Origin of the sequence: Acinetobacter cumulans (assembly GCF_003024525.3) — a bacterium.
Classification (GTDB): domain Bacteria; phylum Pseudomonadota; class Gammaproteobacteria; order Pseudomonadales; family Moraxellaceae; genus Acinetobacter; species Acinetobacter cumulans.
This window is the reverse complement of record NZ_CP035934.2, coordinates 2,708,397-2,939,082: the sequence shown is the minus strand read 5'-3', so window position 1 is coordinate 2,939,082 and position 230,686 is coordinate 2,708,397. Positions and strand designations below refer to the sequence as shown.

The 230,686-nt window shown below is 41.6% G+C and carries 201 protein-coding genes, 2 tRNA genes, 3 rRNA genes and 2 pseudogenes (2 of these 208 only partly in view); 139 read left to right on the top strand and 69 right to left on the bottom strand.

Annotated elements, in window-relative coordinates; all coding sequences use genetic code 11:
• A protein-coding gene (locus C9E88_RS13795; protein ID WP_106985160.1) for an alpha/beta fold hydrolase crosses the window boundary here: on the top strand, positions 1-382 show its end. Its footprint begins 950 nt before the window's first position; the window shows 382 of its 1,332 coding nt (coding positions 951-1,332); the start codon falls outside the window, past its left edge; it ends in the stop codon at positions 380-382.
• A 37-nt stretch (positions 383-419) separates the two neighbouring features.
• On the opposite strand, the gene C9E88_RS13790 is transcribed toward C9E88_RS13795, so the two are convergent.
• Together C9E88_RS13790 and nagZ are read right to left on the bottom strand one after the other, a co-directional pair.
• The gene (locus C9E88_RS13790) at positions 420-1,292 is read right to left on the bottom strand and encodes a class I SAM-dependent methyltransferase (RefSeq protein ID WP_106985161.1); all 873 of its coding nucleotides are present in this window, start codon (positions 1,290-1,292) and stop codon (positions 420-422) included.
• 138 nt (positions 1,293-1,430) lie between these two features.
• Complete coding sequence (nagZ, locus tag C9E88_RS13785) at positions 1,431-2,456, bottom strand: beta-N-acetylhexosaminidase (protein WP_106985162.1); 1,026 nt, start codon at positions 2,454-2,456, stop codon at positions 1,431-1,433.
• 200 nt (positions 2,457-2,656) lie between these two features.
• Here nagZ and C9E88_RS13780 point away from each other — a divergent pair, with 200 nt between their 5' ends.
• From C9E88_RS13780 to C9E88_RS13735, 10 genes are all read left to right on the top strand, one after another.
• The gene (locus C9E88_RS13780; RefSeq protein WP_106985163.1) at positions 2,657-4,855 is read left to right on the top strand and encodes a carboxy terminal-processing peptidase; all 2,199 of its coding nucleotides are present in this window, start codon (positions 2,657-2,659) and stop codon (positions 4,853-4,855) included.
• A gap of 317 nt (positions 4,856-5,172) precedes the next feature.
• Positions 5,173-7,236, top strand: a complete 2,064-nt coding sequence (locus C9E88_RS13775) for a bifunctional diguanylate cyclase/phosphodiesterase (protein ID WP_106985164.1) — start codon at positions 5,173-5,175, stop codon at positions 7,234-7,236.
• 321 nt (positions 7,237-7,557) lie between these two features.
• Positions 7,558-9,372: an allophanate hydrolase gene (gene atzF / locus C9E88_RS13770; RefSeq protein WP_106985165.1), complete on the top strand. Its 1,815-nt coding sequence runs from the start codon at positions 7,558-7,560 to the stop codon at positions 9,370-9,372.
• 20 nt (positions 9,373-9,392) lie between these two features.
• Complete coding sequence (gene uca, locus C9E88_RS13765) at positions 9,393-12,992, top strand: urea carboxylase (RefSeq protein WP_106985166.1); 3,600 nt, start codon at positions 9,393-9,395, stop codon at positions 12,990-12,992.
• A 2-nt stretch (positions 12,993-12,994) separates the two neighbouring features.
• Positions 12,995-13,678, top strand: coding sequence for a GntR family transcriptional regulator (locus tag C9E88_RS13760; protein ID WP_106985167.1), 684 nt, complete (start codon positions 12,995-12,997; stop codon positions 13,676-13,678).
• 218 nt (positions 13,679-13,896) lie between these two features.
• Positions 13,897-15,489, top strand: a complete 1,593-nt coding sequence (locus tag C9E88_RS13755) for a peptide chain release factor 3 (RefSeq protein WP_106985168.1) — start codon at positions 13,897-13,899, stop codon at positions 15,487-15,489.
• Positions 15,490-15,597: 108 nt separating this feature from the next.
• Positions 15,598-16,434, top strand: a complete 837-nt coding sequence (locus C9E88_RS13750; RefSeq protein ID WP_106985169.1) for a hypothetical protein — start codon at positions 15,598-15,600, stop codon at positions 16,432-16,434.
• Between the two features lie 133 nt (positions 16,435-16,567).
• Positions 16,568-17,521, top strand: coding sequence for an RsiV family protein (locus C9E88_RS13745; RefSeq protein WP_106985170.1), 954 nt, complete (start codon positions 16,568-16,570; stop codon positions 17,519-17,521).
• Between the two features lie 3 nt (positions 17,522-17,524).
• Positions 17,525-18,337: a TatD family hydrolase gene (locus tag C9E88_RS13740; RefSeq protein WP_106985171.1), complete on the top strand. Its 813-nt coding sequence runs from the start codon at positions 17,525-17,527 to the stop codon at positions 18,335-18,337.
• A gap of 114 nt (positions 18,338-18,451) precedes the next feature.
• On the top strand, positions 18,452-19,258 hold the full coding sequence (locus C9E88_RS13735) for an enoyl-ACP reductase FabI (protein ID WP_106985172.1): 807 nt from the start codon (positions 18,452-18,454) through the stop codon (positions 19,256-19,258).
• Positions 19,259-19,409: 151 nt separating this feature from the next.
• Here C9E88_RS13735 and secB read toward each other — a convergent pair whose 3' ends face one another.
• The 4 genes from secB to rsgA all read right to left on the bottom strand — a co-directional run bounded on the left by secB (position 19,410) and on the right by rsgA (position 21,739).
• Positions 19,410-19,865 carry a protein-export chaperone SecB gene (gene secB, locus C9E88_RS13730; RefSeq protein WP_106985173.1) on the bottom strand — a complete coding sequence of 152 codons (456 nt, stop codon included), beginning with the start codon at positions 19,863-19,865 and terminating at the stop codon, positions 19,410-19,412.
• A gap of 40 nt (positions 19,866-19,905) precedes the next feature.
• Positions 19,906-20,160, bottom strand: coding sequence for a glutaredoxin 3 (grxC, locus tag C9E88_RS13725; RefSeq protein WP_106985174.1), 255 nt, complete (start codon positions 20,158-20,160; stop codon positions 19,906-19,908).
• 18 nt (positions 20,161-20,178) lie between these two features.
• Positions 20,179-20,586: a rhodanese-like domain-containing protein gene (locus C9E88_RS13720; protein WP_106985175.1), complete on the bottom strand. Its 408-nt coding sequence runs from the start codon at positions 20,584-20,586 to the stop codon at positions 20,179-20,181.
• Positions 20,587-20,680: 94 nt separating this feature from the next.
• Positions 20,681-21,739 (bottom strand): small ribosomal subunit biogenesis GTPase RsgA, encoded by a 1,059-nt coding sequence (gene rsgA, locus C9E88_RS13715; protein ID WP_106985176.1) that lies wholly within the window; start codon positions 21,737-21,739, stop codon positions 20,681-20,683.
• Between the two features lie 122 nt (positions 21,740-21,861).
• Here rsgA and orn point away from each other — a divergent pair, with 122 nt between their 5' ends.
• Entirely contained in the window at positions 21,862-22,419 is a 558-nt protein-coding gene (orn, locus tag C9E88_RS13710) for an oligoribonuclease (RefSeq protein WP_106985177.1), read from the top strand.
• 62 nt (positions 22,420-22,481) lie between these two features.
• Here orn and C9E88_RS13705 read toward each other — a convergent pair whose 3' ends face one another.
• Positions 22,482-22,733: a hypothetical protein gene (locus C9E88_RS13705; protein ID WP_106985178.1), complete on the bottom strand. Its 252-nt coding sequence runs from the start codon at positions 22,731-22,733 to the stop codon at positions 22,482-22,484.
• A gap of 178 nt (positions 22,734-22,911) precedes the next feature.
• Here C9E88_RS13705 and C9E88_RS13700 point away from each other — a divergent pair, with 178 nt between their 5' ends.
• Both C9E88_RS13700 and C9E88_RS13695 read left to right on the top strand, forming a co-directional pair.
• A complete protein-coding gene (locus C9E88_RS13700; protein WP_106985179.1) occupies positions 22,912-23,691 on the top strand; it encodes a tRNA threonylcarbamoyladenosine dehydratase in 780 nt (259 codons plus the stop codon).
• A gap of 219 nt (positions 23,692-23,910) precedes the next feature.
• Positions 23,911-26,706: a type VI secretion system Vgr family protein gene (locus tag C9E88_RS13695; RefSeq protein ID WP_167514214.1), complete on the top strand. Its 2,796-nt coding sequence runs from the start codon at positions 23,911-23,913 to the stop codon at positions 26,704-26,706.
• Between the two features lie 174 nt (positions 26,707-26,880).
• Here the strand turns inward: C9E88_RS13695 and C9E88_RS13690 are convergent.
• Positions 26,881-28,013 (bottom strand): IS3-like element ISAba14 family transposase gene (locus C9E88_RS13690; protein ID WP_223155595.1). Its coding sequence is split into 2 segments (ribosomal slippage): positions 26,881-27,761 and positions 27,761-28,013, totalling 1,134 coding nucleotides; the frame shifts between segments, so codons are not numbered across the junction.
• A gap of 223 nt (positions 28,014-28,236) precedes the next feature.
• Here C9E88_RS13690 and C9E88_RS13685 point away from each other — a divergent pair.
• From C9E88_RS13685 to C9E88_RS13670, 4 genes and pseudogenes are all read left to right on the top strand, one after another.
• On the top strand, positions 28,237-29,877 hold the full coding sequence (locus tag C9E88_RS13685) for a hypothetical protein (RefSeq protein WP_137287912.1): 1,641 nt from the start codon (positions 28,237-28,239) through the stop codon (positions 29,875-29,877).
• Positions 29,878-29,885: 8 nt separating this feature from the next.
• On the top strand, positions 29,886-30,563 hold the full coding sequence (locus tag C9E88_RS13680) for a hypothetical protein (RefSeq protein WP_106986073.1): 678 nt from the start codon (positions 29,886-29,888) through the stop codon (positions 30,561-30,563).
• A gap of 25 nt (positions 30,564-30,588) precedes the next feature.
• Positions 30,589-33,471, top strand: a pseudogene (locus C9E88_RS13675) (RHS repeat-associated core domain-containing protein); the annotation flags it as partial.
• Between the two features lie 551 nt (positions 33,472-34,022).
• Positions 34,023-34,769: a tetratricopeptide repeat protein gene (locus C9E88_RS13670; RefSeq protein WP_106986074.1), complete on the top strand. Its 747-nt coding sequence runs from the start codon at positions 34,023-34,025 to the stop codon at positions 34,767-34,769.
• A 408-nt stretch (positions 34,770-35,177) separates the two neighbouring features.
• Here the strand turns inward: C9E88_RS13670 and C9E88_RS13665 are convergent, their stop codons facing one another.
• From C9E88_RS13665 to C9E88_RS13635, 7 genes are all read right to left on the bottom strand, one after another.
• Positions 35,178-36,593, bottom strand: coding sequence for an efflux transporter outer membrane subunit (locus tag C9E88_RS13665; protein WP_106986075.1), 1,416 nt, complete (start codon positions 36,591-36,593; stop codon positions 35,178-35,180).
• Positions 36,594-36,603: 10 nt separating this feature from the next.
• Positions 36,604-38,583: a MacB family efflux pump subunit gene (locus C9E88_RS13660; protein ID WP_106986076.1), complete on the bottom strand. Its 1,980-nt coding sequence runs from the start codon at positions 38,581-38,583 to the stop codon at positions 36,604-36,606.
• Positions 38,584-38,585: 2 nt separating this feature from the next.
• Positions 38,586-39,914 (bottom strand): MacA family efflux pump subunit, encoded by a 1,329-nt coding sequence (locus tag C9E88_RS13655; RefSeq protein ID WP_106986077.1) that lies wholly within the window; start codon positions 39,912-39,914, stop codon positions 38,586-38,588.
• A gap of 173 nt (positions 39,915-40,087) precedes the next feature.
• Positions 40,088-41,071 carry a DNA polymerase III subunit delta gene (holA, locus tag C9E88_RS13650; RefSeq protein ID WP_106986078.1) on the bottom strand — a complete coding sequence of 328 codons (984 nt, stop codon included), beginning with the start codon at positions 41,069-41,071 and terminating at the stop codon, positions 40,088-40,090.
• 12 nt (positions 41,072-41,083) lie between these two features.
• Complete coding sequence (locus tag C9E88_RS13645) at positions 41,084-41,641, bottom strand: LPS-assembly lipoprotein LptE (RefSeq protein WP_106986079.1); 558 nt, start codon at positions 41,639-41,641, stop codon at positions 41,084-41,086.
• Positions 41,642-41,848: 207 nt separating this feature from the next.
• Complete coding sequence (gene leuS, locus C9E88_RS13640) at positions 41,849-44,470, bottom strand: leucine--tRNA ligase (RefSeq protein WP_106986081.1); 2,622 nt, start codon at positions 44,468-44,470, stop codon at positions 41,849-41,851.
• Between the two features lie 178 nt (positions 44,471-44,648).
• The gene (locus tag C9E88_RS13635; RefSeq protein ID WP_106986082.1) at positions 44,649-45,005 is read right to left on the bottom strand and encodes a DUF4124 domain-containing protein; all 357 of its coding nucleotides are present in this window, start codon (positions 45,003-45,005) and stop codon (positions 44,649-44,651) included.
• Positions 45,006-45,705: 700 nt separating this feature from the next.
• On the opposite strand from C9E88_RS13635, the gene C9E88_RS13630 reads away from it, so the two are divergent.
• The 3 genes from C9E88_RS13630 (at position 45,706) to ilvC (ending at position 49,049) form a co-directional block, all read left to right on the top strand.
• A complete protein-coding gene (locus C9E88_RS13630; RefSeq protein WP_106986083.1) occupies positions 45,706-47,433 on the top strand; it encodes an acetolactate synthase 3 large subunit in 1,728 nt (575 codons plus the stop codon).
• Positions 47,430-47,921 carry an acetolactate synthase small subunit gene (gene ilvN, locus C9E88_RS13625; RefSeq protein WP_106986084.1) on the top strand — a complete coding sequence of 164 codons (492 nt, stop codon included), beginning with the start codon at positions 47,430-47,432 and terminating at the stop codon, positions 47,919-47,921. The genes C9E88_RS13630 and ilvN overlap by 4 nt, the downstream gene beginning before the upstream one ends.
• Positions 47,922-48,032: 111 nt before the next feature.
• A complete protein-coding gene (ilvC, locus tag C9E88_RS13620) occupies positions 48,033-49,049 on the top strand; it encodes a ketol-acid reductoisomerase (protein WP_106986085.1) in 1,017 nt (338 codons plus the stop codon).
• 750 nt (positions 49,050-49,799) lie between these two features.
• Here the strand turns inward: ilvC and C9E88_RS13615 are convergent.
• Positions 49,800-51,011 (bottom strand): hypothetical protein, encoded by a 1,212-nt coding sequence (locus tag C9E88_RS13615; protein ID WP_106986086.1) that lies wholly within the window; start codon positions 51,009-51,011, stop codon positions 49,800-49,802.
• Positions 51,011-51,298 carry a hypothetical protein gene (locus C9E88_RS13610; RefSeq protein ID WP_106986087.1) on the bottom strand — a complete coding sequence of 96 codons (288 nt, stop codon included), beginning with the start codon at positions 51,296-51,298 and terminating at the stop codon, positions 51,011-51,013. The genes C9E88_RS13615 and C9E88_RS13610 overlap by 1 nt, the downstream gene beginning before the upstream one ends.
• Positions 51,299-51,478: 180 nt before the next feature.
• Here C9E88_RS13610 and C9E88_RS13605 point away from each other — a divergent pair, with 180 nt between their 5' ends.
• The 16 genes from C9E88_RS13605 (at position 51,479) to C9E88_RS13530 (ending at position 66,877) form a co-directional block, all read left to right on the top strand.
• A complete protein-coding gene (locus C9E88_RS13605; protein ID WP_106986088.1) occupies positions 51,479-52,294 on the top strand; it encodes an XAC2610-related protein in 816 nt (271 codons plus the stop codon).
• 289 nt (positions 52,295-52,583) lie between these two features.
• The gene (locus tag C9E88_RS13600) at positions 52,584-53,318 is read left to right on the top strand and encodes a hypothetical protein (RefSeq protein WP_106986089.1); all 735 of its coding nucleotides are present in this window, start codon (positions 52,584-52,586) and stop codon (positions 53,316-53,318) included.
• An 85-nt stretch (positions 53,319-53,403) separates the two neighbouring features.
• The gene (locus C9E88_RS13595; protein WP_121594930.1) at positions 53,404-54,387 is read left to right on the top strand and encodes a sensor histidine kinase; all 984 of its coding nucleotides are present in this window, start codon (positions 53,404-53,406) and stop codon (positions 54,385-54,387) included.
• A 100-nt stretch (positions 54,388-54,487) separates the two neighbouring features.
• Positions 54,488-55,771 (top strand): glycosyltransferase family 4 protein, encoded by a 1,284-nt coding sequence (locus C9E88_RS13590; protein ID WP_106986091.1) that lies wholly within the window; start codon positions 54,488-54,490, stop codon positions 55,769-55,771.
• Positions 55,772-55,825: 54 nt separating this feature from the next.
• Positions 55,826-56,377: a phosphatase PAP2 family protein gene (locus tag C9E88_RS13585; RefSeq protein ID WP_106986092.1), complete on the top strand. Its 552-nt coding sequence runs from the start codon at positions 55,826-55,828 to the stop codon at positions 56,375-56,377.
• Positions 56,378-56,512: 135 nt separating this feature from the next.
• The gene (iscX, locus tag C9E88_RS13580; protein WP_106986114.1) at positions 56,513-56,713 is read left to right on the top strand and encodes a Fe-S cluster assembly protein IscX; all 201 of its coding nucleotides are present in this window, start codon (positions 56,513-56,515) and stop codon (positions 56,711-56,713) included.
• A gap of 110 nt (positions 56,714-56,823) precedes the next feature.
• Positions 56,824-57,255, top strand: a complete 432-nt coding sequence (gene ndk, locus C9E88_RS13575; RefSeq protein WP_106986093.1) for a nucleoside-diphosphate kinase — start codon at positions 56,824-56,826, stop codon at positions 57,253-57,255.
• A 123-nt stretch (positions 57,256-57,378) separates the two neighbouring features.
• Positions 57,379-58,614, top strand: a complete 1,236-nt coding sequence (rlmN, locus tag C9E88_RS13570) for a dual-specificity RNA methyltransferase RlmN (protein WP_106986094.1) — start codon at positions 57,379-57,381, stop codon at positions 58,612-58,614.
• A 15-nt stretch (positions 58,615-58,629) separates the two neighbouring features.
• Positions 58,630-59,454 carry a type IV pilus biogenesis/stability protein PilW gene (gene pilW / locus C9E88_RS13565; RefSeq protein WP_106986095.1) on the top strand — a complete coding sequence of 275 codons (825 nt, stop codon included), beginning with the start codon at positions 58,630-58,632 and terminating at the stop codon, positions 59,452-59,454.
• A complete protein-coding gene (locus tag C9E88_RS13560; RefSeq protein WP_106986096.1) occupies positions 59,445-60,233 on the top strand; it encodes a helix-turn-helix domain-containing protein in 789 nt (262 codons plus the stop codon). The genes pilW and C9E88_RS13560 overlap by 10 nt, the downstream gene beginning before the upstream one ends.
• Positions 60,234-60,257: 24 nt before the next feature.
• On the top strand, positions 60,258-61,376 hold the full coding sequence (ispG, locus tag C9E88_RS13555) for a flavodoxin-dependent (E)-4-hydroxy-3-methylbut-2-enyl-diphosphate synthase (RefSeq protein ID WP_106986097.1): 1,119 nt from the start codon (positions 60,258-60,260) through the stop codon (positions 61,374-61,376).
• 3 nt (positions 61,377-61,379) lie between these two features.
• Positions 61,380-62,675 (top strand): histidine--tRNA ligase, encoded by a 1,296-nt coding sequence (gene hisS / locus C9E88_RS13550; protein WP_106986098.1) that lies wholly within the window; start codon positions 61,380-61,382, stop codon positions 62,673-62,675.
• A gap of 29 nt (positions 62,676-62,704) precedes the next feature.
• A complete protein-coding gene (locus tag C9E88_RS13545; protein WP_106986099.1) occupies positions 62,705-63,403 on the top strand; it encodes a YfgM family protein in 699 nt (232 codons plus the stop codon).
• On the top strand, positions 63,400-64,548 hold the full coding sequence (bamB, locus tag C9E88_RS13540) for an outer membrane protein assembly factor BamB (RefSeq protein WP_106986100.1): 1,149 nt from the start codon (positions 63,400-63,402) through the stop codon (positions 64,546-64,548). The genes C9E88_RS13545 and bamB overlap by 4 nt, the downstream gene beginning before the upstream one ends.
• 174 nt (positions 64,549-64,722) lie before the next feature.
• Positions 64,723-66,132, top strand: a complete 1,410-nt coding sequence (der, locus tag C9E88_RS13535) for a ribosome biogenesis GTPase Der (protein WP_106986101.1) — start codon at positions 64,723-64,725, stop codon at positions 66,130-66,132.
• A gap of 106 nt (positions 66,133-66,238) precedes the next feature.
• The gene (locus C9E88_RS13530) at positions 66,239-66,877 is read left to right on the top strand and encodes a 4'-phosphopantetheinyl transferase family protein (protein ID WP_106986102.1); all 639 of its coding nucleotides are present in this window, start codon (positions 66,239-66,241) and stop codon (positions 66,875-66,877) included.
• A gap of 55 nt (positions 66,878-66,932) precedes the next feature.
• On the opposite strand, the gene C9E88_RS13525 is transcribed toward C9E88_RS13530, so the two are convergent.
• Positions 66,933-67,703 carry an SDR family oxidoreductase gene (locus C9E88_RS13525; RefSeq protein ID WP_106986103.1) on the bottom strand — a complete coding sequence of 257 codons (771 nt, stop codon included), beginning with the start codon at positions 67,701-67,703 and terminating at the stop codon, positions 66,933-66,935.
• A gap of 94 nt (positions 67,704-67,797) precedes the next feature.
• Between C9E88_RS13525 and mazG the strand changes: the two genes are divergently transcribed.
• From mazG to yjgA, 9 genes are all read left to right on the top strand, one after another.
• Positions 67,798-68,592 carry a nucleoside triphosphate pyrophosphohydrolase gene (mazG, locus tag C9E88_RS13520; RefSeq protein WP_106986104.1) on the top strand — a complete coding sequence of 265 codons (795 nt, stop codon included), beginning with the start codon at positions 67,798-67,800 and terminating at the stop codon, positions 68,590-68,592.
• A complete protein-coding gene (locus C9E88_RS13515) occupies positions 68,570-68,968 on the top strand; it encodes a ComEA family DNA-binding protein (protein WP_106986105.1) in 399 nt (132 codons plus the stop codon). The genes mazG and C9E88_RS13515 overlap by 23 nt, the downstream gene beginning before the upstream one ends.
• 134 nt (positions 68,969-69,102) lie before the next feature.
• Complete coding sequence (gene pcnB / locus C9E88_RS13510) at positions 69,103-70,563, top strand: polynucleotide adenylyltransferase PcnB (protein ID WP_106986106.1); 1,461 nt, start codon at positions 69,103-69,105, stop codon at positions 70,561-70,563.
• Positions 70,560-71,048, top strand: coding sequence for a 2-amino-4-hydroxy-6-hydroxymethyldihydropteridine diphosphokinase (gene folK, locus C9E88_RS13505; RefSeq protein ID WP_106986107.1), 489 nt, complete (start codon positions 70,560-70,562; stop codon positions 71,046-71,048). The genes pcnB and folK overlap by 4 nt, the downstream gene beginning before the upstream one ends.
• 42 nt (positions 71,049-71,090) lie before the next feature.
• Positions 71,091-71,900, top strand: a complete 810-nt coding sequence (panB, locus tag C9E88_RS13500) for a 3-methyl-2-oxobutanoate hydroxymethyltransferase (RefSeq protein WP_106986108.1) — start codon at positions 71,091-71,093, stop codon at positions 71,898-71,900.
• 3 nt (positions 71,901-71,903) lie between these two features.
• Complete coding sequence (panC, locus tag C9E88_RS13495; protein WP_106986109.1) at positions 71,904-72,752, top strand: pantoate--beta-alanine ligase; 849 nt, start codon at positions 71,904-71,906, stop codon at positions 72,750-72,752.
• A 25-nt stretch (positions 72,753-72,777) separates the two neighbouring features.
• Positions 72,778-73,629, top strand: coding sequence for an RNase adapter RapZ (rapZ, locus tag C9E88_RS13490; RefSeq protein WP_106986110.1), 852 nt, complete (start codon positions 72,778-72,780; stop codon positions 73,627-73,629).
• Positions 73,626-73,895, top strand: a complete 270-nt coding sequence (locus C9E88_RS13485) for an HPr family phosphocarrier protein (RefSeq protein WP_026438354.1) — start codon at positions 73,626-73,628, stop codon at positions 73,893-73,895. Before rapZ ends, C9E88_RS13485 begins: the two co-directional genes overlap by 4 nt.
• A 2-nt stretch (positions 73,896-73,897) precedes the next feature.
• The gene (gene yjgA, locus C9E88_RS13480) at positions 73,898-74,431 is read left to right on the top strand and encodes a ribosome biogenesis factor YjgA (protein ID WP_106986111.1); all 534 of its coding nucleotides are present in this window, start codon (positions 73,898-73,900) and stop codon (positions 74,429-74,431) included.
• A gap of 126 nt (positions 74,432-74,557) precedes the next feature.
• On the opposite strand, the gene C9E88_RS13475 is transcribed toward yjgA, so the two are convergent.
• Complete coding sequence (locus C9E88_RS13475) at positions 74,558-76,198, bottom strand: acyl-CoA synthetase (RefSeq protein WP_106986112.1); 1,641 nt, start codon at positions 76,196-76,198, stop codon at positions 74,558-74,560.
• Between the two features lie 423 nt (positions 76,199-76,621).
• Between C9E88_RS13475 and C9E88_RS13470 the strand changes: the two genes are divergently transcribed.
• Together C9E88_RS13470 and C9E88_RS13465 are read left to right on the top strand one after the other, a co-directional pair.
• Entirely contained in the window at positions 76,622-77,908 is a 1,287-nt protein-coding gene (locus C9E88_RS13470) for a D-arabinono-1,4-lactone oxidase (RefSeq protein WP_106986113.1), read from the top strand.
• A gap of 1 nt (position 77,909) precedes the next feature.
• The gene (locus tag C9E88_RS13465) at positions 77,910-79,064 is read left to right on the top strand and encodes an alanine racemase (protein ID WP_106986115.1); all 1,155 of its coding nucleotides are present in this window, start codon (positions 77,910-77,912) and stop codon (positions 79,062-79,064) included.
• Between the two features lie 62 nt (positions 79,065-79,126).
• Here the strand turns inward: C9E88_RS13465 and C9E88_RS13460 are convergent.
• Positions 79,127-79,861 (bottom strand): annotated as a pseudogene (locus C9E88_RS13460) (FMN-binding glutamate synthase family protein); the annotation flags it as partial.
• Positions 79,862-80,025: 164 nt separating this feature from the next.
• Between C9E88_RS13460 and C9E88_RS13455 the strand changes: the two are divergent.
• A complete protein-coding gene (locus C9E88_RS13455; RefSeq protein WP_162368846.1) occupies positions 80,026-80,973 on the top strand; it encodes an IS30 family transposase in 948 nt (315 codons plus the stop codon).
• Here C9E88_RS13455 and C9E88_RS13450 read toward each other — a convergent pair.
• Positions 80,970-81,803 carry a glutamate synthase-related protein gene (locus tag C9E88_RS13450; RefSeq protein WP_202981939.1) on the bottom strand — a complete coding sequence of 278 codons (834 nt, stop codon included), beginning with the start codon at positions 81,801-81,803 and terminating at the stop codon, positions 80,970-80,972. The genes C9E88_RS13455 and C9E88_RS13450 overlap by 4 nt on opposite strands.
• A gap of 337 nt (positions 81,804-82,140) precedes the next feature.
• Here C9E88_RS13450 and thrS point away from each other — a divergent pair, with 337 nt between their 5' ends.
• From thrS to C9E88_RS13425, 5 genes are all read left to right on the top strand, one after another.
• Positions 82,141-84,063 (top strand): threonine--tRNA ligase, encoded by a 1,923-nt coding sequence (gene thrS, locus C9E88_RS13445; RefSeq protein ID WP_106986238.1) that lies wholly within the window; start codon positions 82,141-82,143, stop codon positions 84,061-84,063.
• A gap of 5 nt (positions 84,064-84,068) precedes the next feature.
• Positions 84,069-84,617 (top strand): translation initiation factor IF-3, encoded by a 549-nt coding sequence (infC, locus tag C9E88_RS13440; protein ID WP_106986237.1) that lies wholly within the window; start codon positions 84,069-84,071, stop codon positions 84,615-84,617.
• A 339-nt stretch (positions 84,618-84,956) separates the two neighbouring features.
• Complete coding sequence (locus tag C9E88_RS13435; protein ID WP_106986236.1) at positions 84,957-85,574, top strand: glutathione S-transferase N-terminal domain-containing protein; 618 nt, start codon at positions 84,957-84,959, stop codon at positions 85,572-85,574.
• 95 nt (positions 85,575-85,669) lie between these two features.
• Entirely contained in the window at positions 85,670-85,954 is a 285-nt protein-coding gene (locus C9E88_RS13430) for a hypothetical protein (RefSeq protein ID WP_106986235.1), read from the top strand.
• Between the two features lie 27 nt (positions 85,955-85,981).
• The gene (locus tag C9E88_RS13425) at positions 85,982-86,407 is read left to right on the top strand and encodes a YqaA family protein (RefSeq protein WP_106986234.1); all 426 of its coding nucleotides are present in this window, start codon (positions 85,982-85,984) and stop codon (positions 86,405-86,407) included.
• A gap of 66 nt (positions 86,408-86,473) precedes the next feature.
• On the opposite strand, the gene C9E88_RS13420 is transcribed toward C9E88_RS13425, so the two are convergent.
• Both C9E88_RS13420 and C9E88_RS13415 read right to left on the bottom strand, forming a co-directional pair.
• Positions 86,474-87,211, bottom strand: coding sequence for an energy transducer TonB (locus tag C9E88_RS13420; RefSeq protein ID WP_106986233.1), 738 nt, complete (start codon positions 87,209-87,211; stop codon positions 86,474-86,476).
• 100 nt (positions 87,212-87,311) lie between these two features.
• Positions 87,312-88,565 carry an MFS transporter gene (locus C9E88_RS13415; protein WP_106986232.1) on the bottom strand — a complete coding sequence of 418 codons (1,254 nt, stop codon included), beginning with the start codon at positions 88,563-88,565 and terminating at the stop codon, positions 87,312-87,314.
• A 231-nt stretch (positions 88,566-88,796) separates the two neighbouring features.
• On the opposite strand from C9E88_RS13415, the gene rpmI reads away from it, so the two are divergent.
• The 4 genes from rpmI to C9E88_RS13395 all read left to right on the top strand — a co-directional run bounded on the left by rpmI (position 88,797) and on the right by C9E88_RS13395 (position 96,801).
• Positions 88,797-88,991: a 50S ribosomal protein L35 gene (rpmI, locus tag C9E88_RS13410; protein WP_004804484.1), complete on the top strand. Its 195-nt coding sequence runs from the start codon at positions 88,797-88,799 to the stop codon at positions 88,989-88,991.
• A gap of 11 nt (positions 88,992-89,002) precedes the next feature.
• Positions 89,003-89,362 (top strand): 50S ribosomal protein L20, encoded by a 360-nt coding sequence (gene rplT, locus C9E88_RS13405; RefSeq protein ID WP_004723060.1) that lies wholly within the window; start codon positions 89,003-89,005, stop codon positions 89,360-89,362.
• Positions 89,363-89,514: 152 nt separating this feature from the next.
• Entirely contained in the window at positions 89,515-95,052 is a 5,538-nt protein-coding gene (locus C9E88_RS13400; protein ID WP_106986231.1) for a YDG domain-containing protein, read from the top strand.
• Between the two features lie 72 nt (positions 95,053-95,124).
• The gene (locus tag C9E88_RS13395) at positions 95,125-96,801 is read left to right on the top strand and encodes a ShlB/FhaC/HecB family hemolysin secretion/activation protein (RefSeq protein WP_227865808.1); all 1,677 of its coding nucleotides are present in this window, start codon (positions 95,125-95,127) and stop codon (positions 96,799-96,801) included.
• 87 nt (positions 96,802-96,888) lie between these two features.
• On the opposite strand, the gene C9E88_RS13390 is transcribed toward C9E88_RS13395, so the two are convergent.
• A complete protein-coding gene (locus tag C9E88_RS13390) occupies positions 96,889-98,037 on the bottom strand; it encodes a hypothetical protein (RefSeq protein WP_106986229.1) in 1,149 nt (382 codons plus the stop codon).
• 615 nt (positions 98,038-98,652) lie between these two features.
• Here C9E88_RS13390 and C9E88_RS13385 point away from each other — a divergent pair.
• Together C9E88_RS13385 and C9E88_RS13380 are read left to right on the top strand one after the other, a co-directional pair.
• The gene (locus tag C9E88_RS13385) at positions 98,653-99,204 is read left to right on the top strand and encodes a P-loop NTPase family protein (protein WP_171406299.1); all 552 of its coding nucleotides are present in this window, start codon (positions 98,653-98,655) and stop codon (positions 99,202-99,204) included.
• A 122-nt stretch (positions 99,205-99,326) separates the two neighbouring features.
• Complete coding sequence (locus C9E88_RS13380; RefSeq protein ID WP_106986240.1) at positions 99,327-99,539, top strand: KOW motif-containing protein; 213 nt, start codon at positions 99,327-99,329, stop codon at positions 99,537-99,539.
• Positions 99,540-99,615: 76 nt separating this feature from the next.
• Here the strand turns inward: C9E88_RS13380 and C9E88_RS13375 are convergent, their stop codons facing one another.
• On the bottom strand, positions 99,616-100,638 hold the full coding sequence (locus C9E88_RS13375; RefSeq protein WP_106986226.1) for a hypothetical protein: 1,023 nt from the start codon (positions 100,636-100,638) through the stop codon (positions 99,616-99,618).
• Between the two features lie 157 nt (positions 100,639-100,795).
• Here C9E88_RS13375 and pheS point away from each other — a divergent pair, with 157 nt between their 5' ends.
• The 3 genes from pheS to C9E88_RS13360 all read left to right on the top strand — a co-directional run bounded on the left by pheS (position 100,796) and on the right by C9E88_RS13360 (position 104,599).
• The gene (gene pheS, locus C9E88_RS13370) at positions 100,796-101,776 is read left to right on the top strand and encodes a phenylalanine--tRNA ligase subunit alpha (protein WP_106986225.1); all 981 of its coding nucleotides are present in this window, start codon (positions 100,796-100,798) and stop codon (positions 101,774-101,776) included.
• A 148-nt stretch (positions 101,777-101,924) separates the two neighbouring features.
• Positions 101,925-104,306, top strand: coding sequence for a phenylalanine--tRNA ligase subunit beta (pheT, locus tag C9E88_RS13365; RefSeq protein ID WP_106986224.1), 2,382 nt, complete (start codon positions 101,925-101,927; stop codon positions 104,304-104,306).
• On the top strand, positions 104,303-104,599 hold the full coding sequence (locus tag C9E88_RS13360) for an integration host factor subunit alpha (RefSeq protein ID WP_004649746.1): 297 nt from the start codon (positions 104,303-104,305) through the stop codon (positions 104,597-104,599). Before pheT ends, C9E88_RS13360 begins: the two co-directional genes overlap by 4 nt.
• 194 nt (positions 104,600-104,793) lie before the next feature.
• On the opposite strand, the gene C9E88_RS13355 is transcribed toward C9E88_RS13360, so the two are convergent.
• The 3 genes from C9E88_RS13355 to trxA all read right to left on the bottom strand — a co-directional run bounded on the left by C9E88_RS13355 (position 104,794) and on the right by trxA (position 107,371).
• Positions 104,794-105,039 (bottom strand): hypothetical protein, encoded by a 246-nt coding sequence (locus C9E88_RS13355; RefSeq protein WP_106986223.1) that lies wholly within the window; start codon positions 105,037-105,039, stop codon positions 104,794-104,796.
• A 408-nt stretch (positions 105,040-105,447) separates the two neighbouring features.
• Entirely contained in the window at positions 105,448-106,716 is a 1,269-nt protein-coding gene (gene rho, locus C9E88_RS13350; RefSeq protein WP_106986222.1) for a transcription termination factor Rho, read from the bottom strand.
• A 328-nt stretch (positions 106,717-107,044) separates the two neighbouring features.
• Positions 107,045-107,371 (bottom strand): thioredoxin, encoded by a 327-nt coding sequence (gene trxA, locus C9E88_RS13345; RefSeq protein WP_106986221.1) that lies wholly within the window; start codon positions 107,369-107,371, stop codon positions 107,045-107,047.
• Positions 107,372-107,638: 267 nt separating this feature from the next.
• Here trxA and ppx point away from each other — a divergent pair, with 267 nt between their 5' ends.
• Genes ppx through C9E88_RS13320 form a run of 5 tightly spaced genes read left to right on the top strand, consistent with a single transcriptional unit; the run spans position 107,639 to position 112,765 of the window.
• Positions 107,639-109,159 carry an exopolyphosphatase gene (ppx, locus tag C9E88_RS13340; RefSeq protein ID WP_106986220.1) on the top strand — a complete coding sequence of 507 codons (1,521 nt, stop codon included), beginning with the start codon at positions 107,639-107,641 and terminating at the stop codon, positions 109,157-109,159.
• A 34-nt stretch (positions 109,160-109,193) separates the two neighbouring features.
• A complete protein-coding gene (locus C9E88_RS13335) occupies positions 109,194-110,018 on the top strand; it encodes an acetyl-CoA carboxylase carboxyltransferase subunit alpha (protein WP_106986219.1) in 825 nt (274 codons plus the stop codon).
• Complete coding sequence (gene tilS, locus C9E88_RS13330) at positions 109,955-111,346, top strand: tRNA lysidine(34) synthetase TilS (RefSeq protein WP_106986218.1); 1,392 nt, start codon at positions 109,955-109,957, stop codon at positions 111,344-111,346. Before C9E88_RS13335 ends, tilS begins: the two co-directional genes overlap by 64 nt.
• Complete coding sequence (gene proC / locus C9E88_RS13325; RefSeq protein WP_106986217.1) at positions 111,343-112,173, top strand: pyrroline-5-carboxylate reductase; 831 nt, start codon at positions 111,343-111,345, stop codon at positions 112,171-112,173. The genes tilS and proC overlap by 4 nt, the downstream gene beginning before the upstream one ends.
• Positions 112,174-112,195: 22 nt before the next feature.
• Positions 112,196-112,765 (top strand): YggT family protein, encoded by a 570-nt coding sequence (locus C9E88_RS13320; protein ID WP_106986216.1) that lies wholly within the window; start codon positions 112,196-112,198, stop codon positions 112,763-112,765.
• Positions 112,766-112,925: 160 nt separating this feature from the next.
• Here C9E88_RS13320 and polA read toward each other — a convergent pair whose 3' ends face one another.
• Positions 112,926-115,691 carry a DNA polymerase I gene (gene polA, locus C9E88_RS13315; RefSeq protein WP_106986215.1) on the bottom strand — a complete coding sequence of 922 codons (2,766 nt, stop codon included), beginning with the start codon at positions 115,689-115,691 and terminating at the stop codon, positions 112,926-112,928.
• Between the two features lie 161 nt (positions 115,692-115,852).
• Here polA and C9E88_RS13310 point away from each other — a divergent pair, with 161 nt between their 5' ends.
• Positions 115,853-118,603 carry a DUF2339 domain-containing protein gene (locus C9E88_RS13310; RefSeq protein WP_106986214.1) on the top strand — a complete coding sequence of 917 codons (2,751 nt, stop codon included), beginning with the start codon at positions 115,853-115,855 and terminating at the stop codon, positions 118,601-118,603.
• An 83-nt stretch (positions 118,604-118,686) separates the two neighbouring features.
• Here the strand turns inward: C9E88_RS13310 and C9E88_RS13305 are convergent, their stop codons facing one another.
• Both C9E88_RS13305 and C9E88_RS13300 read right to left on the bottom strand, forming a co-directional pair.
• Positions 118,687-119,610, bottom strand: coding sequence for a mechanosensitive ion channel family protein (locus C9E88_RS13305; protein ID WP_106986213.1), 924 nt, complete (start codon positions 119,608-119,610; stop codon positions 118,687-118,689).
• 9 nt (positions 119,611-119,619) lie between these two features.
• On the bottom strand, positions 119,620-120,441 hold the full coding sequence (locus C9E88_RS13300; RefSeq protein ID WP_106986212.1) for a hypothetical protein: 822 nt from the start codon (positions 120,439-120,441) through the stop codon (positions 119,620-119,622).
• A gap of 100 nt (positions 120,442-120,541) precedes the next feature.
• On the opposite strand from C9E88_RS13300, the gene gspE reads away from it, so the two are divergent.
• Positions 120,542-122,029 (top strand): type II secretion system ATPase GspE, encoded by a 1,488-nt coding sequence (gene gspE / locus C9E88_RS13295; protein ID WP_106986211.1) that lies wholly within the window; start codon positions 120,542-120,544, stop codon positions 122,027-122,029.
• A gap of 61 nt (positions 122,030-122,090) precedes the next feature.
• Here the strand turns inward: gspE and C9E88_RS13290 are convergent, their stop codons facing one another.
• The 7 genes from C9E88_RS13290 to C9E88_RS13260 all read right to left on the bottom strand — a co-directional run bounded on the left by C9E88_RS13290 (position 122,091) and on the right by C9E88_RS13260 (position 128,103).
• Positions 122,091-123,335, bottom strand: a complete 1,245-nt coding sequence (locus tag C9E88_RS13290; RefSeq protein ID WP_106986210.1) for a hypothetical protein — start codon at positions 123,333-123,335, stop codon at positions 122,091-122,093.
• A 170-nt stretch (positions 123,336-123,505) separates the two neighbouring features.
• A complete protein-coding gene (locus C9E88_RS13285) occupies positions 123,506-123,931 on the bottom strand; it encodes an organic hydroperoxide resistance protein (RefSeq protein WP_106986209.1) in 426 nt (141 codons plus the stop codon).
• A gap of 201 nt (positions 123,932-124,132) precedes the next feature.
• Positions 124,133-124,525 (bottom strand): DUF4951 domain-containing protein, encoded by a 393-nt coding sequence (locus C9E88_RS13280; protein ID WP_106986208.1) that lies wholly within the window; start codon positions 124,523-124,525, stop codon positions 124,133-124,135.
• A gap of 111 nt (positions 124,526-124,636) precedes the next feature.
• Positions 124,637-125,482, bottom strand: a complete 846-nt coding sequence (locus C9E88_RS13275; protein ID WP_106986207.1) for a carbon-nitrogen hydrolase family protein — start codon at positions 125,480-125,482, stop codon at positions 124,637-124,639.
• A gap of 31 nt (positions 125,483-125,513) precedes the next feature.
• Positions 125,514-126,035 carry an anti-anti-sigma factor GigB gene (gigB, locus tag C9E88_RS13270; protein WP_106986206.1) on the bottom strand — a complete coding sequence of 174 codons (522 nt, stop codon included), beginning with the start codon at positions 126,033-126,035 and terminating at the stop codon, positions 125,514-125,516.
• A gap of 112 nt (positions 126,036-126,147) precedes the next feature.
• Positions 126,148-127,116, bottom strand: a complete 969-nt coding sequence (gene gigA, locus C9E88_RS13265) for an RsbU family protein phosphatase GigA (RefSeq protein ID WP_106986205.1) — start codon at positions 127,114-127,116, stop codon at positions 126,148-126,150.
• Positions 127,117-127,215: 99 nt separating this feature from the next.
• On the bottom strand, positions 127,216-128,103 hold the full coding sequence (locus C9E88_RS13260; protein ID WP_106986204.1) for an MlaA family lipoprotein: 888 nt from the start codon (positions 128,101-128,103) through the stop codon (positions 127,216-127,218).
• A 554-nt stretch (positions 128,104-128,657) separates the two neighbouring features.
• Between C9E88_RS13260 and C9E88_RS13255 the strand changes: the two genes are divergently transcribed.
• The 12 genes from C9E88_RS13255 to hisC all read left to right on the top strand — a co-directional run bounded on the left by C9E88_RS13255 (position 128,658) and on the right by hisC (position 141,602).
• A 16S ribosomal RNA gene (locus C9E88_RS13255) occupies positions 128,658-130,195 on the top strand.
• A 61-nt stretch (positions 130,196-130,256) separates the two neighbouring features.
• Positions 130,257-130,333, top strand: a tRNA-Ile gene (locus C9E88_RS13250).
• Positions 130,334-130,408: 75 nt separating this feature from the next.
• Positions 130,409-130,484 (top strand) — tRNA-Ala (locus C9E88_RS13245).
• A gap of 449 nt (positions 130,485-130,933) precedes the next feature.
• Positions 130,934-133,826: ribosomal RNA gene (locus tag C9E88_RS13240) — 23S ribosomal RNA — on the top strand.
• Between the two features lie 196 nt (positions 133,827-134,022).
• A 5S ribosomal RNA gene (gene rrf / locus C9E88_RS13235) occupies positions 134,023-134,137 on the top strand.
• Together the 16S, 23S and 5S rRNA genes with 2 tRNA genes alongside form the textbook arrangement of a ribosomal RNA operon.
• Positions 134,138-134,560: 423 nt before the next feature.
• A complete protein-coding gene (locus tag C9E88_RS13230) occupies positions 134,561-136,015 on the top strand; it encodes an RNA polymerase factor sigma-54 (protein WP_106986021.1) in 1,455 nt (484 codons plus the stop codon).
• 166 nt (positions 136,016-136,181) lie between these two features.
• On the top strand, positions 136,182-136,514 hold the full coding sequence (gene hpf / locus C9E88_RS13225; protein ID WP_106986020.1) for a ribosome hibernation-promoting factor, HPF/YfiA family: 333 nt from the start codon (positions 136,182-136,184) through the stop codon (positions 136,512-136,514).
• A gap of 135 nt (positions 136,515-136,649) precedes the next feature.
• The gene (gene ibaG / locus C9E88_RS13220; protein WP_106986019.1) at positions 136,650-136,901 is read left to right on the top strand and encodes a BolA family iron metabolism protein IbaG; all 252 of its coding nucleotides are present in this window, start codon (positions 136,650-136,652) and stop codon (positions 136,899-136,901) included.
• 7 nt (positions 136,902-136,908) lie between these two features.
• A complete protein-coding gene (gene murA / locus C9E88_RS13215; RefSeq protein ID WP_106986018.1) occupies positions 136,909-138,165 on the top strand; it encodes a UDP-N-acetylglucosamine 1-carboxyvinyltransferase in 1,257 nt (418 codons plus the stop codon).
• The gene (gene hisG / locus C9E88_RS13210) at positions 138,165-138,866 is read left to right on the top strand and encodes an ATP phosphoribosyltransferase (RefSeq protein WP_106986017.1); all 702 of its coding nucleotides are present in this window, start codon (positions 138,165-138,167) and stop codon (positions 138,864-138,866) included. The genes murA and hisG overlap by 1 nt, the downstream gene beginning before the upstream one ends.
• Before the next feature lie 193 nt (positions 138,867-139,059).
• The gene (gene hisD / locus C9E88_RS13205) at positions 139,060-140,361 is read left to right on the top strand and encodes a histidinol dehydrogenase (RefSeq protein WP_106986016.1); all 1,302 of its coding nucleotides are present in this window, start codon (positions 139,060-139,062) and stop codon (positions 140,359-140,361) included.
• 143 nt (positions 140,362-140,504) lie between these two features.
• Positions 140,505-141,602, top strand: a complete 1,098-nt coding sequence (gene hisC, locus C9E88_RS13200) for a histidinol-phosphate transaminase (RefSeq protein ID WP_106986015.1) — start codon at positions 140,505-140,507, stop codon at positions 141,600-141,602.
• Positions 141,603-141,682: 80 nt separating this feature from the next.
• Here the strand turns inward: hisC and C9E88_RS13195 are convergent, their stop codons facing one another.
• On the bottom strand, positions 141,683-143,023 hold the full coding sequence (locus C9E88_RS13195) for an anthranilate synthase component I family protein (RefSeq protein ID WP_106986014.1): 1,341 nt from the start codon (positions 143,021-143,023) through the stop codon (positions 141,683-141,685).
• Positions 143,024-143,274: 251 nt separating this feature from the next.
• On the opposite strand from C9E88_RS13195, the gene filA reads away from it, so the two are divergent.
• The 6 genes from filA to filF all read left to right on the top strand — a co-directional run bounded on the left by filA (position 143,275) and on the right by filF (position 151,611).
• Positions 143,275-144,255, top strand: coding sequence for a putative pilus system protein FilA (filA, locus tag C9E88_RS13190; RefSeq protein WP_106986013.1), 981 nt, complete (start codon positions 143,275-143,277; stop codon positions 144,253-144,255).
• 201 nt (positions 144,256-144,456) lie between these two features.
• Positions 144,457-145,290 (top strand): putative pilus system C39 family peptidase FilB, encoded by an 834-nt coding sequence (filB, locus tag C9E88_RS13185; protein WP_106986012.1) that lies wholly within the window; start codon positions 144,457-144,459, stop codon positions 145,288-145,290.
• A gap of 55 nt (positions 145,291-145,345) precedes the next feature.
• Complete coding sequence (gene filC, locus C9E88_RS13180) at positions 145,346-146,512, top strand: putative pilus system protein FilC (RefSeq protein WP_106986011.1); 1,167 nt, start codon at positions 145,346-145,348, stop codon at positions 146,510-146,512.
• A 12-nt stretch (positions 146,513-146,524) separates the two neighbouring features.
• On the top strand, positions 146,525-148,189 hold the full coding sequence (gene filD, locus C9E88_RS13175) for a putative pilus system OmpP1/FadL family transporter FilD (RefSeq protein ID WP_106986010.1): 1,665 nt from the start codon (positions 146,525-146,527) through the stop codon (positions 148,187-148,189).
• Between the two features lie 14 nt (positions 148,190-148,203).
• Positions 148,204-149,574 carry a putative pilus assembly protein FilE gene (gene filE / locus C9E88_RS13170; RefSeq protein WP_106986009.1) on the top strand — a complete coding sequence of 457 codons (1,371 nt, stop codon included), beginning with the start codon at positions 148,204-148,206 and terminating at the stop codon, positions 149,572-149,574.
• A gap of 21 nt (positions 149,575-149,595) precedes the next feature.
• Entirely contained in the window at positions 149,596-151,611 is a 2,016-nt protein-coding gene (gene filF / locus C9E88_RS13165) for a putative pilus system protein FilF (protein ID WP_106986008.1), read from the top strand.
• A gap of 105 nt (positions 151,612-151,716) precedes the next feature.
• Here filF and C9E88_RS13160 read toward each other — a convergent pair whose 3' ends face one another.
• A complete protein-coding gene (locus tag C9E88_RS13160; RefSeq protein ID WP_106986007.1) occupies positions 151,717-152,265 on the bottom strand; it encodes an NUDIX hydrolase in 549 nt (182 codons plus the stop codon).
• Positions 152,266-152,390: 125 nt separating this feature from the next.
• Here C9E88_RS13160 and C9E88_RS13155 point away from each other — a divergent pair, with 125 nt between their 5' ends.
• From C9E88_RS13155 to fghA, 7 genes are all read left to right on the top strand, one after another.
• Positions 152,391-152,990, top strand: coding sequence for a CoA pyrophosphatase (locus tag C9E88_RS13155; RefSeq protein WP_106986006.1), 600 nt, complete (start codon positions 152,391-152,393; stop codon positions 152,988-152,990).
• Positions 152,991-153,002: 12 nt separating this feature from the next.
• Positions 153,003-153,536 (top strand): gamma carbonic anhydrase family protein, encoded by a 534-nt coding sequence (locus C9E88_RS13150; protein WP_106986005.1) that lies wholly within the window; start codon positions 153,003-153,005, stop codon positions 153,534-153,536.
• Positions 153,537-153,680: 144 nt separating this feature from the next.
• Positions 153,681-154,346 (top strand): tRNA (adenosine(37)-N6)-threonylcarbamoyltransferase complex dimerization subunit type 1 TsaB, encoded by a 666-nt coding sequence (gene tsaB / locus C9E88_RS13145; protein WP_106986004.1) that lies wholly within the window; start codon positions 153,681-153,683, stop codon positions 154,344-154,346.
• A 12-nt stretch (positions 154,347-154,358) separates the two neighbouring features.
• Entirely contained in the window at positions 154,359-155,183 is an 825-nt protein-coding gene (locus C9E88_RS13140; RefSeq protein WP_106986003.1) for an undecaprenyl-diphosphate phosphatase, read from the top strand.
• Positions 155,177-156,004 carry a class I SAM-dependent methyltransferase gene (locus C9E88_RS13135; protein WP_106986002.1) on the top strand — a complete coding sequence of 276 codons (828 nt, stop codon included), beginning with the start codon at positions 155,177-155,179 and terminating at the stop codon, positions 156,002-156,004. Before C9E88_RS13140 ends, C9E88_RS13135 begins: the two co-directional genes overlap by 7 nt.
• A gap of 116 nt (positions 156,005-156,120) precedes the next feature.
• Positions 156,121-157,524, top strand: a complete 1,404-nt coding sequence (locus tag C9E88_RS13130; protein WP_106986001.1) for a C13 family peptidase — start codon at positions 156,121-156,123, stop codon at positions 157,522-157,524.
• Positions 157,525-157,554: 30 nt separating this feature from the next.
• Positions 157,555-158,391 (top strand): S-formylglutathione hydrolase, encoded by an 837-nt coding sequence (gene fghA, locus C9E88_RS13125; RefSeq protein ID WP_106986000.1) that lies wholly within the window; start codon positions 157,555-157,557, stop codon positions 158,389-158,391.
• 93 nt (positions 158,392-158,484) lie between these two features.
• Here the strand turns inward: fghA and C9E88_RS13120 are convergent, their stop codons facing one another.
• Positions 158,485-158,805 carry a DUF2218 domain-containing protein gene (locus tag C9E88_RS13120; RefSeq protein WP_106985999.1) on the bottom strand — a complete coding sequence of 107 codons (321 nt, stop codon included), beginning with the start codon at positions 158,803-158,805 and terminating at the stop codon, positions 158,485-158,487.
• A gap of 189 nt (positions 158,806-158,994) precedes the next feature.
• Here C9E88_RS13120 and rpe point away from each other — a divergent pair, with 189 nt between their 5' ends.
• From rpe to C9E88_RS13075, 9 genes are all read left to right on the top strand, one after another.
• Positions 158,995-159,681: a ribulose-phosphate 3-epimerase gene (rpe, locus tag C9E88_RS13115; RefSeq protein WP_106985998.1), complete on the top strand. Its 687-nt coding sequence runs from the start codon at positions 158,995-158,997 to the stop codon at positions 159,679-159,681.
• A gap of 422 nt (positions 159,682-160,103) precedes the next feature.
• Positions 160,104-160,667 carry a hypothetical protein gene (locus tag C9E88_RS13110; protein WP_137287914.1) on the top strand — a complete coding sequence of 188 codons (564 nt, stop codon included), beginning with the start codon at positions 160,104-160,106 and terminating at the stop codon, positions 160,665-160,667.
• Between the two features lie 45 nt (positions 160,668-160,712).
• Positions 160,713-162,680: a multicopper oxidase domain-containing protein gene (locus C9E88_RS13105; protein WP_106985996.1), complete on the top strand. Its 1,968-nt coding sequence runs from the start codon at positions 160,713-160,715 to the stop codon at positions 162,678-162,680.
• Complete coding sequence (locus tag C9E88_RS13100; protein ID WP_106985995.1) at positions 162,667-163,011, top strand: hypothetical protein; 345 nt, start codon at positions 162,667-162,669, stop codon at positions 163,009-163,011. The genes C9E88_RS13105 and C9E88_RS13100 overlap by 14 nt, the downstream gene beginning before the upstream one ends.
• Positions 162,998-163,987, top strand: a complete 990-nt coding sequence (locus C9E88_RS13095) for a copper resistance protein B (RefSeq protein WP_106985994.1) — start codon at positions 162,998-163,000, stop codon at positions 163,985-163,987. The genes C9E88_RS13100 and C9E88_RS13095 overlap by 14 nt, the downstream gene beginning before the upstream one ends.
• A 294-nt stretch (positions 163,988-164,281) precedes the next feature.
• Entirely contained in the window at positions 164,282-164,542 is a 261-nt protein-coding gene (locus tag C9E88_RS13090) for a DMT family transporter (protein ID WP_425267158.1), read from the top strand.
• 87 nt (positions 164,543-164,629) lie between these two features.
• Positions 164,630-164,947, top strand: a complete 318-nt coding sequence (gene sugE / locus C9E88_RS13085; RefSeq protein WP_106986024.1) for a quaternary ammonium compound efflux SMR transporter SugE — start codon at positions 164,630-164,632, stop codon at positions 164,945-164,947.
• Positions 164,948-165,131: 184 nt separating this feature from the next.
• Positions 165,132-165,764: a nuclease-related domain-containing protein gene (locus C9E88_RS13080; protein ID WP_425267145.1), complete on the top strand. Its 633-nt coding sequence runs from the start codon at positions 165,132-165,134 to the stop codon at positions 165,762-165,764.
• Between the two features lie 98 nt (positions 165,765-165,862).
• Positions 165,863-166,228 (top strand): SseB family protein, encoded by a 366-nt coding sequence (locus tag C9E88_RS13075; protein ID WP_106985991.1) that lies wholly within the window; start codon positions 165,863-165,865, stop codon positions 166,226-166,228.
• A 50-nt stretch (positions 166,229-166,278) separates the two neighbouring features.
• Here the strand turns inward: C9E88_RS13075 and C9E88_RS13070 are convergent, their stop codons facing one another.
• The 7 genes from C9E88_RS13070 to C9E88_RS13040 all read right to left on the bottom strand — a co-directional run bounded on the left by C9E88_RS13070 (position 166,279) and on the right by C9E88_RS13040 (position 173,344).
• Positions 166,279-167,211 (bottom strand): tRNA dihydrouridine synthase, encoded by a 933-nt coding sequence (locus C9E88_RS13070; protein ID WP_178962583.1) that lies wholly within the window; start codon positions 167,209-167,211, stop codon positions 166,279-166,281.
• Positions 167,212-167,412: 201 nt separating this feature from the next.
• Positions 167,413-169,911 (bottom strand): hypothetical protein, encoded by a 2,499-nt coding sequence (locus C9E88_RS13065; protein WP_106985989.1) that lies wholly within the window; start codon positions 169,909-169,911, stop codon positions 167,413-167,415.
• A 17-nt stretch (positions 169,912-169,928) separates the two neighbouring features.
• Positions 169,929-170,561, bottom strand: coding sequence for a PilW family protein (locus tag C9E88_RS13060; protein ID WP_120364823.1), 633 nt, complete (start codon positions 170,559-170,561; stop codon positions 169,929-169,931).
• Between the two features lie 3 nt (positions 170,562-170,564).
• Entirely contained in the window at positions 170,565-170,975 is a 411-nt protein-coding gene (locus C9E88_RS13055) for a PulJ/GspJ family protein (protein ID WP_162368845.1), read from the bottom strand.
• On the bottom strand, positions 170,947-171,468 hold the full coding sequence (locus C9E88_RS13050; protein ID WP_106985986.1) for a pilus assembly FimT family protein: 522 nt from the start codon (positions 171,466-171,468) through the stop codon (positions 170,947-170,949). Before C9E88_RS13050 ends, C9E88_RS13055 begins: the two co-directional genes overlap by 29 nt.
• 1 nt (position 171,469) lies before the next feature.
• On the bottom strand, positions 171,470-171,886 hold the full coding sequence (locus C9E88_RS13045; RefSeq protein WP_106985985.1) for a type IV pilin protein: 417 nt from the start codon (positions 171,884-171,886) through the stop codon (positions 171,470-171,472).
• Positions 171,887-172,534: 648 nt separating this feature from the next.
• A complete protein-coding gene (locus tag C9E88_RS13040) occupies positions 172,535-173,344 on the bottom strand; it encodes a cytochrome C assembly family protein (protein WP_106985984.1) in 810 nt (269 codons plus the stop codon).
• Between the two features lie 138 nt (positions 173,345-173,482).
• Here C9E88_RS13040 and ffh point away from each other — a divergent pair, with 138 nt between their 5' ends.
• Positions 173,483-174,886, top strand: coding sequence for a signal recognition particle protein (gene ffh / locus C9E88_RS13035; protein ID WP_106985983.1), 1,404 nt, complete (start codon positions 173,483-173,485; stop codon positions 174,884-174,886).
• Between the two features lie 199 nt (positions 174,887-175,085).
• A complete protein-coding gene (locus C9E88_RS13030) occupies positions 175,086-175,667 on the top strand; it encodes an RBBP9/YdeN family alpha/beta hydrolase (RefSeq protein WP_218646836.1) in 582 nt (193 codons plus the stop codon).
• Between the two features lie 102 nt (positions 175,668-175,769).
• On the opposite strand, the gene C9E88_RS13025 is transcribed toward C9E88_RS13030, so the two are convergent.
• Together C9E88_RS13025 and C9E88_RS13020 are read right to left on the bottom strand one after the other, a co-directional pair.
• Entirely contained in the window at positions 175,770-176,504 is a 735-nt protein-coding gene (locus C9E88_RS13025; protein ID WP_106986022.1) for a type III pantothenate kinase, read from the bottom strand.
• Between the two features lie 12 nt (positions 176,505-176,516).
• A complete protein-coding gene (locus C9E88_RS13020) occupies positions 176,517-177,272 on the bottom strand; it encodes a biotin--[acetyl-CoA-carboxylase] ligase (protein WP_106985982.1) in 756 nt (251 codons plus the stop codon).
• Between the two features lie 29 nt (positions 177,273-177,301).
• Between C9E88_RS13020 and C9E88_RS13015 the strand changes: the two genes are divergently transcribed.
• The 5 genes from C9E88_RS13015 (at position 177,302) to ligA (ending at position 185,507) form a co-directional block, all read left to right on the top strand.
• The gene (locus tag C9E88_RS13015) at positions 177,302-178,108 is read left to right on the top strand and encodes a sulfite exporter TauE/SafE family protein (RefSeq protein ID WP_106985981.1); all 807 of its coding nucleotides are present in this window, start codon (positions 177,302-177,304) and stop codon (positions 178,106-178,108) included.
• A gap of 183 nt (positions 178,109-178,291) precedes the next feature.
• A complete protein-coding gene (locus C9E88_RS13010) occupies positions 178,292-178,987 on the top strand; it encodes a GntR family transcriptional regulator (RefSeq protein ID WP_106985980.1) in 696 nt (231 codons plus the stop codon).
• 10 nt (positions 178,988-178,997) lie between these two features.
• Positions 178,998-182,450, top strand: coding sequence for a chromosome segregation protein SMC (smc, locus tag C9E88_RS13005; protein ID WP_106985979.1), 3,453 nt, complete (start codon positions 178,998-179,000; stop codon positions 182,448-182,450).
• 1 nt (position 182,451) lies between these two features.
• Positions 182,452-183,378 carry a cell division protein ZipA C-terminal FtsZ-binding domain-containing protein gene (locus C9E88_RS13000; RefSeq protein WP_106985978.1) on the top strand — a complete coding sequence of 309 codons (927 nt, stop codon included), beginning with the start codon at positions 182,452-182,454 and terminating at the stop codon, positions 183,376-183,378.
• Between the two features lie 92 nt (positions 183,379-183,470).
• Positions 183,471-185,507: an NAD-dependent DNA ligase LigA gene (gene ligA, locus C9E88_RS12995; protein ID WP_106985977.1), complete on the top strand. Its 2,037-nt coding sequence runs from the start codon at positions 183,471-183,473 to the stop codon at positions 185,505-185,507.
• Between the two features lie 47 nt (positions 185,508-185,554).
• Here ligA and C9E88_RS12990 read toward each other — a convergent pair whose 3' ends face one another.
• From C9E88_RS12990 to C9E88_RS12980, 3 genes are all read right to left on the bottom strand, one after another.
• Positions 185,555-186,616 carry an SDR family oxidoreductase gene (locus tag C9E88_RS12990; RefSeq protein WP_425267143.1) on the bottom strand — a complete coding sequence of 354 codons (1,062 nt, stop codon included), beginning with the start codon at positions 186,614-186,616 and terminating at the stop codon, positions 185,555-185,557.
• Between the two features lie 358 nt (positions 186,617-186,974).
• The gene (locus C9E88_RS12985; RefSeq protein WP_137287915.1) at positions 186,975-188,309 is read right to left on the bottom strand and encodes an ISNCY family transposase; all 1,335 of its coding nucleotides are present in this window, start codon (positions 188,307-188,309) and stop codon (positions 186,975-186,977) included.
• 137 nt (positions 188,310-188,446) lie between these two features.
• The gene (locus C9E88_RS12980; RefSeq protein WP_106986512.1) at positions 188,447-188,818 is read right to left on the bottom strand and encodes a rod shape-determining protein; all 372 of its coding nucleotides are present in this window, start codon (positions 188,816-188,818) and stop codon (positions 188,447-188,449) included.
• 442 nt (positions 188,819-189,260) lie between these two features.
• Here C9E88_RS12980 and rlmF point away from each other — a divergent pair, with 442 nt between their 5' ends.
• Both rlmF and ftn read left to right on the top strand, forming a co-directional pair.
• Entirely contained in the window at positions 189,261-190,235 is a 975-nt protein-coding gene (gene rlmF / locus C9E88_RS12975) for a 23S rRNA (adenine(1618)-N(6))-methyltransferase RlmF (RefSeq protein WP_106986510.1), read from the top strand.
• Positions 190,236-190,607: 372 nt separating this feature from the next.
• Positions 190,608-191,072: a heteropolymeric bacterioferritin subunit Ftn gene (gene ftn, locus C9E88_RS12970; RefSeq protein ID WP_106986509.1), complete on the top strand. Its 465-nt coding sequence runs from the start codon at positions 190,608-190,610 to the stop codon at positions 191,070-191,072.
• Positions 191,073-191,194: 122 nt separating this feature from the next.
• Here ftn and C9E88_RS12965 read toward each other — a convergent pair whose 3' ends face one another.
• Positions 191,195-191,758 (bottom strand): peroxiredoxin, encoded by a 564-nt coding sequence (locus C9E88_RS12965; protein ID WP_106986508.1) that lies wholly within the window; start codon positions 191,756-191,758, stop codon positions 191,195-191,197.
• A 131-nt stretch (positions 191,759-191,889) separates the two neighbouring features.
• Between C9E88_RS12965 and C9E88_RS12960 the strand changes: the two genes are divergently transcribed.
• From C9E88_RS12960 to C9E88_RS12930, 7 genes are all read left to right on the top strand, one after another.
• The gene (locus tag C9E88_RS12960) at positions 191,890-192,222 is read left to right on the top strand and encodes a DUF6176 family protein (protein WP_171501794.1); all 333 of its coding nucleotides are present in this window, start codon (positions 191,890-191,892) and stop codon (positions 192,220-192,222) included.
• 41 nt (positions 192,223-192,263) lie between these two features.
• Entirely contained in the window at positions 192,264-192,995 is a 732-nt protein-coding gene (locus tag C9E88_RS12955) for a lipase family protein (protein WP_106986506.1), read from the top strand.
• Positions 192,996-193,079: 84 nt separating this feature from the next.
• Positions 193,080-194,384 (top strand): adenosylmethionine--8-amino-7-oxononanoate transaminase, encoded by a 1,305-nt coding sequence (gene bioA / locus C9E88_RS12950; RefSeq protein WP_106986505.1) that lies wholly within the window; start codon positions 193,080-193,082, stop codon positions 194,382-194,384.
• On the top strand, positions 194,381-195,544 hold the full coding sequence (locus C9E88_RS12945; protein WP_106986504.1) for an 8-amino-7-oxononanoate synthase: 1,164 nt from the start codon (positions 194,381-194,383) through the stop codon (positions 195,542-195,544). Before bioA ends, C9E88_RS12945 begins: the two co-directional genes overlap by 4 nt.
• Positions 195,545-195,548: 4 nt before the next feature.
• Entirely contained in the window at positions 195,549-196,337 is a 789-nt protein-coding gene (gene bioC / locus C9E88_RS12940; RefSeq protein ID WP_106986503.1) for a malonyl-ACP O-methyltransferase BioC, read from the top strand.
• Positions 196,334-196,984: a dethiobiotin synthase gene (gene bioD, locus C9E88_RS12935; protein WP_106986502.1), complete on the top strand. Its 651-nt coding sequence runs from the start codon at positions 196,334-196,336 to the stop codon at positions 196,982-196,984. Before bioC ends, bioD begins: the two co-directional genes overlap by 4 nt.
• 38 nt (positions 196,985-197,022) lie before the next feature.
• The gene (locus C9E88_RS12930; protein WP_106986501.1) at positions 197,023-197,496 is read left to right on the top strand and encodes a nucleoside deaminase; all 474 of its coding nucleotides are present in this window, start codon (positions 197,023-197,025) and stop codon (positions 197,494-197,496) included.
• Between the two features lie 52 nt (positions 197,497-197,548).
• Here C9E88_RS12930 and rluB read toward each other — a convergent pair whose 3' ends face one another.
• From rluB to C9E88_RS12915, 3 genes are read right to left on the bottom strand one after another with little or no spacing between them, the layout of a single operon-like run.
• Positions 197,549-198,619, bottom strand: coding sequence for a 23S rRNA pseudouridine(2605) synthase RluB (rluB, locus tag C9E88_RS12925; protein ID WP_106986500.1), 1,071 nt, complete (start codon positions 198,617-198,619; stop codon positions 197,549-197,551).
• A gap of 41 nt (positions 198,620-198,660) precedes the next feature.
• Positions 198,661-199,251 (bottom strand): SMC-Scp complex subunit ScpB, encoded by a 591-nt coding sequence (gene scpB, locus C9E88_RS12920; protein WP_106986499.1) that lies wholly within the window; start codon positions 199,249-199,251, stop codon positions 198,661-198,663.
• Positions 199,248-200,042, bottom strand: a complete 795-nt coding sequence (locus C9E88_RS12915; RefSeq protein ID WP_106986498.1) for a segregation and condensation protein A — start codon at positions 200,040-200,042, stop codon at positions 199,248-199,250. The genes scpB and C9E88_RS12915 overlap by 4 nt, the downstream gene beginning before the upstream one ends.
• A 260-nt stretch (positions 200,043-200,302) precedes the next feature.
• Here C9E88_RS12915 and C9E88_RS12910 point away from each other — a divergent pair, with 260 nt between their 5' ends.
• A complete protein-coding gene (locus C9E88_RS12910; RefSeq protein ID WP_227865799.1) occupies positions 200,303-201,040 on the top strand; it encodes a GNAT family N-acetyltransferase in 738 nt (245 codons plus the stop codon).
• A 29-nt stretch (positions 201,041-201,069) separates the two neighbouring features.
• On the opposite strand, the gene C9E88_RS12905 is transcribed toward C9E88_RS12910, so the two are convergent.
• Together C9E88_RS12905 and C9E88_RS12900 are read right to left on the bottom strand one after the other, a co-directional pair.
• A complete protein-coding gene (locus tag C9E88_RS12905) occupies positions 201,070-201,687 on the bottom strand; it encodes an L-threonylcarbamoyladenylate synthase (RefSeq protein WP_106986497.1) in 618 nt (205 codons plus the stop codon).
• A 104-nt stretch (positions 201,688-201,791) separates the two neighbouring features.
• On the bottom strand, positions 201,792-202,454 hold the full coding sequence (locus C9E88_RS12900) for an elongation factor P hydroxylase (protein ID WP_106986496.1): 663 nt from the start codon (positions 202,452-202,454) through the stop codon (positions 201,792-201,794).
• A 97-nt stretch (positions 202,455-202,551) separates the two neighbouring features.
• Between C9E88_RS12900 and C9E88_RS12895 the strand changes: the two genes are divergently transcribed.
• From C9E88_RS12895 to lysM, 6 genes are all read left to right on the top strand, one after another.
• Positions 202,552-203,109 (top strand): YceD family protein, encoded by a 558-nt coding sequence (locus tag C9E88_RS12895; RefSeq protein ID WP_106986495.1) that lies wholly within the window; start codon positions 202,552-202,554, stop codon positions 203,107-203,109.
• Positions 203,110-203,186: 77 nt separating this feature from the next.
• Positions 203,187-203,369, top strand: coding sequence for a 50S ribosomal protein L32 (gene rpmF, locus C9E88_RS12890; protein WP_106986494.1), 183 nt, complete (start codon positions 203,187-203,189; stop codon positions 203,367-203,369).
• A 204-nt stretch (positions 203,370-203,573) separates the two neighbouring features.
• On the top strand, positions 203,574-204,560 hold the full coding sequence (gene fabD, locus C9E88_RS12885) for an ACP S-malonyltransferase (RefSeq protein ID WP_106986493.1): 987 nt from the start codon (positions 203,574-203,576) through the stop codon (positions 204,558-204,560).
• The gene (gene fabG / locus C9E88_RS12880) at positions 204,557-205,291 is read left to right on the top strand and encodes a 3-oxoacyl-ACP reductase FabG (RefSeq protein WP_106986492.1); all 735 of its coding nucleotides are present in this window, start codon (positions 204,557-204,559) and stop codon (positions 205,289-205,291) included. Before fabD ends, fabG begins: the two co-directional genes overlap by 4 nt.
• A gap of 86 nt (positions 205,292-205,377) precedes the next feature.
• Positions 205,378-205,614 carry an acyl carrier protein gene (gene acpP, locus C9E88_RS12875; protein ID WP_106986491.1) on the top strand — a complete coding sequence of 79 codons (237 nt, stop codon included), beginning with the start codon at positions 205,378-205,380 and terminating at the stop codon, positions 205,612-205,614.
• 193 nt (positions 205,615-205,807) lie between these two features.
• Positions 205,808-206,281, top strand: coding sequence for a peptidoglycan-binding protein LysM (gene lysM / locus C9E88_RS12870; protein WP_106986490.1), 474 nt, complete (start codon positions 205,808-205,810; stop codon positions 206,279-206,281).
• A 275-nt stretch (positions 206,282-206,556) separates the two neighbouring features.
• Here lysM and hemJ read toward each other — a convergent pair whose 3' ends face one another.
• Positions 206,557-207,009: a protoporphyrinogen oxidase HemJ gene (gene hemJ, locus C9E88_RS12865; protein WP_106986489.1), complete on the bottom strand. Its 453-nt coding sequence runs from the start codon at positions 207,007-207,009 to the stop codon at positions 206,557-206,559.
• A gap of 67 nt (positions 207,010-207,076) precedes the next feature.
• Complete coding sequence (locus C9E88_RS12860) at positions 207,077-208,306, bottom strand: beta-ketoacyl synthase N-terminal-like domain-containing protein (protein WP_106986488.1); 1,230 nt, start codon at positions 208,304-208,306, stop codon at positions 207,077-207,079.
• Between the two features lie 276 nt (positions 208,307-208,582).
• On the opposite strand from C9E88_RS12860, the gene C9E88_RS12855 reads away from it, so the two are divergent.
• The 7 genes from C9E88_RS12855 to rimI all read left to right on the top strand — a co-directional run bounded on the left by C9E88_RS12855 (position 208,583) and on the right by rimI (position 216,460).
• Positions 208,583-209,998: an EcsC family protein gene (locus tag C9E88_RS12855; RefSeq protein ID WP_106986487.1), complete on the top strand. Its 1,416-nt coding sequence runs from the start codon at positions 208,583-208,585 to the stop codon at positions 209,996-209,998.
• A 188-nt stretch (positions 209,999-210,186) separates the two neighbouring features.
• On the top strand, positions 210,187-210,561 hold the full coding sequence (gene rpsL / locus C9E88_RS12850) for a 30S ribosomal protein S12 (RefSeq protein WP_002050319.1): 375 nt from the start codon (positions 210,187-210,189) through the stop codon (positions 210,559-210,561).
• A 179-nt stretch (positions 210,562-210,740) separates the two neighbouring features.
• Positions 210,741-211,211: a 30S ribosomal protein S7 gene (rpsG, locus tag C9E88_RS12845; protein WP_064096978.1), complete on the top strand. Its 471-nt coding sequence runs from the start codon at positions 210,741-210,743 to the stop codon at positions 211,209-211,211.
• Between the two features lie 128 nt (positions 211,212-211,339).
• On the top strand, positions 211,340-213,475 hold the full coding sequence (gene fusA / locus C9E88_RS12840) for an elongation factor G (RefSeq protein ID WP_106986486.1): 2,136 nt from the start codon (positions 211,340-211,342) through the stop codon (positions 213,473-213,475).
• Between the two features lie 92 nt (positions 213,476-213,567).
• Positions 213,568-214,758: an elongation factor Tu gene (gene tuf, locus C9E88_RS12835; RefSeq protein ID WP_137287916.1), complete on the top strand. Its 1,191-nt coding sequence runs from the start codon at positions 213,568-213,570 to the stop codon at positions 214,756-214,758.
• 242 nt (positions 214,759-215,000) lie between these two features.
• Positions 215,001-215,882 (top strand): metal-dependent hydrolase, encoded by an 882-nt coding sequence (locus C9E88_RS12830; RefSeq protein WP_106985104.1) that lies wholly within the window; start codon positions 215,001-215,003, stop codon positions 215,880-215,882.
• 119 nt (positions 215,883-216,001) lie between these two features.
• Complete coding sequence (gene rimI, locus C9E88_RS12825) at positions 216,002-216,460, top strand: ribosomal protein S18-alanine N-acetyltransferase (protein WP_106985103.1); 459 nt, start codon at positions 216,002-216,004, stop codon at positions 216,458-216,460.
• Positions 216,461-216,495: 35 nt separating this feature from the next.
• Here the strand turns inward: rimI and C9E88_RS12820 are convergent, their stop codons facing one another.
• The 3 genes from C9E88_RS12820 to trxB all read right to left on the bottom strand — a co-directional run bounded on the left by C9E88_RS12820 (position 216,496) and on the right by trxB (position 219,219).
• A complete protein-coding gene (locus C9E88_RS12820; protein ID WP_106985102.1) occupies positions 216,496-217,311 on the bottom strand; it encodes an arginyltransferase in 816 nt (271 codons plus the stop codon).
• 31 nt (positions 217,312-217,342) lie between these two features.
• Positions 217,343-218,077, bottom strand: coding sequence for a leucyl/phenylalanyl-tRNA--protein transferase (aat, locus tag C9E88_RS12815; RefSeq protein WP_106985101.1), 735 nt, complete (start codon positions 218,075-218,077; stop codon positions 217,343-217,345).
• Positions 218,078-218,268: 191 nt separating this feature from the next.
• Positions 218,269-219,219 (bottom strand): thioredoxin-disulfide reductase, encoded by a 951-nt coding sequence (trxB, locus tag C9E88_RS12810; RefSeq protein ID WP_106985100.1) that lies wholly within the window; start codon positions 219,217-219,219, stop codon positions 218,269-218,271.
• 253 nt (positions 219,220-219,472) lie between these two features.
• On the opposite strand from trxB, the gene C9E88_RS12805 reads away from it, so the two are divergent.
• Positions 219,473-222,709, top strand: coding sequence for a DNA translocase FtsK (locus C9E88_RS12805; RefSeq protein ID WP_106985099.1), 3,237 nt, complete (start codon positions 219,473-219,475; stop codon positions 222,707-222,709).
• Between the two features lie 76 nt (positions 222,710-222,785).
• Here the strand turns inward: C9E88_RS12805 and C9E88_RS12800 are convergent, their stop codons facing one another.
• Positions 222,786-223,862: a helix-turn-helix transcriptional regulator gene (locus tag C9E88_RS12800; RefSeq protein WP_106985098.1), complete on the bottom strand. Its 1,077-nt coding sequence runs from the start codon at positions 223,860-223,862 to the stop codon at positions 222,786-222,788.
• A gap of 255 nt (positions 223,863-224,117) precedes the next feature.
• On the opposite strand from C9E88_RS12800, the gene C9E88_RS12795 reads away from it, so the two are divergent.
• The 4 genes from C9E88_RS12795 (at position 224,118) to C9E88_RS12780 (ending at position 228,351) form a co-directional block, all read left to right on the top strand.
• The gene (locus C9E88_RS12795; RefSeq protein ID WP_106985096.1) at positions 224,118-224,417 is read left to right on the top strand and encodes an ESPR-type extended signal peptide-containing protein; all 300 of its coding nucleotides are present in this window, start codon (positions 224,118-224,120) and stop codon (positions 224,415-224,417) included.
• Between the two features lie 93 nt (positions 224,418-224,510).
• The gene (locus C9E88_RS12790) at positions 224,511-226,001 is read left to right on the top strand and encodes a hypothetical protein (protein WP_137287917.1); all 1,491 of its coding nucleotides are present in this window, start codon (positions 224,511-224,513) and stop codon (positions 225,999-226,001) included.
• The gene (locus C9E88_RS12785; RefSeq protein WP_137287918.1) at positions 225,982-227,136 is read left to right on the top strand and encodes a YadA family autotransporter adhesin; all 1,155 of its coding nucleotides are present in this window, start codon (positions 225,982-225,984) and stop codon (positions 227,134-227,136) included. The genes C9E88_RS12790 and C9E88_RS12785 overlap by 20 nt, the downstream gene beginning before the upstream one ends.
• Positions 227,137-227,448: 312 nt before the next feature.
• A complete protein-coding gene (locus C9E88_RS12780; RefSeq protein WP_106985093.1) occupies positions 227,449-228,351 on the top strand; it encodes an AEC family transporter in 903 nt (300 codons plus the stop codon).
• Positions 228,352-228,411: 60 nt separating this feature from the next.
• Here C9E88_RS12780 and C9E88_RS12775 read toward each other — a convergent pair whose 3' ends face one another.
• From C9E88_RS12775 to minC, 4 genes are all read right to left on the bottom strand, one after another.
• Entirely contained in the window at positions 228,412-228,699 is a 288-nt protein-coding gene (locus tag C9E88_RS12775) for a PA4642 family protein (protein ID WP_106985092.1), read from the bottom strand.
• Positions 228,700-229,050: 351 nt separating this feature from the next.
• Positions 229,051-229,323 carry a cell division topological specificity factor MinE gene (gene minE / locus C9E88_RS12770; RefSeq protein ID WP_106985091.1) on the bottom strand — a complete coding sequence of 91 codons (273 nt, stop codon included), beginning with the start codon at positions 229,321-229,323 and terminating at the stop codon, positions 229,051-229,053.
• 1 nt (position 229,324) lies between these two features.
• Positions 229,325-230,137, bottom strand: coding sequence for a septum site-determining protein MinD (gene minD, locus C9E88_RS12765; protein WP_106985090.1), 813 nt, complete (start codon positions 230,135-230,137; stop codon positions 229,325-229,327).
• A 68-nt stretch (positions 230,138-230,205) separates the two neighbouring features.
• On the bottom strand, positions 230,206-230,686 hold the 3' portion of the coding sequence (gene minC / locus C9E88_RS12760; protein ID WP_106985089.1) for a septum site-determining protein MinC. 245 nt of this gene lie beyond the right edge of the window; only the last 481 of its 726 coding nucleotides appear in the window; the start codon falls outside the window, past its right edge — the gene reads right to left on this strand; it ends in the stop codon at positions 230,206-230,208.

Genomic DNA, 230,686 nt, shown 5'->3' with positions numbered 1-230,686 from the left:
CCCAATGACACGTGAGCAAATGACGCAGATTGATCGTCGTGGTGAAGCGCGTGTGACCGTACATCAAGCGGATACAGTCTTAACGCATCGCCATTCGGATTTATGTTTAGAAACTACAATTGTTGATCTGAATTACTTTGGTGTATTACTCACTTTGCAAACTGAGCAGGCAGTTGTGCAAGCAGCACAATATCCTCGTGATTTGGCACTGCATTTAGAAGATGAAGAAGGCCCGTTTCAAATTGAATGTTTGATTTTTGAAACTGAGCAGCATGAAATTCGCGCCTTATTTAAGCATGGTAGTTTTGATATTGCTGAGCGTTTACTGCGTTTTATTCAGCGTCAAAAAGTTCAAGTGGCGTTATTGGATGAGGTCTGCTAATTCACTTAGTATGCTTATTCCAAGTAAAAAAACAGCGCTATGAGCGCTGTTTTTTTATGACTGCATGAATGACCCATACCAAGTCCCCGCCGTGTTCGTCAGGGGAGAGAAAGGGAATTACATTGCTGTCATTGGGTTTTTTGAGGCTATTGATGGGTTGGAGTACCTCAACTTGCTGGAAGCCAGCATTTTGAAAAAACTCATGAATTTGCAACGGATTGATAAAATGAAAAGTAAAAGAACTGCGAGACATTACTTTTAATAGTTTACTGCTGGTCCAAATAAAATTGGCCAGTTTATTTTTGACGGGTTCAGGGTAAATATCGGTCAAATAATGTAATTGTTCAAAGTCTTGCCCATATTCGCTAATGCCTTGTAATAAGCGATTGAGTAAGGTTTTATCGAAGTAGTTAATCAGGCCTTCGCTGATAATCACCAATGGGCGCTTTGGGTCGAAAACTTGAAAAATGCGCTCAAAGTCTTGGCTAAAAATATCTGCGGTGAGTACTTCAGGTGCATTTTGATCTAACTTTTGTAGTGCTTGGGTTTTAATTTTGGCCATGTCTGGCAAATCGAGCTCGCGATAATCAATCGTTGGAAATTTTTGACGAAAGTTCCAACTGCGAGGCGATAGGCCACAGGCAATCTCAAGTACTTGTAGTTGTGGGTGTTTTTGAATTAACTGTGTCAGTTCACAGTCAATGAGGGTGTGGCGTTGTTTGAGTGTGGTGCGCATACTGCCACCCACATGCTTTTCGGCCCAGCTTTCGAGTGGATGTACCAACTTTGCTAAAAACTTACCTTTAGAGGTCGCAAAAACTGGATTTGAAATCCCCATGCTGTACCAAATATAGCCTGTATAATGCGCTGTAAACGAAATATGACGATGCACAGAAAGTTGTTGAGTCATAAGAAATAAGCCCTAGATTTTCTTTTAATTTTTTTGCTTTATATTGCAATGTATTGTTGTTTTTATCATAAAGAAAAAGGAACAATTTGTCGTGTTCCTTTTACTTAAAAGTGCTGATTGATTTTGTCAAAATAGCGTTTAAACGCTTAGACCTTGCTTGAATGCAGTAATACGGTCACGAATGCTTGCCCATTCCGCACCTAACTCCAGTTGTTCACCAATCTGAATGTGTGGAATGTTGCCACGCATACGTTCTAGGCGCTGTTGATTTGGCAGCGGTAAATGCTCAATACCAGCCAATGCAGTGCAAGCCGATTCACGGTTATTACAAACCAGTCCCATATCACAACCTGCATTTAAAGCGGCTTGAATACGTGCATCGGCACCGCCAGCTACACAGGCTGCTTGCATACTTAAATCATCAGAGAACAGTACGCCATCAAATTGTAATTCTTGGCGTAATACCTTTTGAATCCAATAAGGCGAGAACCCTGCAGGATTTGGGTCAACATTTTCATAAATTACATGCGCAGGCATTAAGGCATCTAACTGTGGTTGCAATTGGATAAAGCTTTGCATGTCTTTTTGATAAATTTCTTCATAACTACGACTATCCACCGCAGCTGCCACATGTGAGTCTGCTTGAACAGAACCATGGCCTGGAAAATGCTTACCTGTAGATGCCATGCCCGCACGTTTCATGCCTTTGAGGAAGGCACTAGCCAAAGGCACAATGTCTTGCATATTTTTGGCAAAGGCACGGTCTCCGATCACATCACTAATGTCATTTAGATCGAGCACAGGTGCAAAACTGAAGTCGATGCCTACGGCCAAAACTTCCGTGGCCATGAGCCAACCACATTGTTCGGCCAAGTCGAGGGCTTTTTCAGGTTCGGTTAAGTTAAGTTCGCCAAACTGGCCCATAGCAGGAAGCAGGGTAAAACCATTTTTTAGGCGTTGTACGCGACCACCTTCTTGATCGACTGCTATTAAAATGTCAGGACGAATTTGGCGCATGTGGTCGGTTAAGGCACGAACTTGTTGTGGTGAGACAATATTTCGACCAAATAAAATCATGCCTCCGACTTGCGGTGCCTTTAATAGTTCAATATCTTCTTGAGTAAGTTCTGTGCCAGCAATGTCGAGCATTAATGCGCCAATCATATTCGGGGGTCCGTGTTGGTATTTTTAGGGAAAAACAATACCTGAATTCTGCAATGTTTTGCTACACTTTGTCAGCACAGATTATGATAAAACTACACGACATAAACAGATTAAGTCATTTAAGATTTTGAAAATATTTAATTCTAGTCCAAAAATGACAAGGCAATTTGGTTCGTAAACCAAGGAAGTACGACAGAGATATGAAACTTCAAACTTTAGCTTGCGCCGTTGCCTTGGCAACAGGTGGTTTATTTTTTACACATGTTGTGAATGAAGCAATTGCGGCAGAAAGTGCGCCAGCAACAACTCAATCGATTCAACCGACACAAGAGCAAGCCTTGGTTTCGCGCCAGCTTGCAACTTTGGTGGATCGTCAGCATTACCTAAATCAGCGTTTAGATGCCAATACATCTAATCGTATTCTAGATTTTTATTTAGACAGTCTAGACCCTGAACATTCGTTGTTCTTGGCATCCGAAGTTGAAGATTATAAAAAACGCTTTGGCCCAAGTTTTGGTGCGAATTTAAAAGCTGGTAATTTGTCTGGCCCTTATGAGATTCATGCACAGTATCGCGAGCGCTTAAAGCAATTCTATAGCTATATTTTGGCTGAACTTAAAAAACCACAAAATTTAAATCAACCCAATGTCGTGATTGAAACCGATCGTGAAAAAGCACCGTTCTTTAAAACGGAAGCAGAACAGCGTGCGCATTGGAACAAAATGCTGGTGTCGCAACTGATCAACCTTACGATCAGTAAAGAAGAAGAACAAGCCAAGCAAAAAGCTTTAAAGGACAATCCTGAATTAGCCAATGGGCAAGATTTAAAAGGCCCAGAAGATTTAACCCCAGTTCAGACCTTAACTAAGCGTTATAACCGTCAATTAGAGCGTGTTAGTCGTTTAAAAAGCGATGATGTGTTAGATAAAACACTCAATGCAATGATGCTGACTTATGATCCACACAGTAACTATTTCCCGCCTGTAGATGCGATGGAGCTAAACCGTCAAACGACGTTGCAACTTGAGGGGATTGGGGTATCGATTCGTCCAGAGCGTGGCAATGAAGATTACACCAAGATTGAAACAATTGTAGAAGGTGGTCCAGCGAGTAAATCAGGCCAAGTTAAATCAGGTGATCGCATCATTGGTGTGGCACAAGATGGCGACAAAATGGTGGACGTTGTGGGTTGGCCGAGCAATGAAATTGTGGGCTTAATTCGCGGTAAGCGTGGCACTAAAGTGACGGTACGTTTATTGGGTGCAGGTGCTTCTATGAGTCAAGCACGTAACGTGACGATTGTCCGTGATGTGATTCAAGAAGAAGATGCAGGCGTACGCTCACGTACAGTGGATATTCAGCGTGATGGCAAAAACTATAAGTTTGGTGTGATTGAAATCCCATCATTCTATTTGAACTATCGTGCACGTCGTGCGGGTGCAGATTATCGTTCTGTGTCTGAAGACACCAATAAAGCGCTAAAAGCATTAAATGCTCAAAATGTGGCAGGGATTATTATCGATTTACGTAATAACCCAGGTGGTTCTTTGGATGAAGTATCGCGCATGTTGGGGCAAGTGATTAAATCAGGTCCAGTGGTACAAATTCGCGATGGCAATGGCAATGTCAGTGTATTTGAAGATGATGATGGTGGTGCTCAAACCTATGCAGGCCCATTGGCTGTACTGATTAACCTTGCTTCTGCATCGGCAAGTGAAATTTATTCAGCGGCGATTCAAGACTATGAGCGCGGTATTGTGATTGGTAGTACAACTACAGGTAAGGGCACAGCTCAAGTGCAGTTGGACTCTTTGGCTTATGGTCAAGCAACGCTCACGCAACGTAAGTTTTACCGTATTACCGGTGGAAGTACCCAAAACAAAGGCGTGATTCCAGATGTAAAATTGGTCGATATTTACAATGAAGAATTTGGTGAGCGTAAGGCAAAAAATGCATTGCAATGGGACACGATTCCAACAGCACCCTTCAAACGTGAAGGCTCAATCAAAAACTATGTGCCTGACCTAGTTAAATCATCGCAACAACGTGTCAGCCTTGATCCTCAGTTTAAGTATTTAGAGCAACGCACCAGCCTTGCTAAAAAAACTGATGAGCAAAAGCAATTGGTGCTTGATTTACAGCAACGCAAAAAAGAGTTGCTTGATCTTGAGCAAAAGACTTTAGATGCAGAAAATGCACGTCGTACAGCAACAGGATTGAAACCATATAGCAATTGGGAAAGCTATCAGGCTTCATTGGATGCTTTGGTCGAGTCGCGTGCCAAGATGAAAGCAAATCAACGCCCTGCATTGCCTGAGGAAGAAACCTTCGTCAAAGAAGCAGCCAATGTACTGTTGGATTATGCAAGTTTACAGGCGAAACATAAGCCAGCTTCTTAAATCATTTTATAAGATGAAAATGAAACCAGTGCATTTATGAATGCACTGGTTTTTTAATGGAAAAGTGACGTAAGTCGGTATAAATTAGCAACTTCTGTCAGTTGAGTGACCTAATTCAAATCAAAATTCAGGATTTCGACAAGGGGTAATAAAACGCAGAATAAATACTTGACCTTATACACAGAGTAATGGATTCTTAAGGCAATTGGTTGTTTTATAGGTAGTCTTTTAATAAAAGCCTATTCATCCACCTTTTTTTGTGTGTAGCATTTTGGGTACAAAGAGCAATAATCAGAGCTGATGCGGAAAAGCTAAATATGACTCATATACATTATGATTACAGTCTAGTGCTTGGATCAGTATTGGTGACCTTGGTGGTCTGTTATTTAGCAGTTTCTTTAGAACAGTTGGTATTTCGCAGTTCTAAGCCTAAATACGAAAGAATGATCTTGGTGGCAAGCGGTATCATTTTAGGGGCGGCAATCTGGTGCATGCACTTTATAGGTATGCAAGCTAGCACGATGCCTGCACCTTATCATTTTGATTTTGGTTTAACGTTTACTTCATACATTATTGCTTTTATTGCATCTACTTTTGTGGTTTGGTTAACCACACGCCAAACTTTACCATTTGCTCGCTTAATTTTAGGCGCAGTGCTAATGGGGTTGGGTATTTCAGGTATGCACTATACGGGCATGATGGGCCTGATCGTACAACAACATGATATTTACTATGATCCACTGGTGGTAACGTGTTCCATAGTGGTTGCGATTTGTGGCTCTGGATTAACTTTTTGGCTAGCCTTTAAAAAAAAATTAAATCAATACCGTAATTCACTAATTAAATTGGTTGTATCTGCAATATTAACCATGACGATTGTGAGCATGCATTTTATTGGCATGGCTGCGACAAAGTTTATAAAAATAGATGCAACACAAAGCTTGCTTCAGGCCCAATCTAGCCATGATATGTTGCTATTTACCGTGCTCTTTATTACAGCTTTAATTTTTATTGCAGCTTTTAGTGTCGCGCTACTTGAACAACGGTTAGAAGACCGTAATAAGCAACTCTCGAAGGCCAACAAAGAACTGGCCAATCAAGCAGTACAAGACAATTTAACCAAATTACCCAATCGTTTGTATTTAGCTGAATATGTACATTTATTGTTTACGGAGCATCGAAGCAGTCAAGAAAAAATTGCATTTTTATATATCGATTTAGACCGCTTTAAAGCTGTAAATGATGTATTTGGCCATCATGTTGGCGATCAATTGTTGATTCAATTGGCCAATCGTATGCACCGTTTATTGGATCAAGATTCCAAATTATTAAGAATTGGTGGCGATGAGTTTTTGATGGTGTTAGAACACACCGAAACAGAGCATGCTTCACAAGTTGCACAACGTATTTTAGAAATTATACAAGAGAGTTTTTTAATTGCAGGCAAAGAAATTAATTTGTCCGGCAGTATTGGTATTGCGATGTATCCTGAGCATGGCAGTAATTTACAAGACTTATTAATCAATGCCGATGCAGCGATGCTGACCTCGAAATATCAAGGTCGTAATACCTATTCTATCTTTAGCTATACCATCGATCAACACGAAACCAAAAGCCAAACCAAGTTGATTAATGATCTGTATAAAGCGGTTGAAGAACAACAGTTTATTTTGTTTTATCAGCCGAAGTTTAATGCCAGCGATTTAAGCATGTGTGGCGTAGAAGCCCTTATCCGTTGGAAACATCCAACATTGGGTTTGCTGACACCTAATATGTTTATTGGAGGGGCAGAGAAAACAGGCCTCATTATTCCAATGGGATATTGGGCACTTGAGCAAGCCTGTAAGCAGATTCAACTCTGGGAAGACAGCGAAAATGAGCAGTTTCTTCCGATTGCAGTCAACCTCTCTGCGATTCAATTCGAGCATAAACATTTATTTTCAACCCTTGAAACGCTATTTGATCGCTATCGTATTAATCCTAATCATTTAATGATTGAGATCACTGAATCTACAGCCATGCACCATATCGATATTAGTATTCGTACTTTTGAGCATTTACGCAGTATGGGGATCAAGCTGGCTATTGATGACTTTGGTACAGGCCATTCGAGCTTTTTATATTTAAAAAATTTACCTGTGGATGAGTTAAAAATTGATAAAGGCTTTATTCATGATTTAACGGCATCTTCCAAAGAAGAAATGATTTTAGAAAGCATTGTGCATCTGGCGATTAAACTGGGTCTGACCGTGACAGCAGAAGGGGTGGAAACACCTTTGCAAGCGGAAATCTTAACGCGTTTGGGCTGCCAACAAATGCAAGGGTATTTATTGGGATTGCCTGTAGATGTAGTACGCCTAGAGTCGCGTGAATATGTTTAATGTACAAGGAATGAGGGATTGGCTTCAGTGCTGATTTCTCCATTATGCTGTAGCCAAAATGCAGGATTGAATTGTGCTTTGAATTAAAGATAAGCTTTATGATGCAGGAGCCAGCTGATCTGTATTTTCGGTTCAAACTGACATGGTGCAAATAAAGTGAACGAATGTTCTATTTTAGAACAGATGTGTATGATGATAGGTCTGAAATAAATAAAAATAATTATATTTAATAAGTAAGATATTGAAAAATAATAAAAATATTATTTTGGCATGATGTGTGCAATACAGTATTCAAACTTGGATACAAGAATGAGCACATCAATGAACCCAATAAAAACTTTAGGCTGGACTTTAGCGGAATGGAAAGCGGGCTACGCAAACAACACACTTCAACTTGAAGACTTATATGCCTTGGTCGAGCAATTTGATCGCGTAGACCCAGCATGGATTTCAATTGCATCGATAGAACAAATAACTGCGCAGATTGAAGTTTTAAAACAAATTGAAAATGCGACTGCCTTACCTTTGTTTGGTGTGCCTATTGCAGTGAAAGACAATATTGATGTGGCAGGCTTTGCGTCAACGGCTGCGTTTAAATTATTTACTGAAATTAAAACTGAAGATGCCTATGTGGTACAACGCTTAAAACAAGCGGGTGCGATTATTGTAGGCAAAACCAATTTAGATCAATTTGCCACAGGATTGGTTGGTACACGTTCGCCATTTGGTGCAGTGCCGAATACATTCAATCCTGACTATGTAAGCGGTGGTTCAAGCTCTGGTTCAGGCAGTGTGGTGGCACGTGGTTTAGTCCCGATTGCGCTCGGTACAGATACCGCAGGCTCAGGGCGTATACCCGCAGCATTTAATAATATTGTTGGTTTAAAACCGACCAAAGGGCGCTTTTCAAATACAGGCTTATTGCCTGCCTGTAAAAGCTTAGATTGCATTTCAATTTTTGCCTTAACCGTCGCTGATGCGACTGCTGTGGCAGATGTTATGGAAAGTTTTGATGTAAGCGACAGCTATTCACGTGTGAATCCAGCAACAGCGCCTGCAAAGTTCAGCACACAATTAAAATTAGCTATTCCAAAACAGTTAGAGTTTTTTGGCGATGCTCAATCGGCGGATGCATTTCAGCAAGCACTGACTGAATTAAAAAACTTAGGCGCAGAACTGACTGAAATTGATTTCAGTGCTTTTGCAAAATTGGCTGCACAACTGTATCAAGGGTCATGGATCGCAGAGCGAACTGCTGCAGTTGCAGACTTATTAGAAACATCGGTACAAGACTTTGACCCAACAGTTTTAGAAATTATTCAAAAAGGCCAGCAGTACACTGCGGTTGATGCTTATAACGCCGAATATTTAAAGCAAGAATTGGCTCGAGACATTCAGCAAACCTTAGCGCAATTTGATGCCTTAGTGGTGCCAAGCTCGCCAACCATTCACACACTGGCTGAAATGGCAGAAGCGCCGATTGAATATAACAGTCACTTTGGCACCTATACCAACTTTACCAATTTAGCAGACCTCAGTGCCATCGCTGTACCTGCAGGCTTTCGTGCCGACGGGCTGCCTTTTGGAATCACATTCATTGCACCAGCTTGGCACGATACGGCTTTAGCAGATTTTGCAGAAAAATGGCAAAAGCAACTGAAATTACCCCTCGGTGCAATGGGTAAAACATTGCCTGAAACAGCTTCAGTCATTTCTGCACCATCCGCACAGCATTTTCGAGTTGCGGTTGTGGGTGCACATCTCACAGGCATGCCACTCAATTTCCAACTGACAACACGCCAAGCCGTGCATGTCGAAACCACAACCACTTCTGCTGATTATGCCCTCTATGCATTGCCGGGCACTGTACCGCCGAAACCAGGTTTAGCACGTCAGGAATCGGGTCAAAAAATTATTGTCGAGCTTTGGGATATTCCAAAAGCACGCTTTGGTGAATTTGTTGCTGAAATTCCAACACCACTTGGTATGGGCAATGTCGAGCTTGCCGATGGACGTTGGGTGAAAGGCTTTATTTGTGAACCTTATGGCCTAAACGGTGCAAAAAATATCAGTGAATTTGGCGGCTGGCGCGCCTATATCCAATCACTGCACGCAACAACAGCAAAATCAAATTAAAAAAATTCGGGGAAATAATCATGTTTAAAACAGTGTTAATTGCAAACCGTGGTGAAATTGCTGTTCGTGCGATTCGTACATTAAAGAAACTCGGTGTTCAGTCAGTTGCCGTGTATTCAGAGACAGACCGTTATGCACAGCATGTCTTAGATGCAGATGTAGCGGTTTCACTTGAAGGTGTTAAACCTGCAGAAACTTATTTAAGTATTGAAAAATTGATTCAAGCAGCAAAACAAACCGGCGTTGAAGCAATATTTCCCGGTTATGGCTTTTTGTCTGAGAGTGCCGACTTTGCCCGTGCATGTGAAGAAAATAACATTGCCTTTATGGGGCCAACGGCTGAACAAATTTTAGAATTTGGTTTGAAGCATCGTGCACGTGAATTGGCTGCGGCAGCCAATGTACCCATGACACCGGGTACAGGTTTATTGGCAAATTTGGATGAAGCACTCGCATCTGCTGCAGAGATTGGTTATCCAATCATGTTGAAAAGCACCGCTGGCGGTGGTGGGATTGGTTTAACCCGCTGTGATGATGAACAATCATTAAAAGATGCGTATGAAAGTGTAAAGCGTCTAGGAGAGCAGTTCTTTAAAGATGCGGGCGTGTTTCTCGAACGTTTTGTCGATAAAGCACGTCACGTAGAAGTACAAATTTTTGGTGATGGTTTAGGTCAAGTCGTTGCTTTTGGTGAGCGTGACTGTTCCTTGCAGCGCCGTAACCAAAAAGTCGTTGAGGAAACACCTGCACCGCATTTACCAGAAGCGACACGTCAAAAATTGCACCGTGCTGCTGTAGAGCTCGGTCAATTGGTGAAATACCGCAGCGCAGGCACAGTTGAGTTTATCTATGATGCTGCCCGTGATGAAGTGTATTTCCTTGAAGTGAATACCCGTTTGCAGGTTGAACATCCAGTCACTGAAATGGTGACAGGATTAGATCTGATTGAATGCATGCTCAAAGTGGCAGCAGGTGATGCTTTGGACTGGGAAAAACTCAGCAATATTCAGCCCAATGGCGCTGCCATTGAAGTGCGAATTTATGCGGAAGACCCAGTGAAAAACTTCCAGCCAAGTCCGGGTGTACTCACGGATGTATATTTCCCTGAAGACATTCGTGTGGATACGTGGGTATCTACAGGCACAGAAATTTCACAATATTTTGACCCGATGATTGCCAAAATCATTGTGCATGCAGCAGACAGAGACAGTGCGATTGCCAAGCTAAAAACAGCCTTGGCTGAAACCCGCCTGAATGGCATCAGTACCAACTTAGACTATGCGCATACCGTAGTATCAGATGCACGCTTTGAAAATATGCAAATCTGGACACGTCTGCTGGATGATTTTAAATACGTGCCAAATGTAATTGAAGTGCTACAACCGGGTACACAAAGTACGATTCAAGACTATCCGGGGCGTGTGGGCTATTGGGATATTGGTGTACCGCCATCAGGCCCGATGGATGATTATGCATTTCAATTGGCCAATCAAGTTGTGGGTAATCCAAAATCGGCAGCAGGCTTTGAATTTACCTTACAAGGGCCAAGTCTAAAATTTCATGCCGATAGCATCGTAGCCTTAGCAGGTGCGCCATGCAGCGCGACTCTAGATGGAGTAAATGTCGATTTTTGGCAGCCGATCAGCATCAAAGCCGGGCAAACTTTGGCACTCGGACAAGTTGAATCAGGTTGCCGTACTTATCTTGCAATCCGCAACGGACTAAATGTACCTGAATATCTAGGCAGTCGTTCAACCTTTGCATTGGGTAATTTTGGCGGTCATGCAGGGCGAGTGCTGCGCGCAGGCGACATGATTAAAATGGTTAATCCAAGCCTGCCTTTAGATGGATTGGAAGTTGCAACAGCAGCACCGCAAGCTTTGGCAGCAGAGCGTATTCCAAGCTATGGCAGAGAATGGAAAATTGGCGTGCTCTATGGTCCACATGGTGCACCAGATTTCTTTAAACCTGAATATATTGAAGAATTTTTTGCTTCAACATGGAATGTACACTTTAACTCAAACCGTTTAGGTATTCGCCTAACTGGCCCGACACCAAGCTGGGCACGTGAAAATGGCGGTGAAGCAGGTTTGCATCCATCCAATGTGCATGACTGTGAATATGCTATTGGGGCGATTAACTTCACTGGTGATTTTCCAGTGATTTTGGCCAAAGATGGCCCAAGCCTCGGTGGCTTTGTTTGCCCAGTGACGATTGCCAAAGCAGAACTTTGGAAGATTGGTCAACTGAAGGCGGATGACAGCATCAGTTTCTACCCGATGAGTGTGGAACAAGCCAATGCCTTGGAAGTTCAGCAAATTGCCGATATCCAAAGCTTTGCTCAAGCACCTGAAAAGTCAGAGGTGGCAACTTTTGAATGCAAGCCTGAAGGGATATTGGCGGTTCGTGAAGCAGATATGCATGCGCCGAAAGCAGTCTACCGTCAGGCAGGTGACAGTTACATCTTGCTTGAATATGGCGAAAACGTTCTCGACCTTGCATTACGCTTACGTGTTTATCGACTGATGCAGCTCATTCGTGAAGCGACCATTGATGGCATTTTAGAGCTTTCACCGGGTGTGCGTTCACTGCAAATTAAATATGATGGATTGCGTTTCAGCCAAGCAAACTTGATCCAGTTCTTATTGGGTCTGGAAAATGAGATGGGCGATTTGAGCCAAATCAAAATTCCATCACGTATTATTCACTTGCCGATGGCATTTGAGGATTCGGCAACTTTAGGTGCTGTAGAACGTTATCAAGAAAGCGTCTGTGCCAAAGCGCCGTGGTTGCCAAATAACGTCGATTTCATTCAGCGCATTAATGGCTTAGACAGCCGTGAGCAAGTCAAAGACATCATTTTTGATGCCAATTACCTGATTTTAGGTTTAGGCGATGTGTATTTAACCGCACCTTGTGCCGTTCCAATTGATCCGCGCCATCGTTTGCTCAGTTCGAAATATAATCCTGCACGTACCTTTACTGCCGAAGGCACTGTAGGTATTGGCGGTATGTACATGTGTATCTATGGCATGGACTCACCGGGCGGTTATCAATTGATAGGCCGTACCTTGCCCATTTGGAATAAGTTTAAAAAGAACAAGCAGTTTGGTGATCAGCAATGGTTCTTACGTTTCTTTGACCAAATTAAATATTACGAAGTAACCGAAGCTGAACTCGATCAATTCCGTGCCGACTTTGCCAATGGTGTGGCGGAAATTAAAATTGAAGAAACTGAATTTGATTTCGCAGCTTATCAAACTTTTTTGGAAACAGAGAAGGACAGTATTGCCGAATTTAAAGCACAGCAGCAGCAGGCATTTACAACTGAAGTTGAACGCTGGAAAGATGAGTTCGATGCGCCTGCGGAAATGGAAATCCTGCAAGACGATACCGACTATAGCCAGTATGCAGCTTTAAATGCATCGATGACAGGCAACATTTGGAAAATTTTTGTCGAAGCTGGACAGTCTGTGAAGAAAGGCGATACTGTAGCCATTATTGAAGCGATGAAAATGGAGCTTCCAGTCTATGCCGATGATGACGGTATAGTGAAAGCGATTATCTGCCGTGCGGGACAAACGGTACATAGCGGTGAACCGCTGGTTTATATGGAATAAACATGACTTCAGCCATTGTTGGGAAAAGCTCAGACAACTTGTCTGAGCTGGTTTTCCAAAAAATAAAAAACGATATTTTTGATTTTCAGCTCAAACCGGGTGCACGTTTTACCGAATCTGAAATTGCAGAATTGTATGAAGTCAGCCGTACACCCGTACGGCAGGCTTTATACCGTTTACAGCAAGATGGTTATGTACGGGTGCATTTTCGCAGCGGTTGGGAAGTGAAGCCACTCAATTTTAAAGCCTACGAAGAACTGTACGATTTACGGATTTTGCTGGAATGCTATGCCATTGAGCAGCTCTGTAAAATGGAACCAGAACAACTCAAACAGGCTTTACAGACATTGGTGAATTTGTGGTGTATTCAGCCTGAACGGTTTTTGCATGATTTAAAAACTTTATCTATGCAAGATGAAGCATTTCACTGTCAATTGGTTGAAGCAATTGGTAATAGTGAAATGGCAAAGGTGCATCGGGATGTGAGTGAAAAAATCCGTATTATTCGCCGTTTAGATTTTTCTAAAGATTATCGTATTGATGCAACCTATGCAGAACATCAAAAGATATTGGAACAGATCCTTAGCAAAAATAAAGATTTAGCCTTGGAGAGTATTCAAGCACATATTATTCAAAGTCGTGATGCTGTGAAAAAAATTACCTTGGAAATGTTGGCTCTATTATAAGCTGGTCAGTCTTTTTTTATTGAACAATAACGAATTCCAAGTTGATTGAAGGCATGACGAAGAAGCGGATGAAATGCGGACTGCTAAAGTGTAATCATGTATTTTGGTGTGTATGTGAGGGTGGAGGAATACCGAAAGAAATCTGCTACAATATCGCCAATTTTTGATTTGATCAGATTTGGTCTTTTGCGCTGCGCGTCTGCAGTAGGTGTCTTTCCATGAGTTTTAAAGATGAATTAGCGACACAGGTCGCTCAGCGTCGTACGTTCGCGATTATTTCCCACCCCGATGCGGGTAAAACCACCATGACAGAAAAACTGCTGTTATGGGGACAAGCAATTCAGGTTGCGGGGATGGTAAAAAGCCGTAAGTCTGACCGTGCGGCAACATCTGACTGGATGGAAATGGAAAAAGAACGTGGGATCTCAATTACCACGTCAGTCATGCAGTTCCCATTCAAAGACAAGATGATTAACCTTCTCGACACCCCAGGGCATGAAGATTTCTCTGAAGATACTTATCGCACATTAACAGCGGTTGACTCTGCACTTATGGTGATTGATGGTGCAAAAGGTGTCGAAGACCGTACGATTAAATTGATGGAAGTGTGTCGTATGCGTGACACACCAATCATTTCATTCGTCAACAAAATGGACCGCGAAATTCGTGAGCCATTAGAATTGCTAGATGAAATTGAAAACGTCCTCAAAATTAAATGTGTACCTTTAACTTGGCCTTTAGGTACAGGTCGTGACTTCGCTGGTGTATTCAACCTCATCGAAGAAAAGTTCTATGTATATAAAGCAGGCTTTGGTTCAACCATTACAGACATTGAAATCCGTGATGGCTATGACTACCCAGACTTACGTGAAAAAGTAGGTGAGTTGGCTTGGGCAGCGTTTGAAGAATCATTAGAACTCGTACAAATGGCCAATGAACCATTGGATCGTGCAGAGTTTTTAGCGGGTCGTCAAACGCCTGTATTGTTTGGTACTGCGCTTGGCAACTTTGGTGTAGACCATGTACTTGATGCATTTAGTAACTATGCACCAGAACCAAAAGCGCACCCAACACAAGACCGTAAAGTGGACGCGACTGAAGAAGGTTTCACAGGCTTTGTATTTAAAATTCAAGCCAACATGGATCCAAAACACCGTGACCGTATTGCCTTTATGCGTATCTGTTCGGGTAAATATGAAAAAGGCCTGAAAATGAAGCATGTACGTCTAGATAAAGATGTGCGTATTTCAGATGCATTAACCTTCTTAGCAGGCGACCGTCAGCATTTAGAAGAGGCGTGGCCGGGTGATATTATTGGTTTGCATAACCACGGTACCATTCAAATTGGCGATACCTTTACATCAGGTGAAAAGCTTCAATTCACAGGTATTCCACACTTTGCACCAGAAATGTTCCGCCGCGTACGCTTAAAAGATCCATTAAAATCTAAGCAGTTACAAAAAGGCTTAAAAGAACTTTCGGAAGAGGGTGCAACACAGGTGTTCATGCCTCAAAACAGTAACGACTTGATTGTTGGTGCTGTCGGTGTACTTCAGTTTGAAGTGGTTGCATACCGCTTGAAAGAAGAATACAAAGTGGATTGTGTATACGAGCCTGTCAGCATCAACACTGTACGTTGGGTATCGTGTGATGATGAGAAAAAATTCAATGAATTTAAGAAAAAAGCACATGACCAATTGTCTGTCGATGGTGGTGGTCATTTAACCTATCTTGCACCGAGCCGTGTGAACTTACAGCTAATGCAAGAGCGTTATCCTGATATTGTGTTCCGCAATACCCGTGAACACTAAAAATATGCTTTAGTTTTACCAGTATCTGATTTATTGAAAACAGCTTCTTAGGAAGCTGTTTTAATTTGTGATAAATTTAACTTAACTTTTATAGGTTATTTGCTTGTTATGAAGCTACTTCAGCACACCGCCTTTTTGTCATTCATCGCACTCAGTATTGGATTGAGTGGCTGTGATGATCGCGCAAAACAGCCAGCATCCGATGCTAAGGTTGCTTCAGAACCAGTACAGGCTACACCCAAAAAAGAATTAGCAGAAGTATTGCCGTACCTAAATATTCAAGAACAAACAGCACAAATCGCTTTGCCTTTTTGTGAAACTAAAAATTGTATTGAGTTAGAAATTCAAACCTTAAAAAACAAAGATAGCTGGTTAAATACGTGGATTGAACAAAAGCAGGCGCAAGTGATTCAAGACCAAATTGGCTTAAAGCAACAAATGAGTTTGCAACAAGCTGTAAATGCTTATGTTAAAAAATCGGATGCATGGCAAGCTGAATTTAAGGCCAATCATGCTTATGAGTTGGCGGTATATACGCGAATTCCGTATCAGCGGAATCAATTTGTGTTGATGCAAGTGGGGGTCGATAGTGCCCAAGAAAATATTAAAGTAAAAGAGCGGTATTACTTTTTTGTCGCGGACCGCCGTACGCAAAAAAATTTAACCGCGCTTGATATTATAGAGCCAAAACAACAGGCTAAAATGGACGCTTTTGTACAAAAAGCCTATGCCCAATGGCTCAAAGAACAAAATACATTGGTGCGTAAGGATGCACCTAAAAAATTATATTGGGGACAGGCAGACTGGTTCTTTGACCAAGAAGGTATTGGTCTGCATTATCGTTCTAACGAAATTGTCAAAGACGGGCAACAGTTGGATATTTATTTAACCAAAGAACAAACTCAACAAGTATTAAAAGCGGATATTTACCCTTCCATGTTTTAAATAAAATGCTGAAATCTGATATAAATACGTATTGGTTTAGTGATGGAAATAGGTGCATTTTGTGTATAGAAAATGACAAAGCATGCAATCACTGACATGATGTAAGCGCACCTTTAGGCTATAGGTTAATAAAATGTTAAAACATAAAAATATAGGATTATTCAGCATTTTAGTGTTGTCCATGGGCTTAGTTGCATGTCAACCACAGCAAGCTGAGCCTAAGGCAGAGCCTGAAAAAGCGACCAAGCCTGCGCCAGACCTCAGTGCCAAATTAATTGGTGATTCAGAAAAATTAAAAATTCAATTGCCTGAGTGTGATGGCAAAAGTTGCCCTGAAATTTCGTTGGATCGCTTAAACAGTAATCAAAGCTTTATTGATGAATTTATTGATCAGCAAATTTTACAGCAATTGGGAGCAATGCTTTCAGTAGAGCCTGAACAGAAAAAGGCAAACCTAGCAGCCAGTGAAGCTCAGGTAGCATCCGAGGTAAAATCACTGGCCGATGTACAAACACCACAAGTGAAACTGCAGCAGCAACTTGCACCCTATCTACAGGCTTTTGTGGCGTTGGATAAAGAGCTGAAAAATTTAAGCTCAGCCCAAAAAATCAGTCTGATGATTAAGCCTAAAATCTTAAATTCAGGTGAGCCGATTGCGACTGTTGTTTTGAATAGCAGTAGCTATTTGGGTGGAGCGCATGGCGCGTCGGCACAGCAGTATTATAACTTTGATCTCAAAAGCAAAAAATTAGTAACTTTAGATGCACTACTTTTAGCAAAGCAAAAGCCGCGTTTAGAACAATTAGCACATGAGGCATTTAAAACATGGGTCATCGATGCCAAGTTGGCAGACAATGTGCAAGATTATGAGCAGGCGTGGAAATTTAAGCTGAGCGATAATTATTATTTGTCTAAAGAGGGGCTAATTTTACAATACGGTGAATATGACATTGGACCTTACGTCGTGGGGCTACCTCGTTTAACGATTCCATACGCTCAGTTGGAAACAGTGCTTAAAGCACAATATTTACCAGCTAAAGTAGAAACCGTTGCATCTGAAGCACAACCAAAACCTGCATCGAAATAATTCATGTATTTATTTGATACGCACACGCATTTTGATGTGCCTGATTTTGATATTGATCGGGCTGAACTCGCACAGGCTGCAAAGACGGTAGGCGTAGAGGCTTTGGTGCATATTGGTTTTTTACAATCACGCTTTGCAGAATTAATTCAGAGTCATCATTTTGTACAACAGCTGCCAAATGCACCACGTAGCTATTTAGCGCCAGGCCTGCATCCATTTTATATTGAACAGCACCGTGAACAGCATTTGTTTGATCTAGAGCAGATTTTACAAACAGAAACGTGTGTGGCCATTGGTGAAATTGGTTTAGATACTTTTATGCCACAGCATAAACAGCCTAATATTTTTGCACAGCAACAGTATTTTTTTGCCAGTCAAATCACGCTGGCACAACATTATCAAAAGCCAATTTTATTGCATATTCGTAAGTCTCATGCTGAAGTCTTAAAAATGCTGAAAAGCCAAAATTTTCGGCATGGTGGCATTGCACATGCTTTTAGTGGTGGGGTGGAAGAAGCCAAAGCTTTTGTTCATTTAGGCTTTAAAATTGGCGTGACAGGGCAAATTACGAACCCAAATGCCAAGAAACTACATAAGGTCGTGCAGGCTTTAGGGCCTGAACATTTGGTATTAGAAACAGATTGCCCAGACATGACACCGCTGTGTTGTCAGTTGGGTGATGGTAGCCGAACGCGAAATACGCCTGTCAATTTGCCCTATGTTTTACAGGCTTTGGCACAAAGTCTTGGGCAAGATGAACAGAAACTTGCAGACCAGTTATGGCGCAATAGTTTGGAAGCTTTAGCATTGTCTTAAATGTTGCTTTAGGTTGAGCTGAAGCGATAAAGTTTAAAAAAAGGTGCATTATGCAATGTCTAAAATGCTTTAGACTTGGCATTATGCTTTAAAATTTTTTCGAGTGAGATTCACATGGCACAAGGACTATTGGCAGGTAAGCGCTTTTTAATCGCAGGGATTGCCAGCAAATTATCAATCGCATTTGGTATTGCACAAGCATTACATCGTGAAGGTGCTGAACTTGCTTTTACTTACCCAAATGAAAAATTAAAAAAACGTGTTGATGATTTTGCAGAACAATTTGGTTCAACTTTAGTGTTCCCATGTGATGTTGCTGTAGATGCAGAAATTGATACAGCTTTTGCAGAACTTGCAAAACATTGGGACGGTTTGGATGGCGTTGTGCATTCAATTGGTTTTGCACCTGCGCATACGCTAGATGGCGACTTTACTGAAATTACGGACCGCGATGGCTTTAAAATTGCGCATGACATCAGTGCCTATAGCTTTGTAGCAATGGCGCGTGCAGCGAAGCCTTTATTGCAAGTGCGTCAAGGTTGTTTATTAACACTGACTTACCAAGGTTCTGAGCGTGTGATGCCAAACTACAATGTCATGGGCATGGCAAAAGCATCTTTAGAAGCTGGTGTACGTTACTTAGCATCAAGTTTGGGTGCAGAAGGTATTCGTGTGAATGCAATCTCTGCAGGTCCAATTCGTACCTTAGCCGCTTCGGGGATTAAATCATTCCGTAAAATGCTCGACTTGAATGAAAAAGTTGCACCATTACGCCGTAATGTAACCATTGAAGATGTGGGTAATGCAGCATTATTCCTATGTTCACCTTGGGCAAATGGTATTACAGGCGAAATTTTATATGTAGACGCAGGCTTCAATACTGTCGGTATGAGCGCTGAGTTAATGCTGGATGCTGAATAATTCGCTTTCAGTTCCTTCTCCTTTTGGAAGAGGGCTAGGGAGAGGGTTATTTCACCCTCATCCCAACCTTATCCCAAAGGGAGAAGGAGCCCTTAAAAAGGCAATAAAAAAGACCGCAAATGCGGTCTTTTTTATATCTGAGGCTTTACGATTAAGCTTGGCCTTCAGCAGCAGCGGCTTGAGCACGTTGCATATTCGCTTCGAATTCAGCATCGAAGTTGATTGGTGTAAGAAGCAACTGAGGGAAGCTGCCTTTAGTAACCATATCATTTACTGCTTCACGCAAGAATGGGAACAAAATGTTCGGGCAGTATGCACCAAGAATGTACGGAAGACGTTCTTCTTCTACTGCATCAATCAAGAAAATACCTGATTGTGTTACATCAACGATAAATGCTGTATCGCCCGCATTGTTTGCTTGAACAACAACTTTTAAAGAAACTTCAAAATGAGTTGGGTCAACTTTTTCTGCAGAAGAAGAAAGGTTGATGTTTAACTCAGGTTGCCATTCTTTAGTAAAAACTTGTGCCCCAGGTACTTCAAAAGAAATATCTTTAGTGTAAATGCGCTCTAATGCTAATTGTGGAGCTTGTTGTTCTTCACTCATTCTTTAATCCTTAATATGAAGAGATGATGTTTATTGGCGATTAAGCCAATAAATCATCGAGTTTGCCTTCACGCTCTAAAGCATAAAGTTGATCAAAACCGCCAATAAATTGTTCACCAATAAAGATTTGTGGCACAGTGCGGTGGTTAGTGCGTTGCATTAACTCAACACGAACTTCAGGCGCTTCATTGGATAGATTAACTTCTTTATAAGCTACGCCTTTGCGCTCAAGGAGCTGTTTTGCACGAATGCAGTATGGACAAACAGTAGTAGAATAAATCGTTACTTCAGCCATGTTAAATCTCCTCAATCTTTATTTTGCTTTAACCAAAGGTAAGCCTTGAGCTTTCCAGTTGCTGATGCCACCATCTAAGCGATAAGCATCTGCGTGTCCAACTTGTTGTAAAGCTGAACCTGCGACTTGACCCAAATTACAGACGAATACTAATGGACGATCAGAAGTTTTAAGTTCATCAAGATGTTTTGTAATTTGGCTGTATGGAATGTTACGGCTACCGCTGATATGACCTTCACGGAAATCTTTAGCATCACGTAAATCAATCAACATTGCATTTTTAGCTTTAACTAAAATACCCAATGATTGCGGTGAAATTTTACGACCATTACGTTGGCCTTCAAGGATAAAGAACAGCACTACCAATACAGCGAGCGTTCCAAATAAGAAGGGGTGATTCCCCATAAATTCGAACCAACGTTCCACAAGTCACCTAAATTACAATTCAAAAATTGCCAAGAGTATAGCTCATAAATATGGTGATCAAAATCACCGCTTCAAGTGCTGCAACAGAATAAAACTAATTTTTTTGCTGAGCTTCCGTAATTTCATCAATTAAACGTAAGAAGCTGTCTAGGCGACGTTGCAAAATTTGACCTTCTTCGGCAGCAATACGCAACGCACATTTTTTCTCATGTTTATGGGTACAGTTACGGAATTGGCAATGCCCGAGTAAATTATGAATCTCAGGGAAACCATTTTGCACATTTTCTGTATCTAAATGCCAGAGGCCAAATTCACGAATTCCGGGGGAGTCAATTAAGGCAGCATTTTCACCAAAGGAAATTAAGCGTGTCGAGGTCGTGGTATGTTGCCCTAGTGCTGAGTTTTCAGAAATGATGTTGGTCTTTTGCAGCGCATCTGGAACAATGGTATTAATGAGCGAGCTTTTGCCTACGCCAGATTGCCCCACAAATACAACGGTTTCGCCAGCTAAACGACCAGCCAATTCAGATAAATCACCATCAGACTGCGTCAGTAAAACTTCATAACCTAAGTTTTTATACTCTTGCACAATCGTTAGAATAGGGTCGTTTTCTTTGACCAAATCCATTTTATTGAGCACCAATAATGCGGGGATATTGGCATCTTCACAGGCCACTAAATAGCGATCGATCAAGCTAGGAGCAACCTCTGGAAAGGCCGCAAATACAATCACAATCAGACTGACATTGGCGGCTACAGGCTTCACTTTGTGATAGCGGTCTGGACGTGTAAGCAATGATTGGCGTGGATGAATTGCGGTAATAATCCCGAGGCCCGTATTGGGGTCGGCTTGCCATTTCACGCGGTCACCGGTTACCAATGCTTCTAAATTGGTCCGAGTATGGCAGCGCCAGATACTGCCCAATTCAATCGCTTTCCAAAATGGCTCAGGTTCACCGGCAGCAACAGTTGGCTTTTCGGCATGAACAGCAGGTTCAGTGAGCGCTTGAACTTCAAGTTGCCGCCCATAATGTTGTACCACCAGTCCCTCAAGATCATTCGATGTATCGATGTCTTCTTGACGAGATTTATGCTGTTTTTGAATGCGGCGCTGCTGTTGTTCGGTCAGGCGGCGCTTGCGAATTAAGGCCATTCGTGTCCTAAAAAACCATGGAAACTAGACCGCAAAAATAGCATGAAGCGGGGGCTAATTACAGCGCAGGCCCAATAAATTTGCTACTATAGATTTTTTATGCCTAATAAGATTGCACATTTATGAGCAGCACACCGGATACTCGCCTCATTTGGATTGACCTAGAAATGACAGGTCTCGATACAGATAACGATCAAATTATTGAAATTGCAACGATTGTGACGGATGATAATTTGAATATTCTGGCAGAGGGGCCTGTGCTTGCGGTACATCAATCAAATATCATTTTAAATGCGATGGATGAGTGGAATACACGTCAGCATGGTCAATCAGGTCTGATTGAACGTGTACGCCGTAGTAAATTGTCTGCGCAAGATGTAGAACAGCAGACTTTAGAATTTTTGAAAAAGTGGGTGAACCCAAAAACTTCACCAATGTGCGGTAACTCAATTTGCCAAGACCGTCGCTTCATGCACCGTTTAATGCCTGAACTTGAGCAGTTCTTTCATTACCGTAACCTAGATGTTTCAAGTGTTAAAGAGCTTGCAAAACGCTGGCGCCCAGAAATTATGGGTGGCTTGAAAAAGAATGCCTCACATTTGGCAATGGATGACATCCGCGATTCGATTGCAGAACTCAAATACTACCGTGAATATTTCTTTATTATGAATAAAGACTAAGTTGTGGTGGAGCAAAAAGGGGCGCAAGCCTCTTTTTTTATGGTGCCGACTTGTGCAAGACCTTATTTACCAGATTGGGCATGATGAATTTTTTTTAAATAAAAGGCTTCAAAGATGACCCATAAACACAGCATCACAATAAATTGCTGCTCACTTTCATAGTGCGCAAATACGACCAAGCTAAATAGAGTTAAAAACAACACTCGAATAATGATACTTAAATTTAGATTTTTCTTTTGATACATCAAAATGAGTGTCGCATAAGCCAAAATAAGCAAAGCATTGAGACACAATAAAAAAGTAAAAAACGTCATCAGCTTGCACCGTTGAATTTCACATTGTTTAAATTATTTTAGTTTAAATTTTAATCAAAATAATTGTGCGGAATTTATCAAACAAGCGCAAGCGAGCTGTGCTGTGAAAATATTAGCGCAGTCAACACAGACTAAATTTGTTAGACTAGCGCTCTTGTTTTTGCTGTTTTGAACCTTTATGACCGACTTACCTCAAGATGATGAATATGACCGCCGTTTTGCTGGCGTCGCTAAAATTTATGGCGAAGAAAACTTTAATCATTATGAAAAAAGCCATGTGATGGTCATTGGTATTGGTGGTGTAGGTTCATGGGCAGTTGAGGCACTGGCACGTACAGGTATTGGCGAATTAACGCTGGTTGATATGGATGTAGTGGCTGCATCCAATATTAACCGTCAGTTGCCTGCTATGAGCACGACTTTAGGTCATGAAAAAATTGAAGTGATGGCTGAGCGCTGTCGTGCAATCAACCCTCGAATTAAAATTAATTTAATCGATGACTATTTAACGCCAGAAAATGTCACAGAGCTTTTGGCGGGCAATCCAGATCTGATATTAGATTGTATTGATGATGTGAAAGCCAAATTTGCCCTGATGTTGCACTGTCGTTTTAACAAAGTACCTCTGATTGTTTCGGGTGGAGCAGGGGGTAAACTCGATCCGCTTAAAATTCGTGTGGCAGATTTATCCAAGACAGAACAAGACCCTATGTTGGCAAAACTACGTACACAACTGCGGAGTAAAGGCATTTGTAAAAAGCCTAAAGATAAGTTTGGAATTACCTGTGTGTATTCAATAGATAACCCATTTTCAAGTGCAGATGTCTGCCCAAGTGCAGGCTTACGCTGTGGTGGTTATGGTTCTGCTGTGGTGGTTACCTCAAGCTTTGCCATGGTGGCTGTGGCTGAAGTGCTAAAAAAATTAGATCACCTTGCAAGCAAAGCTAAGTCAGCCTAAATCAGGTATTGAGTTATGAGAGCCATGTCAACGTGTATCTTGGAAACGACTTAAATCAAGATCAGACATGGCCAAAAAAATTACAAATAATAATCAAATAAACTCATCAATTTACGAAGTATTGATAAAAAGAAATAATTAAGGGCTTGGAAAAAAGCTTAAAATTTGCTTAAAATACGCTCGAATTAAAAAATCAAATTTTTATAATAGATAATAATTATGCAAAGTCATATCTTTGCTGCATTAGAAAAATTAGGCTTAAGCCCACAAAAGCGTGCTATTCATGTTCAGTTTTCTAATCCAGCCTTAAACACACAAGTTTTCCTACAGCGCATTGATGGCGAACATTTAATGAATCAAGGTTTGAGTGCAGAACTCATTTGCCTTTCGACAGATGCACTCATCCCTTTAAAAAACTTTTTGGGTGCTCAAGTCGCAGTCGATCAAGTCTCTGATCGCGGACAATTGATCCGTACAACGGGCATTATTACGGAAGCAGTCCAAGGGCAAAGTGACGGCTCATTAACGCTGTATAAACTCCGCGTGCAAGATGCAACATCTTTATGGCATAAGCGTCGTAATAGTCGTGTGTTTATGAATAAATCTGTACCTGATGTGGTACAGCTTCTCTTTAAAGAATGGCAACAAAAAAGCCCACTGTTTGCCACCGCTTTAAGTTTAGATACTTCAGGCTTACAACGCGAATATGATGTTCGTCCATTTATGATGCAGTCGAATGAGACGGATTATGACTTCTTAACGCGTTTACTGCGCAGTGAAGGTATCAATTGGCTGATTGATGAAACGCAAAATAGGGTGATGCATGCTTCAGAGAGCATTCAGCCACAAAAGTTACGTTTAATTGATGATAATAGCCAATACAGCGCACTTGCGCGTCGTTCTATACGCTTTCATCGCAGTAGTGCTACAGAGCAACAAGACAGTATTACGAGCTTTATTGCACAGCGTAGCTTGCAACCTACCGCAGTACATGTACAACGCTGGCAAGCAGATAGCCTGAGTCAAGAAGAAGGCGCAGGTTCTGTACAAAGTAGCCACCAACATAGCGATAATCAAGACAATGCCAGCTTGGGTTTAGAACAGGCATGGCATGCCAGCCCAGCGTGGATGCAAGACCTGAACGGTGAAGATGGGGCGACGGCTTCGGGCGGTTCGCAAATTGAGCGTCTCAATCAACAATTGAACCAATATCATGCGCTTCAAGCAAAACAATTTAGTGCACAGAGTACGGTGCGTGATACCCATGTCGGTTATTGGTTTGAGCTACAAGAACATCCAGAAATAGACCAACACAGCGGTGCAGATGCAGAGTTTTTGATTGTCGGAAAATCTTTTTATAATCAAAACAACTTACCGAAAGATTTGAATACACAAGTCAATCAGCTGATTCAAGAGAGTCAATGGTCAATTAAAAATTTGGCAGATGAAGATGAACGACAAGCCAATACGCTGAGTTTACAACGACGTAATATTGCATTTGTCCCTGAGTATCACATCGAACAGCATCGCCCAAATGCTTATGCACAGCGTGCAAAAGTGGTTGGGCCAGCAGGTGAGGAAATTCATGTCGATGAGTGGGGGCGGATTAAAGTTCGCTTCCTTTTCACTCGTAGCGATGACCACAGCCATGATGGTGGCGCAGGTAGTAATGATACCGATACGGACTCTGCTTGGGTGGATGTTTTAACCCCATGGGCGGGTGAAGGTTATGGCGCACGGTTCTTACCACGCATAGATGAAATTGTGGTGATCGATTTCTTTGACGGCAATATTGACCGGCCTTTTGTGGTGGGACGTATTCATGAAGGAGCACGTAACCCAACCAAATTTGATAATAAAGGACAATTGCCAGACACCAAAAAAATTGCAGGTATCCGTTCCAAAGAGGTCGCAGGGCAAGGTTTTGGACAGCTTCGTTTTGATGACACTACAGGTCAAATATCAACACAACTGCAAAGCAGTCATGGCGCAGCGCAGCTGAATTTAGGTAAGCTCAGTCATCCGAAAGATAAAGAAAGCAGTGCAGACCGTGGCGAGGGCTTTGAACTGCGGACTGATCAGTGGGGCGCAGTTCGGGCAGGGCAAGGTTTATTACTCAGTACACATTCACAAGGGCAAGCATCAGGCATGCACTTGGATGCCCAAGAAGCAAAACAGCAATTGGAAGGGAGTTTAAACAGTAGTAAAGCGCTCAGTGAGGTGGCTAAGAATCAGCAAACTGATCCATTAGAAGTATTGGATAATATTAAGGGTTTTATTGATAGCTTAAGTAAAACCGATCCGAAACAGGCTGATGCCTTTAAAACAGCTGTAATGGTCTTGGCTTCACCCAATTCTATCGCTTTGAGTACAAATGAAGATATTCATATTTCTGCAGATGGGCAGATCAGCCAAAGTGCGAGTGACAGCATTAACTTAAGTACTCAAAAGAGTTTAATTGCACATGCAAGTAAGAAGATTAGCTTATTTGCAGCGCAAGAAGGCCTACGTGCTTTTGCTGGTAAAGGAAAGGTTGAGATTCAGGCTCAGGGCGATGGTGCAGATTTGATTGCACGTAAAGGCATTCAAATTATTTCAACCGAAGATACGATTTATATTACCAGCCCGAAAGAGATTAATTTAACTGCAGGCGGTTCACAGATCAAAATTAATGGATCTGGTGTTTTTTCGACTACTGGTGGGAAATTTGAAGCAAAGGCAGGGCAGCATCAGTTTGTAACAGGATCTAAAAAAGATTATAAAATTCCTTTTTTACCTCAAATATCTCAAGGCAAAGCATATTCTAAAAAGTTTATTATTAAAGATTCAGATAATAATTTAAGAAAGAATATTAATTATTTTATTTTCTATGAAAATGGAGATGTGGAAAGTGGTAAAACAAATTCCAATGGTGAAACACATTTAATTGAAACTGATCAAAGCCAGAAATTTTATATTCATTTTGATGGAAAATTTGAAAATGATTTATCATTTCAAGAAGAAATAGGTAAATAAAAATGACTAAGCCTTATAAAGCTAAATTTAGAGTAGTACTTAAAGATAGATACGCGCAATCAGTTGGTTTTTGGGGGGCAAAATATAGAATTGTTTATTCGGAAGGTGGAGATAGAGGTGGTCCCACTTGTTTGAACAACTAAAAGCGTATTTATAAGTGATATTCCGCTCTAGTTAAGCCACCTTGTTTTGTTGGGGTAGCTGATCATAGTAAAACTCATTTGGTGTCATTTTGTCTAGACTCGAATGAGGTCGTTTCAAATTATAAAACTCAAAATATGCACTTAATTGCTTTTTCGCATCTGTGACACTGCTATAAGCTTTGAGATACACCTCTTCATATTTAACGCTCCGCCATAATCGTTCAACCATCACATTATCTACCCATCGACCTTTACCATCCATACTGATTTGAATGCCATTTGATTTCAATACATCAATAAATGCATCACTGGTAAACTGGCTGCCTTGGTCTGTATTAAATATTTCAGGTCGACCATATTTTTCAATCGCTTCATTTAAAGCCGAAATACAAAAATCCACCTCCATACTAATCGATACTCTATGCGCAAGTACCTTGCGGCTATGCCAATCAATCACAGCACATAAATAAACAAAGCCTTTTGCCATAGGGATATACGTTATATCCGTAGACCACACTTGATTACTGCGCTGAATAGCCAATCCTTTGAGCAGATATGGATATTTACGGTGAGCTTGATTAGCCTGGCTTAAATTTGGTTTGCAATATAACGCCTGAATACCCATTTTCTTCATTAAAGTACGTGTATGACGTCGTCCTATATGATGTCCTTGACGATTCAACAAATCACGCATCATACGACTGCCTGCAAAAGGATATTGCATATGTAATTCATCAATACATCGCATCAGCTTCAGATCTGATGCACTCACAGGTTTTGGGCGATAGTAATAACAACCACGGGAGACTTTCAGCAGCTTAGCTTGCTTAGATACTGAAATCTGAAGTGAGTCGTCGATTAACTTTTGTGGTTGAAGCGGCCCAGTTTCTTCAACACACCTTCTAAAAAATCAATTTCTAATGCCTGCTCACCGATTTTTGCATGTAGTTTTTTTAGATCGATGGGTGGTTCTGTTGGAGCTTTTGATTGATCGAAAGCTTGCGAGGAAGCTGAGATCAATTGATTTTTCCAGTCAATAATTTGGTTTTGATGAACATCAAACTCAGCACTCAATTCAGCAAGTGTTTTTTCTGCTTTAATCGCAGCAAGTGCTACCTTAGCTTTAAAATCATTTGAATGATTTCTTCTTGGTCTACGTGCCATAAAATACTCCATATATTGATGTTTATAACATCATTTGAGGAGCAGAATATCACTTATAGGAGTTGTTCAAATTTACGGATCCATCTCTGATAAACCAATTGTAGAAAATATTTTTGCATCAAAAGATGGTTATACGGTTTTAATATCCTCAAAAACGCCTGTAAAAATTAGAATAGAGTTATTTAATCCAAGTAAAGGATATTATGAGATTCCAACGTATGAAGTGAGTTTATCAGAAGTTGAAACCTCTTTAAAAGAAAACGTGAAAACAGTTCAGATTGAAAAGGGGTATTTTAAACTTAAAATTTTTGATCCATTTGGGAAGTTGTTAGATAAAAATCATTTTGAATACAAGATTTTAGCAAAAGAAAATGATAAGAATGGTAAATCTTTGATTATAAAAGATTGGTCGAGTTTCAATACAAATGGATTTACGGATCTTATATCTACTGATAAGGGATTAATTTCATTAGGGTCTTCAGTTGATAATTTTCGGAGTAGATTTTATACTCGGCCATACTTGGATATTTATCTGAGACATAAAAAAACTAAATTAGAAATTATCAGAGAGGAACGTGCAATAGCAGTTGGTTCTGATAAATTGTATCGAGAATGGAAAATAGATAGAAATGCTTTACAAACTTTCACTAAGCCTAGGGAAAATCAGAGTACAGCATTAATTAATGAGTTGAAATTTTCTAGAGATATTAAAGTATTATTATCATTATCTAAAGGTAAAACTTATATTGCTAAAAGGGATGATGGTGGTGTGTTATTTAATAATGCATTAAAGCAAAATAGTTTTATAAATTGGCAAGATGGGCAGGAAGTAATTTTTAAAGTGCCTGCGAGATTTAAAGGGGGGATAATTATAAGTGATAAAAATGGAAAAGAAATTGAAATGATAAATATTGGGGCATTAGATGGAAAGATTTATAAGTCTAATGAAAAGCCAAAGACAATTTCGATTTTAAAACAACCATTGGTTGATGGAAGAAAATCTAATAAGCAAGATTATAATGGTAACGAATATGCTCAATATTGTATTGATATAAATTATAATGGGCCAGATAAGAAGTTTTCATTAGAGGATATGAAAGATCCTAGAAAATGTAATGATAAAGAGTTTAAGAGTATTTGGAAAAGCATAAAAGAAACATTTTCATTTGATAATAGTGCTACTTGGTGGAATGTAAGCGTAGGTGTCGCTACAGCTTCACTAGATGTGGCAAAACGAGTAAGTATTATTGATAAATTTTTTAAACCTTTCTTTAATGTTATGGGAGTTGCTGCTTCACAAGCTGTATTTATTATAAAAAATTTGGGTAATCATAATGGTCTATTCTTTATTGGTTTAATCAGAGGGCGTGCATATTTTCATTATGCAAAGTTTGCAGCAAACTCCAAAGATGTGCTAACTCAAGTATTGCCAAGAGAGGTTGCTTTTGATTTTAGCCCGAAGGGAACGGTCAAAGGATCGCTAGCAGGTTTGATTGTAGGTGGAGCTATTGAAATTCAAAAATGGGCAAAATTACCTACTAGCCAAAAAGATATTACAGATCTTTTAGCAAATCTTACGGGAATGGCTGTAAAAACAATAGTTGGAACTTGGTTAGGCGTTCTAATTGTAAGTCTTGTAGTTGGTGGAGGTCCAATTGGTGTCGTTATTGGTGTCGGAGTATTAGTTGGTATTGCAATCGGATGGGCCCTCGACTACTTTGATGAAAAATTTGGTTTTACTGAGGGATTAAGGGATTTTTACAATCATTTACAGACTTGTACTCAAAACACGATGGTGGAAATAACTGAAAAGGGAAATAAGTTATTAGGGCTTAATTATACATTGCCATCCTGGTTATTTTGAGAATTATTATGTCTATAAAATTAACAAAGTTTGATTCTGATTTCTTTATAAAAAATCAATTTATTTTAAATGTTGCTATAGGTGTTTTTGGTTTTTTATTTGCCTTAACAATTAATGGTGGATTTGAGAAGGATTTATTAAAATTTATTTATTTATTTTACTTTATTTTGGTTTTATTTTTTTATTTCAAACTTAAGCGTGGAAAAAACTATATATCATATTCTAGGCATAGGATATTAGGGCATATTTTTGTATCTTTTGTGTTTTTTATTATTGGTTTTACATTGTTAATTGAGGTGAATCCGATTTTTTTATATTTTGGAATTTTATTTTATTTTATTTTATCTGTTTTTTTATTTTCTAAAAATTTAAAAAACAATGAAAATTATGATAAATTTCTTTTAGATAAAATAAATAATCCTGAAGAAATGACTTTGCATGAGTTTTATGAGTATTTTGATGGTCTAGTTAATAAAAAAAATAAATTTGCACCAATAATGGTATTTTTAGGTATGCAAGTGGGGTTGATTATTTTTCTGAATGGTTTTTTAAAAAATGATGAGTATTTTGGCCCTATTTTTATTGTTGCTGTTTTTTTGTTGATAGCTTTTTATATTTTAAATAAAACATTCTTTTATTTGATGATACCTTATAATTTTTTACTTAAGATAGACAAAGAAGTTTAGTTTTTTAATGCGGTATTTGGCGGGCTTTAATTTTTTTCAGCAATTTAATGAAGAAACAGATGAAAAAGTTGCCTTAAGTTATCTGTTGTTTGAACAGCAAGCTTATCTTCAAGGCATTGATTTTCAATTGAAGCGTGGCAAGCACTAGCTCAAGTTTGCCTTTAATGATCAAGTAAAACTCATTGCTGCTTTTGTGGATGGACAGGTAGAGCCAGTGTCACGTTATGAATATGATGCGCAAGGCAATTTAATAAAGGCCGTAGATCAAAATGGTCACGTGCGCAGCTATGAATATAATGATGCGCATCAGCTGACCCGTTATACCGACCGTACAGGGCGCGGGCATAATATTCGATATGAATCAAAAGAAGCAAATGCCAAAGCCATAGCGGAATGGGCTGATGATGGCAGCTTTAAGACCCGTTTGGAGTGGCATCCGCGATTGCGCCAAGTCGCGGTCTTTGATGCTGATGATGTGCCGACCTATTACTATTTTGACTTAGATGGTTTTACCTATCGCACACGCTTAGCCGATGGCCGTGAAAAATGGCTATCGCGTGACAGCCAAAAACGCATTACCCGCCAAATTGATTTTGCAGGCCTAGAAACCGAACAAGTTTATAATGAGCAAGATCAGCTAATTAAACTTGTACAGCCGAATGGAGGCATCATCCGTTTTGCCTATGATGAAGCAGGGAATTTGACGGAAACTAAAGATCCTGAAGGTCATATTTGGAAAAAAGAATACGATGCAGACGGTAATGTAACGAAGGAAATTAATCCTTTAGGTCATAGCACGCAATATAAATACAACAACGATAATCAAATTGTCGAAATTATTGATGCCAAAGGCGGCGCTAAAAAAATTCAATACAATGATTTGGGGCAAATGACCGCATATAGCGATTGTTCAGGTAAAGAAAGCGCATGGGAATACGATGAAGAAGGCGCACTGACTGCCCAGCAGTCTGCTGATGCGCAGCAAGTCAAATATATCTACAGCTCAGATGGCAAAGACAAAGGCCAGCTTAAAGCAATTGTCTACCCTGATGGTTTAAAAGAACAATTTGAGCATGATGAAGAAGGGCGCTTGCTCAAGCATACGGATACCAAAGGTTTAAGCACGCAGTACCGTTATAATGCTGTGGGTTTGCTCGAACAGCGTATAGATGCGAACCGTCATCAAATTGGCTACCAATGGGATCAGCAAGGTCGTATTCAAAAGCTGATCAATCAAAACTATGCAGAATATTTATTTGAATATAACCGTTATGGTCAATTGGCGCGTGAACAGGCTTTCGATGGCGAAGAAAAATATTATAGCTACAATGAAAACGGTCAGCTGTTCCAAATCCGTCAGCCGAATGTTTTTACTCAATTTGCATATTTTGCTGATGGCGCAATCGCTTCAAAAACTTATACCCATGTACAAACTCGTGTAAGTCAAATAGAAGAATTTGAATACAACATGAATCATCAATTGAGTAAGGCGACGAATAAAGACAGTCAAATCGATTTTTATCGCAACGCGCTTGGCCAATTGGTCCGTGAGCATCAGCATTATAAAGTGCCGCATTTCACTCCGCTGACGGCTGTGCTGCGTTATGAATATGATGTGCTGGGAAATTTAGCTCAAACGATTCGCCCTGACGGACAGGTTCAAAGCAATTTGAGTTATGGTTCAGGGCATATTTATGGCATTGCGTTAAATAAAAAAGACATGGTGGCATTTCAGCGCGATGACTTGCACCGTGAAACAGCGCGGATGCTCGCCAATGGATTGGTTCAAAGCAAAAATTATAATGATGTAGGTTTACTCAGTTCGCAGCTGATTCAGCCAGAGCAAGAGACTCTAGGGCGAGTACAGCATCAGGCGGAACGGCAGTATCATTATGATCAAAATTATCTACTCACGCAGGTGGACGACAGCCGTTTAGGCAATCTGAATTATCAATATGATGCGGTTGGCCGTTTGATACAGAGTCAAAGTGTGCATAAAACGGAAAGCTTTGCTTTTGACCCTGCGGGGAATTTAATTGACCCGATTGCCACGCAGGCGTCTCAAGTGAAAAGTAATTTGATCGCTCAATATAAGGGTAAAAACTATAAATACGATGCACAAGGTAATGTGATTGAAAGCAGCCATGCAGGCAAAACATTAAAACTGACGTGGGATAACCTGAACCGTTTGATCCAAAGTGACCATACTGGTCAGGTGACTGAATATGGTTATGATGTATTTGGACGGCGTTTATATAAGAAAAATCAAAATGCGCAAACCCTGACCTTATTCGGCTGGGACGGTGACCTGATGATTTGGGAGTCACAACAATCTAAAGACTTTGAAGAAAACTACACCAAGCATTATATCTATGAACCACAGAGCTTTGTACCGCTGCTACAAACGGGGTATACAGGTTTTATCAAGCTTTTAGAAACTCCAGATTATGCTCAATTTCAGCATGAAGAATATTCAGTTTATAAAGATCCGATATGGAAAACTGAAACACGAAAAAATAAAGCTGAATTGGAGCGGGTGCTTTTTTATCACTGTGACCAAGTCGGAACACCACAAACATTAACTAATGAATTAGGTGAGTGTGTTTGGGAAATTAAGCAAGATACATGGGGCACAGCTTTAGAGATTAAGACTAGTGACAATTTATTAGAGCAAACAAGTATTCGTTTTCAAGGGCAATATTACGATAATGAAACTGGATTACATTATAACCGTTACCGTTATTATGAGTCGCATAGTGCAAGGTATGTGAGTAAGGATCCGATTGGACTATTTGGTGGATTAAATAGTTCAGCTTATGTAAAAGACCCGAATCAATGGGTGGATCCGTTGGGTTTACAAGGTGAAAAATTTAGTGTGGATGGTAGAACTGTGACTGGGACAAAATATTATAGGCGTAATTCTGGTATGAGACCGTTGAACGCTGAAGCTATCTTATTTGTTCAAAAGGATAGAGAGCTAATGGTTAAACAAAAATATGAAAAATTCTGGAAGGGTGTAGAAGAACGAGCTAATAGAGAATGTGTAAAAGCTGATGAATCCGTTTCTACACATATCCCTTATACGACTATGACAAATATAAATTTAGGAGCAGCCGCTTTATTTGGAGGTTCTGGAGGATTTGGAGTGGGTCATACTAAGGATGAACGTGGGGAAAAATCATATTGTATAGCTAGCACTGTGTGTGGTACAGGCGGGGCAGAAGCTAGTGCATATGGTAGTATTGGCCAAAGTTATACAAATACGGGAACTTCAAAAGGGTTTTCTACAGGGGGTGCAGTATGTGGTAGTGCAAAAGGTGCTGCTATTATTGGTGCTTCAGTTCAAGGCTGCCAAAATACAGATGGTTCGCAAACAGGCTCTACGAATTTGGTTATTGGTGGGGCTGCTGGAGGCTCAGCAGGTGTTTGTTATACTGCTAACTATTGTAGGTAGATAATATGAAATTTATTATAATTTTATTAGTGACAGTGTCATTATTTGCGTGTGCTAATTTCAAAAAACAAGATAATAGTTTATCTATTATAGAAAATGAGTGCAATGAAGAAAAAATTCTAAGTAAGAAATGTGAAATTTTAAATTTAAAAGATTTATCAATTGATGAAAAAGAAAACCTTATTGGATGGTTGTATTTGAATGGTGGGGATGGTGTTAAACAGGATTATAATAAAGCATACTTTTGGTTTGAAAAATCAGCATTATCACAAAATGATGAAGCTTTAAATTCACTAGGCAATATTTATTATTTAGGTTTAGGGAGGGGGAAAAATTATATTAAGGCAGAGGAGTATTATAGTCAAGCGTATGCGTTAGGAAATAAAGATGCTATATTTAATTTGGCTGAATTATATAGAAATAATGGGTTTGGTAAGCTACCTGATTATAATAAAGCCGAGGAGATATATAGATCAAAAATAATAGATAATCCCTATAAGTCTTATGAAGGATTGTCGAAAATATATATAGAAAAAGGGGCTTTTAAAGAGGCATTTATATATTCAAAAAAAGCAGCTGATCTAAATAATCCTGAGGCAGAATATAATTTAGGGGTTTTTTATGAAAAAGGGATTTATGTTGAAAAAGATATAGAAAAAGCATTGTATTGGTATGAAAGAGCAGCTAAAAAAGGTCATTTAGATGCAAAAAATAATTTAGAGGTAATTGAATTTACAAAATCAAAGGAATAGAATCAATGAGTACGATAAAATAAAAAAAATAATTCTGATTCTAAATATCAATATGTGGTTGATAAAGTTGGAAGTTTAAAAAGGAATAAAATTATTGACTATGCCCGATCTTTTTTTCTCTTTTATTATATTATTTCATTGTTAGGTAACTTATTTATTCATTTATTTAATAGAAATTATTTTTTTAAATTAGATGATCGTAGTGCTCATAAGGTTGAAGGTGTCAGTTTGAATTCAAATAAATTTGGATTCACTCACTATTTAATTTGTATTTTATGTGCCTATATAGGGTTGTTGTGCTTTACTTCTTTTATTGAGTTTATCGCGCAAACGCGAGGTCACGGGTTTGATAATTACTTGAAGTTTTGGAATTTCTTTTAAAAAAAAGCCCTTTCGGGCTTTTTAAAATCATGGCAATTGCCTAATCGGACTGCCACCCAACGCCTGCATCAAAGTCACATAAGCATTGTATTGACTCTGCTTGGTTTGCACCAAAGACAAACGTGCATCACGAGCCGTCTTCTGCGCATCAATCAAGTTTTTCAGAGCAATGGCGCCATTACGGTAACGTACTTCAGTCAAACGCTCAGTCTTTTCTGCAAGCTGCACATTACGCTCTTGAAGCTGTACCTGTTTGTCCAGTTCATTGCGCGCCGACAGCGCATTTTCTACATCTGCAAAGGCTGCATATAAAGTCTGACGGTACTGAATAATCGACTTTTCATATTCCAGTTCATTGACTTTTAAATCACGTTTCATGTCATTCCATTGTAAAAATGGCAAAGACAAACCTGCACCTAAAATGGCTGCAGGATTGGATAAAACCTCAGTCAATGATGTACTGCTGCCGCCAGTTGTTAAACTGCCAGTTAAGCTGATTGAAGGGTAATAACTGGCTTTATTCGCATCCTTCGTTGCCAAAGCCTTACGTAAACGTAATTCTGACGCTTTTAGATCTGGACGGCGCGACAGCAGATCCGCAGGCAGGCCCGCTGCAATATTTGGTAGGGCTGTACGCGGTAAACGTGCAGGTTCTGCAATATTTAACTGCTGTACAGGACGCTGCAGTAAAACGGCCAATGCAGTACGCGTCTCGACCTTCTGCTGCTCAATTTGACTTAAGGTTGCTTTTTGGCTTTGTACGGCCTGTTCGGCAGATGTTAAGTCCAAACCTGATACAGCGCCTGCTTTGTATTGAACTTTAACCAAATCATAAGTCTTTTGCGTGCTGGCTAAATTTTGCTGCGCAACGGCAAAGCGTTCATTTAAATAGCCTAGTTGCCAATATAGATTGGCTGTCGTGGCAATTAAACTTTGTGCAGTTGCTTGTAAGTCTTGTTCAGAGGCTAAAGCTTCCCAGCGCGAAGCTTCAGTTTGGTTTGCCAACTTGCCGAACAAATCCAGCTCATAACTGAGCCCAGGGTAGTTCAATGAAATACCATTTGAAGAGTCACCATCGCCATCTAAGCTAAAACGGTGTCCAACGGAAGCTCCAGCGGTGCCAATGCGGATGCCTTGCTGGCTTTGGTTTTGTTTCGCCTGAATGCGCGCTTGGTGCAGGTTAATGCCTGCAACTGCCAAATCGGTATTGGCATTTAAGACTTGATCCACCAGCTGATTCAGCTGGGCATCATTAAATAATGTCCACCACTGATCTGCAGAAGCATCTGCATGTATTTGCTGACTCATGGCTTTGCTATTTTGAAAGCTGGCAGGCATATTTACCGCGGGCTGTTCGTATGGCGATTTCACCATCGCTGCGCAACCTGTGAGGCTCCCACCAAGAATCAGGGCGCCTGCAAGTTTGGTTAAATTCATTTGCATTATGTTTTCCTTATTCTCTAGACAGAGCATCTACGGGGTTGAGTCGGGCTGCATTACGTGCAGGAATGAAACCAAAGACAATCCCGATCATGCTAGAGCAGACAAATGCTGCGATGATAGATGTCGTTGAATACGCCATTTGGAAGGTGCCACCAGCAAAATGGCTGATCAGTTGCCCAATACCCAAGGAGAGCAGTACACCTAAAATGCCACCTAAAATACAGACTAAAACTGCTTCAATCAGGAACTGTTGCAATATATCGCTTTGACGCGCGCCAACCGCCATGCGCACACCAATTTCTTGGGTACGCTCAGTCACAGACACCAGCATAATGTTCATTACGCCAATCCCGCCAACCACAAGGGAAATGACCGCAATAGCAGAAACCAAAAGGGTCATGGTTTGTGTGGTTTGCTGAATGGTTTCACGAATACTGTCTGAGTTTTGGGTAAACACATCTTGCGCGCCATGACGTTGCACCAGCAGATTCAAAATCGCATTTTCCGCGGCAGCGCTTGGATATTCGTCTTTCACCCGAACAATAATGCTACGCACATTGGACTGGCCTAGCATACGGCTCATCACTGTCGAATAGGGCAAATACACATTTAAACTGTCGTTGCCACCCATCATGCCTGTTTGCGCTTCAACTACACCAATAATTCGGCTGGGTACACTGCCCAGTAAAATGACTTGGCCAACGGGATTGCTACCATCACTGAAAAAAGTCTTTTTGGTATTGTCATCAATGACCACGTCCTGAGTTTGTTCAGTCACGCTTTCTTTATCAAATGGCTGCCCAGAGGCGAACTCCATACCTTTAACATAGAAGTAGTCTTCACTTACCCCATTGACGGTAGCAGAAGCCTCCGTGTCTTTAAAACGCGCTGTAACACTGCTGCTGACTGTCGGACTGACGCCTTCAACATAAGGCTGTTCAGACAACGCCGTAGCATCTGCTGGAATCAAGGTTTTAACTTGTGAGGAGCGGGAGTTATCACCAAAACCACGACCTTGATACACCGTAATTGTGTTGGTGCCCAAACTGCTGATATTTTCCAGAATTTGCTTTTGTGAACCATTACCCAGAGCCACAACTGAAACCACAGAGGCGATACCAATGATAATGCCCAGCATGGTTAAGAAGGTACGCATACGGTGCGCATTCATGGCCAACAACGCCATACGGAAGGCTTCGGCTAAACGATCAATCCCCGAACGCCATGCTGAAGTTCTTTTTTTGATGGCCGGTTGCAATTGTTGTTGCACCAATGTTTCGCCTTCAATTTCAGGCACATTGGGCTGATCGGAAATAATATTACCGTCACTGATTTCAATAATACGAGTGGCATTCTTTGCCACATTATGATCATGGGTCACCAAAATAATTGTGTGGCCCTTGGCATTCAGTTCCCGCAAAATGCGCATGACTTCAATGCCACTGTTTTTGTCCAATGCACCTGTGGGTTCATCGGCCAAAATCACGTCGCCACCGTTCATCAGCGCACGAGCGATGGATACACGTTGTTGCTGACCACCAGACAGTTGGCTTGGACGGTTTTGGGTTTTTTCACCTAGGCCAAGTTCAGTCAGCAAATCCTTTGCACGGGTTTGTCGTTCAGACGAATCTACACCTGCATAAATGGCTGGAACTTCGACGTTGCCTGCAGCGTTTAAATCACCCAATAGATGATAGCGCTGGAAAATAAAACCAAAATATTCACGGCGTAGCTGTGCCAGTTCATCGGCTTCAAGTTCGCGAGTTTCGCGCCCTTTAACTTTATAACTACCCGCTGTAGGCTGATCGAGGCAGCCTAAAATATTCATCAGCGTTGATTTACCAGAGCCGGACTGGCCCACAATCGCCACCAATTCTCCAGGGTAAATCGAAAGATTCACCCCTTTTAAGATCTGAACAGTAGTTTCACCCGCAGGGAACTCACGTGTCAGATCTTTGACCTCTAGTAGAGGCTGTTGATTTTGACTCATGATTACATTCTCATTGGGCCAGCGCCACCACGGCTGTTGCTACGTTTAGCCGAATCATTGCTGGTATCAGTTCCATCCGCAATAATGACTTTTTCGCCTTGTTTTAGACCTTTTAGGACTTGTGCAGTGACACGGTTATTTAAACCAATTAATACAGGTTGAGGCTGCGCGCTGCCATCTGCTTGTACAACACGAACCATTGCCATAGATGCTTTGCCTTGTTTTACTAAGGCTTTTTCTTCTGCACTTAGTTCTAAGCGTTTAGGTCGTTGAGTCGCATCTGGGTTGTTACTTGCTTCTGAGGCACTGCTGTCGGCATCACTACGTGCTTTACGCGGACGGTTAGATGTTTGAATGGCAGCCGCAGGCACAGTCAGTACATTGCGCGCTTCATCTAAAATAATATAAACCTGTGCGGTCATATCAATACGTAGCTTGCCGTCTGCATTGGGTACATCAAACAAAGCATTGTAGTAAACCGCTGTACTTGATGATGAGGTAGAGCTGTTACTGGTTTCATTATTAATTGAAGAGGGCGCAGGTTCGACTTGGCGTAAAGTGGCGTAATGTTTGGTTTCGCTGTCGCCAAGTGTTGTGAAGTAAACGCGCTGGCCTTTTTCAACTTTCATCACATCTGCTTCAGAAATTTCAGCTTTGATGGTCATGTCATCCAGTTTTGCCAACTTCACAATCGTTGGCGCGCTTTGGTTGGCGTTCACCGTTTGGCCTTCTTCAGTCACGATTGCGACAATTGTGCCATCCATCGGTGCAACAATTTGTGTGTAGCCTAAATCTTCTTTGGCCGTTGCTAAGGTTAAGCGAGATTGTTCAATTTGTGCATTAATTGCCACAATATCTGCCTGAGCAGTTTTGTAGCTGGCCAGTGCCGATTCAAGTTCTGCACGTGATGTTGCATCTTGCGCATACATGGCTTGCTGACGCTGATATTCAGCTTCAACTTTAGCTAAATTTGCCTGTTTTACAGCAAGCTGTGCTTGTTGGTTTTTAATGTTGGCTTCCGCAGTTTTTAATTCATTGTGTTGGCGTACAGAATCAATTTGTGCAATCAACTGGCCTTGTTTGACTTGATCACCCAGTTGCACATACATTTTTTTTACCTGCCCCGACACCTGAGCACCGACGCTGACCATTTTGGTCGCTTCTAATACGCCTGTGGCCAATACCGAGTTCTCTAAATCACCACGAGTAACTTCAGCAGTAATAAACTGTGGCTGTTGTTGTTTAGGTTTAAAAAAGTACCATGCCGTAAGGGCTATGGCGAGAGTGCAAATGATTGCTATAAGCAGTTTCGCTGGTTTTATTTTCGGCATGATTAGTTGGAGAATTTGAATGAGAATAGATCAAGTATAGATTTTAATTACGGATAAATCGTGAATTTTTTATACAAACAGAAATGATTCTTATTATAAAAAGACAGAGTGTTTAAGAAGTCAGCAGACTCAATCTCAATGATCATTGAGTCTACACATGAGGTTGATATAAATTAAAACAGGCTTCGACCACATAGGCTGGCAATCGCCTGTTGTACAAGGTGCTCTGGGTTTTCATGGCCAAGACCTTTAATTGATGCATCAATACGTAACAAAAGTGCAGGCCATGCTAAAAAAACATTAGGATTGAGGCGACGTAAGGCTTGTTGATACAAGCTGACTTTAGTTTTCCAAATCCCCAGCTGTAAGGCGTTTTGTGGCTGCTCAAACAGCGCCATCAATAAGCGCATATCTTTACTGATGCTCCACAATATGAGACTCATCGGTTCGCCAGAGGCGATTAAATACTGAAAAATTTTAATCGACTGCGCCAAGTTGCCTTGTAGCATGGCATCGTTTAGATCGTAGGTGGTATAGCGAGATTGATCTTGTAGGCACGAATATAAATGATCAATTTGAATGATGTCGACATCAGCAAAGGTGTCGCTCACGCGCATTAAACTATTTTTGGCGGCTAATAGATTATGCTCATGGTGTTGCTCTAACCATTGCCATGCATCATTGGCTAATTTTATCCCTAGCTTTTGAGCTTCAACCGCCAAAATTTGCTGGCGATCTTTGGCATAGTTCGCGGTCAACGCGACGTTAACGCCATTGGCATCAATCGTTTGGAAGAAAGCGGTTTTTAAACTACTGGCATCTTGCTTGGGCATGACCACCAATAAGAGATTATGCTCATTATGCTGTAAATAGCTTTTGAGTTCTTTTAGCCCATTGGCATCAGGTTTAATGTTGCCATGCACTTCAATGGCCAACTGACTCGAAAACAGCGATAAGCTATTGAGTGCATTAAAGACGGTTTTCCAATCACTTACACTTGTAATATCAAAGCGTTGACGCTCGATTTCTTGCTTTTGCCAGCTGGCCCGAAAGGCATCGATTAAGTTTTGCTCAAGTAGAGGTTCTTGGCCATGTAAGACCCAAGCACCTCGAGCTTCATCAATACGTTTTAGGGCTTGTAGATAATCGAGCTTCATACGGTTTAAAGCTTATTCCGCAGCAGTTGCAGGTAGCGTAACACTCACAGGAGCATTCGTACGCTGTACAGCGGGTGGTAAACGATTCGATGAAATTTGGCGCGCAATTTGTTGTGCGACATCATCAATAATTACTTTGTTTAAATAAGTTTGTTCTTGATCATCCGTGTTTACAGTTGCTACGTCATATTGGTAGGTACGAGTTGCCATTACCGTCCGTGGTTCAGTTACGGGGTTACCTTGTGCATCTTCAATGCGGAAGGTGACATTCAGACGCAATAGGGTTTCAATCAGTTTGCCATTCAACTCAAGACGGCGCGGGGTGTATTCCAGCACACGTAACACATAGTTGTTGCTGTCATTGCTTACTTTAACGCCAGCAGCACCTAAATAAATCTGAAGTTTCTCTTCGAGGTCATCTGCATTTTTAGGAAGTGCCAAGCTCATGTTGGCATAAGTTACAGGTGCAACATTTGGGTTCGTGCCTTTCAAATGAAAGCCGCAGCCTGTAAGGCTTGCACCTAGACCCAAGGTTAATACAATTGCAGCAACACGTTGAACCAAATGCATGCGGTGTCCTCTGTCGTTATTAAACGCGATTTATATAAATTAAATTCTGTAGGGATTGTAAAGTCAAAGCCCGTTGGCTGGCAACGGGCTTTGTTTGGGAATTGTTTATTCCTTTTAGTTCCCCTCTTTCGTAAAGAGGGGTTAGGGGAGATTATTTTTGACGAAATCCCACCAAACCTCCCTTTGTAAAGGGAGGCTTAAAGGCTGTTAAACCACCAAGTTTACCAACTTATTCGGCACAACAATTTCTTTCTTAGTTGGGCTCGTTAAGTATTGTTGAACTTCTGGAAGTGCTTTTGCCATCGCCAAAATATCATCTTTAGACGCATCAACTGCAACTTCTAACTTAGCGCGAAGTTTGCCGTTAATTTGAACTACAATTGTTTGTGTGTTGCGTGTTAAAGCAGATTCGTCAACGCTAGGGAATGCAGTAGCGGTCAATTCAATGCCAAACTCAGCCAATAATGTTTGGCTTAAGTGTGGTGCAAACGGTGCAAGCAACGTTAATAACGCGATGATAGATTCACGGGCAACCGCAACATCGTTATCATCTTTTGCTTCAAACTTGTTGTTTGCATTCAGCAATTCCATCATCGCTGCAATAGCAGTGTTAAATGCATGACGGCGCTCGATGTCATCCCCCACTTTTTGGATGGTTTCATGCGTTTTTCGACGTAGGTCTTGTGCATCTTTTGATAAGTTTGCCTTATCAATTGCAGTTGTTGCATTGCCTTTTTCAAGGAAACCTGTGGTTAAACGCCAAACACGTTTCAAGAAACGGTTCGCACCTTCAACACCTGCATCTGACCATTCAAGTGATTGATCTGGTGGTGCAGCAAACATCATGAATACACGTGCAGTATCTGCGCCGTATTGGTCAATAATGGCTTGCGGGTCGATACCGTTATTTTTCGATTTCGACATTTTCTCTTGACCGCCAACGATCACGTCTTGACCATCTTCTTTGTATTTCGCAGAAGTGATACGACCTTTTTCGTCTTTTTCAAGTTCGATATCGGCAGGGTTAAACCATGTTTTCTTGCCTGACTCAGCTTCACGGTAGTAAGTGTCTGCAAGCACCATGCCTTGTGTTAATAAGTTAGTGAATGGTTCATTACCTTGTACCACGCCTTCATCACGCATCAATTTGTGGAAGAAGCGTGCATAAAGTAAATGTAGAATCGCGTGCTCAACACCACCAATATATTGGTTTACAGGAAGCCAAGTTTGTCCCGCTTCAGGTTTTACCATGCCATCAGTGAAGTCTGGAGATGCATAACGTGCGTAGTACCAAGAAGATTCTACGAATGTATCCAAGGTATCTGTTTCACGACGTGCGTCGCCACCACAGCATGGGCAAGTCGTTTCATAGAATTCAGGCATTTTGTTCAATGGGTTGCCTGAACCATCTGGAACCACGTCAGTTGGAAGTACAACAGGCAGTTGCTCTTCTGGTACTGGCACTTGACCACAGGTATTACAGTTAATCATTGGAATTGGACAACCCCAATAACGCTGACGAGAAACACCCCAGTCGCGTAAACGGAATTGAACTTTAGAGTTTGCAAGTTCAGCAGGTTCTAATTTTGCAAGGAATGCATCAAATGCACCTTGGAAATCTAAACCGTCAAATTCGCCTGAATTGACTAGTTTACCTTCTTTAGAGCCGTACCATTCTTGCCAAGTTGTTGCATCAAAGTCAGCATCATCAGCGCCTTTGGCATCAATCACTTGTTTGATGGTTAAGCCATATTTGTTAGCAAATTCGAAGTCGCGCTCATCGTGTGATGGAACCGCCATCACCGCACCTGAACCATAAGACATCAATACGTAGTTTGCGATCCAAACAGGAACTTCTTCACCAGTTACTGGGTGTTTTACAGAAAGACCTGTTGCCATGCCTTTCTTTTCAGCTTGAGCAAGGTCTGCTTCTGCAACAGAACCCATGCGACATTCTTCAATAAATGCAGCCAATTCTGGGTTTGTTTCAGCAGCTTTTAACGCCATTGGGTGTTCTGCAGCAACCGCAACATAGGTTACACCCATTAGTGTATCTGCACGTGTGGTATAAACAGTGAGGCTGTCTGCATAAACTGCTGGATTTGCAGAAGGGAAGGTAATTTCCATACCTTGCGAACGGCCAATCCAGTTACGTTGCATCGTAAGAACTTGCTGTGGCCAGCCGTCTTTTAATGTGTCTAGATCATCCAATAATTCTTGCGCATAGTCAGTAATGCGGAAGTAGTACATTGGAATATCACGTTTTTCAACCAATGCACCCGAACGCCAACCACGACCATTTTCAACTTGCTCGTTCGCTAAAACAGTTTGGTCTACTGGGTCCCAGTTTACTGTAGAAAGCTTACGGTAAATTAGGCCTTTCTTATAAAGCTGTACGAATAACCATTGTTCCCAACGGTAGTATTCAGGTGTGCAGGTTGCAAACTCGCGGTCCCAATCTACAGACAAGCCCAGTTTTTTCAGCTGGTTGCGCATATAGTCAATGTTTTCGAAAGTCCACTTTGCAGGGGCAACTTGGTGGGCAATCGCTGCGTTTTCTGCTGGCAGGCCGAAAGCATCCCAACCCATAGGCTGAAGTACAGTTTCACCTTTGAGACGGTGGAAACGGCTGATTACGTCACCAATCGTATAGTTACGCACATGACCCATGTGAAGCTTGCCACTTGGATAAGGGAACATCGAGAGGATATAACGACGTGGGCCTTCTACTTGGTCGGCAACTTTAAATGCTTTATTGGTTTCCCAAGCTTGTTGAACTTGAGGTTCAATCGCGCTCGCTTGATATTCAGGGTCGATGTGAGTAGTCATATACGTATATAGGAACAATGGTTAAAAAGTTTGTGACACAGCATAGCGCAAAACATACCTAAAAGTGAATTTGGCGATGCTTTAAAATAGGAAAAAGCCACCGATTCCTATAAACCAAAGTGAGTTGTCACTGTTTAGCTTAAAGGCTGTGGCTTTTTAATGGAGCAAGCCAAGTGGTTTAACGTGCATTTCCTGTGGCTGTAGCAGGTGGGGTTGATTGGCCTAAGTGTGGAATGGGTGTAGGTTGGTTCTGCTGATTGTTATTCGATGTATTTGTGGCAGGGGCAGTTTGAGGTGTAACAACTTGCTCATTTTCAGATGCATTGTTTGCTTTAGCTGCAGGTGTTGTTTTCCAGCCATACGTTTCTACTTTGCTTTTCTTCTTAGCGCTACTTGGTGGTGGTGTCGCTGTATAATGTGTTGAACCTTTGGCATCTACCCATTTATAAAAATTTTGAGCAAATGTGCTTGGTGCGATACTCGCTAGTGCAATTGAAAGGCCAAATAAGCCAATCGTTGTATAGGTATTTTTCATGTCGATTAGATGTCCTTTTTTATTCAATAACAAATCATGATAATGAAAATTATAAGGAAATTTTGCGCCATTTTTTATGAACACGCTATGTCTTTTTGTATGACAACAGATGAGTGGTGTTTATTAAATACAATGCTTTTAAAATAGGCTGTTATTGCTTGGAAATTCATCAAGATTTAAATAGTCATATAGATTGAATTGAGCAGAACTTAGGGCGAGGCAAATAAAAAATCATTTTTATATTTAAATTATTTATTCAATATATAAAAGTTTTTTATTTGTTTTAAGGATTTATGACGAAAAATCAGTGTAGGACGAGATTGTGCGCTATTTCGCAAAGATTAAAAAATATACGGTCTCTAAATAAACAAGAAAAAGCTAATTTTTAAACTTGACATTAAGGGTTTAAACCACAAAAATGCTGTCTTTAGTTTTATATGTCTTAGATCGATCACCCTTCGAATAAGTACATTTTAGCAATGGACTTCTTCTCTAGCCGAGAAGATGAACAAAGCCAACAAAATATGTTTATCCCAACATGTTTTAGGCCCCATATTGCTCAAACAGCAAGCAGGTCAGATTTTTTTCTTATTGCTATGAAAACTATGAAATTTGTGTGCTATAACAGTGCAGACAATCAATGAATGAGCGTCGCAAATGCCTCCCATTTGCCGACGAAAAAAGATTAGGGTGAATCACGTTGGAACTTTTATCTGGTGGTGAAATGCTTGTTCGCGCATTAGCGGACGAAGGCGTTGAACATGTTTTTGGATATCCAGGCGGCGCAGTACTGCATATTTACGATGCGCTATTTCAACAAGAAAGAATTAACCATTACCTCGTACGTCACGAACAAGCTGCTGGCCACATGGCAGATGCTTACTCACGTGTAACAGGTAAGACTGGTGTTGTTCTCGTAACATCAGGTCCGGGCGCGACCAATACAGTCACTCCAATTGCTACAGCCTACATGGACTCAATCCCAATGGTGATTTTGTCAGGCCAAGTTGCGAGTCACTTAATTGGTGAAGATGCATTCCAAGAAACTGATATGGTCGGTATTTCTCGTCCAATTGTAAAACATAGTTTCCAAGTGCGTCATGCTAGCGAAATCCCTGCAATTATCAAAAAAGCATTTTATATCGCTTCATCTGGTCGTCCAGGTCCAGTAGTAGTCGATATTCCAAAAGATGCGACCAATCCTGCAGAAAAGTTCGCTTACGAATATCCTGAAAAAGTAAAGATGCGCTCTTACCAGCCACCTCACCGTGGTCATTCAGGTCAAATCCGTAAAGCAATTGAAGAGCTTCTTAACGCTAAACGCCCAATTATTTATACGGGTGGTGGTGTTGTACAGGGCAATGCTTCAGCTTTATTGACAGAGCTTGCGCATTTATTGGGTTATCCAGTTACGAATACCTTAATGGGCTTAGGCGCATTCCCAGGTACTGATCCACAATTTGTGGGCATGCTGGGTATGCATGGTACATACGAAGCCAATATGACGATGGCGAATGCTGACGTGATTTTAGCGATTGGCGCGCGTTTTGATGACCGCGTAACAAACAATCCAGCTAAATTCTGTCCAAACGCCAAAGTCATTCATATTGATATCGACCCAGCGACGATTTCAAAAACAATTATGGCGCACATTCCAATTGTAGGTGCAGTTGAACCTGTACTTCAGGAAATGTTAGCGCAGTTGAAACAGCTGAATGTTTCTAAGCCAAACCCTGAAGCAATTGCGGACTGGTGGAAGCAAATCAATGCATGGCGCGAAGCGCATGGCTTAAAAATCGTTGCGCCGACTGACGGCACAATGAAGCCTCAACAAGTTGTTGCTGCATTGGACAAAATTACCAATAGCCAAGCGATCATTACTTCTGACGTAGGTCAGCACCAAATGTTCGGCGCGCTGTACTACAAATATACGCGTCCACGCCAATGGATTAACTCTGGTGGCTTAGGCACCATGGGTGTGGGCTTGCCGTATGCAATGGCTGCTAAGCTTGCATTCCCAGATCAACAAGTTGTTTGTATTACAGGTGAAGCATCCATTCAGATGTGTATCCAAGAACTTTCTACATGTAAGCAATATGGCTTAAATGTAAAAATTCTATGCTTGAACAACCGTGCGCTAGGTATGGTTAAACAATGGCAGGATATGAACTACGAAGGCCGTCATTCGAGCTCTTATGTAGAGTCATTGCCTGATTTCCCTAAATTGATGGAAGCATACGGTCACGTAGGCATTCAAATTGATCATGCGGATGAGCTTGAGTCTAAGCTTGCTGAAGCAATGGCAATTAATGATAAATGTGTATTCATCAACGTGATGGTTGATCGTACAGAGCACGTTTATCCAATGTTAGTTGCTGGCCAGTCAATGAAAGACATGTGGTTAGGCAAAGGGGAGCGCACATCATGAGACATATCATCTCTGTACTTGTAGAAAATGAAGCAGGCGCGCTTTCACGTTTGGTGGGTTTATTTTCTCAACGTAACTATAACATTGAGACTTTAAACGTAGCGCCAACTGAAGATTCGACACTTTCACGCCTGACTTTGACGACTTATGGTGATGACCACAAGATTGAGCAAATTACCAAGCAGTTGAACAAACTTGTTGAAGTTGTAAAGGTAGTGGATCTTTCTGAAGGTGCGCACATTGAGCGTGAATTGATGCTGATTAAAGTAAAAGCGCTAGGTTCAGCACGTGCTGAAATCAAACGCACAGCAGATATTTTCCGTGCCCAAGTAGTTGATGTAACACCAACGACGTATACGATTCAAATCGCGGGTACAACTGAAAAGATTGACGGTTTTATTGATGCTTTGGCTGAAAATACCATTCTTGAAGTTGTACGCTCAGGTGTTTCGGGCATCGCGCGCGGCGAAAAAGTTTTAACAATCTAATTTTTTAAACATACATGCCTGCCTGAAAGGGCAGGCGCTCAGCACGGCGAAGATCAAAAAACATCAATGTGTTGAGTTAAGGAAACAAAAAGCATTTTAGCGGAGACAGCAATGCAAATTTTTTACGATAAAGACTGCGACTTATCTATCATCCAATCTAAGAAAGTAGCGATCATTGGTTATGGTTCACAAGGCCATGCTCACGCGCTTAACCTTAAAGATTCTGGCGTTGACGTAACTGTAGGTTTACGTGCTGGTTCTACTTCTTGGAAAAAGGCTGAAAATTCTGGTCTTAAAGTTGCTGAAGTTCCTGCTGCTGTAGCACAAGCTGACGTAGTAATGATTTTGACTCCAGATGAGTTCCAATCTCAGCTTTACCGTGACGTAATTGAACCAAACATCAAGCAAGGTGCTACTTTAGCATTTGCTCATGGTTTCTCTGTTCTTTATAACCAAGTTGTTCCACGTGCTGACCTTGACGTAATCATGGTTGCGCCTAAAGCGCCTGGTCACACAGTACGTTCTGAATACCAACGCGGTTCAGGTGTTCCAGATCTTATCGCGATTCACCAAGATGCTTCTGGCAACGCTCGTAACCTTGCTCTTTCTTACGCTTCAGGCGTAGGTGGTGGCCGTACAGGTATCATCGAAACTTCATTCCGTGAAGAAACTGAAACTGACCTTTTCGGTGAGCAAGCAGTTCTTTGTGGCGGTGCAGTAGAATTAGTTAAAATGGGCTTCGAAACTCTAGTTGAAGCTGGTTATGCTCCAGAAATGGCTTACTTCGAATGTCTACACGAACTTAAATTGATCGTTGACTTAATGTTCGAAGGCGGTATCGCGGACATGAACTACTCAGTATCTAACAACGCTGAATACGGCGAATATGTAACTGGTACTGAAGTGATTAACGAACAGTCTCGTGAAGCTATGCGCAATGCACTTAAACGCATTCAATCTGGCGAATACGCGAAAATGTTCATCAACGAAGGTGCTTTAAACTACCCTTCAATGACTGCTCGCCGTCGTCAAAACGCTGCTCACGGTATTGAAGTAACTGGTAACAAGTTACGTGCGATGATGCCTTGGATTCAAGCGAACAAAATCGTAGACAAAGAAAAGAACTAAGTTCTAATTTCTGAGTCAAAAAAGCCCCTGTTTTAACAGGGGCTTTTTAAATGGTTGAAGGCGAAGGTTGCGTGCCTCCAAAGCAAGTAAAGCAGTGCTTTCCTTGCTTTACGTACCTTGGATTCAAGCGAACAAAATTGTAGACAAAGAAAAGAACTAAGTTCTAATTTCTAAGTCAAAAAGCCTCTGTTTTTAACAGGGGCTTTTTTTATGCCTTATTGAATATAGTATCAAAGTTACGTGCCTCAAATGATGTAAGCGATGCTTACATCATTTTCGTGCCTTGGATTCAAGCAAACAAAATCGTTGATAAAGAGAAAAACTAATTTCTCGAATCAATTGATTTGAATATAAAAACCCGCTCATTTTGAGTGGGTTTTTTAATGTCTAAAGTTACGTGCCTTAAAAATAGAAAAGCATACTTTTCTATTTTTGCGTGCCTTGGATTCAAGCGAACAAAATCGTAGACAAAGAAAAGAACTAAGTTCTAATTTCTAAGTCAGTCAAAAAGCCTCTGTTTTTAACAGGGGCTTTTTAAATGCTTGAAGGCGAAGGTTACGTGCCTCTAAAGCAAGTAAAGCAGTGCTTTCCTTGCTTTACGTACCGTGGATTCAGGCGGACAAAATTGTTGATAAAGAGAAAAACTAATTTCTTGAATCAATTGATTTGAATATAAAAACCCGCTCATTTTGAGTGGGTCTTTTAATGTGATTTGATAAAAATAGCTGCACAAAATGATGAATTTCTTTCTTACATCAGGTTTTCTTTTCTACGCGGTTGAATTTGAAACAGCGCCACTTGCTGATCTGCTGCCAGATAATGTCTATGCTGGCATAGCGCATAAAATAAATAGATGAAGCTAATGGCTATGACTGCAGTGCTGAGCAAGCCGAGCAAAATATTCAGAATAATGTCATCAATTACTTTGAACAGTGTTGAGTATAAGACCGTAATGGCCAATACACTCAGTACAGTCGCATAGAGGCTTAATTTGACGGCAAGTTTATTGTGTAAAGCTCTCTTTTCGGCATGGCTCAGCGGGTTTTTATTCTCCCAAATTAATTGAGGATGTTCGGGGTGGTTAGCTTTAATCGTCTGATACTGCACATGATTGAAAGAAGGCAAAGTTTGTGAGAGCGCAAGTTCAAAATCACCAAGATTGATAATCTGAGAATGCAGGGTGATATTTTCAAAGGCTTCACCGTGAAAGCTGTAATGCCAATGTTGATCCTGTTCTGAATAGTATAAGTAAATTTTTCTCAGATCATCAGGATGTAAACAAATTGGGCTAAGCAGTGGGCCATGATGGAAGAACCACCATCGAGCGCGATTTTGAAAAAATTTGCCTTTCTTAAAATATACAGCTGATTCTGTTGAATTGAGTAAATACAACTGAATTAATGTTTCTGATTCAGCAGATAAATACAGTGTGATAGGCTGATTGATTAAGGAAAGAATGTAACTTTCACGATTCTTAAAATCGTTTGGATTATAAATATCAGCTTGGTAGAAATGCTTAAAAACACGTGTGATAGTTTGAAATTTTGGATGGAGATATTTAATTTCAAACTCAATCAGATTGTCTTTGGGGTGATGCGAGATTATTTTTTTGATTGTGCCTGTTGTAGAAAAATAAGCAGATTGATCGATTTCGCGTTTAATTTTCCGTTTGATCTTACGATCCATCCATGCTTCATAAATTGGATGCAGCAGAGCGAGTGCAAAAAATACGTAATAGTAAGGTTGAATTAAAACTCCAAATAAGATTTGATCTTTGCCATATCCAACTAGAAAAACAAGAACTAAAATCAATATTGGATGCATATTTTTATGAAGTAAAAATCTATTGATTTTTGATAATTTATAATCGCGTTTAGCTTGATTTAATAGCTGATATTTAAGCAGCTCTTGGTCTTCTTTGTTGGTGCAAACAGTATGCCGAATTGTATGTACAGGTGTCATTATGGTTGTGACTCCTGTATCGGCCCTAGTTGTTGAAAGGTTTTTGCTTCAATCCAATAATCTTGAAACTTACCTTGATAAATGCTGACGGGATAAGATTGTCCAATTTTTAAACTATGATTAAATTCAGCCCATTTTTCATGGATGTAAATTTCATTCAATCCCGTTTTTTCTTGAAGTTCCGGAGGGAGTTGCCACGTCTGATGGTGGCTGTCTGTTTCTGTGAGCTTAAGCAGGTGTGGCTGAAAGCTTAAAATTTCACGTTCAGGGGCGGACTTAAAATTCATTCAAGTTATATTTTTTATTTGATTGGCTTTTAGATTAATTTATGTGCTGTGAGAAAACAATGGTTTGCACTTTAACCAGTATTTAGCTTATCGAATGGTTAAGCAAAGGCTATACATTTTAGTGTTTTAAAGTGTGATAAATTCCACATTATTCATTCCTTGTTTGGGTGTGGCTTCACAATGAACAATAAAATTTTGCTTTGTATCATTGCCTTATTTCTCCCTAGTCTTTCTTTTGCTGAACCTGCATCATCAGGAATAAGCAGTGAACAGCTTAAGCCTTTAAATAATGTCCGAGTGTCGATGCTTCGAATGCTACGTTCAACAGACAATCAGTATTTTTTAGATTTGTATGCGGGTATTTGGAATCCACACGGCACTTTATATGATGAGTCAGCTTCTACTGCCTACGCACTCAAAGGCACGCAAAAAGCAGATCAAATTAATTTACTCGCTGTGAGCGCGGAAGGTATGGCTACGCCCAATAATGAAACCTTAAGTGGCGAATTAAATGCAAACACGGGCATTATGCAAGCCAATTGGAATACATCGCTAGGTGCGACATCACTCAGTTTTGAACCTGCTTTTAAAGCAGCGGATAAGCCTGTGGTGGTTTTTAAATTTTATGGTGTGGATCATTCGCAATATCCGGCTGGTAAAGCCTTAACGCAAGTTGATGTGATTGATAAAAAAACGAATAAGCTATTACAAAGCCTGACGGGTTTTACAGCCTTTGCCAATAGCATTGGCTACATGGATGTGAATTTTGATGGTTATTATGATGTGGTGCTTTCAGATGTGTCCAATGGCAAAAAAATAGAAGATAAACGGTTTATCTATTGGATGTTTAACCCTAAAACACACCAATTTCAGCGTTCCGCACAGCTGGATGCATTGATTGGTTTTCCTCGGTTGCGTGGAGACCAGCAACAAATAGATTTTGGTGAGGGGCAGTTATATCAGGTAAAAGGTGGCTTGATGTATTTGGTGCAATAATTCAAGTGAAAATTGCTTAAGTTGTATAAAGGGAGGTGTTTATACTTTGCACATATAAAAATTAAAATTAGATGATAATGAATATTATTGCAATTTTATTGTATTGTTTGTGTAAATTTGAGTATGATTGAACGACTTTATAATTTTAAAAAATAAGGTGACGCTTTTGGCGTTTTGCCATAATACAGTTTGTATTTTTTGCCTAAATTTTGCTCATGTGATTGGTGTGGGAGGGCGAAGCTTACACAAAATATTACTGTGCCTTTGTGTTTTACTGTGGTCAATTTTTATGACGACAGAAGTACACGCATATCAGCAGGCCACCAAGTGTTATGCACAACTTAAGCAGATTCAAAGTACAAAAGGAATTGGTCCAAATGCTAAAGGTCGGCCACAAATATCACAGTGGCAAACAATTTCAAGTACGCCAGATTATTGGAATGACCGTTGGCCAAAATTTAGCGGTACAGTTTGGTATAAGCTGACTTGGCAATTTCATTGTGACGAAAAACAAAATCAGCCCATGATGCTGTCAGTCAGTTTTATTAATATGGCTGGGCAGGTCTACATTAATGACCACTTCCTATGGCAAAACAAATCACTTGAAGAACCTTTATCTCGTAACTTGAACATCCCTAGACGCTGGATGTTGCCCGTCGGTATTTTAAAGCCAGGTGAAAATACAGTTTATATACGTGTGGAAGGTGTTTCTGAGCTCAATCCAGGAATTGGCTTTGTTCATTTGGGGGACTATGAGTCCGTCATGGCAAAGCACGAACATTATTGGCTTGAAATGCGAGACTTGTTGACCTACACACTCTGTCTGGAGGTTGCACTTGGATTAATTGCTGCTTTTGTTTGGTTGTTTAGGCGCAAGGAAAGTGCATTTGGATACTATGCTTTAGGTGCTATATATTGGGATGAAGCTCATTACAGAGCCATTATTTGCACTGAAAACATTGGACTTTGCGCGCATTCAAAGTTTAATTTTTTTAGTATTTGTTTGCTTTACCTGTTTATATAGTTGGCGTTTTGCCAACTTCAGGGCGCCTTGTTTAGAGCGTACATTGCTTTGGTTGGTTGTAGTTTTTTTATCGCTCACTTTATTTATGCCTGTTCAATATCTCGATTTTTTATTGAAAGTGAGTTTTGTTGTGGCAGTTGGCATCTATTTGCTTAACTGTATTGTTTATCCTGTTGTTGCATATCGTTCTAAACAGCCTGAAGCTTATTGTTTAGCATTGGTGATGTTTTGTGTGTACTTGCCCTTGTCGTTGCATGATGGTTTGAGTATTTACCTACATGAGGGAAATTTATTAATTGTTTATGCATCACCTTTTACTGCAGTGATTTTAGCGTGTATTTTTGCCCTACGTTTAACCCGTAGTATGAATGGTGTAGAGCGATTTAATACACGTCTCGCCCTAAAGGTGAAGCAGGTACGCACAGAGCTAGAGGATAGTTTGAACCACAGTCACCAGCTGGAGCTGAAAAATGCTAAATTGCAGGAACGAATTCAATTAGCACATGATCTACATGATGGGTTGGGAAGTTCATTGGTGCGTTCTATGGCCTCGATTGAACATACCCGTGAAAATTTGAATAACCATCAGTTTTTATCTGTACTTAAGCATTTACGTGATGACCTTAGACTTGTGATTGATAGTGGATCAAGCCTAAATACTTCTGTTCCTGAAACACCAACGTTGTGGGTTGCGCCGACACGTCACCGTTTTAATCAGTTGTTTGATGAACTGGGTGTAATTGTCTGTTGGGAATTTCCAGATCATTGGCAAGGTGCAATTACTCCAGCAGATTGTATTGCACTACAACGGGTTTTGGAGGAGTGTCTGACGAATGTGCTGAAACATAGTTATGCAGATCGGGTGGATGTAAACATGCGCTTTCATAATCAAGAGCTGATTGCTTTTGTGCAGGATAATGGCGTTGGCTTTGATACCACAGCAGTGAAAGAATCGGGCTTGAGTGTAGGCTTAAAAAGCATGTGTGCACGATTGATCAAAATCAATGCGATGCTTGAAGTTGAATCTAGGCCTGGTTGTACACGCATTACAGTGCGTAAAAAACTCTGAGGATAAAGGTTGAGGTATTGTCAAAAAAGTGTCATTAAATCCACATTAAAATGCAAAGAAAGGGCAGTAGGCTAAAACAAAAAAGATAAATAGGTGGCCTATGTCAGATCAAACAGCGACAAGCCTGCTCAAGCAACAGCAATTTCCAGAAAACCTACGCTTTTATTTTAAAAATAAGAATTCAAATCATCTCAAAGCGGATAGACGTGAGCTGAATGATTTGGTAAGACCTCGTTTGAAAATTGCCATTGTAACTGAAACGTGGCCACCCGAAATTAATGGTGTGGCACTGTCGTTGCTTCAATTGTGTAAAGGTTTACAAGCGTTAGGCCATAAAATTTTATTAATACGCCCACAACAAAAAAGTGAATGTTTGAGCTTTAAGCCTTATCAGGAGTGTTTGGTGTTGGCGCAGTCCATCCCGCGTTATCCGGGATTAAAGTTTGGCTGGCCACAATATTTAAAAGTTTCCAGTAGTATTGAAAGTTTTGAACCTGACGTTGTACATATTGTGACAGAAGGTCCACTGGGTTTGGCGGCATTGCAAGCGGCTAAAAATAAGAAAATTCCAATCTCAAGTGGCTTTCATTCTGCATTTCAAGATTTTAGTCGGTTCTTTGATTTGGCCTTTTTGCTTAAGCCAATACAACGTTATCTCTGTTGGTTTCATAACAGTACGCAATTGACCTGTGTACCCAGTCAGGGAACGGCAAAGTCGCTACAATCCTTAGGCGTGACTTGTCCCAAGGTTGTGGTGGGAAGAGGCGTAGATGTCGATGTTTTTCACCCTAAATATGCTTCGACTGGTTTGCGTCAGCAGTGGCAAGTCAATGAGCAGACTACAGTATTGCTTTATGTCGGGCGCTTATCGCCAGAAAAAGAATTGCATGTACTGATTGAGGCTTTTATTACCCAGCAAACCAAACAAACAGCAACGCAGTGTTTGGTTATTGTGGGAGATGGTCCTGAGCGCGAAAAGCTACAACGTTTAGCACAGGGGCATCGTATTATTTTTATGGGAAGCTTGAGTGGTATTGCATTGTCAGAAGTATATGCCAGTGCTGATGTTTTTGTCTTTCCAAGTCAAGTTGAAACCTTTGGTAATGTAGTGTTAGAGGCGATGGCCAGCGGATTGCCCATCGTGGCTTATGACAATGCATGTGCGCAGCAATATGTGCGAATTGGGCATACGGGCTGGTTAGCGGGGTTGGGGCAACTTACCCAATTTAGCGAATTGATTAAGAAGCTACCTGCACGAGAAGTATTAAAAACCATGGGTATACAAGCACAAGCAGATGTGCAACATGTTGGATGGAAGCATCCTGTACAACAATTTGAGCAGGCTTTATATAGTGTTGCTAGGCGAAGTATTGCACCAAGCTAATCCTGCTTTATGAAGCGATAACAGGAAGGTTATTGACCACCTGAGGAGAGAGCCATGAAATTCAAAAATGCAAAAATAAGAATGCTTGATCTCGATTTAAAAGGCTGTATTTATCTCAATACGTTTTCTCACTCAGAGCGAATCGCGTACTTTTTTAAAATGATTAGTCGCTTGGGCGATGGAGTTTTTTGGTATCTCATGTTGATGGCTGTGTGGATGCTACAAGGACTGATGTATGCATTTCAATTGCTGTACATTGCACTGAGTGGTTTGCTGGGAACTGGTATATATAAGTTGCTCAAACAAAAAACCGTACGGCCAAGGCCTTATCAAGTGCATCAAGTGATTCGATTGGGCGAGCGCCCTTTAGACCACTTTAGCTTTCCCTCAGGGCATACCCTACATGCGGTGATGGTGACGACTGTATTGGGGTGGGTGCAGCCGATTTTACTCATCTTGATGTTGCCTTTTACCGTATTGGTGGCTTTGTCGCGTATGGTTTTAGGGCTACACTATCCTAGCGATGTGGTCATTGGGGCATTGATTGGTGCTGTGGTGGCAATAGCCATTATTTTATGTGCACCCGTTTTACATATTATGCTTTAAGCCAATGTTGTGGTGTGGGGGCATTAAAATCTGCCATGACAATAAAAAATGAGGCTTTATTGATTGAAAATTTAGGCAGCAATTTAGAAATTTGCTAAAGTACAGCATCGTTTATTGGATGTTAGGATGGCGCACATGGGCTTACGCTGGACAGATACGATTGATATCGCAATTGAGCTTTATGAAGCTCATCCAGATGTGGATCCACAATGGATTCGCTTTACTGATTTACATGCATGGGTGTGCGCTTTGCCAGACTTTGCAGATAACCCAGAAAAATCGACTGAAGGTTTACTGGAAGCGATTCAAATGGCTTGGATAGACGAAGCAAGTTAACACTGCGTCGAAAAAAGCAATTTTTTTACATCTCAAAAGCAGAAAACAGCGCATTATTCGGTATAATGCGCCAAATTTTCCTGTCAACATTATGACTTAAGGAGCCTACCATGGCTATCGAACGTACTTTATCTATCGTTAAACCAGACGCAGTTGCTAAAAACAACATCGGTGACATCTTTGCTCGTTTCGAGAAAGCTGGTCTTCAAATCGTTGCAACTAAAATGAAACACTTGACTCAAGCTGAAGCTGAAGGCTTCTACGCTGAGCACAAAGAACGTGGTTTCTTTGCTGACCTAGTTGCATTCATGACTTCTGGTCCAGTTGTTGTTTCTGTTCTTGAAGGCGAAAACGCAGTTCTTGCTCACCGCGAAATCCTTGGCGCGACTAACCCTAAAGAAGCTGCTCCAGGTACAATCCGCGCTGACTTCGCTGTAAGCATCGACGAAAACGCTGCTCACGGTTCTGACTCTGTAGCATCTGCTGATCGTGAAGTTAACTACTTCTTCGCTCAAACTGAGATTGCTCCACGTACTCGTTAATTCGAAGTATTCAAACCAGATAAGTGTTATTATACTTATCTGGTTTTTTTATTCCCTGAATAATCCTTTGCTCACTTATTGAGCTTCTCCTTTCATCTTTAGACATGGTTTAGGTAATTACACATGAGTACTGAAGTAGTCGCTACATCAGCTGTTTCTGATGCACAGCAACAATCTCCATCCGCTCCAACGCAGCAAAAGTCTGTGGAAAAAGTGAATCTACTTGGCATGTCACGTCCACAAATGGAAAAATTCTTCGAAGATATGGGGGAGAGGAAGTTCCGTGCTGGGCAGGTGATGAAGTGGATGCACCAATTTTTTGTGACTGATTTTGCTGAAATGACCAATATTTCAGGCAAATTGCGTGAAAAACTAGAAAAAATTGCTGAAATTAAAGCGCCAGAAGTGGTGCATAAAAACTATTCTAAAGATGGTACCCGTAAGTGGGTATTCCGCGTGGGTGAGGGTGCAGGTTCTTTAGTTGAAACTGTTCTCATTCCTGCTGAACACCGTAGTGGTTTACGCCGTACATTGTGTATTTCTTCACAAGTCGGCTGTGCACTAGATTGCTCATTCTGTTCTACAGGTAAACAAGGCTTCCAGCGTGATTTAAATCAGGCTGAAATCATTGGTCAGCTATGGATGGCAAACTATTCTTATATGGAAGATGTGCCTGTTCTTGAGCGTGAGCGTTCGGTAACGAACGTCGTAATGATGGGGATGGGCGAACCACTCCTTAACTACGATGCAGTGCTGAATTCTATGCGTACCATGTTGGATGACTTTGCTTATGGCATGTCAAAGCGTCGCGTGACTTTATCAACTTCGGGTGTTGTGCCTAAAATCGATCAGATGGTGAAAGATATTGATGTCGCATTGGCGATTTCATTGCATGCACCAAACGATGAGCTTCGTAACGAACTGGTGCCAATCAATAAAAAATATCCACTAGAACAATTGATTGCAGCATGTCAGCGTTATATTGCTAAAGATGGCAACGAAAGTTCACGTAAACACGTGACGATTGAATATGTCATGTTAGATGGTGTAAATGACCATCCAGAGCATGCGCAACAAATGATTAAATTACTCAAAAATCTGCCGAGTAAAATTAATTTAATTCCATTTAACCCTTTCCCGCATGCGCCGTATGGTCGCTCAAGTCGTAACCGCATTATTTCTTTCCAAAAAACTTTGTCTGATGCTGGATTTGTGTGTACGATTCGTCAGACACGTGGCGATGATATTGATGCTGCGTGTGGACAACTTGTGGGGCAAGTTGCAGACCGTACTCGTCGTGCGGAGCAATGGAAAAAGAAAGTTGCGGCAAAGAATGAGATTCTGCGCTCGCAAGGATAACAAAGAGGCAGCCAATTGAGAAAGTCGACTTATAAAATTGCTTTAATTTCATCACTATGTATTGCGTTGAGTGCAATGGTAGGGTGTCAAACTACGGGTATTCATAGTGCAAGTGGTGGGGTAGTCAAAAAGGACCCAGAAAAAGCAGCAAAAGTAAGAACTCAAATGGCTGCTGAATATATTAAAAATGGCGATCTCGACTCGGCAAAACGTGAGCTTGACCAAGCCTTAGAAGCAAATAGCCGTGATGCACAAGCAAATATGATGATGGGTGTGCTTTTACAGCAAGAAGGAAGTAAAGCCAATATTCAAAAAGCGGATGGTTATTTTAAACGCGCCATATCATCTGAGCCTAAAAATGCGCAAGTACGTAACAACTATGGTACGTATTTATATCAACTTGAACGCTATAATGATGCGCTTGAACAGTTGAATATCGCCGGTTCTACATTGGGGTATGATCAGCGTGCAAGAGCGCTGGAAAATGCAGGGCGTATTTACCTTAAATTAGGTAATGTTGCGAGTGCTGAAAAAACATTCAAGCAAGCCTTGCAAGCTAATCGTGATTCTTATGTTTCGATGTTAGAGTTGGCAGAAATTTTTTATTTGAACCAGCAGACTGCTGATGCGACACAAATGTATGAACAATTTGTGCGTACAGTAGGTCAGAACAACCAAAGTGCACGTGCGCTTTGGATTGGTATTCGTACCGCGCATGCGAATAAAGACAACATTGGTCAGCAGGTTTTAGTGAACCAGCTACGTGCTTTATTCCCGGAAAGTCCAGAATACCAACGTTATTTGCAATTACAGTACAGTACTGAGGCCGTATGGAAATAAATCCTAATTCACCGCAATCGAATAACTCGAGCGTAGCCCCAAATGCGTTAGGAAATGTTCAGCGTCCAGGTGAGTACCTACGCCAGATTCGTGTCACGCAAAAACGTGATTTAGATGAAGTTGCGCAGGAGTTAAACATTCCTGTAAAGACATTGATGGCATTGGAGCAGGATGACTATAAGTCATTACCTGAAGCAACCTTTATTAAAGGTTATTACCGTACCTACGCAAAATTTTTAAAAGTTGATGCGACCAATATCATTCAGCGTTTTGATGAAATTTATGCCAATGATACGGGCCTCTTGCCAAATCATGCTTTAAATAACTCTCCAATTAAAATTATGGGCAAATTGCCAGGTTCTAACCGCGATCGTAATCGTAAGTGGTTGAAACGTGGTGCGTTGGCTATTGTAGTATTGGTGGTGTTGGCGGCAATCGTGATGGCTGTACAAAATATGTCATCTACATCTTCTGATAATGAAGGTGCACCAGTTAAAACTTCTGACGTAGAAGTCATTAATATGGATGGTTCATCGGCTGTATCTGGCGAGCAATTAGAATTGAATTTTAGTCGTCCAACCTCAGTGAATATTGTTGATGCGACGGGTAAAGTGCTGGCGACGGGTCGCCAAGCTACGACATTAACTTTACATGGTGAATCACCATTCCAAATTCGTTTAGATGATGCAGAAGCCGTGACACTAAGCCTCAATAATGAAAATATTTCATTGTCGCCGTATACCGTAAATGGTCGAGCAGACTTCCGTTTATCTCGTTAAGGCATAACAGAGCAGATTCGAACAATGATTGAAAATCCGATTAAGCGCCGTCCAACTCGTAAAATTCGTGTCGGTTCGGTGTATGTAGGTGGTGACGCACCAATCAGTATTCAAAGCATGACCAATACTGAAACCTGTGATGTAGATGCAACAGTTGCACAAATTCAGCGCTGTGTAGATGCGGGTGCAGATATCATGCGTGTTTCTGTGCCGAGCATGGAAGCGGCAGCAGCTTTTGGTGAAATTCGTAAACAAGTGAATGTGCCATTGGTTGCCGATATTCACTTTGACTATAAAATTGCCTTGGCAGTTGCCGACTTTGGCGCAGATTGCCTCCGTATTAATCCGGGTAATATTGGCTCGGAAGCAAAAATTCGTGAAGTGGTGGCCGCAGCACGTCATCACGATATTTCTATGCGTATTGGGGTGAATGCAGGTTCACTCGAAAAAGATATTCAAAAAAAATATGGTGAGCCTACAGGCCAAGCTTTGCTTGAATCTGCAATGCGCCATATTGATATTTTAGACCGCTTAAATTTTCATGAATTTAAAGTGTCGGTCAAAGCATCGAATGTATTTTTAACTATGGATGCTTATCGTTTGTTATCACAACAAATTGATAATCCACTTCATTTGGGTGTGACTGAGGCGGGAATCTACCGCACAGGTTCAGTCAAGTCAGCGATTGCATTGGGCGGTTTACTTATGGAAGGCATCGGTGACACGATGCGTATTTCATTGGCAGCCGAGCCTGAAGAAGAAGTAAAAATTGGTTTTGATATTTTAAAATCACTGGGCTTACGTTCAAATGGCATTAATTTTATTGCGTGCCCGAGTTGTTCGCGTCAGGAGTTTAATGTCATTTCTGTGATGCAAGCTTTAGAAGAACGCCTTGAAGATGTACGTACGCCAATGGATGTCTCGGTGATTGGCTGTAAAGTTAATGGCCCTGGTGAAGCTAAAGAAGCTGATATTGGCGTGGTGGGTGCAAGTCCGCGTTCACTGGTGTATCGTAATGGCGAAAAGAGTCATTTAATCGACACCAATCAATTGGTTGACGAAATTGAAGCGATGGTTCGTCAACGTGTTTTAGCGCTTGAAGAAGCGAAATCTAAAGAAATCATTCGCACCAGTTCTGAGTAGGTCATGAGTTCAATTGTAGCAATTAAAGGTTTTAACGATATTCTCCCAACGCAAACTCCTGCGTGGAGACGTTTAGAACAGCATTTAGCATCATTAATGGATGCATACGGTTATCAACAAATTCGTTTGCCTATCGTTGAGCAAACCAATTTGTTTAAGCGTTCAATTGGCGATGCAACAGATATTGTTGAAAAAGAAATGTACACTTTTTTAGACAAAGGTCAGCCACCTGAGTCTTTAACCTTGCGCCCTGAAGGGACCGCAGGCTGTGTGCGTGCAATGCTAGAACATAACCTACTGCGTGGTGCAACGCCAAAAGTGTGGTATGTCGGCCCGATGTTTCGTTATGAAAAACCACAAAAAGGTCGCTATCGTCAATTCCACCAATTTGGTGTAGAAACTTTTGGTGTTTCAACGCCAGATCAAGATGCTGAATTGATTCTTATGACAGCGCGTCTTTGGAAGCGTATGGGTGTTGCAGATAAAGTTCAACTTGAACTCAACACTTTGGGTGAGTCTGATGAACGTGCAAACTACCGTGCAGCCTTAGTTGAATTTCTTCAAGCACACAAAGCAGATTTAGATGAAGATTCACAGCGTCGTTTGACTACCAATCCGCTTCGTATTTTAGATTCTAAAGATGCAAAAACACAAAGCATTCTTGAAAATGCACCAAAACTTCATGACTTTATGGGTGAAGAAACTTTGGCTCATTTTGCACAGTTACAGCAGTATTTAACAGATGCTGGTATAAGCTTTGTGATTAACCAAAAATTGGTGCGTGGTTTAGACTACTACAACAAAACTGTATTTGAATGGACTACAACGCATTTGGGTTCACAGGGTACAGTGTGTGCAGGCGGTCGTTATGATGGTCTAGTTGGGCAGTTGAAAGGCAAGCCAGATCAATCTGTACCAGCAGTCGGTTTTGCAATGGGTATGGAGCGCTTATTGCTTCTTCTTGAACAAGTTGAAGACAATACACCAGTCCGTGATTGTGAAGTATTTTTGGTTTCTGAACCTGCATATCAATCTAAAGCATTGGTGCTTGCAGAGCAAATTCGTGACCAATTAGATGCTGCGACATCGGCGATTCGCTTCAAAGTAGGCTCACAGGGTTCAATGAAATCACAAATGAAAAAAGCCGATCAATCGGGTGCAATTTTCGCTGTGATTCTGGGTGAACGAGAGTGGGATGCTCAGCAATTATTGGTGAAAGAGCTTGCAACAGCGACACAAACAGAAGTTGCTGTTTCAGCCATTGTGCCATTTATTATCGAACAAATTTCTTCAAAATAAGCCATAACAGATAAGGAAAAGGGAATCACATGAGCGCATTAAGTGATGATGAACAGCTTGATAACTTGAAATCATTCTCTAAGAAGTATGGTTCTGCCATTATTAGCGGGATTTTAATTGCGTTGATTGCCTTTTTCGGTTGGGAATATTGGCAGAAGAAAAATCTGGCTGAGTCCCAAGTGGAAACAGCCAGAGTGCAACAATTGATTGGTGATGCGCAGTCTGCACAGGGTGATGCATTTACTCAACTGTCGACATCTGCAGATAAAATTGTAAAAGATGCACCTGACTCAGCTCAGGCAATTCAAGCACAATTGCTGATGGCGAAATTGGCTTATGATAAGTCAGACTATGCAAGTGCTGAAAAAGCATTGAAAAAAGTTGAAAACTCAAAAGTAGATGATCAAGGCTTAGTACAAGTCGTGAAATTACGTTTGGCTTATGCACAATTGGCACAGAAGAAATATGATGAGGCCTTAAAAACCTTAGTAGCTGTGACTGATCCTGCCTTTAAAGCAACAGCTGATGAAGCGCGTGGTGATGTGTATGTTGCAAAAAATGATATTGAAAATGCTAAAAAAGTATATCAAAGTGCATGGGATGCGTTGGTAGAACGTAAAGAAGAACGCCAAATTTTACAAATTAAACTCGAAAGTGTAGGCGTTTTAGTTGATGATCCAGAAATTGAACGCCCGATATTAGATACACATGTGGAAGAAGCTGAATGAATAGAAAATACAAATTTGCGTGTGCATTGACAGTTTTAACACTTGCACTAACCGGATGTGCAAGTAAAGGTCCAAAGGTAGAAGAGCCAAAGCCAAATCCTTTACCAAAATTAGTCAATCCACAAACACTGAGCTCTGTATTTTCTACCAGTGTTGCATCGACCAGCGAAGCAGACCCATTACGTTTACGTTTGGATTCAAACAACGGTGTAGTGTATGTCATTAATCCAAAGGGCGAAGTTGAGGCTTATCAAGGTAAACAACGTCTTTGGCAGAAAAATGTCAGCAAACAAGGTTTGAGTTCTGGTGTAGAAGCAGCCGAAGGTCTTGTTGTTGTGGGTAACCAGAAAGGTCAATTGTTTGCTTTGGATCAAGCGACAGGCGAACAAAAGTGGACAGCACAATTGTCTGGTGCAATTCTTGCGCCGTCGTTGATTCATGCGGGTCGTGTAATTACCGTAGCCAACGATGGTACGGTTTATGCGCATGAGCTTGATACAGGTAAACAAGCGTGGACATACAGCTTACCAAACGTACAGTTTAGTTTGCGTGGCCAAGCAGCACCTGTCGCGCTGGATGCTCGAAATGTATTGATTGCCTCAGCAAATGCTTATATTTATGCTATTGATGCTTTAAGTGGCGCACCGCGTTTACAACGTCGTATGGCAGTAACGGAAGGCCGTTCGGATATTCAGCGTTTAGTTGATATTGATGGTGAGCCGACAGTTGCAGGTCAATTTTTGGTAACAACCAGCTATCAAGGTCAAGTGACTGTGATGGATATGGTGAGCCAACAAGTGATTTGGAGTGAAGATGCGAGCAGTACGCAGCGCCCAGAAGTTTCAGGTAACGGTGTGTTTGTGGCGCAAAATGATGGCAAAATCACGGCTTATGAAATTACCACAGGTCATAAACTTTGGGAAAACGATCAGCTGTTGAATCGTAAACTCAGTAACCCTGTAATGTTAGGTCAAAACCTTGTGGTGGGTGATTTGGATGGTGTATTACACTTGATTGATCCGAGCACAGGAAATATTATTGGCCGTGCAAAAACCAGCGGTGATGTCCGTACTTTACGCGTAATCGACAATCAATTATTTGTTGCGACGCGTAAGGGTGCAATGAGCATTTGGCAGAACCGTTAATTTTTCGTTGGCTTATGCTAAAATAAGCCAACCGTATTTTTGAACGCGGGGTGATTGTTATTCAATACCCCGTGTTTTTATTTATTTTTGGGCCTAAATCCAATTCTTATTCTTCCCAAACTTTCTGATGTTCAGACCAGACCTAGCTGGCTGATCTTGAATAAAGGTTAATCTATGAAACCCGTAATTGCGCTCATTGGTCGTCCGAACGTCGGAAAATCAACGTTGTTTAACCAGATTACTAAGAGCCGTGATGCACTTGTTGCCGATTTTGCAGGTCTTACACGTGACCGTAAATATGGCGATGCAACGTATCAAAATAAATCATTCATTGTTGTTGATACTGGTGGTATTGGCGAAAATGAAGGTGGTATTGACTCATACATGGCTGAGCAGTCAAAAACTGCAATCAACGAAGCAGATATGATCATTTTTGTGGTCGATGCTCGTGCGGGACTGTTGGCATCTGATGAACAGATTGCTCGTGAGCTACGTACATTAGGTAAAAAAGTTTATCTTGTTGCTAACAAAGTTGATGGTGTACATGCTGAAGCCGCACTTGTTGAATTTTACAAGCTAGGTATGGGTGAGCCTTTGCAGGTTGCAGCCAGCCATGGCCGTGGCGTACAACAAATGCTTGAGGAAGTCCTTACAGACGTACCTGAAGATGAAGATGCTGAAGCACACGACAAAGATACAGGCTTACGCCTTGCGATCATTGGTCGTCCAAACGTGGGTAAATCTACGCTAGTAAACCGTTTATTGGGTGAAGATCGTGTTGTTGCATTTGACCAACCAGGTACAACGCGTGACTCGATTTATATTCCTTTTGAACGTGATGGCCGTAAATACACATTAATCGATACTGCTGGTGTACGTCGTAAAGGTAAAGTGGATGAAATGATTGAGAAGTTCTCAATTGTTAAAACTTTACAAGCGATGAAAGATGCCAACGTGATTGTGGTAGTGGTCGATGCGCGTGAAGGGATTGTTGAGCAAGACTTACACTTGATTGGCTATGCCATTGAAGCGGGTCGTGCGATGGTGATTGCGATTAATAAATGGGACAATATGTCTGAATATGATCGTAAGCAATGTAAACTTGATGTTGAGCGTCGTTTTGACTTTATTCCATGGGCAAAAATTCATTTGATTTCTGCTTTGCATGGTACAGGTGTTGGCGATCTTTATCCTTCAATTCACCGTGCGTATGATTCATCACGTTTGAAGGTTTCACCAGCAAAAATCACCCAAATTTTGAATGATGCGACAGATGCGCACCATCCACCGAAAGTGCAAGGTCGTGCAATCAAAATGCGTTATGCGCATATTGGCGGTCAAAACCCACCAACGATTGTGATCCATGGTAACAAAGTGGATAAAACACCTGCGGATTACCGTCGTTACTTAGAAAACGTGTTCCGTAAAGTGTACAAGCTTGAAGGTACGCCAGTGAAGATCGAATTTAAAACCTCTGAAAACCCATTTGAAGGTCGTAAATCTCAAGTGGATGAACGTACTTTGGCACGTAAACGCCGTTATGTTCAGAAGTTTAAGAAAGCTGAAAAGAAATTTAAACGTTAATTCGTTGATCTCAAAAAGCCTGCAATTGCAGGCTTTTTGCGCTTTGGGCTAGACTAGAGATTGGTGAGTTAAATTGGTTTACACACATGAAATTGAGGTCAGCTTGATGGCGCAGATTCGGATTGATCTACAGCAGATTGTACAATTAGCAGATTTACAGCTGAACCGTCAGCAACAAGTACAACATCGCAAAGTAATGACAGCCGAAATGCGCAATCGTTATTTATCAGCAGTGCTTGAGCAACCTATTCAAAATACAGATTTTGCACGGACTGAATATGGCAAACCTTATTTGCTTGAACATCCGAAATTTTATTTTAATCATAGTCACAGTCAAAAACATTATGCCTTAGCCACGAGCCATCGTGTGGCAGATTTGGGGGTTGATGTGGAAGACCTTGATCGTGTTGTGCGCTTTGCTGCTTTGGCTCAACACGCATTTCATCCCGAAGAAATACAACATTGGCGCGATTTAGCAGAGGATACGGAATATTGGTTTAAGGTTTGGACCATTAAAGAGGCTGTATTAAAGGCATCAGGGCTCGGCATTCGCCTGAATTTACATGAGCTGAACACACAAGCTCATGCTACACAAAACAGTGGAATATGTAGTCATCCTGAACTTGGGGTGTTTGCTTATCAATGTTATGTGATTGGAAAAGCTATGCTTAGTGTGGCTTGGCGTACAGAACGTTCTTGTCAGGGTTTTCGCCTGCCCGTGATTGCAGTTCATTCGCACCTTTAGTTTGTTTAAATGAAGTCTGAATCACGTGCAAGATGCTGTGCAGTGGATTGCTTAACTATTTTTTGCTAATCCAAAGATTGCTCATTCGATTAACAAACTGTGGGCTTACATTGGAGAGTGTCATGAGGACTTTGGCCTTTAGGCCAACTGTATGATGCGTGACGGTAAAAGGCGTATCTTTTAATTGGACTGTGTGTAGTATTTGCCGTGCAACATCTGTAGCACTTAAGTGTACCCCCATATTGTGAATACTCCCTGCATTCATGTTTTTCACCATATTGGTTTGTACAAATAAAGGCATAATATCGAACACGCGAATCCCGTATTTTTGCCATTCAATATCTAGACCCTCGGTCAGGCCTCGGACTGCAAATTTAGATGCGGCATAGCTGACTAAATCGGGTTGACCATAAATGGCAGAAGCAGAAGATAGATTAATCACACGTGCAAAAGATGCTTGGCGTAAATAGGGCAATGCTAAATAGCAACCCGTCAAAACGCCCTTAATATTAATGTCGACGGTTTTAAGGTGAGCACTGAGTTCAGTCTCTTCAAAGGGGCCAGAGTAGAGAATTCCTGCATTATTGACCAAGATATTGAGCTCACCTGCCCAAGTGCTAAATTCTGCGAGCGCATTTTCCCAGTGTTGAGCATTGCTGACATCGAGTAAGCCTGCTTTGGCATGGGGGCCAAGTTGCTGAGCCAGTTGTTGAGCTTGTACGACGTTAATGTCGTAAATACCGACTTTATAGCCCTGTTGATAAAATAATTGTGCGGTTGCTGCACCAATGCCTTGTGCTGCCCCACTAATAAATATACTTTGCACTTTTATGATTCTCCTTATTTTCCCTATGCGATTTTGAGCATAACAAAATAAAATGAGGAAATCTTGAGCAACATGAAAAACACTGAGGTGAAATGTGGAACGTTTATTGAATATTATGCAAGAGCTACGGATGAAGTGCCCTTGGGATCAACAACAAACGCCACAAAGCCTCACTCAATATGCCATTGAAGAAGCATACGAAGTTGAAGCGGCAATTCGTGAAGGTCATATTGATGAGATCAAAAATGAACTTGGTGATTTGCTCTTACAGGTGGTGTTTCAATCGCAAATGTATAGTGAAATGGGGGCTTTCACCTTTGATGATGTCGTGAATGCGATTTCAGAAAAATTAATTCGTCGTCATCCGCATGTGTTTCAAGCCGAGCAATTTAGCCAGCTCAATGCGGACGATGTTGCCAAGCTTTGGCAAAAAATTAAAGCAGAGGAACGTGCTGGAAAAAGTGCATCCCGCTTAGATGCAATTAAACCTGGCCCTGCATTGAATCAAGCAGAAGAGATCCAAAAAAAAGTTGCCAAAATAGGGTTCGATTTTCCAGATGTGCAAGAGGCGTATGGCAAGGTCGAAGAAGAATTGGCAGAATTTCAAGAGGCTTTGGCTTCGCAAAATTCCGATGAAATTATAGATGAATTTGGCGATTGCTTATTTTCACTGGTGAATGTTGGTCGTAAACTAGGCATCTCTAGTGAGATTGCATTGTTGGGCACGATTCAAAAATTTCGCTCACGCTTTGCATATATAGAATCACAGGTTGCATTACACAATAACAATATAGAAGACCTGTCACTGGCTGAAATGGATCAGCTGTGGGAACAGGCAAAACAACACTTAAAACAGCAGGCACAGCATGAAACAGGGCGGATTGAATAAAGCACAGCTTCTTCTTTGGTTAATGATTTTGATGACACTGAGCATGTCTTGGGCTAAAGCTGAAACTGCAGACTATACGCAGTGGAAAGCGACGCAACAGGCACATGATCAGCGCTTGAAAACCCCAGATGCTACGGCACAGCATTATTTGGCTAAACCTACGTTACATGCGAATACTTCAGGCGCCAAAGTGAGTTTAAACACTGCGAATAGTGAGCAGTTACAACAATTACACGGTATTGGTCAGAAAAAAGCTGAGGCAATCATTGCGTATCGGAGCCAAAACGGGAAGTTCAAAAGCATTGAAGAAATCCAACAAGTCAAAGGTATAGGGCCTGCTTTGTATGCCAAAAATAGAGCGCGCTTAAGTTTGTAAATATTACAATTGTAGAAAATTCCAATCTAGGCAATACGGTTGGATTGATAGAATCAAATTGCCCTTTGATTGTGTTAGAGATATGATTACGGCATCTTAAAATTTTTACGTCCAGACGTAGGAGACAGCGTCTTTTGCAAACTTTGCGCGCGTCCAAATGCGGTTTATCTACCGCACAATTACCTTCTTCCATATTAGATGTGATTGATGCCTTAACTAAGGCAGGCTATGAAGCTTATATCGTCGGCGGTGGTGTACGTGATTTAATGCTGGGTCTGAATCCTAAGGATTTTGATGCGGTGACGAATGCCACACCATCACAAGTTAAAGAAGTCTTCGGACGACGTTGTCGGATTATCGGACGTCGCTTTGAGTTGGCACATGTCTATTCAGGTCGTGAACTCATTGAAGTTGCTACTTTTCGTGCACCTCCGAAAAAAGCAGTAACTTCTGCTGCAGGCATGATTTTACGTGACAATAACTGGGGAACCATTGAGCAAGATTTTGCACGACGTGATTTTTCAATTAATGCCATGTATTACCAGCCACGCAAAGGTATCGTGCTCGATTTTTGTAATGCCTATGAAGACATCAAAGCGAAAAAGTTAAGTTTATTGGGCGATCCGATGCTTCGTTTTGAAGAAGATCCTGTGCGTATGTTACGCACATTGCGTTTTGCAGCGAAATTAAACTTCTCTATCGATCAAAGCATTTTGGATGTCTTTACACCTGAAACTGCGCAATTACTCCGTGATGTGTCTCCACATCGTTTATACGATGAGTCCCAGAAACTCTTCACGATGGGACACTTAAACCGTGTCATGCCAATGCTGATAGAATTCGAGATCTGGCATCAGTTATTTGCGGATATCCAGCCAAATATCACGCCATTTATCGAGCGCGCAGCCAAAAACACAGACCAGCGTATCTCAATTGGTAAGACCATCAATCCTGCATTTTTCTATGCAGTGTTGCTGTGGAAGCCTTTCCTTGAGCGTTGTGAGTTTTATGCGAAAAAAGGCGTAGTTGCTGCTGAAGCTCGTGCTCAGGCTGGTTTAGATGTGCTTAAACGTCAAGCGACGCGTACTGTTATTCCACGTTTTGCAGAAACTTTTATTCGTGAAGTTTGGGAGATGCAGACGCGTTTGCTTAATCCAAAACCGCAGCAAATTGAAGCATTGTCTGGACATGCACGTTTCCGTGCGGGTTTTGACTTTTTATTGCTACGTGAAAAATCGGGTGATCAAACGACTCAAGGCATGGGTGTGTGGTGGGACACTTACCAAACACTTAGCACAGATGAAAAAGAACGTGCGATTGCGGACTACAATCGCCAACGTGCGAAAGGGCGCCGTAAAGGTGCTACTCAAGAAGACATTAAGCCATTACATCAAGTTCAACAAGCTGAGATTGAACCTTTGGTGAATGAGCCAGAACCTCGTAGTCGTCGTGCGCGTAAAGCCAAGCAACAAGCTGACTTTAAAGCACAGGCGGTGAATGGGGGGAATGATCAAATTACGGCAGATCACCCAATTCTAAAACGTAAGCGTGTAAAACGAGATTTGAGCACGGTGATTTTTGGACCAACGCAATGAGCGTGATTACCTATATTGGCTTAGGCAGTAATTTGGGGGATTCTCTGCAAATTTTGACCGAAGCTGTGCATAAATTGTCGACACTAGGTGCGGTTAACGTCTCTAAACTGTACCAAAGTCCGCCCATGGGTCCGCAGGATCAACCGAATTATTTAAATGCTGTAGTGCAATTGCAAACCGATTTAGAACCATTGGCATTACTTGATGAATTACAGCGCTTTGAACAAGAGTCTGGTCGCGTACGTCTACGCCGTTGGGGCGAGCGTACACTTGACCTAGATTTGTTGATTTATGGCCAACAAAATATTCAACATCCGCGTTTAATTGTGCCTCATGTAGGCGTGATGGAACGTGATTTTGTGCTGATTCCATTACTCGATTTAGATGAAAATCTACAGTTAAATGGACAACAATTAAATACTTTACCCATTCTGGATCAAGTCAGTCTGACTGTCTTAGATGCAGGAAATTGGGCAAAAATTTAAATTTTTATTGGCTGAAAATATGGCCATAAGAGGAAATTCTAGATGATCAGTCTAAGCCACTTAAAAAAATTTAAAGCGGAAGGCCGAAAGTTTTCTTGCTTAACTTGTTATGATGCAAGTATGGCAAAAGCAATGGAAGTTGCTGAAATTGATACAATCTTAGTAGGTGATTCACTCGGAATGACCATTCAAGGTCATGATTCGACTTTGCCTGTAACTGTTGAAGATATGGCATACCACACTGCAACAGTGCGCCGTGGTAATCAACATGCCTTTATTTTAACTGATCTGCCATTTATGAGTTATGCAACCTTAAATGATGCCTTACAAAACTCAAAAACCATTATGCAAGCCGGTGCGCACATGGTGAAACTTGAGGGTGGGGCATGGTTAGCAGAAACTGTGGCAACGCTGACACGTAACGGGATTCCTGTATGTGTGCATTTAGGTTTAACACCTCAATCTGTACACGTATTTGGTGGCTATAAAGTCCAAGCCCGTACACGTGAAACAGCAGATCAGCTTATTGCAGACTGTAAAGCTGTGGTTGATGCAGGCGCTGCGATTTTGTTGTTGGAATGCGTTCCAGCACAAGTCGGTAAAGAAATTAGTGAATTGTTCCCGCAAACACCTGTGATTGGTATTGGTGCTGGGGCAGATACGGATGGCCAAGTGTTGGTACAGCAAGATATGCTCGGGCTTACATTTAGCCATGTTGCGAAATTTGTACGTAACTTTATGAAAGAACAGTCAGGTGAGACGGCTATTTTAGATGCATTTAAGGCTTACCATGCCGCAGTGCTCGATGGATCTTTCCCTGCAAAAGAACAAACTTTCCAAATTGAGTTATAAAAGATGAAAACTGAAACCACGATTCAAGGCTTGACTGCATCGCTGAGTCCTGCAAAAGCAGCACGTAAAATTATTGGCTTTGTTCCAACTATGGGTAATTTGCACGAAGGGCATTTAAACCTTGTACGTGAAGCGCGTAAACTCTGTGATGTGGTGGTGGTGAGTATCTTTGTCAACCCAATTCAGTTTGGGCCAAATGAAGATTTTGATAATTATCCACGTACTTTAGAACGCGATCAGCAACTTTTAGCTGATGTGGGTTGTGACATCGTTTTTGCGCCAACTGTAGAGCAAATGTATGGCAATCAACCGCGTCTAACCAATATTTCAGTGAATAACATTACAGATGATTTATGTGGTGCACAGCGCCCAGGTCATTTTGATGGTGTTGCAGTAGTTGTGACCAAACTCTTTAACATGGTGCAACCCAATTTTGCATTTTTTGGTCAAAAAGACTATCAACAACTGGCTGTGATTCGTCAGTTTGTGCGTGATTTAAATATTCCTTTAGAAGTGATTGGTGTGCCGATTACACGCGCTGCAGATGGTTTGGCACTCAGCTCACGTAATGGTTACTTAAGCCCTGAGCACCGTGAAATTGCTCCAGTTATTTACCAAAGCTTACAAACGGCAGCACAACAACTCACGTCAGGCACTGCGTTGTCAGATGCTTTAAATACAATTCGAGCAACATTAACGGATGCTGGTTTTGTGGTGGATTATGTGGAAGCACGTAGCCCAGAACTTCAAAAAGTCGATAGCTTTAATCAAGACGTCGTCTTGTTTGTAGCAGCCAAAATTGGCAAAACACGCTTAATTGATAATTTACAGGTTAAGTTTACTGCATCTTAATTTGCATGAAAGGACAGCACGCGCGATGAAACGAATTTTAATCGTTACAGGCCAGTCAGGATCAGGAAAGTCATCTGCTTTGCAGGTGCTGGAAGATTTGGGGTATTACTGTATTGATAATTTGCCTCTCGCGCTGTTGCCTGAAATTGTTGAAAAATTAGATCAGGAAAATAATCTCGAGCAACTGGCCTTAGGGGTGGATGTTCGAAGTACACGCCAAGATATGCAAGAGTTTGACCATGTTTTTTCATTATTGCAAAAGCATGGTGCCGTGGATGTGATTTATTTGACTACGCGTGATCAGGAACTGATAGCACGCTTTAGTGCATCGCGTCGTCCTCATCCATTATCCAGCCGTTTTAATAGTTTGAATGAATGTATTCAACAAGAAAAAGATTTGTTGTTGCCGATTCAATTTCGTGCGACAGTACATATCGACACCACAGATAAAAGCGTACATGATTTAAAGCATGTGCTTTTATCTAAATTAGGGCAAGCTGACCAATTAATTGTTATTTTACAGTCTTTTGGTTTTAAACATGGCATCCCTTTAGATGCGGACTATGTGTTTGATGTTCGGCATTTACCTAACCCGCATTGGGATTTAGAGTTAAGAAAATTTTCTGGTTTAGATGTACCTGTACAAAAATTCTTAGAAAGCAGTGCACAAACCAATGAAATGTTTACTGATATTTATCAATTTTTAGAAAAGTGGTTGCCTGCTTTTGCAGAAGGACACCGCCATTATATGACGGTTTCTATCGGTTGTACGGGTGGACAACATCGTTCGGTTTATATTGTGGATAGACTCAAGAGAGCCCTTGAGGCAAAATGGTCTGTTCAGGTCTTACATAGAGAAATGAAGCACTGGTCATGATAGACACAACTGTTGACGTAATAAACAAACTAGGTTTACATGCGCGTGCGTCTGGAAAACTCATTGAAGTCACCACTAAATTTCGCTCATCGATTCAGATTGGCAAAGGTGATAAATTAGTAGACGCAAAAAACATTATGTCTTTGCTCATGCTCGGTGCTGGTAAAGGCACAACTTTGCGCTTAGTGATTGATGGTGCAGATGAAGAAAAAGCTTTGTCTGATATTCAAGCATTATTCGCAGCAAAATTTTATGAGGCAGATTAATCGTGGCACGTCGACCAACTCGTTTTACTGAAGATGATTTTGAATCTCTAGAAGGACGTGCAAGCAAAACCGAACAAAAGAAGGCTGTACAGCGTATGGCCGCTTTGGGTGAACAGCTTGCAGAGCTGAGTCCTAAACAAATCAAAAATCTTCCAGTGGATGAGCGCTTGATTGAAGCGCTTCTTGATATTCAAGCAATTTCATCGCATGAAGCGCGTCGCCGTCAATGCTCGCGTATTGGCAAGTTAATGCGTAATGAAGATGAAAGTGTCATTTTATCGTATTTAACACCGAAGCAAGGTTTGAAAAAAACTGCGCAGTTGAATCGTTGGGTTGATCGCATTATTAAAGATGGTGATCCAGTCATTAATGACTTTTCTAAAACTTATAATGCGACAGAGCGCCATACTCTACGTCAGCATGCTTTACGTGTTCATCGTGATATCGCAAAGAATGCAACGGAAGAAGAAATTGCAGCGTCTAGACTCAAATTATTCAACTATGTACAGCAAGTTGCATTAATTTCAGACAATTAATGTTGTAATTAAAAACGGCTCATAAGAGCTGTTTTTTTTGAATCTATGAGTAGTATGTCTATTGATTCTATCTGTGCATAAAGAAAAACGACCCATAGCGGTCGTTTTTCTGTTTTAACTGAATGCTTAGCTGAACTCACCTGTGGCACGTTCTTTTGCCCAGTCACGAAGGACAAATTTTTGTAACTTACCTGTCGAGGTTTTTGGAATTTCTGTAATCACCACATCTTTAGGGACTTTAAAGCGTGCAAGGTGTTGCTTACAGAATTCAATAATTTCCTCAGGAGTGGCTTCTTTGCCGACCTTGAGCTCAATGAAGGCACAAGGGACTTCTTGCCAACGTGGATCTGGTTTCGCAACGACAGCCGCAGTGAGTACTGCTGGGTGCTGGTACAGGACTTCTTCAACTTCAAGCGATGAAATATTCTCGCCACCTGAAATAATCACATCTTTAGAGCGATCGGTAATTTTTGCATAGCCATCGGGCTGGCAGACTGCTAAATCACCAGTATGGAACCAGCCACCAGCAAAAGCTTCAGCCGTAGCTTCGGGGTTTTTCAAATAGCCTTTCATCACAATGTTGCCACGGAACATGATTTCACCCATGGTCTGGCCATCATTTTTTACAGGGAGCATCGTTTCTGGATCAAGCACTTTCATGCCATCCTGAAGTGGATATGGTACGCCTTGACGCGAGTGTAGCTGTGCTTGTTCTTGAATTGAAAGCTCTGACCAGCCTGCTTGTGAAGCACACAGTGCAGAAGGACCATAGGTTTCTGTAAGGCCATAAACATGTGTCACATTAATGCCAATACCACGCATGCCTTCAATAATGGCTGCTGGAGGTGCTGCACCAGCCACCATCACTTCTACACGATGATCGAATGAAGTCTTTTTCTCTTCTGGGGTATTGATCAACATTGAAAGTACGATTGGCGCACCGCAGAAATAATCCACTTTATGTTCAGCGATTAATTTGAAAATCAGCTCAGGATCAACTTTACGTAAACAGATATTGGTTCCACCATTGGCTGCCATGGTCCAGCCAAAGCACCAGCCATTACAATGGAACAGCGGGAGGGTCCAAAGGTAAGTCGCACGTGGCTTCATACCACAGGCAATGATATTGCTGGCTGCATTAATATAAGCACCACGGTGATGATAAACCACGCCTTTTGGATTGCCTGTGGTGCCTGAGGTATAACTCAGACTAATCGCATCCCATTCATCGCCAGGGAGGTCCCATTCGAAATTGCTATCACCTTGTGCAATCCAGTCTTCATATTCAATTTGACCAATGCGTTGGCTGGTGCCTTCATATTCAACATCAGCGACATCAATAATGTAGATCTCTTTATTGATCAGGGCTAAGGCCTCTTGTGCTACGCTGGTAAATTCAGGATCAACCAAAAGAACTTTGCTTTCAGCATGTTCAAGCATGAAAGCAATGGTTTTTGCATCTAAGCGGGTATTAAGGGTATTTAAAACCGCACCTGCCATAGGCACTGCAAAGTGTGCTTCGATCATTGCTGGAATATTTGGAAGTAAAACCGACACAGTATCATTTTTTTGAATGCCCAATTGCTGTAATTGGTGGGCAAACTGACGACAGCGCTGATACGTTTGACGCCAGCTGATATGACGATCACCATGAATAATCGCCTCTTGGTCTGGATAAATATATGCAGCCCGTTCTAAATAGCGCAAAGGTGATAATGCAACGAAGTTTGCCGGTGTACGAGGCAATTCATCATAAGGACTGACCATGTCAAAACTCCAAATTTATTTATTCTAATTTCCTGCTTACACAATATTCAGAATTGTGGATTGTTGCATTTATTCTTTAGTCGAGTATTTACTCTATTGTATGCTTAAAGTCGAGTGCATTGATCTTTTTTTGGGTATAGATAGATGAGGTGATTTAGACAGCTTTTGGGGTCCTGAAGTATGAGAAAGAGCATACCTGTGTGTGAAATTTTTAATGAAGTATATTCAACAAGGTAGCGTTCAATAACGGCATAGCTGTGCCTTTTTAGTTTTTATAGCTAAGCAAGAACTTAAAGTAGATTGACTTTTGTTTATAAATTGAGCCATATACATATAGGAAGGGTCAATATTGCATTGCACACTTTAAAAAAATAAGAAGAGCAATTCAGCATTGTGCTTAGCGCACAGACTGAGGATATAACAATGATAAAAATGCAATCCGAGTTTTGGTCGAACTGGTCAGGTTCGCAACAAGCCTATCCAAAATTACTGCGTCCGAACAGCTTAGAGGTATTACAAAATGTGATACGTACACACCCCAAAATTCGAGTGATCGGTGCAGGGCATTCATTTAGTGGCTTGGCCCAAACCAATGACGTACTTTTGAGCCTAGATTACTTTAAAGGTGTGGTCTCACATGATGATCAGCATTGCCAAAGTGTGGTGCAGGCAGGTACGCATTTATATGATTTAGGTGAAAAACTGGCTACCTATAATCAGGCGCTCATGAATCAGGGGGATATAGATCAACAGACATTGGCGGGTGCAATTGCGACAGGAACGCATGGCACGGGGATCGATTTGCAATGCCTATCTGCCTATGTAGAAGGCTTTGAGTTGATTACGGCAGATGGCGATTTAATTTGGTGTGATGCATTGCACCATCGTGAGATATATCAAGCAGGTCGCGTTGCTTTTGGAAGCTTGGGGCTCATGACTAAAATTAAATTACAAAATCGTCCCATGTATAAGCTCAAAGAGCAGATCCGCAGTTGCCCATTTACAGAAGTGCTCCAACATATTGAGCAATGGAAATCACAACATCGGCATATCGAGTTTTGGGCATTTATTCATTCGCCGAATGTCATTTTAAAAACTTTAGACGAAACCAATGAACCCGTACAACCAAAAACAGAACAAATTTTAGATGAAGATGTATTTTTACGAATCTGTTCTGAACTCACCAAGTCATGTCCTGTTTTAAATCCAGCATTGCAGAAATTGGTGAGTCTATTGGTACGACCGAGTACCGCAATTGATTGGTCCAGTCGGATCTTTCCCGCTGTACGTGAAACACGCTTTAACGAAATGGAATATCAGTTGCCAGTTAAAGAAGGACTCGCTTGCTTAGAAGAGCTAATGTACTGTTTAAAAAAGCACAAAGTCCCGATGTTTTTTCCAATTGAATTTCGTTATGTCAAAGCCGATGACATTTGGCTGAGCCCATTTTATCAGCAGGACTCGATTTCAATTTCGATACATCAGTACTATCGGCAAGATTATGTCAGTATTTTTAAATTGGCAGAGCCAATCTTTCAAAAATATGGTGGACGACCACATTGGGGGAAATTGCACACGCTAGGAGGAGATGCGTTAAGTACCTTGTATCCGAAATGGGATGATTTTATGCATTTGCGACAACAGTTAGATCCTGAGAAAAAGTGGATCAATTCGCATCTGGAACATTTATTTTGGGGACGTAGTGATTGATATGTCTGTTGCGTACTTTGAAGCACTGAATCGTGAGTTGATACAAGCAGGAACGGGGCAAGCACAGTTGCTGTTAGATCTCGATCGTTTAGATGCTAACCTTGCTACATTACAAGCTCAATTGAATGCTCAATGTCAGATGCGCATTGTTGTTAAGTCTTTGGCAAGTCCTGAGTTGTTGCAATACATTAGCCAGCGATTGCCGAGCCAACGCTTTATGCTGTTCCATTTTCCACATTTAAAACAGATTCAAACTCTATTTCCGCAGGGTGATATTTTATTGGGCAAGCCTATGCCGATCCAAGCTTTACAAAGATCGGATCAACAGCTTTTTGAGTCGCAAAATATACAATGGCTCATCGACTCAGTTGAGCGCTTAAACCAATATTTGCAGTTTGCGCAGTCAAGACAGATTCAACTTAGGGTAAGTTTGGAAATTGATATAGGCTTGCACCGAGGTGGCTTTGCAGACGAAACCAACTTTGCACAGGCATTGGCATTGATTCAGGCGAACGCGCCGTATTTGAAGCTCAGCGGCTTAATGGGCTACGATGCGCATGTGAGCAAGTTGCCTCAGCCTTGGTTTAAGCCAGAAGATATTTTTCAACGTACACAGCAACGGTATCAGTTTTTTATACAATGCCTACGCCAGTATTTTTCTGAAGCTGAATTAAAGGACGTGTGCTTGAATGGTGCAGGCAGTGCCAGCTTTGGCTTACATCAGCAAGCTACGGTTTGTAATGATTTGGCGGTGGGATCTGCTTTAGTCAAACCGCTGGATTTTGAGTTAAGTTCATTAAAGGCATTTCGTCCCGCGCTGTGGATTGCAGCACCAGTTTTAAAAGTGATTCCTCACGTGCAATTACCTGAACTATCATTCTTGTCACGCGTATTTCGCAAACAACAGGCGGTATTTATTTACGGCGGATATTGGCGGGGGAAATGTGAGTACCCATTGGGTGCAAAACCACATAGTTTATATGGTCGAAGTAGCAATCAGGAAATGTTGCAACTACCTTCAGGCTGCCAAATACAGGTCGATGATTATGTGTTTATTCGCCCCAGTCAAAGTGAGGCGATCATTGCGCAGTTTGCGGCACTGTGTGTAATTCGAAATAGGCAACTACATGCCACGTGGTGCACATTTAGAGACTAAGTGTGCACCATCTGTTTTGGCATTTTAAGTATTGCTTTTACAGCATGTTCATCGCGATGTTTTTAATTCTGAAACCCGCCATAATGAATGCCAGTCAGTTCAGACATCTCTTTTTTCCATGTGGTGAGGTCATCTTTACAAAATTGATTTAGATGATGATGGCCACATGCCCGCGCCATGACTTGCATGAGTTCAATAGATGCATGAAAGAAATTTGCCAATTGCTGTGCAGATTTTTCAATTTCAAGTCGTGCACGTAAATGATCTTGTTGGGTGGCAATACCGACTGAGCAATCATTGGATTGACATGCGCGCATACCCAAACAGCCAATTGCTTGCATCGCTGAGTTAGACACTGCAATTGCATCTGCACCTAAAGCCAAAGCTTTAATAAAGTCGGCAGGCACACGTAAACCACCTGTAATCACTAAGCTGATATCTCGGCGACCCAAGCGATCTAGGTGTCGACGTGCACGTGCCAGTGCTGGAATGGTCGGAACGGAGATATTGTCACGGAACAGCGTGGGTGCTGCACCTGTACCCCCACCACGGCCATCTAAAATAATGTAATCAACACCAACCGCGATGGCTGCATCGATGTCTTTTTCAATATGCTGAGCAGACAGCTTAAAGCCAATTGGAATGCCACGAGTTTCTTCGCGGATATAATTTGCAAAGTCTTTATATTGAGACAGCCCCGTCCAGTCAGGGAAGGTCGCTGGAGAAATTGCGGCTTCGCCTTCAGGTAGATTACGCACTTCGGCAATTTTACCTACTACTTTATGACCAGGTAAATGTCCACCTGTGCCCGTTTTGGCGGCTTGCCCGCCTTTAAAATGAAAAGCTTGGCATTTTTTAACTTCTTAGATTCTCAAATGAAGTGCAACAGAGATTAATGTATTGGAAGAAAGCAAGATGAGTTAGCATTATGCTTCCGACCGACCAAAGTCAAAGTTGCATCATGAACTATACTCATCTTACTCAAGAAGAAAGATATCAGATTTATACCTTGTTACGTGAAGGTTTTTCCAAACGTTATATCGCTTTGCGTTTAAATCGCTCTCCCTCAACAATTTCTAGGGAAATTCTGCGTAATAAAGCGAGAAATGGCTATTTCGCTCAACATGCCCATAAATTGGCTCGACGACGGCATTGTTCAAACCCTAAAACAATTCCTAATGAGCTTTGGATGCGTGTCATCTCTTATCTTGATATTCAATGGAGTCCCGAGCAAATCGCTTCTCATGTTTCAGTTAGTCTGCATTCCATCTACCGCTTCATACAACAGGATAAAAGCAAGGGTGGGACACTCTTTCACAACCTGCGTTTCAGAAATCAAAGAAAGAGAAAATATGGCTCTCCTGAAACCCGTGGTCAGCTGATCAATCGTAAAAGCATTCATTATCGACCTATAGAGATAGAGCTTCGGACTCGCTTTGGTGATCTGGAAATAGATACGATTGTAGGCAAGAACCATCAGCAATCATTGGTCTCGATTGTAGACAGGAAGACGGGTTATCTTTGGCTGAAAAAGTGTAGTTCACGCAAGGCAGAGGAAGTTTGCCAAGCCACAATCAGCTTATTGAATCCAGTTAAAGATCAGCTAAAAACAATGACAGCAGATAATGGCAAGGAGTTCAGCTTGCATGAGCATACTGCTAGAGAATTAGGGATAGAGTGGTATTTCGCTGATCCTTACAGTGCTTGGCAACGTGGTACAAATGAAAATACCAATGGTTTAATCAGGCAATATATTAGAAAAGGCAGTGATTTAAATGACTATACGGATGAATATATTTCAGAAATCACTCAACGCTTGAATCATTGGCCAAGAAAAAGACTCGGCTTTAAAAGTCCGAGTCAGGTATTATGGCAACAACATGGTGTTGCACTTCAAATGCTAATCTAAGCTTTTTCAATGTCATAGCCAAAACGACCTGAGGCCAGTTCATAAAAATAGCGCGAGTTGGCAGCTTGCTCATCGGCGAGCATACCGCCTTCGCCCGAGCAAATCCCTGTACCTGCCAGCTCAGCGCCCATTGCAAGTGCTGTTTTTGCTTCTTGTGATAAGGCGCCAAAACTCATATCGGACACAAAGAGTGGAATATCTAAAACCAAGGGCTTTTTGGCATTTGGACCAATCACCACTTTTGTTGCAACGGGTGCATCATCAAGTAGAGGCACTTTCCACAGCTGTGCAGTCACCAGTTGAATATCTTCCCATTTGGGCAGCTTATCAAAAGGGACTCCCATCGCAGCCGTCGGGCCATGATGCCCAAAGTTTTTTAGGCCATTACGCGCAAGCTCTAAAATAAATTTATTGTGTGGCTCTTCTGGTGCAGGTGCAGAATCTGCATATAAACCTTGGTATTGATCGCGTTTATATTGTTGCGGATTGCGTTTTTCCCAAGCTGTAATTTCCTCTAAATCAACAAAAACCTGATCGTTCTCTACCCATGCTTTAAATTTTTGTAGGTTTTTATTGAGGTAACGAGGGTTGATTCCAGTTTTATAAATATAGTGCGAGCCATGTAGGCCACAGACAATTTTATCACCTTGAATATGTGCATCCGCCATCAATGCACCACGGTGCTGGCAACGACCGTACATGACGACCACATTTTCTGGGTCATCTTCGGGTAAGCGAAGAACGATTAAATCGACATTCGCCGCTAAAGCATAAGCGGGCTTTAATGGGGAAAGTTCTGTCCAAGAAATTAAAGAATGTGCTTGCATCATACCTGCCTAATTTTATTCAGTGAGTAATTTTGCTAATCAGATAAATTATTTTTGAAAACTCTAAGTGATGTCCAAGACCATCAAAATTGGATTTTCAAGCTAAGCTTAATATGGAATGATTTGATTATAGAGTGGCTAATTGTAAGAACACATGTTTTAGGAAATATAGACATCTGTGGATAAATCAGCATTAACGGTTTATTAAACGGGCCAAGACGTGTAAAATTTAGATCGAATTTTATTTATCCACCGTTTTTATCTTTTGAGGGTTTCCCTCGATCATAATCTCGCGGTGATATGCTCTATTGTACGGGGCATCACTCCTTAAGGATTTTTTATGCCAATTATCACTTTGCCAAATGGCGATCAAAAAGAATTTGATCACGCCGTATCTGTGATGGAAGTTGCTCAAAGCATCGGTCCTGGTCTTGCAAAAAATACAGTTGCTGGTCGTGTAAACGGTCAATTGGTTGACGCATCTGACTTAATTACAGCAGACGCAAGCTTGCAAATTATCACGCCTAAAGACGATGATGGTGTTCATATCATTCGTCACTCTTGCGCTCACCTTGTAGGTCATGCAGTTAAGCAATTGTTCCCACAAGCAAAAATGGTAATTGGTCCAGTCATCGAAGATGGCTTCTATTACGACATCTTCAGTGAAAAACCATTCACACCAGAAGATATGGCTGCCATCGAAGAGCGCATGAAAAAGCTCATCGATCAAGATTATGACGTTATTAAAAAAATGACACCGCGTGATGAAGTGATTAAAGAATTCACTGCACGTGGCGAAGATTATAAATTACGTCTGATTGAAGACATGCCTGACGAAACAGAAATGGGCTTGTACTACCATCAAGACTATTTGGATATGTGCCGTGGTCCGCACGTACCGAATACTAAATTCTTAAAAGCATTCAAACTGACTAAAATGTCAGGCGCTTACTGGCGTGGTGATGCGAAAAACGAACAGCTACAACGTATTTACGGTACAGCGTGGGCAGACAAAAAACAGCTTGCTGCATATATCAAACGTATTGAAGAAGCTGAAAAACGCGATCACCGTAAAATTGGTAAAGCACTTGATTTGTTCCACATGCAAGAAGAAGCACCAGGCATGGTGTTCTGGCATCCGAACGGTTGGACTATTTACCAAGTACTTGAGCAGTACATGCGTAAAGTTCAACAAGCCAATGGCTACGAAGAAATTCGTACACCACAAGTGGTGGATTTCACGCTTTGGGAAAAATCAGGCCATGCTGCAAACTATGCAGACAACATGTTTACGACGCATTCAGAGAATCGTAACTATGCTGTAAAACCGATGAACTGCCCATGTCACGTGCAAGTATTTAACCAAGGTTTAAAATCTTACCGTGATCTTCCTGTTCGTTTGGCTGAGTTTGGTTCATGTCACCGTAACGAACCATCGGGCTCATTGCACGGCATTATGCGTGTACGTGGCTTTACCCAAGATGATGCGCATATTTTCTGTACTAAAGAACAAATTGGTACTGAGGTTGCAGACTTTATTAAACTGACTTTAGATGTTTATAAAGATTTTGGCTTCGAAGAAGTGCAAATGAAATTGTCTACACGTCCAGAAAAACGTGTGGGTGATGACAAACTTTGGGACATGGCAGAAAAATCTTTGGCAGATGCTTTAGATGCTGCTGGCTTAGAGTGGGAACTTCAACCAGGTGAAGGTGCATTCTACGGTCCGAAAATTGAATTCTCATTAAAAGACTGCTTAGGCCGTGTATGGCAGTGCGGTACAATTCAATGTGACTTCAACTTGCCAGAACGTTTAGACGCTTCTTATGTAACCGAAGACAACGATCGTGATCAGCCTGTAATGTTGCACCGTGCAATTCTTGGCAGTTTCGAACGTTTTATTGGTATACTTATTGAACACTATGCTGGTTTCATGCCACCTTGGTTGTCACCAATCCAAGCATGTGTAATGAACATTACAGATTCACAAGCAGAAGCATGTGGGTCAGTCGTCGAGAAACTTAAAGAAAACGGTATTCGTGCCATTTCTGACTTGAGAAATGAGAAAATCGGCTTTAAGATTCGTGAACGTACATTAGAGCGTATTCCTTACTTACTGGTACTTGGGGACCGTGAAGTAGAAGAAGGTACAGTAAACGTACGTACCCGCTCTGGAACAAATTTGGGCACTATGTCAATCGATGCTTTCGTTGACTTAGTGAAAGCAGCCGTAGCCGAACGTGGCCGGTACATTGTGGAGTAAAAGCGATTAAACAGCCTGACCGTAATCAACAGGGTAGTAAATCAAACCGTCCTGCGTTGAATGATGAAATTCGTGCAAAAGAAGTCCGTCTTGTAGACGAAAATGGCGAGCAAAAAGGGATTGTATCTCTAAATGAAGCTTTGCGCGCAGCAGAAGCTGCTGATCTTGACCTTGTTGAGATCGTTGCAAATGCTGAGCCACCAGTCTGCAAAATCATGGACTTTAACAAGCATTTGTTTGATCTTAAGCAAAAGCAGAAAGAAGCGAAGAAAAAACAACATCAAGTACAGGTGAAAGAAATCAAGTTACGCCCAGGTACTGATGTTGGTGATTACAACGTAAAACTACGTGCAATCATCAAGTTCCTTGAGGAAGGCAACAAAGTAAAAATTACGTTGCGTTTCCGTGGTCGTGAAATGGCACACCAACAACTTGGTTTGGCTCAATTACAAAAAATTGAAGCAGACGTGGTTGATGTGGGTGTTGTTGAGCAGACCCCGAAAATGGAAGGTCGTCAAATGGGTATGTTACTTGGTCCTAAAAAACGTAAGTAATCTACATTTTGAAAAAAAGCCCTGCAATTGCAGGGCTTTTTTTATTGAAATAATAGGATTGAAGTGCTGATCTAAATAAAAGACATGAAAGCTACACTTTAAGCATGCTTAATGGTATCTACATAATCAGGGTTAAGGGCAGTATAAAAAATTGAAATAGATGTATTTGGCGAATAATCGGATTTTGAGAAAAACATTGCTTAATTTGTTATCTTTTTCGCTATATTTTTATGCTGAGTTTCAGTTTAAGTTAAGGTTTAAAAGCGTAATGCATGCTATAAACAGCACATAAATCAAGACAGTTGATATTAAAAATCAGAACATTGACAGGATAAGTATATGATTGATCTGTATTATTGGGGGACGCCCAATGGCCATAAAATCACCATTGCATTAGAAGAAATGGGCTTGGAATATCAAATTTTCCCAATTAATATTTTAGAGGATGATCAATTTCAGCCTGATTTTTTAAAAATCTCGCCAAACAACAAAATACCAGCGATTGTGGATCAAAACGGGCCACGTGGTGAAGCCATCTCCGTATTTGAGTCGGGTGCTATTTTACAGTACCTTGGCCGTAAAACTGGACTGTATTATCCTGAAGATGAATTTGAGCGTGTTGAAGTTGAGCAGTGGCTGATGTGGCAAATGGGTGGCTTTGGTCCAATGTTGGGTCAAAATCACCATTTTAGTCGTTTTGCGCCGGAGCGTATTCCGTATGCAACTGAGCGTTATGTGAATGAAACTAAGCGCTTATACAAAGTTTTAAATCATCAATTAATTGGGCAAAAATATGTAGCTGGCGGCTACTCGATTGCAGATATGGCGATACTGCCTTGGATTTTGCGTCATGAGTGGCAGGGGATTCAGTTAGAAGATTATCCACAAGTGAAAGAGTATGTCGAGCGCTTAACGGCGCGCCCTGCGGTGCAGAAAGCATTGGCTATAAAAGTCTGATGGCAATAACAAGGCATTGTTTTAAGCAGTTATGCTAAGATGATTGAAAATCATAAAACCACCACTTCTGCGGTGGTTTTTTATTGGATGAATACATGAAAGAATTTTTCTTAAATCTGACACGCATTGTGGAAGCCAATTCGCGGGTTTATTTTGCCATTATTGCAGCTATTGTGCTGTCTTTAGTCTTGTTTATTGCCGAGGCTGTGCATATTCAAACGGTCGCTAATGCATTGCAAACACATGATCAAGTCAGATTAAAAGAAGTGATTCAACCGCTAACTACACGTTATGGTTGGTCGCGCGCTTTCATTATTGGCGTTATGGTTTTGTGGTCGATTTGGGAATACCGTAAGACCAAACAGCGATTAGGTTTGTAATACAACCAGACAGAGGAATAGCACAGCATGAGTTTGTTTTTGTTATTCCTTTGCGCCTTTGGGGCAGCCACACTGTTGCCTTTGCAGTCTGAGGCGGTTTTGTTAGGCTTGTTGATACAGCACAGTTATGCAGTTGGGTGGCTCATTGCCATAGCAAGCGTGGGTAATATTTTAGGTTCCTGTGTTAATTGGTATTTGGGCCTAAAGATAGAACAATTTAAAAATAAAAAATGGTTTCCTGTATCTGCCCAGAAAATGCAACAGGCTCAGGACTTCTATCAAAAATATGGCTATTGGTCATTGTTGCTCAGTTGGACACCAATCATTGGCGATCCAATTACCTTAATTGCTGGTCTATTAAAAGAAAATTTTTGGCGGTTTTTAGTGCTGGTAAGCGTGGCAAAAATTGGGCGTTATCTTTGCGTTTATTTGATTTTTATTAATGTATTTTAACGTTGTGCATGATTGAAGTCGGCATAAAAAAAGGCCCATCAAATGAGATGAGCCTTAGTGTGGACATTATTTGCAAGCATTGAGCTTAAATTCAATTTGGTCCTTAAAGTGGGATTGCTTATACATCCATAAGGTACGCGCATTGCGTTTTACGCTAATTTTACTGTCTGATACGGCTTGTACAATATTTTGATCCAGTGCATAAATACCAGAACCTTGTTTAATTTTTACTTTTTTAACGTTGCCGTGCTTGTCTGTGGCAAAGCTAAATTTAACTTGGCGGTTATGGCCATTGAGCTGACTTGAGTTAAGACTCAGCTTTGGTTGCACTACATATTGAAAAGCAGTTTTTTTTGCTTCGCTTTGAGCAAGCCAAACTTTTGAATCGAACTGGTAGTCACACACAGTTTCTTTGTTGCTGAGCTTGAGGTTAAAGGCTTGATAACCTATTTGTGATACGGCACGACCATTTTTGATATGGGGTTTGACCTGAGCATCTTCAACGGCTTGAATTAAAAGCTGGTCGAGGGCTTTAAGGCCAGTACTTTCTTCAACCGTAGCATTGGTTACATCACCTTTGGTATTGGCCACCACACGAATGATTGCTGCACGATTTTCATTTTTTAAATCTTCAATGCTGTAATTCGGCTCTGGAAACTTAGACCACTGTAAACGTGTGGTTAAGTGCGATGTCGGTGAGACGTCAATCGTCTGTGCAGGAAGCTGATGGACTTGTTTCGTAGCTGCACTGTAAGCCGTCAGTGGGAGGCACATTAAAGTAGATAAGCACAGAATTTTTTTCATAAGTTAAAGGCTTTAATCACGCAATGTGATGATTGGTCAATATTGAAGCGCAGTATTTCCTGAATTAGAAATACTGGCAAGTCTAAATCCACTGTTTTCGCTATTTTTCTGTACCCTTGGTGATGTCTAGTCCAAATAAATCTTTGGTTTTTGACCAACTGATCACAACAACAGCGAGGGTCATACAGCCGCCAAACACAGTTGCCATAATTGTCCCCATGTATTTTGCGGCTAAACCTGATTCAAAAGCGCCTAACTCATTGCTTGAAGAGACAAACATACCGTTTACAGCGGCGACACGACCACGCATATTTTCTGGCGGATAGATTTGTAAAATGGTTTGGCGAATGACAACTGAAATACTATCGCAAGCGCCTGTCATAGCGAGTGCAAATAAAGACAGCCACAATACGTTTGAATAGGCAAATAACAAGGTGAAGAAGCCAAAGCCCGCAACTGCTAATAACATATTGCGCCATGCATTTTGTGTGGGTGGAAACTTGGTGAGTGCAATCATCGTTATTAATGCACCGATTGAAGGTGCTGCGCGCAGATAGCCAAGGCCTTCTGGACCAACTTTTAAAATATCTTCTGCAAAGATGGGCAAAAGTGCAATCACACCACCAAACAGCACTGAGACTAGATCCAGTGAAATGGCCCATAGCACAATTTTGGTTTTCCAGATAAAGCGAAATCCATCGCCTAAGCTATTCCAAAGTTTGTCAGTTTCAATTTTTGGAAACTGACGCTTTTGCAGTAAGTTAATCAGCACAAAACACAGTACTAATAGGCCTGCAACGCTAAGTAAGCTGTTTTCACGTCCCCAGAAGGCCAACATAAAACCGCCTAACATTGGCCCTAAAATAACGCCACTTTGCCAACCAATCGTGGTCCATGTTGCACCATTGGCGTACAGTTCACGTGGAATTAAAAATGGTTTTAATGACGTAGCAGAGGGATTATAAAAACCACGAATGGTGCCTAGGCCAAAAATGACGGCATAAATACCCCATGACAGCGTTTGTACGCCAATCGTTGCTTGTCCATATAAGTGAAACAACCACCATAAAATGAGCGGCATGGGGATGGCAAAAAATAAGCAAATCTTCATAATTAATTGCTTATTAAAGCGGTCAGCAAAATAACCGCCCCACAAGGAAAGGCTGATAAATGGAATCGCTTCTGCTAAACCAATTAGGCCCAAGGTGAGTGGGTCTTTGGTAATTTGATAGAGGGAATAAGCCACAATAATTTCTTGAATTAAAATGGCTAAGGTCAAGCTAAATTGGTTGAGGGTGATAATTGAGAAATCACGATAGCGTAAGGCTGCGAATGCATCATGTGCAGGTGTCATAACAGGCAACTGGAGAGAAGATGCGAAAATTATAAGTCGCAGTTTATGCTTGGTTGATATTTCATCATGTAAAGCTTATAGAAAATAAAACTAAGCTCCTCAGAGGTAGATTTTAATTTTCGATGGTGCTTTTGTTTTGAACAAAGATGCTTTAGAATACTCGCTCCCTTACCTGCAGGGCGTAATCGCAATGGTGCGAACGTGCCGAACAGGTGTTCAAAAGAGGTTGTTATGCCTAAGATGAAAACTCGCCGTGGTGCAGCTAAACGCTTTAAAGCGACTGCAAACGGTTTCAAACGCAAACAAGCGTTCAAGCGCCACATTTTGACCAAAAAATCTGCTAAGCGTATTCGTCAATTACGCGGCTGTGTAATGGTTCACGTAAGTGACGTTGCTTCAGTTCGTGCTATGTGCCCATACATCTAAGGAGATTTTAAATGGCTCGTGTAAAACGTGGTGTACAGGCTCATCGCCGTCATAAAAAAATTCTAGCTCGTGCTAAAGGTTACTACGGCGCGCGTTCACGTGTTTATCGTGTTGCGTTTCAAGCAGTAATCAAAGCGGGTCAATACGCTTACCGTGACCGCCGTCAAAAGAAACGTCAATTCCGTGCTCTATGGATTGCGCGTATCAATGCTGGTGCTCGTCAAAACGGTTTGTCGTACAGCCGTATGATCGATGGCTTGAAAAAAGCTCAAGTGATCATCGACCGTCGCGTACTTGCTGACATCGCTATGCATGATTCAGTTGCATTTGCAGCTTTAGCTGAAAAAGCTAAAGGCGCATTGGCTGCTTAATCATCTTAGATGATAAAAAAAGACCGCTTTTAGCGGTCTTTTTTTTGGGCCTAATTTTAGGATGAATGGAAAAATATCCCAAATTTAAGTGATATGACTGTTTTTTGTTTAATGTTCTAATAGCTTCATTTAGCTTTGCTATTGGGTGAAAAATGAACAAAATATATAGAATCATTTGGAATAAGAATAAATCTTGCTGGCAGGCAGTATCTGAACTTGCAAAAAATGCAGCAGGCGCATCGTGTGCTGCCGTTAAAAAAAATAAGGCATCGTCTAAAATCTATTCAAATTATCTCAGCTTGCTGGTATTGCCGGCACTTTCATTATTGTCTTTCAGTGTATCCGCAGCGATCAGTGATATTGCATTGCCAACAGGCCAGCAGGTGATTGCAGGCAGCGCAGAATTTAAACAGTCTGGCAACACGCTGAATGTACTGCAGCAAAGTCAGAATTTATCAGCAAGCTGGAATACATTCAATATCGGCAGTCAGGCAGAGGTTAACTTTGTTCAGCCAAATAATTCCTCTATTGCAGTGAACAGGGTGTTGGACAGTAATGGCAGCCAAATCATGGGCAGGCTGAATGCCAATGGCCAAGTCTTTTTGATTAATCCAAATGGCGTGCTATTTTCCAAAACAGCGCAGGTCAATGCCGGAGGGATTGTAGCTTCTACTTTAGATTTGCAAGATCAGGATTTGTTTCAGGGAAAATTCAGTTTTTCCGGCAATGGCAAAGCAGCGTCTGTTGAAAACCATGGGAAAATCACTGCTGCGCATGGAGGCACGGTTGCGCTGATTGCTTCAGCCGTTAAAAATACCGGTGAAATTACTGCACCAAATGGCCGTGTGGAACTGACCGCAGCGGAAAAAGTGCGCATTACGCTGCAAAATGGAAAACTAGCCAGCTATGACATTGATCAGGGCGCGTTGCAGGCGCTGGTCGACAATGGCGGCGCCATTATTGCAGATAATGGAACTGTGCATTTAACGGCTGCTGCAGAAAAGCAGCTGGGCCGAGCGGTTGTCAACCATAGCGGCTATATCCAAGCTAACCGTCTTGAGACAAATGCGAAGGGCGAAATTGTGCTATTAGGCGATATGTCGAATGGGCAAAGCAATATTTCTGGAACATTGGCTGCTGAAGGCAAAAATGGTCAGAATGGCGGGTTTATCGAAACTTCGGCTGCGGCGGTTCATGTTTCTGATGCGGCTAAAGTCAGCACAGAGGCGGAACATGGCGCAAAACAGGGACAGTGGCTGATTGATCCTGTGGATTTTAAAGTCGGGCAGAATGGCCATATAACCGGCGCTGCATTAAGCGCTGCGTTAAAGACGACGGATGTGATTGTGCAAACGGGCCTGACGCAGGCTTCAGCATCCGGCGCGGTAAATACGGATACGTCCGGAAAAGGCGATATTATCATTGAAGACGCTGTTGCATGGGACAGCGGAAAAGCGCTGACACTGGATGCTTATAATGATATTTACATCAATCATGTCATTGATGCCGGCAAAGGTGCAGGCGGTCAGCTGCATTTGAAATACGGTCAGCAAAGTGCTGACGGCAGCATTAGTGAGATCTTTGATGCTGATGAACAGATGATGAAGCCTATCTATGCAGATTATTATATTCAAGCGCCGGTGCATTTGCAGCAGGGCTTGAATTTCAGCATTCAGCGCGGTTCTGATGTACAGAATTTTAAGGCTTTTCATGTTTTGACGGATATCCATGCTGTGCAGAACATGCAGGATGATCTCAGCGGCAATTATGCTTTAGGCAGCAATATTGATGCGGCTGCGCTTGCCAATTTTTCGCCTGTCGGTACGCTGATTGAAGGTACTGGCCCAAACAGTGGCAACCGCTCATTCACTGGCCGTTTTGACGGTTTAGGTCATATCATTGAAAATTTGACTGTTCATGCTGTGCAGCGCGGCCAGGGTCAAGGCAGTAACTGGGGGATGTTTGGCAAGACGCTAGATGCGGATATCCGCAATATCGGTTTGATGAATGTTAATGTCTCAGGAGATGACAATATTGGCGGTTTGGCCGGCAGCATATCGAGTACTCATATCAGCAACAGTTTCGTTACTGGCAAAGTTGCAGCGCAGAACTATGCCGGCGGCTTGGTTGGCTCATCCTATTTCAGCAGCATTGAACGCGCTTATGCAGATGTCAATGTGCAGGCGGATAATATGTCAGGGGCGCTTGCTGGTGAAGTGTACAGTACCGTTATCAAAGAAGCTTATGCGTTGAATGCTGATGGTTCACAGCAGGTTTGGGACAGCTCAGGTGCAATTGCTGCATTTATGGCTGGACAGGAAAAAAATAGCGCGGCCTATTCAGTTTTGGGCTGGTCTGTTGCAGACAGGGCTGGAATGAATGGCGCTTGGCGGATTTATGAAGGGCAGACTGCACCTTTGCTCAAAGCATTTTTAACACCTCTGACAGTAAAAGCGGATGACTACAGTGGCACATATAATGGCCAGATGCAAAACAGCAGCAGCTATACGGTGTTGGATGATTGGGCAGATGCTTCAAAAATTCTCGGATCTACTGTTTATACCGGAGGCATTAAAAATGCGGGATTAGGCCATTCTCAGCTGGCTGGGCTGTATTCAGTACAAAACGGCTACGATTTGATCTTTTCTCAAGGCGATATCACGTTAAGCAAAGCGCAGATCTATCAGATCAGCAATGCGGTTGCAGATAAAATCTACGATGGGCTGCTGACTGCACAAGTGAATGCAAATGCTGTTGCGGCAGGGCTGTTTGGGGCAGATCAGGTCACAGTTTCAATTGGAAGTGCGCAGTTCTCCGACAAAAATGCAGGCAGAAGTAAAACGGTGAGCTTGTACAATGTCACATTGAATGGCGCTGATGCGCAGAATTATGAGCTTGCATCTAATCTGACGTCGTCAGCGTTTATTTTTCAAAAAGTCATCGATAGTATCAGCGGGATAGAAGTCTTGAGCAAAACCTATGACGGCACAGTGAATGCATCACTGAATGCTGCAGATGCAATGCTCTTCGGAAAGGTTGAAAATGACAGCATTTCTCTAACCGGCAGTGCAAGCTTTATCGACAAAAATGCCGGTTCGGCAAAGTCCGCGCAAGTCAGCAATTTGCAGCTGAGCGGTGCGGATGCAGGCAACTATGCGCTGTCAAGCACGCTGCTGCAAAACGGCTTAACCGCAGCAGCAGACATCCATCAGGCTGAAATCCGCATAGACAGCGGTTTAAAAGCATTGAATAAAACTTATGACGGCACGGTCAATGCGCTGCTGGATGCATCCAATGCTGTTCTTTCTGGCAAAGTTCAAGGCGATGAACTGAGTGCATCCGGTACTGCAAGCTTTGCAGATAAAAATGCAGGAGAGGGTAAAACCGTCTATATCGGCAGCCTGAATTTAACTGGTGCAGATGCGTCGAATTATAAGCTGGAAGGACATTCGTCAGTGCTGTCGGCGGATATTGAAAAAGCGGATTTGACGGTAAGCCAGCTGCTGGCAAAAGACAAAGTGTATGACGGTACAGATGCTGCAGAGGCTGAACTTTGGCGTGCGCAGCTGAATGGCAAAATTGCTTCCGATTTTGTTGCCTTGAGCGGAGGAAAAGCCATATTTTCAGATAAGAATGCGGGACAGAATAAAACAGTTTATATTTCAGATCTGGTGCTGACTGGGGCCGATGCTCAAAATTATCAGCTGCAAAATACACCGTACACAGCTTCTGCGAATATCACGCAGAAAGTTATTTCGGATAACAGCGGCTTTGGGACGATTATCAAAACCTATGATGGAAAACTGTCTGCGCCGCTCTACAGTCAATATGCAATGTCAGCAGACATGATCCAAGGCGATAATGTGATTCTTTATGCCGAGGGAGCAAGTTTTGGCAGCAAAGATGCAGGCGCCAAAATTGCCAAGTTGGAAGGCTTGCAGATCCATGGTGCCGATGCAGCCAATTATCAGCTGTCGGCAAATGCGCCCTGGCTGAATGGCGTGATTGAGAAGGCTGTTATTCAAGGCATTTCAGGACTTCAGGCGCAGGATAAAGTATATGACGGCACAGTGAATGCAGTGATCGGTCAGAACAGCGCCGTTTTAAATGGAGTGATTCTAGGAGATTCAGTTTCTTTGAATATTGGCAGCAGCGCCTTTGCTGCTAAAGATGCAGGTACAGACAGGCAAGTCATTCTTTCTGATCTTGCGCTTATTGGGGCGGATGCGAAAAATTATCAGCTCTATGATCAAAATCTTTTTTTAACAGCGAATATACAGCAGGCGGAAATCAGTAGAATCAACGGCCTGAAGGCAGCGGATAAAGTCTATGACGGGACTATCAAAGCAGAGTTTGATACCCGCGGCGTCAGTTTCGATGGACAAGTCAGCGGCGATGATTTAGGTATTTGGGTCAATGGCGTTTTTGCAGATAAAAATGCAGGTACAGGCAAAAATGTTTCACTCAACAGCTTGCTGCTCATAGGTAAAGACGCGCTGAACTACAAACTGAAAGATACGGCGCTGGCAGGCTTTGAAGGCACGGCGAATATCTCCAAAGCTTTGATTACAGAGGTTCAAGGTTTATCTGCACAAAGCAAAACCTATGACGGAATAGCTTATGCCGATATTAATACAGGGATGAGTGTGCTGAAAGGCAAAGTGGGCTTGGATGACCTGCATATTAATGCGCAGGGGCAATTTGAAGATAAAAATGCTGGTGAAAATAAAAATGTATGGCTGAGCCTGCAGCTGGCTGGCAAAGACGCTTCAAATTATGAGCTGATCAATCCGTCATTAAATTTACAGGCTGACATATACAGCAGAATCATTTCGAGCATTTCAGGCGTGATTGTGGCGGATAAAATTACAACTTCAGATGATGGCACTTTCTATGCCTCTATCAATACGCAAAATGCAGTATTGGGCGGGAAGATTGGCGGGGATCAATTGGTGCTGAATGCCAAAGGCCGGTTTGAAGACAATAAGCCAGGAAATCAAAAAACAGTACATCTTTATGATGCTGTACTGACTGGGCCGGATGCTTCCAACTACAGCTTAGGAGACCTGAAATTTACAGCGCAGGGCAATATTAAACTCCCTGCTGCAGGAGGAGGCAGTTTTGCAGGGGGAAGCAGTTCTGCCGCAGGTATCGGCGCAATTGGCAATAGTATCAGCCTTACTGGCAGCAGCTATGCTGGTATTATTCAGGGGCTTGATATTGAAACCGCGCTTTTAGAGGTGCAATCGCGAAGAGCAGAATTACTTGAAAACCAGCTTGCGGCTCAGATTAATGCTGTGCAGGCAAAAAATGATCAAATTGCTAAGCTCAATGATGTATTGGCAGCAAGCAACGGCTTATTGGCGTTATTTAAGAAGGATGAAACTCATCTGATGCTAGGGCCAAATATTGTAAATAGTCCAGAGTATAAGAAGTGGCTGGAAGCCGCGGCTAAGGCTGGTGTTTCAGTCACTGCCCTCATTGCGGATAATAAAATCAGTAAAAGCGTATTATCCGCTTCTATAAACAATACAAAATCCCAAATAGATTCGTTATCCAATAGTCAGCAGATGGATATGCTGCGCTTGCAGAGTCTGTCAAATAAGCGCAATGAAGCTTTTGAGCAAATGACAAATTTTGTTAAGAAACTGCAGGACAGCCGAAGCTCGATTATTGGCAATATGCGCTAATAAAGCAGAATAAGCTGAATAAAAATAGATGCGGCATCGTTGAAAAAACGCCGTATATGGGGGAATGTAAAAGTGAATAAAGATCTGATGAGCAGAAGTTTAAAAAAATCTGCACTATTCTTGATGCTGCAGGCAGCAGTAACCATGTGTTTTGCAGAAACGATTCCAAATGCTGGACAGCTGCTGCAGCAGCAGATGCAGCCGCAGATGAAGGAGCCTGAATCAAAGCCTTTACCTGTTCCGGTCCAGCCAAATGGCACAATTCAAGGCAGTCAGACTATATTTGTAAAGCAATTTAATATAAGCGGGAATACGCAGTTTACTGAATCCATACTGAAAAAAGAAATTGCGGATCTTGAAGGCAAAACGCAAAACTTAGCAGGTCTTCAGCAGGCGGCTGACCGAATAAGTGACTATTATGCATCTCATGGCTACAGCTTCAGTTATGCATTTTTGCCTGTGCAAAATCTTAACAATGGCGAGGTGCAGATTCAGATTATAGAAACGGCCGTGAATGGCGTAAAGGTCAGCAATCAGACCAATACGCTGCCTTGGCTAATTAGGCAAATTGAAACGCCTTTACAGTCGCGGCAGATTTTGCGCGACAGCAGTTTAGATATGCTTTCAGTCAGATTTAATCAGCTGCATGGTGTAAAAAGTGAAGCGGCCTTAACACCGGGCAACGCTCTAGGTGAAACAGAATTAAGTCTCCTGCTGACGCCGGCGCAAAAAATTCAGGCTTATGCAGGCGCAGATAATGCTGGAAGTAAATATACAGGGGAAGCTCGAGCTTCAGCAGGTGTGCGTATCAACAGCATTGCAGGATTGGGTGACCAGCTGTCGCTGGATGTGCTCAGAAGCGGCAAAGGTGTGAATTACGGCAAAGCAGGATACAGCGCATTTATTAATGGCTATGGCACACAGTTGGGCGCCAGCTATTCATATTTGAAATATGAATTGCGTGAGGAGCTTAAAAATTTAGGCTATGAGGGTTCAGCGGAAGAGGCTTCGCTTTGGCTCCAGCAAAGCATGCGCAGTCAAACCGCCTTTGGGCTGGCACTGAGCCGTAAGCAGATTGAAGATGATATCCGCTCAGCGCAGTATGAAAATCACCGCCGTGTCGATGCGCTGCAGCTGAATTTAAATCACAGCAGTACCGACAGCCTTTTCGGAGCCGGCATCAATACGCTCTATACAGCGCTGAATTTTGGCAAACTTGATCTTCAATCTGCAGATACAAAAGCAATTGATGCATTAACGCGGAAAACTGACGGCAATTTTTTATCAGCTCAAATGAACGCATCACGCCTGCAAAAATTAGGCAGCAGCAGTCAGCTCTATCTTTCGGCTGCAGGTTTCTATAGCCCGGATAATTTAGACAGTTCAGAAGCATTTTATGTCGGCGGTCCAAGTTTTATGCGAGGCTATAAAAACAGCGCAATTTCAGGATCAGAAGGACTGACTGCATCGATTGAACTGCGTCAGGATTTGTGGTCAAGCGCCAGCAATAAGCTTAACGGCAAACTTTTTTTTGATGCAGCTAAACTGAAGCTGAATGCTTCTGTATGGGACAGCCTCACTGAAAAAAATACTATTTCGCTGCGTTCTGCTGGGGCAGGCATCGCATGGAGCAATGATCTGCTGGGCACTTTACAGGCAGATGCCGGATTTGCGCTGGGGGATAAACCGGTGCAGATCTCACAGCGTGATGATCACCAAATCTGGCTCAGCTGGCAGAAAGTATTTTAATGCCGTACAAAGTGAATACTAGAATGCAAAAAAGACCGCTTTTAGCGGTCTTTTTTGCTTAAAATTCTTATGCCGGGCGGGCGGATATTACCCGGGCTTTGTTTTGGTTTTGAGCTGAACCAGGGCAAGCTCGCTATGCTGGAAATGATAGTTATGCCAATGATAATAAATGGGAAATTCATAAATTTCATGGGTTTTAAGGTTCGGGTTGTAAAAGGGTGTTTTGGGTAAAATATAAAAAGTTTGCTGATTGTCTAATAAGCGCCATTTTTGGCCGCCTGCATCCATTGAGAGCAATTGCGCACCGGTCATTTTATGAGTGCCAAAATGCAAAGCATAATAACTATGCAATACCGGCATCAGAAAAAAGCTCAGGCTCAGCGTTAAAAATGTACTGGACAGCATGCTTCCTGTAAACGCTATTTTGGGAATATCTTTTTGTATCCATAATACGCTTGGAATGAAAATCAGCAGAAAAATAATGGCCAAACACAGCAAAACCGGATAATTGGAAATATAAAAGAACTGGGCTTGCGCGTTTAAATATAAGCCCAAAATACCAATAGGAACGTTGCCGATAAGCAGGTAGGCGATCCGCGGGCTGATCTTGGTTTGAAGAATTAAATTTTGCAGATCTTCTTGCGAAAGCGTCAGCGCCGCAATATCATCCTGAAAATTATAATATTGTTTGAGTATTTGAATCAGCTGCCCTTTTTCATGTTCACTTAAGCATGCAAGGTGCAATTGAGATTGAACATTTTTAAGGGGGAAGAATAAAAGCTGTGGATTCGCTTTGTTGGCAGTCTGAAAAATGGGACGCTGCATCCATGAGATCCATTTTGGGCGGGTTATACCAAGAATGGCAAATTGACAGTATTCTACCTCCTGCCGCTGAATGAATGTGCTGAGAGGCATTTTCCACAAGCGGTAATAAATTTTATCAGGCGTAATGACTAGTTTAATCTGCGTTTTTAAGTAATCAATGACAATTACAGATACGATGTAGATCAGTATCAGCTGAGTATGATCAGCTTGTAGCTCGTAAATCGGGAAATTTTTCAGGGTGTATTGCAGGTATTCAATCACTATGCTGAGGTTAAGCGGTTGAGCCTGATCTCTAAACCATTTGAAAAAAGGTATAACAATGATCATCACAATGCCCAGTAAAATAAGCATTAAACTTGTTGGCCATGAAATCAGCGGTTTTTTAGCGTAAATGGCAAATTCTGTTTTCATAAAGCCTCATAATAATTATGTTGAAATTTTATATTTAAGTATTTGGTTATTATATTTAAATTTTGAATATTTGAGCGATGCTCAGCGCTGCATTTTATTTGAAAATGAATAGGCTGGGCTGGGCTGGGCTGGGCTGGGCTGGGCTGGGCTGGGCTGGGCTGGCGCCGCGTCCCGGACGGAAGTTTGCGCGTTATGCCGTGATTTCAATGTTTGGTTTTGGTCATGCTGCCGTGCAGCTGCTTAATGTATTTAAATGCTCAGATGAAAACCCGCGCATATACTTGCCGCTTTGCGCTCAGTGCGGGAAGGCAGTCTTATGGCGCGCGCTCATCATAACCGCGGGCAGGCCCAAATCATTCAGCTGGGCGCGGCTTGATGTTCTGTTTTTTATACGGCGTGCAGATCAGGAGGGAAGCAGGCATAAATGAATGCTAAGGGCAAAATGATGGGATCAATACCGTCTGCGCACAGTGGGGTTTGAGGCTGCAATTGAACCGGATTCTATTGATGCCGATGAAAGTGCATCTGACGGCAGCGCAGAATAAAATTTAACCATCGAATTGAATGCTGTTATCTTGATAATGATTCACCGGACTCAAGCGGATCATCATGACACTGAAAAGAATAAACGTAGTCGGTACTTCAGCCACGGGAAAATCAACCTTTTCCAGAGCTTTGGCGGAAAAATTAGCGCTGCATTATATTGAATTGGATAACCTGTTTTGGCTGGATGACTGGCAGGAGTGTCCTGACGAAATCTTTTTTGCGCGTATCGAAGCTGAAATTGCCAAAGCAAAAAATGGTTATGTCATCGATGGAAATTATACCCGGGCGATTCCGGTGAAATGGTCGGAAATAGATACAGTAATTTGGCTGGATCTGCCGTTTCCGGTCAATTTATACCGCTCTGTAACGCGCGCAATTTCTCGGGCCAAGTCCAAACAAGATCTTTGGCCGGATTCAAATAATCAGGAAAGCTTATGGCGGATGTTTGGCCGTGATTCTATCGTTTGGTGGATGATTAAGACCCATAAAAAGAATCGGGAAAAATATCAGCAGATGATGAAAGCGCCGGAATATCAGTATATTCAATGGATTCGATTAGAATCACCAACTGCAGTTGATGCGTTTTTAGAACAATTGGACGCTTATGTTTTTGATGTTTGAGTTTAGATATTTAAGTTTAGATGTTTAATCAATAAAAAGTGCAGCCCAGTTACAGAACTAATCTTTATAACGCGCTTTGCGCCATGCCTAATGTAGAGAGCAAAAAACACAAGGATAAGAATATGCTGGCTGAAATCAGAGGAATGGGGCAGGGTACGATCACGCTTGAATTGCAGATGATTCCGCGTAAAGGCGAATCTGTCAAAATTATGTATGGGCCGGATGCGCAGCTGGAAGGTGAGGTTGTATCAGTCAATCATTATATTAATCAGCATGCTGGAGAGCATAAAGTGCAGATTGAAATCAGGCCGTTTAATTATTTGATTACCGCTTAACCGGCTGAAAAAGCATCCTGACGGATGCTTTTAGCAAGCTGGCGGGGATACCGGGCTGAGTATGGCTGGGCTCAGTTTAAAGACCAAAATAATAACCACATAAACAGATGATGACTGTGACCACAATTAGCGCAAAAACCCCAGTTTTATTATTGCCGTTGTCATCTGCTGACGGCTTAGAGTAAGCATTCTTTTTCTGACTATTTGGAAGCTGTATATCATCTAAAGGTGATGGAATTTCTTTCACGGTCAAACGTGCAGTTTTATAGTGGTTGGCAACTTTGACAATAAACTTACTGCGAAGATCATCTAACTTTTGCGAAAAATGACGCATATTCAGCTGTTCTTCTGCTGGTAGTGCTTCACCTTCAGCGTTGTATGGATGCTGAATTTTGTCTTGAATAAAAGTATCCAGTGCATCTAAGCGAAGTAAGGTCTGATGTGCATAATCCGCTTGGTAATCTGTCGGCAATAAAGACAGCGCGCTTACATTATTCTGCAGTTGCTCGTGATTCAGCCCATAATAAGGGCTATCTAGCTCAGTTGGTTCAACAAAACCTTTGGCAAATTTGCTATCAAATAATTCATTGTCAGTATAAAGCTGAATATCATCCCAATTGGGTTGTTGTAAGTCGCTATCTATTCGTTTGGCTAAAGCGTTATTTAAGTCAAAGCGCCAAAATGTCTCAAGACGTAATGTAGATCGTTGAGATGTAGGTGCTTCATAATCATTGTCTGCGGTGTACCATTCTGCTAACTCTTTACCAAAGATCCAAGCCTGCTTTTTATGGGCATCATGGCTCACAATAAAGTGTGCAATAGGTAGAAGCTCAACATTGGCATTAGGATTTTGTTCGTCATTCAATAGTGCAGAGCGGTGCAGACTAATACGCTGAACACCTTGTTTTTTTAAGCCTTCTAACCAAATTTGAAAATGCTGTGCCAACAAATGTTGTGACATTAAGTCACGAAACACAAAATGGTGCTGATCGAAAATAGCATGCTGTACCCAGCGTTGAAAACTTAGATTTTGTGCTAAAAACTCATTTCCATAAGTAACCAGTGTTAGTTGCTGTTTCCAAATTTGATCGAGCGCCATAATGAAAGATCTCATTGATAATGCGCCTATCTTATACTTTTTTTAATTCTTGATGCTATTGCAATTTTTACTTATGAATGCGCTTCATCATCGCGTTCAAAAACTGTTAGAATATGGGGTTTTTATATTTTTCTAAATTGTTGCTTTGAGAGTTACTATGTCACTGGAAGCCCTGACCACTGAAGCGCTCGCTGCGATTGCAGCAGCAGATGACCTTGCTACACTTGATCAAGTTCGAGTGCAGTTTACGGGTAAAAAAAGCCAGCTCGCGGAACAATCTAAAGCACTGGGTAAAATGGACCCTGAAGAGCGTAAGGTTCACGGTGCAGCTATTCACGCTGTGCGTGAAGCGATTAACGCGGCTTTAACTGAACGCCAAACTCAATTACAAAAAGCGGCGCTAGAACAAAAACTGGCAAGCGAAACAATTGATATTACTTTACCTGGTCGCGGCCAAGCGATTGGTAGTATTCACCCGGTAACACAGGTGCAAGAGCGTATTTGTCAGTTCTTTACCAAAGCTGGTTTTACTGTTGCAACAGGCCCAGAAGTGGAAGATGACTATCACAACTTTGAAGCCCTCAATATTCCTGGTCATCACCCAGCACGTGCAATGCATGACACATTCTATTTTGATGTGAATCACTTGCTTCGTACGCATACCTCTGGTGTGCAAATTCGTACTATGGAAACACAACAGCCACCGATTCGCATTGTATGTCCGGGCCGTGTATACCGCTGTGACTCTGACCAAACGCATTCACCAATGTTCCACCAAATTGAAGGTTTATACGTTGCTGAAAACACCAGCTTTGCAGAATTAAAAGGCTTGTTGGTTAATCTTTTAAATGAATTCTTTGAAAAAGATTTAAAAGTACGTTTCCGTCCATCTTATTTCCCATTCACTGAGCCTAGTGCTGAAGTGGACATTATGGATGAGCGTGGCAAATGGTTAGAAGTATTGGGTTGCGGTATGGTGCATCCAAACGTATTACGTTCAGCAGGTATTGATCCAGACAAATACAAAGGCTTTGCATTTGGTCTAGGTGTAGAACGTTTTGCAATGTTGCGTTATGGCATCAATGACTTACGTATGTTCTACCAAAATGACGTACGTTTCTTACGCCAATTTGCTTAAACGAATTTTTTGTAAATCCTCTCCTAACCTCTCCTTTAAAAAAGGAGAGGAACTTCTCGAAACAAATTGTGGCTAGAGGAGTCTTCCCCTTGGTTAATGGGGGGAGTTAGAGGGGGATTAAAATTTAGAATTAATAGGTTTTATTGAAATGAAAATTAGCGAAAATTGGTTGCGTACATGGGTTAATCCAGCCATTGATAGCAATACTTTATCTGACCAGCTGACGATGCTTGGTTTAGAAGTCGACGATATGGATCCAGCAGCAAAGCCTTTTACAGGTGTTGTAGTGGGTGAAGTTTTGACAGTTGTACAACATCCAGATGCAGACCGTTTACGTGTAACCACAGTAAACATTGGTACAGCTGAGCCTTTACAAATTGTATGTGGCGCGCCCAACGTACGTGAAGGCATGAAAGCACCCGTTGCAACCATTGGTGCTGTACTTCCAGGTGATTTTAAAATCAAAAAAGGCAAACTTCGTGGTGTTGAATCACAAGGGATGCTGTGCGGTGCATCAGAAATTGATTTAGAAGACAAAATCGATGGTCTGTTAGAGCTTCCTGCAGATGCGCCTGTGGGCATGGATATTCGTGAATATCTAGACCTAGATGATCACGTGATTGATATTAGCATTACACCAAACCGTGGTGACTGTTTCAGTATCCGTGGTATTGCACGTGAAATTGGTGTGATTAACCAATTGGCTGTGACTGCACCTGAAATTAAAGAAGTGGCTGCAACCATTGCGGATGAGAAAAAAGTTGTAGTTACAACTGAAGGTTGTCCTCGTTATTTAGGTCGTGTCATTAAAAACGTTAATACCAAAGCACCAACACCTGAATGGATGGAGCGTGCGCTTGCTCGTTCAGGTATTCGTCAGCATAGCATTTTGGTCGACATTACCAACTATGTATTGATGGAGTTGGGCCAACCACTACATGCATTTGATGGCGGTAAAGTTCAAGGTGCTGTACACGTTCGTCAAGCAACTGTTGCTGAAAAGTTAACGCTTTTAAATGAGCAAGAAGTTGAGCTGAACGAAAAAGTGATGGTCATTGCAGATGATGAAAAAGCATTGGCAATCGCAGGCATCATGGGTGGTTTGTCTTCATCAGTAACAGATGAAACCAAAGAAATTTTCTTAGAATCAGCATTCTTTGCACCACTTGCGATTGCAGGTCGTGCGCGTAGCTTTGGTTTGCATACAGATGCATCTCAGCGCTATGAACGTGGTGTAGATTTTGAATTACCAATGATTGCCATGCACCGCGCATCTCAGCTCATTGCTGAACTTGCTGGTGGTGACTTTGGTCCAATCACTGTAGCAGAGCAAGCCAATGTATTGCCTACACGTGAAGCGATTGAATTAAAACAAGCGCAGGTTGATCAACTTCTTGGTTATAGCGTAGATGGCGAATTTATTGCAGATGCGTTAACGCGTTTAGGCTGTGATGTCACTGTACATGCTGCAGGTGAATGGACTGTTGTGCCACCATCACATCGTTATGATATGGCCATTTATCAAGACCTCATTGAAGAAGTCGCGCGTATTCATGGCTATGACAATATTCAAATCAGTCTGCCTGTTATTGATGTGAAATTGGCAAAATACCAAGACCAATTTGAGCTTGCTCAATTACGCCAAACGGTTGTGGCTTTAGGTTACCAAGAAGCAATCAGCTTTAGCTTTGCAGATTTGAAGCTTGAAAAACAGTTGAATCCAGCAGTGAATCCATTGGCATTGGCAAACCCAATTTCAAGTGATTTGGCAGTGATGCGCTCTACCTTGCTTTCAAGTCTGATTCCATGTGTGCAATACAATGTGAATCGTCAGCAAAGCCGTGTACGTTTCTATGAGCTTGGTTTGCGCTTTGACTATCAAGATGCAGCATCTATTCATGATCTAAAACAAATCCCAACATTTGCGATGATTGCGATAGGCCCACGTAATGTTGAATCTTGGCATGGTAAAGCAGCGCCAATGGATTTCTTTGACTTTAAAGGCGATGTTGAAGAAGTTTTAGCAGCAGGTCGTTTAGAGGTGGAATATGTACGTTCTGAGCGTGCATGGTTACATCCTGGTCAATCTGCAGAAATTTTGGTTAATGGAAAGTCGATTGGTTACTTAGGTCGCTTACACCCATCTTTAGAAGATGAATTGGATTTAAGTACGACTTGGGTTGCAGAACTCGATCAACAGGCTGTTTTGCAAACTTATGTATCTAATTTTACAGAATTATCACGTTTTCCGTCGGTAAGACGTGATATTGCGCTTTTAATTAGTGATAAGATTAATGTTAGCGAAATTCAGCAACTTATCGAAAAAACGGGTGGTGAGCTTTTAGACTCTACATGGTTGTTCGATGTGTACACTGGTCAAGGTGTTGAAGAAGGCAAGCGCTCATTGGCATTTGCATTACTTTGGCAGCACCCATCACGTACTCTTGAAGATGCTGAGATCAAATCCGGTATGGATAATATTCTCCAAGTGTTAGAAAACACTTACCAGGCGACATTGAGGGCTTCATGACAGCACTAACAAAAGCAGAAATGGCTGATCATTTAAGTGAGCTCACGAGTTTAAACCGTCGTGAAGCGAAACAAATGGTCGAGTTATTCTTCGATGAGATTAGCCAAGCGCTAATCTCAGGCGAGCAAGTCAAACTTTCAGGTTTCGGTAACTTTGAGCTACGTGATAAGCGTCAGCGCCCAGGCCGTAACCCGAAAACGGGTGAAGAAATTCCGATTTCTGCACGCCGTGTAGTAACCTTCCGTGCGGGACAAAAATTCCGTCAACGCGTTGGAAATGAGCAGATCGATTGATCTGCTTTTTTTATTGTCCATTCATAGCAAGATAGAGGATCTTAATCGATCTATATGGGAAGAGATGCTAGGGCAGTCGTTCTGGTGAAAGCTAATTGTGTACTGATCTTTCTGTTTATTGTGTTTTGAGATTTGTTGTTGTAATAAAAAAGAGAGCCAAATGGCTCTCTTTTTGTGCTTTATAATCGTTTAGATTATTTAGCTTCAGAAGCAGCAGCTTCAGAAGTAGCTGCAACAGCTTCAGAAGCAGCAGCAGTAGCTTCAGAAGCAGCAGCAGAAGCTTCAACAGCAGCAGCGTCAGCAGCAGCAGAAGCTTCAGAAGCAGCAACTACAGCTTCAGAAGCAGCAGCAGCAGGAGCTTCTTCAGTTTTTTTAGCACAACCAACGAAAGCTAAAGTAGTAGCAACTGCAGCAGCAACAGCGATTTTTTTGAATAACATGGCATCACTCTCTAAATATGAGATTAAAAAAAACCTTAGTTAGCACTGTTATTTGCTTTTATTATGCCTAATTTTTATTAGGTATGAACAATGCAGAGCAGTGTAACTGGTATGCGAATATGCTATCACTGAGTATTTTGAAATGCTACTGCTTCACAGGCAAAAAACTTAAAAAATTGGTTAAAAAGTGGCTTTTTTTAACAGAAAATAACAATCAAAGAAAAGAAATATATTGGATAAATGCTAAATAACCCCCTAAAAACAATAGGGTTTTTAATAAAATTATTTTTATAATCATTCACTTGAAAAAAACTTTACAAATGGCTGAGTGGATTGTGTATTTATGTAAACAAAGTCAACCAAATAAAAAGGCCATCGTTATAGATGGCCTTTTAAAATTTACATCGATTAGTTTGTCGCTTTACGCTTCATTTGGTCGAAGAAATCATCATTCGTTTTGGTTTCTTTCATACGATCAAGTAGGAATTCCATTGCAGCAAGTTCGTCTTGCGTATGCAGTAGCTTACGTAGAATCCATACTTTACGTAGGTTGTCTTCAGACATTAAACGCTCTTCACGGCGCGTACCAGATTTCTTGATGTTCATGGCAGGGAACACACGTTTTTCTGCAATACGACGATCAAGGGTAATTTCTTGGTTACCTGTACCTTTGAATTCTTCGTAGATCACTTCATCCATCTTACTGCCTGTTTCAATCAATGCAGTTGAGATAATGGTGAGTGAACCACCTTCTTCAATATTACGGGCAGCACCAAAGAAGCGTTTTGGACGTTCAAGCGCATGCGCGTCTACACCACCTGTGAGCACCTTACCAGAAGAAGGAATCACGGTGTTGTAAGCACGTGCTAAACGTGTAATCGAGTCAAGTAAGATCACAACGTCTTTCTTATGCTCAACCAAACGTTTGGCTTTCTCAATGACCATTTCAGCGACTTGTACGTGACGCGCAGGTGATTCATCAAATGTTGATGCAACCACTTCACCACGAACTGTACGTTCCATTTCTGTTACTTCTTCAGGACGTTCGTCAATCAGAAGGACAATCAAGAAGCATTCAGGATTGTTACGAACAATTGATTGCGCGATGTTTTGTAATAACATCGTTTTACCCGCTTTAGGCGGTGCAACAATAATTGAACGTTGGCCTTTACCAATTGGGGCAACCAAGTCAACTACACGTGCAGTTAAATCTTCAGTTGTACCGTTACCCAATTCCATAACCAATTGCTCAGTTGGGAATAATGGCGTTAAGTTTTCAAATAAAATCTTGTTACGAGAGTTTTCAGGCGTGTCGTAGTTAATTTGGTTTACTTTAAGAAGGGCAAAATAGCGTTCGCCTTCTTTCGGTGGTCGGATTGTGCCGGTAATGGTATCGCCAGTACGCAGGTTAAAACGACGAATTTGTGAAGGGCTGACATAAATGTCATCAGGACCCGCTAAATATGAGCCAGCCGCTGAGCGTAAAAAGCCGAAGCCATCTGACAGAATTTCCAAAACGCCATCACCAAAGATCTCTTCGCCATTCATTGCATGGCGCTTTAAGATGGCAAAAATAATGTCTTGCTTACGGTTACGCGCCATTCCTTCAAGGCCCATAAACTCGGCAATCTTGATGAGTTCGCCAATCGGTTTTTTCTTGAGTTCGGTTAAATTCATAGGTGGTCAGATAGAATCTAAAATTCTGAGATACAGGTTAGAAAGGGAGCAACATTAGGCCGCAGGGATACAATAAAACGAAAGCAATTGAATATGTACAATCACAATTCAGAGGTCTGATTCATTGTTAGAAGAGAAATGTGAATAACAAATTCTTAGCCGAGCGGCATCTTATGTGTTGAGTCTCATAAGAAACTGAGAGGATTTAAGATCCTTTATTTCTTGAGCATGCAATATAAGAGAGATTCGATTTTTTGTCAATTTATCAGCAAAAAAAATACGCCACACAAGGTCGCGTATTTTTTAATTTTTTTAACTTAATTGAAGATTAGATGTTTTCTTCAATGAATGCAGTTAATTTAGATTTTGGTGCAGCGCCAACTTGAGTCGCAACAACTTCACCATTTTTAAACATAAGCAAAGCAGGAATGTTACGGATGTTGTAGTTCACTGCAGTTGCTTCGCAAGATGTCACGTCAACTTTAACGATTTTAACTTTGCCTTCGAATTCAGTAGAAAGAACTTCTAATACTGGTGCAATTGCTTTACATGGCGCACACCAGCCAGCCCAGAAATCTACAAGTACAGGTACGTCAGATTGTAATACGTCTGCTTCAAAGTTTGCATCAGTTGTGTTTACGATATTCGCTGACATGGATTTTGCTCCAGAATAATTTTTTAAAGGTGACTCTATAATTATTAGTATTACATAGCCGCCTTTAACAATGTAGGGGGATTGCTTAATTTTCGTAGATAAATTGAATTTTGTCTAATTGATGCTGACGATAGTTGCAATCGTGTCATGCAATTGTCACATTAAGCTCTAAAATATGGCACTTTTACTTCATGCACATAAATGGCTTTTAAATTGCATGGTTGTGAATTACTCTAAGCACAATTCTGTATAGGTTTATTTGAAATCATGTCTGATTTTTTGATTGATGAAGAACTTCTCGCTGCGATCGATATGGGGTCGAATAGCTTCCATCTTGCGATTGCACGTGTTGATCATGGCGAAGTAAAAAAAGTCGCATCAATGTCAGAAAAAGTACAGCTGGCAGCAGGTTTGGATGAAAATAAAAATTTAACTGAAGCCGCTCAGCAACGTGGTCTGGCATGTTTGGCCCGTTTTGTAGGTCGTTTGGGGTCTGTACAGCCAAAACGTTTACGTATTGTGGCTACCAATGCACTCCGCCAAGCAAAAAATGGACAAGAATTTATTCAAAAAGCGGCTGAAATTTTACCTAAGCCGATAGAAATTATTGCAGGTCGTGAAGAAGCACGTCTGATTTATTTGGGTGTTTCACACACCATGGCTAATAGTGGTCGCCGTTTGGTGATTGATATTGGTGGTGGCTCTACAGAGCTTATTATTGGTGAAGAGTTTGAGCCAATTCATACAGAATCGGTACAAATGGGGTGTGTAGCATTTACCAAAGCCTATTTTAGTGATGGCGAAATTAGCCAAAAAGCCTTTGATAAAGCAGTTACCGCAGCACGCAAAGAAATTTCAGGCCTTGCGACTACTTATAAAGCTGCTGGCTGGGATACTGTAGTCGGTTCAAGCGGTACGATTAAAGCTTGCCGTCAAATTACAGTAAATATGGGCTGGAGTAATGAGCAAGAAGAGCTGACGCGTGAAGGCTTAGAAAAACTAAAAGATAAATTACTCAAATATTCTCATGTAACGGATATGGAGTTTGATGGTTTAAAAGAAGACCGTCGAGCAGTTTTGCCAGCAGGTATTGCCATTTTATTTGCAGTATTTGATGTGTTAAAACTCGAAAAATTAGTCTATTCGGATGGCGCATTACGCGAAGGGGTGATGTACGACCTCTTAGGGCGTTTCCAGCATGAAGACATTCGTGATCGTTCGGTTCATGCTTTAATGGGCCGTTATAATGCCGATGTAAAACAGGCAGAACGCGTTGTTGCAACGGCACAACAGTTGTTCGAAGGTGTGGCAGAAAAGCTTGAATTAACTAATGATGACAGTGATTTACTGCGTCGTGCGGGCTATTTGCACGAAATCGGTTTAGCGATTAGCCACAGTGGTTACCATCGTCATGGTGCATATTTATTGCAACATTCAGACATTCCAGGTTTCTCACAAATTGATCAAAATCATTTGTCACATTTGGTGGCACATCATCGTCGTAAGCTACGTAGCGATGCACGTGTAGATGTGATGAAAGTGGGCGGCACAAAACTCCTAAACTTGTGTTTGTTACTTCGACTCGCCGTTTTACTTAATCACAGTCGTAGCGATGAGATGCTTCCTGCCATTGAATTAGTCGCCCTCAATGCGCAACAATGGCAACTTAGCGTTTCTGGTGATGCCAAACAATGGCCACTGCTTGTAGCAGATTTGCATGATGAACAAGTGCAATTCAAGCATTGGGATATTGAATTGAATATTCAGTCGGAACAATTTATCGATTAACAGATCAGGTTAATTTAGGGATAATGGTCGACCTATGAAAAATAAAGCTGCTCAATCTAAAGCTTGGACAACGGTTAAAATTGCACGTCATCCAGAGCGTCCGCAATTTTTGGACTATGTAAGTGAAATTTTCACTGAGTTTGATGCGCTACATGGTGACCGTTTATTTGGTGATGATGGCGCTATGCTCGGTGGCTTGGCTCGTTTAGATGGCCAACCTGTAATGGTGGTAGGTCAACATCGCGGTCGTAGCACACGTGAAAAATTGCAACATAACTTTGGCATGAGTAACCCTGAAGGTTACCGTAAAGCACAGCGTTTGATGTCAATGGCAGAGCGTTTTGGTTTACCTGTATTTACCTTTATTGACACGATGGGTGCTTACCCAGGTGTGGGTGCAGAAGAACGTGGTCAAGCTGAGGCAATTGCAACGAGTCTTGCGCAAATGTCGAGCCTGAAAGTTCCGGTGATTGCAACAGTATTGGGTGAGGGTGGTTCAGGTGGCGCACTCGGTATTGGTGTTGCTGACCGTGTGGCGATGCTTTCACACAGTATTTATTCAGTAATTTCACCTGAAGGTTGTGCCTCAATTTTATGGAAAACTGCAGACAAGGCGGAACAAGCAAGTGAAGCACTTGCACTGACTGCAGACAAGCTCCAAAAAATGGGTATTGTGGAATATGTGGTTGACGAAGGTGAAGGTGCACATGTGCATCCTGAACAAGTCATGCAAAATTTAAAAGTAGTCTTGAAAGAGGCTTTGGCTGAACTTCAGCCAATGGATGCAACTGAACGATGCGAAGCACGTTACCAACGTTTAATGAAATTTGGCAGCAGCAATTTAGGACTGGCTTCTTAAGTCAAAGCCAAGCTTTTTCAGCACAGACTCGGTTTTTAATTGGATGCAGTGGTGGCATGGATTCCATGCTATTGCTGCATTTAATGTCTGAGCTGTGCCCAAATCACACACGTGCCATTTATATAGACCACCAGCTTCAGTCGCAAAGCGCAAGCTGGGGGGAATTTGTAGCTGAGCAATGCCAACAACGCAACATTCCATGCATTGTGCAAGCTGTTGAGGTTGCAACGGGTAATTTAGAAAACCAAGCCCGCCAAGCTCGATATGATGCCTATCTGCAACATTTAGCGCCCAATGAAGTATTGGTGCTGGCACATCACCAACAAGATCAAGCTGAAACGCTGATGCTCAGACTATTGTCAGGTGCAGGCATTCATGGTTTAGCAGCCATGCAGGCCGTTGATGTGCGCGAAGAAATGACCATTTGGCGTCCACTCTTGGATGTATCTCGTGAGCAAATTTGCCAATGGGCCCATCAATTAAATGTAAAAAACATTGAAGATCCTACCAATTTAGACACGCATTATGATCGTGCATGGTGCCGTGAAATATTGTGGCCCTTGCTTGAGTCGCGTTATCCTAAAATGCAACAAGCTTTAAGTCGTACGAGTTATTTAATGCAAGATGCGGAAGAAATTTTGGCATCGGTGTTGGAAACTGATTTAAAAGCCTGTGGTTCCGCCCAAGCATTGTGCTTAGAAACACTTTTGGCTTTATCTCAAGCTAGACAGCGTCAGCTTTTATCTGCGTGGATGAAAGGTCAGGCACAGTACCGCCCAGCATTTGAAATGGTGCAACGATTAGTTAATGAAGTCATACTGGCCAAAGCGGATGCACAGGCAGCGTTGCATTGGAATGGTTTTTATTATGTGCGTTTTGCTGGTTGGATGTATCGTTTAGCTAAGGCCGAGTATCTTGCATCTGCACAAGAGCAGACTGTGCCAAGCACCCTAAGCTTAGATTTGCATCAAGTGTTTACTGTGCTCTCGGGAAAGTTTCAAGTACAGGAAAATAGGCATGTGCAGGCCATGGGGTTGTCGCCAGCGCTATTGAATAAGCCTTTGATGCTCACACCGCGGCAAGGCGGCGAAAAAATCCATTTGCAGGGCCGTGTTGGGTCGTGGCCATTAAAAAAAGCCATTCAACAGGCACAAATATTTCCTTGGCAACGTCATACTATACAAATATTAAGCATAGATAATGTTATGCTAGGCGTCTTTACGCCCAAAGGTTTTTGGTTGGCTGTTTCATCTTATTGTGTAATAGGTGGGTGGCGGCCGAACGTAATTTCTACAGTTGAAAATATCACAAGCGGATTGGAATCATGAGCGCAGTATTAAACAGTAATATCACTTTTATTGGTGGTGGCAATATGGCACAGGCCCTAATTGGAGGCTTGATTGCACGTGGCTTACCGCCGACACGTATTACTGTTTCAGATCCTGTAGATAAAGTCCGTGAACATTTGGCAAGCAAAGAATTGCATGTAACCACGGACAATATTGCAGCCATTCGCGATGCTGACATTGTATTATTTGCAGTAAAACCACAAGTCTTGGCCAGTGTTTTACAACCTTTAAAAGGCTTGTTGGACGGTAAACTGGTGATTTCAATTGTGGCAGGTGCTGACTTGGCAACCATTGGTGCATTATTAGATACGACGCGTATTGTACGTGTCATGCCAAATACACCAGCATTGGTTCAAACAGGTGCACATGGTTTATATGCAGAAGCCAACGTATCGGCAGAAGATCGTGAATTGGCAAGCCAAGTGCTAGCTTCTACAGGTTTAACCATTTGGGTGAGCACTGAAGCGCAGATTGATGCCGTTACTGCGGTGTCGGGTTCTGGTCCAGCATATTTCTTCTATATGATGGAAAGCATGATTCGTGCAGGTAAAAATTTAGGGCTAGATGAAAAAGTAGCGACAGCCTTAACTTTACAAACAGCATTGGGTGCGGCGCAAATGGCCATTACCAGTGCAAATAGCCCAGCAGAATTGCGTAAAAATGTGACGTCGCCAAATGGCACGACGCAAGCGGCGATTGAAGTATTTGATCACGCGCATATCTCACAAAATATTCAAGCAGCCTTGGCTGCCGCGCAAAAGCGTAGCCAACAGCTGGCGCAAGAACTCAGCGACAGCATTAAGTAATTTAATTTAGGAACGTTCAAGTATGGGTGCAAGTTCTGCGCTAATTTTTGGCATTATCATTAACGTCGCAATTTTGCTCGTATTCTTCCGGTTTTTAATGCAGTTGGCGGCGGTAAGCCCTTACAACCCTGTTGTATTGTCGACTGCAAAAGCGACCAAGATTGTTGATGTGTTCAGTCGAATTTTTCCAACAGTGGCAAAAGGTCGTGTGAACACGGCGGCTTTGGTTTTGCTGATCATTTTGTATATTTTAAAAATGTTTGGTTTGATGCATTTGTCTGGGGCTTCACTGAATAGTCCTGTGCATTTGCTGATTATGACCTTTGTTACCATGATTCAGGACTTGATCCGTTTCTGTCGTTATTTGATTTTTGCGACGATTATTTTGAGTTGGGTGGTGATGTTTACGCAGTCACGTTCACCTTATATCGAAGTGATTCAAGAGTTGGCAGAGCCTTTACTTGCGCCATTTCGTAAAATTATGCCGAATATGGGCATGATTGACTTGTCTCCAATTTTAGCGATTTTAGCGCTTTTGGTTGTAGAAACCATTATGAAAGAAGTTGCGATTGCGCTATTAACAGGTCTTTAAGCTTGTTGGTATCTGTGCAATAAAAAAGGACTCCGAGGAGTCCTTTTTTTAGGTCTTTATGTTTTGTGAGGGCTTTAGCTTACGAGCATTTTTCCTTGCGAACTCAGAATGTATTCTGAGATTCTCCTCTCCTGAGAGGAGAGGGAAAATGAAGTGTGTATTAATGCGCTTCGTCCCAGTTATTGCCTTTGCCAACTTCAACCACTAAAGGTACAGAGAGTTGTAATACAGATTGCATAACTTCTGCCAGTTTTAGTGCAAGCTCATCCGCAATCGCTTCATCAACTTCAAATACCAATTCATCGTGCACTTGTAGAAGCATTTTGGCCTGATCTTTAGGGAGCATTTTTTCTACTTCAATCATCGCCATTTTAATAATGTCAGCTGCTGAGCCTTGAAGAGGGGCATTAATCGCTGCACGTTCAGCACCTTGTTTTACCATTTTATTGCTGGCATTGATGTCTGGCGTATACAAGCGACGGCCTAAAATAGTTTCGACAAAGCCTTGCTCGCGGGCAACTTGGCGTGTGCGTTCCATATAGTCTAATACGCCAGGATAACGCTGGAAGTATTTACCAATATAGTTGCGCGATTCTTCACGACTAAAGCCAAGCTGGCGAGTTAGGCCAAATTCAGACATGCCGTAGAGCAGACCAAAGTTCACCGCTTTGGCTTGGCGACGTTGATTGCTGGTCACTTCGTCTAAAGGAATACCCAAAACTTCAGCCGCTGTACGACGGTGAACGTCTTGGCCATGATTAAAAGCATCCACCAAGGCATGGTCTTGTGAGAAGTGCGCCATTAAGCGTAATTCAATTTGCGAGTAATCGGCTGCCAGTAAGATACGACCTTTCGGCGCAATAAACGCTTTACGGATTTGGCGACCAATGTTTTCACGCACTGGAATATTTTGCAGGTTAGGATCGGTTGAAGATAAGCGACCTGTAGCAGTCAGCGCCTGATGGTAGCTGGTATGCACACGATGTGTATCATCATTCACTTGTTTGAGTAAGCCGTCTGTATAAGTACTTTTTAACTTAGACAGGCCACGGTATTCCAAAATTAGGTCAGTAATTGGATGTTCGATTTTTTCCAATACACTTTCGCTGGTGCTGTACTGACCTGTAGAGGTCTTTTTACCGCCTTTAAGCCCTAATTTATCAAACAGGATTTCACCGACTTGTTTTGGTGAGCTGACATTGAAAGATTGGCCCGCCAGTTCTGTGATCTGATTTTCTAGATTCTGCATGGTGTTTGCAAATTCAACACCCAGTTGATCCAAAAACGCCATGTTGAGCTCAATGCCGTTTTCTTCCATCATGGTCAGTACACGTGCCACGGGCATTTCGACATTGTGCAGAATATTCACCAGTTCTGGATGCTGTTGTAGTTTGGCATCTAAAACTTCGTATAAACGATAAGTCACATGCGCATCTTCAGCAGCATAATGCGCAGCCGTTTCGATCTCAATTTGATTGAAGGTTTTTTGTTTTGCGCCTTTACCTGCGACTTGTTCATAAGTCGTTGTTAAGTGGCTTAAATACAAACGTGCAACATCATCCATACCGTGGCGTGTAGCCACTGAGTTGAGTACATAAGACGCCAACATGGTGTCGAAGTACCAGCCCTGTAGCACAATGCCGTGATTTTCTAAAATATGTGCATCGTATTTGAGGTGATGACCAATTTTTTGGACTGATGCATCTTCTAAAATAGGTTTGATTTGCGCAAGGACAGTATTGCGGTCTAATTGTGCTGGTGCACCTTCATAGTCATGTGCGAGTGGCACGTAATAGGCATCTTGTGCATCAAAAGCAACAGAGAAGCCGACAATTTGCGCCACACGGTAATCTAAACTTGTGGTTTCGGTGTCAAAAGCAAAACGCTTTTCTGTGCTCACACGTTTAAATAAATTGTCCCAATCGGCTTGGCTCAGCACGGTATGGTATTGGGCTTCGCCTAAAACATCATCTGTACTGGTGAGGGTGGCTTGATCTTCTGCCACGACTTTTGCTGCAGTGTGCGTATCTTGAATAATCGCCTTAGAGTTTTGTTTATAGGTAACGCTATTTGGATTATTGGGATGGTCTAAAGATTGTAACTGGTTACGGAATTCGAGTTCCGTATATAAAGTACGCAGCGCTTCAACATTTGGATCTTGTAGTTTTAGATCGTCATAACTAAAACTTAAATCTAGATCAATCACAATGCTTGCCAATTGGTGATCAAGTGCAATGCCTTCAACACTGTCTTTGATGTTTTGACCGACTTTGCCTTTAATTTTATCGACATTTTCTAAAATGCCACCAATTGAACCATATTCGGTTAAGAGCTTGGCTGCAGTTTTTGCCCCCACACCTGGTACACCCATAATGCCGTCAGAGGCATCGCCCATGAGGGTCAGGTAATCAATAATTTGATTTGGCCATACCCCAAACTTTTCAAATACGCCATCGACATCTAAAGGACGTTCTTTGAAGCTGTCTTCTAAAGTCACTTTGTCTGTGACCAACTGTGCCATATCTTTATCGCCAGTGGAGATTAGGACTTGATGGCCTAAAGCTTCAGCACGTTTTGCCAAGGTGCCAATAATGTCATCTGCTTCGGCACCCGGTAGCATGTGTAAGGGAATACCTAGTGCTTTGATGAGCGCATGTAAGTAAGGGATTTGTTGAGACAGCTCCTCAGGCATGCTTGGGCGGTCGCCTTTATAAATTGGTGACAATTCATGACGGAATGTTGGCTCAGGTGTATCGAAAATCACCGCCATGTGAGTTGGCCCAATACGACGCATGAGTTTTTGAATAGCAGAAATCGCACCACGGACTGCATTTGTATGCAGACCTGTTGACGTGGTTAACGGTGGCACTGCGTGAAAGGCACGAAATAAAAAGTAAGAGCCATCGACCAAGACAAATGGTGGCATTGAGTAATTCCTTATCCAAAAAACGCTTTTATTGTACGTGATTTTTTCAACCTGCGCTGATGCTTGATGTTTTATGTGGGTTACCGAATATCTGATAAACATCCAAAATATTGCTGTCGAGGTGCGCTATGATCATCTTAAATAAATAGAGCGAAGACCGTATGCTGAAAGGGCAGAGTGATATTCGAATGATGTGGTTGATGGTGCTCATCATCGTTGCTGTTGGGCTGTGGTTTGCTGATTTAAAGGTTGTGAGTGCACTGTGTATTTTAGCTTTTGGCGTTAGTGTCATGCACTATGTCGATGATTTACAGCAACCGACCGATCAACTTAGACAACAGACTGGATTAGCACGGCAGAGTACCTCCAAAGCACCGTTATATATTGCTTCGATTGTGGCCTTGGTGGGGGGGATTGCTGAATTTCATATTTTGACAGGGCTGGGTCTAAGCGCATGGATTTTCTTTTTTCTGCGTTGGTTAAAGCGTATAGAACGGCAACTGTTACAGACGCAGTATCAAATACAACAGCAAGCGCAAGTTTTGGTACGGTCCACAGCGACTGCTGAATTTCAGCCGCGTTCTACCCTGGAGCATAGCGCTGCACCATTGGCTGAGCGTGCCCAATCTGCTTCGACAGGAAATAATTTAGGTTTAAGCGATCAGCTACAACAGTGGTTGTTTAAGGGAAATCCCGTTCTGAAAGTTGCTATTGCGGTTTTGGTGATCGGCATTGTGCTGTTACTTCGCTTTGCGACAGAGCATTGGCAATTGAGTCTTGCCGTCAAACTGTTGCTGGTGGCAGGCGTGAGTATCGCAGTCACGGCGTTAGGCTATAGATTGCAACGTACAAATCGTAGCTTTACGCTTGCATTAGAAGGTTTAGGGCTTGCCAGTTTATCACTGACGTTGTTTTTTGCTTACTATAACCAGATCATTCCTACTTTGGCGCTGGCCAGTTGTTGCTTTGCAGGCATTCTCATGGCAACGGTATGGCTGAGTTTAAAACAACAAAGCATCGAACTTGCTTTGATGGCGATGGTCATTGCTTATATTGCACCCTTTACTTTACCAGTACGCAGTGCGAGCGCAGTCGAGTTTGTGAGCTATTACTTGGTGATTAATATTGCAGTTGCAGTGTTAAGCACACTTCGACCATGGAAGTTTCTTAATCAAATTGCTTTTTTAATGACGCTGGTAGTAGGTGGCGCTTATGCTTTTTACCGTGGTGTGGATGCCGAACGCTATAGTTTAAGCCTGCTGATTTTTGCCCATGCTTCAATTTTTATTTGGTTAGGATTTCGCTATAGCCAATTGCTGGCTAAAGAGAATTTGGGCCAATTTCAGCTTAAACCGATTTTAGATTTGGCCTTAATTTTTGGTACTCCCATTGCCAGCTATGGCTTTTTATATTTGATGTATTTTGATGAAAATGGCTGGCAGGCGACCTTCAGTTTGGTCTTTGCAGTCATTTACGCACTGCTTTATCTGCTCGCAAAACGCTATCAGGTGATTGAGCAAATCACGCAGAGCTATTTTAGCCTCATGCTGATTTTTTTGGCCTTCGTCCCACCTATTTTACTGACCGAGCATTGGAGTGTTGCAGGTTGGGCGATTGAAGGGGCACTCATCTTTATATATGCGCTGTATCGTCAGTCGCGTATTAGCCACTATGTGGGTATGGGCCTATTGGTGATGGCGGGTTGCTCAGGCGTGTATTACTTCTCTGTGCAAAATGTTTTTCCAAGTCCTGTGTACTGGATTTTGGCATTGAGTTATCTCACTACGGTTTGTATTGCCAATGCTGTGCCTAAGTTTCAACAGCAATTGAGTAGTGGCACCATCAGCTTTTTCTGTTTACAGATGCTGTTTGCGACCATTGCATTGTTTGTCCTATTGCTGGATGTCATCGACAGCAAAAACCAAGTGACATGGATACTGCTCATACTCAGTTTGGGCTATGTGCTGGTGAATGAGTTGTTGTTGAGACGTGGCGCAACGTGGTCGTGGCTCTTGCCGAAATGGGTGGGGCTGATTCCCTTGTATGCAGTCGCATTTTATATGGTGATTGATGTGAGTCATCAGGGGGTATTGTTATGGCCTTCTGTTTCCGACCGTGTATTGGTGGCGATTACAGGCTTATTTTTAACGGTATTGTGGCTCCGTCCCCTACTAGGGCTTAAGGCGGAAAAAGAGTGGGTGAGTTTAGGTGTGTTGTTGAGCTTGGCGCTGAGTAGTTTAACGCTTGTACCGAGTATGCCGTTTATTAGTGTGGTGATTTTACCGCTGTGTTTTGCCTTATGGTGTGCGTGGCGCCAGTCCGATTGGCCAATGTTCTGGCAAGCGCGTAGTAGTTTGGTGTTAATGTTGCTTTGGGTGATCTTGTCACAACTGTTTAGCCAGCAAGCTTTTCAGTTTTATCTACTGCCAATACTGAATCCATTCGATTTAGTGAGTATTGCGATGTTGGCAGGTTTCATTTGGATGTTGAACCAACAAATGAAAGCAGGGTTAGAAAAAAGCCTAGGTGCCATTGTGATGGTACTCGGGCTACTTTGGCTGAGTAGTTATGTGGTGCTACGTGCATTACATCATTACTTGGATACACCATATAACCAATGGCAAATGTGGCAAGATGGGACCATACAGCTGAGTTTTACCCTGCTCTGGGTGAGTTTGGCCTTTATTTGTATGTTGCTTGCGAGTCGACGTCAATTGCGCTCTTTGTGGCTCTTTGGTGGCAGTATTTTAGTATTGGTCACTTTAAAGTTGGTGCTGTTTGATTTGTCTCATATTGGCACCTTAACGCGAGTGATTTCCTTCTTGGGTGCGGGTTTTGTCATGTTAATCATTGCCTATATTGCACCTATGCCCGAAATATCAAATGAACCGCAATCAAGTGAGCATTCATAAATATCAATATGTAGTGTGAATGACATTCAAATTAAAAAGGGAGCAGATTGATCGGCTCCCTTTTTTTCATAGATAAACATGACTTATTTTAAGTCTGGCTCACGTTTTAATTCTTCTGCATTGGCATAGCTATCAATTTCTTCATTATGCAAAGCTTGTGCGGAAGGGCGGTCAACAAAGCCCATTTTGGGTACAGGAATTTCGATTTGATTGTCGACAAAACCATTTCGAATGCGTTCCTGCATTTCATCACGTACTTTTAAAAAGTTTTCTTGCTGGCACCATACGGCAAACAATAACTCAATAGACGACTCACGAAATGCTGTAACAGTGACTGCGGGTTTCGGATCGGCCAATACCAAAGGATATTTATTGGCAACATCCAGCAAAACTTCACGAACTTTAATAATATCTTCATGGAAGTTAATGGCTAGGGTAATTGGGATGCGCCGTATCGGAAATTTCGACAGGTTATGCACGGGTGCGCGGATAAGCTGTTCATTGGGCAGACGCACATAGACATTGTCTTGAGTCAGCAATTTTACAGAGAGTAAATCAATCGAAATGACTTCACCTTCAATGGTATGGCCACGAATTAACGTAATTTGAATGGTATCGCCAATTTCAAATGAACCTTCGCCAATTAAAAAGATACCACTGATGAGATTGGATGCAGAAGTTTGCGATGCAAAACCCAAGGCTACCGTTAAAATACCGGCCGCCCCTAAAAATACGCTCAGTTTGAAGCCGGCTTCTTTGAGACTGGCCATCACAAAGATCATAAAAATAAAATAGAAAATACCGCGTCGCCAAACTAAGCGTTGGTGTTCATTAAATCGTGTTCCAATCGTGCGAATAAACGTATTGGAAACAAAGCGTGCTATTAAAAAACCTAATAGCGCTAGGATAATGGCAACCACAATTTCTGTGAGTCGATCGGTATTAATATTTTTAACAATACTGGTCAGACTGCTGGTCACTTCTGCTGGAATATTGGTATTGGGCATCCATCACTCCTAGAACAGTGAATCGAACATATTAAATAATGCACCTGCAGGTTCGCGTGGTGGGTGCACATACATCACTTCACCTGCATGTGGTGGCGTACGGTTTTCAATGCGCACACGTGGTGGTCGATCAGGCCCTTCATGAATAACTTTGATTTGCGATGTCCATAATCGACCTGTGCTTTCGCTATAAAATAAAGGTAAGGCAGGTACAGGTACATTCATTCGATCAAAGCGCAGTTGTTCGTGGCTGGTATTGTGAAATTCAATAGGGGTGACTGCACGAAAAGCACGAATCTTTAATTGATGGAGTTCGGTACGACCATCTACAGCTGTGGCATAGCAGATTTCACCTGTGCGCTTATTGGGGCCAAACCACGTATCTTTGGGTAAAATCACGGGGATATCAAACAAAGGGTCTTTTTGCCCCTCAACAAAGCCCGCAACCCATAATGGTGTACTGATATAAAGCGTACCGCGCTGACCCGCTGGAATATAGATCGGATCGACAGGACGGATAACCACAGAGCGATTGGCCAAGCGCGGCATGATTTGAATTTTTTCATGCGTATTTTTAAACATATAACGTTCAATATGCACAGGTGCAGGAAATGCAAACTCAGGGTCATCAATACGATGCCACTGCTGCTCATAGTCAAACTGTACGCTAGGGCGGTGATATTCCATTCGCCACTCTTGTAAACCACGGGTCAAGCGAAATAATAACGAGCCAAACTGCCATGATTTCGGTCGGTTCAGCTCAAAGTGATGCTCACCCCACCATTTTACTTTGGATGTTTCTGTTTCCAGTACGTCACTGACGAAAGACAATGGTATTTTCCTTATATCATTAAAAGCTGTAAAACATACTTCACGCTGTCATGTGCTTAGAGTACACTCAAATTACTTTTATTCATCATTATAAACTGTGATGCAAGTACTTAAACAATTACAAATACCATATAGTTTTGCCAAGCGTCATGGCGTCTTGCTTCGTTATGAGGGTGACCAAGCATTTATTATTCGTCGTGACAACACACCGCTCTTGGCTTTACAAGAAGCACGTCGTTTTCTGGGGCATTCAGCCAGCTATCAACTATGCACTGAGCAAGAGTTTAATCAACTCCTCAGCTCAAGCTTTGCAGGTGATACAGGGGAATCACAACAAGTCGCTGCAGGTTTGGAGGATCATCCCGATTTGCTCAGTCTTGCGGACTCTGTACCTGAAGCAGAAGATCTGATGGATCAGGAAGATGATGCGCCAATTGTACGTTTGATTAATGCATTGTTGTCCGAGGCGATTCGCGTTGGTGCATCGGATATTCATATTGAATCTTTTGAGAAGAAACTCTCTGTACGTTTACGTGTGGATGGTCAACTGCGTGAAATTGTACAACCGCGCCGTGAACTCGCACCTTTGTTGGTATCACGTATTAAAGTCATGGCAAAGCTGGATATTGCCGAAAAACGTATTCCGCAAGATGGTCGTATTTCACTACGTTTAGCAGGTCGTGAAGTGGATGTACGTGTATCAACCTTGCCGTCGTCTTATGGTGAGCGCGTAGTGATGCGTTTGTTAGATAAGCAAGCGGGTCGTTTGAACATGACGCATTTGGGTCTCATGAACAATGACTATGAACGGCTAAAAGTTCTAGTTCACCGTCCGCATGGCATTATTTTGGTGACTGGACCGACGGGTTCAGGTAAAACCACAACCTTATATGCTGCGCTGTCCGACTTAAACGATGGCTCTAAAAATATTCTGACGGCTGAAGATCCGATTGAATATCAATTAGAAGGCATTGGTCAGACACAGGTGAATACCAAAGTTGACATGACCTTTGCTCGCGCTTTAAAAGCCATGCTCCGTCAAGATCCTGATGTGGTGATGGTGGGTGAGATCCGTGATTTGGAAACGGCAGAAATTGCGGTACAAGCATCGCTCACAGGTCACTTGGTGTTATCGACACTGCATACCAATACGGCCATTGGCGCCGTAACTCGTTTAAAAGATATGGGCATTGAGCCATTTTTATTGTCCAGCTCGCTCATTGGTGTGATTGCACAACGTTTGGTACGCACTTTATGTTCGCACTGTGCAACGTGGCATGATGCTGACGATTTTGAAACTAAATTATTTGCAAATATTCAGCATGATACTGTGCTAAAACTGCCTAAACCTAAGGGCTGTGATCATTGTTCACATACAGGTTTTAATGGCCGTACTGCAATTTATGAAATTGTGCCTGTAGATGAGCAAATGCGCCGTTTAATTCATGGTAATGCTGCTGAATATGAGTTGGAAAATTATGCGCGCCGTGATGCAAGCTCCATCCGTGATGATGGCCTGCGTAAGGTGCTGGCGGGTAAAACCACGATGGAAGAAGTGCTGCGCGTGACGAATGAAGCAGCGGAATAATAGTTGTTCATAATATTTAAAAGAAAAGATGCACATCAATGTGCATCTTTTCTTTTAAGCTCTAGTTTTTCTTTAGATAGGGAGCTAATGCAGTGCCTGCTTCTCTGACTAAATCCATCAAAACCAGATATTCCTGATAACTGTCATTGAGATATTCAAGTTCAGAATCCCGCTTTTCACTCGTTAAAATTTCCTGATGAAACTGATAGCGCTTGTCGAGATAATTTTTGTCCAGCCCTAAAGCAATAATCATAAGCTCCTGTGACCAGTGCATTTGCACGAGCACATGATCCAGTGCATCCCCATAAGCCCATGCTTGCAGACTTTGCAAATTTCCATCTGAAAAGTGTTTATTAAGGAATTTCACAAATTTATCAAATTCCTGAAAAAACTTTTTGATGCCATAAGCACTTTCCCATTTACAGCGAATAAAATCAAAATTTAGATCATATGTACCACGTGATTCTCTTGTTATATCTCTAATATCTGGTATATCAATTCTAAATTTAAGTTGCTTTCCAAACTTTTCTTTTAACTCAGGTGTTAAAAAGTGATTGGTCAAATCAAGTGTAAAATCTATATCAACCGACTGATTTAATCCCCAAAGAATAAATTGAAGTTGATAAAAAATATTCCGCGTTTCACAAATAAAATTAAAAAATCTTATTTTACTATCTACAGCTGTTTTCGCATCAGATCTGTTATATTCAGGTTTAATAAAATCATACTTATTATAAAAAGTATGCAATTCTACATTTTTTAACACTGAATGATGTGAACACCACAACTGGAATAATTCTTCTGCCTTTTTTATATTTCGCGGTGCTTCAATATTATCCAAATCAAAACTTTGCTGTTCCGAACTTAAAGGTTCTAAATAAGACTTTAAAACTTGAGCCACTGCATCAGCTGGAACTTGTAAAACACTGAAGCCCCAAACCGCAAAGCGCGGTTCATAAAACCCCACACCCGTTTCCTTAACAGCTTCATAAAATACCCGATACAGTGCATCGCCCTGAGCAATATGGTCAAAATGATCCAGCTCCAGAACCGCACGTGGTTCAGCTAAAATTTCTTGCTGTAAGTTTATGCACCATTGCTTTGTTTCTTCTGTGAAATAATCACTATAGGCATCATCCGTTACTTTGTTAAGCATAAATTCAGCCCAGTCTTTTATCTTTCTCCCCTTGGCAGGTGTATTTCGATGCTTTTGGTAAAGTTCATAAGCTGTGCGTTCAGATTCATTCAAATTTGGAATTTTAGCTGTAACTTCAGGCTCCCATAAATAGACTGCGCCTAATGACATATTTTCCCCTCAAATTAATGACAATTTTTAATGTTAAAAATACTTTTTCTATAAAATTCAATGTTGTGATTTTTGCTTAATATAATAGAATTTTTTATTTTTAAGGTTATATTTTTTATAAAATTATTAAAAAAATCCCAAAGCGATTGCTTTGGGATGTACACCGTCAATCAAACAATCACATTCAGCGTCACATCAATATTGCCGCGTGTCGCACTTGAATAAGGGCAGACAATATGCGCAGCATCAACCAATTTTTGCGCCTCAGCTTGCTCTAAACCTTCCAAATGCACATTTAAAGTCACTTCAATCCCAAAACCTGTTGGAATAGGGCCAATACCAACATCACCTTCCACATACACATCAGGCGTAATTTTTAAATGATCACGATTCGCCACAAATTTCATTGCACCTAAAAAACATGCAGAATAACCCGCAGCAAAAAGCTGTTCAGGGTTTGTCCCGCCGCCTGCACCGCCCATTTCCTTAGGCACTTTCAGTTGAATATCTAAAATACCGTCAGACGAAGTTGCTCGACCATCACGACCACCTGTAGCTTTTGCATGTGCTGTATAGACTGCTTTTTCTAAGCTCATTGTTATTCTCTAAATATTTCTAAGGGAATATTCATCCTGTCTGAAAATCGCACAGGAATAAGCAGTGATTTTGTAAATATTGAGGTAGGCTTTAGTGGAAAATAGATAGAAAAAGCAAAAGAGATGAATCAAATGAAGCTACAAATAGGGAAGCGTTGTTCATTGATAGTCTTAACTACCAATGAACATTTTTGGCATTGCTTACCAAAGGCCTGCAATCTTTTTCATTAATTGCGCACGGAAAGGGGCAGTAGGATTGCCTGCATTACGCTGAGTTTCATTTTCATAAAACTTTTGCCAAGTCTGAACCATTTCTAAAGTGACATCTTGTGTTTTTAGCTTTTCAACGTCTTCTTTACTGATGTTATTTAAGCGCTTTTCCGCACCATCTGGTCCAGTTCCCCAACCAATAATACCCTGACCAAATGCAGGCAAAGACATATTGTTAGGTGTAGGTGGAATCGCTAAACGGTCAATATTTGGGTTAACCAAAGATTTAATGGTTGGTCGTACTTTTTCTGAAATTTGAATCTCAGCAAAAGAGGCAACAGAAACGGAAAGCAGTACAGCAGAAAGGAGAACGGATTTAAACATTGGAATAAAACCAATTTTAATAAATAAGAATCATTATTATAAATAAGCTGGCAGGGATTTACAGTACAACATGATGTTAAATCGTGCTATTTGCTAAATTAAATAAGCAGATTAGTCGCTATACGAATTAGTCGGATATTGTAGTAAAACACGATGTTGCAATAGGGGCATAGATGCCCGAACTTGATTTTGCTCTTCTAAATTCGATGGAACGGTGATGATGGATGCACCTTCAGTTTGGATCATATCAAGCAATTGGCCACGACTGTCTGACGCGCCTGCATGGCCCCAAGTTTGGCGTTTTTCACCATGCCAACCTTGTTGTGCAGCACCCAAAACTAGGCATTGCGTATCCATTGCGCGTGCTTGTAATAACAATTGCCAATGCATCTCACCTGTAGTGTAGGTAAAGGCTGCGGGCGCTGTTAAAATATTTGCGCCTTGCGCACGCAGTGTGAGTGCAAGTTCTGGAAAGCGCAAGTCATAGCAGACCATCAGGCCAATATGACCAAACGGCGTTTTTGCAACCACTGGATCTGTGCCTGGTTCAAAGAACTTAGATTCTTGATAACCACCGACAGCGTCACCCACTTGTACATCAAATAAATGAATTTTGTCATAACGTGCTTCTGTACGCTCTGGGCTAATGCACAGGCTAACTGTCCGTACTCGACCATCTTTAATAATTGAGCCATCTGGACGAAATGGGCAAGGTAAAGTACCTGCGACAATCCAAATGCTATAGCGATGTGCAAGCTGTTCTAAGCGTTGTTGAAAAACTTCAAACTGCGCAGCGGTTTCACGCTGTTTACCTGCAGCAAAGCAGATAAAATTTTCAGGAAACACAATGAGACTTGCTCCCTGAGCTTTACTTTGCTGAATCAAAGATTCAATGACAGAGAAGTTTGCTTCTATATCATTTTGTGAATTCATTTGAGCAACAGAAAGAAAAGTCATGGAGTTCTCAATGTGAAAAAAAGGGGGGAGATTACGCGTTGTGTTGTACAGCAGTTTGGTCGATAGAATCTTGCTCTTTTTGCAATTGTTTCACTAAGGGCTCAAACATATTTTGATTGCTTTCATTGAGTTTCATCAATGTTTTATGCGCATCTAATACGGTGCAAAGCATATTGTTATGCGTTACATTTTCTTCCATTAATGTACGTGTACATACATTTGGATCGCCACAATAATTCAAAATCACAAATACCTGCCCAAGCCCCATACTGTTGGCGAGCGTGGTAATATCTGAATTTGTTGAAAGCATGACTGCTTGAATGTGATGGATTTGTTTGAGCTTTAAGCCCAGCTTAGCCAAAATGCCTAAAACTGTACTGTCAATAAATGTAGTTTGGGTTAAATCTACGATCGCACCAACGACATTCTCTTGTTGTTCAATTTTATTTAGCAGCTTGTCTAAACTAATGCAAGATTGGGCACGCACTTCGCCTATAAGCTTAAAAATATGCGTTCCATTCAAGCTTGCATATTCAACATGACCTGTTGACATATAAATGCCATTTGCAGAGAAGGATAGTAAATTATCCCATAGGGGCACTGCTTACTCAAGTATCCGAAAGGATGATTCTATAGTGAAAAACGATAAATATTTGATTTATAAATTAATTGATTCGACGCAAGCTTAGAATTGCAATATCATCGGCAACGTGCTCGGGTGCTTGAAATGATTGATTTTGCAAGTGATGTACCAATTGACGCAATTGTTCATTCAATCCACCATCGAAAGGTTCAAGTGCGCCATCTGAACAAATAATAAACCGAGCATTCGGTTTTAGTTGGCATTCAAACTCTTCCACTTCTAAGTCTTCTGTTAAACCTAATGGAAAACTACTGGTGGTTAAAATACGAGGTTCTTGGTCTTTTTCAAATAAAATTGCAGGGGGGTAGTGGCCTGCACTCGACCAGCGTAAATGATGTGTTTCAATATTTAAAATACCCGCAATCATCGTGATGTGCTTTTCGATATTTTCTTGCACCAGCATGCCGTTAAGCTTTTTAATCAGTTCACGAGGATTTTTAGAACGACCGTGGAAAGCAGCCATCCATGAGGTTAATAGACTACTGGTCACCCCATGGCCGGAAACATCTGCCAAATAAAACATGATTTCTTTATCGCTAATTTTCCAGTAATCATACCAATCGCCAGATAAATAAGCAGAAGGTTGAAATAAAGTCTCGATTTTATAATTGAATAATTCAATAGGATTGGGCAGTAATTTTTTTTGTAATTCAGCCGCTGAAGGTAGATCGCGACTGTCTTGATTACGCTTGTATTTGGCATCAATTTTAATAAGCGCTTTTTGTGGGTTTGAAGGGAGTTTGCTCCAAATCCAACCTGCCAGCGCACCTTGTTCCCAAGCGGCAGCCAAAGCCAAGCCTTCATCTTCTAATGCCAGCGCAATCGTCGGCAAAGTCCACTGATGTGTTAGATAATCCTGTACATCAGCAATTGCAATAATAGTCGGATCATACAAATGGAGATCTTCAATGCGAATCATTTGAACACTGGGAAGTGTGTCTAGTACCTGATCTAGATGTGGAATATCACGGGTCGGTTGAATGAAATACATAAAGAAATAAGATGATCCTGAAGTATCATGAGCAATATACTATAACAAGCATTCGCAGGGCGGAGGAGAAAATCATCATCCCCCGCAATTAAATTAAAACTATTCTGTGGCGTGATCGTCAGAAGAATCAGTGTCTACTGGATCTGAAGATTCATCCTCTGGATCGTCGCCTTCATCACTAATAAACATATTTTCATCTGCAAGGCCCTTTTTCTCAGCAACAATAAAGTTTAGGCGTTGTAGATAAATATCACGAATTTGAGCATATTTATCACCTTGTAGGACTTTTTCAAGATCGAGCAATTCCGCACGACTATCAACAGCACGTAAGGCTTGTTCAGCCCAAAAGACACCTTTATGGTCTTCTAATATATAGCGTTGTGGGCGCGCAAAACTATCAGCAGCAAAGCCTACCGTTTCACGAATTGTACTTGGGCCTAATATGGGAAGAACCAAATAAGGTCCAGTAGGCACACCATAATAACCAAGAGTTGTGCCAAAGCCTTCGGTTTCTGCTGTTAAATGTAAGCGACGTGCAGGGTCTGCAAAGCCTAAAGTGGTTAGTGTATTAATGGTAAAACGGCCTAAGCTTTTAGCAGCATGCATCGGGCGACCTTGAACCAGTTGATTCACCGCATTCCAAGGCTCATTTAAGTTTTTACGAAATTGACGATATGAGCCACGAACAGGCTCGGGTACTTTTTCTGAATACTGCACTGCAATAGGACGTGCAACATTACGATCTAATACATCGTTAAACTGATAAACCTTACGGTTCCATGCTTCAAAAGGATCTTTTTCTTCATCTGCTTGTGATGCTGAAGCATTTACAGTGAGTTTTTTTACGACTTCACTAGATTTTGTTGCAAACTTCGAATTAGACGAAGTCGTAGATGAGATAGATTCATCTGATGGCTCAGCTGCAAATGCAGGTGAAATCGCAAGGGTGAATAGCAAACTTGCAGATAAAAAAGAAAAATGATGCATATAGAATGATCCCAAAATTTATTATTGGCTTAATAAAGCTGACTCAATCATAAATAAAATCGCTTTAATAGTCTTGAATATCGAACCATTAAAGCAAATTTGCCTAAAAAATGAATCAAAAAAATGAAAAATGGCTAAAAAGCATACGTATGACTGTTATTTTTCAAAAAAAATAAAAAATAGGGTTGCAACGGATGTGAAATGCTGTAGAATGCACATCCATCGGCGGTGATGAAGATTAAAACTTCTGATAAAACAAGGACTTGATTGAAAAGATTAAGTTTGGTTTTAGAAAAAAAGTTTAAAATAATTTGAATTACTTGTTGACACTAAATAAATTTAGTGTAATATAGCCGACCTAGCTTGCTGGTGACGAACCAACAAGAAGATCATTAAGAGATTATGAAGAACAACTTGTGTGGATTTTTACTGGTTGATCAATCGAATATATTTTCATTGATAATTGGTAGAAATTTCTCGAAGTTTATTTGAGCAAATATTTGTCAGTAATTGATGAGCCAAGATTGGTACCCTTTAAAGGTACTATTGATTTTAAACTGAAGAGTTTGATCATGGCTCAGATTGAACGCTGGCGGCAGGCTTAACACATGCAAGTCGAGCGGGAATAGGTAGCTTGCTACCGATTTCTAGCGGCGGACGGGTGAGTAATGCTTAGGAATCTGCCTATTAGTGGGGGACAACATTTCGAAAGGGATGCTAATACCGCATACGCCCTACGGGGGAAAGCAGGGGATCTTCGGACCTTGCGCTAATAGATGAGCCTAAGTCAGATTAGCTAGTTGGTGGGGTAAAGGCCTACCAAGGCGACGATCTGTAGCGGGTCTGAGAGGATGATCCGCCACACTGGGACTGAGACACGGCCCAGACTCCTACGGGAGGCAGCAGTGGGGAATATTGGACAATGGGGGGAACCCTGATCCAGCCATGCCGCGTGTGTGAAGAAGGCCTTTTGGTTGTAAAGCACTTTAAGCGAGGAGGAGGCTACTCTAGTTAATACCTAGGGATAGTGGACGTTACTCGCAGAATAAGCACCGGCTAACTCTGTGCCAGCAGCCGCGGTAATACAGAGGGTGCGAGCGTTAATCGGATTTACTGGGCGTAAAGCGTACGTAGGCGGCTTTTTAAGTCGGATGTGAAATCCCTGAGCTTAACTTAGGAATTGCATTCGATACTGGGAAGCTAGAGTATGGGAGAGGATGGTAGAATTCCAGGTGTAGCGGTGAAATGCGTAGAGATCTGGAGGAATACCGATGGCGAAGGCAGCCATCTGGCCTAATACTGACGCTGAGGTACGAAAGCATGGGGAGCAAACAGGATTAGATACCCTGGTAGTCCATGCCGTAAACGATGTCTACTAGCCGTTGGGGCCTTTGAGGCTTTAGTGGCGCAGCTAACGCGATAAGTAGACCGCCTGGGGAGTACGGTCGCAAGACTAAAACTCAAATGAATTGACGGGGGCCCGCACAAGCGGTGGAGCATGTGGTTTAATTCGATGCAACGCGAAGAACCTTACCTGGTCTTGACATAGTAAGAACTTTCCAGAGATGGATTGGTGCCTTCGGGAACTTACATACAGGTGCTGCATGGCTGTCGTCAGCTCGTGTCGTGAGATGTTGGGTTAAGTCCCGCAACGAGCGCAACCCTTTTCCTTATTTGCCAGCGGTTCGGCCGGGAACTTTAAGGATACTGCCAGTGACAAACTGGAGGAAGGCGGGGACGACGTCAAGTCATCATGGCCCTTACGACCAGGGCTACACACGTGCTACAATGGTCGGTACAAAGGGTTGCTACCTCGCGAGAGGATGCTAATCTCAAAAAGCCGATCGTAGTCCGGATTGGAGTCTGCAACTCGACTCCATGAAGTCGGAATCGCTAGTAATCGCGGATCAGAATGCCGCGGTGAATACGTTCCCGGGCCTTGTACACACCGCCCGTCACACCATGGGAGTTTGTTGCACCAGAAGTAGGTAGTCTAACCGTAAGGAGGACGCTTACCACGGTGTGGCCGACGACTGGGGTGAAGTCGTAACAAGGTAGCCGTAGGGGAACCTGCGGCTGGATCACCTCCTTAACGAAAGATTGGCGACTGGTAAGAATCCACAACAAGTTGTTCTTCATGACGATGTATCTGAGGGTCTGTAGCTCAGTTGGTTAGAGCACACGCTTGATAAGCGTGGGGTCACAAGTTCAAGTCTTGTCAGACCCACCAAATCTGACTAACGAAATATTTGAATAAAATATGAGAGCAAACAGAAAACAGAGACATTGACTTAATTGATAAGCTGGGGACTTAGCTTAGTTGGTAGAGCGCCTGCTTTGCACGCAGGAGGTCAGGAGTTCGACTCTCCTAGTCTCCACCATACATCGCAAAGCGATGTATAAAAGACAAGTTAATAAATGAACAGTCAGCTGACTGTTAGTTTAGTCTTTAAGCGATCAAGTGCTTAGGTTATAGAGCTTAGCAACAAACTAGCGTAGAATGCGCTTCATTGTTATTAAGCTCTGTGATTTATCACAGCAACATGACCTGACGAAGGCATGTTAAATCATTAACAGAATATATTTGAGTTGAAATAATTTGTTCATACTCATAACTGACATTAACACTAACAGTGATTTATTACTGTGATGTGAAGATAGAAGCTATGAGTTACTAGCGAAATTAACTGAATCAAGCGTTTTGGTATATGAATCTAATTGAAGCTGTACAGTGCTTAAATGCACAAGACGCCAACTGTATGAGTAAGTCGTAAGACAAACTCTGTTGCTTATCCTACTTGTAAGGATAAACGACTGTTTGGGGTTGTATAGTCAAGTAATTAAGTGCATGTGGTGGATGCCTTGGCAGTCAGAGGCGATGAAAGACGTAATAGCCTGCGATAAGCTTCGGGGAGGCGGCAAATATCCTATGATCCGGAGATTTCTGAATGGGGAAACCCACCTATCGTAAGGTAGGTATCGCAACATGAATACATAGTGTTGCGAGGCAAACGAGGGGAAGTGAAACATCTCAGTACCCTTAGGAAAAGAAATCAATTGAGATTCCCTCAGTAGCGGCGAGCGAACGGGGAACAGCCCATTAAGTCATATAAGTTCTAGTGGAATGCTCTGGGAAGTGCAACCATAGTGGGTGATAGTCCTGTACACGAAAGGGCTTATATGATGATGTCGAGTAGGGCGAGGCACGTGAAACCTTGTCTGAATATGGGGGGACCATCCTCCAAGGCTAAATACTCCTGACTGACCGATAGTGAACCAGTACCGTGAGGGAAAGGCGAAAAGAACCCCTGTGAGGGGAGTGAAATAGATCCTGAAACCGCATGCATACAAGCAGTGGGAGCCGACTTGTTCGGTGACTGCGTACCTTTTGTATAATGGGTCAGCGACTTACATTCAGTAGCAAGGTTAACCGTATAGGGGAGCCGTAGGGAAACCGAGTCTTAATAGGGCGTTTAGTTGCTGGGTGTAGACCCGAAACCAGGTGATCTATCCATGAGCAGGTTGAAGGTTGGGTAACACTAACTGGAGGACCGAACCCACTGTCGTTGAAAAGCCAGGGGATGACTTGTGGATAGGGGTGAAAGGCTAATCAAACTTGGTGATAGCTGGTTCTCCCCGAAAGCTATTTAGGTAGCGCCTCGGACGAATACCATTGGGGGTAGAGCACTGTTTCGGCTAGGGGGTCATCCCGACTTACCAAACCGATGCAAACTCCGAATACCAATGAGTACTATCCGGGAGACAGACTGCGGGTGCTAACGTCCGTAGTCAAGAGGAAAACAATCCAGACCGCCAGCTAAGGCCCCTAAATTATAGTTAAGTGGGAAACGATGTGGGAAGGCATAGACAGCTAGGAGGTTGGCTTAGAAGCAGCCACCCTTTAAAGAAAGCGTAATAGCTCACTAGTCGAGTCGGCCTGCGCGGAAGATGTAACGGGGCTAAAACTATATGCCGAAGCTGCGGATTTGCAATTTATTGCAAGTGGTAGGGGAGCGTTCTGTAAGCCGATGAAGGTGGATTGAGAAGTCTGCTGGAGGTATCAGAAGTGCGAATGCTGACGTGAGTAACGACAAAACGGGTGAAAAACCCGTTCGCTGAAAGACCAAGGGTTCCAGTCCAACGTTAATCGGGGCTGGGTGAGTCGACCCCTAAGGCGAGGCCGAGAGGCGTAGTCGATGGGAAATTGGTTAATATTCCAATACTTCTGTGTAATGCGATGAGAGGACGGAGTAAGTTAAGTCAGCCTGGCGTTGGTTGTCCAGGTGAAAGGATGTAGGCATGTATCTTAGGCAAATCCGGGGTACTCTATGCTGAGATCTGATAGCAAGCTGTACTTGTACAGTGAAGTGGCTGATACTATGCTTCCAGGAAAAGTCTCTAAGCTTCAGTTACACAGGAATCGTACCCGAAACCGACACAGGTGGTCAGGTCGAGTAGACCAAAGCGCTTGAGAGAACTCTGCTGAAGGAACTAGGCAAAATGGTACCGTAACTTCGGGAGAAGGTACGCTGCTGACGGTGATGGAACTTGCTTCCTGAGCTATCGGCAGCCACAGAAACCAGGCCCCTGCAACTGTTTATTAAAAACATAGCACTCTGCAAACACGAAAGTGGACGTATAGGGTGTGATGCCTGCCCGGTGCTGGAAGGTTAATTGATGGGGTTAGCGTAAGCGAAGCTCTTGATCGAAGCCCCAGTAAACGGCGGCCGTAACTATAACGGTCCTAAGGTAGCGAAATTCCTTGTCGGGTAAGTTCCGACCTGCACGAATGGCATAATGATGGGGGCGCTGTCTCCAGCAGAGGCTCAGTGAAATCGAAATCGCCGTGAAGATGCGGTGTACCCGCGGCTAGACGGAAAGACCCCGTGAACCTTTACTGCAGCTTGACATTGAACTTTGATCTTACTTGTGTAGGATAGGTGGGAGGCTTTGAAGCAGCGACGCTAGTTGCTGTGGAGCCAATCTTGAAATACCACCCTGGTAATATTGAGGTTCTAACTCTGCTCCATTATCTGGAGCGAGGACCATGTCTGGTGGGTAGTTTGACTGGGGCGGTCTCCTCCTAAAGAGTAACGGAGGAGTACGAAGGTGCGCTCAGCGTGGTCGGAAATCACGCGTAGAGTATAAAGGCAAAAGCGCGCTTAACTGCGAGACCCACAAGTCGAGCAGGTACGAAAGTAGGTCTTAGTGATCCGGTGGTTCTGTATGGAAGGGCCATCGCTCAACGGATAAAAGGTACTCTGGGGATAACAGGCTGATACCGCCCAAGAGTTCATATCGACGGCGGTGTTTGGCACCTCGATGTCGGCTCATCTCATCCTGGGGCTGAAGCAGGTCCCAAGGGTATGGCTGTTCGCCATTTAAAGAGGTACGCGAGCTGGGTTTAGAACGTCGTGAGACAGTTCGGTCCCTATCTACCGTGGGCGCTGGAAATTTGAGAGGATCTGCTCCTAGTACGAGAGGACCAGAGTGGACGAACCTCTGGTGTACCGGTTGTGACGCCAGTCGCATCGCCGGGTAGCTATGTTCGGAAGGGATAACCGCTGAAAGCATCTAAGCGGGAAGCCTACCTCAAGATAAGATTTCCCTAGGAATTTATTCCTCTAAAGAGCCGTTGAAGACTACGACGTTGATAGGTTGGATGTGGAAGTGCGGTGACGCATGAAGCTGACCAATACTAATTGCTCGTGAGGCTTGACTATACAACACCCAAACAGTTGTTGTACGAACTGCGCAAGCAGTGAGCAGAGATTGATTCATTAAAGACCAAACGGTCTTGAAATACTTGATTCAGCTAACGCTAGAACATACAATTCGACTCAGATATGATCTGTTAATAACTCATTTGACGAAAGTTCGGCATCCAAGTAAGACCAAACGAGTAAGCATCCAAGTTGTGCTGGCGACAATAGCAAGAGTGAACCACCTGATCCCTTCCCGAACTCAGAAGTGAAACCTCTTAGCGCTGATGGTAGTGTGGGGTTACCCATGTGAGAGTAAGTCATCGCCAGCTCATTATTCGAAACACCCCCTGACTAGTGCAGGGGGTGTTTTTTTATGTGTGAAAATCAAAAAATTTATGGAAACAAGAAATAAAATCATAACGATTAAAAGTAAACCAGGTTCTATATAAGGTTATTCCAGTGCTTATGAAATAATAATGATTTTTTTGATTACGGTTATAGTAATAATTGGTGTCTCAAGTGGTAGGTGTTGAGCTGGTAGAATTTGGCATTATGCAGACATTATTGAGTTTTAATATTTATGTTTTATTTAAATTAATATTTAATATCATGTATTTAATTATAATTTTTCTGAATTATATAAAAGTACATCCTGTGTTATTTTTGTATGTTTTTTAATAAAAGTATGCTATAAAAAATAAAACGGCATAAAAATTGCTTATAACACGCGGTATTTATATAGGAAAAAAAAGATGAAGTTATCGGTTGGATTAAAAGTTGCAAACTCCCTGTCGCTTACGCCTCAGTTGCAGCAAGCCATTCGTTTACTTCAACTTTCAAGTCTAGAACTAGAACAAGAGATCCAAGTTCAACTCGATAGTAATCCTTTACTTGAAAAAGTAGAAGAGCAATCAACGGTTGAAAGTTTAAGCACTTTGCAGGAATTGGAACAAGATCGGAAAGATTTAACCAATGAACTCAATGCTGATCACTTACCTGATGATTTACCCGTAGATACAGATTGGGATGATGTCTATACCCATCAATCTACGAGTTTAGGCACGCCTGAGTTTGAGGAGCGTGAAGACAATCGACAAGGGCATCAGGGCTTACAAGCACACATGCTTGAACAAGTGAATTTATTACATTTCTCGGTCGTTGATCGCTTAATTGCACATTGCATTATTGATGCTTTAGATGACAAAGGTTTTTTAGATTGTGATATTGCTGAGATTACGACGTCTGTGCAACATCTACTCGATAGTATGGATTACGACGAAGAAATTGAAGATGATGAAGTTGTTGTGGTGTTAAAACATATTCAGCGCTTAGATCCGATTGGGATTGGTTCACGTAATCTTGCGGAATGTCTTACGATACAGTTAGAAAGTTTGTCAGAAACAACGCTTTATCGTAGAGAAGCTTTGCTGTTAATGAAGCATTATGAGCTGTTGATTAGTAACGAATTACCAAAACTCATTAAACAAACTGGTTTAAATCAAGAGGAATTAAAAGATGCTGTATGTTTATTAAAAACACTTAAAGCCCATCCAGGTATAGAGTTTGAAAATAAAGATTCAGACTATCAGATTCCAGATGTAGTGGTTATGAAGAAGAATGATCACTGGTTTGTGCAGTTGAACCCCGATGTTATGCCAAAGTTAAGGGTTAATTCTTTTTATGCAAATATGATTAAACGTGCTGATCAAAGCGATGATAATCAATATTTACGTAATCAAATGTTGGAAGCTAAAAACTTTATTAAGAGTGTAGATGAGCGGCATAAAACTTTGTTGAAAGTCGCTACATGTATTGTGCAGCATCAGCGGGCTTTCTTTGAAATTGGTGCAGAAGGAATGAAACCGTTGGTGCTACGTGATATTGCAGAAGAGGTTGAGTTACATGAATCGACCGTTTCACGTGTGACTACCAATAAATATATGTTAACGCCACGTGGGTTATTTGAATTGAAATACTTTTTTTCAAGCCATGTGGGAACAACGTCTGGTGGTGAGGCATCATCTACAGCAATTCGGGCTAAAATTAAAAAAATGGTTGCTGAAGAAAATATACGTAAGCCTTTGTCTGATAATGCGATTGCAATTTTATTAAAGGAAGAAGGTATTGATGTTGCACGTCGTACTGTGGCGAAATATCGCGAGTCGTTACATATTCCCTCATCTTCTGAAAGAAAAGTCTTGATCTGATTTTTAAAATCTGACTATTCTAGAGGTTCATTATGACGAAATAATGAACTTTTTTTTATTTTAGGAGCAGTGAATGTGATTTGATTAATGGATGTAGATTGATGGTATTGATCAAATGGCTTTGCTGTGACTTTCTTATCCTTTAAAGAAGGCGAGGGATAGAATTATGCAAATTACAATTCGCGGTCATCATCTCAGTATTACACCAGCCATTGAACAAGCCATTCGTTCGAAATTTGCTGAAATGACCAAACATTTAGATCAGGTCAACAGTATGCAAGTGAAGTTAACCAAAGATCATCAAGTTGATAAGCGCTCGAAAAAAGGAAGTTCAAATCATATTGCTGAAGCTATAATTCGTATACCTGGGGCTGAGTTATTTGCTCAAGCAAGTGGGGATGATATGTATTCTTCCATTAAAAAATTGACAGAAAAATTGAAAAGACAGTTACATAAGCATCGAAAAATGCAGTTAGATTACCTACCTTTGGCTATTTAGCCTATATAAACAACAAAAAGAGGTTCGAAAGAGCCTCTTTTTTTATATATATATTGTATGAGACTAATGAATTATTTTTTTTATTTATAGTAAAATGGCAAGTTTTACACCGTTAGTCCTATAAGAGGTCTTGTGATGAATAGTGAACAGCTCACTGATATTTTGAAAGCTGCGTTTCCTGAAGCTGAAGTTGCAGTAAGTGGGCAGGGCGGTAAATTTGATCTACGTGTTGTCGATGATCAATTCGAAGGTAAGCGCCCCGTTGCTCGTCAGCAATCTGTTTATGCACCATTGAACTCTTATATTGCCAGTGGTGAAGTTCATGCAGTAACAATTCGCGCAATGACCAAAGAAGAATGGCGTAAAGCAAGCTTATTCGGAGCTTAATAGATTAATGGATAAATTTTTAATTCAGGGCGGCGTTACGCTCGAAGGTGAAGTGCGAATTTCTGGTGCAAAAAATGCAGCACTTCCACTTTTGGCAGCGATGATTTTAGCTGAAACGCCAATTACGCTTAAAAATGTACCAAATTTAAAAGACGTAAACACTTTAGTGAAATTGATTGCAGGTCTAGGTATTACTATGACTTATGAAGGGGATACTGTTGTTGCAGATACCTCTACATTAAACAATCAATTTGCACCATATGAACTCGTAAAAACCATGCGTGCATCTATTTTGGTGCTTGGTCCATTATTGGCGCGCTACGGTAGTGCACAAGTATCTTTGCCTGGTGGTTGTGCAATTGGCTCCCGTCCAGTTGATCAACACTTAAAAGCCTTAGAAGCTTTAGGTGCTGAAATTGTGGTTGATGCAGGTTATGTTCATGCCAAAGTGGATGGTCGCTTAAAAGGTGGCGAAGTTATCTTTGATATGGTGACTGTGGGTGGCACTGAAAATATTTTAATGGCAGCGGTATTGGCAGATGGCGTAACAACGATTCGTAATGCAGCGCGTGAACCTGAAATTACCGACCTTGCGCAAATGTTGATTGCTATGGGTGCAAAAATTGAAGGTTTAGATACTGATACCTTAGTGGTTACTGGTGTTGAAAGCTTGCATGGTTGTGAGTACTCTGTGGTTGCAGACCGTATTGAAACTGGGTCATATTTAGCAGCTGCAGCCATTACGGGCGGTCGTGTTAAAACTACACATACCGATCCGAATCTAATGGAAGCGGTATTAGACAAGTTTGAAGAAATGGGTGCAGAAGTTACACGTGGTGACGACTGGATCGAACTTGATATGATGGGTAAGCGTCCAAAAGCTGTAAGCTTCCGTACCTTGCCTCATCCAGAATTTCCAACAGATATGCAAGCACAAATCATGGCGGTCAATGCGATCGGTCGTGGTTTTGCAACAATTTCTGAAACGATTTTTGAAAACCGTTTTATGCATGTACCTGAATTGGCACGTATGGGCGCAAATATTCAGGTCGAAGGTAATGATGCTGTCGTTACAGGTGTAGAAAAACTTTCTGCTGCACCAGTCATGGCAACAGATTTACGTGCTTCTTTCTCTTTAGTTTTAGCTGCATTAGCGGCTGATGGAGAAACCTTAATTGACCGTATTTATCATATTGATCGCGGTTATGAAGATGTAGAAGCAAAATTACAAGGTTTAGGCGCCCAAATTAAGCGAGTAAGTTAATGAGCGATATGAGAAACGATGATCCGAACTTTGACGTAATGGGCAATTTTGATCATGGTTTAACTTTAGCGTTAAGTAAGGGGCGTATCTTAAAAGAAACGTTACCTTTGCTTGAAACGGCAGGGATTAATCTTTTAGAAGATCCTGACAAGTCTCGTAAATTAATTTTCCCTACCACCCATAAGCATGTACGTATTTTAATTTTACGTGCTTCGGATGTACCTACTTATGTAGAAAATGGTGCAGCCGATATTGGTGTGGCGGGTAAAGATGTGCTCATGGAGCATGGTGCACAAAATGTCTATGAACCACTCGATTTGAAAATTGCGGTTTGTAAACTCATGACTGCAGGCAAAGTTGGCATGGAGCGTCCGCAAGGTCGTTTAAAAATTGCCACTAAGTACGTGAATTTAACACGTCAATACTATGCAAGCTTAGGTGAGCAAGTAGATGTCATCAAATTGTATGGTTCAATGGAACTTGCACCATTGGTTGGATTGGGTCATTACATTGTAGACGTTGTGGATACAGGGAATACCTTGCGTGCAAATGGTCTGGAGCCACTTGAAGAAATTTGTAAAGTGTCTTCACGTTTAATCGTGAACAAGGCAAGTTTCAAACGTAAGCAACAATTGCTTAATCCAATTCTTGCACAGCTTGAAAAAGCAGTGGAAGCACGTGAAAAAGCAAAAAATGCTTAAGTGATCTGTAGTACTAAAAAGCAAAAACCGCCTATCAGGCGGTTTTGCTTTTTAGTGGAGATGAAAGTAAAGCTGGATGCTTTGCCAATTTTGATAAAAGTTATTTTCAATTAAACCATGGGTAGCAAATTCAGTTTATTGCCGACAAAGCTCACTAAAACAGGTAAACTAAAGTTTTCCAATACATTACCTAGTGGGTAAATTGATGCGACGTTTATCGACTCTAGATCAGAACTTCAAGCAAGCATTTGCTGACTTGTTAGCTTTTGAAACTGTGAATGATCCAGAACTTTTAAAAACCGTTGACCAAATTATTGCTGATGTTCGTCAGCATGGCGACGCTCATGTACTTAAGCTCACACAGCAGTTCGATCGACATCCAGCGCATGAATTTTCAGACTTAGAGCTCAGCCAAGCACAGCTCAAAGCGGCATTTGATAGCTTAAGCACAGAGGTGCGCGACGCTTTAGAAATGGCAGCGAATCGTGTGCGTGAGTTCCATCAAGCACAAAAACAAGACGGTTGGACCTATGTAGATGCCTTGGGTAATACCTTGGGTCAAAAAGTGACACCGCTTGACCGTGTGGGTATTTATGTCCCTGGTGGTTTGGCTTCATATCCATCTTCAGTGTTAATGAATGCAGTACCCGCACACGTTGCAGGCGTGCCTGAAATTATTATGGTAGTACCAGCACCGAATGGTGAATTAAATCCATTGGTATTGGCGGCGGCTTATCTAGCAGGTGTATCTCGTGTATTTACTATTGGTGGAGCACAAGCGGTTGCTGCTTTAGCGTATGGCACAGAAACCATTCCAATGGTCGACAAAATTACAGGACCGGGCAACCGCTTCGTAGCTGCAGCTAAACGTGCAGTGTTTGGTCAAGTTGGTATTGATATGATTGCAGGCCCTTCTGAAATTTTAGTCTATGCAGAAGGTGAAAATAATGCTGAATGGTTGGCGATGGACTTATTGTCTCAAGCTGAACATGACACTGTGGCACAAGCCGTATTTATTACACCAGATGAACAGCTACTCAATGATGTTGCGCACTGGATTGAAAAGCATTTAGAAGCTTTGCCAAAAGCAGAAATTGCACGTACTTCAATTGAAAATCGTGGCGCATTGGTTTTGGTTAAAGACCGTGCTGAAGGTGCTGAACTGATTAACCAAGTTGCACCTGAACACTTAATGTTGTGTTTGGATGAAGCTGAATTAATGTCAGAAAGTATTCGCCATGCGGGTGCAATTTTTATGGGCCGTTATACACCAGAAGCGATTGGTGATTACTGTGCAGGTCCGAACCACGTTTTACCAACATCGGGTACCGCTCGTTTTTCATCACCATTGGGTGTTTATGATTTCCAAAAACGTTCAAGCTTAATCATGTGTTCTGAAACTGGCGTAAAAACCTTGGCAAAAACTGCAGACGTTTTAGCGCAACAAGAAAATTTGGATGCACATGCACGTTCTGCACGTTACCGTTATCAGTAAGCCATTCAAGTCACAAAATGATTAAGAAATAATTTCCCTCTCCCTAAATGTGCTTTAAAGCAAAATTTAAGGGAGTTGAGGAGAGAGGGTAATAGACTTCTCTACCTCGTCCCTAAAAGAGAGGGGAATCAAGAGAAAAGAAAATGTCGAATATTACAACTGAACAAATGCGTTTTTGGAGCCCTGAAGTACGTGAATTAGAACCGTATGTCCCAGGGGAACAACCAAAAATTCAAAATTTATTAAAGCTCAATACCAACGAAAACCCATATCCGCCATCACCAAAAGTGGTTGAAGCAGTTCAAGCTGTATTGGTGAATTCAGCAGATGCACTTCGTTTATATCCAGATCCCGATGCTTTGGCGTTGAAACAAGCGATTGCTAAACAGCAAAATGTTGCTGTTGAAAATGTCTTTGTTGGTAATGGTTCAGATGAAGTTTTGGCACATATTTTTAAAGCTTTTTTTGTGCAAGAACTCCCAATTCTTTATCCAGACATTACCTATAGTTTTTATCCTGTGTATAGCCAATTTTTCGGAATTGCTAGCAACACCAAAATTTTGCCGTTAAATGATCAATTTGAAATTGAGATTGATGATTATAAACAGCCGAATGGCGGGATTATCATTACCAATCCTAATGCACCAACCAGTATTGCATTGGGTTTATCCGCAATTGAAGAAGTATTGCAAGCAAATCCAAATTCGGTAGTGGTCATCGATGAGGCCTACGTGGACTTCGGCGCAGAATCTGCTGTCAGTTTGGTGGCAAAATACGACAACTTAGTGGTGTGCCAAACCACCTCTAAATCGCGTTCATTAGCAGGGCTACGTGTAGGTTTTGCGATTGCACAGCCACATTTGATTGCCGCACTTGAAGCAGTCAAAAACAGCTTTAACTCGTATCCGATTGACCGTTTTGCAATTGCTGCTGCCGTAGCTTCATTTGAAGATCAGGCTTATTTTGAAGCGCAATGTGCCAAAGTCATCGCGAGCCGTGAGAAACTAGTTGCAGATTTAACTGCTCTTGGTTTTGAGGTTTTACCTTCAAGTGCTAACTTTATTTTTGCGACATTAGCACAGAAGGATGCAGGTGAACTCGCTACTGCATTGCGTGAGCAGGGCATTATTGTGCGTTACTTTAATAAACCTCGTATCAATCAATATCTACGGATTACGATAGGTACAGATGTTGAAAACCAACGTCTAGTTGATACTTTGAAAAATCAAATTTTGGCCTAAGTGATTTTGGTTATTTAACCCTTCTGTCGTTGGTAAAGAGGGGTAGAAAAAAGCGATTCTAAATGAATCGCTTTTTTTATTTATTCAGGTTGAAACCATGTGTTGAGCAACTTGAGTATGGCATCAACTTTGTCAAAACATTCCTGATACTCTGCTTCACAGTTTGAAGCTATGGTTATGCCACCACCGGCCCATACTGAAACATCGTGTTGATGCTTTTGGATTGAACGAATTAAGATATTCCAAGAACCTGTACCATCATCATTAAAATAGCCCATCGAACCACAATAGGCACCACGCGGTGCACCTTCCAGCTCTTCAATAATTTGCATAGCGCGAATTTTGGGTGCGCCAGTGATTGAGCCACCAGGGAGGGCAGACATTAATACGCCAAATGGATTTACATCAGTTTTTAAGCGGGCTTCAATTTCACTCACCATGTGATGCACTTGATTAAAGCTTTCAATATTAAACAGCTTTGGCGTTTTTACTGTTCCTATTTCTGCATACACGCTCAGGTCATTACGTAGTAAATCTACAATCATGACGTTTTCAGCCATGTCCTTTTTAGATGCTTTGAGTGTGTTTTTAGATTCGGCATCCAGTATTGGATCTGCATAACGAGGCATAGTGCCTTTAATCGGTTTAGTTATTAATTTACGCTCCGATTCAAAATCAATAAATAATTCTGGCGAGCAACTTAAAAGCTCAAATTCACCGACTCTTAAATAGCCTGCATAAGGTGCATCAGTTAAATTCCATAACTGCGAGGCTGTATCTAAAAGTAAACCTGTCGCCTTTGCTGTAAATTCTTGAGTGAGATTAATCTGATAACAATCGCCCGCTTTAATATAATTTTGTACTTGATGAAAAGCCTGCTGGTATTGTTCAAAACTCCAGCGAGCTTGTAGTGGCTGTTGCAACTTAAAACTAGGAAGATAATTTTCTTTATTTAATAGCTCTAATAAAACTTGGTAACGTTGCTTTGCATTAGGATGATGGCTAATGAAAGTCCATCCTTCAGCGCTATATTTTAAATAGCTACTAAAGCGACCAATAAATAAGGCTGGTTGTGTTTTATAAGCAGTTTTAACTTGTTTTGAAGCCGCAAAATCATAACCAATAAAGCCTAATAGGCCACCCTGAAAACCAGAGCTTGGCTTTGTATGATGGGCTTGAAAACAGAATTCAGGCAAAGATGGAATTGACTGTGCGCTGTACGTATCTAAATTTGTTTCCTTGTAATGAAATGTTTCATTATTTTGATGAATGAAGTATTCCTCTGCGAATAGACCAATGGTCGGTTGTGCGTGATCATTCAGATAAACGACATGGGATAATTCAGCCAAAGCAGATAGTATCTGTGTAGCAGACGAGCTGTGTTTAAGAATGAGTCGTTGATAAACAATCGGATTTTGCATAAACCTAAATGTGCATGAGGCTAAACGTGGCCATAGTGTATCTCAATGTGTTTATGAAGTATGAGTAAATACCGTTTATCGGCGAACTCTAAATTGCGACCAACGACAGTTGAACAAAAATTAACACAGAGCTACTGTAGTCATGCGAGCAAGCTACTCAAGGAATGATGTTGAAGCTGCCATAAAACGAATAAGCAGCAAAAAACATTGAGTGGTTGACAATCATAAAAAATACTCTTGGGAGAGTAACAATGAAAAAATTCACTAAACTTGTTTTAGTATCTTCAATGGCAATCAGCGCAAATGCTATGGCAATGCAAGCAATGGATGATGCTGCGCTTAGCACAACTACAGGTCAAGATGGTATCAATATTGGTATTGGTATTTCAAAAATTGAAATTGGTAAAATTTACGTTCATGACAATGACGGTTTAAGCCCAACGACAACTGATGATAAGGGTGTTACATCTGACATTCCTAAAGGTGCAGCAGGCTTTGGTGGTACAAATACTGCGGGTGCGATCGGTATTGAGGGTATTACAATCACTGGTAACTTAAACTCATTGTTAGCAAGCCATAACTTGATGGATCTAAAAATTGATTCTGACGGTAGTTCAGCTGGTGCTTTCTTAAACATCGCTGCTCAAGTTTCTGGTCTTGATATTAAAATTGGTGAGATCAGTGTTGGTGCTTCTGGTGCTGCTACAACAGGTCGTCGTGGTGTAGTTGATAAATCTTCTAATGCAATCCTTTCTGGTTTAAATATTAAAACTGGTAAAATGGATGCCAATATTCAATTAGGTTCTACACCACAAGGTGCAATGATTAAATTGAATACAGTGATGCAAGGTGGTTTAGAGATTTCTGATCTTGGTATCTTAGACAAAGCTGGTGGCGGTCAAGTTACTCTAGGTAAATTAACTGTTAATGACGCTAATAATGCTAACCTTACAATTAATTCAAGTATCAGTGTGAAATCAAATGGCTTACAAATTGTAAGTTCACAAAATGCAGATGGTACTGATATTTATGTTCAAGGTATTGCTCTAGGTTCTGCGCCTACAAATTGGAAAGATGCAACTAGTGGTCAAACACTTGCTCGTGGTTCGGCATTGACTGGTTCAATCGGTGATGTAGAAGTACAAGGTCTTAAAACTTACTACGGTGCTCCTGTTGCTCTAGGCGGAACTGGTTATGTACAAGGCTCTGTAATTACGATTACAGGTCGTTAATCTGTCCTGATGTTAAAAAAGCGCGTGATATTCACGCGCTTTTTTTTACAAATAAAAGATGAAATACATCAAAAATATAAAAAAATAGCTGTTTTTTTTTGCAAAAAAAGGTATCTTGCAATTAGACATGGAAGTAGAGCGTTAGCTCTAAAATAATGATAAAAGGCACATCAACTGCCGATAACTAAAAAGTTAGAAGATATGTTAGAGATAGCACTAGGCTCGGCATTGATGTATTACTTTGCCAAAGAGTCATTTGATATAAAACAAAAGCCAGCCGGAGCAGTGTATTACACTGAAACTCTGGATTCACGAAATGATTCATTTACCCGTATGCACCGTGAAACGGTAAAAATTAAACCTGCAGTTGAAGACCAATTTCGTGGCATTGTTCGTCAAGCCTACGACTATAGCTGTGGTTCGGCTGCTTTAACGACACTGTTAAATGGCTATGTTGGTGCCAAATTAACTGAACAACAAACCATGAATGGTTTATTGAAATTTGGTGAAACAGAAAAGATTGTAGAACGTCGTAGTTTCTCATTGCTTGATATGAAGCGCTTTGTAGGAGCATTAGGCTTAGAAAGTGGTGGTTATCGCGGAGAGTTCACCGATTTGGTGAAACAAGGCGAACCTGCAATTGTGCCTATTTCTTATGCGGGATTTAAGCACTTTGTCGTGTTTAAGGGCTATAAAAACGGCCGTGTTTATGTGGCTGATCCAGCATTGGGCAACATTAGTTTTGACGAAACTCGATTTAAAGAAATTTGGGAAAACAACACACTTTTTTTAATTAATGTTGCACCTGATAAACGTCAAAGTATGTTGGCATTAAATGAAGCTGATATGCGACATGTTGATGATGCAACTGTCAATCGCTATGCATTTGTAGATTTACAATACCCTCAGTTTTATATGGATAAAATTGCAGATAAAGCATCGACAATTCGACTTGATAAAAATATGAATGAATCGTCGGAAAATTATGGGCAGTCGAACTATAACTTCTTGAGACTTTACTACAAGAATAAGTAAGGCCAGAACTTAAGTTATAAACAGATTAAAAAAATAAAAAGCGGTGGTATGGAAAATGAACAGTAAATGGATGAACAAAACCTTATTGGCAGTCAGCGTGCAAATGTTGATGGGGGTTGCTTATGCAAATGAACCCGCTTTGGGTGGGTATGATGCTGTTGAGGAGCAGGCAGTAGTAGCTGAGGATACAACACTGGGAGGGTATGATAGTGTTGATGAAACATCTACAGCATCAGCTGAGCCGGTTGAGCAAACTGAAGCACCACAAGAGCAAACACCAGCAAAAAACTCAGATGCTTCTGCAGCGCTTCAAAAGCAAGAAGGTGATGCAACGCAAGAGGCAAACCTTCAAGAAGTATTTACGTCCAATGAGCGCCAATACTCCTTAATCAAAAAAGGCGAAATTTCTTCATATTACGATATTGATTATACGTATTATCGTGATACACAGCTTGATATGGAAATGGCAGAAGGTCAACTGTATCAATTGCGCGTGCAAGAAAATGCAACGCACTCAATGACCAACACCTTTACTTTTCAATATGGTATTCGTGATAACTTAACTTTCACAGCTTCATTACCATTAGTGACCAAAACGGATCTTTTGAAAGACACGTCAACAGCTGGTTTAGGTGATATTGCCTTAGGTGCTCGTTGGGAACCATTTCCTTTAAAAGCTGGTCGTTTACCACTGATTCTATTTGGTAATTTATCGACCAAAACGGGTGATAGCCCGTACGAAGTAAATGCCACTAATGACCTAGCGACGGGTAAGGGCTATTACTCTGCTGGGGTGGGTGCAAGTACACGTAAATATATTGATCCAGTAGTGTTATTTGCGTCAGTTTCTGCGAACTATGGTTTTAAAGAAACTGGCTTAAATCAGCGTCGTGGTACACGAGTCATCACTGATTTTGAACCTGGTATTAGTGGTGGCTTTGCGTTTGGTTTTGCGTACTCATTTAACTACGATGTGTCTTTGACTATGTCGTATCAACAAAGCTTTAATACTGGATCAGAATTCACTTATAGCAGTGGAGAATCATATTCTCCAGCGGATCAAACCAGTTCAACACTGGCATTTTCTTTAGGCGTGCGTGTTTCCCCAGATACGATTGTGAATGGTACAGTTGGTTTGGGTTTAACAGAAGATGCGCCAGATGTTTCATTGGGTCTTTCATTCCCGCTTGATATTTTAGGTTTCGGCAAGAAGCTCCGCTAAGAGGGTGTCCGTATGAACTATGTTCGACTGCGTCCACTCGTTAGCGCGATAATTTTAACGGGATGTTCCAGTGCTGCATTTGCACAGCTTGGAACAAACTTATCGGTAGATGTGCGTTCACTGGCTTTGGGTAATGCTGTCACGGCAGATCCACCAGGAATTAGTGCAGTACATTTTAACCCAGCAGCACTGACTAAAATTGAAGGCCTACAGACTGACCTTCAGGGAATTGTTGCTAATTTTGATATTCAACGTGAGTTTTCAGTTCCAGCGGGTTACAACGTTTTTGGTTATTCAGATGACCCAATGGTTTGTAATGATGGACCAGAAGTAGCTGCCGATCTATGTACAGATTTTAAAGGCACAGTTAACGGGAATGTGGAATATGCAAGTTTGTATGTTCCAGGCCTTAAGAAAATGGTGGATTTGGGACCTGGAACACCTGTCGCTGCTCCAACTGCGGGTATTGCATATAACCCACCAGGTTCTAAAGCGACATTTGCTACAGCAATTTATGCACCTTTAATTGCAGGTTTTGGTGCTGAAAATGGCAACCCTGGTAATTATATGGGGCAGCAGGTTGCTCTAGAGCGTATTACCTATTTATCTCCAACGATGGCTTATCAAGTCAATGATGAATTATCGATTGGTGGTGGTATTGGAATGTCTTACCAAGCAATCGCATTGAAAACGGATTTGCGTTTTCCAAATGAATTGATTGGTATGCTTCGTATGATTGACGAAGTTGTTTGTACGCCTTTTAAAAATAATTCAGACATTATTACGGATATTTTGTTGCTCGGGATGTGTAATGCTCAAGAGGGCATGAATCCGTTTAATAAATTTGGTCAGATGCAGTTGGCTGTTGAGCAGTCATTGAGCCCAAGCTATAACTTGGGTGTACTTTGGGAACCAAGAGAAGACTTTAGTTTTGGTCTCGTGTATCAAAGTGCGGCCAAGATGCGTTTGAAAGGTAAGTATTACATTGAAAATGGTAATGCATCGCAAGAGTTAATTAAAGGTTTAATGTCTTCACCGACAGGGCAAATTTTAGCGGCGATTTTAGGCTTCCCATCGGCTGTCCCAGCTGTTGAATCTGGCTTGGTGTCTATAGATTTTGAATATCCTGCGCACATGCAAGCGGGTATTAAATACAAAATCATGCCTGATCTACAAGTCAATTTTGACGTTGGGTGGACTGATTATAGTGCTTGGGATAAGTTTGCTTTTGAGTTTGATCGTCAAATTTCAGCACTTAAAATTGCAAAATTATTGTCTTCAGATATTGGTGATACGTCCTTAGCTTTACCTCTAGTCTTTAAATCGCCTTGGAATTTTGGCATTGGACTTGAATACTCAGCAACAGATCGTTTAAAGCTTCGTGCAGGTTATGAACCACGGACCAGTTCGATTCCTGATGGGAAGCGTAATACGATGGTTCCAATTAACGGGGCACAATTATTCGGTTTAGGTGTGGGCTACCGTTTTGATGCTGATACAGACTTGGACTTGTCTATTGGTTTCTTACGCAGTCGCGATAGTATTCCTGCAAACACTAGTAGCTTGGCTAACCAAACTGGGGTAAATAATATTTTATTAAACCCTTATGCTGGTTTAAACGTGAAGACAGATACCAAAATTACTATTTTAGGATTGAACTATAGAACACGATGGTAGGACTAGTATTCAGGATGAATAAAAAGCACTTGTTGAACATGATGCTGATGTTAGGGTTAGCATCAGTATCGAATGTCTATGCAGAAGGTATATTTCATACCATTATTGGACCTGATGGGCGTCCAATTGTGGTACAGCGCCCAGATCTTCCAATAAAGAAGAAGGTAAAGGTGCAGGAGAGCACAGCTTCAGTAGATACAGCGAGTGTAAAAACTGAATCACCTTCTTATTTAGATCCTGAACGTGAAGCTCATGTTCAGGATGTTGTTCGTGGCTTAGCTGGAAAGCGACCTTCGCAGATTGTGCAAGGTGTAGCGCAAGAACAACATCAACAACAGATGAAGAGTACGCAAAAAAATGCTCAGCAGGTGGTCGTGCGTGAAGAAAAGCAGATTGATCAAGCAAATCCGGCCATTTCAACACCAAAACCACAGCACGATGTTACTGAAAAACAGGTTGAAAAAACGTTAAATAAACAGCAAAGCACAGTTGTTTATACACCGGTTAATCAAGACCTCACAGTGGCGAAGCCGAATCAGAATACTGCTGTACAAGTAGCAAAGCAAACGACTGAAGTATTGCCAAAAGTTGCTAGTGAGAAACAAAGCAAAGCGATTGTAGAGCAACCTAAAAAGGTGACAAAAACCCCGCCAATGCCTGCAATTGTACAGGATCAAAAGCGCACAGAGTTATCGACCATTGATGGTGATACGTATGTGAATAATGAGTATTTAGAAGAAAAAGAATTTAATCTTGAGGGTAAAAAACGTTTTTATGCGATGCCAGAAGGCGTAATTGATCCTAAAACTGGTGCAACACGAATGCAGATGGTTGAGCGTGAAAAAGGTGTAGGACAGTCTGTTATTGATAATTTATTTAAGAAAAATCGTCCTGCAGAAGATAAGCCAATTGTACTTTCGACCAGTTACTATCGGGTATCAAAAGCAGATACGGTTGAAGGTCTTGGGCAACAATGCTTTGACCAGAAACAATTATTAAAAGCCAAAGTGTTAAAAGCTCAGCAAGATACCAATTTATGGCCACGTGCGCCACTCAATGCACAATTTGATTTTGAACTTGTTAAGTTAGACACGACGATTAAAAATATTGAAATACATTCGTATGCATCGAAGCAAAATAAGCCTGTATTTTATTGGCCTTTTGCCGTATTTTTAGACGCTAAAGGCTGTGTAATGGAAGGCGCAGGAGGTTATAAAAATAACGATGCTAATGCAAGTCATTTATACCGAGAAAAAATTGAAGGCGTAATTCAAGTTCCTTCAGGTACGACATATTTATTACTGACACCGCTCGCAACAGCCATTGATGTCGATGAGCGTGTATTAAGTAATCAAGGACAACTTAAATTAATTGCAATCCGTTAAGGATAGAAAAAGAGAATCAGGATGAAAAAAATATATGCTTTACCATTTGCAGTCACTGCTTTGGTTGCTGCATTAAGCGGTTGTGGTGGTGAAAGTGCAAAAGTTATTCCAGAAACTTACGATAGCAGTACAGTAAATGGTGCCTGTAAGAGTGCCAGTGAAAAATGTGTAGAATTTATATTAGATTATCCTGTGGATGGCATTAATTTTACCTGTTCAAGTGATAGCAAAAATAAATTTGTGACCTTGTTTGATGCCAGTGAAGGTGTGTCTTCTGGGGCATGCCGTGTCGGTGATACGGTGAATTTTTATCTACAAGGTGAAAAAGACAAGCGTATAGAGCTGGGGAGTATACAACTTGATAATTTGTCTAAAGTGGCAAGCTCGAGCACACCTCCACGCTTAACCTTAATTGATTTAGCCTATGGTATGACCAAGCAACAAGCGCAGGCTATTAGCCCAACTGATGCAACGGTAAAAGTGGCGATGCGTTTAGCCATGATAATACAAGCCTTGGGTATGAAAAATAATCAAGTAGCATCTGCAACTGAAATTCAGCCTGTATATATCAGCGACAGTAATCGTCAAGCAATTGAAAGTTTAGATAAAACAGTCACAACAGCCACTTTGGTTGGCTTTAGTGATACTGAGTTTGCAACTTGGTTGAATCAATGGCTAGGTCAAACACCAATTAGTGCAACTGAAGCATTTTCAGTGGTTGAAAATTTAATGAATATTTCAACCGCAGCTGTATATCAACCTGAATTTGCTTTATTTTCAACAGAGCAAAGTTTGATTAGTGCGGTAAGTGGCTCAAATGGTTTGGTTGGCTGTGATAAGGATGTTTGCGCACCATCTGATATGGCGAAGAGTAATATTTTTGGTCACTTTTTATTAATGACTGACCGTCAAGGCGTGACTTTCGGTAGCGGGTTACAATGGCGTGGTACGGTTGATCAGTCATTAACAACGATTGGTGGGACGAATGCGTTGCTCATGACCAAGGTCAAGCCTAAGCAGATGACAGCCACACCACAAGAGACATGGATTGACCCTTTAACTAAGGAAATTGACCATGCACGCAAACTGGGCTTTAAGTTTGATGTAGATGAAGCAGGTGCTCAACCGTTGGTGATTACGCAAGGTACGTTGCTGGCGAATAAAATGGTGGTGGGTTCAGGCGGGACTTTATACCAAACGCTTACCAATAAAAAAGAATCAGAAATTACGAGTGCAGATGCTGCTAATTATGGTTTATGGAATCAAACTGTGAATGGTAGCTTATATAAAGGCACATTGGATTTATATAAGTTGTATCCATTGTCTTATTTAGACAAAAATGTTTTTAGTACTCAAGCCAACACACCAAAATCAACCTATGTATTCCCTTTATATGCGGACTTAACGTTTAAATTTAATAATACAACGGTTAAATCAGTCAAACTTGGCATTGTGATTGACCGTAATGGGGATATTCGTACCAACATTAAACCGAATGTACCTGCGAATATATTTGATACAGCTATTGGTACAGTAGATTTATCTACAGATGATAAGGTTGGTTGTAGTGGTCAAGATGTATTAGATAAATACACCATGCTTGATGATCAGAATACGCAGCAATATCGTATTGGTACAGTCACTCGTACGTTTACGAGAGGTTCAAAGGTTACACCTGAAACCATCTCACTGCGTATGATTTTGGCAGATAAAGCCTTGGGCACATTAAATGGCGCTTTGATTGGGATGAATACCACAATTCAAACGTCTACAGATAGCTCAACAAATATTGTGGTGGGTGGTGCATTATTGCAAATGGCGAATTTACTTTCTGCTTCTGCAGGTGTGAAACCAAGTGGTGTGGTAATGACTGACTCTGCAAATCAGAAGGTACGATGGGCCAACAGTTTTGCAAGTTTTAACGGCACCTACAGTAATAGTGTACCTGCAGACACAGAATCTAAAGAGATTGCCAAACTTGCCGGTGGTGAAATTACTTTCGATCTTGCACCGTGTTATACGGTAAAGGCTAAATAAAAAGGTCTAGACTTGAATAAAATAAAAGCCCATCTTCGGATGGGCTTTTGCATTTGGGTAACACACGTATTCATTTTTAATGAAGCTATGCAATCACACAGGGCATTAACCTGTATGGTCGAGTCGTGTACCTAAAGTTTCTAAATGGGTCTCAAATTGTCCCGTTTTACGGTCCGCAAAATAATGTCTAAGCGTGCGTTCTACACTTGGAAATGCAAGATCATTCCATGGAATTTCATCTTCACTAAATAAGCGAGATTCGATGGTTTCTTCACCTGCACCAAACTCACCATTTACAAGCTCTGCCTTAAATAAGACATAGATTTGTCCAATACGTGGAATATTGTACATGCAGTAAAGTTGCTGAATGTTGACTTCGGCCTCTGCTTCTTCACGTGTTTCACGTGCAGCGCCTTGTTCCATGGTTTCAAACAGTTCCATATAGCCTGCAGGCAGTGTCCAAAGTCCATAACGTGGCTCAATGGCACGTCGACACAATAAGACTTTATCTTCCCAAAGTGCAAGTGCACCGCAAATCACTTTAGGATTGACATAATGGATGGTATTGCATTGTGTACATACATGACGCACTTGGTGATCGCCAAGAGGAATTTTTTCTGCTGTTTTATGTCCACAGTTACTACAAAAATTCATATTCATCGTCAATGATAAAGTGAGTGATCAGCATAACTGAAAAATAAATGTTTAGCATCATTTCTAAACACAAGCACTAAAATTCGGCTATGATGAAAATATTGAAAAAATAAGGATAAAGACGAATGGATGATCGTTTATTGACGCATGTACTGCAGCAAAGTTTACGCTTTTCTCGCCGTACCCAACCTGCACAAGCGGCGGTGTTAATTGCGATTACCAATGAGTCTAGCCCCAAAGTTTTATTAACCCGCCGATCGGCCTATTTAAATAATCATGCTGGGGAAGTATCTTTCCCTGGAGGTAAGCGCGATCCAAACGATACGAGTAATATTGTGGTGGCCTTACGTGAGGCTCAAGAAGAAACCGCGCTGAATCCATTTGATGTGCAATTGTTGGGGGAGTTGCCTATGCAAAAAGCCCGTAATGGCATGTTGGTGAAGCCGGTCGTGGGCCTTATTCCGCCTCAAGTGGAGTTGATTGCACAACCCACAGAAATTGATCGTATTTTTTTTGCCTCCTTACAAAAGTTAATGGACGCACCGCCCATTCCTTATGAAGTGCGTTATGCCCATCAGTCCTTATATTTTCCAAGTATGCGAGTGGAAAATGAAATTGTTTGGGGGCTAACAGCGCGCATGTTGGTATCACTCTTTCAATATGGTCTTAATTATCAAAAAGAATGGCCATTTCTTGTCAATTCTCCTGTATTTAAAATGAAATAAAACGAGTGCACTATGTTCTATAAATTTGAAGGGCATTGCCCACAAGCGAGTATTCGTCCTTGGAATGGTTGGGCCGCAGATAATGCCACCGTCATTGGACAGGTTGAATTGGGTCAGCAAGTGAGTATTTGGTTTGGTGCAGTGATTCGTGCCGACAATGCTAAAATTAAGCTGGGCGATTTTACCAATGTGCAAGAAAATGCGGTGCTACATACCGATGCTGGTATTGAAATGCATATAGGGGAATATGTCACCATTGGACATCAAGCCATGTTGCATGGGTGTACGGTCGGTGATAACAGCTTAATTGGTATTAATGCTGTGGTGCTCAATCACGCTGTGATTGGTAAAAATTGTATTATTGGTGCTAATGCTTTAATACCTGAAGGCAAGGTGATTCCAGATAATTCTGTGGTGATGGGTTCACCTGGCAAAGTAGTAAAAACTTTAGATGATGTGACAGCTGCAAAATTAAAAATGAGTGCTTTACATTATGCATCGCACTTTTCGAAATTTAAAAATTTAGAAGTGGTGCATTTGGATTAAGGCAACCATAGGCTGCACTCAGTTTGGGTGAATGCATTATCTTTCTACGGTCAAATATCATACTCACAGAGATTTCCTCGCGCACTACGCATGAGTGGAGTATGATATTGGTCATTTTTCAGATTGACTTAAATAAGGTTGTGCATGAAAGTGCTGGCACTGGAAACTGCGAACGAGCAGTGTTCCGTATGTATTGCAGAAGATAATCAAGAACTCTACTTCCAATTAGATGCGCGTGCAAAAGCACAGACGCAAACGATTTTGCCTCTTATTGAGCAAGGTTTTAAAGAATTAGGTATTCAAGCAACTGATTTAACTGCAATTGCGTTTAGTCGTGGTCCGGGCTCTTTTAGCGGTGTTCGTATTAATGCTGCTGTAACGCAGGCCTTGGCATGGGCCAATGATTTGCCTGTCGTGCCAGTATCGACCTTACAAGCGATGGCACAAGCAGCCTATCGTATTGCGGGTTTAACCGCGGTGACAGCAGTGCTCGATGCACGTATGCAAGAAGTCTATATTGCAAGCTTTGAATTAGATGCAGATGGCATTATGCAGGCCATTGATGAAGAACAATTATTAAGCTATAGCGAAGCTGAGCAAGCTGTAAAATTTACAGTTATTGGCTCGGGTTCAGCTTTAGTTAAGCCAGAACAAGTACAGTACGTCGCAGTTACTGCAACGGCGCAAGATATTGCGACGATTGCAAATGCACAAGCACTGAAAAAAAATTGGGTAAGTGCGGAATATGCACTACCTGTATATTTACGCGATAATGCCTGGAAAAAAATTCCAGAACAAGGCAAACCATAATTAGGAATAGGTATGGATCTTTTACTGCTGCTCAAAGCGGCAATCATGGGTATTGTTGAAGGTATTACAGAATTTTTGCCTATTTCCAGTACTGGCCACTTAATTCTTGCATCTGAATTAATGGATTTTTGGACCAAAGAGAAAAGCGATGTTTTTGTCATTGCGATTCAAATGGGGGCAATTGCTGCAGTCATCTATGAATATTGGTCGCGTCTTTGGGGTGCTGCAACTGGTATGTTCACAGGTGAACCCAAAGGGCGCCATTTAGGTTTTAGTCTTATTTTAGCCTCGATTCCTATTGTGTTAGTGGGCTTAACTTTTGGACAAACCGTTAAAGATCTACTGTTTAATGATATTGCTGTGGCAATTGGCTTGATCATTGGTGGTTTTATTATTATTTGGATTGAAAAACATCCACCTAAAGTAAATGCACAAGAAGTTGAAAACATTAGTTTTAAAGAAGCCATTTATATTGGTTTAATTCAAGTGTTGTCCTTAATCCCAGGTACATCGCGTTCAGGTGCAACCATTATTGGTGCAATGTTCTTAGGTGTTTCACGTAAAGCAGCCACTGAGTTTTCTTTCTTCTTAGGTATTCCAGTGATTATTGGTGCGGGTCTTTTAGATTTGTATCAAAGCTATCATGTGTTTACTACTACAGAAGATTGGGCAGTTTTAGCTACAGGTCTATTGGTTTCATTTATTTCGGCCTTGGTTTTGATTCGCGTATTGGTGGCTTATGTTGCAAAACGTGATTTCATGGTCTTTGCATGGTACCGAATTGCCTCTGGTTTATTAATTTTATTGTTCGTAATGACAGGCTGGAAATTATGGTAAGCGTTATTCGCTTATACACAGAAGCCGAGTTTGAAGTGAAAGCACAGCAGTTCTCTGCTGTGCTTTCTTCACGTGGTGTAGATGTAAATATTGAGCTTACAGAAAAGCTCAATGCGCGATTCTTTAGACAGCATCCAGATTTAGCTTTATGTGTAGATGCTGATGGTCTTTGGTTATGCGCCAATGGCATGAAAATGCAACCTGATTGGAAAGCAGAAGCTGGACGTTTGAAACGCGCTTCACTCAAGTCTGAAATGATTGCGCGAGCATGTAATCTGTCTGAAAAACAGCGTTTGATTGATGCGACAGCAGGTTTAGGGCATGACAGTTTATTAATGGCGCACTTGGGTGCACACATCACTTTGGTTGAGCGCCATCCTATTTTATTTACCTTGTTGGAAGATTCACAGCAACGTGCGTTGTTGGATCCATTCTTAAAGACGACGGCAGAAAGAATTCGTTTGGTATTTTCTGATTCGGCTGATTTTCTGCAACAGCAAGCCTCAGCACAGCAATTGTATGATGTGGTGTATTTAGATCCGATGTTCCCACAGCGCGATCAAAACCAGCAAGCTGTTAAAAAGCAAGCGCAAGTCAAAAAGCAAATGCAATTACTGCACATGCTTTTGCCTGAAGATGGTGAGATGGATTTAGGTGATAATCTTTTGGCATTGGCACAAAAAGTTGCAAAGCGCGTGGTGGTGAAGCGTCCGCGTTTGGCTGTATTTTTGGCGAATCAAGTCCCGAATCATCAATGGCAAGGCGATGCCTGTCGTTTTGATGCCTATTTCCAGCTAGAGCATGAGACTAAAGTTTCATAATTGCTGTAAAAAACACCAAAGATTTGCTATATATTTGAAAAATAGCATTGATTAAAACCATATCAGGCATAAACTTACAAAGCAAATTAGCGAGCCACAGCTGCCTCTGAATTTCTATGATTGACTTCAAACCCTCCATTAACTTTTGGCATGATTTTAAAAGCAACCAAACTGCAGGTATGTGGCTGTTTCTCGGTTCGAGACGCTCCCTGCAGATTGTACGCCCATCAATTATGCAATTGGTGTTTTGGGGAATTTTGGGAGGCTGTGCCAACAGCTTATTTAGTTGGTTGAGCAACGGACAGGCTGGGGTATTTAACCCGCAAGGTCTGATTAGTTATGCGCTTTGGCCATTTATTGCTTTAATTGTTGGGATCTTCTTATCGCAGCGGATCAACAATCCGCGTTTAATGCTCGTGCCTGCATTATTGTGGCTGGTACTGGATACACACATTATGATGTTCCAGTGCCTGATCCAATTTCTAGGTGATCAAGACTACCTGCCTTATATTTTATATGACTACATTCCAACCTTATTTATAGGCCTGTTTGTATGGCAAAGTTTGGCTGTGGTATGGGTATTTTCACGTGAATTGAAATGGCCGTGGTGGGAGCGTGCGCTGATTATGCTCGCGACCTTATTTACCTTGGTGGTTTGGCAAATGTCGGTGAAAGACCAGCCCATTTGGAAGGTTGAAGAATTACCGCCTGCATTTGCCGAAGATGCTTTTTATGCACAAAGTCGCTTACTGAATAAATCCTTAGACGCCGTTCAATATGGTGAATTTGCACAGTCGCATTGGTACTTTTTAGGTGTGGCGGGTGCGAGTTATCAAGATGTTTTTATGTATGAAATCGAACGGATTAAAGAACAGTTTGATACACGATTTGGTACTTTTGGGCGTTCGGTTGAGTTAATTAACCATCCTGCGACCCGTACAGAAATTCCGATTGCCTCGAAAACCAGTATGGGACTTGCATTACGCCGTATTGGTCAGCAAATGAACCGTGAAAGTGATGTGTTATTTTTATATATGACTTCACATGGTTTACCCAATGTATTTGAAATGGAAAATGCACCCTTAGATTTGGCTCAAGTTGATCCAAAATGGTTGCGTGAAACTTTGGATGCATCAGGTATACGTTGGCGTGTGATTGTGATTTCATCGTGCTACTCAGGCAGTTTTGTACCAGCACTGCAAGATGAAAACACATTGATTATTACGGCTTCAGCAGCCGATCGTCAGTCGTTTGGCTGTTCGAGTGAATCTGATTATACCTATTTTGGCCGTGCTTTCTTTGATCAAGCAATGCGCGAGCAAAATTCAATTCAGGGTGCATTTAATCAAGCCAAAGAGACTGTGGCAAAATGGGAAAATGCGCAAGGTTTTGAACCTTCTGAGCCCCAATGGTCAATTGGTAAAAATATGCAATTTATGTTGCCACAATTAGAGCAACGCTTATTTCCACCCGTAACTACAGCACCTGCTCAGCAAGAACAAATCGAAGCAAAGCTTTAATCCTGCAATCTAAAGCACAAAGGACGAAACATGAACCTTATACAATCGAATCAATGTTTCCAAGGTGAGCAGCGAATTTATAGCATTGCATCCAATGCTCTAAAAACAACAAGCCGTTTTGGTATTTTTCTTCCTGCACAGGCTTTGGCGGGGCAAGCATGTCCTGCATTATTTTATTTGGCAGGTTTGACCTGCACAGAAGAAACTTTTGCAATTAAAGCACATGCACAGCGTGTGGCTGCGCAATTAGGCATGATTTTAATTAGTCCAGATACCTCACCACGTGGCGATGAGGTTGCAAAGGGTGATCATTGGGATATTGGTCAGGGCGCTGGATTTTATATTAATGCAACTCAAGCACCGTGGGCAGCACATTTTCAAATGGAAAGCTTTGTAGCAGATGAGCTTTATGCTTTGATTACGCAAGAATTTCCAGTTGAGCGCAATCAAATAGGCATCTTTGGTCACAGTATGGGCGGGCATGGTGCTTTGACTTTGGCCCTTAAATATCCTGAGAAATTTAAATCAGTCTCTGCATTTGCACCAATTTGTGCACCGAGTCAGTGTCCTTGGGGAGAAAAAGCATTTTCGGCTTACTTGGGTACAGACAAAGCGACTTGGCTTGCACATGATGCAACTGCACTGATTGAAGCTAAAGGTGCTGTATTTAATGAGATTTTAATTGACCAAGGCCTACAAGATCAGTTTTATAGTCAGTTAAATCCTGCCTTATTTAATCAGGCATGTGCAAAGGTAGGGCAAGCCTTAACTTTGCGCGAACATGCGGGCTATGATCATGGTTATTATTTTATTCAAAGTTTTATCGATGATCATTTAAGCTTTCATGCACAGCAATTGAATGCATAATTTTTAGCTTGATTGAATTCAAGAGGCTAAAGGCAAGGTTTTCGACCTTGCCTTTTTTATTTTGCGCCATTGATTGTGCTTAACAGAATGGGATTAGGGCTTAAGTAATTCCAGAGGTGTGGATGCCTTACTATGTTGCCATTCAGCATGCAGTGGTTCTTGTGCCATTCGAATGAGATGGTCTAGTACGACCTGCTCTAATCTGACCATGTCTACAGAAGTGTCTAATGCTTGAATCATGACCTGCAAATGGTTTTCTGTGCAGAGTAACTGAATACGTGCTTGAGGCATCAAAATCTCAAAGCCAGTAGGATGTTCAGTGACTTCAAACTTATGTTTCCAATGGTTAAATAAGCGTTTGCCAATGCGCTGTGCTTGCAGGGTCTCAATAGCAGTTTGCGAAATATTCGACATGATGCTTCCAATATTTATAAATAGGAATGATTATTATTTATATTAAGGTGTTTTTTGATTTTTCATGAACATATTTTGGCAACAGAACGTTTTATTTGTGCAACGATCTGTACATGGTCGTAGCCAAGCAGGCAGGTGTAGCTTTTGCTATAATAGACACAATGAGATTTATATAAGCCAGGTTCTTCCATGTCCAAGCCATTTTTAATTGCGCCTTCTATTTTATCTGCAGACTTTGCTCGCTTAGGTGAGGAAGTTGAAAATGTACTTGCTGCAGGTGCAGATGTTGTTCATTTTGATGTGATGGATAATCACTATGTACCTAACCTTACGTTTGGTGCTGGTGTATGTAAAGCACTCAAAAACTACGGCATTAAAGCACCAATCGACGTGCATTTAATGGTGTCGCCAGTAGATCGTATGATTGGTGATTTCTTAGAAGCTGGTGCGGACATTATTACTTTTCACCCAGAAGCCAGCGATCATATTGACCGTTCTTTACAGTTAATTAAGTCTGGTGGTGCAAAAGCTGGCTTAGTATTTAACCCTGCAACACCATTGCATTATCTAGATTATGTGCTGGACAAAGTTGACCAAGTTCTTTTGATGAGTGTGAACCCAGGCTTTGGTGGTCAAAAATTCATTCCAATGACTTTGGAAAAATTACGCCAAGCACGCAAAATTATTGATGCATCTGGCCGTGATATTCGTTTAGAAGTTGACGGTGGAGTTACACCAGCAAATATTCGTGACATCGCTGAAGCGGGTGCGGATATGTTTGTAGCGGGTTCTGCTATTTTTGGTAAGCCAGATTATAAAGCTGTGATTGATGAAATGCGTGCAGAGTTGGCACAAGTCGGTTCAGTACAAGTATAAGTTTTTCCACTTAATACACAGCAAGCTGTGGATAACTTTATGGATATCTGTGTAGATAACTAGGTGGATAACTGGGTGGATAAATCGTTTAATTAATAAGCATTTTAAGCTCAATAGTTTAGTAATTAGACGAAAAATGTATAAAAAGGACTCAATAGAGTCCTTTTTATATGCTTGAAGTCTTTAAGAATATGGGCTTTTATTAATCTTTTGTTTAAAAAATAGCTGTTTAAAAAATAACTTTATTGTTTTAATGCGTCTGAATTTTACGAAATTGAAATGGTTAAATTAAATTTAAAAAGCTGTGTATAACTCATAAAGAACAGATTTTGCTTTATGTGCATTATTCGGGATAGAATGATGTAAATTGAAATAAAACTTTGTATAGACATAAGCTTTATTCGTCATTGGGGATGAGCAAGGTGCTTCATTTTTTGTATCGACATCGTGTATTTGTCATGTTGATGGCTTTTGTCATCAGCTGGAGCAGTGCCGTGTCTGCAATGCAAATCCCAATGCAATATTTTATGTCGATGCAAAAACTGAGTGTTAATACCAGTACGCTTCATGCAGAAAAAACACAGGCGCATGTTGACGCTGAAACAACTTCAGTCAACGTCGATCATAGCTCTTCGCATTCTGTACATGAGGTGCAATTGGCTACGAAGCATTTGCCTGAGCATGGCGCATCGACCATGTTAATGTCGGACTGCCATCAGCAATCGAAACCGTCCTCTCATTCTGATACCACTAAAGCAATGCCATTGGCGCATTGTGATTTATCGAATACCACGCTTAAACATAAAGATGGCTGCCAAGTTTGTGCGCAGTGGCATTGCCAAATGATGTTGGTTGCAGTGGAATTAACGCCGAATGAATGGGTAGAACCACGCTCAGTGGAATTTAAATCTGCGCTCGTTAGTCCTTATGCTGCACAGCATTTACAGGGCTATTGGCAAGAAATTTTACGTCCTCCCAAAGCTTAATCTGAATTTAAAACGCATTCTCGCAATTTAAACAAAGGTTAAGTTATGTCTACAGTATTTAAATACCTTGTGCTTGGGTCTTGCCTCAGCATCTCCGCAGGGGCGTTCGCTGCGGTCAAAGAATATCAACTCAATATTGATGAACAGTTGATTAATGTGACAGGTAAGCCTGTCAAACGCATTACGGTCAATGGCCAGTTTCCTGCACCTCAACTCGAATTTGAAGAGGGTGATGAGGCGGTCATTCGGGTAAAAAATCATTTAAAAACACAGGATTCTTCAATTCATTGGCATGGGCTTTTACTGCCTGGACTGATGGATGGTGTTCCTGGGTTTAATGGCTTTGCTGGAATTCGTCCCAATCAAGAATTTGTCTACAAATTTAAAGTCCGCCAAAGTGGTACCTATTGGTATCACGCCCATTCTAAGGGGCAAGAGCAAGATGGCTTGTATGGGTCTTTGGTGATTTATCCAAAAGGCAAAAAGCCTTTGGCTAGTCATGAACAAGCAGAGCGCGATTATGTGGTCATGTTGTCTGATTTTCATGAAAAAACCAGCGCAGAATTACAAAAAAACCTAAAAATTTCAGCGGAATATTATCAAAATCAGCGTGAAACACTGCCCGATGTTTGGAAGCAAGTTAAACGAGATGGTCTAAAAGCAACATGGTCTGATCGCAAAATGTGGAATCAGATGCGTATGCTCAAAACAGATTTGTCTGATGTTACGGGCTATACCTTTTTGGTAAATGGAAAGACAGCTGAGCAAAACTGGACGGGCGTGTTTAAGCCGAATGAGAAAGTTCGGTTACGCTTTATTAATGCTTCAGCCATGTCATTTTTTGATGTACGTATACCCAATTTAAGCATGACCGTGGTGAGTGCTGATGGTCAAGCTGTGAAACCAGTAAATGTAGACGAATTCCGTATTGGGGCGGCAGAAACTTATGATGTGATTGTGCAGCCTAAGGCGGCACATTATCAAATAGAAGCAGAGTCGATTGACCGTTCAGGCTTTGCAGTAGGAACATTGCATAATGAGTTGAGCCCTCTGATGCAGGGCATACAACGACCGCGAGCGCGCCCACGTGCCTTACTCAGTATGGCCGACATGGGACATGGGTCTTCTACAGATCATAACACGATGGATCATTCCAAAATGAACCATGATGCGATGCCTGAAATGGATCATTCCAAAATGAACCATGAAGCGATGTCTGAAATGGACCATTCAAAAATGAACCATGATGCGATGTCTGCAATGGATCATTCCAAAATGAACCATGAAGCGATGTCTGCAATGGATCATTCCAAAATGAACCACGAAGCAATGTCTGAAATGGACCATTCCAAAATGAACTATGAAGCGATGTCTGAAATGGATCATTCCAAAATGAACCATGAAGCGATGTCTGAAATGGATCATTCATACATGAAGCATGCTTCGTCTGAAACAGCGTCAAGCACAGCACCTGTATATGGATGGGCAAATGCCTCTACACCAAAAGGGGACAAGGCACTACAGTACAGTGACCTCAAAGCATTAAATCCGCAGACGGATACCCGTGAAGCAAGCAGTGAATTGGTGATCCATCTTGGAGGCATGATGGAGCGCTATATTTGGACTATTAACGGTAAAAAGTTTAGTGATGCTGAACCTTTAAAAGTGAAATATGGCGAGCGTATTCGCATTAAATTTGTCAATGACAGCATGATGGCGCATCCAATGCATTTACATGGCATGTTTATGCAATTGGAAAATGGCCAATCTGCCTCAGATATGCCGAATAAGCATACGATTATTGTGCCACCTGCTCAAACAGTCACAGCATTGCTGACTGCGGATGAGTTGGGAGAGTGGGCGATTCACTGCCATCTGCTATATCACATGAGTGCAGGGATGATGAGTAAATTGATCGTTGCGAATGTCAGTGATGCAGACGTATCGACTTCACCACACGCCACTCAAACCACAACAACACCAGCTCAAGGAGATGCACATGCACACCATTAATTCGCGTTTCTTACACTTTGCTGGCGTATTACTCATGGCTTTGAGCAGTGGTGTTGCAATGGCTCAGACACAAACACAGTCCAAAAAAGAACCATCTGAAGTGGCTTCAATGTCCATGGATCATAGTCACATGATGCATCAGGACATGGCTATGCATTCAATGTCACAGGCAGACATGATGCACCCACAGATGTCACATGCACAGCACGATGTTGCTGAACATCAATCTCAGCCTAGCGAAGCTCAATTGGTACAGAAAGATCAACAACCACAATCTAAAAGTAGTTCAAAGCATCTAACAGAGGGAGAAAAAACGCATGCGCACCATTAATGATATTTCTTTCTCTGTGCTTGCACAGTCAGTACTTGCGACTACTTTAGTCCTGACCAGTGGGTTTAGTCAGGCGAAGTCGTCTGCTCAAGTAACAATGCCAATGATGTCGGATCATCCGCATTCGCATCACGAGATGATGGATATGGAGTCTCCATCTGCATCTGAACCAAACACAGCTACGAGCGCTGACATGGCAATGCCAGAACATTCTCAACAGCCTGCTCAAATGTCACATCAGCACGCTATGTTAGATTCATTGCAACATAGCGCTGAACAAGTGCCACACGAAGGCCACGATCACCGTAAAGAACATGGTGCTCAAGTCTATGCAGTAACAACCATTGATAGCCAATGGCGCATGAATAATGATGATCAGGGGATATGGAAAACAGAGCTAGAAAGCCGAATTGGGACCGATGAAAATAAGGTGTTTTTTAAACTTCATGCGGATCGACCTGAATCGGAAGAGCTAAGTTTAGAGGCAAAGCTGTTGTATAGCCGCATGATCTCAGATTTTTGGGATGCCCAAGTCGGTGTGCAGTACCGCGCTGAAAAGGTGCAACTGAATGCACAGTATGCGGACACGGAAGAACAACTAGATGCGGTTATGGGTCTACATGGGCTGGCGCCGTATTTCTTTGAAACCAATGCTTATTTATACATGGGCGCAGACCAATATGTCGCATTGAGTTTGGAAACTGAGCGTGATTTGCTTTTAAGCCAAAAGCTCATTTTAAAGCCCTATTTAGATTTAAGCATTGTCTTGAGTGATGAATCTAAATATGCGCAAAAAACGGGCTTAAGTCGTGCAACAGCAGGCTTAGAAGCACGTTATGAAATTAGTAAAAAGGTGATGCCTTATGTCGACATTGCTTATGAATATAGTAAAGGCCATACTGAAAACTTATGGCAATCGAAAGAGCCAACCGATCAAGCATGGTCGTATGGAGCAGGTATTCGCTTTAAATTTTAAGAATTTGACCGACGACTACTCGACTTAAATCTGCATAGGCCTTTGAAGAGATCAATTCAAAGGCCTACTTTTTTTAGGTTTATTTTAGGTCATAAAATGTAAATAATGCCCTAAAATGATTCAATAAAAGTTATGATTGCACTATTAGAAGGAGGAACGACCTCCCTCATTTTTGCCCCAATGTGAAAATGAGAAAAATCGTCAGGACGACCTGACTCTATAGAAGGAGCAGGCATCGTGGCTGGGATAGTTCTCGTTTTTGCAGGTGTTTTTGAAATTATTTGGGCATATACAATGAAAATGTCCGAAGGTTTTACAAAACTGAGTCCCAGCATTATTACCTTAGTTTTCATGGTTTTAAGTTTTGGCTTATTAGCCTATGCCATGCGAACTTTGCCTTTGGGAACCGCCTATACCATTTGGACTGGCATTGGTGCCATTGGCTCATTTGCCGTAGGTATTTTTGTACTAGGTGAGCCAGCAACGGCTATGCGTATGTTAGCCGCTATACTGATTATTTCTGGCTTAGTGCTGATGAAGATTTCATCCTCTTAATGTGTATTCTAAGTGTCATCTCAAATTGAGTTGGCACTTTTTTGTGTCGATTTTTTAGTTTTAATTGTTCAACAGGGCAAGGGTAGTATGGCTTGGGTTTTATTAATTGTAGCGGGTATGTTGGAAGTGGTTTGGGCTTATTGTATGAAAGTGTCCGATGGATTTACTAAGCTAACACCCAGCATATTGACCATCATTTTTATGATAGCGAGCTTTGCGCTGTTGTCTTATGCCATGAAGTCTTTGCCCTTAGGTACGGCTTATACCGTCTGGACAGGTATTGGTGCGGTGGGCTCATTTGCTGTGGGCATTCTGTTTTTAGGTGAGCCAGCCTCAGCCATGCGAATGTTGGCCGCGGTACTGATTATTTCAGGTTTGGTATTAATGAAGCTTTCGTCAGCTTAAAGCAAACAACTCACTATACGATCTTAAATTTGAATAAATAGCGTACAGATTTTTTTATTTTTTTAAAAATTAATTTATAAAATAATGCTTTAGATGGGTATGATGTCTTTAAATAAATCATACTCAATTCATCTAAATGAATATTACACAAATGCTGATGCCCCTATTCGCCCAGATGTGGTGGATGATTCTACTTATTTTTATTGCAGCTGCATTCAAAGTATTTAAGCCTATTTTAAAAGGGAAATTCGGTGAGTTTGCAGTCAGTGCGCATGTCAAACTGTATTTGGACAAAGAGCAATATACTTTATTAAATGATTGTACCTTGCCAGATGCACAAAATCAGACCACACAAATAGATCATATTTTATTAAGTCCTTATGGCATTTTTGTGGTGGAAACTAAAAACTACAAAGGCTGGATTTTTGGTAGCGAACGTCAAAAAATGTGGACACAAAAGATTTATAAAAGTAGCTACAAATTTCAAAATCCATTGCATCAGAATTATAAGCATCAAAAAGTTTTAGAACAGATTTTGGCTGATATTTTAGAGCCTCATTTGATTCATTCTATTGTGGTTTTTATGCCGGATTGTGAGTTTAAAACCAGCATGCCTGACAATGTATTTCGCGGTGCAACTTGGATAGATTATGTAAAAACCTTTAAAGAACCCTGTATATCAGCCATGAAACTTAAACGTATTCAGCGACGCTTAGAACAGGAAATTTTAGAAAAATCTTGGAAAACACAACGTCAACATGTCAAAAATTTACAACAGGCCAAAGCGGATATGGATAGAGAGAGTTCGCTCAAGTGAATGTTTATTGGGGGAATTACAGCGTATAACACGTTTTGTGATCTGAGGTTCTTTTGTTATGATACGAGGCAATAACAACACACAGAAAAATACAACAAATGACCACATCTAATTTAGCAAATTTATTTTTACAAGCATCAGAAGACCCTGAATTAACGCCACAATTTTTACAGCAATTATTAATGGCAGATATTTATGCGCTTGGTACTGAGCAAACTAATGGACGCATTCAATTTCGCATGTTGGAAACAGAGCATGGGGAACAAGCGATCCCTTTCTTTTTAGACGCAGACACCATTTATACGGATTTAGGGGATGAACCTTTTATTCATTTGCCGACACGAAAATTATTTGAAATGACACAGGGAGCAATTTTAGTTCTGAATCCGACTTCAGACGTGTCGAAAGAGTTTTCACCTCAGGAAATCGATTTTTTACTACAAACAATGCATGTGGCGCTGTAAAAGATGGGTAGCTCAACGCCAATAAAGCCCTTCATTTGAAGGGCTTTTGATTATTGGTGCTGTTGTAGCTTTTGCACAATATCGATAAGTGGTTTAACTTTTTTAACGTCATCCCAAAGCACTTTGGCTTCAGGATAATGTTTGGACATCATGCCAAGCCATTGTTTATAGCGTCCCACCATATTGATTTCTTTCTTATAGGGGCCACTCAAAAAACGGATTTGGAGCTGAATCAGTTCTTCCCATGTAATGAGTGCTTCGTCAGTGTTTTTACGGATACATTGGGTAATATCTGGTGTCGTCACGGCTGCGCGTCCAATCATCAAATCTTCACAGCCAGACTCTCGCTGACACTGTTTAGCGTCTGCATTGGTCCAAATTTCGCCATTGGCAATCACATTAATTTTTAAGCTTTCACGAATAGGTTGCAGTAAATCCCAAAATGCAGGCGGGGTATAGCCATCTGCTTTGGTACGTGCATGAACAGTGACCCATGAAGCACCTGCATCTTCAATAGCATGCGCATTTTCTAAGGTAAAGTTACGGTCGAGATAACCAAGACGCATTTTGGCAGAAACAGGAATATGGGCTGGTACAGCATCACGAACGGCTTTGACCAGTTCATGCACGACTTCTGGTTCATCCAGTAATACAGAGCCACCACGGTGTCGATTCACTGTTTTAGCAGGGCAACCAAAGTTCATGTCGATCGCTGGCGCACCAAGCTCAACTGCTCGGACAGCATTGGCTGCGAGCATGTCGGGATTGTTACCTAAAAATTGTACATGCACGGGTGTGCCAGCAGCCGTTTTACCTTCGGTTAAGAGTTCAGGGCAATAGCTGTGATAGACATGGTCAGGCAATACGGAATCCGTCACACGAATGAACTCAGTTACACACCAGTCAAAGCTTCCGACGGATGTGAGTACATCACGCATAATGGGATCTGTTAAGCCTTCCATGGGCGCAAGAACAAGTTTCAATGTGACCTGCCTATGTGTTGAAAATCGAAGGCTGTTATACGGTTTTTTAGGTCTGATGTCCAGCGGTGATAATTTTTAAAATTATAAGATACAGCTTTTTGCTTTGAGCTAAATTTTTTATCCGAAATTTTGAGTGAGGTTGTGAATTTGAAGATAAAAAAGCCAGCTCAACAATGCTGTTGAGCTGGCTGGATGTTAGTTTTATAGGTACCTAGACCACTGCACTTTTGAGCTTGATGCTTTTAAGCCATTACCTGTATTTGGCGTACCTGATCCATCACCATTTTTAGATGGGACAGTAATCTTTGTACCGCCTAATATATGGTTTGCAATAAGACCACCATCTACACCTTGGGTTCCAATATTTCCAGTAATAGCATTGGTATTATTTGTAATACCACAGGCTGCAGAAGTAGTTACACCTTTACGGCTAAGAACATCACCATAAATACGGGTACATGCGCCAATATGAATTTGATCATTTGCCATTAGTGCTACGCGGCCTAGGTCCAATTTATCAATTGACTTACCGTCGATAGTGACCTTTTTATTGGTCTGATCAGGGTTTTTGTCCATATTTAGCAAAAACTCACTGTCATTTTTACATAGATTAACCGGCACTAAATAGCGTTCAGACAATGTTGATGGTGTTGTCGCCGTAATGGAAAGATCTGTATTATTGACTGTTTTTAAACGGCGATTACAAATCAAGCCAACTTTTTCTGCACCTTCACGTATCACCTCATAAGGAGCATAGATACGCGGAGAGAAGGCGATAGACCAGATTTCACCTTCTGCTAAGAAACTGTTGGTATATGCATTACTTAAGCTGTCAGCTTGCCAGTTGGCCGCGCCAGCGAACTCTAGAGTACCTTCAAAATACATGATCCCAGGTGCGAGTGTGGCATTATCCAGTGAAGATGGGTTCATAATCGAACGTACACGCCATCTATTTAAAATTACACCATAGCCATAATCATCATCAAATCCGAGGGTTTTACCAATACTAATACGAGGTAGGTAACCAATGATTTCACTTGTACATTTTCCATTTGTTACATCAAGACAAATTGCCCCAGTATAAGTTTTTCCATCAAATGTATAATCACCAATTGAAAAGCCTTCTAAATTAATAGATTTCTTAGTTCCATCAGCATTTAAAACATATTGACTATTATTTTCATAAATATATGTTTGTGTATTAGTTTTGTTTTTTAACTGGTTAAGGTAAACACGATCGAATTTTCCATTTTTGGTGAATATATAGTTTGCATCTTGCTTATAAGCAGTCACATCAACTTTAGTTTCAAATGCTGTGCTGTCACTAATACCTTGTCGTATACCCTGTTCATTAATGGTCACCGTTGGAGCTGTCATTGCATTAAAATCTGCAGAGAGTTGGGACTGTCTCTTATAAGTAGAGTCGGATGTAGCAAACAAAGAGACATCGATATCTGTACCAACAACGTAAATATCTTTTGCACTTGCTCCAATACCAATCACTTGAACTTTTCCTGCAGATTTAATATTACCAGCTGTGCTACCAGTATGTACTTCAACATTGCCTTTTGCAGTAATGTCATCAGTTTTACCGCCAAGCCAGAGTTCTACAGCGCCTAATGTTGCTATATTTTTAGCACGAGCATTAACACCAGTTACTGTAACTTTACCACCGGCTTTAATATTACCTGCTGTAGTATCAGTATGTACTTCAACTTCACCTTTGGCAAAAATATCTTGAGATCGACTACCAGTCCATAATGAAACATCTTTGTTGGATTCAATTTTTCCAGCTGTAGCTCCTGTATTTAGGCTCACCCATCCATTAGCTTTAATATCTTTTACTGTCGATGCACTGACTGTGACATTACCCATGGTTTCAATATTATCTGCTTTAGACCAGCCACTAAGCTCTACATTGCCGATTGATTGAATATTTTTAGCTGTTGCACTTGTATATAGTGTTACAGTGCCAAGCGCTTTGATATCGCCAAAATTATCGCCTGTTAATAATGTTACTTTACCTTTAGATGTCACATTAATAATGGCATCACCGCAGTTTTGAGCGCCACAGTCAATGTAAACATCTCCAGTTGCATTGATATTTAATTCAGAGATATTTTTAGTTTTAAATAATAGATTAAGTGCAAGATTTCCTTCAACATTAAGTGTCACTTTTGCATTTGGTGATTCAGACTCTATTAATGTTGCACCTGTAAATACGGTGTTGCCACCGAAGTTAATAGCACTATTTTCGCTGGTGACAGAAACAGTACCATTGGTTAGTGTTAAGTTATAGATTACTTCAATGGTCGTTGCTGCTTGAGAACTCAGATTATTGGAGCTGATATTTGCTGTGACTATACATGTAGCGCCTTCAGTGGTACAGCCTGAAACATGAATATTCTTGGCGATAATTTCTTTTTTATTTGTATCAGATCTTAAGGTAATACTTCGCCCATTTAATGCTGGAATGTTGGTTGCGTTGATTTTGCCCTGATTTAATAAATATTCTTTAAATGCACTTACACCAGCCCAGCCCATCAATTGCGCATTGGTTTGTGCGTGAGCAGATACGCCTGCTTCGCGATTGGTTACTAGTGTTTTAGCAACAGATGCTGTAATCAGCATAACTGTGATGCCGATGAGCAATACAAGAAGTACGGTTGCCATGCCTTGCTGTTTTTTAAAAGTATGCATTGCTCATCCCTCACTTTCTAAGTTGAAGTTATATTGTTTAAACAGATTACATTTTGAATATTTTGGCCAACTCCAGTCATATACTGACGAGTTGCAGTAAGTGTAATTTGCTTAAGTCCAGAACCAGACGCTTTTTCAATACCAAATGGGGAGCATCCGCTGCCCGATGTAATTGCATATTGATATATTGGTGTAGCTGTACTATTTTTTATGGCGATAATAGGTTGGTCTTTTTCCCAAGTTCCAGCTGTAATAGCTTCTGTCGTGCCACATGCTGTTTTTTTCAAAAGGACAAGGCGGTGGATTTTTTGTCCATCTTCTGTTGTAACTACCTCGCCAATTCCTTTACATTCATAGGAAAGGGGTGTCGCATTAAGTTCTTTTACTGAACGCCAGAAAATTGCTGGATTACCTGAATATGTACCTGAAGCAATATCTGATTGTTGACCAGAGCCGAAGCCAGCATTCTGGACATATTTTTGAATAGTTAACATACCAGATTGTAACTGTGCATCGTATTCAGCATCTTGTGTTGAACTTACACTCACTTGAGTCAGTTGTTTAAATAGCATGAGCATGGTGACCATACACAGCATGGCAATTACTATTCCAACAAGTAGTTCGATAATCGTAAAACCATTTCTAAGCATGATTTATCTCCCTACCATATAGCAGTTATCACTTGCCGTTCCATTTGCACATGTTTGAGCTTCAGCAAGAGTTGTGCTTACAGCAAGTACAGGCCACTGTGTCTCTGTTGTACCCATATTTATTTTTTCAATTGCACATGCTGTATAGTAGGTTTTGCTGGCTAAAACAAAACTGTCTTTGTTTACAGCATTGCAAACGCTACCTGTGTCTGTATTGTTTAGTGCATTTTGCAATTTAGATTGCATCATATTAATAATAATAAAATTAGTATTTAGGTCTTTTTGAGTAGTGAGCATTTTGCTGATTGCAGCGCCACTACCAAGAATGACGATAGAAAAAAGCATAAGACCAACTAAGGCTTCGAGTAAGGTAAAGCCTTGCTCTTTATAAGATATAGATGTCAGCTGTTTCATCATTTTTTCCTACCTTAAATGCTGTTGCTAGGTCACTTGAGCACCCACTACCTGAAACAAGTATGAGTACACCAGCCGAATTAAAAGACATACACTGAAAGTTATATGTACCCTGTTTAATAAAAATATCTTTAGAAAGTGGAAATGTACGTAAAAGGGTATTACTGCTTGCTGATGGGCTGGAAGGAACATCACATACATCAGTCGAGTTGAACGCGGTACGTATAATATTTAATGTATTGGTTGTGCTATCTAAGCAAACACTGACGGATGAATTACTCATTAATTGATTATTGCTATTGCGTAGTGCAGAGGCTTTTGCTTGCGTCACAGCAGTTTTAAAGGTTGTGAGTGCACTATTGACTTGGCTACGGTCAACCCAAGTACGCGTAAGTGAAGAACCAAGCATTAACAAAATGGAAAAAAGTCCAATTGTGATCATCAGCTCAATGAGCGTGAAACCTGTTTGTGCAGTCGGATGTTGTATTTTCATATCATTTCATCCATTCAGTGACTGAGCCGCAACCAGAGATTGTTTTTACACTCTGGTTATTTAGAGTGAGAGTACAGCCAGAAACTTTCGTTTCATTGCCCGTTGCAGTGAGTGTGTATGTTGAACCATCTGTAGATACATATTTATATTCAAATGCATTTGAAGATGGTGCCCAACTTTTAAATACTGTGTTTGCTACTAAAGCACTGCTGGTTGTTAGTGAAGCCGTAGGATAATTAAGTGTACGTTGATAATTATTCTCTGCAGAAAGTGATAATGCGATGAGATTTGATTGCGCTTCTTTAATTTTTGAACGAGTGATGTAGTTTTGATAGCTTGGAATAGCAATGGATGCCAATATTGCAATAATTACCACCGCAATAATTAATTCTATTAAAGTAAATCCGTTCTTATTCATATTTACCTCATCACGGTAATTAATTTTTACTTGTCTATATTGAGAATGTTTTTAGTTTAATCATGAAACACTATTTGCACAATAGTGAGAAATACATCTCAAAAATGCAACGATAAAGTAAAGTAATTTAAAGTTATGTAAGTATTTGTAACTATGTTTTTGTATTTTAGTGTAATATTCAAGTTTATTTTGTTGTATTTGTATTGGTTTAAATTTTATTTGTATTTGAAATATAACAATAAATATTGTTTTTAAAATCCATAGAATGTGAATATTGTCGTTAAATATTTAGATTTATAGATTTTTTCTGTGTATTTGTGTGTGCGGGTATAAATATTTTACTTTTAATTTTAAATAGATTTTATTTTTAAATTTAATTAAACAATATAATTTACTTTTTGGTTGATTATGCCAATCAATTTGAGATTAATTTTTTCACTGAGAAATAGGCTTCGGGATTAATTTATTGTGTAAGTCTCGGTTTGTGGGTTTTTGTTGATTTATTTATCATTTTACAGGGTGTGATTATAATTTATAAACGATAAAAAAAAGAGCATATTTGCATATACTCTTTTTTAAATAGATTAAATATAGACTCAGATCAGCAATTAAAATACTGGAAAATTATCTTTTACAGTTTGTAACGCATTAACGGCCTAAAATCATTTCTAAAACGATTTTAGATCCAATGAAGCCGATAGCAAGTAGAAAAAAGCCGATGATTGTAAAGCGAATGGCTTTTTGTCCACGCCAGCCAAATTGATAATGGCCAATTAAAAGTGAACCATAGACAAACCATGAAACGATACTAAAGGCAGTTTTATGGGCAAGATGCTGGCCAAAGAAATTATCAATCGTAAAAAAGCCAAAACCAAGAGCGAGGGTTAGCAATATAAAGCCAGCAATAAGCATGTCAAAAAGCAGAGATTCCATGGCTTGAAATGACGGTAATAGACTGACCCATACACGGCGTTTTTGTTTGTTTTTGAGTTCGCGGTCTTGAAACCAAAGCAATACGGCATGAATAGTTGCCATTAATAAAATTGCATAGGCTGAAAGTGACAAAATGATATGAATGTCTAAGCCTAGGGAGTTTTGATTAATGAGCAGATCATGTTTACTAAAGGCAAAACCGAAAATAAGTCCTGTTGCTGCTACAGGTATTCCAATGAGGCTGAGCGCAAGAACTGGGCGGTAGGTACTAAATAAAAGACTCAGTAGTAACATTAACCCAGAGGTAAAAGACAAAATGTTGAAAACATTATAGTTAATACCAGCCGGGGTCAGCATGTCATTGAATAGAACACCTGCATGTAAAAGAAGACCTAAACCTAAAATAAGGCCAATAAACCAATGGTTTGGGCTACGTTTAGACATTAAGTGTATGAACAAATACCAAAAAGAGGTGGTATAGGCGATTAATGCTAAGATCGTATAAACCAAGGGGAGACTGATCATGTCAAACCTTTTTCAGGATGATTAATATTCATTTATATAAATTCTGCAAGAACTAAAGTATCCTATAGCATTCTATGCATAAATTTTCTATTTTAAGAAACAATTTTTTGCTCATGGCTATTTTAAGCGGAATTTGCAATGTTTGATACCTTAACAGAACGACTCACGCAGAGTTTAAGAAATGTTACTGGCTCTGGGCAGCTAACCGAAGACAATATTAAAGATACGTTACGTGAAGTGCGTATGGCACTTCTTGAAGCCGATGTGGCGTTACCTGTAACTCGTGAGTTTATCGCGAAAGTTAAGGAAGAAGCATTGGGCCAAGAAGTGATGACTCAGTTATCGCCAGGCCAAGCTTTCGTCAAAATCGTACATGACGAATTAACAAAAATGATGGGCGAGGCGAATGAAAGCCTTGACCTTGCAGCTAAGCCTCCAGTTGTTGTCCTGCTTGCAGGTTTACAAGGTGCGGGTAAAACTACAACGGCTGCAAAATTAGCGCGCTTTTTACAAGAACGCCAAAAGAAAAAAGTTGCGATGGTGTCTGCCGACGTTTACCGTCCAGCTGCGATTAAACAGCTTCAGACTGTTGCAGGCGAAGTTGGCGCGATTTTCTTCGAATCGAGCGCAGACGAAAAACCGATTACTATTGCCAACCGTGCCATTGAACAAGCGAAAATTCAATTTGCGGATGTATTAATTGTCGATACAGCAGGTCGTCTTCATGTAGATAACGAAATGATGGACGAAATTAAAGAGCTTCATGCGGCCATTAAGCCAACTGAAACTTTATTCGTTGTCGATGCAATGACGGGTCAAGATGCTGCCAACACGGCCAAAGCTTTTAATGATGCTTTGCCTTTAACAGGTGTGATCTTAACCAAAACTGACGGTGATGCGCGCGGTGGTGCAGCACTTTCAGTTCGTGCAATTACGGGTAAGCCAATTAAATTCTTGGGCATGGGTGAAAAACTTGATGCCTTAGAGCCATTCCATCCTGAACGTATCGCACAGCGTATTTTGGGCATGGGTGACGTACTTTCTTTGGTCGAAGAAGTTGAACGTAAAATCGACAAAGAAAAAGCCGAAAAAATGGCGAAAAAATTGCAAAAGGGCGGTAGCTTCAACTTTGAAGATATGCTGATGCAGTTTGAGCAAATGAATAAAATGGGCGGCATGATGGGCTTCTTGGATAAATTACCAGGCATGAGTAATGCTGGTATTCAAGATGCAATTGCGCAAGCAAACCCAGAAAAGCAAGTGAAAAAAATGGAATCGATTATTCAATCGATGACGATTAAAGAGCGCCGTAATCCTGACTTGATGAATCCAAGCCGTAAAAAGCGTATTGCAGCAGGTTGTGGTATGGATGTTGTTGAAGTGAATAAGCTTATTAAACAACATGCACAGATGGCGAAAATGATGAAGAAATTTGCTAATCCATCGGGTATGGCAAAAATGTTGAAATCATTGAGCGGTATGCAAAAACAATTTGGTGGCGGCGGTATGGGTCCACTCTTTGGTAATAAAGATCCAAAATAAATTTGGAATTTTAAAAAGGCGCTTTATGCGCCTTTTTTTTATGATTTTTTTAATGCTATTGATCTGAAAAATAATTGTGCTAAATGGCGTGTTTACACTTGTCAAAGTGATTGGAATCACGCCACAATGGTGTTTAAGAAATAAACAAAAGTCTGAAATATTCAGGATGATCATTCATTCAACATAAGAATTAAAAGCGATGATTAAAACAACCAAAAAAAATATTTATATTGTGCATGGCTACCAAGCCTCACCCAATGATCATTGGTTTCCTTGGTTGAGTAAGCGCTTGAATGACGCAGGTCATATCTCAAAACGTGTTGTGTTGGCAGAATCTGAACAGCCCAATTTTGAGTATTGGCAAAAATTTTTGTCCTTACAGATGTCGCGGCTAGATGAAAATACGATTATTGTGGCACATAGCCTTGGGTGCTTAACGACGTTACATTATTTAAGTACTTATTTTGAAGTGCATAAATCCAAGATTAAAGCCGGTATTTTTGTGGCAGGTTTTATGTCACCTTTAAAGGCTATTCCTGAACTAAACGATTTTATTCAAAAAGCCAAACTGAATCGGTTGGTGCTGGTTAAAGGCATGCCTTTATCGGTATGTTTACTTTCAAGTAATGATCCTTATGTGCCACCGCCTTTAACCTTACAACTGTCGAATTTAATTCAAGCTCAGAATATTGAAGTCAAAAATGCAGGACACTTTATGGCACAAGATGGCTATATCAAGTTCGAGCAATTGTGGGAAACACTGCAACCCTTATTAGCTTAAGGTTTTCCATGTTTTGCTTTGTATTTTCTTTATGGCTCTGAACATAAAAGGCGAACAGAAAACTATTTTCTGTTCGCCTTTTATTTTGATCAGTGAGTTGTTTTACGGTGTGCTGTGTTGCAAATAGTGTTGCAGGCCTTTCAGGAGCAAATCATTTTCAATACGTGGGGCATAGGGGCTTAGATATTTGGCAAATAATGCTGCATCGCCACCCGTTAAAATGAGCTGGCTTGGATATTTTTCTAAGACTTTTTCAATGGTGCTGAGTAGGCTAAGTAAAATGCCATGATGAACAGCATCAATGGTGTTTTTACCTGGGGAAAGTTCATCAAAAGAGGCATCTGGAATCTTAATCCCTTTGGTATTTTGAATCAGTGAATCACGTTGTAAATACAGATTCGGTAAAATGTAGCCACCTAAGTGTTGATAACCCTGAGATAAATCAATGGTGAGCGCAGTACCACAACTAATAACACAATACTGTTGTTCTGGGTTGTCAATCACGGCCAGCATTTGCAACCAGCGGTCGATGCCTAATTTGCTGGTGTCTTCATAAGCACAGCGTAAGCCCTGAAATTCCGCATGTACCTTGGCAAAGGTTACGGGCACATTTAAAAACTTCAGAATTTTTTGAATACGGTCATTATTTTTTTTGTCCTGTACCGAGGAAATACCGACTTGTTGCAAGTTTAAGTTTTTAAAATGTTGAATCAAGCCCAGTAAGAGCTCTGCTGGTGATTGCAGGTGGAGCTCTGCTGCATGCTCTATAATTTGATCATTCTGCGTGATCCAGTATTTTAGGCGTGTGTTACCAATGTCGAGCCATAAACTTTTCATATTTGACATCTCTTAGGCTTTAGACTTTAAGCGCAAACGGCCTTGGAAAAAGTGCTGTACTTCGCCTTGCTGTTGGATTTCGATGGCACCATCATTTCGAATACCCAAAAAAGTACCAGTAGTTAGGCCTTGTAGGTGTTCAAATTCAACCATTTGATTTTTGAAAGCCGCATAATGATTAAAGCGGGCTGCCAAATTGGTACAACCATGACTGAACCATTCACCAGCTTGCTGAATTGCCAGATATAATTCTGCTGTGAGTTGGATGCGGTTAAATTCGCTTAGGCCTAATTCGGTGAGTGAACTGGTGGCTTGATCAATGCCTTGTTTGGGTAGAGGTAGAACATTCAGGCCAACACCGACCACAGCTTGATGTGCATTGAGAGGTTCAACCAAAATGCCGCCCCATTTACCTTGCGTGCTATATAGGTCATTGGGCCATTTTATCTGTAAATTCAGATGCTCGAGGCTCGGCATTTGTAGGATATTTAAGGCAATTTCCAAAGCCAAACGTCCATCAATAGGTGTTTGCGTATTGAGCAATGTGCTTAAATAGATATTTCCTTCAGGTGAAACCCATTGGTTTTGACGTTGGCCTCGACCTTGGGTTTGCCGAATACTGGTCACCAAGACTTGCTGAATGCCTTTGAGGGCAATTTCGCGTACATCATCATTGGTTGATGTTGTCACGGGTTTGAGTAATAAGACTTCTGGCAGTTGATTGGCTTCAGTCAATATGTGTTGCAGTTGTCGCGTCTCTAAATCCATTTGAATCTGAGAAATGTGGAATAGTGTTCATGGAGTTAATCATATATTTGCTGATTGGTGCAATCGCTGGTTTTGCTGCAGGGCTTTTTGGTGTGGGTGGCGGTTTAATTATTGTGCCTATTTTGTACATAGTTTTTAGTCAAATGAACTACGATCCAGCCGTTTTAATGCACATGGCTGTCGGTACATCTTTAGCCACAATCATTGTCACCTCTATGAGCTCGGTGTCTGCACATCATAAAAAGGGTGCCGTGTTATGGAAGGTATTTGCCAATTTGGCTCCAGGTTTGGTGTTGGGCTCATTTTTGGGGGCGGGTATTGCGCATTATTTATCGGGTCAAGGCCTGCAATTGTTCATTGGTGGCTTCGCGCTTTGGGTAGCTTTTAAAATGTTTCGTGGTGCACATGCCAAAATTGACCCAGCGCAACATTTACCGTCTACGCCTATGCAAATGCTTGCAGGTGGCGGGATTGGTATTGCTTCTGCAATCTTTGGTATTGGTGGTGGTAGCTTAACGGTGCCGTATTTGAACCGTTGTGGCGTGGTGATGCAAAAAGCTGTAGCGACGTCTGCCGCTTGTGGCTTGCCGATTGCAATTGCAGGTGCGCTCGGGTTTATGTGGTTTGGTCAGCAAGCCCAAGTAGATTTACCACATACCATTGGCTATGTGCATATTTATGCCTTTATTGGCATTAGTGTGATGAGTTTTATGACCGCAAAGCTCGGGGCAAAAGTCGCACATCGCTTGTCTCCAGCCATGTTAAAAAAATGTTTTGCAAGCCTGCTCAGTACAGTAGGCATTTATTTTATTTGCCAGGGAATTTTACATTTTTAAGCTGAATCCTAAGACAAAGTGGCTTGAAAGCGCCAAGGATGGCGTTATAGACTGCAATTGACTGTATAGACAAAATATTGTCCTACAATGTTATGGTAATGTCGTGTAAAAAGCAGTTAAATCAGACCAGATTGCAATAAAAAATCGCATCTCATGCATCAATAAAAACAAGATAGGAATAGTATGCAGCAACAAGAAGCGGAGAGCTTGTCGGAGCAAATTGCCAAGCATATCAGTGAGCAGATCATTCGCGGTGAGTTGGTAGAAGGAGAGCGGATCCAAGAATTACGCATCTCTGCAGAACTTGATGTGAGCCGTGGCTCTGTACGCGAAGCTTTGCTTATTTTAGAACGTACGCAGCTGATTGAAATTTTTCCCAGACGCGGTGCGATTGTGTCAGAAATGTCGGCCTTACAGGTGCGGGCGTTATTTGATATGGCTTCACTCCTGCTCGGGCAGATTGTTCAACGTGTTTCTGAAACATGGCGGAGTTACGAAGCAGAGCGCATTCAGCTATTATTAGAGCAATTGAGCATTGAAACTCGACAAGGCAATGCAGAAAAGTTTTATGATCTGATCTTTCAGGCAATGGCACGCCAGCATGAAATGGTCGGGAATGCATATCTGATGCGTTATTATCAGGAACTGCTCCCATCATTGCGACGGAGCTATTTTTTAACCCTGAATATTTCTCGCAGAGAACTACAAGAATCTTTTGAGCTGTTTAAGATGGTTTCGGATGCAATTTTGATTCGAAAGGCACAACAAGCCACTTTATTTATGGAAGATTTTTGTCGACACTTACGGAACCTTGTGTTGGAATCACTGACACGGATGAAACAAATCGAACTCGCGTGGGCTAGACGTTCACGGCGTTAATCAGGACATTATGCGTTTAAGCAGTTTAAAACTTTCTGGCTTCAAATCTTTTGCCGATAATACGACTTTACATTTTAAAGATAGTCGCACCGCTGTAGTTGGGCCAAACGGTTGTGGTAAATCCAATGTGATTGATGCCATTCGTTGGGTGATGGGGGAGTCGAGCGCGCGCCAGTTACGTGGCGGTAGCATGCAAGATGTTATCTTTACAGGTACAGCTAAGCGCAAACCTGTAGGTGTGGCCAGTGTTGAGTTACGTTTTGAAAATACCTATGGCAAATTAGGTGGTGCGTATAATGCCTATAATGAATTGGCTGTGCGTCGTCAGGTAAACCGTGATGGTAAATCTGAATACTTCCTCAATGGAACCAAATGTCGCCGTCGAGATATTACCGATATCTTTTTGGGCACAGGTCTAGGGCCACGTTCATACGCAATTATTGAACAAGGCATGATTAACCGTATGGTCGATGCCAAGCCTGAAGAAATGCGAGTGTTTTTGGAAGAGGCAGCAGGCGTTTCGCGTTACCAAGCACGCCGTCGTGAAACCAATGTGCATTTAGAGCACACCACACAAAATTTATCGCGTTTAGAAGATATTGCGACCGAGCTCAAATCACAGCTCAAAACATTGCAACGCCAGTCCGAAACGGCAGTGCAATATAAAACCCTCGAAAAGCAAATTCGTACCATTAAAATAGAAGTACTGTCTTTTCAGTGTGAGCAAAGCAGTCGTTTACAACAAGAATATACTGTTCAAATGAATGATTTGGGCGAACACTTTAAGTTGGTACGTTCTGAATTGAACACCCTTGAGCATGATTTAAGTTCGACCAGTGAATTGTTCCAGCGATTAATTCAGCAGTCCACGCCTTTACAAACAGAGTGGCAACAGGCTGAAAAAAAATCTGCTGAATTGAAAATGACTTTGGAGCAAAAGCAAAGTTTATTCTCACAAAACTCTGCCAACTTGGTGCAACTCGAACAGCAAAAGGCACAAACTAAAGAACGTCTACAATTGTTAGAACTGCAATTGGACACTTTGCATGAGCAACAAGATGATTTAAATGCTCAGCTCGCAGTGCAAGAAAGTCAGGGGCAAGAAAGAACACAAGGCTTGAGTGATTTAAAAGCGCAGCACAGTATGGTGCAGCAGCAGTTTGAGCAAGTTAAAACGCAAGTTGAAAAGCAACAACAAAATAAGCTCCAAATGCTGGCACAGCTAGAACAACTAGGTAAAAATATCAGTCGTTTAGAGCAACAAAAAGCAACCTTGCAACATCAAGCATCGCAAATTTTAAATCAAGCACAGCAAGATGAGCTCGAACAGCTTGAGCAGAATAAGCAAGATATTCGTGAGAAATATCAACTCACCGAGCAACAGGTGATGGTGTTTAGCAACGAGTTAGAACAGCTCAATACACAGCAACAACAGCAAAAAGCACAGGTGCAACAGTTAAAGTCAGACATACAGATTTTGTTATCTGAGCAAAAAAACTTAAATCAGTTGCTCACCAAAGCTACGCCTAAACAGCAAGCGGATACGGTGCAATTGATGCAGTCACTGCAATTGTCTGCCTTAGGTAAAACACATGCAGCTTTGATTGAAAAGTTTTTGGCCAAATGGCTCCATGCGCAGGTTTTAACAGCAACTGACGCTTTTCAAGATGGCCATGCACGTCAGTTAAAAGCGACGGCTGATCTGTCGCAGATTCAATTAGACAATTTGGCTTGTTTAGCCACATGGATTGATACGCCACACTATTCACTTTGGCAACAGGTGGCGGTGGCGGATGACCTAAACACAGCACTGCGCTATCAAAGCCAATTAACGACAGGTCAGTCCATCCTAAGTTTGGATGGTTATCATGTTGGGCCCGACTGGGTGATTGGCTTGGACTATGATGAAGACAGTCAAGCAGGCCAAGGTGCGCTCAGTCATCGTATTCGTTTGGAAGAAATTGACGCGCAATTGGTACAGCAACACGCATTGTTGACACAAGCAGAAGAGGCACTTCCACAGTCTTTAGCGCAAGTTCAACACGCACAGCAACAATTACAGGCTGCGCAAACAGAGCTCAAACAACTGCAACAGGCATTGCAACAAGCCGATGTTGCCATTGTAAAAGTACAAAGTACAGCACAAGCTTTTGCAGTTCAAAAGCAGCAATTGTCTGATCAGTTGATTCAGGTTGAGGCACAGCTGGAAGAAGACGCAATGCAAAAAGATGATTTAGACATCGACTTGCATGCCTTGAATATGAAGCTAGAACAGGCTTTACCTCAATATAAAACATTGCAATACCAGCTGGACGAGTTGAACCAGAATTTAGACGCGCGTCAGCAGTCAACACAGCAAGCACAACAAGAATTAGAGCTGATTCGTCGGCAAGTATTACAGGCCACACAGCAAATTGAATTGTTGGAAAAAGACAGCGTATTTTTAAAGGCGCAACGCTTACAAATTCATACGCAGATGGAGCATGCACAACAATTTGTTGATCCAATACAGCTCGAGTTACCAACTTTGCAATCGCAATACAGTGAACAGTCTGAATTGACTGCCAAACTGCAAAAAACTTGGACGGAGTGGCAACTTGAACTGAATAATGTGCAGAATAAACAACGTGAATTGACTGAGCAACGTCATAGTCATCAACAGCAAGATGAAAAGCTCAGAACAGAGCTCGAACAAAAGCGTTTAGCATGGCAATCGGCGCAGTCAGATCTGCAACATTACACTGAACAATTAAAAGAAATGAACAGTGAGATGCTGACTGGCTTAAATATTGATATTGTCAGTCATCAACAGCAGTTGGAAAAAGCACAAAAGCAATTTGAAAAACTCGGTGCAGTGAATTTGGCTGCTTCAGAAGAATATGAAGAAGTCTCAAAACGCTATGAAGAACTGAGTCATCAAATTGAAGACTTGGAAAAAACCGTTGAGCAATTACAAGCGGCCATGAAGAGCATTGACCAAGAAACCCGCAAGCTCTTTATGAATACCTTTGATCGGGTAAATGCTGAATTACAGGAATTATTTCCAAAAGTATTTAATGGTGGTGAAGCTAGCTTAAGTTTAGAAGATGGTTGGCAATCTGGGGTGAAGCTGATGGCTCGTCCACCAGGTAAGCGCAACAGTTCATTGGCCTTGCTTTCAGGTGGTGAAAAGGCGTTAACTGCTTTGGCACTGGTCTTTGCGATCTTCCGTTTGAATCCCGCACCATTTTGCGTATTGGATGAAGTTGATGCGCCTTTGGACGATGCCAATGTAGGAAGATTTTGTAATTTAGTAAAAGAACTTTCTGAACAAGTGCAATTCATTTACATTACACATAATAAACTGGCGATGACCATGGCAACTGATTTGCTCGGTGTGACCATGCCAGAACCGGGAACGTCTAAATTGGTCACTGTCGATTTAGAACAAGCAAAAGAATACGGTTTAGTTGCGGAGTCATAGTATGGAAATTACCACAATCCTTGGGATTGTTGTTGCAGTGGTTATTATGCTACTGGGCATTCGATTATTGCTGAAAAAGCCAGCAGAAGTATCACCTTCGTTGGAAACGGATTTACATATTCATCCTGACTCGCAGCAACCTGTGATTCCACGTCATGTTCGTGAGCAATTGCAAACGGAAGCAGAAGTGCGTAAAGAGCCAGTTTTAGCTGAAGCTGAACCTACTGAAGCCAAAGAAGCACAGCCAGAACCTGTTACAGAAAGCGCTACAAATGATGCGAATGTTGAAAAAGCTGAAAATGCCGACGTTCAAACCGTACGTGAAGTGACGGTGAGTACGGCGGTAATTGCTGAAGCGGTGAAGGCCGAGGAAAAACCTTCAGAGCTGAGCTTGAATCACATTGAAAAAGCTGAAATTTCTGAATTTGAAGATGAAAGTAATATTCTTGATGCACATTTGCATGAGCAAAAGTTGGTGGATGAAGAAAGTGCTTTGGCTACAGCAGAAACGTATATTGCTTTGAATGTCTATTCAGATAGTCGTGCATTATCAGGTGAAAAAACCCTGAAAGTGCTGATGAAATATGGTTTACGTTTTGGTGAAATGGCATGTTTCCATCGTTATAGTGAAGACGATAGCAAGTTATTGTTCTCAGTATTGCAAATTGGTAATGATGGTGCGGCGGCAGGTTTTGATTTAGAAACATTATCGACTGAGCAAGTGAAAGGTTTGGCCTTCTTCTTAGCATTACCACATAGCGATGTGCAAAACGCCTTTGATACCATGGACAGTATTTCGCGTCTGATTGCACGTGAAATTGCAGGTACGGTTTATGATCAAAACAATCAGGAATTTACACCGCAGCTACGTGAACATTGGCGTCATCAAGCCATTGATTATCGCTTAGGGCAAGCGGTAGAAGCTTAGGATTGCAACGGGTCACGCTGATTTTTATAATATAGATCAGTGATAGAATTTTTTGAGGGCGGAAATTTACCGCCCTTTTTTATGGTGAAGATATGACACAACCGCAACCGGTCATCGCGCAAATGCGCCAGTTGATTCAAATTTTGGCGCAGCACAATCATGCCTATTATGTAATGGATCAGCCGACCATTGAAGACAGTGAATATGATCAGCTTTTTCACCAGTTAAAAGCATTAGAAACCCAGCACCCTGAATATATTCAAGCAGACACGCCAACCAATAAAGTCGGTGGCAAAGCGCTGTCTAAATTTGAAAGCGTGACCCATGCAGTGCCTATGCTGTCACTGGGTAACGTGTTTAATCAAGAAGACTTATTTGCTTTTGCGCGCCGTATTGAAGAGCGTCTGCCGAATCAAAAAATTGAATATGATGTCGAGCTGAAATTTGATGGCTTAGCGATTTCGCTTTGGTATGAACATGGCGTGCTGGTACGTGGTGTGACGCGCGGTGACGGTGAAACAGGCGAAGACATTACCCAAAATGTTAAAACCATTCGCAACCTGCCTAAAGTGCTGACATCAGCTTCTGCAGAAATTCCAGCTTTATTAGAAGTACGCGGTGAGGTGCTGATGCCGAAAGCCGGCTTTGAAAAGCTGAATGCGGAAAATGAAGCCAAGGGTGAAAAAACCTTTGCCAATCCGCGTAATGCAGCAGCAGGCAGTTTACGTCAGCTTGATCCAAGTATTGCAGCTTCACGTCCATTGGCGTTCTATGCTTACGGGATTGCGCAGTGCGAGCCGAATCATGGGCAAAGCACCATGTCAGCCAGTCTTGAATGGCTGACACAGTTTGGCTTTGCGGTGGGCGAGCGTCATTTTGTTTGCGACAGCATACAGGCTGTGCAGCAGGCTTATGAACAGATTAATGCAGAGCGTCCTGAGCTGACTGTTGAAATTGACGGTATGGTGATTAAAGTCAATGATCTGAAACAGCAGCAGACTTTGGGCTTCTTAAGCCGTGAACCGCGCTGGGCAACAGCCTATAAATTTCCTGCTGTTGCAGCGTTAACTACCGTGGATAATATTGACTGGCAAGTGGGGCGTACAGGTGCTTTAACGCCTGTGGCACGGTTGAACCCTGTGGCAGTTGGCGGTGTAACGGTTTCAAATGTAACCTTGCATAATATTGGTGAAATTCACCGTTTGGATGTGCGCATTGGTGATACCGTGAGTGTTTACCGCAGCGGTGACGTGATTCCAAAAGTCGAAAAGGTTTGGCCTGAGTTTCGTCCTGTGGATGCTGTTGAAGTGCATCTGCCTGAAAGCTGTCCTGTGTGTGCATCGCCAGTGGTGATGCCTGAAGGTGAAGCTTTGGCGCGCTGTTCAGGCGGTCTATATTGCGCGGCGCAGCGTATCGAAGCGATCCGTCATTTCGTTTCACGTAAAGCCATGGATATTGAAGGCCTAGGCGATCGTTGGGCGGAATCATTGCTGCATTTGGATTTACTGAAAGATGTGGCTGATATTTACAGCCTGCATGAACACCGTGACAAGCTGCTGACCATTGAAAAAATGGGTGAGAAGTCAGTACAAAACCTGATTGATTCGATTGAAAACAGCAAGAAAACTACTTTAGGTTCATTCATCTATGCCTTGGGTATCCGCGGGGTAGGTGAAACCACGGCACGCATGTTGGCGAATACTTTCCAAACTTTTGATGCGATTCGAGTTGCTGATTTAGATGCTTTGAAAAAAACACCGGATGTAGGTGATATCACTGCTGAATGGATTGTCGACTTTTTCCAAGCACCGCATAACCTTGAAGTAGTTGAGCGTTTGCTGGCTGCAGGCATTCATTGGGATGCGCCAGTTGCACCAAGTCGTCAACCTTTAAATGGCGAGAGTTGGGTAGTAACGGGTACATTGAGCACGATGGGTCGTGATGAAGCGACGCAGTTGCTGCAAACACTCGGCGCTCGTGTCAGCGGCAGTGTTTCGAGTAAAACCAAATGTGTGGTTGCTGGTGAAAAAGCTGGTTCTAAACTGGAAAAAGCTGAAAAATTAGGTATTCCAGTCATCAATGAAGCTGAATTTATTGAGTTGATGAAAAGCCATGGGCAAATAGAATAATTTGCAAAGCTGAAAAAACCGCCCTAGGGCGGTTTTTTTATGATCTGTTAAGGGATGTATTTTTTCACAACACCGTCATCCAGCAGCTGCTGGAAATGCTCAACTAAGCTGTTTTCAATATTGCGATATTGAATGCCCAATTTGGCTTGGCTCTTAGACGCATTAAAGTAGATAGGATAACCCATATTGAGTTCAACAAAAGATTTGGAAAAACCAGCCAATGGGCCAAACAATTTAAATGCAGCTTTAGGCAACTGATTGCGCGGGAAGGGGAATTTAGGGCCGAAGTTTTGGCGCAGAATTTTACCCATTTCCAGCAGGCTGAGTGAGCCACCACTGATGATATAACGGCCTTTTGCATTTGGGTTAAAAGCTGCCTGCAAGTGAGCATCGGCAACATCACGAACATCGACAATGCCATTCCACATCGGCGGTACACCGGCGAGGGTCATGCCGTTGGCAAATTGCTCTAGCACTTCAACGCTGCCAGACTTGGTCATTGCTGTCAGTGAAGGGCCGAGCACAAGCGCTGGGTTGACACAAACCAGTTCCCAGCGGTTTTGCGCTTTTTGCATATCCCACGCTTTGCGCTCCGCCATGACTTTTGAGTATGGATAGGGTTGATGGGTTTCGGAGCTGGTGGTATTCCAGTGAGACTCATCAAATTGATTATTTGCCGTTTGCTTAATGTCGATCGCATCGCCATAAGTAGAGGCAATACTGGAGGTTACCACCACACGTTTTACAGATTCTGTTTGGTTTACGCTGTTTAGGACATTTTCTGTGCCTATTACCGCAGGCTCAATAATGTCTTTTACCGCATCTTTATAATTGGTCACCACAAAAGGTGAGGCCATGTGCAACACAATTTCACAGCCTTGCATGGCTTCATCAAAGGCATGCGGTGTAAGTAAATTGGCTTGAAACAGTTTGAGTGTGCCAGCGCTTTGGTTTGCGATATTTTCTAAGTGAGCAAAGCTTTTTTTCTTATTCAGATCACGTACGGTGGCGTGAACTGTATGTCCTTGTTCAAGCAGATTTTTAATGACCCAGCTGGCAATATAGCCAGTGGCGCCTGTAACGAGTATCGATGTTGTATTGGTATTCACATTCTTCAACTTTCATGGGCTTATTTTTTTATCATATTGAGAATATTTAGTTTTGTCTTTGATTGATTTGAAAAAATATATGTTGATGATTGGGTTTAATGCGCACTAAATTCAGCGGAAAATGCATGTGTATGCTGTAAAAGTGATTATTAATCGATTTTAAAAACACGAAAATGGGGTGAGTGTTGGATAGATGCAAATTCTTAGTATCGTGGGCGCAAAATCTCATAAATAAATGGACAAAGAGTCATATCTAACTTGTGAGCTTTAACTTAAAGCCTAGATCTTAGGTCTGGGCTTCTTCTGCTATTCACCAATTAAAATGTCTATGCGATAAACCATTTAAAATGTCCTGTTTTTAACTGCAAGAGTCAAGAACAGGATTTAAATATCTTTGTTCAATAACAGCTTTCTGAGCTTTACGACTCGGCATACTTTTCTTGAGACGGGAACGTTTATTCTGTTTCTCCAACTCCTCATGTTGCTGCTGGATATGGGCCAGAACCGAGCCTAATCTTTTATTCTCAACCACTGCATTTTGCTGCAGTCCAGCCAGTTTATTGAAGACGCTATAGTTGATCTTCCGTCCTTCATGCATGATTGCCACAGTACCATCCGGGTACTCCAGAAATGAAATGTATAGCCCAACAAGCTTATGATTCAGCTCTGTCGGTTCAAGCATATAAATACACTTGTCATAGGTCAGGGTCAGATTCTTGGTGACCTTACGCGGTTCCTGCCAGGTAAAAATATCATCCAGTTCAAGATCAGATTCGCTTAATGGCCGATGCAGGTTCTTTGAGTTTCGCGCACATTTGGCGAACTTCTGATTGAACTGCTCAATAAAGCAGGGTAACCATATATTGGCCTCTGCAATCGAACCGATGCCTTCCAGGCGCATCTCCTTGATCAGACGATCCTGAAGTGTCCTGTTGGCACGTTCCACACGACCTTTGGCCTGTGGTGAGTTGGCAAAGATAATATCAATGTTTAACTCATTCAGAATCCGGCCAAATTGCGTGATCTGGCTGTCCTGACTGGATTTCTGGTTCACTCTGAATACCGAATGTTTGTCGCTGTAAAAGGCCAGCGGCTTACCGTATTGCTCAATGTAGGCTCGGGTGGAAAGCATATAGTCAAAGGTGGTTTCAGCCTCACAAAAGCGCAGATGCAACAGCTTTCCAGTGGCATCATCGATATAAACCAACAAGCAGCATTTGGCTGCTCGTCCTTCAAACCAGTCGTGATATGAGCCATCAATTTGGATCAGTTCACCGAAGCAATCCCGGTTATAACGTGGCTGATATGGACGCTTCAGGCGCTTGGATCGCGGAATCCACAGGTCATTGGCCGTCATCCAGCGCCGAAGCGTTTCTACCGGGATATTCAGGTCAAACATGCTGCTGAGCTTCTCATGCGCCAAGGTGGGTCCAAAGCCCAGCAAATGTTCAGCAATAATGGAAAGGCACTTTGATTTTAACAAGTCATCATGGCGACGATGGCCAGGTTGACCACGACTGGCATGTGCCATACCTGAGACACCATCTTGATTGAGCTTCTGCAATAACCGGGTAATTTGACGGGTGGAAAGATTTAGGATTTCAGCAGCACGGACCTGGGTAATACGATGATCTCGAACGTCTTGCAGAACTGCAAGCCGTTGAATTTCTTTGTCAGACATAGTGATCAGCATCTATATTTATATCCAGTCCATGGTGATAAAAACCATCATAAACTAGACATTTTTATTGGTGAGAATATAGACACTTTAAATGGGTTCTAACAAATGCGTTTCGTATAACAGCCATTATGTTAAATGGGGCTTTAAAATTATTCTTCAATAGAATTTCCATCAAGGTCATATAGCTTTACTTCTCTTGCACCAGTATTAAAAAATAACTCCTTAAAAGCTCGTATTTCAATCTTAGTTAAACTACCTTGTATCGGCTCCATTATTTGGACAATCGTAATAGGAGCTGTAAACTTGAAAAAAGATAAACCGTTAGAATGGTGTCTCATTAAAGCTTTTAATGTTGTTGTAGCGTTTTCAAAATCTGCCAAAATCATTCTTGGGTGATCATAAGGTGATTTAGGAATTTCAGTTGCTTTGACTATGCCATTCTCTGCCATCAAACTTATACGGTTTTTATAAAAATGTACCCATATTGCTTTAGGATATTTTTTTAAATCGTCTCTTATCATTTTAGTTCTTAACTTGGATGTTCATTTAATTATAAATATATATTTTTTTTAATTTCAATTGGATAATTCTTAATTTATTCTAAAATTAACATAATGCAAGTTATACTAAATACTATTTTTATTTAATATAAATCATTGCCTTATGTTGGTGTAAAAAGCCCTATCATCACTGATTGGGCTTTTTTGTTGATTCTTCGTATTCCATGATCACTATTTAATCAATGTTCCACGGTTTTGTTTAATGGAATTTAATGCTATAGCAACCAAAAATGTCCAGATTAAAGAAGAATAGATGTTTACGTGGTTATTGATTTGCAGATAAACAAATAAGAGGTTTGGGGCGTCATTGAGCGTTAAATTCACGTACAATATCGATTCATTTGCAGGTATAGACCCTGCCTTATCAGTTGATTCTGTTCTCCCGTTGAATATTGGCATACACATGGCGCAAGCAAAGAAATCTTTTCCGCAGCAAAAATCGGAATTACATGCACGAAATCTGCATCGCAGTCGTTACGATTTTCCTCAGCTAAACCAGAGCTGTTCGGAACTTGCACCTTTTGTCAGTCCAAATAAATATAACGATCTATCGGTAGATTTTTCTGATCCAAATGCTGTGAAAATGCTCAATAAAGCATTGCTCAAACATTTTTATGGCATTCAATATTGGGATATTCCCAAAGATTTTCTTTGCCCGCCTATTCCGGGGCGAGCAGACTATATCCACTATTTGGCTGACTTGTTGAGTGCCAACAACAAGGGGCAAATTCCAACAGGACACGCCGTTCAAGTCTTAGATATTGGCGTTGGCGCGAACTGTATTTATCCGATCATTGGTCATCGCAGCTATGGCTGGAAATTTGTCGGCTCAGATATTCACTCTGCATCAGTTAAAAGTGCTCAATTTATTGTGGAGGCCAATCCGAATCTGCGTAAAGGCATTCAGATTCGATTACAGAAAAAAGCGAGCAATATCTTCAATGGTGTGATTAAACCTTCAGATCGATTTGATTTGACCATGTGTAATCCGCCATTTCATGCCTCACAAGATGAAGCCAACGCGACCGCAACTCAAAAATTAAGAAAGCTAGGCAAGCCAGTTGATCGGACTAAGGTGGTGCTAAACTTTGGCGGTCAAAAGAACGAACTCTGGTGTGATGGCGGCGAAGAACGATTTGTCTGCCAAATGGTGCAAGAGAGCATTCAGTTTGCTGAGCAATGCCTTTGGTTTAGTACGCTGGTTTCCAAGAAAACAACATTGCCAGTGCTCTTAAAAGCTTTAGCGAAGAGTGGCGCAGTGGATGTGAAAACCATAAAAATGACGCAAGGACAAAAAGAAAGCCGTTTTGTCGCTTGGACTTTTTTAGATTCAAAACAGCAGCAAGCGTGGAAGAATGCACGCTGGACTTCAGCTTAAGCCTGTCTGTGCTGGAAATTTTCATCTTGTCTTTGATTGCCATACATTAGGCATCAGTACCGTGTTCTCTGTATATACGCGCAGTAATTCAAGTGTGATGTGTTGAATCAGTCAGCTGATGTTTGCGCTAAATAAGAAGCATTGTGAATAGTTACAAAATTAATCGGCACTTATTTTTTGAACAATCAGCTTGTACAGGCTGTTAAAATTTGCACAAGTTCTTATTTTTTATGTGAAAATTAAGCGGAATTGAACTGCAAATGCGTATGCTTATCATTTAAAATATATATAAATCATAAACTTACACATTTTAGATTTTGCAAAGATAGATAAAGTTGTCCATAATATTTGAAAAGGGTATGGAGTTTTAATATGCGTGGCAATCCAGAAGTCGTAGACTACTTAAATATGCTGATCGGCGGCGAACTGGCTGCTCGTGATCAATACCTGATTCATTCCCGTATGTATGAAGACTGGGGTTTGAGCAAAATTTTTGAACGCATTGATCATGAAATGCAGGAAGAAGCACAGCATGCTGATGCGATCATCCGCCGTGTTTTGTTCCTTGAAGGCACGCCAAACATGAAGCAAGATGATTTAGAGATCGGTACTGATGTCATTTCTTGCTTAAAAGCTGATTTAGCACTTGAATATGCAGTACGTGACAAACTCGCAAAAGGCGTGAAGCTTTGTGAAGAAAAGGGCGATTACATTACCCGTGATATGCTTCGCCAGCAAATGTCTGATACAGAAGAAGATCATACCTATTGGCTGGAAAAACAATTACGTTTAATTGAGTTGATTGGCCTACAAAACTATATTCAATCACAAATGTAAGATTGCTTCATTCCAGCATTCTCCATGAGGGAACTGTTGGGATAAGATGAAATAAAAAGCCTTTGGATGAAAATCTAAAGGCTTTTTTGTGTTCTGCTGTTTTGCAGGGACGCGGCTAATTCTTATTTTTTAGAAAATTTTTGAATATCTGCCAAGACTTGTTTGGCATGGGTTTGGGTATTTACACTGCTGTAGTGATAAACAATCATGCCATTAGGGTCGACCAAAAACGTTTCCCTTTTTGCGATTTTGATAATCCCAAGATTACGGACAATGCCAAATTGATTGGCCAGCTGATGGTTGCTGTCTGCCAAAATAGGAAAGTTAAGTCCGAGTTTTTCAGAAAACTTTTGATGCGATGCGACATCATCAAGACTCACACCTAACACCACGGCATTATTTTTTAAAAATTGTGGATATAAGGTTTTGAATTGGTTGGCTTCTTGAGTACAGCCAGGCGAATCATCCTTAGGGTAAAAATACAGCACCAGCCATTTGCCCTTGTATTGGCTAAGTTCATGCCATTTGCCGTTTTGATCTTGAAGTTTAAACGCTGGCGCGGGTTTTCCCACCCATTGCTTCTGTTCTGCTGCGCCCAAGAGTGGATTTTCAGCATGCGTACTTATATTTACTACGGTCGTGCATACGGCGACTAAGCTCAGAAAAACGGGCTGGAAAATATGCATATACAGCGTCCCTAATATGGATGTATTTTGATCTTAACAAATTTTAGATGAACTGCGTTGCGATCATTTGCAATCGCATAAGAGTTGCATAAACTGAGTACGAATTATTTAAAAATAAAAGTCATTGTATGATGGATGTGGGCGCCGTACTTATCGAATTAAAGCCAGATGCCATGGCGAACGTAGATGCATGGAAAACAGAATTAACAGCACGTAAAGCGGAGGCAATTGAAACACTTCAGGCTGAAGGCGTTTTTGTTGAATCATGGTTTCACGTAGCCTTAGAGGGTAAAGATTATTTGATTGCTTATATGCGCGCAGAAGATATTGCTAAGGCACAGCAAATTGGGCGAGAAAGCAGTTTTCCCATTGATGCCATGCATAAGCAGTTTAAAACCCATTGGGCGAAAGGCTATAAAGCTACATTGTTGGTCGATTTGGAAAATAATGAATCATCATTTTAAGTTTATACTCGCTTTATTGAATTGATATTTTCGAGTTTGCTTTGAATCAACATATTTTGCTCATCACCGGCTGGGGCGGTGGCACCAAATTGCTACAGCCTTTACAGAAAGCTTTGATACGGCAGGGTCATACGGTAGAGCTAATTAATATTTTTAATGCTTTGGATGAGGAAGTTTTACAGCAATATACCGAAAAAGCCCGTGCATTTGATGTGATTTGCGGCTGGTCATTGGGCGGACAGCTGGCCACACTTTTGGTGGATCAAATAGCAAAACGTTTTGCAGAACAAAAAATACTGATCACTCTAGGCTCAAATCCTTGTTTTGTAGCGAATGAGGCGTGGTCAACTGCAATGGATCAATCAGCGTTCCTTAGCTTTAAACAATCCTTTGCACAGGATGTGATTGCCACTTTAAAAAAATTTGGCTTTATGGTCTGTCAGGGTGTGTCCAATACCAAGCAGGATTTTTTAACCTTACAAAGTTTAATTCAGCCACAGAATTTAGAGACTTTGCGAGATGGGCTAGGGTGCTTAGAATTCTTAAATAATGTCAGTATCTTGAAGAGTTATACAGGCCATCAGCTTCATCTATTTGCAAAACAAGATTTTTTAGTTAGTTACAAAGTTGAGCGTAATTTGCATGATTTCGCTGGAGAGTTTTTTCAGACTGAGCTGGTGAGTGGCTCTCATGGCTTTCCATTATTTGAATTTGAAAGCATAAGTTGCAAAATCTGCCAATATTTAGAAAAAATTACACAAACAAACGGATAACTGGTCTATCTCGCAATTTATTTTTGCTTCATGCAGGTTTAACATGCAAAAAAATGCAATGTAGCCTTAGGCATGGAGTAATGGATGACCGAATTAACCGATCTAGAATTTGATCAGCAACACATTTGGCATCCTTATACCTCCATGACACAACCGCTGCCTACTTTTAAAGTGAAGCGAGCCTTTGGTGCCACCATAGAACTTGAAGATGGACGTCAATTGATTGATGGCATGTCTTCTTGGTGGTGTGCGATACATGGCTACAACCATCCTGAGCTGAATCAGGCAGTGACCGACCAGCTACAGAATATGTCGCACATTATGTTTGGTGGTTTCACGCATGATCCGGCCATTCAGTTAGGCAGATTGCTCCTTAATATTACCCCACCCAGTTTAGATAAAATCTTTTATGCAGATTCAGGTTCAGTTGCCGTAGAAGTCGCATTAAAAATGGCGGTGCAATATTGGTCGTCGCTCGGTCAAACCCAAAAGACCAACTTTGTGACGCCACGTTCTGGCTATCACGGTGACACATGGAATGCGATGTCGGTCTGCGATCCAGTAACGGGCATGCACCAAATCTTTGGTTCTAGTTTGCCCAATCGTCTATTCGTTCCAGCGCCACAAGTGGGCTTTTATGATGCTTGGGATCAGTCGGATATTGAAGAATTAGAACAAACTTTAGCAACGCAACATGCACAGATTGCAGGCCTGATTTTAGAGCCGATTGTGCAAGGTGCGGGCGGTATGCGCTTTTATCATCCTGAATATTTGCGCCAAGCGAAATTGCTCTGTGAAAAATATCAAGTGCTGCTGATTTTTGATGAAATTGCCACAGGTTTTGGCCGAACTGGCAAGCTGTTTGCATGGGAGTGGGCAAATGTCGAACCCGACATTATGTGCATTGGCAAAGGTTTAACAGGGGGCTATATGACGCTATCAGCAACACTGACCACAACTGTTGTCGCAGAAACCATAAGTCGGGGTGAGGCTGGTGTCTTTATGCATGGCCCAACATTTATGGCCAATCCCTTGGCTTGTGCTGTAGCGCTTAAAAGTACTGAATTGCTACTGTCACAAGATTGGTCAACTAAGATTCAAACGATTGCTGCTCAGTTAAGCACTTATTTACAGCCCTTAAGTCAGTGCGCACATGTACGTGATGTGCGTGTATTGGGTGCAATTGGCGTGGTTGAATTGACCAATAATGTAGACATGAAAAGCTTGCAGCAGGAATTTGTGCAGCGTGGCATTTGGGTGCGCCCATTTGGGAAGTTGGTCTATGTGATGCCACCCTATGTTATTTCTACGCTTGAGCTACAGACCTTATTGCAGCAAGTGGTGGCTGTTGTGGTGGGTATGCCACAGCATGTGGAGCAGAATGCGTGAATACAGATTTATTAGATCACTTTGCACTGCAACTAGATGTACTCAAACAAAACGGAAATTTGCGTCAATTTAGCGCCAATGTGCAGCAAGGTCGCTTTATTCACATTTATGAACGCCAAATGTTGAATTTGGCATCTAATGATTATTTGGGTTTGGCTTCAGATTTACAATTACGCGAACAGTTTTTTGATGAAACGCCTGTTAAGCAACGTGCTATGAGCTCATCTTCTTCACGCTTACTCACTGGAAATTTTCCTGAGTTCGAGCAATTGGAAGCCAGTTTAAGTCAGGCTTTTGCAGGACGGGCTGCATTGTTATTTAACAGTGGCTATCACATGAATATTGGTATTTTGCCAGCTTTAGCCGATGCCAAAACTTTAATTTTGGCCGATAAATTGGTACACGCCAGCATGATCGATGGCATGCGCTTATCCAGCGCTAAGTTTTTGCGCTACCGCCATAATGATTTGGCGCATTTGAATGCCTTGCTACAAAAGCATCATGCGGATGAATCGATTGAGCGAATTATCGTGGTGACAGAGTCGATTTTTAGTATGGATGGCGATGAAACTGATTTAGCCGCTTTAGTACGGCTGAAACAGCAGTTCAGTAAAGTCATGTTATATGTTGATGAGGCGCATGCGATAGGTGTGCGTGGTGAGCGAGGGCTGGGCTGTGCAGAGCAATATGCTGTGATCGAACAGATTGATCTATTGGTCGGGACTTTTGGCAAGGCCTTGGCTTCGGTAGGCGGTTATTTAATTTGCCATCCCATCATACGTGACTACTTGATTAATACCATGAGACCGTTAATCTTTAGCACAGCACAAGCACCAATTTGCATGGCATGGACAAATTTTATTTTCCAGCACACGCAGTCCTTAAAACAGTCACGTACAGATTTAATGGCGCTCAGCCAGCGTTTACAGCAAGGTGTGCGGGCCAAAGGTTTTGACTGTCCATCTAGTTCGCATATTGTGCCAGTCATTATTGGCGACTCTGCAAAAACAGTGGCGAAAGCTCAAGCTTTACAGAGTGCAGGTTTTTATATCATGCCTGTACGCCCGCCTACTGTGCCACAGCAAAGTGCACGGTTACGGGTTTCGTTAACTGCTCATATTCAAGCGACTGAAATTGATCAGTTGCTACAATGGGTTTAGCTCTATGACGCAATTTGAAGCCAATAAAGCACAAGTGGCCTTACGTTTTGCCCAAGCGGGGCAAAGCTATGCACAACATGCCGTGGTGCAAAAGCAGATTGCACAGCAACTGCTACTGTTGATACAGCAGTATGCACCTGAAATATTGAATCAGCCCATTGATCGGGTGTTTGAAATCGGCTGCGGTTCTGGCAATTTAAGCCAGCTACTGATGCAAAATTTAGATATTCAGCATTTTTTTATCAATGATTTATATGCCGAAGTACAGCAGCATTTCCGTGATCATACCAGTCTACATTGGCGTATTGGGGATATTGAGCGACTTGAATTTCCGCAAGGCTTGGATTTGGTCGCTTCAAGTTCGGCTTTGCAGTGGATACATGATTTAGACGCCGTATTGCAACAGGTCAAACACAGCTTAAATGAGCAGGGTTTGTTTTGTTTTTCCAGTTTTGGCAGTCAAAATTTAAAAGAAATTAAAGCCCTTACGGGTCAAGGTCTCAGTTATTTATCCATTGCGGCGCTACAGGATAAATTACAACAAGCGGGTTTTGAGATATTGCATCTTTCTGAGCAAACGACATCTTTATATTTTCAACATCCTAAGCAGGTGCTTCAGCATCTTAAAGCGACAGGGGTGACTGCAACAGCAGCCCAGTTTCGTTGGACAAAACAGTCTTTGGCAGATTTTTATCAAGCCTATCAACAGTTTTCACATTTAGATCAGTCGGGTCAGATTCAATATTCACTGAGTTATCACCCGATTTATTGTATTGCACGGAGAATGCCATGACGGCTTCAGTTTATTTTATCAGTGGCATTGATACGGGCATTGGTAAAACCTACACCACGGGCTACTTGGCAAAGTTATGGAATGCACAAGGACAAAAGACCATTACGCAAAAGCTGGTGCAAACAGGCAATACGGATCTATCCGAAGATATTGAGCAGCACCGTAAAATAATGGGCATGGGCTGGTTTCCTGAAGATGAAACCAAGCTCACCATGCCTGAGATTTTTACTTATCCAGCATCACCGCATTTGGCCACCAAAATTGACGGCCGGGAAATCGATTTTGATAAAATTGCCGATGCGACGCAGCAGTTGGCAGCCAAGTACGATGTTGTGCTATTGGAAGGCGCAGGCGGGTTAATGGTGCCATTGACCACGAAGTTGCTGACAATTGATTATATCGCTGCGCAAAAACTGCCAGTGATTTTAGTCACGTCTGGGCGTTTAGGGAGCATTAATCACACCATTTTGAGCTTGGAGGCGGTTAAAAGTCGAGGTTTGGAGTTATATGCTTTGGCCTACAACTTGAACGATGAATCGCAAGATGCGCTGATTTCTCAAGATACTGCTGAATATTTGAAAGCATATTTGGCAACCCATTTTCCAAATAGCCAGTGGATTGACATTCCTGTTGTGCAATCAGCATGATGTGATTGTTTTATTCCTTAAATTACGCAGAGAGTCTAATGTGTGATGCTGATTTTTTAAACCAAGCAATTCAACTTGCAAAAGAAAATGTTAAACAGGGTGGTCGCCCTTTTGGTGCTGTGATTGTGAAAGATCGCCAAGTTGTGAGTCGTGGTGTAAATCAAATTTTGACAACAGGTGATCCTACCTCTCATGCGGAACTCAATGCTTTACGTCAAGCTGCACAATATTTAAAAACTACGCAGTTAAAAGATTGCGTGGTTTATGCCAGTGGCCAGCCTTGTCCAATGTGCTTGGCGGCGATGCGAATGGCAGGTATTGAGAAAATTGTTTATGCCTATTCAAATGCAGATGCAGAACCTTATGGCTTATCTACAGCACAACTTGCGGAAAAGTTGCGATTAGATCCGCATCAGCAAAAGGGTTTAAGTTTTGTGCAGTTAAAGCCAGCTGGTGATATGGAGTTGTATGCACTTTGGCAACAAAGCCAGTCCAAAGATTTTGTCCAGTAAATAAAAAAGACAGATTAAAATCTGTCTTTTTTATTTCAAGCTTTTAAATGTATTAGAACTTTTTAAAGCCTTTGTTTAATCCGTATGGCTTGCGTGGTGCATTTTCATCACGCTCTTCACGACGACCAAATGCTTGCTCATTACGAGGCTCACGACGTTGGAATGAATTGCCATCACGGTTATCACGGCGTGCAAAATGCGAACCATTTTGGTTTTCACGACGTTGGCCTTGATCTTCACGGCGTTCACGACCATAAGATTGAGGTTGTTCTTCGTTGTCACGACGTTGTTGACGTAAGAAACCACCACGACGTGCAGCCATTGGTTTTTCTTGCATACGCTCATTACGACGTTTTGCCATACCATATAGGCCAGTGCCTTGGCGCGGCTTCAACTCAACCAATTTTGTTAAGTTGTCGATGTCGTTTTTGTCTAATTCCATCCAGCGACCTGTGCGTAGTTCGCGTGGTAGAATCACCGTACCATAACGTGTACGTAATAGACGGCTTACTTTAAGGCCTTGTGATTCAAAGATACGACGTACTTCACGGTTACGACCTTCTTTTACCACAACTTGGAACCAACGGTTAATACCTTCACCGCCAATTTCAGAGAATGATTCAAACTTCGCAGGACCATCATCTAAAGTCACGCCAGTGGTCATGTTTTTAATGAGTGCTGGAGTTACTTCACCCATTACGCGCACAGCGTATTCACGTTCAATTTCATTTGACGGATGCATTAAGCGGTTGGCCATTTCACCGTCATTTGTGAATAGCAATAAACCTGTTGAGTTGATGTCTAGACGACCCACCATCACCCAACGATCACCTTGAATTTGTGGTAATTGTTCAAATACAGTTGGACGGTTTTCAGGGTCATTGCGTGAGCAAATTTCACCTTCTGGTTTGTAGTAGATCAACACGCGACGACGAATTTCGTCTTCAATTTGGAACTGTACTTTACGACCATCGATGCGAAGCTCATCACCTGGTTCAATACGTTCACCCACTTGGGCAACTTGCCCATTTACGCTTACACGTCCAGCGGCAATGACTTCTTCCATATAACGGCGAGAACCCAAACCAACACGTGCAAGCACCTTTTGCAATTTTTCACTCATGACAGCATAACCTTAGAAATTATCATCAACAGTTCACCTATTTATGACTTCGGTGCATTTGCATCGAGGGCCATAAAAGCTTCCTTGGCATCCTGCAGGGGAGGCAATTGGCTTAAAGAAGTTAAACCAAAAGCATTTAAAAATTGAGGCGTTGTTATTAACAACGATGGTCTTCCTGGGAGTTCACGAAAACCAGATTCTTTAATCCAGTTCCAGTCAAACAACGTACGTAAAATTTGACTGTTATTGGTCACTCCACGAATTTGCTCAATGTCTGCTCGTGTTACGGGTTGATGGTAAGCAACCACAGCAAGGGTTTCGAGCAAAGATGGCGATAAGCGAGATGGTCGCTCAGGCCAAGTTTGTGCAATGATATTACGATATTTTGCACGAACTTGAAAACGGAAACCTTGAGCGGTTTCAACGAGTTCAATTGATCTACCATGTTGCAGCATTGAAAGTTGTTGCAAATATTGGCGTAATTCTGTTTTGCTAAAGCGATCTTGAAACGCTTCTTTTAAGCGCGCAATCGATACCGCTGTATCGCTGGCAAAAATAATGGCTTCTAATTGCATGAGCACTTCATGCAAATCATCTTGAGGTGTTGATAACACATTTTGATCTGTATTCATGCGCATGCTCCTTGAATTGCAAGCGGTGCTTCTACACCTGACGCGATGATGTGAACTTTTTGCTGGCGTGTCAGTTCTAATATCGCCATAAAAGTGACAACCATGCCCATACGGCCTTGGCTAGGTCTTAATAAGGCTTCAAATGGAAGAACTTCGCCATTCAGTAATTTTTGTTCGATGTAAGCAATACGCTCTTCAAGCAATACAGGTTCTTGCGTAATTTGATGGACCACAGGTTCTGGGCGGTTAAATACGCACAGCATTGCGTCGCGCAGTAAATTGGCTTGATGGCCATCATTGCTTTGTAAGGTTTGACCTAAGCTGACATTGGTTTCAAATGTATCACGTTCTAATACAGGCATTTGGCCCAAGCGTTCAGCAGCTTGTTTTATGCGTAAATAGTTTTCGAGGCGATCGATTAATTCTTGTTTAGGGTCAACTTCTGTTGCATTGACTGATTTCGGCTTTGGCAATAATAAGCGTGATTTTAGGTCGGCAAGCAGGGCTGCCATCACCATGTAATCAGCTGTCAGCTCAATATTGAGTGACTTCATTGCATCCATATAAGACAGATATTGGGCTGCAATTGGGGCAATATCAACTTGTAATAAGTCAAAGCCGTTTTTTTGAATTAGGTAGATTAGAAAGTCGAGTGGTCCTTCGAAATGCTCTAAAAGAATTTCAAATGCAGCTGGAGGAATGTATAAATCCTCTGGAATGGTCTCTTGCCACTCATCCAAAACGCGGATGTGTGTAGATGATTCCATAGGTTCATGGACAATTTCATTCATTGCAGTTATAGGCCACGCGAATTTTCAAAGGCATGTAGGATATTTTTCTTCGATCTCACATCGAAAGAAAAAAGCATATAAGTAATGCCCTAGTGTAATTGAAAATTGTACTCAAAGAAATTGCTTAGCAGACCAAATGCTAAAAAACCTGAAAATATATAGGGTTTATTTATTTGGTCGCGCATTTTGACGACAAAATGATTGTAATATCTTGGGATTGAGGGGTAAAACGGGGCTGACTAAGCCATACGGATAATAATATGAATCATGATTTACAAAATAATATGAAAAATAGAAATCAAAATCAGGGTATAGCTATTGTAGGTGCGTTGGTGAAACCACTAGATCTGATTGAGCCAAATTTTAGTTCTTTACAGGGGCGCACGGTCAAACTTCAATTGTTGTCTACCAATACGCTTAGCCCAATTCAGCACCAGCAGATATGGCAAGTAGTTCAAAGTGAATCTGATGTGGCTTGGACTTATATGGCTTACACAGGTTTTGCCCAGCAGACAGCGTTAATCAATATGTTGGATGCAAACTTTCACTTACCTGAGGCGATTCATTTTGGCATTGAAACGCGCCAAGGTGTTGTGGGTTGGGTGGGTTTACTCAATATTCGACCCGTTCACCGTGTCATTGAAATAGGCAATGTGTACTTTTCCCATCAAATGAAACAAAGCACCGCTGCTACAGAAGTCTTGTATTTGTTATTAAAACATTGTTTCGCGCAGGGCTATAGAAGAGTGGAATGGAAATGTGATGATTTAAATGTACCTTCTAAAAAAGCTGCCTTACGTTTTGGCTTCCAATATGAAGGCACATTTAGACAAGATCGAATTGTCAAAGGCCGTAATCGCGATACTGCTTGGTTTTCAATGATTGATACTGAATGGCCACTTGTGCAACAGGCGTATGAAGCATGGCTAGCAGATACAAATTTTGATGAACATGGTCGGCAAAAGTTAAGCTTGGCTCAACTCATGCCAAAGCCATAACAATCACTATCATTTCAAGTGGTCAGTGCTTATTCAAAAGCACTGACATCACCCACACCACGACGAATGACTTCTGGATATTCCCCAGCAAGATTGACAATACTGGTGGTGTTTAAGGTTCCGAGTCCACCATCAATCAATACATCAATTAATTTTCCTAACTGCATTTCAATGTCATAGGGATCATCAATGGGGGCAGATTGGCCGGGTAAAATTAAGGTTGAAGTCAGTAAAGGCTCGCCCAGTTCTTGCAGTAACATTTGGCAAATAGGATTACTTGGAATACGTAGCCCAATGGTTTTCTTTTTGGGATGCATTAAGCGCTTAGGGACTTCGCTGGTTGCTGGCAAAATAAAAGTAGTAATGGCTGGTGTATTGTTTTTGAGTAAGCGATACATCGCATTATCGACTTTGGCATACGTAGCAATGTCAGACAGATCGGCACAAATAATGGCATATTGGTGTTTGGCATCTAGCTGGCGAATTCTAGAAATACGCTCCATGGCATGCTTATTACCAATTTGACAACCAATGGCATAAGCGGCGTCTGTTGGGTAAACCACAACATCACCTGCACGAATTCGTTCGACGGCTTGGCTAATCAAGCGGGGCTGAGGATTATCTGGATGTACACGTAGATGCAACATATTGAGTCCTCCAAAGTTTAGATTAAGTTGTTATTCTTTCACTTTGTTTATTATGGCTGTGCATAGCCCAAATGCGCAATGCACAGTTGATGGAATTGTGTAATTTAATCAAGCATTTCACGTTTAAATTCATCTAAGGCAAGTGCTTTACCTTGGCGGGTGCACTGGCAAATACAATCGATAAGATGGGCTGCATCTCGAGGAAGTTTGGCTTCGCCTGAAAAATAACGTTGCAACTGGCTAAAGACATTGTCTTTAAATTGCGCACCGTCACCACCTTCACCAGTTAAGTTATCCAAAGATACACGGAACTTGCGCCCAAAGGCTTGAGCAAATAACCATTCAATCGCTTGCGGTTTAATTTCAACTTGCTCAAAGAGTGCCTGTTGTTCTGCACTACGGCCATCTGGCGCATACCAATAACCTAAATCTGGCAGTAGGCGTCGCTGTGCGCCAGCAATGGTCCAGTGGCTAATTTCATGCAAGGCACTATTGAAGTAGCCATGGGCAAACTGTATGCGTGCAGGGCTATGTTCATCCGCTGGAAAATACTCAGGTTCAAAATCACCACGGACTAATGTGACATTTAGGTGGGAAAACCAATGATTAAAGTGTAAGATGAGCCAATCAACTTGCTGGGATTCTGATACTAAATTCGCCCACGGTGAGAGTTGCACTTGCTGTAGTGAGCTGTCAGAATCAAGCGTTGAAAGTGTGCTAACGAGTGATGAAATATTCACTTCTGTTTGCGGCTGCAACAGATGCATGACTGAAATTACCCAATTGGTCTGTCTAAATAAGTACAAAATTGTATCTTAATCTTTGACAGAGTTCTGATGAATTTGTAGAATTGCCGCCTTAATTATGTCAGCAAATACCTTTCCGGCACAGATTGAGCCGTTTAAATGGGCTGAACAAGGCTTTAAATGGTCAGGTCAACTGCCTTTATCTCGCTTTGTTCGTATTGCTCGTGAAGCTGTTGGATCAATTGATGATCAATTGATTAACATAGACTGTAAGCTATCAATGGATGCCTATCATCGCATTGTATGGCTAGATGGTCATGTTGAAACGAATGTTCCAATGGAATGCCAGCGTTGTCTGGAGCCCGTTGTAATAAACCTCGTTTCAGATTTTCATCTAGCTCTTGTGGATGATGAGTCACTGATAGAGCGCTTGGATGAGGATGCTGATTTCATCGTTTTAGGTGAAAGTGAAGCAACTGTAAAAGGCACATACGATGCGCCTGCTACAGCGGATTTACTCTCACTGATAGAGGATGAATTGTTATTGTTGATGCCTTTGTCACCTAAGCATGACTCATGTGAACATAAGCATCAACCTGCCGTAGAAGAGCTAGTCGAAGAAAAACGGGATAATCCGTTTGATGTTTTGGCTGCTTTGAAGGGTAAACTTAACTAATTTTTGTGTTATACTGTTAAGTATAAGACAATCGAATTTGTTCTGATCCATTTTTTCGATCTTTGTAAGGAGCCATCATGGCCGTTCAGCAAAACCGTAAAAGTCGCTCTCGCCGTGACATGCGCCGTTCACATGACGCTTTAACCGAGAATGCATTAACAGTAGACCAAACGACTGGTGAAACTCACCGTCGTCACCACGTATCTAAAGATGGTGTCTACCGTGGTCGTCAATTATTCGCTAAAGCATCTGCTGAATAATTGGTGATGTATTAAGCGTCAAGCTTAGTAGAAAAAATGGGAGCGAAAGCTCCCTTTTTTTTTGTGCTGAATTTTGTTGTATTTGGCAATTACTAAAAGCAAAAATAAGTGGTAAATTTTCGCTCCATATATCGGCGTACATGAAGACTTGTTGGTAAATTGATCATTTGATATTACCGCTTGTCTAAAAATAAAGGATTTTTTATGTCTGCTAAACAACTCGAGCAAGCGGCTCAAGCAACTAAAACCGTGTTTGTGTTTCCTGGTCAAGGCTCACAAAAAGCTGGCATGCTCGCAGAACTTGCAGAACAGTTTAGTAGCGTGCAAGCAACATTTGCAGAAGCGTCTGAAGCTGTAGGTTTTGATTTATGGCAAATCGCCCAAAGTGGTGAAAGTTTAGACCAGACTGAATTTACACAACCTGTTTTGCTTACAGCAAGCATTGCTTTGTGGCGTGTTTGGTTGGAGCTTGGTGGTGTTGCACCAAAATACCTTGCTGGCCATTCATTGGGTGAATACAGCGCATTGGTTGCATCTGGTGCGATGAGCTTAGCGGATGCGGTAAAACTGGTGAATCTTCGTGGCAAATTGATGCAAAGTGCAGTGCCACAAGGTAAAGGTGCTATGGCGGCAATTTTGGGCTTAGAAGATGCTCAAGTGATTGCGCTGTGTGAGCAAGCGACAGCATCAGCTGAAGGTTCTGTACAGGCAGCCAACTACAATGCCAAAGGCCAAGTTGTTGTTGCGGGTGATAAAGCACAAGTTGAAGCGGTAATGGCTTTGGCAAAAGAAGCGGGTGGTAAGGCGATTGCACTTCCTGTGTCTGTACCATCGCATTGTGCTCTTATGCAACCTGCAGCAGTACAGTTTGCGCAAGCTTTGGAACAAACTGCCATTGAGCTACCTAGCATACCTGTAATACAAAATGTCAACGCGGAAATCGCAACAGATACAGCTGCTTTGCGTCAGGCTTTGACAGAGCAATTGTACCAATCTGTGCAATGGACGAAGACTATGCAGTACGTGCAGGATCAAGGCATTCAATATATCGTGGAATGTGGTCCGGGCAATGTACTTGCTAATCTGGCAAAACGTTTGCCAAATATTGAAAAAGCGTTCCCACTCGACTCAAAAAGTCGTATGGAAGATGCTTTAAATGCCATTTTAGTGGCTGAAGGGAAAATCGCATGACACAAGAACGCAAAGTCGCATTGGTGACTGGTGCGAGCCGAGGGATTGGTGCAGCCATCGCTCAACAGCTTATCCAAGACGGTTATTTTGTAGTGGGTACGGCCACTTCTGAAGCGGGTGCGGAGAAATTATCCATCGCCTTTGCTGAAAATGGCGCGGGTAAAGTATTAGATGTGCGTGATGGCGCGGCTATTGATGCACTGATTTCTGATATTGAACAAAATTATGGTCCTGTTCTTGCCTTAGTGAATAACGCAGGGGTGACTAAAGACAATTTATTGCTTCGTATGTCTGAAGATGATTGGGATGATATTCTGAACATTCATTTGAAAGCAGTATACCGTTTATCTAAACGTGTGCTAAAAGGTATGACCAAGGCACGTTTTGGACGCATTATTAACATTAGCTCTGTGGTTGCACACTTTGCAAACCCAGGACAAGCCAACTACTCTGCTGCTAAAGCGGGGATTGAGGCTTTTAGTCGTAGTCTTGCAAAAGAGATGGGTAGTCGCCAAATTACAGTAAATAGCGTGGCGCCTGGCTTTATTGCGACAGAGATGACTGAGCAGTTAAGTGAAGAAATTCGTAAGAAAATGAGTGATCAAGTGGCCTTGAATCGTTTGGGTGAGCCACAAGATATTGCGAATGCTGTAAGTTTCTTGGCTTCGGATAAGGCAAGTTACATTACTGGCACTGTTTTACATGTAAATGGTGGTTTATACATGAGCTAATTGGCTGATGTATAAACTTTCCAAATTTTTTAGATTGAATTAAACTAACGGCATTAAAAACGCCACAAGCAATGAGGAGAATTCCTGTGAGCGATATCGAACAACGCGTTAAACAAGCAGTTTCTGAGCAACTTGGTCTTAAAGTTGAAGAAATTAAAAACGAAGCATCTTTCATGGATGACTTGGGTGCAGACTCTCTTGACCTAGTTGAGCTTGTTATGTCTTTCGAAAACGACTTCGACATCACTATTCCAGATGAAGATTCTAACGAAATCACAACTGTTCAATCTGCAATTGACTATGTTTCTAAAAAACTTGGTTAATTCAGTGTTTCAGCTTGCTGAAATTAAAAGCCACCTTTGAGGTGGCTTTTTTTTATGTGTCTGGTTTAGTGAATGCTACTTACATTCACTTACGTTTCTATCACCAAAGCGCATCCTAAATTGGTTATTTTTTAGCTATAAACAAGAAGTAGAAAAATTTTTAATAACACATCAAAAACTATGGAGAATAACAATGGGTCTTTTTGATTTTGTAAAAGGCATTGGTAAAAAGAATACAGCACCTGCTGAGCCACAGGCTGCACCAGCAACGCCTGCAGAGCCGTCTGCACAAGAAATTGCAAATAAGTTGTTGGGTCATGTTAAAAGTTTAGGTTTGCCTGTTACAGGGCTGTCTGTGAGTTATAACAGCACATCAGATTTAGCAACAATAAAAGGGCAAGTTCAAAGCCAAGCAGACCGCGAAAAAATTATTTTAGCGGTAGGTAATATTGACCATGTTGCGCAAGTCGACGATCAATTGACCGTAGCTACACCTGAACCTGAAAGTAAATTTTATACTGTTAAATCGGGTGATAACTTGTCTAAAATTTCAAAAGAATTTTATGGTGATGCAAATCAATACAATAAAATTTTTGAAGCCAATCGCCCATTGTTAAAAAATGCCGATGATATTTTCCCAGGTCAGGTACTGCGTATTCCTGCTTAAGGTGTTGGTCTCTCTCAAGATTTGAAAATGTAAAACCGCTGTATGATCAGCGGTTTTTTTTGTGTTTAGTGGATGGTTGGATTAATCCCTAAGCTTTGGTTTTATCTTGCTAAAGCTTGAAAATAAAAAATTTTTGTATTGAGAATGTGGTAGAAAACACATATTGCATATTGCAAGGGTGGATAAGTATGTTGGGCGGTTGAGTTGTATGGCGTACTTGCGGATAAATAAAAAAACCTCCAAGTGGAGGTTTAATTAGGTGCACATGAGTGAATTTAGAACGTAGGTTTGACCACCACTAAAATCACGACTGCAAAGAGAATCAGTGTTGGCATCTCATTAAAAAAGCGCCAAAACTTATGCGATTTATAGTGTGCATTGTCTATGAGCTTTTTACGGTAGTAGCCACAAACAAAATGGTAGATGACTAAAAGCCCAACAAAACCAACTTTGAGATAGAACCATAAGGCTTCATGATAATGTCGGGTTGCATCGCCCCAATCGACAAGAAAATGTGCCGTGATTAGTGTTGCGATCATTGCAGGCCACATAATGCCACGGTACAGCTTGCGTTCCATGATAATAAAACGCTGATGGCTGGTAGTGTCATCGCTCATCGCATGATAGACAAAAAGGCGAGGGAGGTAGAAGAGTGCTGCAAACCAGCAAACAACGGCGATGATATGTAATGCTTTGACCCAGAGGAAAGCATCTGAAGGAGCATCCATAATGTACCCTTTAAAAGGGCGGTGGGGTGTGGTTTAGCGCCGAAGCGCCAAACCTACAGACCTTAAATTAGCCTTCCCATTTTTTGAAAACGAGACAAGCGTTTACACCGCCAAAACCGAAACTGTTACTCATCACAGTATTCAATTTTGCGTCACGTTTTTCAAGTACGATGTCAAATCCTTTCGCGCCTTCATCTAATTCTGTCACGTTGATGTTTGGTGCAATAAAGTCATTTTGCATCATAAGCACAGAGTAGATGGCTTCTTGAACGCCAGCAGCACCAAGGCTATGACCTGTCATCGATTTGGTTGAGCTAAGAGGAGGTACTTGGCCTTCGCCAAACGCACGTTCCATTGCTTTAAGCTCAGTGACGTCACCAGCAGGTGTAGATGTGCCATGTGTGTTGACATAGTCAATTTGGTCTACACCGTGTTGTTTCGCTTCTTCTAGTGCCATAAGGATACAGCGTGTTGCGCCTTCACCAGAAGGTGCAACCATGTCTGCACCGTCAGAGTTGGCAGCATAGCCAACGACTTCAGCCAAAATGTTTGCGCCACGTGCTTGAGCATGTTCTAAAGATTCGAGTACCACAAAACCGCCACCGCCAGCAATCACAAAACCATCACGGTCAGCTGAGTATGGGCGTGAAGCTGTTTCAGGAGTCTCGTTGTATTTAGAGCATAAAGCACCCATTGCATCAAACAGTAGGCTTTGAGACCAATGATCTTCTTCGCCACCACCTGCAAGCATAAGGTCTTGTTTGCCTAATTGAATCAGGTTGTATGCATAACCGATTGCATCTGCAGAGGTTGCACAAGCACTAGTAATTGAGTGCGCAATACCTTGCATTTTAAACGCTACACCTACATTGGCTGTAATGGTGTTAGACATATTGCGAGGTACAAAGAATGGACCAACTTTACGTGCGCCTTTGGTTGCTAAAAGTTCATTCATTTCTACAACAGACGCAGTTGAGTTGCCACCTGAACCACCCGCAATACCGTAGCGAGGGTTGCCACCAATTTGTTCTGCTGTTAAACCCGCATGCTCAATAGCTGCAGCTGCAGCATTGTAGGCGTACATTGCACAAACGCCCATAAAGCGTTTTAAACGACGGTCAATACCATCAAAGTTTTGTTCAGCAGCAGCACTGACATGACTTTTAAAATTTAATTCAGCATAAGTTGGATTTGCACGTGTTCCAGAAATCCCGTTCTGTAAAGAATGCGTTACATCCTCTAGGGTATTACCAATACATGAGTTAATGCCCATGCCTGTGATTACAACACGTTTCATTTGCAGATCCTTTATAGCTTGCGTACGAGTCCTGCGCACTTCATACCAGATGCATCACCTGTGAATGATCGGTGGACTCAGTTATTTCAATTGCAATCATAATAGCAGAAAGATTTTTGTTTTCTTATGGCAAATCCTATGCCTATTTTCAAGTTCCGATCTTCTGAGCAAAATGCGTCTTTGCTTTACTAAAAGATACATATTCAGGTTGAGTTAAATGCTGACTACACCTAGTATTTATCGAGAATTGTAAGAATATAGGCAATGGGGTAGGGAATGGCGAACTCGAATAATAAGCAATCAAGCGGTTTCTTTTCTAATGCAGTTGGAGTGGCTAAAAAGCTCAGTAGTACAGGCACTTCTTTGTTAAATCATGTTGCACCAGATTCAGTGGCAAAGCTGACACGGGCTTCATCTGCACAATCTGCGATTGAGGGGAAGTATCAAGTCGCAAGTGTTTTTACATCTAAAGTATATGACAATCCACAGCAAGTATTACGTGAACATCTGCCGAATGTATCGCGCCAGTTTTTAGGTCGCCATTACAGTAAAGTGAATAATGTTGCGAATTTTGTATCGCCACAATTTTCCGACAAAGTGTCAGATTATTTGTTTGATCAACTGAATCAGTTGAGCAATAACATGAGTTCAGTGGATGCGGTGCTGGATGAAGCTGGTGTGCGTGATTTGGAGGAGTTGACGCAAGATGTAGATCGTTCCAAGCGTTTGAGTCAGGCATTGGTTGAGCAAAATAAATGGCTGGCATCTTTACAAGGCGCATTGACAGGGGCGACAGGGGTCTTGGGTTCGACAATAGATATCCCAGCGTCATTGTTAATGTCTTTAAGGATTATTTACCAAGTCGGACGCTCATACGGTTTTGATTTGAGCAAAGAAAGTGATCAAGAAATTGTGCAGCATATTTTTAGACAAATTGACTTAGGTGTCATTGCTGAAAAACAAACACTTTTATTGGCGCTAAAAGCGCTGTCGAGTACCATTCAAACCCATGATTTGAGTCAGTTACAGCAAATGCTAGGTTCAAGCAATGATGTAGAAGCGCTCAAAAAATATTTTGTTGATGCACAGGGGGAGTATAAGTTGGGATGGCTTAATCAGCTGTCTAAAGTATCCTTGCTTGATAAACTTGCACGTTTAACCCCATTGGCTGGTGCAGGTATTAGTGCCGTATATAGTCTACGTTTGGTGGATGAGGTCAATCAAAAAGCACAGCAAGTCTTTTCACAGGCACGTGAATATTTAATTCAGCATAAAGACACACAGCTATCACCGTTGCTTGCCTATGAAAAATCAATGGAGTTGTTGGCGCAGGCTGCACCAAAACTTATGGAGTCGGTCAAGGCAATTGAGCAAAACCTTATCGAACCTGTGCTAAATAAAGCCATTGATATTGAAGGAAATGAAAATATTACACAGGTCAAAGTGTTAAAAAAGACACTTAAAGATAAAGAAGACGAAGCATCTGGCTTAAATACGCAAGATGAGCAGATTACAAATGATTTAGTTGCACTGGCTGAAAAAGAAGTTGCACCGAGCGATGATGTGCCACCACAGCAAGCTGCTTTAGCAAATGATCAGGATGCTGTATGGCAAGATGATGCTCCGTTGGGCGAAAAAGAAAATTTAGGCCAGACATCTGCGCTACAGAAGGATGCTCAGTTGAAAAAATAAATATGCTTATTTTCAATTTGTTAGTTTTTTAATGTGCTTTTGTTTGGCTGAAAAAGCAACAAAAGAAATTTTTGGTCAAGATTTGATGAGTAGTCGAATCTTGACCATTTTTACATCCTGAATTACAATTGCATGCCCTCAAAAAGCAGTATTTTTTTGGGGCTTTTATTTAACGGGAGAATTGCCAAATGGCAACAACAAATCAGTTGATCCGTAAGGGTCGTACGACTTTAGTTGAAAAATCTAAAGTTCCTGCGTTGAAGGCTTGTCCACAACGTCGTGGTGTTTGTACACGTGTTTACACTACTACACCTAAAAAACCTAACTCAGCAATGCGTAAAGTTTGCCGTGTTCGCTTAACTTCAGGTTTCGAAGTTTCTAGCTATATCGGTGGTGAAGGCCATAACCTACAAGAGCACAGTGTTGTTCTTATCCGTGGTGGTCGTGTTAAAGACTTACCAGGTGTACGTTACCATACCGTTCGTGGTTCTTTAGACTGCGCTGGTGTTAAAGATCGTAACCAGTCACGTTCTAAATACGGTACTAAACGTCCTAAGAAATAATCTGAAAAGATTAGCTTCTTAGTTCGTTAGAACTGCAATCCTTTATCGTCTCGCTTGTCTGATTTCTGCATTTAATTTTGTGAAATTCAAGCGACGTGTAGTAAGGCCAGCGAATAGTGCATGACACTTTGCACTCATGCTGGATAAACCTGAAGTGTCATATTTATAGGTAGTTTAAAATGCCAAGACGTCGCGTAGTCGCTGCTCGTGAAATCCTTCCGGATCCAAAATTCAGTAGCCAAACAATCGCTAAATTCATGAACCACGTAATGCAAGATGGTAAAAAATCTATTGCTGAAAGTATCGTTTACGGTGCTTTAGACCGCGTTCAAGAAAAATCAAAAGTAGACCCAGTTGAATTTTTTGAAGCTACGCTTGAAAAAGTTCGTCCTATGGTCGAAGTAAAAGCACGCCGTGTTGGTGGTGCTACATACCAAGTTCCTATGGAAGTACGCCCATCCCGTCGTACTGCTCTAGCGATGCGTTGGTTAGTAGACGCTGCTGCTAAGCGTTCTGAAAAAACTATGGCTTTACGTCTTGCTGGTGAGTTGCTTGATGCATCTGAAGGTAAAGGCGCAGCTGTTAAAAAACGTGAAGATGTGCACCGTATGGCTGAAGCCAACAAAGCATTCTCTCACTACCGTTTCTAAGCGGATAAAACAGGCCCTACTCAGAAAATTGACAGTGCTTTCATTGCGCTGTCATGAAATCGCTTTAAGCTGTTCTGCAGCTTAAAGCGTCCTGTTTTAAACAACAAAATTTAGGAATGCTAGAAATCATGGCTCGTAAAACCCCAATTTCTCAGTACCGTAACATTGGTATTTCAGCGCACATTGACGCTGGTAAAACTACAACTTCAGAACGTATTTTGTTCTACACAGGTGTATCTCACAAAATTGGTGAAGTACACGACGGTGCAGCAACAATGGACTGGATGGAGCAAGAGCAAGAACGTGGTATTACCATTACTTCTGCTGCGACAACTACATTCTGGTCTGGCATGAGCCAACAGTTTAAAGAACACCGCATCAACGTAATTGACACCCCGGGACACGTTGACTTCACAGTTGAAGTTGAACGTTCTATGCGTGTTCTTGACGGTGCGTGCATGGTTTACTGTGCTGTAGGTGGTGTACAACCTCAGTCAGAAACTGTATGGCGTCAAGCTAACAAATATAAAGTGCCTCGTTTAGCATTCGTGAACAAGATGGACCGTACTGGTGCAAACTTCTTCCGTGTTGTTGAACAAATGAAAACACGTCTTGGTGCGCACCCTGTACCAGTTGTGATTCCAGTTGGCGCTGAAGATAACTTCCAAGGTGTTGTTGACTTAATCGAAATGAAGTCAATCATCTGGGACGAAGCTTCTCAAGGTATGAAGTTCGAATACGGCGACATTCCTGCTGATCTAGTTGAAACAGCTCAAGAATGGCGTACTAACCTTGTAGAAGCTGCTGCTGAAGCTTCTGAAGAGTTAATGGACAAATACCTAGAAGAAGGTGATCTTTCTAAAGAAGACATCGTTGCTGGTATCCGTGCTCAAACTTTGGCTTGCGAAATCCAGCCAATGCTTTGTGGTTCAGCGTTCAAAAACAAAGGTGTTCAACGTATGTTGGACGCAGTTATTGAATTCTTACCTGCGCCGACTGACGTTGAAGCGATCAAGGGTATCCTTGACGACAAAGACGAAACTGAAGGCTCACGTGAATCTTCTGACGAAGCTCCGTTCTCTGCGTTAGCGTTCAAAATCATGAACGACAAATTCGTAGGTAACTTGACTTTCGTACGTGTTTACTCAGGTGTTCTTAAGCAAGGTGACTCGGTTTATAACCCAGTTAAATCTAAGCGTGAACGTATTGGCCGTATCGTGCAAATGCACGCTAACGAACGTCAAGACGTTGAAGAAATCCGTGCTGGTGACATCGCTGCATGTGTAGGTCTTAAAGACGTAACTACTGGTGATACACTTTGTGATGAGAAAAATGTCATCACTCTTGAGCGTATGGAATTCCCAGAGCCAGTAATCGCACTTGCTGTTGAACCTAAAACTAAAGCTGACCAAGAGAAAATGTCTATCGCTCTTGGCCGTTTAGCGAAGGAAGATCCATCATTCCGCGTACGTACTGACGAAGAATCTGGTCAAACGATCATTTCTGGTATGGGTGAGCTTCACCTTGACATCATCGTTGACCGTATGAAACGTGAATTCAACGTTGAAGCGAACATTGGTAAACCAATGGTTGCTTACCGTGAAACGATCAAAAAATCAGTTGAACAAGAAGGTAAATTTGTTCGTCAAACTGGTGGTAAAGGTAAATTCGGTCACGTATACGTACGTCTTGAGCCTATGGATGCGGATTCTGAGAAAGAATACGAATTCGTTGAAGAAGTTGTTGGCGGCGTAGTACCGAAAGAATTCTTCGGCGCGGTTGACAAAGGTATCCAAGAACGTATGAAGAATGGTGTCCTAGCTGGTTACCCAGTTGTTGGCATCAAAGCGACATTGTTCGACGGTTCTTACCATGATGTCGACTCTGACGAATTGTCGTTCAAAATGGCTGGTTCTTACGCATTCCGTGACGGTTTCATGAAAGCAGATCCTATCTTGCTTGAACCGATCATGAAAGTAGAAGTAGAAACTCCAGAAGACTACATGGGCGATATCATGGGTGACTTAAACCGTCGTCGTGGTATGGTTCAAGGTATGGACGATCTTCCTGGCGGTACTAAAGCAATTAAAGCTGAAGTTCCACTTGCTGAGATGTTTGGTTACGCGACTCAAATGCGTTCTATGTCTCAAGGTCGTGCGACTTATTCTATGGAATTTGCTAAATATGCTGAAACTCCACGTAACGTGGCTGAAGGCATCATTTCTAAGTTCCAATCTGGCGGTAAAAAAGGTGACGACGAGTAATCTTTCGATTACTATATTGCCTAACTAATTTATAGTTAAAATCTAATGCTCATGCAGTGTTCCTGCATGAGTAGCTTAAAAAGGAAGCTCTCATGGCTAAGGCTAAGTTTGAACGTAATAAGCCACACGTAAACGTGGGCACAATTGGTCACGTCGACCATGGTAAAACAACTTTAACAGCTGCAATTGCAACTGTATGTGCGAAGAAATTCGGTGGCGAAGCGAAAGATTACGCTGCAATCGACTCTGCACCTGAAGAAAAAGCACGTGGTATTACAATTAATACTTCACACGTAGAATACGATTCTCCAACTCGTCACTACGCTCACGTAGACTGCCCGGGCCACGCCGATTATGTTAAAAACATGATTACTGGTGCTGCTCAAATGGACGGCGCAATCCTTGTATGTGCTGCGACTGATGGTCCAATGCCACAAACTCGTGAACACATCCTTCTTTCTCGCCAAGTAGGCGTTCCATACATCGTTGTATTCTTAAACAAATGCGACCTTGTAGACGACGAAGAGCTTCTTGAATTAGTAGAAATGGAAGTTCGTGAACTTCTTTCTACTTATGACTTCCCAGGCGATGACACTCCAGTTATCCGTGGTTCTGCTCTTCTTGCGCTTAATGGCGACGCTAGCCAATACGGCGAAGACGCTGTTGTAGCTCTTGTTGAAGCGCTTGACACGTACATCCCAGAACCAGAACGTGCTATCGATCTTCCATTCCTTATGCCAATCGAAGACGTATTCTCTATCTCAGGTCGTGGTACAGTAGTAACTGGCCGTGTTGAGACTGGTATCGTTAAAGTAGGCGAAGAAGTTGAAATCGTTGGTATCAAAGATACAGTTAAAACAACTGTAACTGGCGTAGAAATGTTCCGTAAACTTCTTGACGAAGGCCGTGCGGGCGAGAACTGTGGTGTTCTTCTACGTGGTACTAAACGTGAAGACGTTCAACGTGGTCAAGTACTTGCTAAACCAGGTGCAATCAAACCGCATACTAAATTCGACGCAGAAGTATACGTACTTTCTAAAGAAGAAGGTGGTCGTCATACTCCATTCCTGAACGGTTACCGTCCACAGTTCTACTTCCGTACTACGGACGTAACTGGTGCGATCGCGCTTAAAGAAGGCGTGGAAATGGTAATGCCTGGTGACAACGTTGAAATGTCAGTAGAGCTTATCCATCCAATCGCAATGGACCCAGGTCTACGTTTTGCGATCCGTGAAGGCGGTCGTACAGTTGGTGCTGGTGTAGTTGCTAAAGTAACTGCATAATCGCTGATTGTGTAAAAAAAGCGCCTCTTTGAGGCGCTTTTTTTATGGCTAATGATTCTAAAAAAACTATCAAATCAAAACGAAAGATAAATTGTCAGACAATAATTTTGAAAGCTGTCCTTAACTGATATCTCTTGACCTTAACTGCGATTATCGAAAAATTGCAAATCTTTAATATTAAGTTATGAAAATATAAATATAAGGATGAATCAGCTGAATCAGCTGATTGGCAGGAGTTAGTTATGAACGCTAAAGTAAATATTACCAACCGTGCAGGCGCAAGTTTCCCAGTTCGTCGAATGAACTTTGATTTTGATTCAGTTCCAGAGTATTGGATGAATGGTTCTGCAGGTCTCACACATTTTATGACTGCATTATCTGCACTGTTTCCAGCAGGTGAAAAGTTCTTTATTGACAGCGTTCGTGCTGTTCGTCAGCATTCTGGCATTAAAGACAATGCAGAGTTACAAAAAGAAATTTCTGCATTTATTGGTCAAGAAGCCATGCATACACAAGAGCATGTTGGCTTTAATGCATCTGCACAAAAATTTGGCCATGATGTTGATACTTTAGATGGTTATACTGGAAAAGTATTAAAAAATTCGAGCAAGTTTTTAGCAATGATTGGTAAGCCGTTTGGCTTTAATAAGCAAATGGTGGACCTAACCATTACCACAGCGCTTGAACACTTTACTGCAACGATCGCAACTCAATTATTGGTGAATCCGCATATTCAAGAGCTGATGACTGATGAAACCATGAAAACCATGTGGTTATGGCATGCAATTGAAGAAAATGAACATAAAGCTGTCGCTTATGATGTATATGAAGGTGTATTTGGTAAAGGCGTAAAAGCTTATACGGTACGTACGACAAGTTTAGTTGCTGCTATGGTGACGTTATTTTGTGTACAAAGTTACTTCTTGTTCAGATTATTAAAAGAAGACCAGCAGTTGAACCGTGAATCTTTAGGTATTATTTACGAATATGCATACAGCCCGTCAAAAGGGGTGATTACTGGCATGGGTAAAGAGATGCTAGAATATTTCAAACCAGGTTTTCACCCAAATGACTTAGATACACACAGTCTGTTGGCAAAATGGAAAGAGAAATTAGGTTTTTAAGTGAATGCTGTAGTTTTTTGAATCTTGTAGAGCGATGAAAATCGCTCTTTTTTTTACTCGATTTTTTTGTCAATTTTTTTATAATTCGCTATTCCTATTCGCGATAAAAGATAACGAAGATGATTCGTTTGATGAATACGGCCGATGTTGCATCTGTCGTAGAAATTGAAAAATTAGTCCAAAGCCATCCGTGGACACCGAAGCAGTTTGATGAGGCGGTGACTGGCTATCAAAGTACAGTCATTGAAGTACGTGGGCAAGTTGTGGGTTTCTGTATTTTACAGCCCGTTTTAGATGAAGCGAACTTGTTGCTCATGGCGATTCATCCGAGTCAACAAGGCCAAGGTTTAGGATATCGTTTACTAGAAGAATCTATTGCGATGCTGAAAAATAATCCTGTGCAGATTTTTCTTGAAGTACGTGAATCAAATACCGCTGCGATTCGTTTATATGAGAAATCTGATTTTCATCAAATTGATTTAAGAAAAAACTATTATCCGAAGCCAGATGGTACGCGTGAGCACGCCATTATTATGGTGCGTACATGTAGTGATGATTTTTCACAGCTATTTAAATAAGAAACACAACCGCGTTGTATTGGACAATGCGATTGTTATTTAATAATGGAATTATTCCAACCTGAAGGGAGGGTCGTCATTAAAGAGTCTCCTAAATGTTGAATTTCTTCGGCACTTAAGGTGTGATTTAAACGACGCCATTGCCCATCAAGTAGCAATTCCAGAGGAATGTAATCCGACTTGTAATTCATTTTATTGGAATGAGGAACCCAATAGCCTAAGTATATATATTGTAAACCGAGCGCTTTGGCATATTCGATTTGCTTTAATACCGCGAACACGCCTAAAGAGCGTTTATGTTCATCTGGGTCAAAAAAAGTATAGACCGCAGATAAGCCGTCATCGAGCGGATCGCAGGTTGATACACTAATGAGACGATCATCTAGCCATAATTCTAAAAAGAAACTGTCCGTACAGCTATGAATTAAGAATTTTTCAAATTGATCACGACTTGGTGGAAACATGTCGCCATCAGCATGTCGCTCCGTAATGTAACGCTCATACAACGCATAATGCACATCGCTTGCATCTTTGGGTTGTGTAATTTTAAGGCTTAAATCCTGATTGCGTTTCCAAGCTTTCTTTTGTTTGCTGTTCATTGTAAATTCATGGATGGGAACACGAGATGATAAGCATTGGCGACAGAGATGACATTCTGGTCTATAAACAAAATCACCACTACGACGAAAACCCATACGGGAAAGTTCAGACAGCGTAACGACGTCAATACGATGTACTGGATCTAAAAACACCATACGTGCAGATTTATTGTCTAAGTAGCTACAGTCATGTGGTGGCGTAATATAATACTGCAACTCGTTAAGCAGGGATTTTGGTTGATATGAGTTCATGCAATATCCCTCTATTTTTGTATGATTCGACTCAATCGGGAACTAATGCGGAATTTTGCGCTATTGTTTTACTTGAAAATACACTGTCTTGATATTTTTTCCAATCAATTGCAGGGCGTTTTATCACATCTTGTAACGAATTTAAGTATATTTGGCGAGAAACTGTACAAGCACCTAAGCTGATTAAATGATCATTTTCTAATTGGCAGTCTATCCATTCAAGCTGATTTTCTTGTCCAATCAGCATCAAGCTATAGAAAGCCATTTTAGACACATCGGTGCGGGTGCTAAACATGGATTCACCAAAACAACCTTGCCCAATACTAATACCATATAAGCCTCCGACAAGTAGATCTTGTTCCCAAACCTCAATGCTATATGCATAGCCTGCATTAAACATGGCGCAATAACCTTGAATAATATCTTCAGAGATCCAAGTCTCATTGGCATAACTGCGTGGAAGTGAGCAGGAGCGGATCACTTTTTCAAAAGCATGATTGACCGTAATGCGGTAATTCATTTTCTTCATGCTACGTAGTAAGGTTTTGCTTGGACGATAATCTTGTGGGCGGATAATACAGCGCGGTTCAGGACACCACCAATAAATTGGCTCACCTTCAGAAAACCATGGAAATAATCCATGTGTGTAGGCTTCAAATATTGTAGAAGGGGAGAGGTCTGCGCCACTGCAAATCAATCCTTGTCCTTCTGGGTCAACTTCGACTGGGTCTGGAAAGGTAAATTTAGAAGCTGGCAGGCATTGCATAAGAGATTTTGACCTAGATTGATTCTGTTTATCATAACCAATATTTGATTACTGCCCAATCGGGGATGTTTTGTTATATTTTGTCTTTATGAAATGGCTCGTTATTTTTTGTTTGTTTATAGGGCGAGTTAAACAGGCTTAAAGTAAAAAACCGCCATGACGGCGGTTTTTTTATCTATAGCGCTTAGGAATTAAAGCGCATCAAGATATTTTTCTGCATCAAGGGCAGCCATACAGCCTGAACCCGCAGAAGTAATCGCTTGACGGTAAATGCTGTCTGCAATATCACCTGCAGCAAATACGCCAGCTACTGAAGTTTGCGTCGCGTTACCTGCAGTACCGCTTTGTACTTGTACATAGCCATCACGTAGCGTCAATTGACCTTCAAACATACCGCTGTTTGGCTTGTGGCCAATCGCAACGAACATGCCTGTCACATCAACATTTTGTGTTGAATCATCTTGAGTTGATTTCAAGCGTACTGAAGTTACGCCAGATTGCGCATCGCCCAATACTTCATCGACTTGATGATTCCAAATGATGCTGATTTTGCCTTCTTTTACTTTTTCAAATAAATGATCTTGAAGGATTTTTTCAGAACGTAGCGAGTCACGACGGTGTACTAAAGTCACGTGTGAAGCAATGTTTGAAAGATAAAGTGCTTCTTCAACTGCAGTATTACCACCGCCTACAACCATCACCTTTTGGTTTTTATAGAAGAAGCCATCACATGTTGCACATGCACTCACACCTTGGCCCATGTAGGCAGCTTCAGATTCTAAACCGAGGTATTGTGCTGTCGCACCTGTTGCAATAATTAAGGCATCACATGTAAATTCATCCATATCGCCTTTAAGTACAAATGGGCGTTGACTTAAATCAACTTCGTTGATGTGGTCATAAATAATTTCTGTACCAAAGCGCTCAGCGTGCTCTTGCATACGTTCCATGAGGGCAGGGCCTGTCAAACCGTGTGCATCACCTGGCCAGTTGTCTACTTCAGTTGTAGTTGTTAACTGTCCACCGAGTTGCAAACCAGCAATGAGTGTTGGTTTTAAGTTGGCACGTGCAGCGTATACAGCAGCGCTATAACCAGCAGGGCCAGAACCTAAAATAATTAAACGAGAGTGACGAGCGCTCATTCGCGACATCCTTTTTTTATAGGGAAATTTGTGGAATTATACGTGAAAGTCGGTGCTGATTGTGTGAGATTAAAGTCGATATTATTGATCATTGAAATCGATTTGGGCTATATAGAATAGAGTTAACAACTTAGCTAAATAATCATGCATCTTTTTTTGATGAAGAAGTGCATAATATGGGGCTTATTGCGCAGCTTAGATTCAAGCCAGCCAGCAAACAAAAACATTTGAAAAATTGGTTACAGGACAGTATATGACAGCGGTGTCGGGTGCCTATGCACAGCGCTTAATAATGACATTATTCTTGGTCTCATTTGGGATTTATCTGTTCCTTGCAACAGTCACTTATACACCATTTGATCCAGGCTGGATGCACATTTCTAGTGATACTATGCAAGTATCAAATGCCAGTGGCGTTGCTGGTGCATGGATTGCTGATCTTTTATTTGGTTTTCTTGGCTGGGCCAGTCTACTTATACCTGTATATTTGTTTGCAGAAGCAGTACAAGTTTGGTGGCCACATAGCTTTTTAAACCGTCCTTTTCGTGTTGCTGCACAGTTTTTTATTTTGTTGGCGACTGCGAGTTTATTGTTTTTGTTCTGGCAAGTTCCTGCAGATACTTTAGATAATGCATCTGGCGGTATTATTGGTTATGAATTGGGCCAAAGTTTATCTAATTTACTGACCATTTATGGCGCGGCTTTCTTCCTGATTGTGTTTTGGGTGCTCCTGTTTACTTTAGCCTTTGGGGTAAAGTGGAACAAAACTTGGGTCACCTTAAAAGCAGCACCTGCGTATTTACAAGATCTATTTTATCGTAATGTGCCTGAAAGTGAGTCTGCATACGACTTAACTGCACCACCAACTAAAAAAGAAGCGACACCTGTTGTTGCGAAAATGGCAACATCAGCTTCTGCAACGGCATTGGCTGTGGAGCATCAACAGCAATCGAGTATTGATCCTGCTGTGCGTGATAGTGCTGCAGAGCGTTTGTTTAGCGATATTGCAGATAAAGAATGGGAAGCAGAGCAACGTCAGCCCCAAGTTGAAGCTGATTTAACTACGCCAGAATTAGATGCAGAGTTTGAACAAACTTTGGAAAAAGCCCATCGCTTAATGGATGATCCTGAGCGTGTTGTCGCGACAGGTGAAGTGTGGCGTGCATTAAATTCAGATGAAGATCAACGCCATAAACAAGATATTGATGCCTTATTAAAAGCAGCTGAAGAAGAGCAGCAACCTAAAACAGCGGCCACTAATTTCCAGCATGTGGTGCATGCACACGACGCATCTACAGTAGACATCTCTACACAGCCAACATCCTCGGCATCAAAATCATCTGTAGATTGGGATGATGATGAAATCTTTGATGAGTTGTTGGCTGCAGTGCCAAATGCAAAAACGGCGACAGATGTACATATCCCGTTTAATAGCACATCACTGACGGATGATCGTGCTGAAACGACTACGTCGACTGTGCCAAGTGTAGAAATGCAGTTTGCACCACAGCCACATGATAAGCCAAGTTTGCATATTGTAGATGATGCTATGACGCTAGCGGCAACAGCGGCAACAGCGGCAACAGCGGCAACAGCGGCAACAGCGGCAACAGCGGCAACATTTGCAGCTACACCTATAATAACAACGGGATCTAAAGCAGCAAATTTAGACACAGAATTTGATGATCTTGATGATTTACTGGTTGATGATTTAAATGACACGCCAGCACCAAGAACCACTAGCAGTTATGCGCAATCATCTTCATTGGTAAATGCCAATATTCAAACCAGTTTTGAAGCACCTAAGCCATTAGTATCTGAAGAAGAAAAAGCGCTGATTAGCTCGAATAAAGATGCTTTCCGTGAAGTTTGGCAGGATACTGCAGGCCGTCCAGCTGAAGCTGAACCAGAGTTTGAAGAAGAAGACTTTGATTTTGATGCGCCATTAACAGATTCGGCAGGTCGTCCGCTGTCTCGCGCCATGCAGGTTGCGAAAAAGCGTTTAGATTTACCGCCATTGCCGGGTCTAGATTTGCTGGATGATGTTGATCCGAATAAAAAGGTGAATTTTACAGAAGAACAGTTAGCCCGCCTTTCTGAACTGCTGGAAATTAAACTGCAGGAATTTAACGTCAAAGCGAAAGTGATGGAGGCACAACCAGGGCCAGTTGTAACTCGCTTTGAACTGGATTTGGCGCCGGGTGTAAAAGCATCGAAAGTGACCAATATTTCGCGTGACTTAGCGCGTTCGATGTCTATGGCATCGGTGCGTGTAGTCGAAGTTATTCCGGGCAAGCCTTATATTGGTATTGAGGTGCCAAACAGCTCACGTGAAATGGTGCGTTTAATTGAATTGTTAGAAACGCCAGCTTACCGTGATCCAAATGCATTGCTCAGTATGGCGATGGGTAAAGATATTTCGGGTAATCCTGTATTGGCCGATTTGGCTAAAGCACCTCATATGCTGGTTGCAGGTACGACAGGTTCTGGTAAGTCAGTCGCTGTAAACTCAATGCTGCTTTCGATGCTGTTGAAATATACGCCTGAGCAGCTGCGTCTAATCATGATTGACCCGAAACAGCTTGAACTTGCCAACTATAACGATATTCCTCACTTGCTTACGCCAGTCGTGACTGACATGAAAGATGCAGTCAGCGCATTAAACTGGTGTGTAAATGAAATGGAACGCCGTTATAAACTGATGTCTATGATGAAAGTTCGTAAAGTCATGGACTATAATCGTAAGGTGCAAGAGGCATTGGCAAATGGCGAAGATCTATTTGACCCGACTTGGAAAGCCAGTGAGTCTGTGGCGGGCGAGCGTGCACCTCGCTTACAAGAAATGCCATTGATTGTGATTGTGGCGGATGAATTTGCTGACATGATCATGCAGGTTGGTAAAAAAGCTGAAGAAATGATTACACGTTTAGCGCAAAAGTCACGTGCAGCGGGTATTCACTTATTACTTGCAACACAGCGTCCAACTGTGGATGTTGTGACAGGTTTGATTAAAGCCAATATTCCAACCCGTGCAGCCTTGCGTGTGAACAGTAAACTTGATTCGCGTACAATTTTAGATGCAGGCGGTGCTGAAGACCTATTGGGTCATGGCGATATGTTGTTCCTTGGCCCAGGTAAAATTGAGCCAGAACGTGTGCATGGCGCTTTTATTAGCGATGATGAAGTGAACCGTATTTGTGATGCTTGGCGTGAACGCGGTGAGCCTAATTATGTGGATGAAATTTTAACACCGTATGATGAAGAGCCGACCTCTCGTGGTTTTGAAGATGGTGATGGCGGTTCAGACCGTGATGCGTTGTATGATCAGTGTGTGTCTTTCGTACTTGAAACACGTAAGGCATCTACATCGTCACTGCAACGTAAATTTAGCCTTGGCTATAACCGTGCAGCCCGTATTATCGACCAGATGGAAGAAAACGGGATTGTCAGCGCCATGGGTGCAAATGGCAAACGCGATATTTTGATTTAAATTTAAGATCATATAAAAAAGCAGCATTTATGCTGCTTTTTTTATGCTGGTCAGTTTTAGTTGCTTTCCTTTACTGTTAGTACTTGAGGCTCCAGCGACTGGCATAGTCAATTAGTTCAGCCAAAGAATGTACATGGAAGGTCAAGTAAATGGCTTTGATACAGTCTTTTAAAACGGCTGGACTGATTTCAAGCTTATGCATAATGTCTTGCTTGGAATTACCTGTGACTAAGAGATAGGCAACTTGACACTGTTGTGGTGAGAGATCAGCATTTTCTAATTTTGTCCAGATGAATAAGCTACGGGGCAATTCATGCTTCAAATGTAGCGCGATACATCGGTCTTGCTGTAGAGGTGAAAACATCCACTCGGCGCGAATATTTAAAATGCCATTTGGGATATCTATCCGCGTTTGAGGGAGTTGTACACCATATTTGAGTTCATTGATCACTTGATAACAGATTTTGGGTAAGGCTTTGTTGGGCTCCCAAAAATCATAGTGGATTGCAAGTAAGTTGAGTAGATCCTTCACTGAGTCTGTCATCATGATGACTTCACTGTTTGGATCAAGAATGAGCATTGCTTGCTCAACATCAAAGTTAAACTCGTTGCGTAAAGTTGTTTGATGTTGCAAGGCGTATTCAATATATTGGCCAACTTGGGATAGAAAGTAGCTATCTTGTTCGGAAAAACTTGAACCTACACCACGGAACAGTGAAACACCGCCACTTGGTTTATTGGACTGTTCTAAGCGTAAATCTAGGGTATGGTGCACACCACTGCCACGAACCATAATTTGATAATTATTGCTTTGAAAATACTGTTCATCGGGACGAAGTAAGTTTCCTGATTTTGGTAAGGTGGGTGTATCTAGCCACCGCATATGGCCTTCAGTTTTTGGGTCTAAAAATATTTCGACCTCATGTTGTAATAAATCAATGAAACGTTGATCTAGTCCAGAGTGATAATACATATAAGGCACAGCTGATGCTGATGTAAGTGCAAAAGCATGTAAATCATGCGGAATAAGCTGATTTAAATATTTAAAAAATAAAGGCGCTAAAGTAATTGCAGAATGGCCTGAGCAACACAAGTAACGAATCCGATTTAATGTACTTTTTTTATTGCTATCCAATTTACGCAAAGTTGCCATAAATCGCCATAAATAATAATGAATACACTTATTTTACCTAGATTTTTTTGATTAAAAAACATCCGAAAATGTGTGGATTAAATTTCAGGATAAAAAAATAAACTTTAGCCCCCCAGTCAGGGGTCATGCTTGAGCCACTTGTTATGGCTTTATTCAGTTTTTCATACGCAAGAAATGCAGTTTGTAAATTTTTTGCTTTAGCACTAGGAAAAACAGAAAGCATCAAGACGATGCTAAGCAGATTTGGGGCACAACATGAATCATATATATAAAGTCGTACGCAATAGAAAAGGCCAGCTTGTAGTTACAGGAGAAGCTGCTAAAAGTCATACAGCGACCAGTGAGAAAAATACTGGATATAGATGTGTACAAATGTTGGCTGCAGTTATCTGCGGTCTAGCTGTTACGCAAAGTGATGCTGGCGAAATTTGTGCATATCAATCTGGTACAAGTTCTACGTCAAGTGCGGTTGGTTCAGGTGCAATCGCTTGTGGCAGTAACAATGGTGCACCAGGAACAGACAGTGTTGCATTGGGGCATAAGAACCTTGCATAGTCGACTGAAGTAAGTGTGATTGGTTATGGCAACCAAGCACAATCTGAATATGCTAGCGCTATAGGTTATAAAAACATAGTTGGACAAAATGCCATGACAGCCACTGCAATTGGTTATAAAAATACGGCTTCCAATCAATATGCTATGGCATTTGGAGCAGAAAATACTGCTTCAGGCATACAGAGTAATGCCTTTGGTAATTCCAATACCGCATCAGGGCGTTTGAGCAGTGCAGTGGGTGCATATAATACTGCATCAGCGCTTAGCTCTAGTTCTGTGGGCTATTTGAATAGAGCGTTTGGTACAAACAGCAGCGCATTAGGTGCTTTAAACATTGCTTCTGGGTTTGATAATAGCGCAATTGGCTTTACAAATATTAGTTTGGGAAATTCAGGCAGTGCAATAGGAAATCGAAATACTTCGATTGGGCTGTCTTCAGCGGCGATTGGTAGCGGATTGAAAAATGATTCAACGATCAGCAGTGTAAGCAGTAGGGCGCGTCAATATGATTTGAAAGACAGCGCAGGCAAGCTGGTCAGTGTCAATGGAATTGAAGTGACTGTTTCTGCAGGCGCAGGCTTAAGCGGCCTCAATTATATTACCCATATCAATGGCGCAGCGGTCACAGCCGAGGAACGTCAGCAATTTTTAGACAATGTCCGTTATGGCAACATCGCTGCAGGTGATTACAGTACTGCCTTGGGAACATTCAACTTTGCAATTAAGGAAAACAGTACAGCTGTTGGCGTGCAAAATACTGCAAAAGGTTTAGATAGCAATGCTGTGGGTTTAAAAAATACCGCATCTGCTGATTATGCCACTGCAGTCGGCAATCGAAATTATGCTGATGCAACCAGTTCAGTTGCCATGGGCTATGGAAATCGGGCCACTGAAGTAGGTGCAACGGCAGTCGGCTACATGAACCAGGCAAGCGGTGAGTATAGTACCGCAATGGGGCATGCTTCGAGAGCAAGTGCAAAATGGAGTAGCGCTTTTGGTTCAGGCGCGAGTGCAACGGCGCAAGGCGCAACGGCAATTGGCACGAGCTCAATTGCTGATGAAGAAAATACCGTATCCATAGGCCAGTGGACGATGGAAAAACGCTTAACCAACCTTGCTAAAGCCATAAAAGATACAGATGCTGTCAATTTATCTCAATTACATCCAATGGTCACTGCACTGGGTGCCGGCGCAAACTATACGGGCGGGGTTTGGACAGCGCCAAGCTATATTATTCAAGGAGGAACGTATCGAGATGCAGGTAGTGCTTTTACTGCAGTGAATAGCAAGCTCACAAATTTGCAAACACAAGTCAGCAGTTTGGTGACAGGCGGTACAGGGACAGGCGCAAATGGCAAAAGCGCGTATGAAATTGCTGTAGCAAACGGCTTTAGCGGCAGTGAAACTGCATGGCTAGCTTCATTAAAGGGTGATACAGGGGCACAGGGTTTAAAAGGTGATAAGGGGGACAAAGGAGATCAAGGATTACAAGGCTTAAAGGGTGACAAGGGGGATAAAGGTGACCAAGGTTTGCAAGGCTTAAAAGGTGATAAGGGAGATAAAGGTGATACCGGGTTTAAATAGCGGTACAGGCACAGGCAATGGTGCGAGCGCTTATGATATTGCGGTCAATCATGGATATGCAGGAACAGAAGCCGATTGGCTGACATCACTGCAGGGGTCTCAGGGCGTCAAAGGCGACAAAGGGGATCAGGGCTTGCAGGGCCTCAAAGGCGATAAGGGCGACAAAGGTGATCAAGGCTTGCAGGGCCTAAAAGGCGATAAGGGCGATAAAGGTGATCAAGGCTTGCAGGGCCTAAAAGGCGATAAGGGGGATAAAGGTGACCAAGGATTCAGCGCATTTGATCTTGCTGTGCAGAATGGTTTTAACGGGACAGAGCAGCAGTGGCTGACGTCACTGGCCAGCGGCGGCACAGCGGCTGTATCCATTGGAACAAACCCAAATCCACAGGCGGTATTGCCTTTGGCAACAGGCATAGATGCTGTAGCCATAGGCAGTTCATCTGAAGCATCGGGGGATCAGTCTATTGCCTTGGGGACGGCGAATCAGGTGTCTGGAGAACAGTCTATAGCACTCGGAAGCAGCAATATGGTTGCAGGTGAAGGCAGTTTGGCCATCGGAAATGATAATTCAGTGAGTGGGCAAAATACCGCTGTATTGGGCAATGCAATAAATGCATCGGCAAATAATGCTGTGGCTTTAGGTCATGGCTCTACAGCGCTGCGTGACAATACGATCTCTGTCGGTTCGGATACGCAGCAGCGGCAAATTGTAAATGTTGCAGCGGGAACACAAGATACCGATGCAGTAAACCTGGGGCAAATGCGGGAATCTGAACTGCAAACCTTAAATAAAGCGAATGGTTATACTGATACCCAAGTGACTGAATCGCTCAGTCAATCACGCCAGTATACAGACCAGCGTGTGAATGCATTGGAAAATGAATTCCGTAATGAGCGTCGGGATACACGGGCAGCGATTGCTTCAGCTATCGCCGTGGCGAATTTGCCTCAACCAACCTATGCAGGTGCAAATATGCTTAGTGTTGCAGGGGGTACGTGGCGAGGACAGCAAGGCTTTGCAGTCGGATTTAGTGGTGTAACGGAGGATAATCGTTTTATTTATAAAGCCTCTGGTACAGCCAGTTCTCAAGGTGATGTTGGTGGTGGTGTTGCAATTGGCTGGCAATGGAAATAAGGACCATTTAACAGATAAATCTGCACAGTATTATTTATAATTTTTTGAAAAGCCCAACTATTTTGAGTTGGGCTTTTTGTATTGTTTAGGCTCTAAATTTGGCTTGATATGTATATTGGATGGAGTAGTATGATGGTATAAATACGTGATAAATATCGTTAATATGTGAAAGGTTGCCATGCATAGATGTTCATTCTATGATTCACGACAACGCTTCAATTTTAAGTAATGATCAGATTACTGTAGAGACTTAGCAGGTAGCCAAGGAATGCAAATACAACGTCAGATGCGGATGAGCAGAGGAGCGTCTGCATGAATATTGTCATGGCGTTATTTCCACTGATCGTGCTCATTAGCATGGGCTATGGGTTTAAGCGTAAAAAATTTTTGCAAACAGAATTTTGGGCCAATTCGGAAAAACTCAATTATTTCTTTCTTTTTCCTGTATTGCTTTTTAATAACTTAGCAGGCGTACAATTAAATCTAGGTGCGATCTTCCAATTATTGCAGGCATTTTTTGCCGTTGTATTGGGTGTGGTTAGCATACTTTGGTTGTTGAAGCGAGTATATGCCATCCCTGTAGCGCGTTTTGGGGTATATGTACAGAGTCAAATTCGCTTCAATACCTATATTGGTCTGGCATTGATGGGGACGCTTTACGGCACAGAAGGCATGCAGATGTTTGCCATGTTGATTGCTGTTGCTATCCCTGTGGTCAACATCTTTTCGGTCATGGCCTTTTCTGAGGGGCAACGTGGACGATGGTATGACACGCTCTTTGCCATAGCTAAAAATCCGCTTATTTTGGGTTGTGTAGTTGGTGTGCTTTTTAACCTTTCAGGTCTGCATTTATTTTCTGGGATGCAGTCTTTATGCAACATCTTGGCAGCCACAAGTTTGCCCTTAGGCTTACTTTCTGTGGGTGCAGCGCTACAACTCGATCAGTTAAGTAAAGGCCTCTCACGGCTCACAGCAAATACTTTTGCGCGCTTGTTGATTATGCCGTGCTTGGCATTTTTCGCGAGCGGGAGTTTGGGGCTAACTGAGTTGCAAAGTATTATTTTGGTCACTTTTTTTGCTTTACCGACTGCATCTGCTTCCTATATTTTAACGCGGTACTTTCAAGGGGATAGCCAGTTGATGGCTGGCGTGATTAGCCTACAGACCCTATGCTTTATCGGAAGTTTTCCTTTACTGATGTGGTTGTTATATTAATTTTAAAATGTTGCTATAAAAAAAGCCTGCATGTGCAGGCTTTTTGATGCGAAAAAATGCTTATGCAAATTTTGCCAATACTGCTAAAAAGCCTTCGCTTTGGCGCGGGAATTGGGCAATCACATCATGAATACGCTGACCTTCAGGGTTGGTTGCATTAACATCACGGCCGTCTGCTGTGAATTGAGTAAGTAGGCGCTCATAGTCAGTAGGACGCATGTGTTTGAATGCATGGTATAGCACATGAAAATCGCCGTTTACGCCTTCAGGAGGTAACTGAGTTAAGTAGGCAAATACTCGTTCATCTGACCATTCTTCATTAAACGTCGCTGGTTGAGATAATGCCATTGCAATCCCCTTGGTGTTCTTTTGAAAATAAATAAGCAAAATATGAGTACGCAAGTGACAAAGTTTTGTTATTTACTTTGTCTTGAAGTTAATGCTTGTTGAGTCGTCAGTGCAAGAATTGCAATCTAACCCACTCGAAGCAAAGCTTCTCGTCTTGCTCCTGAACATGGCAGAGCCTTAAGGTTCAGTCGCTTCGAAGCAAAGCTTCTTGTCTTGCGCCTGAACATGGCAGAGCCTAAAGGTTCAGGCACTTCGAAGCAAAGCTTCTTGTCTTGCGCCTGAACAAAGCAGTGCTTTGTTCAGGCTCATATTTTGCCTTGATTCAATTTGATTGACTAATCAGAAATCAAATTAACGCTCTTCAGGCAAATTGATATTCATTTCAAGCATCTCGATGTTCGCTTCAGAACGTACAGACATTTGAATATGTTGCTCATCGACACCACGAACATAGCGGTTAACGACTTGCATGATTTCTTTTTTCATTTGGTCAATTTTGTCTTGGCTCAAACGTTTGCCTAAGCCATTTTCGGACGCAACAATGACTTTTAAGCGGTCTTTTGCAGTTTGAGCGCTTGTAGGTTTGTCATCACCGCTGAATAATTTACTCCAAAAACCAGCCATCTTATCCTCCAAATAATCGTGCTAACCAGCCTTTCGGCTTCGCAGTAATATGACGGTAAGGACGCTCTTCACCTAAGAAACGTGCAACTAAGTCATCATAAGCTTCGCCCGCTTGGGTTTCTGTATATAAGATGACAGGTTTACCTTCGTTCGAAGCTTGCAGCACGCTTTTGCACTCAGGAATAACACCCAGTGTAGGTACACGTAAAATGTCTTTTGAAATGTCATCAATGGTTAACATTTCTTGTTTGTCTGCACGTTCTGGGTTGTAACGTGTAATACATAAATGCTTACGGATACGACCTTCGTTGTTTTCTACTTTTTTGGTTTTGCTATCGAGCATACCAATAATACGGTCAGAGTCACGTACCGAAGAAATTTCAGGATTGGTCACAATAATTGCTTCATCAGCATGGTACATTGCAAGGATTGCACCGCGCTCGATACCTGCAGGTGAGTCACAAATAATATAATCAAATTCTTGTGAAAGTTCATCCATTACACGTGCAACACCATCATCAGATAAGGCATCTTTGTCACGTGTTTGTGATGCAGGCAAAATGTAAAGGTTTTCAATGTCTTTATCGCGAATTAACGCTTGTTGTAATCGTGCTTCGTTATTAATGACATTTACAAAATCGTATACTACACGGCGTTCACAGCCCATGATCAAATCGAGGTTACGTAAACCTACGTCAAAATCGATCACAACAGTTTTGTGACCACGTAGGGCTAAACCTGTTGCAAAAGATGCGCTTGTTGTAGTTTTACCTACGCCACCTTTGCCTGATGTTACGACAACAATTTTCGCCACCGAATCCACTCCTGTTATGGTTTAAATCCCCTGATCAATACAGGGGTTTATTGGTGTTTATTTATACATTAAAATTGCAAAGCTTCAAATACAAGCTCATGCTGGTCATTTAAATAAATGTGTACGGGTTTTTTCGTAACATGCGGTGGAATGTCATCGGCTACGCAATATGTCCCAGCAATAGACACGAGTTCTGCTTCAAGTGAATGACAGAAGATTCGTGCAGCACTATTGCCCCCAGCACCGGCAATGACTCTACCACGGACACTGCCATAAATATGTATATTTCCTGAAGCAATGACTTCGGAACCGCTGTTAATCCCAGCACTTAAAATAATGTCACCGTGATCTTGCACAATACATTGGCCAGTACGCAGAATTTCATCATGGTAAGACGTAATATGGCGGACTTCTGGTACCGCCACTACGACTGTATCTTCTGCTTGTGGCTGGGGTTTTTCAGCGACAGCAGGCGTTTCAATTGCTTGCTCTTTGGTTGGTTTGACCTGTTCCATCTTACGGTCAGGTGGAATGACTGGAAATTGAATA

What these genes read in the sequence shown, in the direction of transcription:
- C9E88_RS13790 (WP_106985161.1), bottom strand. Translation starts at nt 1,292, where the DNA reads ATGACTCAACAACTTTCTGTGCATCGTCATATTTCGTTTACAGCGCAT.
- nagZ (WP_106985162.1), bottom strand. Translation starts at nt 2,456, where the DNA reads ATGATTGGCGCATTAATGCTCGACATTGCTGGCACAGAACTTACTCAA.
- C9E88_RS13780 (WP_106985163.1), top strand. Translation starts at nt 2,657, where the DNA reads ATGAAACTTCAAACTTTAGCTTGCGCCGTTGCCTTGGCAACAGGTGGT.
- C9E88_RS13775 (WP_106985164.1), top strand. Translation starts at nt 5,173, where the DNA reads ATGACTCATATACATTATGATTACAGTCTAGTGCTTGGATCAGTATTG.
- atzF (WP_106985165.1), top strand. Translation starts at nt 7,558, where the DNA reads ATGAACCCAATAAAAACTTTAGGCTGGACTTTAGCGGAATGGAAAGCG.
- uca (WP_106985166.1), top strand. Translation starts at nt 9,393, where the DNA reads ATGTTTAAAACAGTGTTAATTGCAAACCGTGGTGAAATTGCTGTTCGT.
- C9E88_RS13760 (WP_106985167.1), top strand. Translation starts at nt 12,995, where the DNA reads ATGACTTCAGCCATTGTTGGGAAAAGCTCAGACAACTTGTCTGAGCTG.
- C9E88_RS13755 (WP_106985168.1), top strand. Translation starts at nt 13,897, where the DNA reads ATGAGTTTTAAAGATGAATTAGCGACACAGGTCGCTCAGCGTCGTACG.
- C9E88_RS13750 (WP_106985169.1), top strand. Translation starts at nt 15,598, where the DNA reads ATGAAGCTACTTCAGCACACCGCCTTTTTGTCATTCATCGCACTCAGT.
- C9E88_RS13745 (WP_106985170.1), top strand. Translation starts at nt 16,568, where the DNA reads ATGTTAAAACATAAAAATATAGGATTATTCAGCATTTTAGTGTTGTCC.
- C9E88_RS13740 (WP_106985171.1), top strand. Translation starts at nt 17,525, where the DNA reads ATGTATTTATTTGATACGCACACGCATTTTGATGTGCCTGATTTTGAT.
- C9E88_RS13735 (WP_106985172.1), top strand. Translation starts at nt 18,452, where the DNA reads ATGGCACAAGGACTATTGGCAGGTAAGCGCTTTTTAATCGCAGGGATT.
- secB (WP_106985173.1), bottom strand. Translation starts at nt 19,865, where the DNA reads ATGAGTGAAGAACAACAAGCTCCACAATTAGCATTAGAGCGCATTTAC.
- grxC (WP_106985174.1), bottom strand. Translation starts at nt 20,160, where the DNA reads ATGGCTGAAGTAACGATTTATTCTACTACTGTTTGTCCATACTGCATT.
- rsgA (WP_106985176.1), bottom strand. Translation starts at nt 21,739, where the DNA reads ATGGCCTTAATTCGCAAGCGCCGCCTGACCGAACAACAGCAGCGCCGC.
- orn (WP_106985177.1), top strand. Translation starts at nt 21,862, where the DNA reads ATGAGCAGCACACCGGATACTCGCCTCATTTGGATTGACCTAGAAATG.
- C9E88_RS13705 (WP_106985178.1), bottom strand. Translation starts at nt 22,733, where the DNA reads ATGACGTTTTTTACTTTTTTATTGTGTCTCAATGCTTTGCTTATTTTG.
- C9E88_RS13700 (WP_106985179.1), top strand. Translation starts at nt 22,912, where the DNA reads ATGACCGACTTACCTCAAGATGATGAATATGACCGCCGTTTTGCTGGC.
- C9E88_RS13695 (WP_167514214.1), top strand. Translation starts at nt 23,911, where the DNA reads ATGCAAAGTCATATCTTTGCTGCATTAGAAAAATTAGGCTTAAGCCCA.
- C9E88_RS13680 (WP_106986073.1), top strand. Translation starts at nt 29,886, where the DNA reads ATGTCTATAAAATTAACAAAGTTTGATTCTGATTTCTTTATAAAAAAT.
- C9E88_RS13670 (WP_106986074.1), top strand. Translation starts at nt 34,023, where the DNA reads ATGAAATTTATTATAATTTTATTAGTGACAGTGTCATTATTTGCGTGT.
- C9E88_RS13665 (WP_106986075.1), bottom strand. Translation starts at nt 36,593, where the DNA reads ATGCAAATGAATTTAACCAAACTTGCAGGCGCCCTGATTCTTGGTGGG.
- C9E88_RS13660 (WP_106986076.1), bottom strand. Translation starts at nt 38,583, where the DNA reads ATGAGTCAAAATCAACAGCCTCTACTAGAGGTCAAAGATCTGACACGT.
- C9E88_RS13655 (WP_106986077.1), bottom strand. Translation starts at nt 39,914, where the DNA reads ATGCCGAAAATAAAACCAGCGAAACTGCTTATAGCAATCATTTGCACT.
- holA (WP_106986078.1), bottom strand. Translation starts at nt 41,071, where the DNA reads ATGAAGCTCGATTATCTACAAGCCCTAAAACGTATTGATGAAGCTCGA.
- C9E88_RS13645 (WP_106986079.1), bottom strand. Translation starts at nt 41,641, where the DNA reads ATGCATTTGGTTCAACGTGTTGCTGCAATTGTATTAACCTTGGGTCTA.
- leuS (WP_106986081.1), bottom strand. Translation starts at nt 44,470, where the DNA reads ATGACTACTCACATCGACCCTGAATATCAAGCGAGCGCGATTGAACCT.
- C9E88_RS13635 (WP_106986082.1), bottom strand. Translation starts at nt 45,005, where the DNA reads ATGAAAAATACCTATACAACGATTGGCTTATTTGGCCTTTCAATTGCA.
- ilvN (WP_106986084.1), top strand. Translation starts at nt 47,430, where the DNA reads ATGAGACATATCATCTCTGTACTTGTAGAAAATGAAGCAGGCGCGCTT.
- ilvC (WP_106986085.1), top strand. Translation starts at nt 48,033, where the DNA reads ATGCAAATTTTTTACGATAAAGACTGCGACTTATCTATCATCCAATCT.
- C9E88_RS13615 (WP_106986086.1), bottom strand. Translation starts at nt 51,011, where the DNA reads ATGACACCTGTACATACAATTCGGCATACTGTTTGCACCAACAAAGAA.
- C9E88_RS13610 (WP_106986087.1), bottom strand. Translation starts at nt 51,298, where the DNA reads ATGAATTTTAAGTCCGCCCCTGAACGTGAAATTTTAAGCTTTCAGCCA.
- C9E88_RS13605 (WP_106986088.1), top strand. Translation starts at nt 51,479, where the DNA reads ATGAACAATAAAATTTTGCTTTGTATCATTGCCTTATTTCTCCCTAGT.
- C9E88_RS13600 (WP_106986089.1), top strand. Translation starts at nt 52,584, where the DNA reads ATGACGACAGAAGTACACGCATATCAGCAGGCCACCAAGTGTTATGCA.
- C9E88_RS13595 (WP_121594930.1), top strand. Translation starts at nt 53,404, where the DNA reads ATGCCTGTTCAATATCTCGATTTTTTATTGAAAGTGAGTTTTGTTGTG.
- C9E88_RS13590 (WP_106986091.1), top strand. Translation starts at nt 54,488, where the DNA reads ATGTCAGATCAAACAGCGACAAGCCTGCTCAAGCAACAGCAATTTCCA.
- C9E88_RS13585 (WP_106986092.1), top strand. Translation starts at nt 55,826, where the DNA reads ATGAAATTCAAAAATGCAAAAATAAGAATGCTTGATCTCGATTTAAAA.
- iscX (WP_106986114.1), top strand. Translation starts at nt 56,513, where the DNA reads ATGGGCTTACGCTGGACAGATACGATTGATATCGCAATTGAGCTTTAT.
- ndk (WP_106986093.1), top strand. Translation starts at nt 56,824, where the DNA reads ATGGCTATCGAACGTACTTTATCTATCGTTAAACCAGACGCAGTTGCT.
- rlmN (WP_106986094.1), top strand. Translation starts at nt 57,379, where the DNA reads ATGAGTACTGAAGTAGTCGCTACATCAGCTGTTTCTGATGCACAGCAA.
- C9E88_RS13560 (WP_106986096.1), top strand. Translation starts at nt 59,445, where the DNA reads ATGGAAATAAATCCTAATTCACCGCAATCGAATAACTCGAGCGTAGCC.
- ispG (WP_106986097.1), top strand. Translation starts at nt 60,258, where the DNA reads ATGATTGAAAATCCGATTAAGCGCCGTCCAACTCGTAAAATTCGTGTC.
- hisS (WP_106986098.1), top strand. Translation starts at nt 61,380, where the DNA reads ATGAGTTCAATTGTAGCAATTAAAGGTTTTAACGATATTCTCCCAACG.
- C9E88_RS13545 (WP_106986099.1), top strand. Translation starts at nt 62,705, where the DNA reads ATGAGCGCATTAAGTGATGATGAACAGCTTGATAACTTGAAATCATTC.
- bamB (WP_106986100.1), top strand. Translation starts at nt 63,400, where the DNA reads ATGAATAGAAAATACAAATTTGCGTGTGCATTGACAGTTTTAACACTT.
- der (WP_106986101.1), top strand. Translation starts at nt 64,723, where the DNA reads ATGAAACCCGTAATTGCGCTCATTGGTCGTCCGAACGTCGGAAAATCA.
- C9E88_RS13530 (WP_106986102.1), top strand. Translation starts at nt 66,239, where the DNA reads ATGGCGCAGATTCGGATTGATCTACAGCAGATTGTACAATTAGCAGAT.
- C9E88_RS13515 (WP_106986105.1), top strand. Translation starts at nt 68,570, where the DNA reads ATGAAACAGGGCGGATTGAATAAAGCACAGCTTCTTCTTTGGTTAATG.
- folK (WP_106986107.1), top strand. Translation starts at nt 70,560, where the DNA reads ATGAGCGTGATTACCTATATTGGCTTAGGCAGTAATTTGGGGGATTCT.
- panB (WP_106986108.1), top strand. Translation starts at nt 71,091, where the DNA reads ATGATCAGTCTAAGCCACTTAAAAAAATTTAAAGCGGAAGGCCGAAAG.
- panC (WP_106986109.1), top strand. Translation starts at nt 71,904, where the DNA reads ATGAAAACTGAAACCACGATTCAAGGCTTGACTGCATCGCTGAGTCCT.
- rapZ (WP_106986110.1), top strand. Translation starts at nt 72,778, where the DNA reads ATGAAACGAATTTTAATCGTTACAGGCCAGTCAGGATCAGGAAAGTCA.
- C9E88_RS13485 (WP_026438354.1), top strand. Translation starts at nt 73,626, where the DNA reads ATGATAGACACAACTGTTGACGTAATAAACAAACTAGGTTTACATGCG.
- C9E88_RS13475 (WP_106986112.1), bottom strand. Translation starts at nt 76,198, where the DNA reads ATGGTCAGTCCTTATGATGAATTGCCTCGTACACCGGCAAACTTCGTT.
- C9E88_RS13470 (WP_106986113.1), top strand. Translation starts at nt 76,622, where the DNA reads ATGATAAAAATGCAATCCGAGTTTTGGTCGAACTGGTCAGGTTCGCAA.
- C9E88_RS13465 (WP_106986115.1), top strand. Translation starts at nt 77,910, where the DNA reads ATGTCTGTTGCGTACTTTGAAGCACTGAATCGTGAGTTGATACAAGCA.
- C9E88_RS13455 (WP_162368846.1), top strand. Translation starts at nt 80,026, where the DNA reads ATGAACTATACTCATCTTACTCAAGAAGAAAGATATCAGATTTATACC.
- C9E88_RS13450 (WP_202981939.1), bottom strand. Translation starts at nt 81,803, where the DNA reads ATGATGCAAGCACATTCTTTAATTTCTTGGACAGAACTTTCCCCATTA.
- thrS (WP_106986238.1), top strand. Translation starts at nt 82,141, where the DNA reads ATGCCAATTATCACTTTGCCAAATGGCGATCAAAAAGAATTTGATCAC.
- C9E88_RS13435 (WP_106986236.1), top strand. Translation starts at nt 84,957, where the DNA reads ATGATTGATCTGTATTATTGGGGGACGCCCAATGGCCATAAAATCACC.
- C9E88_RS13430 (WP_106986235.1), top strand. Translation starts at nt 85,670, where the DNA reads ATGAAAGAATTTTTCTTAAATCTGACACGCATTGTGGAAGCCAATTCG.
- C9E88_RS13425 (WP_106986234.1), top strand. Translation starts at nt 85,982, where the DNA reads ATGAGTTTGTTTTTGTTATTCCTTTGCGCCTTTGGGGCAGCCACACTG.
- C9E88_RS13420 (WP_106986233.1), bottom strand. Translation starts at nt 87,211, where the DNA reads ATGAAAAAAATTCTGTGCTTATCTACTTTAATGTGCCTCCCACTGACG.
- C9E88_RS13415 (WP_106986232.1), bottom strand. Translation starts at nt 88,565, where the DNA reads ATGACACCTGCACATGATGCATTCGCAGCCTTACGCTATCGTGATTTC.
- rpmI (WP_004804484.1), top strand. Translation starts at nt 88,797, where the DNA reads ATGCCTAAGATGAAAACTCGCCGTGGTGCAGCTAAACGCTTTAAAGCG.
- rplT (WP_004723060.1), top strand. Translation starts at nt 89,003, where the DNA reads ATGGCTCGTGTAAAACGTGGTGTACAGGCTCATCGCCGTCATAAAAAA.
- C9E88_RS13400 (WP_106986231.1), top strand. Translation starts at nt 89,515, where the DNA reads ATGAACAAAATATATAGAATCATTTGGAATAAGAATAAATCTTGCTGG.
- C9E88_RS13390 (WP_106986229.1), bottom strand. Translation starts at nt 98,037, where the DNA reads ATGAAAACAGAATTTGCCATTTACGCTAAAAAACCGCTGATTTCATGG.
- C9E88_RS13380 (WP_106986240.1), top strand. Translation starts at nt 99,327, where the DNA reads ATGCTGGCTGAAATCAGAGGAATGGGGCAGGGTACGATCACGCTTGAA.
- C9E88_RS13375 (WP_106986226.1), bottom strand. Translation starts at nt 100,638, where the DNA reads ATGGCGCTCGATCAAATTTGGAAACAGCAACTAACACTGGTTACTTAT.
- pheS (WP_106986225.1), top strand. Translation starts at nt 100,796, where the DNA reads ATGTCACTGGAAGCCCTGACCACTGAAGCGCTCGCTGCGATTGCAGCA.
- pheT (WP_106986224.1), top strand. Translation starts at nt 101,925, where the DNA reads ATGAAAATTAGCGAAAATTGGTTGCGTACATGGGTTAATCCAGCCATT.
- C9E88_RS13360 (WP_004649746.1), top strand. Translation starts at nt 104,303, where the DNA reads ATGACAGCACTAACAAAAGCAGAAATGGCTGATCATTTAAGTGAGCTC.
- C9E88_RS13355 (WP_106986223.1), bottom strand. Translation starts at nt 105,039, where the DNA reads ATGTTATTCAAAAAAATCGCTGTTGCTGCTGCAGTTGCTACTACTTTA.
- rho (WP_106986222.1), bottom strand. Translation starts at nt 106,716, where the DNA reads ATGAATTTAACCGAACTCAAGAAAAAACCGATTGGCGAACTCATCAAG.
- trxA (WP_106986221.1), bottom strand. Translation starts at nt 107,371, where the DNA reads ATGTCAGCGAATATCGTAAACACAACTGATGCAAACTTTGAAGCAGAC.
- ppx (WP_106986220.1), top strand. Translation starts at nt 107,639, where the DNA reads ATGTCTGATTTTTTGATTGATGAAGAACTTCTCGCTGCGATCGATATG.
- C9E88_RS13335 (WP_106986219.1), top strand. Translation starts at nt 109,194, where the DNA reads ATGAAAAATAAAGCTGCTCAATCTAAAGCTTGGACAACGGTTAAAATT.
- tilS (WP_106986218.1), top strand. Translation starts at nt 109,955, where the DNA reads ATGCGAAGCACGTTACCAACGTTTAATGAAATTTGGCAGCAGCAATTT.
- proC (WP_106986217.1), top strand. Translation starts at nt 111,343, where the DNA reads ATGAGCGCAGTATTAAACAGTAATATCACTTTTATTGGTGGTGGCAAT.
- C9E88_RS13320 (WP_106986216.1), top strand. Translation starts at nt 112,196, where the DNA reads ATGGGTGCAAGTTCTGCGCTAATTTTTGGCATTATCATTAACGTCGCA.
- polA (WP_106986215.1), bottom strand. Translation starts at nt 115,691, where the DNA reads ATGCCACCATTTGTCTTGGTCGATGGCTCTTACTTTTTATTTCGTGCC.
- C9E88_RS13310 (WP_106986214.1), top strand. Translation starts at nt 115,853, where the DNA reads ATGCTGAAAGGGCAGAGTGATATTCGAATGATGTGGTTGATGGTGCTC.
- C9E88_RS13305 (WP_106986213.1), bottom strand. Translation starts at nt 119,610, where the DNA reads ATGCCCAATACCAATATTCCAGCAGAAGTGACCAGCAGTCTGACCAGT.
- gspE (WP_106986211.1), top strand. Translation starts at nt 120,542, where the DNA reads ATGCAAGTACTTAAACAATTACAAATACCATATAGTTTTGCCAAGCGT.
- C9E88_RS13290 (WP_106986210.1), bottom strand. Translation starts at nt 123,335, where the DNA reads ATGTCATTAGGCGCAGTCTATTTATGGGAGCCTGAAGTTACAGCTAAA.
- C9E88_RS13285 (WP_106986209.1), bottom strand. Translation starts at nt 123,931, where the DNA reads ATGAGCTTAGAAAAAGCAGTCTATACAGCACATGCAAAAGCTACAGGT.
- C9E88_RS13280 (WP_106986208.1), bottom strand. Translation starts at nt 124,525, where the DNA reads ATGTTTAAATCCGTTCTCCTTTCTGCTGTACTGCTTTCCGTTTCTGTT.
- C9E88_RS13275 (WP_106986207.1), bottom strand. Translation starts at nt 125,482, where the DNA reads ATGACTTTTCTTTCTGTTGCTCAAATGAATTCACAAAATGATATAGAA.
- gigB (WP_106986206.1), bottom strand. Translation starts at nt 126,035, where the DNA reads ATGTCAACAGGTCATGTTGAATATGCAAGCTTGAATGGAACGCATATT.
- gigA (WP_106986205.1), bottom strand. Translation starts at nt 127,116, where the DNA reads ATGTATTTCATTCAACCGACCCGTGATATTCCACATCTAGATCAGGTA.
- C9E88_RS13260 (WP_106986204.1), bottom strand. Translation starts at nt 128,103, where the DNA reads ATGCATCATTTTTCTTTTTTATCTGCAAGTTTGCTATTCACCCTTGCG.
- C9E88_RS13230 (WP_106986021.1), top strand. Translation starts at nt 134,561, where the DNA reads ATGAAGTTATCGGTTGGATTAAAAGTTGCAAACTCCCTGTCGCTTACG.
- hpf (WP_106986020.1), top strand. Translation starts at nt 136,182, where the DNA reads ATGCAAATTACAATTCGCGGTCATCATCTCAGTATTACACCAGCCATT.
- ibaG (WP_106986019.1), top strand. Translation starts at nt 136,650, where the DNA reads ATGAATAGTGAACAGCTCACTGATATTTTGAAAGCTGCGTTTCCTGAA.
- murA (WP_106986018.1), top strand. Translation starts at nt 136,909, where the DNA reads ATGGATAAATTTTTAATTCAGGGCGGCGTTACGCTCGAAGGTGAAGTG.
- hisG (WP_106986017.1), top strand. Translation starts at nt 138,165, where the DNA reads ATGAGCGATATGAGAAACGATGATCCGAACTTTGACGTAATGGGCAAT.
- hisC (WP_106986015.1), top strand. Translation starts at nt 140,505, where the DNA reads ATGTCGAATATTACAACTGAACAAATGCGTTTTTGGAGCCCTGAAGTA.
- C9E88_RS13195 (WP_106986014.1), bottom strand. Translation starts at nt 143,023, where the DNA reads ATGCAAAATCCGATTGTTTATCAACGACTCATTCTTAAACACAGCTCG.
- filA (WP_106986013.1), top strand. Translation starts at nt 143,275, where the DNA reads ATGAAAAAATTCACTAAACTTGTTTTAGTATCTTCAATGGCAATCAGC.
- filB (WP_106986012.1), top strand. Translation starts at nt 144,457, where the DNA reads ATGTTAGAGATAGCACTAGGCTCGGCATTGATGTATTACTTTGCCAAA.
- filC (WP_106986011.1), top strand. Translation starts at nt 145,346, where the DNA reads ATGAACAGTAAATGGATGAACAAAACCTTATTGGCAGTCAGCGTGCAA.
- filD (WP_106986010.1), top strand. Translation starts at nt 146,525, where the DNA reads ATGAACTATGTTCGACTGCGTCCACTCGTTAGCGCGATAATTTTAACG.
- filE (WP_106986009.1), top strand. Translation starts at nt 148,204, where the DNA reads ATGAATAAAAAGCACTTGTTGAACATGATGCTGATGTTAGGGTTAGCA.
- filF (WP_106986008.1), top strand. Translation starts at nt 149,596, where the DNA reads ATGAAAAAAATATATGCTTTACCATTTGCAGTCACTGCTTTGGTTGCT.
- C9E88_RS13160 (WP_106986007.1), bottom strand. Translation starts at nt 152,265, where the DNA reads ATGAATTTTTGTAGTAACTGTGGACATAAAACAGCAGAAAAAATTCCT.
- C9E88_RS13155 (WP_106986006.1), top strand. Translation starts at nt 152,391, where the DNA reads ATGGATGATCGTTTATTGACGCATGTACTGCAGCAAAGTTTACGCTTT.
- C9E88_RS13150 (WP_106986005.1), top strand. Translation starts at nt 153,003, where the DNA reads ATGTTCTATAAATTTGAAGGGCATTGCCCACAAGCGAGTATTCGTCCT.
- tsaB (WP_106986004.1), top strand. Translation starts at nt 153,681, where the DNA reads ATGAAAGTGCTGGCACTGGAAACTGCGAACGAGCAGTGTTCCGTATGT.
- C9E88_RS13140 (WP_106986003.1), top strand. Translation starts at nt 154,359, where the DNA reads ATGGATCTTTTACTGCTGCTCAAAGCGGCAATCATGGGTATTGTTGAA.
- C9E88_RS13135 (WP_106986002.1), top strand. Translation starts at nt 155,177, where the DNA reads ATGGTAAGCGTTATTCGCTTATACACAGAAGCCGAGTTTGAAGTGAAA.
- C9E88_RS13130 (WP_106986001.1), top strand. Translation starts at nt 156,121, where the DNA reads ATGATTGACTTCAAACCCTCCATTAACTTTTGGCATGATTTTAAAAGC.
- fghA (WP_106986000.1), top strand. Translation starts at nt 157,555, where the DNA reads ATGAACCTTATACAATCGAATCAATGTTTCCAAGGTGAGCAGCGAATT.
- C9E88_RS13120 (WP_106985999.1), bottom strand. Translation starts at nt 158,805, where the DNA reads ATGTCGAATATTTCGCAAACTGCTATTGAGACCCTGCAAGCACAGCGC.
- rpe (WP_106985998.1), top strand. Translation starts at nt 158,995, where the DNA reads ATGTCCAAGCCATTTTTAATTGCGCCTTCTATTTTATCTGCAGACTTT.
- C9E88_RS13105 (WP_106985996.1), top strand. Translation starts at nt 160,713, where the DNA reads ATGTCTACAGTATTTAAATACCTTGTGCTTGGGTCTTGCCTCAGCATC.
- C9E88_RS13100 (WP_106985995.1), top strand. Translation starts at nt 162,667, where the DNA reads ATGCACACCATTAATTCGCGTTTCTTACACTTTGCTGGCGTATTACTC.
- C9E88_RS13095 (WP_106985994.1), top strand. Translation starts at nt 162,998, where the DNA reads ATGCGCACCATTAATGATATTTCTTTCTCTGTGCTTGCACAGTCAGTA.
- C9E88_RS13090 (WP_425267158.1), top strand. Translation starts at nt 164,282, where the DNA reads ATGAAAATGTCCGAAGGTTTTACAAAACTGAGTCCCAGCATTATTACC.
- sugE (WP_106986024.1), top strand. Translation starts at nt 164,630, where the DNA reads ATGGCTTGGGTTTTATTAATTGTAGCGGGTATGTTGGAAGTGGTTTGG.
- C9E88_RS13080 (WP_425267145.1), top strand. Translation starts at nt 165,132, where the DNA reads ATGATTCTACTTATTTTTATTGCAGCTGCATTCAAAGTATTTAAGCCT.
- C9E88_RS13075 (WP_106985991.1), top strand. Translation starts at nt 165,863, where the DNA reads ATGACCACATCTAATTTAGCAAATTTATTTTTACAAGCATCAGAAGAC.
- C9E88_RS13065 (WP_106985989.1), bottom strand. Translation starts at nt 169,911, where the DNA reads ATGCATACTTTTAAAAAACAGCAAGGCATGGCAACCGTACTTCTTGTA.
- C9E88_RS13060 (WP_120364823.1), bottom strand. Translation starts at nt 170,561, where the DNA reads ATGCTTAGAAATGGTTTTACGATTATCGAACTACTTGTTGGAATAGTA.
- C9E88_RS13055 (WP_162368845.1), bottom strand. Translation starts at nt 170,975, where the DNA reads ATGAAACAGCTGACATCTATATCTTATAAAGAGCAAGGCTTTACCTTA.
- C9E88_RS13050 (WP_106985986.1), bottom strand. Translation starts at nt 171,468, where the DNA reads ATGAAAATACAACATCCGACTGCACAAACAGGTTTCACGCTCATTGAG.
- C9E88_RS13045 (WP_106985985.1), bottom strand. Translation starts at nt 171,886, where the DNA reads ATGAATAAGAACGGATTTACTTTAATAGAATTAATTATTGCGGTGGTA.
- C9E88_RS13040 (WP_106985984.1), bottom strand. Translation starts at nt 173,344, where the DNA reads ATGATCAGTCTCCCCTTGGTTTATACGATCTTAGCATTAATCGCCTAT.
- ffh (WP_106985983.1), top strand. Translation starts at nt 173,483, where the DNA reads ATGTTTGATACCTTAACAGAACGACTCACGCAGAGTTTAAGAAATGTT.
- C9E88_RS13030 (WP_218646836.1), top strand. Translation starts at nt 175,086, where the DNA reads ATGATTAAAACAACCAAAAAAAATATTTATATTGTGCATGGCTACCAA.
- C9E88_RS13025 (WP_106986022.1), bottom strand. Translation starts at nt 176,504, where the DNA reads ATGAAAAGTTTATGGCTCGACATTGGTAACACACGCCTAAAATACTGG.
- C9E88_RS13020 (WP_106985982.1), bottom strand. Translation starts at nt 177,272, where the DNA reads ATGGATTTAGAGACGCGACAACTGCAACACATATTGACTGAAGCCAAT.
- C9E88_RS13015 (WP_106985981.1), top strand. Translation starts at nt 177,302, where the DNA reads ATGGAGTTAATCATATATTTGCTGATTGGTGCAATCGCTGGTTTTGCT.
- C9E88_RS13010 (WP_106985980.1), top strand. Translation starts at nt 178,292, where the DNA reads ATGCAGCAACAAGAAGCGGAGAGCTTGTCGGAGCAAATTGCCAAGCAT.
- smc (WP_106985979.1), top strand. Translation starts at nt 178,998, where the DNA reads ATGCGTTTAAGCAGTTTAAAACTTTCTGGCTTCAAATCTTTTGCCGAT.
- C9E88_RS13000 (WP_106985978.1), top strand. Translation starts at nt 182,452, where the DNA reads ATGGAAATTACCACAATCCTTGGGATTGTTGTTGCAGTGGTTATTATG.
- ligA (WP_106985977.1), top strand. Translation starts at nt 183,471, where the DNA reads ATGACACAACCGCAACCGGTCATCGCGCAAATGCGCCAGTTGATTCAA.
- C9E88_RS12985 (WP_137287915.1), bottom strand. Translation starts at nt 188,309, where the DNA reads ATGCTGATCACTATGTCTGACAAAGAAATTCAACGGCTTGCAGTTCTG.
- C9E88_RS12980 (WP_106986512.1), bottom strand. Translation starts at nt 188,818, where the DNA reads ATGATAAGAGACGATTTAAAAAAATATCCTAAAGCAATATGGGTACAT.
- rlmF (WP_106986510.1), top strand. Translation starts at nt 189,261, where the DNA reads ATGGCGCAAGCAAAGAAATCTTTTCCGCAGCAAAAATCGGAATTACAT.
- ftn (WP_106986509.1), top strand. Translation starts at nt 190,608, where the DNA reads ATGCGTGGCAATCCAGAAGTCGTAGACTACTTAAATATGCTGATCGGC.
- C9E88_RS12965 (WP_106986508.1), bottom strand. Translation starts at nt 191,758, where the DNA reads ATGCATATTTTCCAGCCCGTTTTTCTGAGCTTAGTCGCCGTATGCACG.
- C9E88_RS12960 (WP_171501794.1), top strand. Translation starts at nt 191,890, where the DNA reads ATGGATGTGGGCGCCGTACTTATCGAATTAAAGCCAGATGCCATGGCG.
- bioA (WP_106986505.1), top strand. Translation starts at nt 193,080, where the DNA reads ATGACCGAATTAACCGATCTAGAATTTGATCAGCAACACATTTGGCAT.
- bioC (WP_106986503.1), top strand. Translation starts at nt 195,549, where the DNA reads ATGACGCAATTTGAAGCCAATAAAGCACAAGTGGCCTTACGTTTTGCC.
- bioD (WP_106986502.1), top strand. Translation starts at nt 196,334, where the DNA reads ATGACGGCTTCAGTTTATTTTATCAGTGGCATTGATACGGGCATTGGT.
- C9E88_RS12930 (WP_106986501.1), top strand. Translation starts at nt 197,023, where the DNA reads ATGTGTGATGCTGATTTTTTAAACCAAGCAATTCAACTTGCAAAAGAA.
- rluB (WP_106986500.1), bottom strand. Translation starts at nt 198,619, where the DNA reads ATGAGTGAAAAATTGCAAAAGGTGCTTGCACGTGTTGGTTTGGGTTCT.
- scpB (WP_106986499.1), bottom strand. Translation starts at nt 199,251, where the DNA reads ATGAATACAGATCAAAATGTGTTATCAACACCTCAAGATGATTTGCAT.
- C9E88_RS12915 (WP_106986498.1), bottom strand. Translation starts at nt 200,042, where the DNA reads ATGAATGAAATTGTCCATGAACCTATGGAATCATCTACACACATCCGC.
- C9E88_RS12910 (WP_227865799.1), top strand. Translation starts at nt 200,303, where the DNA reads ATGAATCATGATTTACAAAATAATATGAAAAATAGAAATCAAAATCAG.
- C9E88_RS12905 (WP_106986497.1), bottom strand. Translation starts at nt 201,687, where the DNA reads ATGTTGCATCTACGTGTACATCCAGATAATCCTCAGCCCCGCTTGATT.
- C9E88_RS12900 (WP_106986496.1), bottom strand. Translation starts at nt 202,454, where the DNA reads ATGCATCTGTTGCAGCCGCAAACAGAAGTGAATATTTCATCACTCGTT.
- C9E88_RS12895 (WP_106986495.1), top strand. Translation starts at nt 202,552, where the DNA reads ATGTCAGCAAATACCTTTCCGGCACAGATTGAGCCGTTTAAATGGGCT.
- rpmF (WP_106986494.1), top strand. Translation starts at nt 203,187, where the DNA reads ATGGCCGTTCAGCAAAACCGTAAAAGTCGCTCTCGCCGTGACATGCGC.
- fabD (WP_106986493.1), top strand. Translation starts at nt 203,574, where the DNA reads ATGTCTGCTAAACAACTCGAGCAAGCGGCTCAAGCAACTAAAACCGTG.
- fabG (WP_106986492.1), top strand. Translation starts at nt 204,557, where the DNA reads ATGACACAAGAACGCAAAGTCGCATTGGTGACTGGTGCGAGCCGAGGG.
- lysM (WP_106986490.1), top strand. Translation starts at nt 205,808, where the DNA reads ATGGGTCTTTTTGATTTTGTAAAAGGCATTGGTAAAAAGAATACAGCA.
- hemJ (WP_106986489.1), bottom strand. Translation starts at nt 207,009, where the DNA reads ATGGATGCTCCTTCAGATGCTTTCCTCTGGGTCAAAGCATTACATATC.
- C9E88_RS12860 (WP_106986488.1), bottom strand. Translation starts at nt 208,306, where the DNA reads ATGAAACGTGTTGTAATCACAGGCATGGGCATTAACTCATGTATTGGT.
- C9E88_RS12855 (WP_106986487.1), top strand. Translation starts at nt 208,583, where the DNA reads ATGGCGAACTCGAATAATAAGCAATCAAGCGGTTTCTTTTCTAATGCA.
- rpsL (WP_002050319.1), top strand. Translation starts at nt 210,187, where the DNA reads ATGGCAACAACAAATCAGTTGATCCGTAAGGGTCGTACGACTTTAGTT.
- rpsG (WP_064096978.1), top strand. Translation starts at nt 210,741, where the DNA reads ATGCCAAGACGTCGCGTAGTCGCTGCTCGTGAAATCCTTCCGGATCCA.
- fusA (WP_106986486.1), top strand. Translation starts at nt 211,340, where the DNA reads ATGGCTCGTAAAACCCCAATTTCTCAGTACCGTAACATTGGTATTTCA.
- tuf (WP_137287916.1), top strand. Translation starts at nt 213,568, where the DNA reads ATGGCTAAGGCTAAGTTTGAACGTAATAAGCCACACGTAAACGTGGGC.
- C9E88_RS12830 (WP_106985104.1), top strand. Translation starts at nt 215,001, where the DNA reads ATGAACGCTAAAGTAAATATTACCAACCGTGCAGGCGCAAGTTTCCCA.
- rimI (WP_106985103.1), top strand. Translation starts at nt 216,002, where the DNA reads ATGATTCGTTTGATGAATACGGCCGATGTTGCATCTGTCGTAGAAATT.
- C9E88_RS12820 (WP_106985102.1), bottom strand. Translation starts at nt 217,311, where the DNA reads ATGAACTCATATCAACCAAAATCCCTGCTTAACGAGTTGCAGTATTAT.
- aat (WP_106985101.1), bottom strand. Translation starts at nt 218,077, where the DNA reads ATGCAATGCCTGCCAGCTTCTAAATTTACCTTTCCAGACCCAGTCGAA.
- trxB (WP_106985100.1), bottom strand. Translation starts at nt 219,219, where the DNA reads ATGAGCGCTCGTCACTCTCGTTTAATTATTTTAGGTTCTGGCCCTGCT.
- C9E88_RS12805 (WP_106985099.1), top strand. Translation starts at nt 219,473, where the DNA reads ATGACAGCGGTGTCGGGTGCCTATGCACAGCGCTTAATAATGACATTA.
- C9E88_RS12800 (WP_106985098.1), bottom strand. Translation starts at nt 223,862, where the DNA reads ATGGCAACTTTGCGTAAATTGGATAGCAATAAAAAAAGTACATTAAAT.
- C9E88_RS12795 (WP_106985096.1), top strand. Translation starts at nt 224,118, where the DNA reads ATGAATCATATATATAAAGTCGTACGCAATAGAAAAGGCCAGCTTGTA.
- C9E88_RS12790 (WP_137287917.1), top strand. Translation starts at nt 224,511, where the DNA reads ATGACAGCCACTGCAATTGGTTATAAAAATACGGCTTCCAATCAATAT.
- C9E88_RS12780 (WP_106985093.1), top strand. Translation starts at nt 227,449, where the DNA reads ATGAATATTGTCATGGCGTTATTTCCACTGATCGTGCTCATTAGCATG.
- C9E88_RS12775 (WP_106985092.1), bottom strand. Translation starts at nt 228,699, where the DNA reads ATGGCATTATCTCAACCAGCGACGTTTAATGAAGAATGGTCAGATGAA.
- minE (WP_106985091.1), bottom strand. Translation starts at nt 229,323, where the DNA reads ATGGCTGGTTTTTGGAGTAAATTATTCAGCGGTGATGACAAACCTACA.